Below are 230,686 nucleotides of genomic sequence, written 5' to 3'. Positions count from 1 at the left end.
TGCAGGTACCTTGGAGCAGATTCTTGTGGGACCAAGTCATCGTGCTGATGGCACGCAGAACTTCGTTGGTGCATTGCGTCGTGCAATGGCATCGACGGGTTATGTGGATCTTAAGAGCTTCCAGAAGTGCGATGTTATTGTGCGTCCAAACGCTTGATCGCTTTACCACTGCGCTCTAGAGCACACCCCCGTTAAGTAAATTGCAGTTAAAGAAAATATGCGAAGTAAGCGAATAACCGTTAAACATTGCCATTTTCACTAATGCAATTTGTTACTATGCTCAATAAGACGTCTAGCTCAAAGAACTTCGAGTCGACGGAAGTGGCGAGCTAATTGAGTAGGGGATACAGAAAGCTCTGTTCGATTGCCAACGCTGGTTTTCGAACAGGGCTCTTCTGTTACTCCGATTGTTTCTCCGGTCGATTGCTATGCAGATTATCCAATATCAGCGGTGCTACAACGCCATTGCTGCTCAGTACTCGTGAACGACAACGTACACCAGCACTGAAAATCCCCAAACATCAGCAAAACCGTTGCTGCAAAATGCTGTTCATCAGTAAACATGCCATCAATAAACTGTGGACTTGGCGGATACGGCGATGCATAGAGGCCGCCATAATCCGGAAGTGCCACAATATAATCGCGAATTAACGAACTATAAGTAGTGAGCTTCGTTAAACAGTCGGTATTCATCAATGATTCCAACCCATCAGACGATTGATGTCCACGTAATACTTCAGCGCACATACACGTTAATTTGCAGGTTAATGCTGCAATCAGTTGCACTTGTCCCGCTGAAATATTGCGCGACACCGTAGCAATATGAAACGGGACCGTCGAATCAATTTGACTAACTTGCAGTAGTCCATTGAATTTGGGTAGCGCCAAACTGTTTGCTTGTTCAACTGAATTCGAAATAATCGTAGTTTCGTAGGGCATATCAAAAGGTATGTCCTTCAACCCGCACTTCATTCGCTGTTTTGCTATTTTTTAAGTTTCTTCGGGTTAATTCACGCTACTGAGTTCATATGGTCTCCTATAGCTGTTTGATTGTTTGTGCTTACATACAGTCACGCTATGCAATCCATCACCACCATGCAATGCATGCCGATGGTGGTTCATTTGTATTTCGGGTGTGTCGAATTATTGAGCAGCAAATTTTGCCCAGAGACTCGGTTAAGTACGCATAATGTAACAACCACTGTTACAACAGTAGAGATTTTGCGACAGCCTCACGTAGGGAAGTAGCTGTTCTTCGTATTTGCCTCAGAGATTCACCTCAGAGATTCATCGGAGACCGAACACACAGATTCGCCTCATAATGCGGCGTTATACTCAGCACCATGTTGCGTCAATATGGGTTAGAAGACATAGTCACTACGACTGAGCAAGACACCGTGTATTCATTGCTCAGCAAACGATCTAATGAAGATCCAGGCGACCTTATTGCCCAGCGCCTCGTGAGCGAAACTGATCGTCGCTGGCTCGATATCACTGCAGGTGAGATGTTCGCTGAAGTACGCAGCGTGGCAAAAGGCTTAATGTCGCTTGGTGTTCGCCAAGGCTCCATGGTCGTGCTCTATGCGCAGACGAGCTATGACTGGGCTGTTATTGATTTTGCGTGCGCTGCTATTGGTGCAGTCAGCGTACCTATTTACGAAACCGATTCAGAAAACCAAGCCGCTAGCATTGTGCACGAAGTGAACCCTGTTGTCGCTTTCGCAGGCGATGAGCAGCACACGATGATTCTTGAACGCATCGCAGCAAACCATGAAGGCTTCGACTATGTGTTCAACTTCGAAAACAATGCACTTGACGCATTAATTACCTTTGGTGAGAACGTCAGCGATGACGATCTCGAAGCAGCCATTGCACGCGTAAAGGCCGATGATCTGCTGACCATCGTCTACACGTCTGGTTCAACGGGCAAGCCAAAGGGCGCTATGCTCTCGCACCGTAACTTTATGCATATTGTGCTCAATGGTTATAAGGTGCTGCCAAACATGCTGTACAACCCAAATAGGTTGCTGCTGTTCTTGCCACTGGCACACTGCTTCGCACGTTACATTCAATACGTTGCTATTGGCGGTCATGGTGTTGTTGGCTATGTTGGTAGCGCCAAGCACCTGCTCGCCGATATGCGCTCATTCAAGCCAACCTATTTGCTTGGCGTGCCACGTGTTTTCGAAAAGGTCTACAACGCTGCATCGCAGAAGGCTGGCGTTGGTATGCAAGGCCAAGTGTTTGCCAATGCATACAAGCATTTCGTTGAGTGGTCGCAAATGATGACGCGCAAGCAGCACCCAACCTATGGTCAGCGCATGAAGCACAAGTTCTATATGTCAACGGTTGGCAAGTCGATCCGTTCGGCACTTGGTCCAAACCTGCGCTACTTGGCTTGCGGCGGCGCACCAATTAACGCCGATCTCGTGCACTTCTTCAACGGCATGGATGATCTGACGTTCATTCAGGGTTACGGCATGACCGAAACGGCAGCCCCAATGATCGTCAACTGGGAAGAGGCTAACCGTGCCGGCTCGGTCGGTCGCCCAGGCCCAGGTATGGCTGTGGCCACGGCCGACGATGGCGAAATTCTCGTCAAGGGTCCAAACGTGTTCCTCGGCTATTACAAGAACCTTGAAATGACCGATGAAGTGCTCGAACCATCAGGTTGGTTGCACACGGGCGATTTGGGCACGATTGACGACGAAGGCTTCCTGACAATTACGGGTCGTAAGAAGGATCTCATTATTACGGCAGGTGGCAAGAATGTCACGCCATCACCAATGGAAAGCACAATCCGTAATTGCCCAATTGTGTCGCAGGCCGTTGTGGTTGGTGATAACAAGCCATTTATTGCAGCGCTTGTCACACTTGATTTCGACACGGTGCGCGGCTGGCTCGCCGACCGTGGCTTCGACGGCAATATGTCGCGTGAAGACATCGCACGTTCTGAAGCGGTGCGCGCTTTTGTGCAGCAGTATGTTGATCAGGCCAACAGTGAGGTGTCCCGCGCAGAATCGGTGCGTAAGTTTGTGATTTTGCCTGAAGATTTCTCGCAGGCCGACGGCACACTCACGGCCAGCATGAAGGTTATTCGTGCCAAGGTGCTCAAGAAGTATGAGTCTGTTATTGAAGGCGATCTCTACGCTCCAGTGCCGTCCAATATGCCAGTGCCAGTGAGCGCTCAGATTATTGAGAAGACGAGCGAAACGTTGCGTAGCGCCGCTTCGAGCGCCAAGGATCGTATGCAGGGTAGCGTTGGTCGCGTTCAGGAACTGCTCGAGTCACTCGACACGTCCGACGACTCGGCTTCCGCAGGCGATCAACCGGAGCAGCAGCCAGCCCAAACTTCTGAGAGTGCAGCCTCTTCCGATTCAGCGCAGTAAGTTCTGCGAGTTTTGATTATTTCTGCAATAGCGCAGTAGGTATTGTTGGCGGTGTGACGATTCGATTCGTCCACCGCCAACTTTACAAATAAGTAACAGTTATCCAATTATTCATTTGTTGTTCCGAATAGGAGTCCACCGTGGCAATTCGCCAGATTCGTGTTGTTCCTGATCCAGTGCTGCGCACCAAGTGCGATCCGATTAAGGAAATCACGCCAGCTATCCGTCATCTTGTGCAGGATCTGCTTGACACCGTGGATGATCCTGGTCGTGCAGGCCTTTCGGCAAACCAGATTGGTGTGCCACTGCGTGCTTTCAGCTACAACATCGATGGCAAGATCGGCTACATTCTGAACCCTGTGCTCGAGGAGAAGCGCGGCGAACAGTATGGCGATGAAGGCTGCCTCTCGGTGCCAGGCCTGTGGTACAAGACGCGTCGTGCAGATTACGCACGCTGCCGTGGTATTGATCTTGATGGTAACGAAGTTGTGCTTGAAGGAACAGGCATTATGGGCCGTATGATTCAGCACGAAACTGACCACTTGGATGGTCACGTGTATCTTGATCGTCTGGAGAAGGATGAGCGTCGCGCTGCTATGAAGTACATGCGCGAGCACCAGAACTGATCAGGCGTTAAACACACCTCACCACTTATCTATCTAGCATGGCCCACTTTATACAGTGGGCCATGCTATATTATTTGCCTGTGTGTCACCCCGGGCGATTTCGCAGTCGCAGGCGGAAAAACCCACCCAATATTGTCTACAGACACACACCAATTTCGCGTCATGTCCGCGACGGCCTGTGTCGGTCGGTAAAGCACAGAATGCTTGGTTTCAAGCGCTCGAACTTTGCTGCATGCAGGTGCGCATGACCAGGCAAGAACCGACTAGAAAGGTAGAATTACCATGGCTCAGATCACTATGAGCGAGATGCTGAACGCAGGTCTGCAGTTCGGCCATCAGACCCGCCGTTGGAACCCAAAGATGAAGCAGTACATCATCACGTCCCGCAACGGCATTCACATCATCGATCTGTTCAAGTCGCTTGACATGATCGATGTCGCTTACGACTTCATCAAGTCCACCGTTGCTCACAACGGCACCGTGCTCTTCGTTGGTACGAAGAAGCAGGCTAAGGACGCAATTGCTGAGCAGGCAACCCGCGTGAACATGCCATACGTTTCCGAGCGTTGGCTCGGCGGTATGCTGACGAACTTCCAGACCGTGTCCAAGCGCGTTGAGCGCCTCAAGGAACTTGAGGAAATGGACTTCACCGACGTGCACGGCTCCGGTCTGACCAAGAAGGAACTGCTGCTGCTCGAGCGCGAGAAGGACAAGCTGGAGAAGCAGCTTGGCGGTATTCGTAACATGAACCGTACGCCTTCCGCAATGTTCGTCGTGGACATCAACAAGGAAGCTCTGGCTGTTGAGGAAGCTCACAAGCTCGGCATCCCAGTTGTGGCTATCGTTGATACGAACACCGATCCAGATGCAGTTGAGTACCCAATCCCAGCAAACGATGACGCTATCCGCGGCATCGAGCTGCTGACGCGTCTCATGGCTGACGCTGTGGCTGAGGGTCTGCTCGAGCGTTCGGGCAAGGCTTCCAAGAACGAAGGCGCTGCTGCAGAGCAGCCAATGGCAGCTTGGGAGAAGGATCTGCTCAAGGAAAACGCACACACGGTTGAAGAGGCTGTGCGTGAGGACGACGAGAAGCAGGGCCCAAAGGACGCTAAGTACCCAAGCGAGAGCCTGAACGAGACTTCTGAGGCTGCTCGCGCTGATGCAGCTGATGCAGCTGCTCAGGTTGAGGCTAACAACTGAGTCCAATTCACTAATCTCTAATCGGGCGGTGGGGTAGTAAGTAACGTCAGGCATTGCGCCGAACGTACTACTTCATTCATGGAGGAATATTTCACCGCCTGATTATGTAGATTGGGATATGTGTCATTACCACAAGTAAGCACTCGTGATAATGATCAAGTTTTTCTTCTAAATAAGAGGAGTATTCAATGGCAGCAATTACCGCAGCCCTGATCAAGCAGGTGCGTGAGGAAACTGGCGCCGGCATGATGGACGTCAAGAAGGCTCTTGAAGAGGCTGAAGGCGACGTCGCACGCGCTAAGGAAATCATCCGTGCTAAGGGCATTCAGGCAGCAGGCAAGCGCGAAGGTCGCAAGGCTCAGGAAGGTACGATCGCTTCCACCGTTATCGGTGAGGACGGCGAGCAGTACGGCTACGCTCTCGAGATCAACTCTGAGACCGACTTCGTGGCTAAGACGCCTAAGTTCGTTGACTTCGCAGACCAGATGCTGGCTGACGGCATCGAGGCTAACGCTTCTTCCGTCGAAGAGGTGCTCGAGGCTCCTGCAGGCGACAACGAGACCGTGAAGGTTGCAGTTGAAGAAGCTGCTGCTCTGTTCGGTGAGCACGTCAAGCTCGGCCAGTTCGCTCGCGTTGAGGGCCCACACGTCGAGATCTACGCTCACAAGAAGTCCGTCGAGATGCCACCAAGCATCGTGGCTATGATTGCTACCGATGAGAACGGTGCAAAGGTTGCTCACGAAGCAGCTCTGCAGATCTCCGCAATGGGCGCTCAGTGGCTGACCCGTGAGGACGTCCCAGCTGATGTTGTGGAGTCCGAGCGTCGTGTCGCTACCGAGAAGTCGCTCGCTGAGGGCAAGCCTGAGAAGATCGTTCCAATGATCGTCGAAGGCCGTCTGAACGCCTTCTTCAAGGAGAACGTGCTGCTCGAGCAGGCTTACGTCAAGGATCCTTCGAAGACCGTTGGCGACCTGTTCCGCGAGGTCGATGGCCACGCTCTGCAGTTCGTGCGCATTGAGGTCGGCAAGGCAGAAGAAGCTGCTAACGAGTGAGCTAAGCTCCACAGCTGACTGAAATATGTCATAAAGGGTTGTAACCCCAATTGAAGGGTTACAGCCCTTTTTTGTATTGTGTCAATGCGGTCAATTACTGTTGAGCAAGATTCACGACCGAGAAGAACAGATCATGAACCAATGACCAGAAAGGCATTGCATGGCTGAGAATGCAATCAACAAACCACGTCGCGTATTGCTCAAGCTTTCGGGTGAAGCTTTTGGCGGCGGACACGTTGGTATTGACACTCACGTTATTCGACGTATCGCAGAAGAAATTGTTCCTGCAGTGCAGCAGGGCGTGCAAGTAGCAATTGTGACGGGCGGCGGAAACTTCTTCCGCGGCGCCGAATTGCAGCAGGCTGGCATCGACCGCTCCCGTGGTGACTACATGGGCATGCTGGGCACGGTTATGAACTGCCTCGCTCTGCAAGACTTCCTTGAGCAGGAAGGTCAGGCAACGCGCGTCCAGACGGCAATTACGATGGGCCAGGTCGCAGAAGCTTATATTCCTCTGCGTGCTATTCGTCACCTCGAAAAGGGCCGCGTCGTTATTTTCGGTGCTGGTGCAGGTATGCCATACTTCTCAACCGATACGGTTTCCATTCAGCGTTCGCTCGAAATCCACTGCGACGAAGTGCTGATGGGTAAGAACGGTGTTGACGGTGTGTACACGGCAGATCCACGCAAGGATGCCAACGCACAGCGCTTCTCGCAGCTGAGCTACGATCGTGCACTCGTTGACAACCTCGCAGTTATGGATGCATCGGCAATGGCTATGGCTCGCGACAACGACCAGCACATTCGCGTGTTCGGTCTCGAGACCCCAGGCAATGTGACGAAGGCACTGCTCGGCGAGGGCATTGGCACGCTCGTGGCCAACACGGAATCGGAGCTTGCCTAACGCCGTTAGTCAAGACGTGGAAACACACAGTGTTTTCCAGCGGTTACATGTACTGTAATTGAAAGAACAATTACTGCGAAGTAACGCTTAAATAGCATCGCATATCAAGGAGCACATATGGCGAATTTTGTGAACCAAGCCAAAGAACAGATGGCTAAGACTGTTGAATCGACGAAGGAAAACTTCTCGGGCATCCGTACGGGCCGTGCAAACCCTGCACTGCTCAACGGCATTGTCGTTGATTACTATGGCGCTCCAACGCCATTGAAGGCAGTGGCAACGATTGGTGTTCCAGAACCACGTACGCTGTCTGTTACGCCATTCGATGCTTCGCAGGCTAACGCAGTCGAGAAGGCTCTGCGTGATTCCGATCTGGGGGCATCCCCACGCCGCGACGGCAATGTCATCCGTTTGACGATGCCAGAGCTGACCGAGGAACGTCGTAAGGAATACGTCAAGCTCGCTAAGTCCAAGGCAGAGGACGGCAAGGTTGCAGTGCGCAACATTCGTCGTAAGTTCAAGGAGTCCATCGATAAGGCTGTTAAGGACGGCGAGATGGGCGAGGACGAGGGCGATCGTCTGCTCAAGGATCTCGACAAGGTGACGAAGCAGGTCACTGAAGAGCTCGATACGCTGCTCGAATCGAAGCAGAAGGAGATTATGGAGGTCTGATCACCCCCTTTATCTCATTAAGGCTCCGGGATGTTGCCCCGGAGCCTTCGCCATGTTTGGCAACAAACAGCAACAAACTTTTCTAGTTTCCTGATTGAACGAAGTCATATAAGGAATAAAGATGACGAAGTCGCATGAACAGCAGGCCGCTGACGTAGAAGAACGACTTAACGAAATCAACAAGCGTACAGGTCGTAACATGCCACAGGCAATCGGTACAGCCGTGCTGCTTATTGCTGTGATTCTGGCATGCTTGCTCATTAATGTGCAGCTATTTGCCCTGCTCGTTGATATCTTCATGGTGCTCGCGCTCTGGGAGCTGCGCGTGGACTTCGCTGTTGGAGGCTTCCGTATCCCATTCCTGACGCTGGCAATCTGCGCTGTTGGTACGCTGACTGCAGTGTTCTACTCGCCAGATCACATTATTGCGATGGGCGCCTGCACGGTTGCCTCGCTGATTATTGTGGCATTCATGGCTACGCTGAACATCTCGTTCGGTAACAGCCTCGATCGCGCACTCGAGAACAAGGCCCTGTCCAACGGCTCGACGGGTTCGGCCGTTGCCGCCACGAAGCACCGTTCTTCAATCGAAAACGTTGCTGTTTCGATGTTCACCGTGCTCTACATCATTCTGCTAGCTTCGTGCATTATCATGCCGCTGACGTTCAACGGCCATCCAGTGTCGCACGCCATCCTCGTGGTGTTCATGCCAGCGCTGAGCGATACGGGCGGCCTGTTCGCTGGTGCTTGGCTCGGTAAGCACAAGCTCAGCCCACGCATCTCGCCAAAGAAAAGCTGGGAAGGCTTGGCAGGTTCCGTACTGTTCGCTATGGCCGGTGCGTTCATTGTGTTCGCCTGCACGTATGAATCGAACATGTGGGCTACACGCTGGTGGGTCCCAATTATCGCTGGCTTCATCATCGGCATCGTCGGTACATTCGGCGATCTGTGCGCTTCTATGCTGAAGCGTGACCTCGGCATCAAGGATATGGGACACCTGCTCAAGGGCCACGGCGGCGTGCTCGACCGCGTCGACTCGATCCTGCTGTCCGCTCCATTCATCTGCGTACTGCTGTGGGCAACGGGTCTGTGATCTCACGTTCCAGCTTCTTTTATTAATTTTTATTTCTGCACAAGCGACGACAAGGAAACAAAGCAACCATGAGCGACTCCCAGGCGTTTAGAGCAACACGTGAGAACTCTCACGAAGCTGATCAGTCGGCAGAGCCAGAAACTGGTATTACGCCAGGTCCACAAGGTGCGTTCAAGGACGTGCTGGCAAAGAACCACGCACGCCGCGGCAAGCCACCAGTCCACTTTGCCGATATGACCGAGGAAGAGCGTATTGCTAAGGCCAAGGAACTGGGCCTGCCTAAGTTCCGTGTCAAGCAGCTCGCTAACCATTACTTCGCTCATTTCGATACGAATACGGCAGAGTTCACTGATCTTCCTGCTGATAAGCGTGAGCTTGTTGGTGAGGCATTCTTCCCAACACTGATTACTGAAGTGACGCGTCAGGTCGCTGATGATGGTCAGACGATTAAGACGCTGTGGGAGCTGTTTGATGGCTCTCGTATTGAGTCCGTGCTGATGCGTTATCCAAACCGCGCAACGCTGTGCATTTCGAGTCAGGTTGGTTGCGGTATGGGCTGCCCATTCTGTGCAACGGGCCAGCTCGGTCTGACGCGTAACATGTCAACGGGCGAGATCCTCGAGCAGGTTCGTGTGGCTGCCCGCATGATGGCTGAAGGCGAAGTGGCTGGCGGGCCTGGCCGTTTGAGCAACATCGTGTTCATGGGCATGGGCGAGCCAATGGGTAACTATAAGTCTGTGCTGCACGCAGTGCGTCAGATTTGCGCTATGCCACCAGAAGGCTTCGGTATTTCGGCTCGTAACATCACGATTTCTACAGTCGGTGTGGTTCCTGGTATTCGCAAGCTTGCGAAAGAAGGTCTGCCAGTGCGTCTGGCTGTGTCGCTGCACGCACCAAGTGATCAGCTGCGTGATGAGCTGGTGCCAATGAACCGTCGTTTCAATACGACGCAGGTGCTGGATGCGGCTCATGATTACTACTTAGCATCGAAGCGCCGCGTCAGCATTGAGTATGCATTAATGCGCGGCATTAACGATCAGGCCGAGCATGCACGTCTGCTTGCTAAGCGTCTGAACCACTACGGTGATGACTGGGTCCACGTCAACCCAATTCCACTGAATCCAATCGAAGGTTCGAAGTGGACAGCATCCAAGCCAGAAGATGAGCAGCAGTTCCTCGATATTCTGCATCATGCCAATATCACGGCAACACTGCGCGATACGCGCGGTCAAGATATTGACGGCGCCTGCGGCCAGCTCGCCGCCAAGGTCAAGGAACGCAACAAGGCTCTCCAAGCCAAGTAAGTGATGTTGAACCGCTAAGAGTTGATAATCCGCTGAGCGATAGTCAGTAACTTGGTGATGCTGAATTACTGCAGGTTGTTCTGAAACTAAGCATTGCATGGCTTAGACGCATCACTACTCAGCATTCTGAAACGGTTTCTTCGCAGTTCGAAACTGTTCATAAAGGTCAATGCACTACACATGGTGCATTGACCTTTGCGTTTTCTTGTTTTTTATGCATGGTCGTAGTGTTATCCCGCACTCTTGTTGTGGTATCTCGCACTCTTGTTGTGCTATCCCACACTCTTGTTGTGCTATCCCACACTCTTTTTGTGTTATTCCATACTCTTGTTGTGTCATCTCGCACTCTTAAATATCGAACTTCGCATTCCCGTAATCCTGTATGCACTGTGGTTTGTGATTGCTATAGCTGCTACCGAGACGTTGCTGGAACAGCATTTCTGGAAAGTGCGTGACAAGCACTCTGCAACAGGCTGCTGCAGAGGTGTTGCTGGAACAGCATTTCTGGAAGACGTCTTGCATAGAAACGGTTTGATTGCGTTGCAATGTCTGCTATGTGACCCATCGCAGTAATAAAAATGAGAAAAACGGTAATTTACTGCTAGTCTGTGTCTAAACCATGGCGAGACGAACGTTACAGATGGAGCCAGCATGTCATTAGCCGTACGAGTTATTCCTTGCTTAGATGTAGATGCAGGACGCGTGGTGAAGGGCGTGCATTTCGAAAATCTCAGGGACGCAGGCGATCCTGTTGAACTGGCTGCCGAATACTATCGCCAGGGTGCTGATGAACTAACGTTTTTGGACGTCACCGCTTCAAGCTCGCATCGTCAAACGATGATCGACGTTGTAACGCGAACTGCAGAACAGATCTTTATTCCACTGACTGTGGGCGGCGGCGTACGCAGTCCGGAAGATGTGGACTCACTGCTCAGATGTGGAGCTGATAAAGTCGGCGTGAACACGGCTGCAATTAATGATCCAACGCTGATCTCACGTGTGGCCGAACGATTCGGTAATCAGGTGCTTGTGCTGTCGGTTGATGCACGTCGTGAACAAGGGGAGCACCACACTCAGTCGGGCTATGAAGTAACGACTATGGGCGGTCGCAAGTCAACGGGCATTGACGCCATCTGGTGGGTCAAGCGTGCTCAAGAATTGGGCGCTGGAGAAATTCTGCTGAACTCTATGGATGCCGATGGCACACAGCAAGGCTTCGACCTAGAAATGATTCGTGATGTGCGTAGGGAAGTGTCGATCCCGATTATCGCTTCGGGTGGCGCAGGTAAGGCTGCAGACTTCCCACCAGCAATTGCTGCAGGTGCTGATGCTGTGTTGGCTGCGTCGATTTTCCATTACGGCAAAGTGACTATTGGCGAAGTCAAGCAGGCCATTCGAGACGCAGGCTACGAGGTGCGATAAATGACGAATCAAGTATTCGATACCGATGCAATGTTGGATAACGAACCAGTATCTGATTGCGAAGCAGGGATTGATAACGAAACAGTATCTGGTCGCGAAATAGTGGTTGATAACGCACCAGTATCTGGTCGCGAAGAAGTGGTTGACGACGAAACAACAATGGAACAAGAATCGGCATTCGATAACAGCGTGACATTGGATCCTCGTATTGCAACACGTTTGAAGCGTGATGACAAAGGTCTCGTATGCGCTGTTGTACAGCAGTTTGATACACGTGATGTGCTTATGGTCGGCTATATGAACGACGAAGCACTGCGGCGAACACTGACTACTGGGCGAGTGACATTCTGGTCGAGGTCACGTCAGGAATATTGGCGTAAAGGTGATACCTCGGGCCATGCGCAATTTGTTAAAGCTGTTTCACTCGACTGCGATGGCGATGCATTGCTTATTGAAGTGGATCAGGTTGGCGCCGCATGCCATACGGGAAAGCGCTCATGCTTCGACGAAGGTGGTCCGCTGCCTGTTGTCGTAGGCAATCGAGAATCCTTGACGGAGTAATCGCCATAGCACGTATTTGATGCGGACTCGTTCTGTACTGACAGCATCTGAAGGGAGCCATTATGACTCAGCAATCGGCTGCAGCATCTCAACTTAAATCTCAGCCTGCATCGCAGCCTGATACACAACCCGTGTCTCAACCTGTATCACAGGCTGCATCACAACCCGCGTCACAATGCGTAGGAGATGTTACGAATCTCGTATGGGGACAGACTTGGCCAAGTGCTGAAGAATTCCATGCACTAGCTCAGCAGGGATATCGCATGATTCCTGTTGTACGTCGATTGCTGGCCGATTCGCTTACGCCAGTTGGATTGTATGGTCGTTTAGCACAGCACCGCGAAGGTACGTTTATTCTTGAGTCGGCTGAATATGGCGGCTCATGGAGTCAATACAGTTTTATTGGCGTTCATGCTATGGCTCAGCTGCGTTCCAATAATGGTCAAGCCGATTGGCTCGGCACGGTACCAGAAGGCATTGCAACAACTGGCGATGTTATGGACGTGGTACGCAATGTGCTCGAAGTGCTGCATGCGCCAGATATTAAAGGGCTGCCAAACTTAACTGGAGGATTGGTCGGCTCCATTGGTTGGGATGCTATTCGTCATTGGGAACCAACGCTGCCAAGCAATGCACCGAATGAGACCGAACAGTCAGAGCTGATGCTGGCATTAGCTACTGATCTCGCGGTTGTTGATCACCATAATGGATCGCTATGGTTGATTGCTAATGCGGTGAACGTTGATAACCAACCTGATCGTGAAGCACAAGCGTATGAAGAGGCATTAGCGCGACTCGATGCCATGCAGCGACAGGCAGCAACGCCGGTAGAAGGTGAAGCCAAGGTTAGTGTCATTGATGCGTCGTTGCCACAGCCTGAGCTTCGTTTCCGTACACAACGTTCTGATTTTGAAGCTGCTGTTGAGCAAGTTCGTCAGCACATCATTGATGGTGATGCGTTCCAGGTTGTGCTGTCACAGCGTTTGGATATTGATTCACCTGCGCAACCATTTGACGTATACCGTGTGCTGCGCACCTTGAACCCAAGTCCATATATGTATTTCATGACGCTGACGGATACTCAGGGTCGCGCATGTAATGTCATCGGTTCGAGTCCAGAAACGTTGATTCAAATTGACGATGGTCATGCTATGACTTATCCAATTGCTGGGTCACGCCCACGCGGAGCCACTGTAGAAGAAGACGAAGCTCTGGCCAAAGAATTGCTGGCTGATCCGAAAGAGACCAGCGAACACATTATGCTCGTCGATCTTTCGCGCAATGACTTGAGCAAAGTATGCGAACCAGAAAGCGTGGAAGTGATTCGTTTCATGGATATCAAGCGCTTTAGCCACATCATGCATATTTGCTCCACAGTGACTGGCATGGTTCGTCCTGATCTCAATATTTTGGACGTTTTCATGTCGGCATTCCCGGCAGGTACGTTATCGGGTGCACCAAAGCCTCGTGCTATTCAAATCATCGATGAGCTCGAACCAGCAGACCGTGGTATTTACGGCGGCACCGTTGGCTACTTCGATTTTTCCGGCAATATGGATATGGCTATTGCCATTCGAACGGCCTTTATTCGAGACCATGAAGCCAGCGTACAATCTGGCGCCGGTCTGGTGTTGGATTCGGTTCCTGCAACCGAATGGATAGAAACACGTAATAAAGCAGCAGCAAGTGTAGCTGCTATTCAAACTGCTGCACAGTTACAGAATCTGTAATAGTGCATGGAATATGCGCAATAGAGTTGAGGCCGCGCCCAATATGGGTAGCGGCCTCAAATAAAACTTGGAGAGAGTGAATTATGGGCGTATAAAAAAATACCCTCCTTTATTGTGTGAGGATGCTTGTCTCAGGCTATATGGAAAAGAAGCTTCTCTGAGCAAGCATCCATGCGGATAGGGTTATATACGGAACTCGTTCAGAGTTTCCGTAACGGGCATCAGACTGGAATGAGTATGTTCTGCTTGCCAATCTCGAACGGCACGCTGATAATGCATAAATTCAAGATCGTCGTCACACAACAAGTCAAATGCAGATACTGCTAGCTCTGCAATATCGTTCAATGACAATCCAAGCTGATGCAAGGCCAGATAATTCTCGGTTAATGAACCGTAGAGTTCTGGAGCGATAGAACACATGGCTAAAGAAACTTGAGCGTCTAGGAAACTGTAGAGTGGCATATCATCAATGCAATGAATGTCACCCTTATGCTCCAACGCAAGTGGGCTCAACGTTACCGGCATATGCGCAAGCGCAAGATAGCGCAACACACGCTCATCATCTGCAGCATGTAACGCGTTATTAATTTGGCTCGGATGCAAACTACCGAGTGCATGGAGAATATCGGAAGGAGCAGCCTCGGTACCGGCCTCGACCATGCATCGCAAACCATACAAATGCGCACGCTCAAAAATCGGCTCAAACTGCGTACAGTCATAACCAATCTGAGAGCCAGACATACTGAGTCCACAGAACGCATTGATATATGGAGCAGATTCTGTTAACACTTCAAGCGCATCTTGTACCGGAAGATCACGCTGAATATCTAAACAGAGCTTCACCGTCAATGAGTCTTCTGCTGTTTGAAATCCTTCAAGCAGACCGTCGAGCATTGCAGCAAATGAAACACCTCGACGCATATGCAACTGTGGACTAATTGCCAGTTGCGCTATACGAATGTTATGCCGCTTGGCATATTCAACATAGTGCAGTGCAAGGTCACGAAAATCATCATGTGTACATAGCGTCGCCAGTGACTCATGGTAAACGGTCAACGATTCCATTAATCCGCGCTGGGTATACCATGCTCGCAATTCAGAGACTTTGCGGCTTGCAAGGCGCATGCCGTTTCGAGATGCTAATTCATGCATCAATTCAGCACTCATAGCACCTTCGATATGCGCGTATAGTTCAGCTTTCGGGAGTTTTTGAATCGTCTCCATAACAGTTTGTTCGTGGAGCATACGGATAAGTATAAAGGGGGTATAGCGTGCAGCTTGGGCTCCTCAAGAAGATTTCATATTGCGTTAACCTGAGATTTAAGTTGAGTATGGTTCTCAAAATTCAAGGCCATATCTCGGAAAAAGGCTCAGAATACTTCAATTATTTCGGTATTCTTGCGAACAACCGAAGTGCCAAAAATGCACTTACGGCAATGCCAGTACGGCATCTCACATTTTGATGCATCGCAAGGAGGAGCATTGTCTGTTCTCGACAATCTAGTAGCGGGCGCTCTGGCTGATCAGCAGATCCGCGAACAACAGACATCATTGGCACAACTCCAGGAGATGGCAGCTGCAGCGCCAACTCCACTCGATGCAAAACGATGGCTTAGGCGAAACGATGGCATACCTGTTATCGCGGAGATCAAGCGCGCTTCTCCGTCTAAAGGACATTTAACCGATATTGATGATCCTGCAGCTTTAGCTCGTGAATATGAGCAAGGTTGTGCCAGTGCAATTTCTGTATTGACCGAAGGTCGTCATTTCTTGGGATCTCTTGAGGATCTTGATGCAGTGCGTGCTGCCGTCAATATTCCGGTGCTACGCAAAGACTTCATTGTGACTGAATACCAAGTATGGGAAGCACGTGCACATGGTGCTGATCTGATTTTGCTGATCGTAGCCGCGCTAAGTGATGCGCAATTGCACTACTTACTGGAGCTCACACACAGGCTTGGTATGACGGCTCTTGTTGAGACGCATACTGCGCAAGAAATTGAACGTGCGAGGGCAGCAGGTGCTCAAGTTATTGGCATTAATGCTCGAAACTTGAAGAATCTGCAGGTAGATATTGACGTCTATCGTCAATTGGCCCATGATTTACCAAACGACGTTATTAAAGTTGCCGAATCTGGCATTTTTGGCGTCACTGAACTCAACACCTACGCACTTGCCGGTGCTGATGCAGTACTCGTAGGCGAGGGCGTTGCCACTGCTGATGACCATGTATTAGCAGTGCGCCGACTTGTTAAGGCAGGAGAACTCGTGAAATCCTCACAAGATACCCCACTGAGCACAAAAGAAGGACCATACTTCGGCCAGTTCGGCGGCCGCTTCGTACCAGAAGCGTTAGTCAACGCCATCGATGAACTCGAACAGGTGTATAACGAAGCCAAACAAGATCCAGCTTTTCAAGCCGAATTAAAACGTCTAAATGAACAATACGTTGGCCGTCGCTCACCGCTGACTGAAGCACCACGGTTTGCTGAACGTATTGCCGAAAAGACGGGTATTCACCCACGTGTGTTCCTGAAGCGTGAGGATCTCAACCATACAGGCGCACACAAAATTAATAACGCATTGGGCCAGGCGTTGCTCGTCAAGCGCATGGGTAAAACTCGCGTGATTGCAGAAACTGGTGCTGGCCAGCATGGTGTAGCAACAGCAACCGTATGTGCCATGATGGGCCTGAAGTGCCGTATTTATATGGGTCAAATCGATGCACGACGTCAGGCACTGAATGTAGCACGTATGCGCATGCTCGGTGCTGAAGTCGTTGAGGTCACTGCAGGTGATCGCATTCTCAAGGATGCGATTAATGAAGCATTGCGCGATTGGGTAACAAATGTGCAAGATACGCATTACCTGCTCGGTACTGTGGCGGGACCACATCCATTCCCAACAATTGTGCGTGACTTCCAAAAGGTAATTGGTGAAGAAGCCCGCGATCAGCTCAAGGAATGGTATGGTATTGATCATCCGGATGCTGTTGTGGCCTGCATCGGCGGTGGTTCCAACGCTATTGGTGTGATGAACGCATTCCTCGACGATGACCGCGTTCATCTGTACGGCTACGAAGCAGGCGGTGATGGCCCAGAATCAGGACGCCACGCTATTCGCTTTGCTCCGGGCACTGGTGAATTGGGTATGTTCCAGGGTACGAAGAGCTACGTGCTCGTTAACGATGAAGGTCAAACGCTTGATACTTATTCGATTTCAGCAGGCCTTGACTATGCATCCGTCGGTCCAGAACATTCATGGCTCAAAGATATTGGTCGTGTCCACTACTCATGGGCAACCGATGAGGAAGCAATGAATGCGTTCCGTGACCTTTCACAAACAGAAGGCATTATTCCAGCAATCGAATCATCGCATGCTATTGCAGGCGCATACAAAGCAGCAGAAGATCTCAAGGCAAAGGGCTATGACCATCCAGTCATGATCGTCAATGTTTCTGGCCGAGGAGACAAAGATATGCATACTGCGGCGAAATGGTTCGGATATTTAACCGATGAACAAGAGGCTGCTCTGGGTGATAACGGAGCACCAGGTTCACATACGGCTTGATCAGCAAAGCACACACACGTACTGGAATAAGGACAGAAATACTATGAATCATATTCAAGAAAGCGCTGACGCAACAGTGCCAACGCAGCCGCAGGGATTCTCAAAGCAGCCAAGCCAAACTGCTGCACGACTAACGCAACTCAAGGCTGAAAATAAGCCGGCGATGATTGGATACCTGCCGTTTGGATTCCCTGACACGGCTACGAGCATTGAAGCCATGCGCACGCTCGTAGAAAACGGTTGTGACATCGTCGAAATAGGATTGCCATATTCCGATCCGGTTATGGACGGTCCGGTTATTCAGCGCGCAAGTCAGATCGCTATTGAAAACGGTGAACGTATTGCTAACGTGTTCAAAGCCGTTGAAGCAGTAGCTGAAGCGGGCGGTGTGCCGCTCATTATGAGTTATTGGAACTTGATTTTCCATTACGGCGTTGAACAGTTCGCTCGTGATTTCGCTCAGGCCGGTGGTGCGGGTCTGATTACGCCAGATTTGATTCCTGATGAAGCAGGTGAGTGGATTGAAGCTTCGGATCGATACGGATTGGACCGCATCTTCTTGGTGTCACCAGATTCTACCGATCGCAGGTTGAAAGTTGTTACGCAGCACGCTCGTGGCTTCGTATATGCGGCGTCGCGCATGGGCGTTACTGGTGAACGTGATGCGCTTGATATTGCGCCACAAACGCTGGTGCGCCGTACGCATGAAGCTGGTGCTGAGTTCGTTTGTGTTGGTATTGGTGTTTCTAATGCAGAACAAGCTCGTACAGTTGGTGCCTATGCCGATGGTGTTATCGTCGGCTCAGCATTAGTGCATACGTTGCTCGACGAAGATGGCAATGCCAAAACGGATACCAAGGCGGCCTTGCAGGATCTGGCAACAGTGACGCGAACAATTGCACAAGGCGTGCATACTGCGCGCCAGTGAAGCCGTGTACGGCAGGGTAACGCTGTGTAAAGCAGTGCGAAGTTGCCGCTAATTTGTTCCATGGGCCTATTTGCTCCTTGCAGCAGATAGGCCCATGCTTATACGATCTCAATTATGACGACACTTGCAACAATGGCAGCTACATCTGCATCTGCAGCAACAACACTGGCTGCTATTCCATCACCAACTATTTCAAAATTTGAAGTTGGACCATTTACGATTCATTTCTATGCCATCACCATGCTGCTCGGCATCGTTGCCTGCGTATGGATTTTGACAACGCGATGGAAGCGTCTCGGTGGCAACTTTGATCAGATTATCGATACCACACTGGTCGCCGTGCCATGCGGCATTATTGGTGCTCGTTTGTACCACGTAGTAACCACGCCAGAACGATTCTTTGGCCCAAACGGTGATTTCGTTGAAATCTTCCGCATCTGGAACGGTGGTCTTGGTATTTGGGGCGCAATTCTGTTTGGTGCCCTTGGTGCATGGGCGTGGTGCCGCCACAAGCATTATCCAATGGCTTTACTTGGTGATGCTATTGCACCAGGTCTGCTCGTGGCCCAAGCCATTGGTCGTTTGGGAAATTGGTTTAATCAGGAGCTCTACGGTAAGCCAACAACGCTGCCATGGGGTTTACAACTGAACCAGCAGGGCTCGGCAATTGGCTCCACGGAATCATGCTATGACGGTGCTACGTGCCCAACTGGTACGCTGTTCCAGCCTACGTTCCTGTACGAAATGATTTGGAACTTGATTGGTGCGGCCCTTCTGATTTGGATCGGCCACAAGACGCAGAAGACGCTCAAGGCTGGCTCGCTGTTCACGATGTACATTATGTGGTACACGGCAGGCCGCACCTGGATCGAAATGCTGCGCATTGATTTCTCGCATGAGATTCTTGGCTTGCGCGTTAACGTGTGGGTTTCGATTCTCGTCTTTATTCTGGGCGTCATTGCATTTATTGTGTTGCAGCGCGTTGGCCAAACAACACAAAGCTGCGAAGCACAGCTGCGTGAGCAGACAGCTCGTGAGCTCGAAATGCAGCATATGCAAAAAGAATCGCAAAACTGAAGATTGTGCCATCTTCGTCGCTAATAATTCATAGAATGCAAAACATGACAGCTATTCAAATTGCCCCAAGTATTCTTTCCGCAGATTTCTGCAATCTCGAGCGCGATCTGAACCGCATCGCTAATGCCGATCTCGTGCATGTTGATGTTATGGATCACCACTTCGTGCCAAACCTGACGATGGGTGAGCCAATCGTCAAGCGCATCTGCGAAGTTTCCCCAATCCCAGCTGATGTGCACCTGATGATTGAGGACCCAGATCGTTGGGCTCCAGAGTTCGCTAAGCTCGGTGCAAAGTCCGTGACGTTCCACATGGGCGCTACGCACGCTCCTGTGCGTCTGGCACGCCAGCTGCACGACATGGGCTGCGAAGCATGCTTCGCCGTGCGCCCAGCAGAACCAGTTGAGCCAATCTTCGACATCCTCGAAGAGTTCGACACGATTCTGATCATGACCGTGGAGCCTGGCTTCGGTGGCCAGAAGTTCCTGAGCAACCAGATGGACAAGGTCCGTCGCCTGCGTGACGAGATTACGCGTCGCGGCCTTAAGACCAACATCCAGGTTGACGGTGGCGTGAGCCCTAAGACTGCAGCAACCGTTGCAGAAGCCGGTGCAAACATCCTCGTTGCTGGCTCCGCTGTGTACGGTGCTGAGGATCCAGCTCAGGCTATTGAGCAGATTCGCGAAGCTGCACAGGCCGCATATCGAGACTGAGCAAGGCTTTTCGCACATGTTGCACCTATTGTTGCAACTGCAGTAGATAGCAGCAATTGTTGCCATCGTACCCATTTCGGAAGGAAACGAAGAGTCCAATGAAGACATTTGAGTCACTGTTTGAGGAATTGAGCGCAAAAGCACAAACGCGTCCAGAAGGTTCCCTGACTGTAGAAGAGTTGGACAAAGGCACACATTTTATTGGCAAGAAAATTGTTGAAGAAGCCAGTGAAACGTGGATTGCTGCTGAATACGAAGGTGCTGATCGCACTGCAGAAGAAATGAGTCAGCTCATTTATCACCTGCAGGTCATGATGATTGATCGCGGTATTACTCTCGACGATATTTACCGCAATCTGTGATCGCACAAGCGAAGTAATTCACAGTCGGTTTTAGAACATCACCGGTATTTGCCACATATTGAACAATCAATAGTGGTCAAAGCCGGTGATGTTTTTTAATTTTTTGGTAAAGTACACCACAAAATTAAAAATCTACCTGCTTGGCCCATGTATCGGCTCATGTATCGGCTCATGTATTCATGGCTTCGCCGCATTACATGTTTTGCTGTAATACACGTTTTGCCGCAATACACACGTACACACGCCAAGCATCTGTAGCCCCGGAGGAACATCCATGCTGCGAATTGCCGTCCCTAACAAAGGCATGCTCTCTGAACCAGCTTGGTCCATGCTTCAAGAAGCTGGATATCGCTTGCGCTCAAACCCTCGCCAACTCGTTGTAGAAGATAAAGACAACGATGTGGAACTGTTTTATTTGCGTCCACTCGATATCGCTGTGTATGTTGGCCGCGGCACGATTGATGTTGGTATTACGGGCCATGATCTCTTGCTCAACTCGGGGACTGACGCAAAAGAGCATCTGCCATTAGGCTTCGGCTCATCAACATTCCGCTTTGCAGCACCGAACGATTCTGACATTCATACATTGGCTGATATCCAAGGCAAGCGCGTTGCAACGTCGTTCGATAAGCTCGTCCACGATTATCTGAAGCGTCACGGTATTCAAGCTGAGACGATTCACTTGGATGGTGCTGTGGAATCCTCAGTACAGCTTGGCGTTGCCGATCTAATTGCCGATGTGGTGTCTACCGGAACCACACTGCGTAACGCAGGTTTGCGTATTTTCGCAGACCCAATTGTGCACTCAGAAGCCGTGCTGATTCGCTCTCCACGCCTCGCCGAAGACAATGAGCAGCTCTTGCGCCTCAGCCGACGCCTGCAGGGCGTGCTGACGGCAAAGCGCTATGTGCTAATGGACTTTGATATTCCAAACGAAAAAGTCGCGCAAGCAGTGGAAATTACGCCTGGTTTTGAGAGCCCAACTATTTCACCATTGCATGAGAAGCAGTGGTCGGCGGTTCGCGTCATGGTTCCTAAGGCAGATGTGAATTATCTGATGGATAAACTGTACGAAATCGGTGCTCGGGGTATCATAGTCACGGCTATCCAAGCCACCCGCATGTAGCTGTTGACCAAACGGTTGACAATTAGCCATAGGAATATGGACTGTTAGGCTGCTATACAAGTAGAAGGAACTTTTCTTCGAGAAGGTCTAGTAGGGGACCTCTTGAAGCAATCCGAACCTTTGGATTGAGCAGCTTTGTGCGTGGAGGGCTGGTAGCTACAAACCATAGAGAACCAGCACTCCATGCAATTGACAGAAAACGCATCAATGACATCACAGAAAAGTCGTAAATATGGTCCCGACGCAAGGGACATTGTTTTTACCGTACCTAATTTCATTAGTCTGCTTAGAATTCTGTCGATTCCTGTTATTGCGTTTTTGATTACGAAGCACCTGATGATTGCTTCGTTAATTGTGCTTGCCGCATCGGCAGCATCCGACTTCCTTGACGGCTACATTGCCCGTACTTTTAACCAGGTCAGCAAAATCGGCCAGATTCTCGATCCTATTGCTGATCGTCTGCTGATCTTCTTCAGCGTGCTCGCCTTAGCTATTTCTCATGTGTTGCCATGGTGGATGCTCGTACTCGTTATGCTTCGTGACGTTGTATTGGGCGCTATGACGCTGGCTTTGGCCCAGCGTGACTATGGTCCGCTTCCTGTGCACTTCGCTGGTAAAGCTGGTACCGCAGTGCTCATGATCGCCATTGTTGGCCTGATGGTTGCAGAAATCGATCAGAGCCAAGCCTGGATGCAAACGCTGCATCTGATGGCTACGGCATGCGCTATTTGGGGTATTGGTCTCTACTGGACAGCCGGTGTTATCTACTTGGTTCAGGCCAAGCCATTGTTTGAACAGGCCGCAGCAGAAGATACCGCTAAGCGCGCATAGCACATAGCGCATAATGCATAATCTGCAGTAACCCACTAGACTCAGCAGAAAGTACTACAATTACACAGGTTGCACGTACAAAGGAGGCTTTGACTATTGACTAGGCAAAAGCCGCCTTCTTATGCACGCGAACAAAATAAACAGTCGACGCGTCGTCGCGCCGTGTTCTCGAAACATTATCAATCACTTGAATCCCATCATGTGCCGCCAGTAGGTGAGGACGAGAATCCCACTGCTAGTAGGCGACCGGGCTCCGCAGGATCATCAGCTCGCCGTAATTACGATTCAATGCAGCTCATTGATGATCTGATTAATCATCCGTATGATGCGCTCTATAGTGATGCCCGCCTTGGTGCGCGTAAGGCAACCGGCTGGCGCTTCTGGTCTACACGCATTGTTGTGTGCATTATCTGCATTGCTGTTGGTTTTGTGGCATGTCAGTTTGTGCGCCAGCTCAATACGGATCCGCGTAAAGAAGTGCGTCAAAGTCTTGCCTCGCAGTTGCAGTCGAACTATGACAGTATTCACGAGCTCGACAAGCAGAATGAGAAGCTGCGTTCAGAAATTGATCAGCAGAACAACAGCCTTGGCTTAACTGATGTGCAGCGTCAGCTGCAAAAAGATGATCTGGCTGCTGGCACGGTGCCAGTCAAGGGCCCTGGTATTACGTTCACGATTGCTAATCCATTCCAAGCTTCAAACTCGGGAACAAAAACCCCTGCTGATGGTTCGGCTCATATTAAGGTCATCACCGATCTTGATCTGCAGCAGCTCGTCTCGCTGATGTGGCAGGGCGGTGCAGAAGCAATTGCCATTAACGGCAACCGACTTGGTGTACAGACTTCTATTCGAGCCGCATCTGGCTCAATTCTGATTGGTACAACGCCAGTGCAGAGTCCCTATGTGATTCAGGCAATTGGCAATACCAATGCCCTTGCTGAGTGGATGGGGCAGCGGAACCTCGCTCAGCTTTACAAAGATTACGATCAAGCTGGTATTCACCCGCAAATTAGCAAAGAGCGTGAAATGACTCTGAGTGCAGCCAGTGCAGGCGCTATAGTGTATGCGAAAGAGGAGTAACGAATGGCAGCAGTTCTAGGCTTAATTATTGGTGTGGTTGTTGGCGTCTTTGTGCGCCCAGACATTCCAATTGGTCTGCAACCATATTTGCCAATTATGGTTGTTGCAGCACTTGACGCCCTGCTTGGCGCCGCACGAGCCTACTTCGAACGCAGCTTCTCTGATAAGGTCTTCGTTATTTCGTTCTTCGCCAACGTTATTACGGCAACACTGCTCGTGCTGCTTGGCAACCAGCTGGGCGTCGGCTCACAGCTGACCACAGCAGTTATTGTTGTGCTTGGTATTCGAATCTTCTCCAACGTTTCTACGATCCGCCGATTCATCTTCAAGGGCTGAGGCACGGTAACCTATGGCAGATCAGCATCAATTCGAAACGCACAACGCTCAGTCGCAGTCTCAAGCGAAGTCGCAGCGCAAAAATAATACAGATCCGGAAAATACTCAGGAACAGCCGGACCTGCTGCATAAAATTTCTCAGCGTCGTGCCCAAGACCGAGAGAACGATTCGACTGAAACCGGTGCGTTCCCTGCGGTTAATAAGGCGATCCCAAATCTGAAGCCGAAAACGCGCACGCTGCGTACGAAACTGATTTCGAGCTCGCTCGTCGCCGTCCTGTGTGCGCTGTTGGGCTACGGTTACGTGATCCAGAGTAATAACTCAGGCGAGGCCGTCGAAACGATGTCGGAGTCTGAACTGACGCGACTGATTTCCGACACGAATATGCAAGTCGACCGACTCAAGGATCGTAAGGAACAGCTGAGCTCCCAGTTACGTTCGCTGCAGGAGGCTGCCGATAAGCAGTCTCAGGCACAACGAATCGCGGAAGAAAACGCGGCTGCAAGCGGCATTTTGTCGGGTCGACTGCCAGCAGAAGGCCCGGGTGTTATTGTGCGCATTTCGCAGGGTGACAAGAAAAACATTGACCCAGCCATTCTGTTCACGCTGCTTGAGGAGCTGCGTAACAGTGGCGCAGAAGTCATTGCTGTCAACGATATTCGCGTAGTTACGTCTACGTATTTCGCACAGCGAGACGGCACCTTGAACTGCGATGGCATCGTCATTAAATCACCATATGTGTTCAAAGCAATTGGTGATACAACGAATTTGCAGAACGCAGTTAACATGGCCGGCGGTGTTGGCTCCCAGCTTTCCGTCAAATACGGTGCTAAGGTGTCCATAGAGACCTCTGATGATGTGAAAATCACCGAGGTTGCACCGACCACTGATTATCAGTACGCGAAGATTGTAGAATAGTTATTATGACTGAACCGATTCCTAGCGCAGGCGAGACCACGATTATTGGTTTGCCTGCCATTAATTTCCCCGTGACCACAACAGCAGATCGTCCTCTGACGCAAGAGGATCTCGATACTATTGCTCGCCTGGCCGATGGCACAGCACTGTTGTTCTCAACGCGTGGAGCCGTTTCTGGTTCTCGTTACCTGCTTGACGAAGACGAGATCACTGTTGGCCGCGATCCAAAGAGCGACATTCTGCTCGACGATTCCACGGTTTCTCGTATGCACGCCGTGTTCCGCCGCGTCAACGGCAAGTACCACGTCATCGACGCAGGCAGCCTGAACGGCACGTACGTCAACCGTCAGCGCGTTGAAGATGCCGAACTGCGCAACGGCGACGAGATTATGATTGGCAAGTTCCGTCTCGTCTTCTTCACGAACTCTGCAGTTTCGCGCGTCTGATTGAATCTCTTCCTTAAGCTGGCTCCTTGTGAGCTGGCTTAAGTGTATCTGGTTCCTGACTCCTGACTCACTGCAGTCTTTTGATACGCAGGAGGGCTATCGTTTTGTCATCTTCGAGCACGAGTGTGCAACAGAAGTCTTCTTCTTTTACTGATTCTGCTATTTCCGTTTCTACGAAGAAGAGTTCCACACCAAGTAAATCTGGTGCGAAGCGTACTCAGGCCGCACGCGGCTTGAGGTCCGTGAAAGCTCACGAACCTGAAATTATGGGTGGCCTTATACAAGGCGAGCTGTTTGAAACAGCAGATAGCGAACGATTCCCCCGCGGCTACCGAGGCACTGTTGCTTCGAAGGTAGCTGGTATTACGTATCGTCAACTCGACTATTGGGCGCGTCAAGGCATTGTAGAGCCTTCTCTGGCGCCTTCACACGGCTCTGGGTCTCGACGCCTGTATTCGTTTAAAGACGTCGTTATTTTGGCCGTTTCTAAGCGTTTACTCGATGTTGGCATTAATTTGCAGAACGTCACGCAAGCTGTGAAGTTCCTTATGGATAAAACAACGGATCAGCTTGAGCATACGACGATTATGTGCGATGGCACGTATGTGCACGAATGCACGAGCCCAGAACAAATCGCCGCACTGCTTGGCGAAGGCAAACCAGTGTTCGGTTTGTCAGTAACTGCGCTGTGGCATCGTATTCATGACGAGCTTGAACGTGAAGACTACACGGATCTGACTGAATACTGTGATGAGCCTGCATCACAGGGTACGCTCATGCTTGATCCAATAGGAGAGATGGCTGCAGAGCGTATGCAGCAGCGCTTTGATAAGCGCAAGCGTGCTGCTGCTAAGGCGTGATGCTTGGATCTTGTTTAGATTGTGCATGATGTACATGGATCTGATTCGTTTGTGATTGATGACTGATCCGCATGTAGCTTGGATCAGTCCAGCTCGATTTATTTGTTACAAATTAGGGGAGAACGTATATGGCTAATGCGATGCCTGCTGTGCTCTGGGTTATTGCCGCTGCATGCTGCTTATTAGTTATTGCAATCACCGTATTGCGTAGTCATTACTTCACGAACCAAGACAAACCGGTGCAGCCAGTGACCTGGACGCTTGTTGGTGCACACGTGCTAACGCTCGTTATGATCGCTTTGCCATATGCCGTGTTCCTTGGTGTCCGCGATTCTATGCCAGCTGCATTGCTTGCCAAGTATGCCAAGGTCGGTGTTGCTAGCGCTGTTATTGCTGTGCTGCTGATCTTCGGTGAACTCGTCCTGATGTATCTACAAGCTAAGCGCGCCATGATGAGCCAAATCGACGAGACGCTCAACCGCGCCAGCCAGAACCGTGCGAAGAAGAAGTAATACATATTCGGGCGTTCTGTAAGTCTGCAGTTTAACGATCTCTAATTCTTCGGAATCTAGCATCTCTCGGAATTGACGTTCTCAAGGTTTTTTTGAGGCGTTACCACTTATCTGGTAGCGCCTCTTTTGTATATGAGACTAAAACGTTACTTGTTTAATCACTAGGTTCTTAAGCATTATGCTCTTAACCGTTACTTGTTTAATCATTAGGCTCTTAAACGTTAAGTGCTTTATGTAGGTCAGTATTCACGGCATAGGTTATATGTGCCGTTCCACCACATTACCGGCTCTGTTACACGCAAAGGGTACCTTCATGTGCCAACCAACCAAGTATCTGGTGACATGGCACATAAAGACGCTATTTCCTATGATTTCGATTGTTGGTATGCAGTCCTACCAGTTACTTGGCACAGTTGCACTGGAACATATGCTTTGTGTGCAAACCTGCCAAGTATCAGGCCAAAGTGCACACAAAGCTTCTTAAAACGGTGTTTTCTCGTCTTTATGTGCAGATTCGCCATGAATCTGGTGCGATTGCACACAAACGGTAGCTTCGTGTGCATTTTTGCCAGGTACCTGTGCAATCTGCACTTGAAGCATAGCTTCGTGTGCCATTTCGTCGGATGTGTGACGTAGCTGCACTTGAAGGACGGTAAACGCTTATTTTGGCCTCTTAAAATGCAGCTTGATCGGGTACACGTGAATATTGCACGTGAAGGGCACCTCCAAGTGCAGAACCGTCAGGTACCTGACGTAGTTGCACACGAAGACGTCAAAATAAGCAAGATTCGCGCTTTGTGTGCACTTTCATCAGGTACCCGTGAATATTGCACACGAAGCATAGGTTCACGTGCCATATCGTCGGGTACCTGAGCATATTGCACATAAGACAAAGCTCGCGTGCTAATTTCTCGCGTACCTGTGAGATCTGCACACGAATTAATGTTCGTGTGCAGTTATGTCGCATATCCGACCATTCTGCACTTCAGCGTCATCTGCGTGTATCGTGTGCGGCGTATACCTCGTACCGTGCGTATACCGCGTACCGTGCGTATACCGCGTACTGCACGTGTGGACCTCAAAGAAGCACATATACAAAGAGGACCACTCAACCTGAATAGGTGAATGGTCCTCAGACGTTTTAGCTAATCAGTATTAGCTTATGAGCTTTAGCTCAGTAGTCTCAGCCGTTAACGCGGTCGATACCAGCCTGGACGTCAGCCAGCACGGTGTCCCAAGACTTGATGAATGCAGCAACACCATCAGCCTCGAGCTTGTCGGTGACAGCCTTGAAGTCGATGCCCAGAGCCTCGAGCTTGTTCATGACGTCGTGTGCATCCTCGAAGGTGCCTTCGATGGAAGCAGCGCCGTTGCCGTGATCAGCAAGAGCGTTCAGGGTCTTCTCAGGCATCGTGTTCACGACGTCTGGAGCCACGAGCTCGTCAACGTACTTGGTGTCGGAGTATGCAGGGTTCTTCGTACCGGTGGAAGCCCACAGTGGACGCTGAACCTTAGCACCCTTAGCAGCCAGATCAGCCCAGCGAGGATCCTCAGCGAACTTCTTCTGGAACAGCTCGTATGCGAGGCGTGCGTTTGCAACTGCAGCCTTGCCCTCGAGAGCCTTAGCCTCATCGGTGCCGAGCTCCTCGAGCTTCTTGTCCACAGCGGTATCCACGCGGGAGACGAAGAAGGAAGCCACGGATGCGATGTGCTCCAGTGGGTGACCGTTTGCAGCAGCCTGAGCGATGCCCTCGATGAAGGCGTCGATGACCTGCTCGTAACGCTCGAGCGAGAAGATCAGCGTCACGTTGACGGAGATGCCCTTAGCGAGCGTTGCGGTGATTGCAGGAAGACCCTCAAGCGTTGCAGGGATCTTGATCATAGCGTTTGGACGGTTGACCTTCTCCCACAGCTCGACAGCCTGCTTCTCGGTTGCCTCGGTCTCGTGAGCCAGACGAGGATCCACCTCGATGGACACGCGGCCGTTGACGTAGTCAGAGGCCTCTGCAACTGGACGGAAGATATCGGTAGCGTTACGAACGTCGGTCGTCGTCAGCTCGCGAATAGCGGTCTCAACGTCAACCTTGCCGAGCTCCTTGAGCTGAGCATCGTATGGACCAACCTGGTGCAGTGCCTTCTGGAAGATCGAAGGGTTCGTGGTCACGCCAACAACGTTGTCGTTAGCGATGAGCTCCTGCAGGTTGCCGGACTCGATACGCGTACGGGACAGATCGTCCAGCCAAATCGAAACTCCGTTATCGGAGACGCGCTGAGTTGCTTCAGTCATTTGTTTATTTCTCCTTGATTCCTCAATTGGATCAACAACTCACATTATGTTTGCAAGTGTGAACAATTTGGTTCATGAATCAAAACAGGGGTGTGTTCAATCGAACACACCCCAAAATGAATCACTTCGTGGATTCGATCGATGCCTTTGCAGCCTCGATAACGTGCTCAGCAGTGATGCCCAGATCAATCATGTTCTGAGCGCCATCACCCTGCAGGCCGAACTGCTCGATGGAGACAGCCTTGCCGTAGGAGCCGAGGTACTTGTACCAAGGCATTGCGAGGCCAGCCTCAACGGAGACACGAGCCTTGACGGATGCTGGCATGATTGCCTGCTTGTAGTCCTCATCCTGCTCTTCGAACCACTCCATCGAAACCATGGAGATGACGCGAGCCTTGATGCCTTCTTCAGCAAGCTTCTTGCCGGCGATGAGTGCCCACTGGACTTCGGAACCCGAAGCCATGATCAGCACGTCCGGCTCACCATCGCAGTCGAGCAGCACGTAAGCGCCCTTCTTGACGCCTTCCTTAGCCTTCTCAGCGGTCTCAACGAGCGTTGGGACACCCTGGCGGGTCAGGATCATAGCGGTTGGCAGCGTGTTCTTCTTCTCGAAGAAGTAACGGTAAGCCTCAGCGGTCTCCCACTGATCAGCTGGGCGCACAACCTCGAGCTGAGGGATTGCGCGGAATGCTGCGAGGTGCTCGATTGGCTGGTGCGTTGGGCCATCTTCACCCAGAGCAACAGAATCGTGCGTCCAAACGTAGAGGTTTGGAATCTGCATAAGAGCAGCAAGACGCACAGCAGAACGCATGTAATCAGCGAACTGGAAGAACGTACCCGAGAATGGGCGAGTGTCGGAGCCGAGCAGGATGCCGTTGGTGATGCAGCCTGCAGCGAACTCACGCACGCCGAAGTGGAGCTGACGGCCGTAAGGGGAGACGTCTGGCCACTGGGTCGTTGCGTACTTTGCAGGAGCGAAGGACTTAGCACCCTTGATGTTCGTGTTGTTCGAACCACCAAGATCAGCGGAGCCGCCCCACAGCTCAGGCATGACTGGAGCAATAGCGTTGATCACGGAGCCGGAAGCCTTACGCGTAGCAACCTTGGCGCCAGCCTCGAACGTAGCCTCGAGCTCATCGATAGCCTTGTCGAAGTCCTCTGGCAGATCGCCAGCCTTGATGCGGTCGTACAGAGCAGCCTTGTCTGGGTTTGCCTCAGCCCAAGCAGCGAGCTTCTCGTCCCACTCCTTGTGAGCTTCGAGACCACGCTGAGCCACGAGGCGAGCGTTTGCAAGAGCTTCTTCGTCGATCTGGAAGTTCTTCTCTGGATCGAGGCCCAGAGCCTTCTTCAGGCCTGCAACAGCTTCGTCGCCGAGTGCGGAACCGTGCGAAGATGGATCGTTCGTCTTGCCTGGGGTTGGCCATGCAATGAGCGTATCAACCTTGATGAAGTGAGGCTTGTCGGTGACCTTCTCAGCCTTCTCGAGGACCTTGGTCAGGCCTTCGATGTCTTCCTTGTAGGAACCATCAGGCTGGATGAAGCTGATCTCGTCGGTGTACCAGCCGTAAGCCTTGTAACGCTCGAGAACATCTTCAGCGAATGCGATCTTCGTGTCGCCTTCGATCTGGATGTGGTTTGCGTCGAAGATGACGAACAGGTTGCCCAGTTCCTGGTTGCCTGCGAGGGAGCTTGCTTCGCTAGAAACGCCTTCCTCAACATCGCCTTCACCGCAGATGACCCACACCTTGTGATCGAATGGCGAGGTGCCTTCTGGTGCATCTGGATCGAGCAGACCGCGCTCGAAACGCTGGCCGTAAGCGAAGCCAACGGAGGAAGCGAGGCCCTGACCCAGAGGACCAGTCGTCATTTCGATACCTGGCGTCAGGCCGACCTCAGGGTGGCCGGTCGTGCGCGTATCAGCGCCGCCACGGAAGTTCTTAATGTCGTCAAGCGTGAGGCCATAACCAGAGAAGTACAGCTGCACGTACTGGGTCAGCGAAGCGTGGCCACCCGAGAGGATGAAACGATCGCGACCAGCCCAGTTAGGATCGTTTGGATCGTGCTTAATGAAGCGCTGGTACAGCGTGTATGCAATAGGGGCGAGCGAGATAGGCGAACCAGGATGTCCGTGTCCAGCCTTCTGCACTGCGTCAGCGGACAGAGCCTTCGCCATCTTAATGGCGCGCTCGTCAAGTTCAGACCAGGTGTTTTCGGTCATGGGATCTACTTTCCTTCCAATACTCCGGATTGGCTTCAAGCTCGTGGTAGATGCGCAACAGCACAGTTGTGCATCTTTGCCATGTTCTTTTAGTCAATCCTGACATTGCCTTTACATACTAACGATGTCAACAGACTTACACATAGGCTGAAATCCTTAAGAATTCCACATATATAGGCGATTGAGGGGTTGCTACCTGCACATAACGATGTTTGATTTTGTTGTCTTCTTGTGGTTTTTGTTGCCCTATGGGGGTGTTGTAATGGACTCGTAAATGTTTAAGAAACGCTGGTTTTTGTTCAATTCTTGGAACAAAGTGCCCGGATAGCGATATGCAAATTCCGTCGTACGCTATATACAGAGCTGTATAGAGAGCTTCATACGAACTGTAATTCGCAATAAAACCGTAATTCGCTATATACGTAAGGAGTAGGGGACACTCATGCTTATTCGCAATGTGCATATTGCTAATAACGAGACGCTGCAAGACGTCCGTATTACTGATGGCAAGTTCGCTGAGATCAGCGACCATATTGAGCCAGCTATTGGCGAAGAAGTTATTGACGGCAAGCAGGGCTTGATGCTGCCTCCATATGTTGATCCACACGTTCATCTCGACGCAACGATGACAGCAGGTGAACCAGAGTGGAATGAAACCGGCACACTGTTCGATGGCATTCGCATTTGGAGTGAGCGCAAGAAGTCGCTGACTGTGCAGGACGTTAAGGACCGTGCTCGTCGTGCTCTTGAGCTGATGGCTTCGAACGGTATCCAGTTCGTGCGCAGCCACGTGGATGTGACTGATCCAACGCTGACAGCTCTGCATGCGCTACTCGAAGTACGCGAAGAGGTTAAGGACTTCGTGGAGCTGCAGCTTGTTGCCTTCCCACAAGAAGGTATTCTGTCGTTCCCTAACGGCAAGGACCTGATGCGTCAGGCTATTGCCGAGGGTGCTGATGTTGTTGGTGGTATTCCTCACTTTGAGTTCACGAACCAGTACGGTGATGACTCGCTGCAGTTCCTCATGGAGCTTGCTGCCGATTCCGACAAGCTCGTCGACGTGCACTGCGATGAGATCGACGATCCAAACTCCCGTCACTTGGAAGTGCTCGCCACGCTTGCTCTCGAGATGGGTCTGAAAGATAAGGTCACGGCCAGCCACACGACCGCATTCGGCTCGTACAACGATGCATACGCTTACAAGCTCATGCGTTTGCTCGGTATGAGCGGCATTAATTTCGTTTCGAACCCACTCGTCAACATGCACTTGGGTGGTCGTTTCGACACGTATCCAAAGCGTCGTGGTTTGACTCGCGTTAAGGAGTTGACTGAGAACGGTATCAATGTTGCGTTCGGTGAAGACGATCTGCGCGATCCATGGAGCCCACTTGGTACAGGCAACATGATTGATGTGGTGCGCATGGGTGTGTACGCCGCTCAGACAATGGGCTACACGCAGTTGCAGAACGCCTACAAGTACGTCACTGAGAACGGCGCCAAGGCTATGCACGTCACCGATCATTACGGCATTGAAGTTGGTAAGCCAGCAAGCTTTGTAGTTATGGACGCTAAGGACTTCTATGGTGTGCTCAATACGAACGCCACAATGTTGCTTAGCGTGCACAACGGCAAGGTTATTGTCACCAAGCAGGCTCCAGTTATGACGACGAACTTCTGACCGTCCGCCCGTCAGTCGGGAATAGCTACTTTAAGGGACGTTCGTACTTCAGGGAACACACGCACTTCACTGAAACGTTCGTACTTCAAGAAACGCTCGGAATCTCACTTCAACATGAGTATTCCGAGCGTTTTCTTACGTTGGCGCGTGGTTATTTTCGGAATATTCTTTTTGATTTCTGTGTTCGCCTTGTATGGCAAGAATTAGCACTCTCGGTGTTTGAGTGCTAAACCTATGTATAAAGCAATTGACTGGTACCAGCAATCGACAGCAATACAACAATCGACTGAAATACAACGGTCGGCTGAGATGTAACGACCGACTGCAATACGGCAATTGACTGAATACTCAGTGACGAACAGGGGGAGTGATGGTACGGACCAGGCGCATGTCAGTACTACGCGCAGTGGTCGAGGACTACATTCGCAATCAGGAACCTGTAGGCTCTACGGCTTTAGCTAAGCGCCATAACCTTGGCGTCAGCTCGGCCACAATTCGCAACGATATGGCTGTGCTCGAAGAAGAAGGCTACTTAATTCAGCCTCATACTTCAGCTGGTCGAATCCCAACCGAAAAGGGCTATCGCTTCTTCGTTGATCGACTTTCGAGCGTAGTGCCGCTGTCCAAGCCTCAGCGCCAGGGTATTCAAGCTTTTCTTGAGGGCTCCGTCAATCTGCAAGATACGTTGCAGCGTGCTGCTCGCTTGCTTGCCCGTATTACTGGCCAAATCGCAGTCGTGGCTTCGCCATCGCTATCGAAGTCGACGCTACGCCATGTTGAGCTCGTCGCTATTTCAACGAATATGTTGCTCGCTGTGGTGATTACCGACACGGGACGCGTCGCACAACATATGTTGCAGGCACCACAAATGCCAACGCAGCATGATATTGCCGCGTTCTCGCAAATTGTGAATCGTATTGGAACAGGCCGTAGCTTGCGTGACTGCGCACGTCTGATTCGTTCGATTCACCATACGGATCTAGCAACATGGACGCAGGATCTGAGCAACCGCTTGGCTTCAGCACTCGACACGATGGCTGATGAAGAACATGCAAGCGAGTTGTTCATGTCGGGCACATCAACACTGGCTCATAGCGATCGCATTCATGAACTTGGTCCTTTATTTGATGCACTCGAAGAGCAGTTCGTCATTATGCGTTTAATGGACGATCTCAATGAGCATCAAAACGATCAAGGCATTGGCGTTGCTATCGGTTCAGAAACAAAAACTCCTGGACTGTTACATGCAGCCGTGGTTTCCAGCGGTTATGGCCAGGCCACAACGTCGCAGGGTCTTACCGATTTTGAAGCACCTACTCAGCAATCGTCGAGCTCAGCAGGCGACGATAGTAGCGATGATAGTAGTGATGAAAATAAGGAACAGGGTAGTGCAGTACAGCACATGGCACTTGACCTGAGCAATGCGAATACCACGAGTCCTGTTGCTTACATTGGTGCAATTGGTCCAACCCATATGGACTATGCGTCAACAATGGCAGCTGTCTGGACTGTTGCTAGGTATTTGACTGCATTCCTCGGCGAAGAGCACCAGTAATGGTTGCTGTGTGATGCATATGAATGGTTGCTGTGTGATGCGCATGAATAACAATTATGTAATGCATATGAATGGTAACAGTGTGTTGCGCATGAATGGCAACCGTGTGATGCACATGAATAGCAACTATGTAATACACATGCCGCTACTAAGCACGAGACGCCAAGCCACAGCTCAGCTCATATGAACGCAATAATCCTATGTGCGCGTACAGTAGGCATACGGGTACTTGAGTGTGTGACTATCAAGGTTTTCAATACCAAGTGTTAAGTCGACCAAATGATCAACTTCAACTCCCACGACCAAAGGAATAGAGAGTGACTGACTATTACGAGATTCTCGGTGTTAGCCGCACTGCGACTGAAGACGAGATCAAGAAGGCATATCGCCACAAGAGCCGCCAGTATCATCCTGATATTGCAGGCCCTGAGTTCGAAGAGAAGTTCAAGGAAGTCAATAGCGCTTACGAAGTCCTCTCTGATCCAGAAAAGCGCCGCATGTACGATGCCGGCGTTGATCCAAACAACCCACAGGCCAGCTACAGCCAGGGCTTCTCTGGTATGGGCGATATGGGCGACATTTTCAGCCAGTTCTTCGGTGGCGCATTCGGCGGCGGTGCCGGTGCTAGCCCAGAACCTCGTACGCAGCCTGGCCGTGACACGCTTGACTCGGTCACAATTGATCTGAAGACGGCTGTGTTCGGTGGCAATGAACACTTCACTATTGATACGCTCGGCGTTTGCCAGCACTGCGGTGGTACGGGCTCGGAAGATAAGTCTCAGCCAGTAACGTGCCCTGATTGCAACGGCCAAGGCTATGTGCAGAAGGTCGTGCGCACGATGCTTGGTCAGATGATGACGTCGGCACCATGCCCAACCTGCGAAGGCCACGGCACGATTATTAAGAACCCATGCACGGTTTGCCACGGTCATGGCCGTGTGCGCACGAAGCGCGACATTACGGTTACGATTCCAGCTGGTATTACCGATAACGCACGTCTGCGCTTGGCTCACCAGGGTGAAGTCGGCGAATGCGGCGGCCCTGCAGGCGATCTGTACCTTGATATTCGCGTGCGCCCAGATAAGCAGTTCACGCGCGAAGGTGACAACCTGCATTGCTGGATCCGCGTGCCAATGGGCTGGGCAGTGCTTGGTCACAGCATTGATATTGAAACGTTCGACGGCAAGGAAACTGTTGAAGTTCCAGCAGGTTGTCAGCCAGAGCAAACTGTAACGCTCAAGGATCTGGGTGTAACGAAGCTCAATGAAAAGGGCGAACGCGGCGATCTGATTGTGCACATTAACGTTGAGATTCCTACGAAGCTCAACGATAAGGAACGCGACCTCATGGAGCAGTTCAGCTCTATGCACGACAGCGACGACCAGAAGGTTGACTGCAATTCGAAGCCTGTAACCTCAGCTAAGAAGGGTTTCTTCTCTAAACTCAAAGAAGCCTTTAACTGAAGTAGAGCATAAATAAAAAAGAAATATAACGAGAATCGGCCGGCTCCTCAACGAAACAGAGGAACCGGCCGATTTTGTTATACAAACAAGCGTGCAGGTGCCGTTACTCAGGCGAGCAGCGAGCGGCACATGTGACGGTACTGGTCAACGTAACCGCCGCCAAAGAATACACAGTGACCAGCAATAGGGTAGAGCTGCCACAGCGTAATACGAGACTCGAAACCAGCCTTGAGCTTGTGTACGGACTCGTAGCCCTCGAAAATCTGATCAAGATAGGCCATGCCGAACAGATTCAGCATCGACAGATCTTCCTCACGATGACCGCCATGAGCGGCAGGATCAATCAACACAGCCTCAACCTGACCCGAGTCATCAGTGAACAGCACATTGCCGCTCCACAAATCGCCGTGCACACGCGCCGGCTTGTCGGAAGCAGCCTTGCCCAGCAGCTCAGGTAGCGCATCAATAACCTCGTGCGTCAGCGCGAGATCAGACTCGTTCAACTCACCGCGCGAGATGCCCAGCTCAACCATTGGCAGCAAACGGCCCTCAGCATAATATGTTGCGGGATCCGTCCACTCACCGGTGGCCATAGGAACAGGATCCTGCAGTGGACCGAAATAGCACGTACCGTCATAGCCCTCAGGCGCCGAACCAAAATACTCAGCGCCAGCGTCGTGCATATGAGCCAGAGCCGCACCGAAACGGTAGGCTGCATCGCGCGTAGGCGAGCACGTCATAATGCGCTCAATATTCAGGAAATCATCGCCCCAATTGAGCACCTTCACCACGCGAGGGCCACCCTGGGCTTCGGCCTGAGCAAGCCACTGCAATCCCTTGCCTTCACACTCAAAAAATCCCTTAGGACTGTACAGTCGGCTTTTACGATACGTCTGCATACTGCCTCCATTCGTTCTGTCAGCTGCCTCCATTGTTGGGGTGCCACCCGACACTTACGGGGAGGTCGCTCCGCTCCACCACTTTCCACATTGTGCTCTCTTCCGTTCTGGGCCGGCGGTAATGTATTGCACATACGCAATCAATTCAAGATGATTGGGGTTCCATGAATTTCTTCCAGGCCATAGTGCTCGGCCTTGTGCAGGCATTAACTGAATATTTGCCTGTGTCTTCGAGTGCACATGTGCGAATCGTTGGCGATTTAATGATCGGCGGCGATCCAGGCGCTGCATTTACGGCAATTATTCAGCTCGGCACTGAGCTTGCTGTGCTGCTGTATTTCCGCCACGACATTATCAATATTCTCAAGGGCTGGTTTGGCTGCCTGTTCGGCCATGAGGGCAAGGATTGGCAGCACCGTTTGGGCGCTACGAATAAAGATGCTCGCATGGGTTGGTACATCATTATCGGCACGATCCCGATTCTGATTGCAGGCCTGCTGTTCCAGGACGCTATTGAAACGACGTTCCGTAACCTCTGGGTCACGGTCGTAGTGCTGTTTGCTTTCGGTGTGCTGCTGTGGATCGTTGATGAGCGTTCGCGCCAGATCAAGACGATTAACGATCTGACCGTGCGTGACTCGATTATTTATGGTCTCGGCCAGATGCTCGCTCTGATCCCAGGTGTTTCCCGCTCGGGCGGTACGATCACGTTCGGCCGTGCAATGGGTTACTCGCGCGAATCTGCTGTGCGCGTCAGCTTCCTGATGGCAATTCCAGCTGTGTTCGGCGCAGGTATTCTCGAGGCCGTGAAGGCCGTGGGCGACGCTTCGACCGACGCGAGGTTCCCAGGTTGGGGAGCGACGATCGCCGCTACTATTGTGGCCTTCATCGTTGGTTACTTCGTCATCATCGGCTTCCTGAAGTTCGTTTCGACGTTCTCGTACAAGGCTTTCGCTATTTACCGCATCGCTCTGGCCATTATTGTGGCCCTGCTGCTGATTTGCGGCGTGCTTCAGCCTTATGAAGGCGTGCCAATGGGTGGAAACGCCTGAGAGCAGCTATGAGCCGCTTCTAACGCACGTTACGGTACGCAAAAGGCCGGTTAAGGAGTTTCAGCTCCTTGCCGGCCTTTGTTGTTGCTTACTTTTGTATTTCTTTATTTATTTCTCAGTATCGTCATCTGGCATTTCTCGCAAGAAAGCCTCCGCCTCACTCACAAGCTGCTGCACAGCAGGGGAGTCCGAGTTAGCAATGGACCTAGCTTTCTCTGCCATATCGTATTCATGCTCAAGTTCTGCAACGAAGTGCTCAAGATCAGGATTATTGTGCATAAGCACCGATGCACGAGCACGCCACTGTTCAGCCTTGCGAGGCAGATCGCCAAGCTCGAGCTCAGTACCAATAAGCTTGCTCAAAGTCTGCATTAACTGCAACGTACCTTGTGGGCAAGGATCCGTACCTAAATACTTAGGAACAGAAATCCAAAGCGACGTAGTAGCAAAGCCATCTTCATCGGCGGCTGCATCTAAAACATGTGGAATACCAATAGGTCCGCTATATTCAACAGTTTGATCCGAGCCATTACCTTCGATACTGAGCTCCAGGGGCAGTGGGCGAGTATGAGGGCAATCGGCAAACATTGAACCCATCGTATAAATCTGACCTACTTCAAACTCCTCAGCAATGCGGAGTGACTCTTTGCAGTATTCCATCCAGCCGTAGTTAGGTTCTGGGCCGAGCTGCGCAAGAATTTGTAGGGTATCACTAATCGTAATGTCATAGAACGTAGTTTGTGGCCAAAGGATACGGCGGAATCCTTGTATGCTGCACTGAATCGGGCGCGATACCTGGTAGTCGTAGTATCCGTCCCTATTAATATGTCCAACTTCAACAGATGGGTAGCGTGATACGAGCTGTCGGATCACGTCGGTTGCACACTGGTCTGCGTCATTCCAGCCATCAAAAGCAGCAACCATAATTACTTGTGGCTTTGGCCCCTTGCTGTACATAAGTATCACTTTACCGCTAAAAGATTGAGTTCGTACAGTTATCCGCCACCTGCGGACCATTGATGAATATCTTGCAAAGACATCCCCCTACTCGTTATTGATGCTGTACAATGCATGCTCCAATGCTGAACACAATTTATTCACATAGAAAACATCTAATGTGCTAACTGCTTAAATTTGACTATTGTGTCTATTTACGTATGATGTGGGCGTAACTATGCGACACGCCGAGTTTGCAAATCACATGAATGTGTTTATAGTTATGACTCGTGCTCAGGCAGTGATGAACTGCAGAGAACACATGCGGACATAGCTTAGTTGGTAAAGCGCAACCTTGCCAAGGTTGAGACCGCGGGTTCGAGTCCCGTTGTCCGCTCTAAGGTCCGATGAGTTTAACAGACCTTACGGTGGGTTAGCCAAGCGGTTAGGCAGCGGCCTGCAAAGCCGTATAGACGAGTTCGACTCTCGTACCCACCTCTAGACTCTCTGGAGTCTACAACCGGGCGGTTGGCGCAGAGGTAGCGCACTTCCCTGACACGGAAGGGGTCACAAGTTCGAATCTTGTATCGCCCACTCAACAGTTTCGACTGTTATTGATATTTGAATAGTGTTTATTCTTTGGGTGATTGGCGCAGCGGCTAGCGCACTTCCTTCACACGGAAGGGGTCATAGGTTCGATTCCTATATCACCCACGTACCGGAATATCGGTTATGCGGACATAGCTTAGTTGGTAAAGCGCAACCTTGCCAAGGTTGAGACCGCGGGTTCGAGTCCCGTTGTCCGCTCCAGAGCTAGAGACCCAGCTAAGCGGCTGGGTTTTCTTGTGTTCGAAGCTTTTGGGCGGTTGGCGCAGAGGTAGCGCACTTCCCTGACACGGAAGGGGTCACAAGTTCGAATCTTGTATCGCCCACAATTGCATGCCTGGCATGCAGCAAACCGATTCGGGTGATTGGCGCAGCGGCTAGCGCACTTCCTTCACACGGAAGGGGTCATAGGTTCGATTCCTATATCACCCACGAAACCGATTGACGGTTAATTTGCGGACATAGCTTAGTTGGTAAAGCGCAACCTTGCCAAGGTTGAGACCGCGGGTTCGAGTCCCGTTGTCCGCTCTAGAACAGAAACTTGAATATAACGTTTGAGTTTTGTGTTCTCGCTTTTGGGCGGTTGGCGCAGAGGTAGCGCACTTCCCTGACACGGAAGGGGTCACAAGTTCGAATCTTGTATCGCCCACGAAACTGATGTTTCAGTTCCATTTGCGGACATAGCTTAGTTGGTAAAGCGCAACCTTGCCAAGGTTGAGACCGCGGGTTCGAGTCCCGTTGTCCGCTCCATTTAGCTCACCTTCAACGGTGAGCTTTTTTTGTTATCTAGATTATTTTCTATTTCTGTTAAATCAACTCATTGAAAATTCATCCACATAATTCTGTGCGTAACTATACAGATTTTGGAATTGCTCGCACGGTTTCGTGGAATAGTCGTACCTCAATCAACCGTGTTTTACTACCATATAACCGTATGTGCGTAGAGGAGTCACTCTTGGGGCTACCTCAGCAGAAACGCATGATATGGATCCTAGAGTCGCTATACAGCAGTAGTCCAAATCAAATCTTGGTTATGGATGTTCCTATATCGCGCCTAGCTCTGTTTCCTGCACAGGAGGTACAGCATCATGGGAAAAACACGACAGAGGGTAGTGGCTGCACTTGCCATTCTTATGACCATGGTGCTGCCATATGTGCTTGGTACAAGTATCGCTGTTGCTGATGAAGAAGCCATACCGCTTGATGAACAGCATTTCCCAGATATACAGCTTCGTTGGTACCTAGAGTTTAGGTTACAAAAAGAAGAGAATGATGTCATCACCAGAGAGGAACGGTACAGTCTTGATGAGATATCGGTACCTTGGTTTTGGACTGAACCCTATAGAACAACGACATTGCAAGGAATTGAGTATTTTCCTAATCTGAAGCGACTCACTGCAGAGTCTGGCAATATGACAACAGTTGATATATCAAAGAATCCGGAACTCGAATCACTTACCATTCATGAGTGCAATCTTGAGTTCATTGATATATCGCATAATCCAAAGCTTGAATATGTTGATGTATCGAGAAATAAGCTGAATGCTATAGATACATCAAAGAATGCAGAGCTGAAAGTATTGGATGTTAGCTACAACGGCATAGCAACAATAGATATGTCGAAGAATAGCAAGCTTCAAGGTTTAGAAGCCTTTTATAACAAGCTTACCGATATTGATGTGACAAAGAATCCAGAGCTTAAGAGTCTTGGCGTTGGCGTGAATAACCTAGCAACGCTTGATGTATCAAAGAATCTCAAGCTTCGTACACTTATTGCACCTTGTAATAAGTTGACGTTCCTTGACCTACCTCAGCCAAGCAGCGTTTGGACGCATGATCCATCTAATTCGCATCTTTCGGAGTATAACAACCCACTTCTCGGTATCAACATCAACGCTGTGCCACATACTTTAGAAATTGATTCCGATGATGATTCCGCTCGGACATATACCGTTCCTGCATCAGAACGAAGTCTGAATCTGACCGAAATCGCGCCACAGCTAGATCTTACGAAAATCAGCAATATCCAAGGCGGCACACTGAATGGCTCAGAATTGACGCCAGATACGTATCCTGGCACGGTAACGTACCACTATCTTCTGCACGACCAAACCTTCTATACAGCAAAAATTCAATTTACTGAGCAAGGTTTAGCGTAGAAAGGTAGTTTTAGCACACAGATTTTTAGGACATAGATTCTCGCCCAAATCATTATTTGTGGCTCACATTGAGTGTCGAGAAGATAGTCAAAATATCAAACACCTAGGGCACCATCAGGTATTCATACTCGTGGAAACTTACGTTTTGATAATTGAGTCTTTATATACTGTCGACGCTAAGGACAATACCGTTCCGTCATATTATGAGATTAACGGTAATCTTCTGACTTGAGTAGTAGATCATGTCACTGTAGGGAATGTTGCATACCTTATCGTCTATAACCCAATTGGTATTTCCTCTTGGCAGTTAAGTTGCCCAGCGGGAATGAGCATGAAGATAATTCGTATTCTTTGACTCAATGCAATGGGTATTTTGGATGATCTTGACCAACATATCTTTTATTCCTGTATTTGAGGAGGGGAATATGTTTTTTAAACAAAGTGCTCAGCAACTTCATGATGAGTTAGCAAAAGTGAAGCAAGAAATCGATAGTAATCCGCTCTCGAGTGATGTAATAACACAGTCCACGGCAATTATCGAGCAAATGAAATCGAGTGGAAGAGAGGCAGAAATCGATCAAGAACTTGCAAGGCTAAGTCTTCCTAGTTCAGATGATATTGGCAAGCTCATCGCTCAGCATGCTTTGCAGCTTACTTTGCTGCAAAAGAAGCGCATTAAATTAGAGAAGAAATTAGAAAAGCTACGTTAAGTATTGAAGGACACATTATATATGTAGTGCAAATGCAAAGTGTTTTATGGTCATAGATCGGCTCTTAGTCTCCATGAACAGGAATGTCGCTCACTGTGAGAGGACTAACAGTCGAAGAGATGCTTAATTCAACTCCTTAACCCTGTTGTATTTGGGGTTAAGGAGTTTTCATAATTCCAGAAGTGTGAAGCAATTTGTAGACCTTATGCTTTTCACGGACTTGAGTCCCACACCTAGCTCTTGAGGTACTTGAGGAGGTTCTCCCTTGACCTCACTATGGTATATCCATCATCGTGCAGGTTGGTTAAATCACGAAAAAGGATATTTGCAACCTTAGGGATTGGATGTAATGGTCTACTGTTATAAGGATCGATAGCCTTTTGTATTGAGATATAAAACTCTACTCGACCATTCAAAACATAGACAGCATAATTTGCGGCATGCTCGCTGTCCAATGATTCCTTACCTTGGCGTTCTGCTGCTTGTTCAACGGCTCCATATATTATGTGATGCATTTCAGCAACACTATAATTGTTAAGTCCTTTAGTAATTGCCTCTACAGTTTTAGATCCTGATCTGCGAATAAGATCTTTTTGCTTCAGACGATGCTCAAAATAGGCAATTAATTCTGCTCTTTGTACGTCCTCCCAAGCGTGTAATAGTGCGTCCGCATTGTCTGGGTTGCTAGCTCTTTCACGCAAAGTTGGCATAATGTTTTCAACAGGATCGGAGATATTAACTTTGTGAGACAATATCTCCGGATCCTTACTATCTATATTTGTTGTTCTGAACAGGTCCAGCGTACTTGGAATTGGACTTGGATAGATAATGTGTCGAGAAGCTAATCTCCTACAGTATGTTTTATCGGTGAATGATAAATCGTATTGAGTCGTTTTCTTAGTTGCCGGTTGCTTATCTTCGTTTGCAGGCGGAATAAGAGGGGAGATGTGATCCGGATCCGTTGTAGATCTGAAATTAACGAACAACGAAGCTAACATTATTAAATCGTAGGTATCAATTTGGTCAAGCGTGAAGCATTGTGAAGACGGGACATATGCTTCTCGGGTAGCTCTGAGATTGTTATTGAAACGATCTTGCTCATCATTGAGCTGCTTTTGACGTTCTTGTTCTTCGGCAATTCGTTTTTGCTCTCTAAGCTTTTGACGTTCAGCTCGTTCTGCTTCGTATCGTTGCTCGCAAGCGTTACATGAACATAGGGTGTCGTTAGGTTTATGGCCGCATTCTGGGCAATACGTATTACTGGTTAATGCTTTGGATGCATCCATGCTTGCGCATAGACATTTGAATTCTGTTCTTGAAGGATACTTGGCTATGAGGGGAATATAACCACAAACCATGCAAGCTTGGGGTAATTCCATGGGCTGGAACAGAGTATACAGTCTGGATGGAGCTATCTCTAAACCATATTTCTTCACGAGATCTGTTGTCTTATATTCGCTGTAATAGTAATCACGCTTGAGCTCCGCCATTTGTTCATCATTGAGCTTGTTTGCATCGGAGGATGCCATAATAACCCCCTTATTACAAAAGATAGAAAAATTATATCTATATTTTGAGCTCAATTATTTATTAGCCAGGAAATGACTAAGTAACTTAATTGCCCGCAGATAGTCTGTTTAGTAATGATCTGCTGTATGAGGTCATCTATATGAAATCAGGTACTGACTTTATACAAACTCGGTTTATGAAGAAAAATATTTTGGAGATAGACACAGGACGGGCAGTAATGTCAATGCACAGCTTTAGCCTTATGCGTTGAATAATTCGTCCAGGCCTGCACCTTGTACCGCGGGCCCCGATAGTAAAGGACACCCAATGGCTGAAAACAGCATCTCCGTGACAATCGATGGTGAAGTGAAGGAGGTGGAAGCAAGCCAGACGGGCGTTGAACTGTTCTCTGATAACAAGGACATTATCGCTGTCCGTTTGAACGGCGAGCCTCGCGACCTCTACACACCACTTCACGATGGTGATGTCATCGAATCAATCGCACTTGATAGCCCAGATGGTCTGGCTATTATGCGCCACTCGGCAACGCACGTTATGGCACAGGCTGTGCAGGAACTGCGTCCAGATGCCAAGCTTGGCATCGGCCCTGTCATCGAAAACGGCTTCTACTACGACTTCGACGTTGAAGAACCATTCACGCCAGAAGATCTGAAGAAGATCGAAAAGACGATGCAGCGCATTATCAAGTCTTCGCAGCGTTTCCAGCGTCGTGTTGTGACCGAGCAGGAGGCACTGGCAGAAGAAGCTGATCAGCCTTACAAGCTCGAGCTCATCGAGGATAAGGAAGCAGCACTCGACACTGAAGCTGCACAGGATATTAGCCACAAGGAACTGAGCTTCTACGACAACGTTGACCGCGAAGGCAATGTTGTGTGGTCTGATCTGTGCCGTGGCCCACACCTGCCAAACACGCGCTACATCAAGGCTTTCAAGCTGGAGCGTACTGCAGCTGCATACTGGAAGGGCTCTGAGGCCAACCCAATGCTGCAGCGCATCTACGGTGTGGCATTCGCTAACAAGGACGAGCTCAAGGCATACCAGCAGCGCATGGAAGAAGCTGCTCGCCGTGATCACCGTAAGCTCGGCCAAGAGATGGATCTGTTCAGCTTCCCAGAGGAAATTGGACCAGGTCTGGCTGTGTTCCACCCAAAGGGTGCTGCAATTATCAACGCGATGAAGGATTACTCGCGTGATATGCACCGTCGTAACCACTACAGCTTCGTGCAGACGCCACACATCACCAAGGGCAAGCTGTACGAGACCTCCGGCCACCTGCAGTGGTACAAGGACGGCATGTACCCAGCAATGCACCTTGATGAAGAGAAGGATGCAGACGGCAACATCATTAAGCAGGGCTTCGATTACTACCTGAAGCCAATGAACTGCCCAATGCACAACCTGATCTTCAAGTCGCGTCAGCGTTCGTACCGCGAGCTGCCACTGCGTCTGTTCGAGTTCGGTACTGTGTACCGTTACGAGAAGTCGGGTGTGGTTCACGGCTTGACCCGTGTGCGTGGTTTGACTCAGGACGATTCCCACATTTACTGCACGCGTGAGCAGATGAAGGACGAGCTCAAGAACCTGCTGCAGTTCGTGCTCAAGGTCCTCAAGGATTACGGTCTGAACGACTTCTACCTGGAGCTCTCCACGAAGGATGAGCACAAGTTCGTCGGTTCCGATGAGATTTGGGAAGAGGCAACGAACACCCTGGCTGAAGTGGCTAAGGACTCTGGCCTCGAACTCGTGGCAGATCCAGGTGGAGCTGCATTCTACGGCCCTAAGATCTCGGTGCAGGCACGCGATGCTATTGGTCGTACGTGGCAGGTTTCGACGATTCAGCTCGACTTCAACTTGCCAGAGCGCTTCGGCCTCGAGTACATCGCAAAGGATGGCACGCACCAGCGCCCAGTTATGATCCACCGTGCACTGTTCGGTTCGATCGAGCGCTTCTTCGCTATCCTGCTCGAGCACTATGCAGGCGCACTGCCAGCATGGCTTGCTCCAGTTCAGGCTCTGGGTGTTCCAGTTGCTGATGAGTTCGCACCTCATCTGCAGAAGTTCATGGACTCGCTCGAGGAAGACCTCGTCCGCGTTGAAGTTGATCTGTCTGACGACCGCTTCGGCAAGAAGATCCGTAACGCATCGAAGTCGAAGGTTCCATTCATCCTCATCGCTGGTGAGGAAGATATGAACAACAACGCCGTCAGCTTCCGCTTCCGCGATGGTAGCCAGATGAACGGTGTTCCAGTTGATGATGCTCGTGCATGGATTATGAAGGCCATTAACGAGCGTGCACAGATCAACTCCGCTGATGATTTCCGCGCACTCGTTGAAGGTCATCTGCAGGAAGCCTGATTTGGCTAAGGCATTGCACTAAAGCAATCGCTATAGCATAAGAATTGGCAGTTAGAGTTTTCGGCTCTGGCTGCCAATTTTGCATATTTAGGCAGGGTTAAGCCTATGTTGGGGGTAGAGAGAGTGTTGTATTTTCATACGACAGCTTGAATATATAACCCCCAATTGAAGAAGGAACTGCTCCCATGTTAGAGAAGTTGAGGCCAGGCTGGAAGCGCCTGATTGATCCTATTGCGCGCGGACTTGTTAGCTTGGGCGTTACTGCAAATGCAGTAACCATCATCGGAGCAGTTGGTACGACGATTGTGGGTATTCTCACTGGTCTGACCGGATGGCTGCTTGAAGGCGCTATTGTACTGACTATTTTTGTGGTGTTTGATTCACTTGATGGCTCGGTAGCTGCCTTGACGACGGGTGGTACGAAGTTCGGCTCATTCTTGGATTCATCGCTGGACCGTGTTGCTGACTGGGGCGTTATGCTCGGTGTGCTTATTTACTTCTATGTGCAGCAGACCACGTGGAGCCAAGTCACCAATATGAGCAGGAACGATATTTACTCGATTGTTGGCATGGGCTGCACAATGTATGCCGTGATGACTTCGTTCGTGACGCCATATGTGCGTGCTAAGGCAGAAAGCCTTGGTGTTGAAGCGAAGGGCGGCGTTGCAACGCGCTCCGATCGTTTGACGATTATTCTGATCGGCATGGGCTTAACCGGTATTTTCCACTGGAACTTGCTGCTCGTCATTACGATGGCTCTGCTCGATATTCTGGGCACGATTACCGTGGTGCAGCGCATTCTCGAAGTGGCCCATGGTTTAGGTGATGAGAAGAATCATCTAACGCGAACCGATGCTTATGGTCGTGTGCACCAGCGCATTGAAAACTACAGCAATAGCGAAGAAACACCTCAGGCATAGCTTCTATGGACGAAATCATGGTCTGGGTTGCACAGCATGCCAAGCGGTTACCTGAATCGCTTGTGCATGCTGTCTTTAATTGTGCTGCCGATGTGGCGTGGATGCTGCACGGGTCGTCTGTGCGTCAACTCGAACGCAATCTTCAACACGTACTGAACAGCGATGGCGGTACGCAGAAATCAACAATAAACCGCTCAACTTTACGTAAGATCTCGCACCAAGCGATGCGTTCGTATTTCAGCTACTTTGCGGAAGCAATGACTGTGGGCGGACGTACGCAAGAGCAGCTCCAAGCGCGCGTACGTGCCTGCGGCAGTGGACTCGAGGAACTGACGTCGTGGTGTAAAGAACAGGGTAGTAGCGCGCCAATTGCCATGGGACACCAAGGAAACTGGGATTACGCGGGATTGTGGGGCTCGGAACATGTTGCACCTGTGGTGACCGTGGCTGAGAAGCTGTCGAACGAACAGCTGCTGCAGGTGTTTACGAGTATTCGTGAGCAGCTTGGCATCCATATTCTGCTGCAGGGATCAGGACACGTAACGCAACAGCTGACTGACCAGCTGCAGCAGTCGTCGTGTATTGTGCCGTTGCTGGCTGATCGAGATCTTGGACGTCATGGCGAGTTTGTTGAAGCCTTCGGATCGGTTATTCGCGTCGCTCGAGGTCCAGCTGTGCTTGCGCTGGAAACAGGACTGCCACTGTACGTTGTCAATATGCATCGCGAACGAATTTCGGGAGCTGAGCGGCGCCGAGCACACAGCCATTGGCGTTATGTACTCGAGGTCAGTGGGCCTGTACAGGTGAATGCGGATTTGGCGTCGATGGACAAGGCTCAGGCAATTCATGAGCTAACGCAGGCATGGGTTGATGTGTGGAGTCAAGCGATTCGACGTTCGCCAGCAGATTGGCATATGATGCAGCCAATTTTCTTGGAAGACCTTGATATGACGCGCCTAAGCAATGTTCCTGACTATATTCAGCGTTTGCGCAAGGCGATGGATTTGTAGGGCTGGTTGCTAAACTGCCATCCGTACCGATTGAAAACTGCTTGAACTGCTTGAATATTTATTGACGTATATGAATAACCAACTTGTAGAAGACGAACAGCATTCAATTACAAAACCACTGCGCATTGGCATTGTGTGCCCGTATTCGTTTGAGACACCGGGCGGTGTGCAGAACCATATTCGCGATTTTGCTGAACAACTGATGGCACGTGGTCATCAGGTCTCGGTGTTTGCACCAGGTAGGCGTACGAATGATATGCCGTTGTGGGTGCAGACGACGAATTCTTCGTTTGCGATTCCATACAACGGATCGTGGGCACATTTGAGCTACTTTTTAGGTGCTGGCCATGAGACGCGTCGTTGGGTGCGCCAAGGCCATTTCGATATCGTGCATGTGCACGAGCCAGAAGCACCATCGCTTTCGCATAAGCCAGTGCTGATGAAAGATGCACCTGCTTTGGTCGCTACATTCCATGCATCTATTGAGCCGTATCCTCGTGCGCTGCGCATGTTTGAGCATTATCTGCATAACTGCTTGGCGCCAATTAGCGAAGCTATTTTCGTCTCGCCAGCAGCACAGCGTACGGCAGATCACTATCTGCCAGGACAGATTCCGCGCTATACGATTCCTAATGGTATCGATCGCAGTCTGTTTACTGAGGCTGTGGCTGATCCTCGCTGGGCAGCAACTGAACAAGCACCAACTATCGGCTTCTTAGGTCGTATGGGTGAGGAACGTAAGGGCTTCCGTATTTTCGCCGCCGCTGCAGCACGTGTGCTGAAGCAGTATCCTCATGCACGATTCCTGTGTGCTGGCGATGGCGAAGTTGAAGCACGCCATATGCTCAGTGAACTCGACAACAAACTGGGTAACGATGAAGCACACAGCATTGCACAGCATTTTGAATTCTTAGGACGTATTAGCGAAGAAGATAAAGCTGCGTTCTATAGTTCGCTGAGCTGCTATGTTGCCCCACAAACCGGTGGCGAAAGCTTCGGCATTGTACTTGCTGAGGCCATGGCTGCTGCATGCCCAATTGTGGCGTCGAATCTTGATGCCTTTGTGGACGTTACTGAGCAGGGGCAGGATGCGCTGTTATTCAAGAATGGTAATGCCGATGACTGTGCTCGGGCTATTCTGGAATTACTCGTTGATCCAACCAAGCAAGATGAGCTCTCTTCCAACGGTTTAGAGCGTTCTCGAGCCTTTGATTGGAACACGATTACAGATGAAATTCTTGACGTTTATGCGAAAGCATTAAGCGCCCAAAAAGAGTCTTGTCGCTAAACTGCAATAGACTCAACATGTTTGAATACTATTCCCGACGCCTAGGAGCAATTCATGTCCGGACATTCCAAGTGGGCGACTACCAAGCACAAGAAGGCTGCCATTGATGCAAAGCGTGGCAAGCTGTTTGCCAAGCTGATCAAGAACATTGAGATTGCAGCTCGCCAAGGTGGCGGCGACCCTGATGGTAACCCATCGCTGTACGACGCTATTTACAAGGCTAAGAAGGCTTCGATGCCTGCTGACAACATCAAGCGTGCTGTCAAGCGTGGCTCGGGCGAAGAAGCCGGCGGCGCAAACTATGAAGACATCGTCTACGAAGGTTACGCACCTGCAGGCGTTGGTCTGATCATCGAATGCTTGACCGATAACCGTAACCGTGCAGCAGCTGAAGTGCGTTCCACGCTGACCAAGGGCAATGGTTCCTTGGCCACGACTGGTTCCGTGAGCTTCAACTTCGAGCGCAAGGGTGTCATCGTCGTTCCTGCAGAGGGCGTCGAGTTTGACGACCTGTTCGAGAAGGCTGCTGAGGCTGGCGCAGAAGACGTTAAGGATGAGGGCGAGACCTACGAAGTCATCACCGATCCATCCGATATGCTCGACGTGCGTAAGGCTCTGCAGGATGCAGGCATCGATTACGATTCCGCTGATCTGATGATGCTGCCAAAGAACGAGATCGACCTCTCGCTCGACGATGCACGCAAGGTTTCGAAGCTCATCGACGCTCTCGATGACCTCGACGATGTGCAGAACATCTACAGCAACTGGACCGCTTCCGACGAAGTGATGGCCCAGCTCGACGAGGAGTGAGTCTCCATTGATTATTTTTGGCGTTGACCCCGGACTAACGCGGTGCGGAGTCGGCGTAATCGAAGCCGGCGCATACCGCCGGCTTTCGTTTATTCATGTGGATGTGGTCCGTTCGGATCCACATACGCCACAGGACTTACGTCTGTTGGAAATCTATAACGGCTTATGCGCCAAAATGGATGAATTCATACCAGACGTGGTCTCAATTGAACGCGTATTCGCTCAAGAAAACCGCAACACCGTGCTCGGTACTGCACAAGCTGCAGGACTCGCTATGTTGGCAGCAGCGCAGCGTGGCATTCCAGTAGCAGTGCATACACCATCGGAATCGAAGCTCGCCATTACAGGTAATGGTCGTGCAGAAAAAATTCAGATGGAACGTATGGTTGCACGAATTCTTGGCTTAAATCAGCTGCCAAAACCAGCTGATGCTGCAGATGCTTTAGCAATTGCAATCTGCCATGCATTGCGCCCAGCAGGTGCAATCCAAGGTGGTGAGCGAGAGCAGCATTTGACGAAGGCACAGCGCCAATGGGCACAAGCTGCACAACGTGCAGGAAAAACCTCAAGCGCTAAACGTGCTATGTAGTCGCACCTTTGCGGTGGTCCACTTCGAGTGGGCTGCCGCATTTTTATTTTCACAACATGCCTACACTCGGCCGCATGCGAACATCTGTTCGAATGGCTATACTTTGTTGTGCTCATATATGAACAACAGCATTCTTGCCAGAAGGGATGGCCATGATTGGATTGCTGAGCGGTGAAGTAAAAGCCGTCGATATTAATGCCGCAGTTATTGATGTGCATGGCATTGGTTTTGAAGTACATATGCCAAGTGCTGATTTAGCAACAATGCATATTGGCATGCCAGCAACCGTCTATACCTATATGTCTGTTTCGCAGGATGCTATTACGTTATTCGGCTTCTTGGAGTCGTCGTCGAAGCAGATGTTCCTGCAGCTGCTCAAGGTCAGCGGCATTGGTCCAAAGGTTGCACTGTCACTGCTGAGCACATTGAATGCATCGAAGTTGGCCCATGCTATTTCTGATGCAGACGTTAATGCGCTTGTGAAGGCACCAGGTCTTGGCAAGAAAACTGCACAGAAGGTCATTTTGGAGCTCAAGGGCTCTATTAATTTGGATGCCATCGATGGCAATGAGAGTGGTAGCTCGTCTGCAGAAGCTACGCGCAACGAACCAGTGGATCATGCGCGCATGGATGTTATTGAGGGCCTGATGTCGCTTGGCTGGCGTCAGCAAGATGTTCAGCTCGCTGTGGACACGGTTATTCAGGAGCGCAGCTTGGAAACGCCACTGGCTCAGGACCTTGTGCCAGAAGTGTTGCGCGCTGCATTAAATGCGCTTGATCAGGGTCACTGATCTAAAACTCAACCACAACAAGAAATACTTGAGTCCCACATGGTGTTGATGCCATTGACGCACACACCAATCAACATGTGAATTAGGGGAGAAGCTATGAACAATGCTGATGAAGCAGCTGCATTCAACGGCATGAATAGCGATGCAAACGAAGAATCATTGCGTATGGTCCAAGCAACAGCCATGGGCAACGAGCCAATTAGTGATGAGGAGCTCCGTCCTCATGTGCTGTCCGGCTTCATTGGCCAACCAACGCTGAAGGCACAGCTGCAGCTGTTCCTTGATGCTGCGCGCAAGCGCGAGGTACCACCAGACCATATTTTGCTTGCAGGCCCTCCAGGATTGGGCAAAACTACGCTGGCCATGATTGTGGCTAATGAGTTGGGCGTGCCAATTCGAGTAACGTCTGGTCCTGCAATTCAGCACGCTGGTGACTTGGCCTCTATTCTGAGCTCGCTTGATGCAGGCGAAGTCCTGTTTATCGATGAGATCCATCGTCTGCCTCGTGCTGCAGAAGAGTTGCTCTATATCGCTATGGAAGATTTCCGTGTTGACGTTATGGTCGGCAAGGGTCCAGGCGCTTCATCAATTCCGTTGACGCTGCCTCGCTTCACGGTTATTGGTGCAACAACACGTGAAGGCATGCTGCCTTCGCCACTGCGTGCACGTTTCGGCTTTACAGCTCATCTTGATTTTTACCCAGCAGAAGAACTCGAAAAGTTGATTGCACGTTCTGCTGCAGTTCTTGGTCTAGAACTTGCAGAAGGCGCTTCGCACCAGCTGTCGCTGCGTTCTCGTGGTACGCCGCGTATTGCTAACCGTTTGCTGCGCCGTGTACGCGATTGGGCAGTAGTGCATGATCTCGATGTAGTTACTGACGAAGATGTGCGTGAAGCTCTTGAGCTCTACCAGATTGATGCAGAAGGTCTCGATAGGCTCGATATTGCAGTACTCAACGCCATTGTGAAGCAATTTAATGGTGGTCCAGTTGGCCTCAATAACTTAGCTGCAATGGTCGGCGAAGAAGCAGAAACCGTGGAAACTGTGTGCGAACCATACTTGGTGCGCGAAGGATTTATGATCCGAACGCCTAAGGGTCGCGTTGCTACGCGTAAAGCTTGGCAACATTTGGGAATAACTATGCCTGATGAATCTGTTGGAGATGTCAGCAAGTTGTTCTAAACTTGGCCGGTCGTGGGTTTTGCCCACATAACAAACGCACTTGACTAAGGAGCCAAACAGTGCAGTATTCCATTCTGATTATTCTGCTGCTCTTCATGATTATTTTCATGGTTGTACAGGGTCGTAAGGCTAAGCAACAACAGCAGGAAAGGCAGAACTTCATTAACGAACTCGAGCCTGGCACTGAGATCATCACCATTGGTGGTGTGATCGGTAAGGTTGTGTCCTCGGATCCTGAGTACGACGAGGTCGTTATCGACTCTGAAGGTTCTTTGCTGCGCTTCACGACTAAGGCAATTTCTCGCCAGTACGTCCGCCCGGCTTACGTCCGTGACGATGAAGTCGACGAAAATGGTAACCCACTGCCACAAAACGAGGAATCAGAAGAAGCTGAGCCAGCTGAAGCTGCAGCAGAGCAGCAGCCAGCTGAAATCGAGCAGAAGTCCGAACCTACCGAGGTTATCGAGACGAGCACAGAAGGTCTGCCTTACGGTGCCCGCGAAATTGAGGTAGAGCAAAACACCGAAACTGCTGAAGATTCCGCCGAAAAGCCAGCAACTTCGAATAACTGAGACGATATTGCGGCATGCCATGTGTCATAATATGGCGTGCCGCATTTATGCTTGTTGAGCTGTGCTCTGCACTGACTCAACGAAACAATCAACAATGACCGAATACCGACCAAGCCAAGAATGTGAGATGGGAATTCCCATGTCTTCCAGCCAGCTTTCCACAGATATCACGATGAACGCCGCGCTTCAGATGAATGAAGCCGATGCCGATTATCTCGTTTCGCGCGTCCGCACGATCCGCGATTTCCCAAAGCAAGGCATTCTGTTCCGTGATTTCATGCCGATCTTTGCCGACGCCAAGGCATTCGGTCTGCTTATGGACGCTCTTATTGACGCCCTTCCTGTGCCTGCAGAAGAAATTGATATGATTGCAGGTCTGGAGGCACGCGGCTTCCTGTTTGGACCAGCACTTGCTAACCGCCTGGGTAAGGGCTTCATTGCTGTGCGTAAGGCCGGCAAGCTGCCACCTCCAACCAAGCAGGCTTCGTACTCGCTCGAGTACGGCACGGCCGAAATTGAAGTTGAAGACAACCTCATTGAAGAGGGCAAGCGTGTGCTGATTGTTGACGACTTGATCGCAACTGGCGGTTCGGCACAGGCTGCACGTGATCTGATTGAGCAGTGCGGTGGTACGGTTGCAGGCTTTAGCTTCGTTATGGAGCTCGTTGGTCTCGACGGCGTCAAGAAACTGGGCGACTACCCAGTTGAGTCGCTGATGAAGATGCCAGCTTGATACGATTAACAATCGTTATATGAAACAAACAGGGTGCGCTGCGCCCTGTTTTTGTATAACTAGAGGCAACAACGTATCCTCACTCGTACCAAGGATTACTTGATGGACCTCTACGAATATCAGGCACGCGAGCTTTTACAAGAAGCTGGGATTCCAACACCTGATGCAATTTACGCGGCCGATAAGCAGCAAGCAATGCAGGCTCTGGAACACATTGGTTTACCTGCAGTGATTAAGGGCCAAGCCAAAATTGGTCATCGTGGTCAAGCTGGTGCGGTGAAAGTCGTCAAAACTCGCGAAGAGGCGAGTGCGGCTATTGATCATATTCTTCCTATGTCGATTGATGGCCATGCGGTTAACGGTGTGCTCGTTGCCGAAGCCATGAATATTCGAGACGAATACTATGTCTCAATTTCGGTTGATCGTACGAACCGATCATTCTGTGTGCTGGCTACATCTGCTGGTGGCACTGAGGTCGAAACTCTTGCGCATGATCATCCAGAAGCTGTCAAGCGCATGCAGATTACGATGCTCGAGAACTTCGATCATGCAGCAGCCGTGCGTATGGCTGAGGCTATCGCGTTTGAAGGTGCTGATATTGAGCAGGCTGCAACCATTCTCGAACAGATGTGGCAGTGCTTTGTTACGAATGATGCCACGCTTGTAGAAATCAATCCTTTGGCAAATGTGGAACTGCCAGATGGATCTACGCAGCTCTATGCATTGGATGCCAAAATCTCGTTGGGAGGCAATGCTGCATTCCGTCACGATGGCTGGAAGCGATTCGAAGATCCTGTGGTCAGTGACACATTAGAAGCACGTGCACAGGCAGCGGGTATGCACTATGTGCAGCTTGACGGGCAGGTCGGCGTTATTGGTAATGGCGCAGGCCTCGTTATGAGCTCGCTCGATGCCGTTGCTTTCGCCGGCGATGCTATTGGCCAGCCAATTACAGCAGCTAACTTCTTAGATATTGGCGGTGGCGCTTCAGCAGAGGCAATGAGTCGCAGCCTCAAGGCCGTTACCGCGAATCCAAGTGTGAAGTCAATTTTCATTAACGTCTATGGCGGTATTACCTCGTGTGAAATCGTCGCCGAAGGTATTTTGCAAGCCGTTGATGAGCTCGGCATTACGGTGCCTATGGTTGTTCGATTTGATGGCAACGCCGCAGCAGAAGGCTTGGCCACGCTCGAAGCCGCACATAAGACCAATGTGCATGTGGCGGCCACTATGGATGAAGCCGCACGCCAAGCCGTTGCATTCGCTGCACAGGCAGCAACACCAGCATCTGCGCCAGCACCTACGCAGGCCTAAACCACGATCACAGGAGGAACATTTCAATGAGTGCATTTATTGCCAATAACGCACCTGTGATTGTGCAAGGCATGACGGGCCATCAGGGCATGACGCATACGCAGCGCATGCTCAAGGCCGGTACGAATATTGTGGGCGGTGTTAATCCGCGCAAGGCTGGCACAGCAATTACATTCGAGGCTCGCGAAGCCGGCAACACTGTTGAGATCCCAGTGTTCGCCACGGTCGCCGAAGCTAAAGCCGCAACTGGCGCACAAGCCAGTGTTATTTTCGTGCCACCGCGCTTTGCCAAGGATGCAATGATTGAGGCCATTAAAGCTGAGGTCAAGCTCATCGTGGTTATTACTGAAGGCATTCCAGTAAATGACACGGCCTATTGCGTCGAGCTTGCGCTGCAGCGTGGCATTCGCATTGTCGGTCCAAACTGCCCAGGCCTGATGACTGTGGGCGAGGATGCCGAGCACCCAGGCGTCAACCTCGGCATTATTCCTGATGGCATTGTTGGCCGCGGTCCACTGGGCTTGGTTTCGAAGTCGGGCACGCTTACGTACCAGCTCATGAGTGAGCTGGCCGATATTGGCTTCACGGCATGCCTCGGCGCCGGCGGCGATCCAATTGTGGGCACAACGCTGCGCGAAGCACTCGAAGAGTTCGAAAACGATGACGCCACGAAGGCCGTCGTTATGATTGGCGAAATTGGTGGCCGTGCCGAAGAAGAAGCAGCACACTGGGCTAAGCATCATATGACGAAGCCAGTCGTTGCCTACGTTGCCGGCTTCACGGCTCCAGAAGGCAAGCAGATGGGACACGCGGGTGCCATTGTGTCTGGCGGAAAGGGCACAGCACAAGACAAATTAGAGTCCTTAGAGGCCCACGGCATTCGCGTTGGGAAGACACCAAGCGAATGTGCGGAACTCATGCGTGATACACTTGCGCAACTGTGATGAGCAAAAACGTCGTTCAACAATGTCTTAAAGGAATGGCCGCCGCAGCCATAACGTTAGTCGTATTCGGTTTATCGTTAGGCTGCCTAATAGCTTTAGCGCTGTTAATCTTCTCAATCGAAGAGAGCGGCCAGAATTTATCGCAGTCTGCTGTGCCATTAACGCAGGCTGTGATGATGCTTGCTGAAGGCGTTGGCTACCGCACTGACTCACTTATTGTGACGATTATGCCGTTACTGCTCACGGGCCTGATGATCGTACTGATTCGCGCGTTTGTGCTGCGTTTCAAGCTGCGTTCGGTCGCCTCGTGGGCGAGTGGCGTGTTCGCTTGGGTAGTGCTCCAGCTGATATTCACGCATTCGATTTCCTATATGTTTATCGATGCGACGTTCCTCATTATCGTTAAGCTCGCACTCATGTATTCGATTGGCTACGTCTGGGCCGCACTGCCTGGTTCGAAGCTGCTCGAGCGTGCAAAGACCTACATCACGTCTCACATTTCCGAACAGATTCGCCGCGTCTGCCGCATTGCATTCCGCTGCTCTGGCATTATGCTCGGCATCTATGCAGCCGCAGGCATTATTACGGCTATCGTCTGGATCTGCATGGACTTCGACAATATGGTGCGTCTGTTCACCGTACTGAATATGCAGACTGGCTCGCGTATCTGCATGAGCATTATGGCACTGGCTTGGCTGCCAAATCTGTGCATCTGGGCTATTGCTTGGCTGTTCGGCGCCGAATTCAACATCGGCACCCTGGCCACGTACTCCATGTGGCAAGCCTCGAGCAAGGATCTGCCAGGTCTGCCAATTTTCGGCCTGTTCCCACAGCCAGTTGGCCAAGACGCCGTGCGCACGCTGTTTATTCTGATCCCGCTCGTTACGAGCTTGGTTACAGGTCTGGTGCTGTTTATGTTGCGTAAGTGCTTCCCAATTTTGCGCAATATTCATTTGACTTCTGCATCAGCACCAAAGGCTCCTCGTACGGCTTCCTCAAATGCAGGCGTAGACGCCAAGCCAGCAGAAGCAGTGAAGGAAGAAACCGAGAAGTCTGAAGATCAGCAGTCCTCAGATCAGGCGATTGCCCAAATTAAGTCATCTGGATTGCAGCAGCTGTTCAACTTTGCTTATGCTGCAGGTGCATTCTGCATTATTGCTGTTGTAGTTTGCTTGGTTGCGAACATTGTATTCACGCTGTCGAATGGTGCACTGGGAGAGCATGAGCTTGCTCATGTTGGTGTACCTGTGGCCAATGCCACGAATGCAGTTGCAAAGCCAACTGCATATGGTCTCATACTTGCATGGCTGATTGCTGCAGTTGTAGCAGCAGCTGTGTTTGGTGTTCGTCTGCTGCTCGCACGACGTGCCACCGCTCAAACAACTACCGAAGATGGTAAGAAGCCATCGCCGGAAACTCATGATGAGAAGAGGAAATCACACACGCCGCGTGTGGTCAACTCGAACCCCACGATGAAGGAGCACAACGGTGACGATGAACCGACCATTACGACGAGCCCTCGTATCGGTCTTTCATAAAGAAGGTATTGAGGTACTCGCACAAGCTTTTATTGCTGCAGGCACCCAAGTGGTGTCCACGGGATCCACTGCCAAGCGTTTAAGTGAGCTTGGCGTACAAGTTACAGAGGTCAGCACCGTAACTGGATTCCCAGAGTGCCTTGACGGTCGCGTGAAAACACTCGACCCACATATTCATGCTGGCATTCTGGCCGATATGACGAATGCTGATCATGCAGCACAGCTTGAGCAATTCGGCATTGAGCCATTCGACCTCGTTGTGGTTAATCTCTATCCATTCGCTGACACGGTTCGTTCCGGCGCCGAAGCGGATGCAATTATTGAGAAAATTGATATTGGCGGTCCATCGATGGTGCGCGGTGCCGCCAAGAACAGCGCCACAGTTGCTGTGATTACTGATCCAGCCGATTATGCATTAGTCGCTGAGCGTGTGGCCAACGGCCAGGGCTTCTCACTAGAAGAGCGCCGTTGGCTCGCCGGCAAGGCCTTCGCTCACACGGCCGCCTATGATGCAACTATTCGTGAATGGACTGCTGAGCATTGGACGAAGCCAGCAAGTCTTACTACGACTGAAGCAACAGACACTCCAGATCTAACGCTGTTCCCAGATTCCTTAACGCGTACATGGGATCGTGCACGTGTACTGCGCTATGGTGAAAATCCTCATCAGCAGGCAGCGCTCTATGTGGATCCATTGCATACACAAAGCTTTGCCCATGCCGAGCTGCTGGGCGGCAAACCAATGAGCTACAACAACTATGTTGATGCTGATGCAGCATGGCGTGCTGTATGGGATATGACTGGTCATATTGCTGTGGCCGTGGTCAAACACAATAATCCATGCGGTCTGGCCATTGGTGCCACGGTTGCAGAAGCACATCGTAAAGCACACGCTTGCGATCCAATGAGTGCTTATGGCGGTGTTATTGCTGCTAACTCCACGGTGACCTATGAAATGGCCGAACAGGTTCGTCCTATTTTCACTGAGGTTATTGTGGCTCCTGATTACGAGCCTGATGCATTGAAGCTGCTGCAAGATAAGAAAAAGAATCTGCGCATTCTCAAAGTTGCAGCTCCAGAACATGCCGTGCAGCAGTTCCGCCAGATTGATGGTGGTTTGCTTGTGCAGTCGATGGATCGGATTGATGCTCCAGGTGACAACCCACAAACATGGTCCCTGGTTTCTGGCGAAGCCGCTGATGCAGCAACATTGGCTGATCTTGAATTCGCATGGCGTGCTATTCGCTGTGTGAAGTCGAACGCCATTCTGATTGCCCATGATGGTGCGACTGTTGGTATTGGCATGGGCCAGGTTAATCGCGTGGATTCCGCGCATCTTGCAGTAGATCGCGCAAATACGCTCGATAACAACCGCAACCGAACCCAAGGTGCTGTGGCAGCATCTGATGCATTCTTCCCATTTGCCGATGGTGCACAGATTCTGATTGATGCCGGAGTCAAGGCCATTGTGCAGCCTGGTGGATCAATTCGCGATGAAGAAGTGTTCGAGGCAGCTCGCGCAGCAGGCATCACAATGTATGTCACAGGAACGCGTCACTTCTTCCACTGAGTTCTCCAACGAACGCTTGTTTCAATTAACGCTAGATCAGCAAACATAGGTCAACAAACGCTAGGTCGTGCCCTGTGTATGGTGGAACTAGCAAGATGCATAAGGCTCAGCAGAGCAATAGCTTCTGCTGAGCCTTATGTGTTATAACAAATCAAGTAAGTAGTGAACTGACTATACAAGGAGCATCCTGTATGACGCATCCATTTGTGTCCGAATCTCGTGAAGGTAAGCCTTGGTTCGAGTGGACGGTTGCTGTCATCGTGGTGCTTGCAGCAGTTATTGCCTGGTTAGGACACACAATGGCCGCCACCACCATAATGGCAGTGACGGCCATTGCAACGGGCGTGATCCGCATTGTTATGCGTGATAAAAGCCCTTGGCGCATTCGTACCGTTGCTTTTGATGCCACGCTTGGCATCGGCTTCGGTATTGTGCTTGTTGTGTTAGAGCTCAGTACTCATTTACTTGTTTTCTGAGTTCTGTGGATCCTGCATCGAAGCAGCGAATCCATCAGGAGCAGCAAGATCTGCTTCCTGCTCACGCAGCGTAACGTCGCCTTCCACAGGAGCAGCTGGATCCATGATCTGCTCGTCCTGCTGCATCTGATCATCAATCTGTGCTTCCTGAGCAGCAATGTTCTGCGAGTTGTTAATCACCTGAGCGATGATAATGGCCAGAGCCACAAGAGCTGCAGCGAGAATTGCGCAAACCCAGAAGACCCAGAGCTGAGTCAGAGGTTCCTTGGTCAGACCCTTACCGTGAGCGAAGATAGCAATACCGGTTGCACGTGCTGGGTTAATCGAAGCACCCGTAATCACATACGAGAACGTTGTTGCAGCTGCATAAGCCACACCCATTGCAATGCTGTGCATACGCGTTGGAGCGCCGTTCGAACGCAGCGTTGCCATTGCAGTTGCCACAACAATAATCGAAGCAATCAGCTCAACAGCAATAGCGAGCGTGATGTTGAAGCTGATACCAAGCTGGCTCAGCTGAGTTGCCATTGCAGAACCCTCGCCATAACCGTTAATGATCATCGAGTACCACTGCGTTGCCTGCACCGACTGGGACGTAGGAACAACAGCAGCGAACAGACCACCAGCAGCAATTGCGCCAATAACCTGAGCCACGATGTACAGAATGCCATCGAGCACACGAGTCTTATTGGTCAGCATTGCAGCAACGGTAATTGCTGGGTTAAATTGACCGCCAGAAATCTTCGAGAAGATAAACGTCATTGCGGCGTACACCACACCCGTGCCAAGAGCCACGAATGCCATATCGGTGCCGTAGAAAGCCGTACCGAAGGAAAGCATCATGTAAATGGCGAAGCAAATCATGAAGCTACCTGCCAGTTCGGCAAGTACACGTGCCCACATACCGTGATGCAAGCCGTTCTTTTGGTCAGGACGCGTGACCTGCTCAACAACAATCTGCTGCTGAGGCATAGGTCCGTTAGTCATTGCAGTCATATCAATCCTTTATACTTAACATTTTGAAGTGAAAGATTCACTTCAGTCATCACCCTAGCGCGATGACTCATGCTGCACCATACTAGCCCGCAAACTTACGAATTGCTGGGAAGTTTCAGTACAGCTCTATTATTCACCGATGCCCCCGTTTCGTTGAACACCAACACAGGGGAGTGTCATGGCCACGTTGGGAGAACGATGCCACACGCTTATAGCCAGGCCAAAAAGGCCCATGCATCGCAAAATGAAGGCATTCGACTGCAGAAGGTCCTTGCTCAGGCAGGATTCGGTTCGCGTCGTAAGTGCGAAGAAATGATTCTTGATGGTCGAGTCGAAGTTGATGGTGAACTGTGCACCGAACTTGGTACTCGAGTTGATCCAAAGCGCCAGCAAGTGCGCGTTGATGGATCTCGTATTCGTATTAACACTCGTCATATTACGCTGGCTCTGAATAAGCCAAAGCGTGTGCTGTCCACGATGGACGATCCAAAGGGTCGTTACACGCTGCGTGACATCGTCGGCGATAAGTACGAGCGTATTTTCCACATGGGTCGTCTGGATTACGATTCGGAAGGCCTGATTCTGATGACGAACGATGGCGAACTGAGCCAGCACGTCATGCATCCTAAGTACGAAGTCGAGAAGACCTATGTTGCAACGCTGGATGGTCATCTGAGCGGCAATGTCTGCCGTCGACTCGTGCGCACGGGTGTGCAGCTTGATGATGGTTGGATCAAGCTTGATCAGTGCTCGATTATTGATGCGCATCACGATACGACGATTGTCAAGGTTGTGCTGCACTCGGGTAAGAACCGTATTGTGCGTCGTATTTTCGGTGCTATTGGCTTCCCAGTGCGTCGACTCGTTCGTACGCAGATTGGTCCTATTAAGCTGGGCGATCTGAAGTCTGGTTCGTACCGTGTGCTCTCGAGCACTGAGGTTCGCTCGCTGTCGAAGGCGGTGGGTCTGTGATTACCGTAGCTATTGATGGTCCTGCAGGCGTTGGCAAGTCGTCGACGTCAAAGGCTGTAGCCAAGTATTTCGGCTATGCCTATCTTGATACGGGCGCTATGTACCGTGCATGCGCATGGTGGTGCTTGCACAAGGGCATTGACCTTGATGCAGAAACGCTTGATGAGCGGTTCGTTACTGAAACGGTTGCCGAGTTCTTTACCGAAGGCCATTTCGATATTGCTGTGGATCCAGACGATCCACGCGTATTTGCCGATGGTGAGGATATTTCTGAAGCAATTCGTTCGTCTGAAGTTTCAACGCACGTCAGCAAGGTGTCGAACATTATTCCAGTTCGCCACATTCTGATTGCAGCACAGCGCGCTTATATTGCAGCTCAGGGTCCAGAAGAGTCGTTTAGCAATGGTCTAGGCATTGTGGCTGAAGGCCGCGATATTACGACCGTTGTGGCTCCAGACGCTGAAGTGCGTATTCTCTTGACTGCTCGTGAAGAAGTGCGCCAGGCCCGTCGTAACGGTCAGGCAAAGAGCGGCGTTGGTGCAGAGAACGTTGCTGCCCGCGACAAGATGGATTCGAAGGTTACGTCGTTCCTGACGGCTTCCGAAGGCGTGACGACTGTTGACAACTCCGATCTGACGTTCGAAGAAACACTTGATGTGCTGATCGGCTTGGTGGAGACTGCTGAAGAAGAGCAGGCTTACGAGCAGTACTCGGCAAACCTCGAAGGCTATGAGCTCGAAGAGGGCGATGAAGGCCTGATCGAAGGCACAAGCTTTGTTGACGATGAGCAGCAGGCTCAGGCTAAGGCCGTTGGTGTGATTGCTGTGGTCGGTCGTCCAAACGTTGGTAAGTCAACGCTGGTCAACCGTATTCTGGGTCGCCGTGCAGCAGTTGTTGAAGATACACCAGGCGTTACGCGCGATCGCGTGTCCTACGACGCTGAATGGGCTGGCACCGATTTCAAGCTCGTCGACACGGGTGGCTGGGAAGCTGATGTTGAGGGTATTGACTCGGCAATTGCTTCGCAGGCTCAGATTGCAGTCGACTTGGCTGATGCAGTTATTTTCGTTGTCGATGGCCAGGTTGGTCTGACTGACACGGACGAGCGTATTGTGCGTCTGCTGCGTTCCTCGGGTAAGCCAGTGACGGTTGCTGTTAACAAGGCTGATGATCAGAATGCTGAATATGCAGCTTCTGAATTCTGGAAGCTTGGTCTCGGTGAGCCTTATCCAATTTCGGCAATGCACGGTAGGGGCGTTGGTGATCTGCTTGATGCTGCTATTGACAGTCTCAAGAAGGCTGAGCGTACGAGTGGCTTCCTGACTCCATCGGGTCTGCGCCGCGTGGCTCTGGTTGGTCGTCCAAACGTTGGTAAGTCGAGTCTGCTGAACAAGCTGTCTCGTTCAGACCGTTCTGTGGTTTCCGATATTGCAGGTACGACGCGTGATCCTGTTGACGAAATCGTCGACATCGATGGCAAGGATTATCTGTTCATCGATACCGCAGGTATTAAGCGCCGCCAGCACAAGCTGTCTGGTGCTGAGTACTATTCGTCGCTGCGTACGCAGGCTGCTATTGAGCGTTCGGAACTTGCTTTGGTGCTGTTTGATGCTTCGCAGCCAATTTCCGATCAGGATCTCAAGGTTATGAGCACTGCTGTTGATGCGGGTCGTGCTATTGTGCTCGTTTTCAACAAGTGGGATCTGATGGACGACTTCGATCGCCAGCGCATGGAACGCTTGTGGAAGACCGAGTTCGAGCGTGTGACGTGGGCACAGCGCGTCAACCTGTCGGCTAAGACTGGCTGGCACACGAACCGTCTGTCTCGTGCAATGACTCAGGCTCTGGAATCTTGGGACAAGCGTATTCCAACGGGTAAGCTCAACTCCTTCTTGGGTCGCATCCAGGCCGCTCATCCACATCCTCTGCGCGGTGGTAAGCAGCCTCGTATTCTGTTCGCAACGCAGGCTTCGACGCGTCCACCTCGTTTTGTGGTGTTCGCAACCGGATTCATTGAGCACGGTTATCGTCGATTCCTCGAGCGTCAGTTGCGTGAGGAATTCGGATTTGAGGGCACTCCAATTCAGATTTCCGTCAATATTCGCGAGAAGAAAAAACGTAAGTAAGTTGTATTTCAGATGAATTTCTGACTAATTCGACTGAACAATCAAACCGCACTTTTGCAAACGTTGCATAAGTGCGGTTTTTGTTGTGATAAATCGTTTAAGCAATGTACCCACGAACTCCAAATTAAACAGAAGCGCTTCAGTCAAGTGCAGCATCATGGAGCTGTAGCAGCATACGCTGGTTAGACGGAAATCATTGAAAAATCAACGGTTTTTACGCGAGATAGCAACGAAAACTGCGAATGAAATAGTTGCAGAAAATGACGACGCAACAGTGAGTGAATGCCGTTCTTGAATGCGGCAAAGCCGTACATTGCATACGGTAACGTGGAGCAATATAGCAGCATCTCTCTACGTACAAAATCAACACATTGACGTCAATTGCGGTGCTGAACAACGTTTCTTCACAAAGAATTTGCAAGCGTTTTCACACCCTTAATTTGGCAATTCCAAGGAAAAACGAGTAGGGTACTACTTTTGTTGCGGGAATATACAGCAGAAAGTCTGGACGAACAGAATTTCCCACGACGCTAAATTTTGATGTATGAAAGGGTCGACATGGCGGAGCTTTTCGAGCAATCGGCACAGAAGATGCGCGAGCAGGGTCTCAGCGAAGTTGCCATTGCACAGTTCGAGCGTCTCTACCACGAATGGCAAGAGAACGATGCTACGAGCTGGATTCGTGAAGAAGACGTTGAGCGCCTTGATAACGTACCAAGCTTCCATGATGTTTACGAAACCATCGATCACGATCAAGCTGTGAAGGCATTTGCTAAGACTGCGTTCCTGAAGTTGAACGGTGGCCTTGGCACTTCTATGGGTTTGGATTGCGCAAAGTCGCTGCTGCCTGTGCGTCGTCACAAGGCACGCCAGATGCGCTTTATTGATATTATTCTTGGCCAGGTTATGGTGGCACGTAGGCGCTTGGGCGTGGAACTGCCACTGACACTGATGAATTCGTTCCGTACCTCCGCAGATACGATGAAGGTACTGGCACATACGCCTAAGTTCACGCAGCACGGTATTCCTGTTGAGATTATTCAGCACCGTGAGCCAAAGATTGAGATTGCTACGGGCCTGCCGGTTTCGTATCCTCAGAATCCAGAGCTCGAGTGGTGCCCGCCAGGACACGGCGATCTGTTCTCGACGATTTGGGAATCGGGTCTGCTTGATGAGCTCGATGCTCGTGGCTTTAAGTATCTGTTTATTTCGAATTCCGATAATCTTGGTGCTCGTCCTTCTCAGACGCTGGCTCAGCATTTTGAGAACACGGGCGCTCCAATGATGATCGAGGTTGCACGTCGTACGCATGCAGATCGTAAGGGCGGTCACTTGGTGTTCAACAAGGTGACGCATCGTCTTGAACTGCGTGAGATGTCTCAGGTGCATCCTGATGATCGTTACGATGCAATGAATATTAAGAAGCATCCATACTTCAACACGAATAACATTTGGGTACGCATCGATGCACTGCGCGATATGCTCGCCAAGTATAACGGTGTGCTGCCGCTGCCTGTTATTCGTAACAAGAAGACCGTGGATCCAACGAATCCAGACTCGACGCCAGTCATGCAGCTCGAGACGGCGATGGGTGCTGCAGTGTCACTGTTCGAGGGAGCAACATGCGTACTCGTTGATCGTATGCGCTTCCTGCCAGTGAAGACGACCGACGATTTGTTTATTATGCGTTCGGATCGTTTCCACCTGACGGATCTCTACGAGATGGAAGATGGCAACTACATCTTCCCGAACGTGTCACTCGATCCACGCTATTACAAGAACATTCACGATTTCGATGAACGTTTCCCATATTCGATTCCTTCAGTTGCTGCAGCTAACTCAGTGACTATTGAAGGTGATTGGACATTCGGTCGCGATGTGAGCTTCTATGGAGACGCCAAGCTGACGGATAATGGCAAGCCGAGCTACGTTCCAAATGGTGAATATGTTGGCCCACAAGGCATCGAACCAGACGAATGGCTCTAAATATTCATTGTGAGTTTTGTCACGTTTCATCGTGAATCGCGAAATTCTCTGAAATTGAAACATGGCAGCGCAAAACGCACTATGATAGATAAGCAGTTACGTGCATCAACGCACAGTTGTTTAGAACAATAACGATACGGTAGGACTTAATGGCAGAAGGAAGTAACGGAAGGCGCCGCTTCTCCGATAAGTGGGGCAAACACGAACTTGATGTGCTGGCAGTATTGTCTTCCGCGTTCCCACAATGGCTCACTTCACGCCAGATTGCGCAACGCGTTAAGGCGTATGCCGATTCTTATGGCGAACTCGCAGATCAGGCAGCAAAGGCTGCTTTTGCTAAGCAATTCCAACGTGACCGCGCCAAGCTCGCGGCTATGGGTATTGCAATCGAATCTCGACAGCCTGAGTACTCGTCGAAGTCCGAAGGTCAGGACTTCGCTTCGTACCGTCTGCAACTCGGTAGCGAGCCACGTATTCGCCTGCAGTTCCAGCCAGAAGATCTTCCTGTTCTCGCTGCAGCCAATTATTTGGCACGTTCCGTTTCGATTTCTTCTATGGAAGACGAGCCAGAGCCACAGCATGTGTCGCGTACGGCTCCTCGCGTTCCACAGACTCCAGTTCCAGGCCTCGGCCTCGACTCGATCGCTCCTGGTTTGGGTACGCAGCCTATTCCAGAGGCTCTGGTCAAGGAGATTGATTCCCGTCGTTTCGCCGCAAAGGTTATGGTCGACGGTGAATTGCTGAACGTTGCATACTCGGACTCCGATGATTTGGCCATGTTCTTGCTCGAACATCCAAATACGCACATTGTGAGCCCACAAGAGGCTGTTGACGCATATAACCGTCGTCTGCGTGCTGCAAGCAATATTGTGCTTGCTGATGAGACGAAGGGTAATTCGAGCGCAACAGTGTTTGCTAAGGCTGTTACCGATGATGATGACATCGATGACGATACGCCAAAGACGCATCAGAAGAAGAACTCGTTCCAGACAGGTAGCGAAGTTGATCGCCGTCTGCGCCTGATGCTGTTCCTTTCAGCTCACCTTGGCGAAGAATATTCGCTCGATGAGCTGGCTGTTCGCTTTATTGGTAAGCCACGTTCGGAAGATGATCTGCGTAAGTCCGTGAACACAATTCACAAGGACATTAATACGTTGACAACTGTCTCTGACGATGGCGAGATGGCAGGCTCCCAGTTCTTCGATATTGACTGGTCGCTGCTTGATGCTGAAGGTATTGTGTCGGCAACGAACTCGCTGGGTTTGGAGCGCCTTGCTGGTGTTTCGCCTCAGTATATGAGTATGTTGACGGCTTCGGTGCACTATTTGGCACACTCGAGGCTTCTGCCTGCTGAGCAGCGTGCTCAGGCTGCATCGCTCAACGAGCGTATGCGTCATTACGTTAAGCCAGGTGACACGCCATGGCTGAGCCTGACGAGCTACGAAGCAGAGCCACTGAGCTTCTCGGTAGTAAAGTCGGCAATTGACAACCACGCACTGCTGGACGTTGAGTTCCGCGATGGTGCTGGTTCGCTCGTGCACACGCTTGTTGCTCCAGCAAAGATCTTCGTTGACGAGGGCGTTTACTACGCAGCACTGTGGTCTGATATTGAAGACGTTGCTCCAAAGAACGTCAAGAATCTGGTTCACAAGGTCAATGGTGTGAACAAGGTCACTGGTGAACCACGCGTGTGGCGCGTACTGCGACTGGCTCGTATTGAACATGCTCGTATTGTTGAGCCAACGTCTGAACCTCAGATTCCAGATGTTTCGGTCAGCGAGCTGCGTCGTTGGGCTGTTGATAACGGCACGTCTGCTGTGTTCATTACTGATCAGCCTCATCTGGAGTTCATTAAGTCGCTGCCAGACGCTGATGTAGAACCATGCGGTGAAGGCGAAAAGGTCCATCTGACTGTTCAGTCGGATTCTTGGTTCGTTGCATTCTGCATTTCTCATGCTCGTCATATTCTGGCCGTAGCACCTGAGACGCTGCGTTCTATGATCGTGGCCCGTGCAACGCGTGAACTGACCGTGTCTGAGGAGTCCCAGAACAAGAACTGACAGTAGCGTTCTGATAATCGCGTATTGTCACTTGTTCCAAGCTCAAGGAGATGTTATGCCCTGGTGGATTTGGCTCGTACTTGCAGCATTCTGGCTTGCAATGCTCGTAATTGGCTGCATTTATGCAATCCGCAAGGCAATCCATGCAGCACGTTTGGCATCGGCGTTAGGTAATCAAGTTGCCAAACGTGCAGCAGTACTCCAAGATCATGACGATACTGAAGAGGCTACTGAGCCAGCTATTTTCACCCAGCCATTGCAGGTAGCATCTGATAGGTACGCGCAGGCACATGCAGAAGTGCTGCGTCGCAAGCACAACAAGCACATGCGTCACGTCGAAACGTGGCAGCAGTGGGAAGAATTTAATAACTGAAACTTGAGGTTCTCTACGAATCTTAAGCCCCCGATGGAATGCGTAAGAACTCATGACTCGACATCGTCGACACAAAGTATCGCAAACTTCTGAAGAACCAATTGAAGAAAGCCCGGCAGAGCGTTACCAGCGTTTCCAAAAAGTGAAGCAGCAGCGCCGATCTGTGGCCTACGAGTTTGCTCAGACTATGCCGTTTGAACTTGATGAGTTCCAAACGCAAGCTAATGAAGCGCTGGAGCAGGGCAAGAATGTGCTTGTTGCAGCTCCTACTGGCGCAGGTAAAACTGTTGTTGCTGATTTTGCTGTTTATTTGGCACAGCAACGCAATGTTAAAACGTTCTATACAACGCCAATTAAGGCATTGAGTAATCAGAAATATCATGATCTCGTTGCTATTTATGGCGCTGATAAGGTCGGTTTATTAACTGGCGATACGTCAATCAATTCTGAAGCCGACATTGTTGTTATGACAACCGAAGTGTTGCGTAACATGCTGTACGAACACTCATCAACGTTGGAAGCACTGCAGTTTGTGGTGCTTGATGAGGTGCACTTCCTTGCCGACAAGTTCCGTGGACCTGTTTGGGAAGAAGTTATTATTCACTTGCCAAAGAGCGTGAAGATTGTTGGCCTTTCGGCAACAGTTTCTAACGTTGAGGACTTTGCTAAGTGGATTGAGTCGGTTCGTGGCGAGACGAAGCTTGTTGTTTCTGAGCATCGCCCTGTGCCACTTGAACAGCACGTTATTATTCAGAAAGATCCAAAGACTGAGCCAGAACTGTTTGATCTGTATCGTTTTAACGATAAGGGTCAGCAGACGACGAAGATTAATGGCCGTTTAGTTGCTCGTATTGATGAGTTCGATAGGCGTGCTGAGCGTCGCGCTGCAAGTGGGCGTCCTTACCATCGTAAGAAGGGCTATCGCTTAGATAAGCATGGACACCGTCCACGTGCCGATCGTTATGTGCCAAAGCGTTGGGCAGTCGTTGATGAATTAAACTTCCTTGATTTGCTGCCTGCTATTTACTTTATTTTCTCGCGTAATGGTTGCGATGAAGCTGTTGAGCACTGCTTAAGTGCGGGCCTGCAACTGACGACTGATGACGAAGCTCGTCGTATTCGCGAGATTGTTGACGATATGATAGTTGGCCAGCTTACGCATGATGATTTGAAGACGCTGCATTTTGCAAGGTTCCGTTATGCGCTTGAGCAGGGCTTTGCACCACACCATGCCGGTATGGTCGCACTGTTCCGCCAGATTGTTGAGCGCCTGTTCGAAGAAGGCTTGGTCAAGGTTGTGTTTGCAACCGAGACACTGGCTTTGGGTATTAATATGCCAGCTCGCTCCGTGGTACTCGAAAAGCTGGAAAAGTATGATGGCACGGGCATTGTTGGTCTGACTCCTGGTGAGTATACGCAGCTGACTGGTCGTGCTGGTCGTCGAGGCATCGATACGATCGGCCATGCCGTGGTCGTTGATTATCGCGGCTTTAAGCCAGAAGTTGCTGCAGCACTGTCGAGTAAGCGTGTGTACCCACTACACTCGAGCTTCAAGCCAACCTTCAATATGGCAGTCAATCTGCTGAACTCCAGTGATTACGAGATGGCTCGTACGACGCTGGATCACTCGTTTGCTCAGTGGGAAGCCAATGAGTCATCGTGGCGCTTGGAAGCTGATATGCAGCGCATTGAGAATTCATTGCGCGGCTATGAGAAGGCTTTTAAGTGTGAGCATGGCGATATTGCTGATCTGATGCGCATTCGTATGCAGTTGTCGGATCTGCAGAAGCATGAACGTAAGAACCTGAAGCATAGGGAGTTCGAAGATAACGCTGCACGTAGCCGCGCTTATCGTCAGCTCGATGCTCGTATTGCAAAGTTGAAGCAGCAAGAAGCTGAGCATCCTGCACATGAATGCCCTGATTTCGATCAGCATATGCGTTGGGGTCATCGTTGGGCTCGTGAAATGCGTGAACTTGAGCGCATTAAGGATCGCTATGAGTCACGTACAGGTTCGGTGGCTCGTCAGTTTGATCGCATTTGCTCGGTGTTGACGAAGCTTAACTATTTGGAGCAGACCGAGACGAAGGGCCAGCGCGATTATGTGTTGACTGAGCGCGGTCAGCTGCTGCGTCGTATTTATAGTGAACGTGACTTGCTGCTTGCTGAAGCAATTGAGCAGCATGTGTTTGATGAGTTGAAGCCTGCTGAATTGGCGGGTGTGCTCTCGTCAATCGTGTACGAAGCACGTCGTGGCGCTGGCGGTGAGCCTCGCTATTATCCAGGTGGCCCTTATGGCCGTGTGTCGGAAGCCGTTACCGATTTGAAGTTGCTTGATACTCGTCTGAACATGATGTGCGAAGATGAGAATGTGAAGTCAGATCTGCCAATGCTGGACTTTGGTATTTCTGATGTGATCTACGAGTGGGCTTCTGGTAAGTCGCTGGCTGAAGTATTGCACAATAGCGAATTAACCGGTGGTGACTTCGTACGAACCGCTAAACGTTTAGCTGATGTTTTGCAGCAAATTGCAGTGGCTCAAAGCTATATGCCAGAAGATGAGCAACATATTGCTGATGTGGCTCATGAAGCATACGACTTTGTGAACCGCGGTATTGTTGCCTATTCGGGTGTTGACTGACAGCACGGAATAGCATTTGTTGAATTTTGACAGATAAGTGCCTAACAACAGAAATAAAAATGTTCTGAAGTACAAAAGCGGGAATATATAAGACGTCCCAACTGTTTTGTACGTTAGGTAAGCAAGTTTAATCATGAGGAGGAAGCAATGGCAGAGCGCAGCCTGCGTGGAATGAGCATCGGTGCCAAATCTTTGGAAAGCGATGATAACGTTGAGTTTGCAGCTCGTCAGGAAGTGGCCTACGTTTGCGAAAAGGGTCACCGTACAATCCTGCCGTTTGCTGAGGGCGTTGATCTCCCTGCAGAGTGGGAGTGCCGCTGCGGTTCGGTAGCGCATCGTGAGAACGCCGATGATAAAGATGCAAACGAAATTGCAAAGCCAACTCGTTCGCACTGGGATATGTTGCTCGAGCGTCGAAGCATGGAAGAGCTTGACGCAGTGTTGAAGAAGCGTCTGAAGATGCATCACGAGGGTTGGTTCCCAGATTACGAGTGATTTTTCGCTTATAGACTCCTTGAATGCAGCAACTGCTCAAGGAGTCTTATTCTATGTACAAAAAAGAAATTAAAGGGGAGTGCTACCCATGGCAGAGCATCCAATGCGCGTTGTCTTGATGGATCTTGATGGTACGTTAACGAAGTCTGATGCTGGAATTATTGGTTGTGTAGTTAAGGCGTTTAAGGCAGTTGGCTGCCCAGTACCTGATGATGAAGAGCTGCAGCGTTTTATTGGTCCTGCAATTAGCGAGTCGATGAAGCGTAACGGAATTCCTGCAGATAAGCTTGATGAAGCTGTTCGCATTTATCGTCACTACTACAGTGAAGAACCAACGTTCGATGATCCTAACGATCCAGGTCATCTGGTTCCTGGCAACCTGTACAACACGGTGTACCCAGGAATTAAGGAGCAGCTTGAGAAGATGCGCGCTGACGGTTACACCGTCGTCGTCGCAACCTGCAAGCCTGAATATCAGGCAAAGCCAATTTGCGAGCACTTCGGTTTGACCGATCTGGTTGACGAAGTCTACGGCGCAAGCCGCGATAACTCGCGTATTGATAAGGATCAGGTTATCCGCTACGCATTCGAGTCGCTTGGCTGGGATGCTGCAAAGGGTGACCGTGCTCTTATGGTCGGCGATCGTTGGACCGACGCCGATGGTGCAAAGGCATGCGATATCGATTGCTTGGGCTGCGGCTGGGGTTATGCGGAACCAGGTGAGCTCAAGGAGCACGGTGTGTATCGCATTATCGAAACCACCGATGAGCTTTCGGATGCCGTCAACGAATACTTCAACGACGAGCAGCACTGATCTGCGGTCAGATATATCGGAGGAGGCATGATCTCGGGATAAATATATTCCCGTGGTAAATGAGGTTTCGGGGTAAATACTTTCCTAGAGTATGCGTGCTTCAGTACCTTGAGTAGTTATTCCTTAAGGGCGACTGTTGTTCCTCAAAAATGATGTAAGCCAGTACGGATTCTCGAATTATTTCGTGTTAATCCGTACTGGCTTTTTGTATATGCATTTCATGAGATCTATACTTCGTGCGATCTATGTTCATCCATTAAGATTTGTGCCAGTCATAGTAGCGGTACATGGATCTTCAGTGTTATCTTCGAGTCAGATCGCAACTCGCGATACTGCTTTTATTGTATGAGACAAGGAATCGAAGAATGCACTTACATTTATCCCATTCGCTTGTCTATCTTTTTGATGATTTCGAAGAACTCAGCCAGCGATGTACTCTGATAGACATTTTGGAATGCTTTAGAAATAAGGTGCCACCAGCGGAACTTAGGAAATACGAAGCGCTACAGCACACCCAAGCTAAACAGCTTTGGCTGCTCTCTCGTGTGTTATTACTATATGGGCTTTACGATAATAAAGGGAAATTATGTATTCCCGAGATAGCATATAATGCTCACAATAAACCGTATTTTAAACACTGCACCGAGTTTCATTTTAATATCAGTTATTGCAGCCAAGCAGTTGCATGTGCCTTTTCTAACTATGCAATTGGCATCGATGTTCATGAAGTTAGCGAAGCAAATGTTGATCTATCGCAAGCACTGAGCTCAGCAGAGCTGCGGTATGTAGAGAGTGCTGAGCATAAAGAGGATGCTTTAACACGTATTTGGGTATGCAAAGAGGCCTTCGTTAAGGCGTTAGGAGAAGGCGTTACATCCAGTACAAATAAATACAATCTCATTGATCACGGTGTTATTAAGCAGCAAAGTAGCGGATTCCACATAACGGAATATCACACCATCGATTCCCCATATTATCTTGCAGTTTGTGCTCGTGATCAAACGTATGTACGGTGGGTCTCTGCCCAGGACTTGGCGCATTTCCTAGAAATGCTGTCGCAGTATTGATGAGTGCTTAGCAGTGATACTCTTCAGTATAAATGCGTACATTAGTCGAAAAATATACGCATCTAATACGTAAATAAATGTATATAAATAGTAAAAAGAAGAAGCCGATTCTTTTCGTAAGTACCTAGAAGAATGCTGTATATAGATTGTCAAGTAGATGGACGAGGGGAGTACTAATACTAGGGCGGAATTCTGATAGTATCTAGCGCCATGAATAGGGAAGTCCTCGCGAACAACCTCTGAAAAGAAGCCTTAGCATTGGATGAGCTAAACCTCTTGTATACTCTGTTTTTCACACCGACATTCAAAATGGATCCTATATATATATCTTGAAATACTGTGCGATTATCCGACCTGCCGATTGTTGCCTTGATAAAGTTAAAAACAATAAATCTGACATAACGATTACCTATGAATAAGTAAATGAGGGTAGTGGCATTCAAGCTCCAAAAAGATGCATTTACACCAGGTATGTCAGCGAGATTATTGTTCAGGATCAGTCATTGAAACGATGCTATGAAAAATGCCTAAGCAAAAGACGTAAGAAATTAGACAAGCATCTGGAGGTAGAACTCTACAGGTACAGCACTGAAAGCTCAAAAAAGCTAAAGATCTGTAATTCTGATTGGTCGCTTGAATATTCAGTAGATTAAAGCATCGAGTAAATGGATCTTAAGATTAAAGCTTTGAGTATGTGGATCTTATATTGATGCGCAAAGTTCCATACGTGCATTACTGTGAAGCTGCATTGAAATCTGTATAACAGAAATGTCTCTGCATCAACGATTATGTTGAATACCGATAAGTTCGTCAGAAACGATTCTAAGAAACGAAGCCATAAATATAGGTATAAGAGTACCTAGAAAGTACCCTTATAAAGATATATATAAATATCCGATAATGTACGTTATGTCAGATTAGTAATTATTGGATCCGGATAAAGCGTGATTTGTACTCCCCATGATCCATCCATATGTACTATATTCATTCCGCCGGTTCCTGTGGATTCAATGCTTAGATACAAATATTGCTCGGATACTTATTCATATATTGCTACAGATTTGATATGACAACCATGTTGTTGTCTTTGCATAATTCTGTTGAGACACATTGCTCATGCTGCTGCATACTGCGCCAGGTTTATTCTGTGCTAGGTTTTATTCTTGCTCGATATCTTGCATCGTTGAGATTCATCATTGCTGATGGAATTCCTCAATTCGTATTTCTGCTATGAAATATCTGGCTCAATGCATATCAGGTAGTTTTTCCGATTTCTTCAAAAGTTCGTCAGAAACGATTCTAAGAAACGTCGTTTTAGACCTATAATTATACGTCTATCTTAAGGTTATTTCTCTCAATCGTTTCTGACGAACTGCAAAAATAAGCTCTAAAACCGTAAATACCAGGTGTCGTTTCAGCTCTACATAACTATTGTTTTGAACCATGCATAATGTTATGTCAGATATACATCATGAGTTTGGCGACGGGCACTTACGGATATAAAAAAGGCACACAGTTAAACTGCATGCCTTAGTTATGATGTACTCTATTTTTCTCTTATATGCTCAGTCAGCAAAGAGCGAAGGTAACCGTCGCCTTCAGATCATAGGCGAGTCTTCAAATAGCTACTACCCTGCTGTTGTTATCGAGCGGATCATTATGAATTAGAGCCAATGATGGTGATGGTGATGAATATGGAAATGGAAATGATGATGACCGCCAGAATATGAATAGGAGCTACTTCCTGATCCTGATGTAGTTGGAGCCCCACTAGTTCCGCTTGGCGCTGGTGCTTGTGCCTGTGCTTTTTGCTGATCTTCGTAGACCTGCATGCTATCTTCGACAAGCTTCATGCGTACGCTGATTTCCTCAATAGTTTTATCTGTAGCATCCTCATCCTTATAGGCGGAAGGCTGATCTGCTTGCTTCAGATATTCTTGAAGATCCTGACGAGTTTGTTCCTCGGTCACTTTGCCATTCGATTGGTCGAGTAAGCTTTGTGCTTCTCTAATCTTAGCCTGCACTTGATTATGCATATCTTCGACGAACTTTGCATCGCGTGATTTAATAACCTTATTTGCGCTATCATTAAGATTTTGAGTCTGTTGTTTTATTCGGTCTGCTTGCTTACGTAACTGACTCTCTTGATTTTTGAGTTGTTTCGTTGAGGAGGCATTACACTCTATTATTTTTTCGTCAGAAACAGAGCTAGTACTTATCTTGTTGAAACTATCTATCAGCTTAGGATCTTGAACTTGATCTTTGTCTGTTTCAGATGCTTGAGTAACTTGATCTGAACTCAACGCGTCGTCAAAAGCGGACTGTTGCTGTTGTACGAGTTCTCGTGCTTCATTGCAGGATGTCCGAGCTTGAGAAAAGCGAGAGTGTATGAGTACGCATACTATTATCGCGATAATAGCCACAATAAAAAATAGGCGACTATGTTTTTTCTTTTCTGACTGTTCGTCAGACATCAGTTATCTCTTCTCTCTATCGTGTTCACGTGAATGGCTATGAACAGCTACCACCATACAAACGATTGTTGACTGCATATTATTGAGAGAAAGATTTGTATTTCGTCTTTAGACTTGCATTTCATTAACTAGCATTTATTAGTTCAAGCTATTTTCTGCAGCTTGTATCGCATGCTGCAAATTCTGAACTGTTGCACGAGCTGCTTCAATATTGCGAGTGGCATCAGCTTGCAATGCATCTTGAATAGCTTTGTTGAGTTGCGCAATCGCAGCGCTGTTCACCTGGTTATCCTGAGCTGAGGCAGCAAGATCTTTTGCTTGGCTGAGGAGATCATTGACCTGGGCCTTCAGATCATCAAGCGTTTTCTGTTCTTTGGATTTCAGTATTTTGCCAGCTTGTTCAGTGATGCGCTTGGCTTGCTGCTCATACCATTGTGCTGCAGTGTTGTAGCGAGCAGCAATTTCTAGCAATTCTGCTGTTGAAGTCGCATAGCAGGTACCTTCTGCTTGCGGTGCTGTTTCTGATTTAATGCGCATAAAGTCATCAATAACTGCGGGATCACTGACATCAAGTTTTGTATTTCGGTTTGCCTCGCTGACTTTTTTCGATGAATTAATATTCCAATAGTTATCGATCTGAGTTTCGCGATTTTGTACAGCCTGCACACATGATTGCTGTGCTTGTTCAAGCATTTCAACTTGATGATCATGAACGAGTAATGTTGCAACAACAGCGCAAACAAGTGCAACGATTACAACACAACTGATTATGATCCGTGTTGATCTCGCTTGTTGTAAGAACCGCTTCATGTCGCGCTCCCCTCGTTCATGTGCGCGACTGAGAATTTCCCGAACATCGGTACAGAAAATAACAGGTGCGCCAATGCACTCTTATATCCTGTTTATCATGAATGCACTGGCGCACCTAAATTAACGTCAGTTTTTAAGACAAATCGTGTTATCGACTGTTCAAGGATTTGACTTATACCACTGGCCTGAGGCACTAATTCGTAACACTGATTTGAAAGACTCGCAGACCAACGTTACTTCGTAGCGTTTTACTGATGATAGCCATCGAAGAAGTGACGCAGCTTGCCAACAGCGTTGCTCAGTACTTCAACTCGAGGCAAGTAGACCACACGGAAGTGATCTGGCTCGTGCCAGTTGAAACCGGTACCTTGCACAACGAGTACCTTCTCATCACGCAGCAGATCCAACGCGAACTGTACATCATCAGTAATGTTGAAGCGCTTTGTATCAATCTTCGGGAAGATATAGAACGCAGCCTTTGGCTTGACTGCAGTAATACCAGGGATTGAGTTCAATGCTTCGTAAATGAATTCACGCTGTTCATAAATACGACCGCCAGGCACAATATAATCATTCACACTCTGATGGCCGCCCAATGCTGTCTGCACAATCGACTGTGCTGGCACGTTCGAGCAGATACGCATATTCGTCAACATGTTGAGACCTTCAATATAGTCTCGGCCTATGCGCTTGTTACCACTCAGAATCATCCAACCAATGCGGTAGCCAGCAATCATATGCGACTTCGACAGGCCAGAGAAGGTCACACAGAACAGATCCGGAGCCATGGCTGCAATAGACGTGTGCTTCAGACCATCCATCACCAAGCGATCATAAATCTCATCGGAGAAGATCATGAGCTGGTGTTCGCGTGCCACATTCACAATCTGCTGCAGCACTTCTTCTGGATACAGCGCACCCGTTGGGTTATTTGGATTAATAATGACGATGGCCTTCGTCTTATCCGTAATCTTGGCACGCATATCATTAATATCTGGATACCAATCCGACTGCTCATCACAGGTGTAGTGCACGGCCTTACCGCCAGCCAGCGTCACACATGCGGTCCACAAAGGATAATCAGGACTTGGCACGAGCACTTCGTCACCGTTATCGAGCAAAGCAGACATACTCAAATTAATCAGCTCGGAAACACCATTGCCCGTATAAATACCGTCAATCGTGACGTTAGGCAGACCCTTAATCTGCGCATACTGCATAATTGCCTTACGTGCAGAGAACAGTCCCTTGGAATCCGAATAGCCTTCCGATTCGGTCAGCTGCTGCGACATATCGTACACTACTTCATCTGGTGTGCGGAATCCGAAAGGTGCTGGGTTACCGATGTTCAACTTCAGCACGTTTGTACCAGCAGCTTCCATGCGTGCAGCTTCCTGCACAACAGGACCGCGAACGTCATACAATACATGATCAAGCTTCTTTGATTTGTTAAACGTGCGCATCCTAGTCTCCTTGACTGTTGTGCTCGATGGTTGCTGCATATCGTACTGCTGTTGTGGTTCAGAATAAGTATTCTGTTCAGAGTTCAATTCTTGATCCAGTTCAGTTCCTTGTCCTATTGGTTCAATTTCTGGTTCAGTTTGGTTCAATTCTGTAGATTCATCGTTGAACTCAGTTGGTTCAATATCATTTTGAACTTCTGTTGAACCCTCTGAATCACCTCGAAGCCAGGTAGCATCAACGTGAAGCGTATCAGCAAGGAAGTTCATAATCTCTGTACGAGGGATACTCTTGCCACTGACATACTGGCTGATGTGACTCTTGCCTAGTTTAATTCCTGCTTGCTGTGCGTGATGCACGATATCAATTTGGCGCATATGTGCGTCGCTCATTGCTTGTAACAAGCGATTATGAAAAGCAGTCATCTTGAACTCACTTCAGTTGAGGAACCGTGTTGAACTCTGTACCGGACACTGTAGCACAGCACAAGTTCAATATTGAACTATTTTTAGTTCAAAGCGTGTTGGCTCGTTATATGAACGATCGTAATACATGAAGGGGCCACCCTACCCTATATTCCACAGAATTCATACAGTTTTAGACCCTTGTAATTTGCGGAGTCGCCATAGACATAGAGGTACTTGCACAGTAGCCATTGAACTTCTCTCTACCTGTGGGATGTGAGTTCAATTTAGTACGGAATGCGTACGTACCCTATAGTTCATAATTAGTATGGTAAGTAAACATATACGTAATACGAATAAGCACACATTCTGAACTAAACATCAGCACCCAATTAGATCGGTTCAAGAACGAAATAGGACACTATTTGAACTGAAGTTCAATTTAGATATAGTAGAGATAGTTCAATACAGTTCAAGATAAGATGCAGTTGAGAGAGTTCAATATAAGAGTGTGAATCTGAACAAGTTCAAAATATATGTGAGTTCAGAATATGTGGATGAGTATAGCGATCCAAGAATGGGAATGATGAATTTAAGATCATTCAGCAACACACAAAAGAATGAAGCACGTATAAGTTCAATAGTACAAAGAAGACGATGTGTGAATAGGTTCAAGAACATAAAGACTATGGAGCATGAAATAGTTCAAGATCACAGAAGAGTAGGAACAGAATAAGGGATGAGCTCCACTCCCCTCGTTCGTGATCGCCGATGCAAATTCGGTGCACTCTACTTGGTAGTGCATCAGATTTTGCTCGGTTGCGTAGAAACGATTCTAACGAACGAGGGGCGAAACGAAGTTTTGTTTTTTATAGCAGGTGGCCGTGGATCCACTGTGCAACACCATCTTCATTATTCGGTGCACAGATTTCATCTGCAATGCGAAGTACCTGAGGCACTGCATTCGCAACTGCAATACCTCGGCCAGAATCACGCATCATATTAATGTCAATCAAATCATCGCCGAAAGTAACCATGCGACTTTCTTTTAATGAGAAATGATTGGCGACAAGTTTGAGTGCATGCTCCTTGCTGGCATCACGATGAGTAATCATCAGCAGGATGCCTTCAGAAATATGTACATCCATATCATCTGGGATCATCGCCTGGAGTGGCTCCCACTGATCTGGCTTCGGGAAGATGATAATCTTCGCTGCTGTTCCCTGAGGAATATCAGTGAAGTCAGTGTATTGCCAATCTTGATCAGTCCAATACTTCGTCAGATCGAATGACGTGTATCGCACATCATTCATGACGATGCCTATTTCCAGATCAGGAAAAACATCAAGCATCTGCAAGCATAGCTTCGCTGCTTCATCGGATGGGAAGCCAATAAGTTTCGCAGTATCTGGTAATGCATCTGCCTGCTGATTCAACATATCGGTTGTGGAATGAGCAGGATCGAAATCGATAAGTGCGCCATTGAGGTACACACATGCATCAGGCTGAAGTCGTTCAACAAATCGCATAGCAGTTGAGACCGGACGAGCAGTTGCGATAGCGAATGGAATATGTTGACGATGCAACTCATTTATTACGAGCTCACTCATCAGTGATAAATCACGCTGCTCAAACGTAGCGGCATCGTGTAATAGCGTTCCATCCAAATCAGCGACAACCATTTGCGTTGGGTCAAGCACATGCTGATGCATTCTGGAAAATCTCCCTTTTTCCTATATCTCGCATCAAATTGTACAACGCCTACTGAAGTTATTCGAGATGAAATAAAACACAATAAAAAAATCCCGCAGAAATTATCTGCGGGATTTACGAATTGTGCAAGTGTCAGCCGAGGTTGAACTTGATGAACAGGCCAAGCGTAATAATAATGGCAGCCCAGATCAGTGCAATAATCACTGTCCAGCGGTTCAAATTCTTTTCAGCTACACCAGACGAACCTGCGTTCTGCGTCAAGCCGCCACCGAACATGTCGGAAAGGCCGCCGCCCTTACCCTTATGCATAAGGATCAGTAAGGTGAGCAGCAAGCTCAAGACTACGAGCAGAATCTGCAAAACGAGTTTGACGACAGCAAGTGTGCCCACTTGGAACCTCCAGTGTTGTGTGTTTCTGCCTTTACCATAGCGCATAATCAAGAATTCCGCTGCACTGTCTTGTAAAAAGCATGTGCAAATTGCACAATTTTTGCTTTATTTTCATCATGCAAGTGTCTTGTGCTCATGTGCTAGAGCATGGTCAGACAATAAAATGCCTCGTATTACTTCTTATCAGCGCGATGTTGCGTTGAGCGTTTGCATGCAAATCGTCGTGAGTTCATCAACATCAAGGGCTGCGCCACCAATTAAGAAGCCATCAACATCTGGCTCCCCAATCAGCTCAACAGCATTCTTCGACGTAACCGAACCACCATAGAGCACGCGCATCGTATTCGCGACCTTGTCACCAAATCGTTGACGAATGCTCTCGCGAATAGCATGTGCTGCATCTTGTGCTGATTGTGGCGTGGCCACCATGCCAGTACCAATTGCCCAAACTGGTTCATATGCCACAATCAGTCGTGCAGCTTCTTCATCAGAAAGATCACGTGTTACATCATGGACCTGGCCAACTGCGAAGTCGAGCTCAATACCTTGGCGGCGCTCTTCAAAGCTTTCGCCAACGCACAGAATTGGATCCATATCATCAGCCAGCACTGCACGCACTTGGTCAACAATATTGGCATCATCTTCTGGATGGTACTTACGACGTTCCGAGTGACCAACAATAACGTAGTGGCAACCGAGTGCTGCCAACATATCGGCAGAAACATCGCCAGTAAATGCACCCTGGGAGGTAACCGAAACAGTTTGCGCACCGTAGTGAATCTTCAAGCGATCAGAATCAACTAATACTTGCAGGCTGCGCAAAGAAGTAAACGAAGGGAATAATGCAACTTCGCATTTGTCATAGCGGAACTTGCGGTTCTTCAGATTCCAACAGAGTTTTTGTACGAACGCTGTGGCCTCTCGATGGTCGAAATTCATTTTCCAATTGCCAGCGACCATAGGAACGCGCTCATTAGGCGACGCCATGACTACTCACCTTCCGGCATAGATAAATCAAAAGAAAAACAAAGCCGTCCCAACCCAGCATGGGGCTGGAAATTGGGACGGCTCACACTCAAATTAGTCGAGCACCTTCAGGCCAGGCAGAACCTTGCCCTCGAGGAACTCGAGAGAAGCGCCGCCACCCGTGGAGATGTGCGAGAAGCCTTCTTCAGGGAAACCGAGGTTACGCACTGCAGAAGCCGAGTCGCCGCCGCCGACGATCGTGAATGCACCAGCAGCCGTTGCATCGACAAGAGCCTGTGCCACAGCGCGGGTACCCTCAGCGAACTGAGGAATCTCGAACACACCCATTGGGCCGTTCCACACAACAGTCTTCGAATCGACGATCTTGTCGTGGAACAGCTTGCAGGACTCAGGACCAATGTCGAGACCCATCATGTCGGATGGGATCTGATCTGCAGGAACGACCTGTGGATCGATTGGCGTATCGCCTGCTGGGAAGCCCTTGTTCACAACAATGTCGACAGGAAGCACGAGCTCAACGCCGTTCTTCTTAGCCGTCTCGATGTAGCCCTTGACCTTCTCGAGCTGATCCTCTTCGAGCAGCGAAGTACCAACTTCGTAGCCCTCAGCCTTGAGGAACGTGAAGACCATGCCGCCGCCGATGACGAGACGGTCAGCCTTGTCGAGCAGGTTCTCAATAACGCCGAGCTTGTCGGAGACCTTCGAGCCGCCGAGCACCACGGTCAGTGGACGAGCTGGATCGTTGACAGCGCGGGACAGAGCCGACACTTCCTTCTCAACGAGCTTGCCAGCTGCTGCAGGCAGGTCCATAGCCACGTCGTAGTTCGAACCCTGAGCACGGTGCACAACACCGAAGCCATCGGACACGAACACTTCGCCGAGAGCAGCGATCTTCTTTGCGTACTCAGCGCGCTCAGCTTCGTCCTTGCTCGTCTCTTCTGGGTTGAAACGAACGTTCTCGAGCAGAACAACATCGCCGTCGTTCATTGCAGCGACCTTAGCCTGTGCGTCCTCACCGTAGGTGTCGGATGCGAGCACAACGTCGCAGCCCAGCAGCTCACCGAGGCGCTTTGCCACAGGAGCCAGCGAGAGCTCAGGAACAACCTTGCCCTTTGGACGGCCAAGGTGAGCCATGAGGATAACCTTGGCGCCATCCTTACGCAGCTCTTCAATCGTTGGCAGAGCAGCCTTGATACGGCCGTCGTCCGTAATAGTCGTTCCGTCCAGCGGGACATTGAAGTCGGCGCGGACAAGCACGCGCTTGCCCTTGAGGTCGCCCAGATCCTTAAGTGTCTTCATGTAGTAATTCCTTTCCTGTCCGCAACCGTATGGTTACGGGGAATGGCCCTTAATGCCATATCACAGCATAGTACGGGGTATCGTGAACGATTTCGCCCCGCCGCATTTTGTGCGACGGGGCGAATCTATTTGTCATTGTTGAGCTTGACGTGCTCGAGCCTTTTCAGTTTTGTCAGCCAGCTGCAAGAGTCGACGAATTCGACCAGCAATTGCATCCTTCGTAATCGGAGGATTTGCCAAACGGCCGAGTTCTTCAAGGCTTGCATCTGGATGATCAAGACGCAGCTGTCCTGCTGCACGCAGGTTTTCTGGAATCTCGTCGCCCATGAAGCTGAATGCATGACGAACCTTGGCACAAGCTTCTGCTGCAGCCTTTGCCGAACGACGCATATTAGCATCGTCGAAGTTGGCCAGCCTATTAGCCTTGCCACGTGCTTCACCATCAGAACGCTTGCCCGTCCACTCACGAGAAGACATAGGAGCGCCCATCAAAATGAGCATACGTTCAATAGCATCAGCGTCCTTAAGCGTGACGCGTTCCGAACTACGCACCTGACGTGGATGTGCAGTAATACCCAAACGGTGAGCAGTTTTCACAAGTGCCAAAGCTGCTTCCTGCGTTGGGCAAATAATTTCCATATACGAGGCTTTACCTGGCTCAGAAATACCGCCACGAGCAAGGAATGCACCGCGCCATGCGCTCTTAATCTGTGCAATATTACCTTCGACGATATCTGCTGGCAGGCCATGCACCACGTGCTTACGGCGATCCAGTAAGCCGGTTTGCAGTGCCAATGCTGCGCCACCACGGTCAACAATTACCTGGTAACGATGCACTGGACCGTTCGGAGACATACGTTCAATCTCCGTCAGGTGTGCTTCATGACCATAGAGCGTATGAATTGCGTTCTGCAGCCACTGTGCCGCGTCAAGTGAATCAAAGCTCGCCTGCACGAGAATCTGGCGCTGCACAAGACGGAGGCCACCGCCAAAACGGATCATGGCCGTAGCCTGAGCTTGACGAACCGATAACGATTCGCCATCAATGCGAGATAGCTCGCTTTTGACCTCATCGAGAAGTGTCACAAAGTCCTCCTGGGTTGTGAAACATGCTCTGCGCTAGATAGATAAGTGTCGGCGTGTCGCCCTTTTTACGCCATACTGGTTTACTCAGTGAGTTGGACAAAAAGTAGGCAGTCTCAAGAAATATGACCAACTGTAGAGCCTCAGATGATCAGAAAACTTAAGAATGAAGCGATTACTGACATGGTAAAGGGGTTCACCCTTAGGATCACCCCTTTCATTAAGTAGCTCGTTACTTTTCTGCTACGTGCTCTTGTTCAGCAGCCGCAGCAATTGCTGGATCAATCCCCTGCTCCAGCTTATCGAGCTCACGCGCTGAAACGGTTACATTCAAGCCCTGCTTGCGTAAACGTTCAGCTAAAGCCTCACTCATGGCCACCGAACGATGCTGGCCACCAGTGCATCCAATAGCAATTGTCACAAAGTGTTTATCTTCTTGTACATAACCTTGGATGGCTATTTCAATTGCCTTGGCATAGGTATCAAGGAATTCCTGCGCACCATCGCTGGCAAGTACATAATCTGCAACTGGTGCGTCGTGACCATTCATTTCGCGAAGGTCTGGCACCCAGTATGGGTTTGGCAGGAATCGAACATCGGCAACAAAATCAGCGTCGATTGGAATGCCATATTTAAAGCCGAAACTGAAGATGTGCACCGAAACGGTACTTGGAGCCGAACCCATCATTGAGTCGTACAACTTAGTAGACAGCTGGTGAATACTTAAGTCTGACGTATCAATATGGAAATCGGCACGTTCCTTGAGATTGGCAAGCAGCTCACGCTCTGCCAGAATGCCGTCGATTAAACGAGCACCCTGCTGCAGTGGATGAGGCCTGCGCACCTTCTCAAAGCGGCGAATCAACTCAGCATCGCTGGCGTCGAGGAACAGAATGCGCGTACGCACACCCAAATCATCCAAGTGACCCAGCACTGCCGAAAGATCGGTGAAATAATCACGCGAACGCACATCAATAACGGCCGCGAGGCGATGCACACTCTCCTGACCAGAGGCCGTCATCATATCGACCATTGGCACCAGCAGTTTAGGCGGCATATTGTCGACCACATACCAGCCCATATCTTCCAAACTGTGAGCGGCCTGAGATCGGCCAGCTCCACTCATGCCCGTAATGAGCATGACTTCGAAACCTTCTGCTGGTTTCGGCTGCTTCACTCGATCACTCATGCTGTAATGCCTCCTCAAGTGCTGTTCTCATCGCATTTTCAAGCATACCTAAAACATTAGGCTGTCCGGACTGTACATCGTCTGCGTTGAACGATGGGTCCACACCTGTCATTAATAAGACCTGTGCAATTGCCTGATAAATCAACATTTCAATGCCGCTAATGCTCGTGCCATCTGCTTGGCTAAAAGCGTTCATGAGCTGTGTCACACGTGGCGCATACACCACATCAAGCAGCAATGCATCAGGCTTGGCGCTCAGGTTCAGCTCCATAAACTGCTGGGCTACAACGTCAGCACCCAGACCTGGAATCGTATTTACAATCAGATCCGCCTGAGCCATAGCTTGCGCGGCATCACTAAGTGCAATAGATTGCAGCGGCTTCATCGTATTCGACTGTACGGCAACGAGCTCGCGCAGCGTCTCAGTTTTCTCAACATGACGAGCTGCAACAATAACTTGATCCACACAACCCATCATCACGGCCGCGGCCACAGCACTAGCTGCCGTATTGCCGTTACCAAGAATCAGCATGGTGGAATTGCGCTTAGGCACTGTGCCCTGCTCATAAAGCGCGTGCTGGAATGCGCAAGCAATGCCGTACACATCAGTGTTGTACAGATCTATGGAACGCACGGTTTCGTCATAGTGCATCACTGCTGTATTTGCGACTTTGAGCTGCCGTGCCCAACGATTACGCAGCTTACCGTATGGAATAATCGTGCGCTTGAGTGGCATCGTTAAACTCAAACCAACCCACGTATCGTCGAGCCCGGCGAGGAACGCTGGTAAGTCCTGCTCTCCTACTTCAGCACGCGTATATTCCCAGTCTTCCACGCCTAACGCCATATAGGCAGCGTTATGCAGCACTGGCGACAGCGAATGCGCAATAGGTTGTCCTAATACTGCGCATCGATGCAGGACCATTCGTTCTCCTCACCATATTGGGTTTGTGCTGTTGTGCGGCACGGTTCGTCGCGCACAACAGCACAGTTTTGTTGTTGTACCTTTTGTGCTTACTACCGTACTGACCTGCAGCCCGTTTGCGCCAAGTCAGTCCGCTCTGTGCACAACTTCAGCCATTTTCTTGTGTTTTGTCTGAACTCAGCTGACGTTGTTCATTATTAGTATTTCCGTCTTCAGCATCTTGGCTTGGTTGAGCATGCAATGCAGCATAGATGCTCTGGGCCTTCTTTGCACCAATACCTTGTACGGCTTCGAGTTGTTCAACGCTCGCTTCACGCATAGCACGCACGGAACCAAAATGATTGAGCAATCGCTTCTGATACGTTGCACCAATACCTGGAATGGCATCCAGTGCCGAACGCAAAGCGCCCTTACGACGCGTTTGACGATGGTAGGTAATGGCGAAACGGTGTGATTCATCACGCACACGTTGCAGCAAATACATGCCCTCTGACTGGCGCTTCAGAATAATTGGATAATCATCGTCTGGAACCCATACTTCTTCCAAACGCTTAGCCAAACCGCATACAGCAACATCAGTCACACCACAGTCCTTGAGTGCCTTGGCAGCAGCAAGTACCTGAGGATGGCCACCATCAACCACAATCAGATTTGGTTTATAAGCAAAATGACGACGATCCGTATTCTGCTGCACCACATCAGCGCTCTCTGCTGGTGCATCAGTTGCACGGCGTTCGTTTTCCATGCTGTCGCCTGAGTCACCAGCAATATTGCCATGACGGAAACGACGTGTCAGCGTCTCATACAATGCACTTAAATCGTCAAGCGCACCCTTACCATCATCGCCACGAATGGCGAATCGACGATACTCACTCTTCTTGGCAATAGCATCTTCAAACACGACCATCGAAGCGACCTGGAAGGCACCGCCAATTGTGTTCGAGATATCGTAGCATTCAATACGCAGTGGAGCTTCATCCAAGCCAAGTGCACGAGCTACATCATTCATAGCCTCAGTACGCGTAGCCATATCAGAAATGCGGCTTAACTTACTGCGTTGCAAAGCCTGCGATGCGTTATCTTGCGCACGCTGCAACAAATCCTTTTTCGAGCCACGCTGTGGTACACGAATAGACACGGCAGAGCCACGCATATCGGACAGCCACTGTTCCAACTCCTCAACACGACTCGGCAACACTGGCACAAGAATCTCACGAGGAATTGGCGAAATAGGCGCCAAAAAGTCTTGACGACCAGTTTGCTCCAAACGCTGCGAACGCGTACGCGACGCTTGTGCACGAGAAGTCGCATCCGTAGCCGTTACGGTTTGCGTTGGTGCTAATGCATCACGCTTCTCATTAATAACGGCAGCAGGTGCATGATCATCGTGTGCTTCACCAAATGGTGTGGCCTGATGCTCATGCATCAGATCCGAATAGGCTTGCACAATCAAGTCAGCAAGCAAATCCGCATCAGGCACATCTTCAATACGCTCCACACTCCAATTGCGCTCGCCTCGAATCGAACCGGAACGCACAAAGAACGCATGAACTGAAGCTTCAAGCTCATCAGAGGTAATACCGAACACATCAGCATCAACATCCTGATCCAAAACCACAGCATTCTGCTGCGCAACATTGCCAAGCATCTGGATTTGGTCACGCAAACGTGCAGCCTTCTCAAACTCCAACTCTTGGCTTGCTTGCTTCATTTGCCGCGTTAAATCAGCAATATACGATTTACCAATGCGACCAGTGAGTACACCAGTGATCTGATTGACCAAATGACGATGATCTTCTAACGAAATACGGCCGACACAAGGTGCTGTGCACTTACCAATAGAAGCAAGTAAACAAGGACGTCCCGTAAGCTGTGCTTTTTTCAGTACACCTGGCGTGCACGTACGCACGGGGAATGTACGCAGCAAAGAATCCAAGCTCTTACGCAGATCCCAAACCTTGGCATACGGGCCAAAGTAGCGCGTATCACGACGCTTACGGCTACGCGTCACCCATACACGAGGAATTTCCTCACCAACCGACACTGCTAAATACGGGTACGTTTTATCATCGCGGAACACAACGTTAAAACGTGGATCAAACTCCTTAATCCACGTGTATTCGAGCGTTAATGCCTCAAGCTCAGTGGCAACAACAGTCCATTCCAGACTGCGCGCCGTCAGCACCATGGTTTGTGTACGAGGATGCAACTGGTAGAGCGGCTGGAAGTAATTGGTCAGTCGATTACGTAAGTTCTTTGCTTTACCCACGTAAATAACTCGACCATTGCCATCTCGCCATTTATAAACGCCTGGTTTGGCAGGAATGTCTGAAGTTTTTGGACGGAACAAATCACGAGAGTCACCAAGCAACGGCGCACCATTGACATTCACTTCAGTCGATGATGATTCGCCTGTTGCTTGGGTTGCTGACTCATCGTTCAGCATGGCTTCTGCTGTACGACGCCATGTTCCAGGTGCATGACGTTCAAACAATGCCATGGGTTCTCCTTTACTTGGTTGCTGACTCGTTCAGCAGCGTCTTCAGATAACGACCAGTCCACGATTCGTCCACTTGTGCAACCTGCTCTGGCGTACCCTGAGCAACAATCGTGCCGCCACCGTCGCCGCCTTCTGGACCAAGATCAATAATCCAGTCAGCGCTCTTAATGACATCCAAGTTATGTTCAATGACAATAACCGTATTGCCCTTATCAACAAGGCCCTGCAGCACGTGCAGCAGCTTGTTCACGTCCTCGAAGTGCAAACCAGTGGTTGGCTCATCGAGAATATAAACGGTTTTACCCGTCGAACGACGCTGCAATTCGGTAGCCAGCTTGACGCGCTGTGATTCACCACCAGACAACGTTGTTGCAGGCTGTCCCAAACGGATGTAACCCAAACCAACGTCGACGAGCGTATCCAAGTAGCGTGAAATAGACGTATACGACTTGAAGAACTGTGCAGCCTCGCTAATTGGCATATCGAGAATATCGGCAACGGTCTTACCGTTGTACTTCACTTCCAGCGTTTCGCGGTTATAGCGCTTACCGTGGCATTCTTCGCACTGCACATACACGTCTGGCAGGAAGTTCATCTCAATCTTTAACGTGCCATCACCATGGCAGGCTTCACAACGGCCACCCTTGACATTAAAGCTGAAACGACCTGGACCATAGCCACGCACCTGAGCTTCAGGTGTTTTAGCAAATAGTGCGCGAATCTTATCCCACACACCCGTATAGGTTGCAGGATTCGAACGAGGCGTACGACCAATTGGATTCTGATCAACATGAATTACCTTGTCACACTGATCAATACCTTCAACGCGCGTATGCTTACCTGGCACAATACGTGCACCATTAAGCTTGTCAGCCAACACTGGATACAGAATCTGATTAATCAACGTGGACTTACCAGATCCAGAAACACCAGTAACACAGGTCATAACGCCCAGTGGGAACGACACATCAATATTCTTCAGATTGTTCTCACGAGCACCAATAACCTTGAGCTGCTTCGTCTTCTTCGTCTTACGACGCGTTGCCGGCACCTCAATCTTGCGGCGACCAGCAATATAGTCAGCAGTAATTGAACGCTTTGCTTCAATCAGATGATCGGCAGGACCGGAGTACACCACTTCACCACCGTGCTCACCTGCGCCTGGACCAATATCCACGAGCCAGTCAGCATTGCGAATCGTATCTTCATCGTGCTCAACAACAATCAGCGTATTGCCCAGATCACGCAAATGGTGCAGCGTATCAATAAGACGCGTATTATCGCGCTGATGCAAACCAATAGAAGGCTCATCCAGCACATACATGACGCCAACCAGACCAGAACCAATTTGCGTAGCCAAACGAATACGCTGTGCTTCACCGCCAGACAGCGTCTTAGCAGCACGAGACAGCGTCAAATAGTTCAGGCCAACATCGTTCAGGAAGCCAAGCCTTGAACGAATCTCCTTCAACACTTCGCCAGCAATTTGTGCAGCTGCACCTTCAAGCTTGAGCTTGTTGACCCATGCCAGCGACTGCTGCGCAGACATATCACAAATATCAGCAATAGACTGACCCTCGATCGTGACAGCCAACACTTCTGGCTTCAACCTACGGCCATGGCACACGGAGCAAGGTACTTCGCGCATATATGACTCGTAGTACTGCTTCATCTGCTCGGAATCAGTTTCTTCATGACGACGCTTGAGCGAACGAATCACACCTTCAAAGCCGGTGGTGTATTCGCGCATACGACCCCAACGGTTGCGGTAGCTGACCTCAACCTTGAAATCATGACCATGCAGAATAGCCTCCTGCACATCCTTTGGCAGATCTTCCCAAGGAGTATCCAGATCAAAGTTCATCTGCTGAGCCAGACCCTCAAGCAAATGACGGTAATAATCACCCGAGGTCTTTGTCATCGTCCAAGGCTCAATAGCACCCTCATTGAGCGTCTTCGAAGGATCAGGAACCACGAGTTCAGGATCAATTTCGAGCTTGAAACCAAGACCCGTGCACTCTGGGCAAGCACCATATGGTGCATTGAATGAGAACGTACGTGGCTCAATTTCATCAAGCTCAAGCACGTGGCCATTCGGGCATGCACGATGCTCCGAGAATGGCATACGACGTGCTGGATCCTTCTCATCACGATCAACAAAGTCGGCAACCATAATGCCTTTAGCAAGGCGCAGTGCCGTTTCAATCGAATCAGTTAAACGCTGGCGAATACCATCTTTAATAACGAGTCGATCAATAACAACTTCAATTGTGTGCTTCTTCTGCTTCGTCAACTTAATGTCATCAGACAGTTGACGCATTTCACCATCAATCAGCGCACGAGCATAACCATCGCCACGCAGCAACTCCAGCAGATCCTGGAACTCACCCTTACGACCACGAACAACTGGTGCCAGAATCTGGAAGCGCGTACGATCAGGCTGCTTCAACAGCGTATCAACCATCTGTTGTGGCGTCTGAGCGCTAACTAAAGCACCACACACTGGGCAGTGTGGAATACCAGTACGAGCAAACAGCAGACGCAAGTAATCGTAAATTTCGGTAATCGTACCAACTGTAGAACGAGGGTTACGATTCGTCGTCTTCTGATCAATAGAAACTGCTGGGCTTAAACCTTCAATGAAGTCCACATCAGGCTTATCCATCTGGCCTAAGAACTGGCGAGCATAAGCAGACAGCGATTCCACATAACGACGCTGACCTTCAGCGAACAAGGTGTCGAATGCCATTGAAGACTTACCTGAACCAGATAAGCCAGTAAACACAATCATGCGGTTACGAGGAAACTCTAGATCCGCATTCTTCAAATTGTGTTCACGTGCACCCTGCACCGTAATCTTCAAATCTTTTGGTAAATGATCGAGTCGTGCCACTAATGAGCCATCGTGCTCGACCAGTGGTGCTTTGGCGAGCTCCTGGCTTAACAACGAGTCACTATCCATAACATGTTCAACAACAACATGATCATTCAGTGCTTGTGCTTGATCAGTCACTATTCCTCCAACACCTCATATATCGCAATATTGTTCAGTCTACCCACGGCCTCAGGGTCTCTTGCTAGTAGCTAATTGCTACCCAAGTTATACCACATGAATCGAACAGATGTTCGAAGCTTGTGGTGCTAATTCTTGTGCTATGCGCGGGTTTATCCCGAAATCCAAAGCATTCGAGCCATAATCGAAATAGAACACGAAGTTAGTACCAGCATTACTGCATGTACAGCAGTATGCATTGCTTTCAAAGGAAATTCGCATGACCCAGCATGAGCCACCTGCTGCACCTCAGCCATCTGATCCACAGAACAATCAACTCGAACAACAGCATCACAACGCAAACAATTCCCAAGTCATCACGTCACAACTCGTCACCGAGAAAGCAGAACACGATCTTGGCATGATCGCCATGTGGGTGTCATTGCTCGTTATGGTCGTATTCGTTGCCCTGATGCAATTCGGCCCTCTTGGCATCTCTCCAACCATTCATATTGATGACTTCTTCACGCCAGAGCCATGGGCAGGTTTAATCTGGATTGTTGCCTTTATTCTGCTTGCCATTTGGATTATGCGTGCAGGTCGCGCTAAGCATCACGGCACCAACAAAGTCAAGAAATCCTATACCATGCTCACCGTCGCCATGGTGGTGCTCGCACTGTGCACGCTTGGTTGGACGCTCTGCTGGCATGCCGGCAATGCGCCATGGGCTGTTATTTTCGTCGTCCTTATGACCGTCCTGACCTGGATGCTCGAACGCATGGCTTATAAGCGCGATCACACGGCATGGGCACAATGGCCATTCCAGCTGCTCGGCGCTTGGCTTGTTGTGCAGACAATTGTCGATTTATTCCGCGCCGTGGTGCACTACCTGATGATGGACGGTCACGTTTCCGACTTCTCCCAAGAAGTATTCACTATTTTGCTCGGCGCGGCACTGATGCTCGCCGCATGCGCACTCAAGACCAAGCATCACAACTGGCTGTTCGGTGCTGTAGCACTATTCAGCCTGCTCGCCGTGGCAATTCATCTGATGAACGTTGCCAAGCTCGTTGCCGTCATCATCGTCATTGAAATGACACTGGCTGCAATCTATATGTATGTGCCATGGAAGCCAATCGCACAAGTTATGGCAACACGTCAGAACAATGCTCAACCTAAGGAGCAGAAGCATTGAGCACTACCCCAGCAACAAAGCAAGCAACGTCAAAGACAACAGTGTCAGCAAAGCACACAACCACAGCAAAGAAAACTACGGTAGCCAAGAAACTAACTACAGCAAAGAAAACTATGGTAGCCAAGAAACCAGCTACAGCAAAGAAAACAACAGCAACCAAAGCACGTAAAACTACACGCAAGCGCTCACGTAAACCAGTTGCTGATGGCGTATGGACGCATGTAGAACATGGCTTCGGACCATGCTGGAACCAATACTCACGCGTACTCTTCCTCGGCACTATGGCAAGCCCAAAGTCACGCGAAGCAGGATTCTTCTATATGCATCCACAAAACCGCTTCTGGCCAGTTATGGAAGCACTGTTCGCCAATCCAGACGATCCCAACGATCGCGTTGGAAAAACACGCGAAACACGACAAGCCTTCGCACTCCACCACGGCTTCGCCCTCTGGGACACCGTCGAAGCATGTGACATTCTTGGCGCCTCCGATGCCAGTATTAAAAACGTTAAGCCCGCAGATCTTGCACCAATGATTGCTGGATCAAACATCGACCATATCTATCCGTCAGGTGCAAAAGCTATGCAGCTCTATGAAAAATACTGCCAGCCAAAACTTGCTGAAGCCGGACTCGAAGTGCCAGTAACCCCTCTGCCAAGCACGAGCCCAGCCTACGCCTCAAAAACGCGAGATCAAATCATCGAAATGTTCCGCGAACGAATCGATCCAGCAGATCTCGCCGCACTGCAGCACGGCATGCCACTCGCAGGACCAGCAGACAACAGCCGTTCGGCGCTCTCGCTATGATAGACGGTCGTTAGAAATACCAGAAGAAGAACAAGGAAGCAAAAGGAACGCAGCAGAATGGCCATTGATGCACAAGGACTCGAAATTCAGATTGGCGCTCGCACACTTCTGCACCCAACGAACTTCCACGTTACCAAAGGTGACAAAATCGGTCTTGTCGGCCGTAACGGTGCCGGCAAAACAACACTGACGCGCGTTATTACAGGAGAAACACTGCCATCAGCAGGCAAAGTGCGCGTCACCGGCAAGCTCGGCTATCTGCCACAGGATACGCATGCTGCAGATCCAGAACAAACGGCCCTCGACCGTATGATGAGTGCTCGCGATATTTCGTCGATTATTACGCGCATTCGCAAGGCCGAAAAGGATATGACGAATCCTGATCCTGACATCATGACGAAGGCAATGAATCGTTATGACAAGGCTATGCAGGACTTCGAAAAGGCAGGCGGTTATGCTGCACAGTCTGAGGCTATTACGATGGCTGCAAGCCTGGGTCTGCCTCAGGAAGTGATGAGCCAGCAGCTCGGTACGCTGTCTGGTGGTCAGCGCCGTCGTATTGAGCTAGCACGCATTCTGTTTTCCGATGCTGACACGTTGATTCTTGATGAGCCTACGAACCACTTGGATGCTGATTCTATTGAGTGGCTGCGCGGCTATTTAAAGAAGTATGAGGGCGGCTTCCTCGTTATCTCCCACTCGGTTGAGCTGCTTGATGAGGTTGTTAATAAGGTGTGGCGCCTCGATGCTCAGCGCGGCATGATCGACATGTATTCGATGGATTACAAGTCGTACTTGAAGCAGGTTGAGGTTGACGAGGAGCGTCGTCGCCGCGAACGTGAAGTCGCTGAGAAGAAGGCTGCTCGCTTGATGCAGCAAGGCATTCGTCTGCACGCAAAGGCAACGAAGGCTGTGGCTGCTAAGAACATGATGCGTCGTGCAGAGAACCTGCTGGCTGAAACGTCGGAAGCACAGCGCAAGGAAAAGGTTGCTGATATCCGCTTCCCTGAGCCAGCTCCATGTGGCAAGACGCCAATTGAGGCCAAGGATATTTCTAAGGAATACGGCGACAACCTTGTGTTCGCTGGCGTCGACTTGGCTATTGATAAGGGCTCTCGAGTTGTTATTCTCGGTTACAACGGTGCCGGTAAGACGACAACGTTGCGTTTGCTGGCTCATCTTGAGCAGCCTGACACCGGTGAGGTCGTTTACGGCCACGGCTGCAAGGTCGGCTATTTCGCTCAGGAGCACGATACGCTTGATCTTGACCGTACTGTTCTCGAGAACTTGCAGTCCGTCGCACCAGAACTTACGGATACGCAGGCTCGTTCTATTCTTGGTTCATTCCTGTTCTCCGGTGATGATGCATTCAAACCTGCGCGTGTGCTGTCCGGTGGTGAAAAGACGCGATTGGCTTTGGCAACGCTCGTGACTTCACGAGCCAATGTGCTGCTGCTCGATGAGCCTACGAACAACCTAGATCCTGCTTCGCGTCATGAGATTTTGAAGGCAATTTCCAAGTATGAAGGCGCTATTGTGCTCGTCACGCACGATGAGGGCGCAGTGAAGGCTCTGAATCCTGAGCGTGTGCTCATTATGCCTGATGGCGATGAGGATCTGTGGAACGATTCGTATCTGTCGCTCGTGGCTGAGGAGTAAGGGCTTCTGCTCTACTCTGCTGCAGAATTTTCAGAATCTGCTGACGTTGCTGAACTGTCAGTATCTGATGAATCTGCTGATTCTGGCGAATCTGGCAGACACGATAATGCGTTGAGTACTCGTGGGTACCCAATATAAGGCACAAGTTGCGAAAGCACGGCAATAATCAATTGGCGTGAATTGCCAATATGAAGATTGCCCGCAACATGTGCCTTTATTTGTTGTTCAGCACTACCAAGGCCAGTTAGCATGCACAATGTAGCCAGTTCTCGCTCACGAGTCGTAAGCACAGCACGTGTGTAATAATCACCAAAGCAGTTAGCCGTCAACCAACGTCGGATATGTGCTGTTTCTTGAGAGCCGTGCTGAGCAGAATGCTGCATGTGCTCGCCGAAAATCTCGACTTGTTTCTCAGCTCCTGCTTGCTCACGGTTCTGACGATCCACAGTTGTTGCCGAGGCAAATGGTTGGGCCACATTCGCTGCATTCAAATACAGATTCATGGCCTTTAAAAATGGTAGAGCTCCAGCAAAGCCAATATATGCAGTTGCCTGGTAAATCAGTTCTTTTATTGCTGGTGACTCTAAGCCACTTCGAGACATAACAGGTAGCAGCATCGTGAATGCATCCAGGCCTTGAGCGCCAAGCAATGCTGCAGCAATAGCAAGCGAACGCAGTCGATCATCGAGTTCAGGATCTGAGGCTGCTGGCTCATTGACGACCTCGTCATAAGCAAAATGGGAGAATACCTCAATATAGTCAGGATCAGTTTGTTCGAGCGTACGGTCATCGTTCCAGAATCGATTCATTTTGCGCTTGAGTTCGTCGAACATAATTGAATCACTCCCCTGCGTTGCAACTGTTCATTCTATTTATACAACACAGGCAGTTTTGTATGGCTCTTGAATTTGGCCCTAGCATGATCCTAAAAACAGGTTAAGCCGTTGTCGTCATAGACTTTATAAGACGACAACGGCTTTCAGGCATTATTAAGCAAGTCCTATCGACTGCGGACACGGACCCACTTACAACCGGAAGTTTTGTGCTTCTTCTCAGGCGGCCTGCTGAATCTGATCGCTATTCTGATCAAACTCATCAACCGAGTGGCTACGCACAGCAGAGTTTTCGTACGTCGTGTAGTAGTACGTCTTCGTGCGCGTCGAATAGCAGCTAGAATAAATTGTATACTCATAGTGACCGGTGGAGACCTCTGCTCCGCCGAGAATGAACGCGGAGTTCTGGAGTGTCTTGAACAGGCGGTTCACATTAGCTGCTTCGCCTTCCTGAGCTGGGTAGTGAGCGTTTGCGTATGCAGCGCGGACGAAGCGGGATGGCGAGGAATAATCGCCAGGAATGCCGAACATCGAGGTGCCGGAACCCCATGGGGTCAGCTCCATCTTGTCCCACTTCACAGTTGCTGGGAACTCTGGCTTGACGTTCATGTAGTTGCGCAGGTTCTCCAGGTGGTATGCGAACGTTGGCTGGTTCGTCATAACGTCGACTGGGTTGTCGTACACGTGCATGCCATCAGCCATGTACTCAACAACGATGGACTGCTTGTTATCGGTGATGAACCAGTGCAGCATGGAAACTGGGAACTGTGGAGCAATCTGCACAGCGACGATTGCAACGTCCTTCAGAGCTTCCTTAACTTCTGCAACGGTCGTGAAGTTACGCGTAATCCACAGAGGGAACTCGTAAGCAGCAACGTTCGTCTTGCCGTCGACTGGGCCCTCTTCGTACTGAGCGTAGCCTGGGAAGTTCAGGCCGCCGCATGCCAGACCGTCTTCGTTCACGCAATCGAAGTACAGTGGCAGGCCTTCGCACGTAATACCCATGCCCAGAATTGCACGCTTCTGATCTGGAGCACCGAAGCGGGTCTTAAACTCATAGTTTGCTGGAGTATACGTAACCTTCTCGCCGTAATCAACGGTCCAATCGAGGTTACGACCGAAGTACAGGTTGCCCTCTGGATCAACAAAGCTCACACCAGTGCACATATTTAGTCTCTTTCCTACTGGGTCCGCAGTCTCATACTCAGGACTGCGTGCCGTGGTTGTTGATTTGATTGTAGGAACGCCATTCTGGAGGTTTCCTGAAAGTTCACCGATAATCTAGAAAGATTATTGAGATACCGTCGCAATATCCTGCTTATTTTGCAATACGATTACTCTCTAACGCGACCATGTAAGCTACAGTGTGTACCACAAATCGTCAAGGCGGAAGGACTAATGCCATGGATATGCAACAGTCGCAAGAGTCACAAGAATCTATTGTTGAAAGCCTTGATGAAGATCATCTCCAAATGCTCGTACAGCATGCTTATGACACTGACACCGTACGTGCTATGGAACAGCCTCTGCTTGAGCAGGGCGAGCCATTAATGCGTCATGCCGCTGCAGCTGTGGCAACAAATGTACTGCAATTACTCGAATCTTTTGATCTTGATGAGCATGCTCGTATTACCGTGCTCGCTGGTGCAGGCGATAACGGTGGTGACGGCTTATTCGCTGGCGCTTTATTAGCTAAGCGTGGTTTCCCCGTAACTGCAATTGCTGTGGGTCGCACGCTGCATGACGATGCCTACCGTACGTTTATTGAATCTGGCGGCCATATTTGGGTATTAGATGCGGCAAACACTATTCCAGGTTGCCCTTCTGAATTCTCCGCTGGTGAGGCTGGCGAACGCTTTGAACAGGCTATGGAATTCGCCAGCAATTCACACATCATTATTGATGCTATGACCGGCATTGGCGCTCAAGGCGCTTTGCGTGGTATTGCTGGTTCAGTAGCCCAGACGCTGGGTGCTCTACTTGATGAGTTGCGTGCACACGATAGCAACGATGACATGCAGCGCCCATATGTTGTTGCCGTTGATACGCCTTCCGGTATTGGCGTTAACGATGGCTCGCTACCTGGTCCATATATTCCTGCTGATATGACGCTGATGTTCGGTGCTATGAAGCCATGCGCAATTCTGCCTCCTGCTTGCAGCGCATGTGGCGAGATTTGGCTTGTCGATTTTGGTTTTGATCTCGAATCACATGATCCTGCAGGCAGTATTGTGGGTATGGATCTGGCTGCAGCTGCAATCCGTCAGGTCATGCCAACCGATGCTAAGTATTCGCGCGGCGTTACTGGTTTAATTACGGGATCTCAGCAGTATCCAGGTGCTGCAGTGTTGTCAACAACCGCAGCCGCACACACGAATATTGGCATGGTGCGGTATATGGGTCCAACGCGTGCACAGGATCTGGTATTACATGCTCTGCCAGAAGCCGTTATTGGCAAGGGCCATGTGCAATCGTGGGTCGTTGGTTCTGGCGTTCCCGTGCGTACTGCTGAAGAAGAAGCAGATTTGCAGCAGCAGTCGATTGAAGCGCTGCTCGCCCACTATGCACTGTCTGAAGACGGTTCGAACGAAGAAGCTTATGCTATGCCTGCCATCGTTGTGGATGCTGGCGCTTTAGATCTGCTGCCTGATCATGTGCCATCCCATGTGGTGCTCACACCTCATATGGGAGAACTGACACGCTTGTTAACGCGTTTGGGCGTTGACGTTGATGAAGATACCGTGCGTAATCAGCCACTGCAGTATGCACGTATGGCTGCCAAAATGACTGGCGCAACGGTGCTGCTCAAGGGTTCGTTGACGATTGTGGTTCAGGGTGGCCAATTCGCCGACGATCAGGTTTTTGTTGCTGGACGTGCTCCGGCACAATTAGCAACTGCTGGGGCCGGCGATGTGCTCGCTGGCATGCTGGGTGCAATTTTGGCGCAGAATGCAGATCTGGTCCAGCCATCAGTGCCATCGGGTGACGAATCTGATCATGATGATGAGGCTCAGGTTGCTCAGGCTATTGCCGAAATCGCAGGTGCTGCAGCGTATCTGCATGGTTTAGCCGCAGCATTGGCATCGAAGGCTAAGCAGCGCGGTTGGCATCGTGCTCATTTGTTCGGAATTGATGATCTTGATGAAGAGCACTTCCCTATTGGCCGTCCAATTGTTGCATCCGATGTTGTGAAGAAGATCGCTGCAGCCATCGGTAAGCTGCAAAACAACTAATCTCGAAAGGTTGAACGATGACCGCTAGTGATTCCGCAATCGTTACTGATTCCGTAACCACCAACGATGCTGTGACATCGGTACAACGCTATGTCACCTATTCAACTGCTGCCACTACGGAGGGTACTGCAGATATTACGAATATTGTGTTCGATTTCTGCGGTGTACTCGTCGATTGGCAATGCCGAGCTGCGCTTGATGGTCGTTATGATCCGCGTCTCGTCAACGATATTTGTTCTGACGAGGATACGTTCGGTTTCTTCCATTTCGAAGATCTTATGGATGGCGGCATGCTGCTCAGTGATGTGCTGCCGCTGATTGCTCAGCAGTATGGTCATGCCATTGCCGATGTATTTAAGGATTACATCAACCGCTACGATGATGCGCTTCCTCGCTCTATGCCAGGCATGCTTGAGTTACTGCAGGATCTGAAGTCCGCCGGCTATCATCTGTTTGGTTTGACGAACTGGTCGAGTGAGACGATCCACGTCATGTACGACAAATATCCAGAAATCATGAATCTGCTTGACGACACTATTGTTTCCGGCATCGAACGTCTGCATAAGCCAGAGCCAGCTATTTATGAGCTTGCTATTACGAGATTCGGTATTGATCCAGCCCGTAGTGTGTTCATTGACGATACGGTCAAGAACGTTGAGGGTGCACGTCGCGTTGGTTTCCAAGCTCTTCATTTTGTGAATTCTGCACAAACGCGCATGGCTCTTCGTACGCTTGGTGTGCACAGCTGAAGCGTAACACCATAACAACAACAAAGGCACCAGTTCGGATCTATGAACTGGTGCCTTATTGGTAACTGGTACGTTATTTATATAACGAAACTGCCGTTAGGCCCCTGCAACTCTGTACAGCACAAGACTCTGTTACACTTCTGCAACTCCATACTGTGCAAGATACTGCTGTGCATCGTGCATAATCGTTTCGGTTACATATGGTGTGCCATCGGCTTTGGTGATTGCTTGCCCTGCTTCGAACAGTTCGCGAACATTCGTAATAGCGAGCACAGGGAATCCAAATTCTGATTGGATTGTTTCAACCGCCGAACTATCACTATTGTTAGTTCGCTCCATACGATCAACGCTTAATACGAGACCAACAATTTCTACGTTGGCTTCGGCTTTGAGTTTAGGAACAACTTCTCGTACTGCAGTTCCTGCTGTCATCACATCATCCACCAGCAGTACGCGCATACCATCTTCTAGTGGTTTTCCTACCATCATGCCGCCATCACCATGGTCTTTACGCTCTTTGCGGTCGAACGTATAGCCAACTTCAAGCCCATGATTTTGGTACAAAGCCATTGCTGTGGTCACGGCTAGCGGAATGCCCTTATAAGCAGGACCGAACACCGTATCAATGTGCGTTGGCAGTTTGCCTTCGGCCATGGCTTGTTCAATGCGATTGGCATAAAACCTACCAAGTTCATAGATACGCGCACCAGTATTGAATGCGCCAGCGTTAATAAAGTAGGGAGAAATTCTTCCTGATTTTAAAGTGAACGAACCAAACTTGAGGGCTCCAGTTTTCAGGAGGAACTCAGTGAAGCGGATGTCTTGTTGCGCCAACGTAACTCTCCTTTACTTAACGCCAGGACTCGCCTTTAGCGAGCTTTGCAGATAACTCAGGACGTTCATCAAGTAACAGTTCAAGCTCACGAGCAACACGTAGCGGAGCGAGCGGATCAAGCAAAGCGGCGCCACCTACTTCAACAGCATTGGCACCTGCATATAAGTATTCGAGAGCTTTCTCACCAGAATCGATACCGCCAATACCAATAATCGGCGTATCAGGCAGCGCCGTACGAACGCGGTACACGCAGGCCAAGCCGACTGGGAATACGGCTGGTCCAGAAAGACCGCCTGTAATATTGGCGATAATTGGCTCGCCCGTGCGAATATTAATGCGCATGCCAAGCAGCGTGTTAATCATGCTCAAGGCATCGGCGCCAGCTTCAACAGCGGCTTTAGCAATAACCGTAATATCGGTGACATTAGGTGTGAGCTTCACGACCATTGGCTTCGTAGTTAGCTTGCGCAGTCGTGTAATAAGGCGGCTTAACGCTTGTGGATCGGTGCCAACAGAAATACCGCCGGCCGTAACATTAGGGCAGCTTACGTTAATTTCGAGCATATCGGCGTCGGAATCTTCGAGCTTAGAGACGACCTCCGCGTATTCGTCATCGCTATGACCTGCCACGTTCGTTACTACTGTGGCATCAATGGCCTTGAGCTTAGGCAACTCATCCTCGAGATAGGCGTCGACGCCAGGATTCTGCAGACCAACAGCATTGACTGTTCCGGCAGGAGCTTCTGCAGTACGCACGCCAGGATTACCTTCCCATGGTTCTGGAGAAACACCTTTGGTGCTGACGGCGCCGAGCTGACTGACATCATAGAAGTTGCGAACTGCAGCATATTGGAATGTGCCCGAGGCTGTGCCAACAGGATTTTTCCAATGCACGCCAGCAACAACTGTGCTATGACGCCATGCGTGTGATGCATAGAGATTGAGATCATCAGTATGTGATGTGGTCTGATCAAGTACTTGCATAGGTCTTTCTGCTTTCTTGTACCTCGTTACTCGTATTCCGATACTCGTATTTCGTTACTGGTATCTCGTTACTCGTTCCAGCCCATATCTTGTGCATTGAACACTGGTCCATCGGAGCACACTTTTTTGCGACCATATTTGGTATCGACCGTGCACACTACACAGGTACCATAGCCGCAGCCCATGCGCTGTTCCATACTGAGTTGGCAAGATAAGTTACGACGCGAAGTCCAAGCTGCTACGGCTTTCATCATGCCGAGCGGACCACATACGAGTATTTTCGGCTGGGCGCTGCGCTGCCCTGCATGCCTCGCTTCAATACGATCGAGCAGTGTAATAACGTTACCTTCTGATTCGTCAATGCTGAATGCAAAATCGGCATAGCGTTTGACATATTCATCAGCAAAATGATCATCACGATAGCCAAACACTGCGGTGCATTGTACATCAGCACGACGGCTCAAATCTTGTGCAGCTTTTATCAACGGTGGTACACCTAAACCACCACCAACAAGAACATAATGGCCACTTTGTTCTAAATTGAATGGACGTCCCAGAGGGCCAAGTACATCCACAGTATCGCCTGGCTGCAATTGAGCAAAGCGTTCAGTGCCAACACCAACGACGGCAAAAATCAGTGAAACTTCTTCCCCATTGACTTCACTAACGCCAAATGGTCGCGGTGCAGTATGCAATGGATCTGGCAGATAGAGATTCACGAATTGCGCAGGCTGAGCATGCTCGGCAATATACGCATCAGCAAAGGTCAGTCGAATAATGCCTTCACTGAGCTCCTTCACTGCAGTTATAACAGCGCTACGTCGTGCTGGCATGAAACCAGCTTCTATTGCTTGGCTGTTAGTTGCACTGAATGTGGTAGTTGGCCTAAACACTGCAGACGGCATACTGCACTGTTCCTTCCTCGGTAATGGTTGTTTGTGGGACGTGAGTTATGGCATAACAGCGCGTAAATCATCGCGCATGGTAATTGCTGCTTGGCGTGCATTTGTGGATACCAGCTCAAGGGCCTGCTGCACACTCATGCCTGCACCATCAGGACTGTGGTCAGCATGTGCTATGGCCTTTTGCCAAGCACCAATAACGCCTCGCGAAGAATTCACAATGGCACCAGAACCATTGCGATCAAACATGCCGCGCACCATTGCGGCGGTTCCACCTTGTGCGCCATAGCCCGGAACAAGGAAGAACGTATGCGGCATACGTTCACGCAATGCTGCTCCTTGTTCAGCATGTGTGGCGCCAACAACTGCGCCAAGCAATGAGTAACCATGCGTACCAATATGGTCAGCTCCCCAATCGCTTACCAGATCGGCTACGCGTTCATACACCTGACTGCCATCAGCAAGCTTCAACCCTTGGATTTGTGAGCTCGAAGGGTTTGATGTACGAACCAGCGCAAACACATCTTTATGTGTTGCTGCAGCTGCTTCAACAAATGGTTCAATACCATCAGAGCCTAAATATGGATTGACTGTAATAGCGTCTTCATGCCATACATCGTCATCAGTTGGTTGGCTAATATGCTGCGCATATGCCATTGCTGTGGAACCAATATCACCGCGTTTAATATCGCCGAGCACATACAAACCCTGATCATGCGCATATTCGCAGGTCATCGTATAGACATCGATTCCTGTTGGGCCAAGTGCTTCGTACATAGCAATTTGTGGCTTCACTGCAGGTACGATATCGGCAATAGCATCAATTATGGCGCAATTAAATTGGTAATATGCCATTGCTCGAGCTGCAGGAGCAACTTCTGCTGGATCGTCAACATTCTCAGCAGCCTCTTGTACAAAGGCTTTGAGCAATGGCTCTGGCACTAACGCATCAGTTGGATCGAGTCCAATAATGCTTGGATTTTGCGTGCGTTGTATTGCTTCTATCAGTTGATCCACTGCAGTCTCCTACTCCGTAATTGCTGATGTCTGAAGTCGGCTCCACACCAGTTGACCATCTACAATGGTGGCCATTGGTTTGCCAGTAACGGTCCAACCATCAAATGGTGTATTGCGTGCTTTTGAGGCAAATTGTTGTGCGTCTATGGTCCACGGTTGTGTGGTGTCAAAAATCGTTAAATCGATTCGTGTTGGTTGCGCAATGGTAGTGATGTCGAGCACACGACGTGCAGAAACAGCATCAGGCGCATGAGCATCGGATTGTGCTGCGCCATGCATAGCAGCATCAATCGTTGAATAAATGGCATATTCTTCGGCTGCTTGTGCTGCTGCTTGATCGGTATGATGCATATTTAAGAGCGATGCAATATCAGTAGATTGATGGCCCATGAGCAGATTTGGATTAATACTCATCAGCTCAATAAGGCGCTGCTCACTAATAATGCCAGTATCAACAAGCTTGGTATGGCAAATGGCGTACGCACATTCAAGCCCAATAATGCCATTTGGTGCTTGAGTAAAGCCTGATTGCTTTTCTTTTAACGTGTGAGGCGCATGATCAGTGGCAATCATGTCAATAGTGCCGTCTGCTATTGCACCAAGCACGGCCTGACGATCATTCACTGATCGTAACGGTGGATTCATTTTGGCCATCGTGCCGTAGTCCAAAATTGATTCATCACATAATGCAATGTAATGCGGTGCCGTTTCGCAAGTAATTGGTAAGCCCTCTGCCTTAGCTTTACGAATAGCATCAAGTGCCACTGCCGTACTGATGTGTTGGAAGTGCACATGCACGCCAGTCCGTCTTGCCTGCTCAATATCTCGATTGACTATATCGAGTTCCGTATGTTCTGGAATGCCGAGTACGCCAAGACGCCGCGCAACTGGACCTTCGTTCACTACGCCTTCTTCATGGTGTTCGCAGTGCTCAATTAAGAAAAGCCCAAGCTGCTGGACCGTGGCACATACAACATCAAGCACACGTGATGGCACTGCCGCACCGTCATCACTTAACGCAATAACAGGATGTTGTTTTGCCTCAGCATCCATGTGCTCTGCTTGTGCTCGTAAGTATGGTGCTATATCTTCAGCATGAACTGATTCGATGCCCGCACGACCAATAGTGGCACTTGCACACAAGTCATAATGCACAGGCAATTGCACATCGTGATGGGAATTGTAGTGCTGTAAATAATCAATAACATTGGCACAACCAGCATCAAGCACTTCGCTTGCACCAAGTTGTCCAGCTAACACTGGACGTCCATCCATTGCTGGTTCAGTGTTAGGCATAATCAACACTTGCGTATATCCACCAGCAGCCGCTGCAAGTGTGCCCGTAATCATATCTTCTTTATAGGTTTGGCCAGGATCACGGAAATGCACATGAGGATCAGCGAGACCTGGTGAAAGCATCAGTCCTGTGCAATCAATGAGATGATCATCGTCGCTATCAAGTACGAGATCAATCACCTCGTCAGTATTCCAAACAGTGAGGTTTGTGAGTGTAAGTGCCATTACACCTGTGCCTCCTCATCGCAGTAGTCGCATCGGTATTCCCCATGGCCTGAATTGCTCAGGTGGAATCGTTGCGTAAGCCCACGTTCACTGGTTGTAACGCATCGCGGATTTACGCATGTAATTATGTTTGTAACATGCGCAGGTTTGTCTGGATGGATTTTCTCAGCAATTGCACCATCACGTACTACATCCACAGTGGCTTGTGGTGCTAAGAGCCCAAGTACATCGAGATCAATATCACTGATGCCTGAGCATCCATTGCAGCAAGTCCCTGCTTGGTGACATTCAATTTTGATCATATCTTTGGTGCCCAGCTTGGTAGAAGGCGCATTCATAATTAATGCAAGTCTGGTATGTGCTGGATCAATTGCCAAGTATTGCAGGACTTTTAATGCAGTTCCTGCTGGAACATGATCGATGATAATGCCATCTTGGATGCTCGTAACTTCCATCAGACCTTATACTCCTTATTTGCCGGCACATATCCAGGTAGTTCATCACCGAGTACGCTGCTCTCTAACGCCATGCGCATGAGCATGCCATTACGGACTTGTTCGAAATACGCCGCTCGAGGATCATCGTCAACCTCAACAGCAATCTCATTGACACGAGGCAACGGATGTAACACTGCCATTGAGGTTTTTGCCTGGGCTAGTTTCTGTTCGTCAAGAATGTATGTGTCGCGCAAACGTAAATAATCATCTTCATTGAAGAAACGTTCCTTTTGCACACGCGTCATATAGAGCACATCAAGATCACCAATAACTTGCGTAAGATCACGCACTTCAACATAGCTGCAGCTTGGCGTGGCTTCGATGCGGTCGAGCACATAGCGCGGCGTAACCAGTTCTTCTGGACTGATTAAAACAAAATGAACGTTGCCGAACCGGCACAACGTTTCTATAAGCGAATGCACAGTGCGGCCGAACGTAAGATCGCCACACAAGCCAATCGTGAGTTGATCTAAGCGGCCGAACCGGGACTGAATAGTTGCCAAATCAGCAAGCGTTTGCGTTGGATGCATATGGCCGCCGTCACCAGCGTTAATTACTGGCACGCCATACGAAGCTGCAGCTTCTTTTGCGATTAACGCTGCACCTTCTTTAGGATGACGCAGCGCAATAATATCGGCATAATTAGCCGTCGTTTTAATCGTGTCAGCAATCGACTCACCTTTAGAAACTGATGCGAGCTGAGCTCCAGCAAAGCCGATTGTTTTACCGCCGAGGCGCAGCATGGCCGTTTCGAAGCTCAGACGGGTGCGCGTACTTGGCTCATAAAATAAAGCGGCGAGCACTCTACCATCGCAGGTGTGCGCCACTTGACGTTGATGTGTTGCAATATATGCAGCTTTATCTAATAATTCTCGAATCTCAGTAACGGTTAAATCGTCGAGCGATACCACGCTTCTCCCGACCATGGATTGTGGCTCGGATTCGCTGTGCTTGAACAACTGCTCACCTTCCGATAAGTCTTAGTTCGAGGTGGTCTGTTGGACCTTGATCACCATAGCAAAGACCCCCATGCTCCATACGGGTTATGTCCGCATGATGTACGGGGGTCATCAAATTATTAGCTCATCGAAGCGATTTATGATCTACATTTTACATAAGCCTCAGCGGCATTCTGCAGTGCCAATTGGTGTGCTGAATATTCGTGATTTGGCGCTGATGTTTGAGGTTGTTGACGTTCTTGCTCCTGTGCCCTCTGCTGCACAGACTGCTCTCCAGGATTGAAGATGGGTGCCGTTCGCAAAGACTGCTCAATCTTTTCCAAACGCTTGGTGTGACTCAAAATACAGAACGAATTCACAATCAAGACGGATGAAACAAGGATTGGCAAAATATAACCGCTTGTTGCTGCAAAAAATGAGCCCACAGTCTTCTCCTTACAGGCTTTCTCTTCTGAAACTTCTTTATCTATGGTGGGTTTGATACAAAGCATTCAATGGAGTTGCTGAATTATGAGGCGAACGCTTTGCATGCCGTAGTTGTCCATCAAGCGATTCGGTATGAACGCACAATAAGGTCAGCGCTATGACCATAGTCAAAGGGCATATCACTTCGGCTAAAACTGTCAGTATGGGCATCATCATCCCTGCCTTAATAGACGATCACGTCCGTCACCTGCACGGTCATTGTCTGTACCGTCAAGTGGTCGATTACCTGAATGGTATTTTGCGTACTACTGTCATTGGCAGGAAATCTGGTATCGAAATCTCTGCCATGACTACCCTCAGTATAAAGAACGGTATACGGGTAGCCATAGCTTGCCCATAATAATGAGACACTTCAGCGTGAATTCACTTGGAATTCACACAATAATACTGCTGGATAGACTCAGTTCATGAACGAATCTCAGTGGCCGTGCTTTCGCGTTCATAGAACAAGCGTTCTGCCACGTCGCGCGCACGACGCATAACAGCCAAAATATCGTTTTCGAATTTTTGGCCTTCATTCGCTTCATACCCTAGGTACACAGCAATGCCACCCAGAGAATAGAGATCATCAGGCAAAATATCAGCCTGTGCTACTCGCCCACTCCACAGATAATTACCGTTGCGTGCTGCAGTGCACATTTGCCATGCCTGGCGGAGTGCTTGTGCATCAAACGCGTTAATAAAGTGCAAGGACTCCAGTGTATTTAATGCCTGCATAGTGGATTGTGTACGAAGCTCTGCAATGTCACCGGCATGTTGCAATTGCAGTAATTGCACCGTCCATTCCACATCAGACAAGCCACCTTTACCAAGCTTAAAATGACGGTCGCGGTGCACGCCGCGTGGTAAGCGTTCGGCCTCCATACGTGCTTTAAGCTTACGAATTTCAGCAAGCTCTGCTTCTGTTAATGGCGTTGTTGAGTAGCGCAGAGGGTTAACAATATTCGTTAAGAACCGCTGTGCCAACTGCTCGTCTCCTGCAGCGAATCGTGCACGCAGCAATGCCTGATGTTCCCATGTACTTGCCCAGGAACGATAGTATTCTTCACAGCTTGCATAGGATCGTACGAGTGGACCATTTTTACCTTCAGGCCTGAGATCCATATCAAGCTCAATTTTCGGTTCCAGTGTTTGTGGACCCTGCACAATCTGACGCAACTTCTCCTGCACTTTACGTGCATAGAGATTAGCCACTGCCTCATCAGCACCTTCAACTGGCTCGTAGATAACAATGACATCAGCGTCAGAGCTGAAGTTCACTTCTCGCCCACCGTAACGGCCCATAGCAATTATGCTGAGCACAGCAGGTGCCGTGGTCAGTTCTTGTTCTTCAAGGCATGCAGCATTAGCCCATTGCAAAGCAGCAGACAGAATAGCGTCATAAACATCGGTCATACCCGTTAACGAGTCTTCAAGCGAAACAACATTGTTGAGCCAGCCTAAGCCAATACGCTCTATTTCATGCCTGCGCATGGCACGCAAACCTGTTGATGCTTCACGCATAGCACCTTCATAGCGGCGAATAATTGCATTGCACTGTACGTCAAGGCGTTCGCGTGAACGTGGAGCCAACTGCTCATCCATACCAAGCCAAGTAATGGATTCGAGCGACTTATTTAACGCATCGCCTAAGAAGCGCGAATTAGAAAGCACATGGCATAAACGCTTCGAAGCCGACGGGCTATCGCGCAAGAAACCTAAATACTCATGCTCGCTACCAAAATGTTCTTCAAGTTTGCGCCAGTTCAGCAAACCCATATCTGGGTTTTGACCATTACCAAGCCAATACAACACTGCAGGCAACAAAATGCGATTAATTTTTGCAGCACGACTAATACCTTCGGTTAAGGCTTGCACATGACGCATTGCCGCCTGACCATCAGCAAAGCCAACAGCTGCATAGCGTTCCAGCGTTGCCTCAGTCGACAAGCGGAAATCATCGCCATCAATCGAAGCACTAATAGGCAGCATAGGACGGTAGTAAATATCCATATGGAGGCGTCGAATTTCTTGACGCGTGGTATCAAACCGTTCTACGAGCTGTTCAGCACGAACATGCAACGATCGTGCCAACCGTACTAGCTCGGTATTTTGGTTGAGCTGCTCAATCGAAATATTACGGCGCTTTTCCAAACCGCCCGTTGATCCCTCACCTAGGTCTGGGAACAAATGGGTGCGCTTAAGCATCCACATTTGCTGACGATGCTCCAGCACGCGTTCAAACCGATAATCCTGGCTTAAACGCCTTGCCTGCTCACGCGAAACATAGCCACCTTCAGCCAAAGCATGCAACGATTCCAACGTATTGCTCGTGCGCAGTGATTCATCGGTACGGCCATGCACCAGTTGCAGCATCTGCACCGTGAACTCCACATCACGAAGACCGCCCTTACCCAGTTTAATTTCGCGGTCTTTTAAAGCAGGAGCAATTAAGTCTTCTACGCGTTCGCGCATATGCTGGCAATCGTTGACGAAGTTATCGCGCTTTGCAGCAGACCATACGAATGGCCGAGTCATATCCATATACTGCTGACCGAGCTCAACATCGCCGGCCACAGGACGAGCCTTCAACAATGCCTGGAATTCCCAGTTTTCAGCCCACTGTTCGTAGTATGCCTTGGTTGATTCAATGCCACGTACGAGTACGCCGTCTTTGCCCTCAGGACGCAGGGCACCGTCTATCTGCCACAGCATAGGCTCAGTAACACCAGCAACAACTGACTGGCATACGCGTTGCAACGCTGTAGCCATTTTGGTGCCAAGTCGCGTCAGTTGCAAAGCAGACAGCGGCTCTTCATCTTCAACGTCACGAGGCTCAACAATATAAATCAGATCAACATCAGAGACATAGTTGAGTTCGCGTGCACCAAGCTTGCCCATACCAATAACAGCAAAACGAATACGTTCACTCTGCATAACCTGACTTCGTGCAATAGCCAAAGCAGCTTCCAAGGCTGCGTCTGCAGCGTCAGAGAGCTCACGACTAATGGTTGGTTGCAGTGTTATTGGATCAGTTGCGGTAACATCTTGCGCCATAATGGCAGCCAAGTGTTCGCGATATTCTGCACGCAATGCGGTAGTAGCTTCAGCTAAACTCAGCGTGCTCACTGGCACACCAAACTGATTTGACTCAGCGTGCACCGCTTGTAATAAGCAGGCTTTGCGATCAGCAACTCGCATCGTTGCGAGTCCACGTGGATCATAGGCTGCAGCTTCAAGCAAAGCCGGACGCGTACGCATAAGCTTGCCGAGTGCATCAGAAGCACCCAGCACACGCACTAATGTTTGGAAATGATCAAGTGATCCAAGTTCTTGGCACAGCTTATGCCCGGAAGCTCGCAAGCCCTCATCAATATCAACAAGCGATTGCAAAGCAGTATCTGGCGAATCAGCAACTGAAAGCGCTTGTAGCGTCGTCTCCAGTTGCTCATCGGTATATCCAGCCTGACGCAAGCGCTCAAACTGTGCTTTCGCAGTATCAGTTGTTCTGAATCCTGCATGAATTAACGCAAGCGTAGTAATTACTGGATCTTGTATTGCCATATCACCAGTAGTACACCCATTAGCCCGTTAAATCATAATTGTTCTAAACTTCAGAGCTTAGAAATCCTTTGGACCAAGCACGGCCAGCAGCTGTGCCTGATGAATATCCCACGCATTAAATGGCACATTAGCACCGAAAATAACGCATGTTGCCGTTGACAATCCCAAGTTTAGTAACCCTAGCAGATGCGGGTCAGACGAAGGGTTTGCCAACCACTGGCAAGCCATAGACACGGTTGGTTCATGGCTAATAACCATGAGCTCGTGACGCTTGGTTTTACAACCCTGCAGTTGATCAAAAATAGCTTGCATACCTTCGCCATACAGGCTCTTATGCCAATTCACTTTTGGCTTATCACCAAAGGTTTTGAGCATACGCTCGCACGTTTGGCGGGCACGTACTGCACTCGAACAATCAATCTGGTCTGGCACCAAATCCATGGCGCGCAGTCCCTTAGCCACAGCCTTGGCTTGCTTCAGGCCCTTTTCGGTAAGCACACGCTCAAAATCACCTTCAGCATGGAATGGCTCAGTTTTGGCGTGACGCATAATAACGAGCACATAGTCGTAAGCTTTTATGCTTTTTTCAATCTTCTTCAGATTCATTTGGCACTCTCCTGCTCGTCGGGATGCTCTTCTGATTCGATATTACGCATTTGCGATTGCAAGTCGCGCAATACTCTCGAGAGTTTACGGTCAGAGATATCTCGCAGTTCGAGGCTTTCCCAACGTTCGGTCAGTTCCTCTGCGCTCAGCGAGTCAACATCGGTCTGCGTATCCTTGGTTGCGCGATCTCGCTTATGCAGCGCCTCAAATCCCGGAGCCATTGCGCGGCTCGTCACTAAGAAGCCCGTGTGTCCGATCATCTGGTGATCCGGACGAATAGCCAGTCCCTGCGCCTTCCAGTTGCGCTCCAACGTTTCGTTGATTTGTGGTTCTGTCCATTGATTTGATTCCCGCAAAGCTTCGGCAAGGCGAGAAATCTGCGTTGTTGTGGTTACGTACGCGCATAGCACGCCACCAGGCGCCATAACGCGCCATGCTTGCTCAAGCCTGTTCCAAGGATCAAGCATATCGAGCACAATACGATCGTAATAATGCTCAGGCAATGTGGCTGCGACAGAATCAAAATCACCAGTCAACAAATTCCACCATGATGGTTCATAGCCGAAATACAGCGAAGCATTAGCCCATGCTACACGTGCGAATTCAGGGCGAAGCTCAATTGTAGTCAGCGAACCATGCTCGCCAACAGCATCGAGCAGATTAATGCTCATAGCACCCGAACCTGCACCAGATTCCAGCACACGCATATCAGTGCGAATATCACCCAGCTGAATCACCTGAGCAATATCCTTTGGATACATAATCTGTGCGCCACGAGGCATAGAAAGCACATAATCGGCTAAACGTGGACGCATAACAGCAAATTGCCAGCCGCCAATCGCGCGGGCAGCCTTCCATGGCTTATTGGCATCGCGTTCAGGATGATCCTTATTAATCTGATCCTCACGCTTAGCATTCACTGTCGTAACAATGGAGCCCTCAGTCATACCAATAACATCATCGTGCAAAATAATGCCATGTGGCGTTTGCGTAACACCACCAGCAACAAGCTGATCAGTAATCTTATTGGACCTACGGTCCGTGAATTGCACTTTCTCCCCTGCAGTTAAGGGTCCGCGATGCATGATGCTCCTTGTAGTAACAGTCACTTTACAAGTCACAGCCTAGCCTATAGCCGTGCCATCATAACGAAACAGTGATAACCACTATTATCTATTTGTGATAGATATGTGAAAAATATTTTTCAGTTATCACAAATCGGACACATCAGCGTAACTGCACATTTTCTTTGTTTACGTATTCTACAAATTGCGATGCAAACAAACTTGAGTGCATACGCAATTATTTTACAAAATCCATAAAACTCAATGATGAAGTTTACGCGTGAATTAATTATCTGAAAAGCGAGGCAGAACAATGCGAAATTATAATATGGCAATCAGCGCATGCATAGCTGCATTAGCACTCATTATTGGATGTGGCGCAGAAACAGCTTTCGCAGAAACAAACCTCTATTCTGAAGACACATCTGATATTGAACAAGAAAACACTACATACGACGCGGCAATTGCGCAGCCATCAGATGGCGTAATCACAGCTATAGATAATACTTCAAATTCGAACTTCAAAAACGGTGGTTGCACACACGATATGCCTAATGGCACCGCTACTAAAACCTACGAATGGAAAAATGGAGATACCGTATACACAATAAGACTTGCAGCAGGTGACTATTATCGTCACATTGGCGGCGACAACATGAACTTTTATCCACTGGATGGAAGCATGACATATAAAAGTGGACCAAAATTCAAGTCCACAAGTGCTTCAACATATGTTACCTATAAAGCTTGGGGTATTGGCCATATGAGGCATGGGTATAGTTCCACTGCCCATGAATACTTTATGTCTGATCTTGACCCCAATTATGGTAGATGGAACACTACACCATTTTGGGATACTGATCACACGAGTCCAACGTATGGTATCGGTGTAACAGATCCTTCGACGGTGCTTTGGCCAGATAAGTACAACTATATGGGCGAAGTGGCAGTTCTTGCATGGCCTCATGATTATGTCAACCATCTGGTTATCGATAGCGTACTTGATTCTGGGCAAAAGGTTCATGGGGATTTTACAATTAATATGCCATAGCGTTCAATGTTATGTACAGCTTAATACTGTAATTTAATAGGTGGTACTTAAGAGCTACTTCTCGTAGTATTACATTATTCCAAGTATGGTCTTGTGCAAATAATAAATGTATTGCACAAGACCTTAATACTGTTCGAATTATACTTATATGTGCGTCCTACAAGCGGTAATATATTTCTAATTATTTCAGTTAAGCAACTTGAAAACGCTAGCAGGAGTATGCTCTATATCGTCCATCGTGACGCTCAACCTTAAGTGGCATATTAAACACATGTGAAAGTCTGTCGGAAGTTAATCCTTGTTCAATAGGACCTGCGTACAGTACGGTGCCCGCGGGAGGATTATCGCTGGAATTTGACGTTTCTTGACGTCCTAGAATAGCGATGTGATTGAAGCCAGGCGGGATCTCTTCAAGACGATGCGTCACCAGAACAATAGCGCGAGTATCGGGCGTTTGAGCCAGCTGACTGAGCGCCCGAATTGTTGTTTCTCGACCACCCAAATCAAGACCAGTTGTCGGCTCATCAAGAATTAATACATCAGGATTAGCCATAAGTGCACGGCAAATCAGTACACGCGTACGTTCCCCTTCTGAAAGCCGTGCCATGGACTTGCCCTCTAAGTACCCAATACCGAACTGCTGCATAAGCGCGCGAGCTTGTGCATATTGTTCGTCAGCATAGGTATCTTTCCAGCGACCAACTGTGGCCGTTAAGGCGGTTACCACAGCATCTAGAGGGTCTTCACAGTCAGGAAATGTGCGCAGCAACTCTGCTGACGCAAGCCCAATACGATGACGATACGAAAACACATTGGACTTACCAAGCTGGTTACCAAGGATCTCGACAGTTCCCGACGAAGGAAAGGTACGCGTTGCCATCATCGAAACGATGGTGGATTTGCCAATACCATTAGGACCAAACAGTACCCACCGCTCCCCTTGCGGAATCGCTAAGTTCACGTCGCTGACAATAACGCGGCCCTGGCGGCGGAACTCGACATCAGATAGACGAACTGCCATGGCAGTCTGTTCTCGTGAATCCTTGGATTGAGGCGAATTCATAACAGCGACCATGGCAGCTCCTCAAGTTAGTGCAATGCGCTTTACCGATCAGACGGCGGTACCGTACTGGTCCAGATTTGGATTGTTCTTCGGGTTTCCAGCCGTAAAGAACAGGCTGATCACGCCAAGTGCAAAGACACCAGCCACAATCAAAATGGCCCAGTCTGGGTGCGATGGCAGCCACATCACGACGAAGAATGCGATGGCCGACAGCACAATAACAATCCAGCTGATGACTCGCGCCCAATTACGTGCCGAATGAGGGGCATGCACTGCTGGCGGGTTGTAATCGTTTGGATCGGTATCGAGCACACTATCTTGAGCTTCAATAACGCTCGATGTTGGCTTCCATGGGCCCTTCTTACCCTCAGCCAAACGCTGCGAGCGTTGCTGCAGCTGCTGCTCATCAATCATGCCTTTACGGCCGCGACCATTGGTCGAATCATACTGCGGAGGAACTCCGCCATTACCTTTAGCCCTCGCGCGACGTTCTGCACGGTTTGCCATATCGATGCTCCTTTATACGAAATGCGGCTATCCACAATCGCGGATAACCGCATGTGCTGGGACACCAGTGTAGCGAACGTTTGCAATTCAGCAACGGGGTAACATCAAAGGTTTCGTAGAAGCTTGGATCGGAGCAGGCAATTCTGTTTTGCCCATCAGATAAGCATCGACTGCAGCAGCGCATGAACGACCCTCTGCAATAGCCCAAACGACAAGGCTTTGGCCGCGTCCTGCATCGCCGCATGAGAACACACCATCTTGGTTTGTAGCAAATTGGTCGTTACGAGCCACGTTGCCACGAGCATCAAGTTCTACAGGAAGCTGTTCCATAAGCGAACTTGTATCAGGATGTAAGAAGCCTACAGAGATCAGTACCAGATCAGCAGGAATAATACGTTCGGTTCCTGGCTGCCTCGTAAATGGACCATCAGCACCAGGAGCAACCGAAACGATTTTCAGACCTGTTACCTGACCTGATTCGTTAGCAATAAAGCCTTCTGCGGTTGCCGATTCCAAGTACTCGACCGAATCGGTGTTGTATATGTATTCGCCGCCTTCTTCCATAGAGCTCGTCTTCTGGTAGAGACGTGCAAACGTTGGCCATGGCTGATTATCTGGGCGAACCAGAGGTTCTTGAGGCATAATCTGCAACACCGTCACATCCTTGGCCCCTTGACGAATAGCCGTGCCCAAGCAGTCAGAACCCGTATCGCCACCACCAATAATGACCACATGCTTATTGTGCGCAGTGATGTTATGCACTGGATCAACGCCATAGAGACGACGAGTCGCATCAGGCAAGAACTCCATAGCAAAATGAATGCCATCAAGGTCGCGCCCTGGAAGATTCATATCGCGAGGCACTGTGGATCCGATTGCAACAACCACAGCATCATACCGATCGCGTAGCTCGTCCCAAGAAATATCTTTTCCGATTTCTGTATTCGTGCGGAAGCGCGTACCTTCGGCTTCCATTTGTGCAATACGACGGTCAATAATATGTTTATCGAGCTTGAAGTTTGGAATGCCATAACGCATAAGACCGCCAATAGCATCATCACGCTCATACACCACAACTGTATGTCCTGCTCGCGTAAGCTGCTGAGCGCAAGCAAGACCAGATGGACCGGAGCCAACAACAGCTACGGTCTGATCGGTATTACGCTGTGGTTTTAACGGCTGCACAATATCCAGATCCCAAGCCTGATCAATAATCGTGCATTCATCATTACGAATCATTGTGGTTGGCTGATGAATGCCAAGCACACATGCTGATTCGCACAATGCAGGGCAAATACGACCAGTAACTTCTGGGAAGTTATTCGTGATAGACAAGCGGTTATAGGCATCTTGCCATTGGCCTTGGCGTACAAGATCATTCCATTCTGGAATCAAGTTCCCGAGTGGACAACCTTGCATGCAGAATGGTGTGCCACAATCCATACAACGGGCTGCTTGTTCCTGTGTCCAAGGTTGCAAACCAGTTTCTGCATGCACATCAAGCCAGTCTTGAATACGCTCTTGGACTGGACGCTCGGCAAGTTCGTGGCGTGAACGAACTTTCAGGAATCCTCTTGGATCACCCATGTCAGCGTGCTCCTTCCATAACCTGCTCATAGGTCTGTTCCCAGACTCCAGGAGCGTTGAAATCAATATTGTTGGTTTCGGCTTGTGCCATAGCTTGTGTCATAGCAACGAATTGACGAGGCACCACATGGGTGAATCGAGTTCGTGCGGTCTTCCAGTTATTGAGCAGTTCTTGGGCAAATGCTGAATCAGTTTCAGCAGCATGCTGTTCAATAAGCGACTTCAACGTTGCCTCTTGCTCGCTACCCTGTTCAATTGGCTCAAACAGTAATGGGCCACGAGCTGCTGCAGGGTTAACTTTCGTCATATCGAGATCCAGCACATAAACATGGCCACCTGAGAAGCCTGCACCAAAGTTTCGTCCTGTTGGACCGAGAATGACGACAGTGCCACCAGTCATATATTCGCAACCGTGATCGCCAACGCCTTCAACAATCATTGTGGCGCCGCCATTACGCACGGCGAAGCGTTCGCCTGCACGACCGGCTACGAACATTTGGCCAGAAGTTGCACCAAATCCAGCGACGTTACCGGCAATAACATTCGAGTGAGTGTCGAACGTGGACTGTTCGTCGCTACGAATAACGATGCGGCCACCAGACAGACCCTTACCCGCGTAATCATTGACCTCACCGAACACACGTAAGGTTTCACCGCGAGGAATAAACGCACCCAACGACTGACCACCGGAACCATGCAGCGTCAGATCGATAGTGTTCTCCGGAAGCCCCTGCTCGCCGTACCGCTTAGTAACTTCGTAGCCGAGCATGGTGCCCAGCGTACGATTCACATTACGAATCGGAAGCTCAATATGCACTGGTTCCTGATGCTCAAGCGCACATTCAGCCAGTTCAATGAGTTCATTATCAAGTGCCTTCTCAAGCTCATGGTTCTGCTCAATTGTCTTATGTAGAATCGTGCCTGGAACAGGACCCGGCTGCATCAGCACATGCGTTAAATCAACACCAGCAGTTTTCCACTGCTGAATAGCCTCGTTACGATCGAGACACTCTACATGGCCAACAGCTTCTTCAAGCGTATGGAAGCCAAGCTGAGCAAGCAGCTCACGTACCTCTTCGGCAATAAACATAAAGAAGTTAATAACCGATTCCGGCTTGCCAGCAAAACGCGCACGCAGCTCTGGATCCTGCGTAGCAATACCTTGAGGGCATGTGTTCTTCTGGCAGACGCGCATCATAACGCAGCCTTCAACAATAAGCGCAGCTGTTGCGAAGCCGAATTCTTCAGCGCCCAACAGTGCGGCCACCATAACATCACGGCCCGTTTTGAGCTCACCATCACACTGCACGGTAACGCGAGAGCGCAAGCCATTAAGAATTAACGTCTGCTGTGTCTCGGAGAGACCAATTTCCCAAGGCGTACCAGCATGCTTAATAGCGTTCAGCGGGGCTGCACCTGTACCGCCGTCGTATCCAGAAATCAGCACAACATCGGCATGGCACTTGGCCACGCCTGCGGCAACAGTACCAACGCCAAACTCGGAGACGAGCTTAACGTGAATGCGAGCCTGAGGATTTGCATTCTTCGCATCATTAATCAGCTGCTTCAAATCCTCAATCGAATAAATATCATGATGAGGTGGTGGCGAAATAAGTTCCACACCAGGCGTTGCATGGCGAACATGAGCAATCCATGGTGGCACCTTGGCACCCGGCAAATGGCCACCCTCACCTGGCTTAGCGCCCTGTGCAAGCTTAATCTGCAGATCAGTTGCGTGTACCAAATAATTACTCGTTACACCAAAGCGAGCCGATGCAATCTGCTTAATCTTGCTGCATCGCAGTGGATCGTTGAGACGGTCTTCGGACTCGCCGCCCTCACCAGAATTCGAACGTGCACCAAGCGTATTCATTGCAATGGCAAGCGTTTCATGAGCCTCTTGGGAAATAGAGCCATAGCTCATAGCACCCGTTGAGAAGCGCTTCACAATCTCCGTTGCCGGCTCGACTTCGTCCAGTGGCACTGGTGGACGCGTCGACGTCAATTCCATAAGGCCACGCAATGTCATCAAGCGATTCGATGTGTCATTAATATGATGCGAATACTGCTTAAACATTGCATAGTCGCCACGAGCAGTAGCTTGCTGCAGCAAGAAAATAGCCTCAGGATCATTGAGATGATCTTCACCGGTACGACGCCACTTATAGTTACCACCGGTTAACAAATTCCTATGCGGACGAGCTGTCCACTGTTCTGGATAGGCCACACGATGGCGAATAGCTACTTCTTCAGCGAGTATATCAAGATCCGCACCACCAACGCGCGATACCGTGCCCTCGAAATACTCGTCAATCAGATCAGCATCCAAGCCAACAGCTTCGAAGAGCTGTGCACCTCGATAGCTCATAATCGTGGACACACCCATTTTGCTCATAATCTTGAGCACACCCGTTGCCAGCGCAAGCTTCAGATTACGCACAGCAGTTGCTGGATCCACAGTAATATAGCCATTACGAGACAGATCTTCTACCGATTCCAACGCCAGATATGGATTCACCGCAGCTGCACCATAAGCAATGAGCAATGCCACATGATGCACTTCGCGCACATCACCAGCTTCAACAACCATCGAGATTTGCGTTCGCGTATGTTTGCGCAGCAAATGATGCTGAACAGCTGAGGTCAGCAGCAGCGACGGAATCGGAGCCCATGTGTGATCCGAGTTGCGATCGGACAAAATCAGGAAGTTACTCCCCTGCTCAATAGCCAGATCGATCTCTTCGAAAATCTCGTCGAGACGAGTTTGCAGAGCATGACCACCGCCTGCAACTTGATATAAACCACGTACCACAAATGGCTTGTAATAGCCGTTCACAATACGAGCTCGATCTAGTCGCTTGAGCTGGCTCATCTGTACTGAGTCAAGTACTGGTTTGCCAATAACAATTTTCTTCGCATGCAGTTCGCAATCATCCAGCAGATTTGGTTCGGGGCCAATTGCTGATTCAAGCGACGTAACGATTTTCTCGCGTTCCCAATCAAGTGGCGGGTTCGTCACCTGAGCGAACTTCTGCGTAAAGTAATCGAACAGCATGCGGCTGCGCTTCGACAGTACAGGTATTGGGGTGTCATTACCCATAGAGCCCAATGGTTCTTTACCTGTTTGTGCCATTGGTCCCAAAATGATTTTCAGATCTTCTTCGGTATAGCCAAATGCACGTTGACGACGCGTAACAGAGTGGTTCGAATAATTAATATGCTCACGCTCAGGCAGATCCGTGATCTGCACAGTATTATTCTCAACCCACTCGCGATACGGATGCTCATGTGCCAGCTGCTGTTTAATCTCTTCATCGCTGATAATACGGCCTTCTGCCGTATCAACAAGGAACATGGCTCCTGGTTCAAGCCTGCCTTTGGCGACAATCTGATCCGCAGGAATTTGTGGGAGTACGCCAGCTTCAGATGCCAACACAATATGGCCATCGCGAGTCTGTTGCCAGCGACCTGGGCGGAAGCCGTTGCGATCGAGTACCGCACCAACTTGCGTGCCATCAGTAAACACAATATGTGCTGGGCCATCCCATGGCTCAATAAGCGAATTATTGTAAGCGTAGAAAGCGCGCACATCTGGATCTAATGCCTGATTGCTCTCCCAAGCTGGAGGCACCATCATTAACACAGCATGTGGCAATGAGCGGCCAGCCAAGTTTAGCAGTTCCAGACACTCATCAAACGTGCCTGAATCCGAATATCCTGGCGTATCAATTGGCAACAGCGGCTTCAGATCGCCTAACAATGCTGAACTCAGCATGCCTTCACGAGCCGAGAGCCAATTGCGGTTACCTTGAATCGTATTGATCTCGCCATTGTGTGCAATTAAGCGGAATGGCTGTGCTAGTGGCCATGAAGGGAATGTATTCGTGGAGAATCGCGAATGCACAATCGCGACGACCGCCTTCATACGCTCATCAGAGAGATCTGGGAAGAATGGGCGCAACTGCATCGTGGTCAGCATGCCTTTATAGGTCAGCGTACGCGAGCTCAGCGAAGCGAAGTACACACCAACTTCGTGTTCAACACGTTTGCGCACACGGAAGGCTTTTCGATCGATTGCTGTACTGATCTGCTTTGTTGTCGCAGTATTGGCCTGCTGTGATGTTGCAGTATCAGTTTGTTGATCAGTTACTGCGCCTTCTGCGTTAACGAGTACGAGCATCTTAAATGCTGGCATACTCGCTAGTGCTTGCAAGCCAAGACCATCAGGATTCGTAGGCACAGTACGCCAAGCAGCAACGCTGAGCCCCTCTTCCTGTGCAATTTTGGCAATGGCTTGTTCTTGCTGGCCGCAGACACTCAAATCACGATCCAAAAATGCAATACCAGCAACATACTGTCCTGCTGCGGGCAGCGGCGCATCAATAATCGCATGCATAAACTCATCAGGCATGCTTATTAAAATGCCAGCGCCATCGCCGGTGTTTTCTTCAGCACCAACAGCGCCTCGGTGATCCAAATTCACTAACACTTCAATAGCATCATCAATGATGCGGCGCTCTGGTACACGATTCAATGTGGTGACCATGCCAACACCGCAGGCATCATGTTCTGCGCGTGGATCATACAGACCTTGCGGATCATGGGCTGTTAAATCGAGCGGAGCCTTCAACGTCACCGCGATCACCTCTCTCTGAACGCCTTTGGGGTCCCGAGCAGTGGCCCCCTGATGCTTTTGCGTTCAAACATTAGTGAGAGTGATGTTTCGAGTTTTCCTCGCGTCCACATACCGAATCTCAGCGTGGACAAACTACGGACACACTAATAAGGCACCGATACAGCCGTGTTCTAGCCGTTTTATCATACGAAAGCCGGTCTGAGCACTCGCTCAAACCGGCCACATCATGCAATTGTTTCGGTTGCGTTTCGAAGCTATTTCAGCTCAGCCCAAATACTCCATTAGTTCCGTAATCATGGCGTCATTGAGCAAACGACCCTTACGCGTTGGCACAGCACGACCCTGTTCAAGAGCCGCAGCATCAAGCAATCCCTCATCAACAAACTGCTGCCAGATCGTCGACGGAATACGCGGATCAACCGTATTAATATCAAGGCCCTCACGAATACGCAAACCCAGCATCAACTGTTCTTCAGCCTGCTCAACTGGCGTAACTGTTTCACTGCCGGCCCATGGCACCTGATTGTCGAGAATCTTTCCGGCCCACAGCTTTGGATGAGGAATATCCCACGCACGCAAACCCTGACCATTCACATTGCCATAGTGCGAATGAGCACCCGGACCAATACCAGCCCAGTCCACATTGCGCCAGTATCCCAAATTATGGCGCGACTCCTGACCTGGCCTTGCCCAGTTACTGACCTCATACCACTCAAGCCCCGCGGCGGTTAACAATTCGTCAGCAATTTCATATTTTGCTGCTTCATCATCGTCATCAGGCTTTGGCAACGTGCCTGCTGCAATCTGTCGACCCATTTTGGTCGTTGCCTCAACCGTCAGTGCATAAGCAGAAATATGGTCAACGCCGAGATCAATTGCCGCCTGAACCGACGTCCTCCAGTCATCCAGTGTCTCGCCTGGCGTTCCATAAATCAGATCAACACTCGAGCGCAATCCTGCTGCATTGGCTGCCGCAATTCCAGCAGCAACATTCGCTGGCGTGTGCGTACGGTCGAGTGTTTTGAGCACGCGCGGCACAGCCGACTGCATGCCGAACGAAATACGTGTAAAGCCTGCGTCCGCCAGTGCCTGAATATAGTCGGCATCAACAGTATCTGGGTTGGCTTCAGTAGTGATTTCTGCTCCTGCAGCAATACCCCACGTATCGTCAATAGCCTGTACGAGACGAGCAAGATCTTGCGGCTTGAGGATTGTTGGCGTGCCACCGCCAAGGAACACCGTTGAAGCTGGGCCTTCGTCAACACCATGATCGAGTTGCCATTGCTTAACAATACGCATCTCATCAATGGCTAGATTTGCATAATTATCGCGAGATGCACCATTGCCAAGATCTACTGCCGTATAGGTATTGAAGTCGCAATATCCGCACCTACGCAGGCAAAAAGGCACATGAATATAGACTTCATACATAATTCAACTCTCCCATTACCATGGCACACCATAATTCGAGCACAACAGCCCGTAAGTACACAGAAGTTCTTGCAGTGAACCTACTGCAAGAACTCTGTTACCTCAACTCGTTATCAGCGAAAGCTATTCCTCAGCCCTCGGTCTTCTGAGCGGCACGAATCTTATCCTTCGTGTCCTTATCAGTGCCAGCATCATTAGTTGCCAATGCTGCAACGAATGCTTCCTGAGGCACTTCCACATGGCCGAGCATCTTCATGCGCTTCTTACCAGCCTTCTGCTTTTCGAGCAGCTTGCGCTTACGCGTAATATCGCCGCCGTAGCACTTAGCCAACACATCCTTGCGCAATGCACGAATGTTCTCACGAGCAATAATGCGTGAACCGATTGCTGCCTGAATAGGGATTTCGAACTGCTGGCGAGGAATAAGTTCGCGCAGCTTCTTCGTCATCATAACGCCATAGCTATAGGCCTTATCACGGTGCACAATAGCGCTAAAGGCATCAACCTTTTCACCCTGAATCAGAATGTCAACCTTGACGAGGTCTGCAGCCTGTTCACCATCTTCGTGGTAATCCAGTGATGCATAGCCCTTCGTACGGCTCTTCAACTGGTCGAAGAAGTCGAACACAATTTCAGCCAGTGGAATGCGGTAATGCATTTCCACACGTTCTGGAGACAGATATTCCATCGTGCCCATAATGCCGCGATGATCCTGGCACAGCTCCATAACGGCACCAATGAATTCCTTTGGCGTAATAATGTCAGCAGCAACCATTGGTTCCACGATGCGTTTGATCTTACCCTCTGGAAACTCACTTGGGTTCGTCACACGATGTACCGTGCCATCTTCGCTTGTCACTTCATATGGCACATTTGGTGCAGTTGAAATCAGGTCAAGGCCAAATTCACGGCTCAAACGTTCCGACACAATCTCCATGTGCAGCAGGCCTAAGAAGCCACAACGGAAGCCGAAGCCCAGAGCCACCGAAGTCTCTGGTTCATAAATCAACGCAGCATCATTGAGCTTAAGCTTATCCAATGCCTCACGCAGTTCGGGGAACTGTGCGTTATCAATTGGGAACAAACCTGCATACACCATTGGTTGTGGATCACGGTATCCAGGCAATGGCTCCGTTGCAGGATCCTTAGCCGACGTAATTGTGTCGCCGACCTTGGATTGACTGACGTCCTTTGCACCCGTAATCACGTAACCAACTTCACCAGCACCAAGTGCCTTAGTTGGCATCATTTCTGGGCTAATAACACCAATCTCAATTGGATCGTGCGTCATACCAATGCCCATCATGTGCAGCTTTTCACGGCTACGCAGTTCACCGTCGACCATACGAATATAGGTCACAATGCCACGATAAGAGTCATATACAGAATCGAAAATCAAAGCACGTGCAGGCGCCTTTGGATCTCCAGATGGAGCAGGAATATCGGTGACAATGCGATCGAGCAGCTCGGCCACACCCTCGCCTGTTTTACCAGAAACGCGCAGCACATCAGATGGATCACAACCAATAAGGCCAGCAATTTCTTCAGCATGCTTATCTGGCTCTGCACTTGGCAAATCGATTTTGTTGAGCACAGGAATAATCGTCAGATCATGGTCAATTGCCATGTACAAGTTGCTCAACGTCTGAGCCTCAATACCCTGCGTTGCGTCCACAAGCAGCACGGCACCTTCACATGCGGCCAGTGCACGGGATACCTCGTAGGTAAAGTCGACGTGGCCTGGCGTATCAATCATGCCAAGCGTATATTCCGTACCATCAAACGTCCATGGAACGCGCACTGCCTGCGACTTAATAGTAATGCCGCGTTCTTGCTCAATATCCATGCGGTCAAGGAACCTATCACGCATCTCGCGCTCAGGAACAATACCTGAAAGCTGCAAAATACGATCAGCAACAGTCGACTTGCCGTGATCAATATGAGCGATGATGCAGAAATTCCTAATCAGTGATTGATCAGTGAATCCTGGCTGGTTGTGCTGCGTGGCCACGCAATCCTCCTCAATGTGCTCTAGAACGCCCTTGATTGTAGTCGCTGCGTATGGAAAACATGCGCGCACCGAACATTACAACATTATCCGATATTCATGTTATTATCTCGAGATGTATGTCCTTATAGCACTTAGCCGTTTGGAGAATAGATAGTGGCAAACATTAAGTCGCAGAAGAAGCGCGTGCTGACCAACGAGAAGGCACACCTGCGTAACGTCGCCGTGAAGTCCGCGCTGAAGACCGCAGTGCGTCACGTCCGTGAGGCCATCGCCGCTGGCGATAAGGCTCTCGCTGAAGAGAAGTTCGCAATCGCATCGCGCGCACTCGACAAGGCTGCCAGCAAGGGCGTCATCCACAAGAACCAGGCTGCGAACCGCAAGTCCAGCCTTGCTCTTCAGATCAACGCTCTGTGACATCTGATCGGTTTTTACCGATAACGTCGTAGACAAGAGACCGGATTATGGCAACATGATCCGGTCTCTTTTTATGTCCAAGAGGCGCAAGCGAATTGGTGCTATAGGAAATAGTAGTGAATTGTTGTTATGGGGAGTTATTCATGTAACTTCCAAAATCCGGTCTCAGTTTCCTCATCGTATTGTTGGTAAATCGTTCCGCCCACTACTGGTTTGAGTGTGATTTCTGCTGTATAGAGCACAACAACTGCGTTGAGATGGCCAGCGGCAACTTCATGCCTCTCGCCTACTTTATAGGCAAACACACCATGGGAATGGTTCCGCAACTCCCCTGACTGATCGGTAATGATATTGCCAGTGAAACTTGCCAGTTCAAGCATTCCTTCAATAAGCCGAGTCTCGAAGGTTCCGGTCTGAGGTATAAATGTCTGAATTTCTGCGCTACTGCAGCCTCCGATTCCCGAATAGGTGCATGATGCAATGTGCTGTTCTTGACAGAGATTCAACAGGTTTGTGATTATTTCATCGCCCTTATCCATACGCACATAAAAGGTGTCACCATACTGCTGGTATTCCATACATTCCTCCTCATATCCCCGATTTGTTGAGTATATGGAATGAGCCCAGTCGCTTCGGACTGGGCTCATCTGGTGAACACCAATGTACGTCCTTACATTGGCGCGATAATTACATTGGCTTGCATGGCGCTATAGTCCACGATTGACTACTTGGAGTAATCTTGCCATCCCATAAATAATCACCATCGATAAGAAGTCCTTCTTTATCGACATGCGCATTTTGTGTTGCAGCCATGTCATCTGGTGGGAACTTATTACCGTGTACGTAACCTGGTCCACCGTTATTGAAAATAACGCGAATCGGATATGAACCCGATTGTTTGAGTATTTCTGGTGGAACCTCATACACATAATCAGCATTACCATCGCAAGTGCCAGGTTTATGCGTCATGAGCACGCCCGGCCACGGTGCATTTTCAATAACCTTTGGCGTAGCACCCTTGCTGTCAACATATACATATGCGTAGGTATTCGGCCATTTAGCACTTTGCTTGGCATATGCTCTGTAGGTTGAGACGATACTTGGATCTTGCTTAAACATCCTCACCGTATAGGTAATTGGAGTGTTATCAACAGCAGAACGTCCAGTAACGGTCACCGTAATATACTGCTCATAACCAGTTCTTGCACCGATTGTCACTGTCTGGCCATCAGTGAAGGTACCGGAGTCACCCTCACTTGTGGTATACCGTGCATCTGCAACGCTATCGGCATGCAATGTTACTTGTGTTGTATTGGTTTTGAAGGCTGTTCCATTTGATGCAATATATGCTACGCCATGCTTATTAGGCAAGCGGTTAAAGAATACCGAAATCTTGCCACCATGAGCAGTACCAGAAGTAATTACGTGATGCTTTACAGTCAACATGCCGCCATTAACTTGATCTATATATTCACCATCAGCAAGCTGTGTTTCAGTATTACTGAGGTCAACATCACTACCCATATTGGTTATTGCAACACCATCAGTAAAGCTGGATCCACCCTGCTGATAGCGCTCCACCATAAGGCACTGATTACTTCCACAATTGCGCAACTCTTCAGCATTATTTTCCATAGCATTACGGAAATGGTTCACTGCAACAACTTCTGGGCTTCTCCATTCTTCGTCGCCAGTGTCTCCCAACTGTGAGATCTCAGCGAATACTGGATTGCCTTGACCTCCAGAACCGGCAGGACGATTCAAGAATAAAGGCGCACCTCCGGCACGAGCACCAATAACGCCCCATCCCATGCGGATTTGCCAGGCATTTAAATAAGCCGAGGAATCAAACCATGTTGTTGCATAATTATCGTGTGATTCTACCCAAGTAACGAGTTGGTCGTCTCTAACATCGTTAATTCTGTAGCTTTGGATTTCGTTATGGTTCAGATCATTCTTCGCCAACATATTACGTAAATTCATACCGTAATCTGTTGGGGTTGTGGCACCACCATTCGAACTGTATTGATCAAAAAGTCTTACGTACGCAGGTACGTCAAGACCAGCATCAGGAGCCTGAATAACTTCCCCATATTGGAACTGTGCACCATTCTGCAGAATTGTTACCCAATAATTCGAGTACTGGCCTTTGAATTCGTAGGGAAGCTCAATAGATTTTGGAGCATCATAGCGCATACCGTCAGCACCATCGTTCACGGCAGCATCCAAGAAACGCGCCATTCTATCAGCCACAGGTTGTTTTTCAGTGTACAAATCCCATAGGCCTAATACTGGGCAATGTGTTACATTCCAGCGGTTGTTATAGTCCATTTCACCAATACATTTATCTGGATAGTAATGGAAGTTATCAAGACTGCGCCAGCTACCATCAATCGCTTTCCAATCAGAGGTGAAATGGTTGACAACAGCATCTACAATGACGCGAACACCATATTTATGAGCTTCTGCAGTCAGTTCTTGAAGTTCTTGCCTTGTACCTACGGCCTGACTTCCAAAATCAGTGTTAACTGGCTGATAAACGTAATACCAGTTCTCGGTAAAATGCTTGCGCCCATGTACGTCAGTTTTAGGTTCAACAATCTGGCTTACCGGCGGTGTTTGAACAGCTGTATATCCAGCTTCAGCGATGCTCCTCATATTTTGCTTAATCGTATTAAACGACCACATAAATGCATGCAATATTGCGCCATGCTTCATCTCTTGTGCTAAGCCATACGAGGTTCGGGCAGCTTCAAATGTGGGATTGCGCAAAGTGCGGTTTAAGCTCGTATTTCTATCATTAAAGGTCAACGTACTAGCCGCTTGTGCAGAAGAAGCAGCGCCTACTGTACTGCAACATAATGTGGCGAGTACTGCTGCAGATGCCATTGCTTGTTTCAAGAATTTCCGTGAATGCTGCGAGCTTGATTGAGGTTGCCGATGAAAGGCTGTACAGCTCATTGTTGATTTCCTACTAAGCCTGTACATAGTAGTATTCCCCTCTGTGCTCCATAGTAATCAAGACTTCACCAGTTCTTGTTCCTACTTCACTGAATTTTTCAGTTTGTTTCTTCACTCGTATTTTCTATTGAGTGCCGTTGCGGTCTTAGAACTGTTGAGGAACTGCTGGCAACTTATGTTTTCCGCAGTCCATTGTTTGTTAGCACGGTTCTTTGTGCTGCAATCTCTTGTGACCATGTCACAGTGAAAACTGATATTTCTATAGTACGGGATTCGGCTGGGTATCGCGGTGAACTACAAATGTACTGCGGGTAATCTCATGTTGAATTTTTCAACATTATCGCTCTAGTCTCAGCTTAAAGGCCTATAAGCTTATGGACTTGTGTTTTGCTTAGGTATATACTTCGACACGTACGTTTCGTACTACACAATGGTGCCCTATAACAAAAGTCTGTCGCTACATGTACTTCATTCAGCAAGTTACAACTAGTCAAAACACCTATTTCTAAATCGGACCTCGTTTTTATCTATATGGACAGAAAAAGAGCCTAACCATGGTTGGTTAGGCTCTTTATGTGACTAACAGCAGCAAGGTAGGACTCATTTTCTAGGCCATATACTGCAAGAAATTACGAAATATTATAGTTATTTCTTATGCGTATACCTCATGTCAGTAATTAGCCATTTTGAGTTTAAATATCTCATCTCCCTTAGGGAATTTATTGACATCTGAGAAATACGTCCACGTGCCCCTTTCCTCGTGCATGGTTCTCAGGTCTATTTTTTTCCATATGGTTGTAAAATCACCAGGGAAAGAATGCTGTGATTTGACCGGATCGTACACGCTCAGCAATTTAGTCATTGCGTTTCTACTCATCTGAACAACGTTGAGATCATACATTCTTTTGAATGCATCTGCTGCACAAAACTCGTATGGAGCAAGTTCCAGCCCATCGAATCCTATGTTACCTAAATATAACGAATGTACTCTGTAACAGCCAGAAAATGCCTGTTGTATACGCGCAATATGCTTTGCTTTTACGCTCGATATATCTATTATTTTGAGATTCTTACAACCCTGAAACATGCCTGCTATTGATGTAACTTCAGGCGTAGTTAAATCCCACCTCACTGATTCCAACGATTCACAACCTGAAAAGATACTCTCCAATGATTTTATGTCTGTATTTATGGCAGATCGAATTTCCATTGATTTGAGAAATTTGTTACCTGCGAACAAGCAGGTTATATCGACTGCACGCTGCTCTAGTTTGAGCCATGAAATATCAATCTTTGGCGAACGTGTTTGGGCAAACATATAACGTGCATCTATTTTTCTTTTTTTCAGATTGAGCTTGTCAAAATCAGCGGATTCAAGACTTGTTCCTGCAAACATTCCGATAAATCCTATTGGTTCCTCAAGCGGGATTTTAGAAAAATCTAAGTTTCCTAATCCTTCAACTTGCGTGAATTCAGAAGCATCTGCAAACATCCAATCTAGCAAGTGAGCGCCTTCCAACGTCACCTTATTCACGATAGTAGCTTTAAGAAGGGTCTTTTTGAAATAGTAATTAAAATATAAGAAGGTATGTTCGTTTGCTGGAACAGTGCAGGGTCCCTCTGTCGCAATAAATATATGCCGACTGCCATACGTATCATACGTATCCCATTTACAAGTGCCCCAAGACTTAGTAGTTGAGTCAATATAAGGCGAGGATATATTCGTACTGTCACCCGATGATGGAGTCTCGGAAAGCTCTCCATCCTCCGCCTGTGGAGCAGGTGCAGATTGTTCCTGTGAAATCTGATCAGTCGCAATAGTACGCAAAGGATTCGTATCAGCATATGCTGGACCAGCAACCGTCGATACGATAAGCACCACACATAGCGGCAACACCCAACTATGCTTCCGTATTAGCGTTCGTAAACTCATAATTTCTCCCTTGAAATACCTATGAGATCCAGGTACCGTTCAGTCCAGTCCTTAATCTCACCATAATGCAACACTCTTCTGTGGCACGCAGCATATGCAAATTGGCGCAATCACAGAGATATGCAAGATAGTTCCATCATAGATGATGAATCCCAAAATCTTCGCAAGCAGTAGGTGTACGACACATTACGGTTATCTAAACTCCACCTCTGCTTCTTCCTTCTAGAGAATCCCTTCAGCGCTCAAAAACCCATTCTTATTTTTGACCTACAGACACACATTTTGGTCTATAACCCAAAAGAGCCTAACCATGGTTGATTAGGCTCTTCATGTGATTAGCAGCAGCTAAGCAGGACTAATGTTCTAGGCCATCCCGCATAGACCATCCCGCAAGAAATTACAACATATTACAGTTATTACTTTTACATATATCGCGTCAGTAGTCAGTAATTGGCCTTTTTGAGTTTAAATACCTCATCTCCTTGAGGGAATTTATTAACATCTGAGAAATGAATCCATGTACCCCTTTCCTCGAACATGGTTCTCAGGTCTCTTTTTTTCCATGTGGTTTTAAAATCACCAGGGAAGGAATATGGCGCAGCAGCCGCATCATACACGCTCAGCAATTGAGTCATTGCGTTTCTACTCATCTGAACAACGTTGAGATCATACATGCTTTTGAATGCATCCCCTGCATAAAACTTGTATGGAGCAAGTTCTAGCCCATCGAATTCCATGTTTCCTAAATATAACGAATGCACTTTGTGACAGCCAGAAAATGCTACTTGTGTACGCGCAATATGCTTTGCTTTTACGCACGATATATCTATTATTTTGAGATTCTTACAATTCGTAAACATTCCTGCTATTGACGTGGCTTCAGGTGTAGTTAAATCCCACTTCACTGATTCCAATGATTCGCAACCTGAAAAGACATTATCCAATGATTTTATATCATGATTTATAGCAGATCGAATTTCCATTGATTTAAGAAATTTATTGCCTGCGAACAAGCCACTTATATCGGTTGCCCGCTGTTCTATTTTGAGATAAGAAATATCAATCTTCGGCGAACGTGTATCAGCAAACATACGAGATACATTTATTTTTCTTTTTTTCAAATTGAGCTTGTCAAAATCAGCTGATTCAAGGCTTGTTCCTTCAAACATTCTGATAAATTCTATTGGCTGATCAAGCGGGATTTGAGAAAAATCTATGTTTCCTAATCCTTCTACCTTCGTGAATTCAGAAGCTTCTGAAAACATTGCATTTAACGAATGTGCGCCCTGTATCGTCACCTTATTCCAGATTTTAGCTGAATGAAGTCCTATTCTTACAAAGTAATGATGCCATAAGAAACCTGGATCGCTACTAGGAACAGTGCAGGGCCCTTCAGCCGCAATATCTACATGACTGCCACCATACGTATTCCAACTACAAGTGCCCCAGTGCCCATAAGTTGGTTCGATATAAGGCGAGGATGCATTCGTACTGTCACCCGATGATGGAGTCGTAGAAAGTTCTTCACTCTCCGCCTGTGGAGCAGATCTCAAGGTCAGTTGGTGGCTCATCCGTTGTTGATCTTCATTCTCCGCCTGTGGAGCAGGTACTGATTGTTCCTGTGAAATCTGATCAGTCGCAATAGTACGCAAAGGATTCGTATCAGCATATGCTGGACCAGCAACCGTCGATACGATAAGCACCACACATAGCGGCAACACCCAACTATGCTTCCGTATTAGCGTTCGTAAACTCATAATTTCTCCCTTGAAATACCTATGAGATCCAGGTACCGTTCAGTCCAGTCCTTAATCTCACCATAATGCAACACTCTTCTGCGGTACACAGCATATGCAGCATGACACCATCACAGAGATATGCAAGATAGTTCCATCATAGATGATGAATCTCAAAATCTATGCAAACAGTAGATGTACGACACATTACGGCTGTCTAAACTCTACTTCCGCTTCATCCTTTGAGGAAACACCTAATGCCAATACCCTCCTCACTACATGAGATTGAATCTGCCTGATTATCCTTCCGTCATCATCTCCGGCCCCGTTTACCGTACGGTTCATAAACTGTATGTAGATTCAGAGTGATTACAGTAATGTGTTTATATGATCGAGCTCCTTCTATAACGGGTCAAGCTTTGTAGATATCGATGGTTAGTACCTGCGCTGAGGTCCATGCACAAATCTAAATCAACGTGAAAAACTTACAAAAGTGGGTACGTAATATGCCCCGTTCTATAATTCGTTACTTATTCTTAAGCAATAGTGACTTAGCAATAACGAATCCAAAAGGATATAGCATCCCTATTTTCATCCCTTTTAGTCACAGGTTAATCTTATGCATTACAGATAAAGAGCCTAACCATGGTTGGTTAGGCTCTTTATGTGACTAACAGCAGCAAGGTAGGACTCATTCTCTAGTCCATCTACTGCAAGAAATTACAACATATTACAGTTATTACTTTCGTGTATATCTCATGTCAGTAATTAGCCATTTTGAGTTTAAATATCTCATCTCCTTGAGGGAATTTATTGACATCTGAGAAATGCGTCCACGTGCCCCTTTCCTCGTGCATGGTTCTCAGGTCTATTTTTTTCCATGTGGTTTTAAAATCACCAGGGAAGGAATATGGTGCAGCAGCCGCATCATACACGCTCAGCAATTTAGTCATTGCGTTTCTACTCATCTGAACAACGTTGAGCTCATACATGCTTTTGAATGCATCCCCTGCATAAAACTTGTATGGAGCAAGTTCTAGCCCATCGAATTCCATGTTTCCTAAATATAACGAATGTACTTTGTGACAGCCAGAAAATGCTTCTTGGGTACGCGCAATATGCTTTGCTTTTACGCACGATATATCTATTATTTTGAGATTCTTACAATTCGTAAACATTCCTGCTATTGACGTGGCCTCTGGTGTAGTTAAATCCCACCTCACTGATTTCAATGATTCGCAACCTGAAAAGATACCGGCCAATGATTTTATATCATGATTTATAGCAGATCGAATTTCCATTGATTTGAGAAATTTATTACCAGAGAACAAGCCAGTTATATCGACTGCACGCTGTTCTATTTTGAGATAGGAAATGTCAATCTTCGGCGAACGTGTTTGGGCAAACATACGAGATACATTTATTTTTCTATCTTGCAAATTAAGCTTGTCAAAATCAGCGGATTCAAGGCTTGTTCCTTCAAACATTCTCATAAATTCTATTGGCTGATCAAGCGGGATTTGAGAAAAATCTATGTTTCCTAATCCTTCTACCTTCGTGAATTCTGAAGCATCTGAAAACATTCCATTTAACAAATGAGCGCCTTCCAGTGTCACTGTATTCACGATTGAAGCTTCATAAAGGTTCGTTCTGCGATAGTCAAGATCCCATAAGAAATTGCTTTCGGTACTAGGAACAGTGCAGGGCCCTGTAGTCGCAAGATATATATGTTGGCTGCCACCATACGTATCCCATTTACAAGTACCCCAATACCCAGAAGTTGGATCACCAGAAGGCGAGGATACATTCGTACTGTCACCCGATGATGGAGTCTCGGAAGGCTCTCCATCCTCCGCCTGTGGAGCAGGTGCAGATTGTTCCTGTGAAATCTGATCAGTCGCAATAGTACGCAAAGGATTCGTATCAGCATATGCTGGACCAGCAACCGTCGATACGATAAGCACCACACATAGCGGCAACACCCAACTATGCTTCCGTATTAGCGTTCGTAAACTCATAATTTCTCCCTTGAAATACCTATGAGATCCAGGTACCGTTCAGTCCAGTCCTTAATCTCACCATAATGCAACACTCTTCTGTGGCACGCAGCATATGCAAATTGGCGCAATCACAGAGATATGCAAGATAGTTCCATCATAGATGATGAATCTCAAAATCTTTGCAAACAGTAGGTGTACGACACATTACGGCTGTCTAAACTCTACTTCCGCTTCATCCTTTGAGAGATGCTCCCTTCAGTATGCAAAAGCCCCAAGCTTTTATAAGCCTAAACATAACAATGCTTATAGCTTCAAGCTTGGGGCAATGATCGTATGGACTGCAACCGGTCAGATCGCCGATATGTCAGTCGACAACTGTTAACGTGAAGATATGACCTGCATCTGGGAAATCGGCTTGGTTTCCCCAATGAAGCCAGAGTCTTTCCTCTTCCGTTTTTGTATTTGGATTCTCACCTCTCCACTTGGTCATCGGTGTGCCAGGGAACGTGCCTGTAAAGAGTTCCTGTGGATCATACAGATCGTTGAAGCGCGTGATGGCAGAACGCGTCAGCGTAATTTTCTTGACACCTGTTTGGTAGAACATGCTAGATGCAAGTGCAGGCTGCTGCAGTTGATTAAATTGCATATCCCCTAAATTGATTTCCTTCAGGTTAGGGCACGATCCAAAAACGAAACTACTTTCTGAAATGGCCTGTGCATGCATCTTAGATAAATCAACAGACTTGAGTTGCGGGCAATCTGCAAACATCGCTGCTATGTCAGAGATATCCTTTGCTTCAATATTCCAATCCACCGAAGTCAAAGCATAATCGCTCTCGAACATATGGGAAGTGTTCATAAGATCCTCTGCTTGCACCTCAGGCAACGTTATAGAAGTGAGATACCTCATATTCGCGAACATACCAGCGACACTATTCACATGCTTGTCGAACGGAATTTGCGAAGTATCGATCTCATCGCACACTGCACCATCTAATAAATGGGCCATGGAGATTTGATTATTCTCGATCTTGAGATTATTGAAATCAGCCTTTTTGAAATTCGTACCGCTGAACATACCTGCTATAGACAAGCCTGAACCTGTTTGCGAGAAATCAAAATTACCCATGCCTTTGAGTTCAGTAAATGCAGATGCACCCTTAAACATGTTCTCGAACTCGGTACCGTACAGCACCGTAATCGTGTTCTTTATTTCTGCAGTTTTGATTGCATGACGCGTTGCAATCTCATCGGCATCACCATTGAGGAAATTACCCTTATCAGGATCAACTTTACATGCGCCCGTTGTAGCGATACTCATCGCACCAGAATCTTCATCAAAGCTCCAGTCACAGGTACCCCAGCGACCAGCACTTAAAATATGTCCGGGTTCATCTTGAGCGACTGCCGTTTGTGCATATGCTGGAACGCCAACGAACGAGGTCACAGCAAGCAATGCACTCAGAGTAATGCCAATGCCCTTTTGGGCTACATGAGATTGAATCTGCATGATTATCCTTTCGCCATCATCTCCGGCCTCGTTTGTTGTACGGTTCATGAGATGTATGTAGGCTCAGAGTGATTACAGTAGTGTGTTTATATGATCGAGCTTGTTCTATAACAGAGCAAGCTTCGTAGATATCGATGATTAGTACCTGCGTTGAGGTCTATGCACAAGTTTAAATCAACGCGAAATAATTACAAAAGGGGGTCCGTAATATGACCCCCATTCTGAAATTCGTTACTTATTCTTAAGAATTAGTGATCTAGTAATAACAAATCCGAACGGATACAGTATCATTATTCTCTCCCCCTGTTTTGTTATTTACGGCCACAGAGTCAGTCTCATGTATTACAAAAAAGAAAAGAGCCTAATCTCAGCTGATTAGGCTCTTATTATTTGTGTTTTATTTCTGTGATACCTACAGATACCTGCTACTTACTCTTTGAAAGAGTATCAATCTGCTGAGCACTATAGGCTATGCCCGTAGCGCGTAGTATTGGACTGTTGCTCAGTGCTGACCTCGATGCGCCGGTGTGGCGTTGTTCTCGTCACTTAGTACTTTTTCTGAATCACCAATATCAGCTGTTCGCTCTTGTTCTGGAGTTGCAATGTTTGTTACATCGTCTTGATCAGCCGTTTCATTAACCAAAGCCTTAGCCTTGCGGCGTGCAATTCGGCCACTCAGAATCGTTTTATTACGTTGTAAAGCACCTGGTACTTCAATATCGAATTGCACGGATGCTAAACGCAGCAACACCACAAGCACAACAATGCCAGCATCGAGCACAAACTCCGTTTGGAAAGAGATGGCCTTGTACTGTTCAAGGCGCCATACAAAAACGGTGAAAATAGTACCAATAATGGCAGGCACAATATACCAGTGGCGATCGCGAATAATCTGAGGAACATCATTAAGTAACATGTCGCGAATCGTGCCACCACCAATTGCAGTGAATGTTCCAAGGAATACTGCTGTAATGCCAGACATGTTATACATCAATGCTTTACTAGCACCATTCACAGCGAACAAGCCAATCGATAATGCATCAATAATCAGCATTGTCCATTTGAGCTTATCGACTTCAGGATGAAGTAAAGCCACAAGAATGCCTGCAGCAAATGAAGTGAAGATGCTGCCAATATCAGAAACTCCAGCAGGTGGAATTGCACCGAGCATCAAGTCACGAATAATACCGCCGCCCAAGCCAGTTAACCAAGCTGTAATCATAATGGTTAACACATCGTAGTTCTTGCGAATTGCTGCAAGACCACCACTTAAACCGCAGAAGAAAATTGCGAGATACTCAAGGACTTGGAAGAACGGGCTCGTTTGTAATGCAATACCCACAGTACTCCCCTTGCTTCTTGCTCAATTACCTCTATAGCCAAGCACACCCTATCACAAGCGCGTCAACGAAATTCGCTTGAAGAAGCAAACAAGAAGAGGTAATGCGCAGCAGTTCAACTCCCCTGCAATTTGAGACTATGCAACGAATCTCAAAATTACAAGAAAAGTCACGCGATACGCATTACCTCTTCTGCATCAAAACCAGTGAATACTACTGAATACCAGTGCATACTGCTGAATAACAGCGCTTACTAGTAATGCCGATACCAGTAGATACAAGTACTACCAACTCCAATACCAGTAGATACGAGTACTACCGATGCCGATAGCAGTAGCTACTACTAGTGAAGTTTCTGGCTTTAGCAGACCTTCCACATCCAGTTGTGTGGATCCTCAATTTCACCGAGCTGAATACCAAGCAACTGGTTACGAATAGCCATGGTCAGCTCACCTGGTGCGCCTCCATTGACTTCAACATCAAAGGTTTCCGACTTAAAACGTCCGATTGGCGTCACGATTGCAGCAGTACCGCAAGCAAATACCTCAGTAACTTCACCCGAACGGATATCGTCGAGCAGCTGCTCAAGTGGGATCATCGTTTCAACCACATCACGACCCTGATCCTGCAGAAGTTGGATAATCGAGCGACGCGTCACACCTGGCAAAATAGTACCTGTCAGACTTGGCGTTTCCACATGGCCATCCTTGTGTACGACCATCATGTTCATACCGCCCAGTTCTTCCAAGTAAGTCTGTGTAGCAGCATCAACGAAGCAAACCTGCTCGCAGCCCTGCTCAATACCGCGATACTCGCCCAGTAGCGAGGCAGCATAGTTTCCACCACACTTGGCGTAACCAGTACCACCAGGGCCTGTGCGGAAATACTTATTCTCAACCCAAATACTGACTGGCTTAATCTCGCCTGGGAAATACGGACCGGAAGGCGATGCAATAACGCAGTACTCAACTTCCTGAGGAGCGCGCACGCCAAGGAATGGCTCGGAAGCGAAAATAAACGGACGCAAATACAGCGTGTACTCACGACGCTTAGGAACCCACTGCACATCTTGCATAGTCAGTGCGGCAACGGAACCAAGGAAGTCATCGATTGGAACTTCCGGCAGATACAGACGGCGTGCTGAGTTCTGCAGACGCTCAGCATTGGCATCTGGGCGGAACAGCCACACTGAACCGTCAGCGTGATGGTACGCCTTGAGGCCCTCAAAGACTTCCTGTGCATAATGCAGAACCGAGGCGCCTGGATCAAGCTTCAGCGGTGCATATGGCTCAATGCGGCGATCAGACCAACCCTCACCCTTCGTCCAACTCATATGAGCCATGCTGTCGGAAAATACCTGACCGAATGCTGGCTTATCAATGAGTTCTTCACGGCGTACATCAGAAACCCTATTTGGATGTGGCAGCACATGGAATGCTTCGGCAAGCTGCTGAAGCCGTGCAGGATCGTGGTGAGTGTTGTTCGTCATCAAACATCCCTTTCCTCATTGATGCGCGATCAAAAGCTGGCATCGGGCACATAGCATATTTGCATATACACAATGCAACATCAGACCACTGTTACACAAGCAACGTTGCTGGCCCTACGGGGTGTTCACCATGTGACCCAAAATATGAACATCATCGCATATACAAAAATTCCCCGCAAGCATGGCAAGCGGGGAATTTGTAAAAGATTTACGCGACTAAAACTAGTGCGTTATGCTCACTCAGCGTCAGCAGCTGGAGCTTCTGCAGCAGCAGCTGGAGCTGCAGCCACTGGAGCAGAACCTGCATCCTCAGGGACCTTGACGGAGACGATTGGCTCGGATGGATCAGCGATGTCGAGCTCAACGCCTTCTGGCAGCTCAAGGCCGTCAGCAGCAATGTGCTCGCCTTCCATGAGGCCGGTGACGTCAACGGTGATACGCTCTGGCAGGTTAGCCACGTCAGCGCGGACCTTGAGCATCTGCATGTCGACGAATGCGACAGCGCCGCCCTTAGGCTCACCCGTCACGAACACAGGGACCTCGACCTCAATCTTCTCGCCAGCCTTGACTGCGTAGAAGTCAACGTGCTCAACGATGCGCTTCACAGGGTTGCGCTGCACGTCCTTGACGACAGCCATAACCTGATCGTCGCCGTACTTCAGCGTGATCAGAGCGTTGGTGTGACGCAGAGCCAGCGTCGTTTCCTTCATTGGCAGAGCCAGGTACAGAGGCTGCTCGCCACCTGCGTACACGGTTGCAGGGATGAGCTTTGCCACGCGCATACGACGAGCTGGGCCCTTGCCAAACTCGGTACGGAGCTGGCCTTCAAGAGTAATGGTGTTGTTTGCCATAATATTTGTTCCTTTCGTGTGGTTTCAGCGCATCAACGAGCCGAAAGCACACCGGAACGGAATGCCTTCGCGCCTAGTCGATTACGGTTCACCGCATTTGTGCGGATTCCCCTCGCCAAAGCAACTGTTCTACTGTAAAGAAACTCGTAGACAAATGCAAGAAAACCACTATGAAGGGCCGTGAGGCCGAAGTGGCCTCACGACTAGAAGGACTTATGTACGATCCTTCAGATGTTTACTTACGGAGGCAACCGTAAGCGTGAAAATTCCAACATCAACATAGGTTGAGTCAGACTTCACTATGGTCACAATCGCTAGGATTATGAGCAACATCAGAACTGGGCCACAATAGAGCCCTTCTTTATATTTTTTCATATTGTTCCTATACGTAAGGCCGCGCCGCGTTGTTCAGCGCGGCAACGTCACTTTCCGTATAGAAAGCGGTCTCAATACCCCGGCTAAAAGGCACATCGACAAAGGCTATTGTATCGACTATGATAGGGATTGTCAGTAAAGGACGGCTACCACTTCAGTGGCGTTGTTCGTAATCAAGCTGTAGTGGCCTTCGCTGATGTGATTTTCATATTTTTCCTGTACATACAGGTTTTTTGAGGCTGGTTCCCTACTTTGGAAACCAGCCTCATTGCTATTTCGCTCATCGGTATTGCAAGCCGCTGCAGAGCATCTCAACCAGTATTGATTAGCACTGTAGTACTCGTAGATGTAGCTGCCATTATTTTTTTGGATATAGCAGCATTACTTGTAGATATAACGGTATTGCTTGCAGATAGAGCAATATTGCTTATGGATATAACAATGCCCCTTGATTCTGCTGTAGATATCTACATGGTCAGAATCAAGAGGCATTGCTGATACATCAGTTGCTGAGTTCAGCGGTGTTTAGTTCAGCAGTTCCTTTACTGCCGCAATAACAGCCTGAAGGCCATCCTTTGCATCACCAAACAGCATCTGCGTATTGTCTTCGAAGTAGAGCTCGTTCTCGATGCCCGCGTAACCACGACCGCGGCCGCGCTTCATAACGACTACGTGCTGTGACTTATCGACATCGAGAATTGGCATACCGGACACTGGCGTACCAGGCTTGCGTGCGGCCGGGTTGGTCACATCGTTAGCACCAACGACAAGCGACACATTAGCCGATGGGAACTGCGGGTTGATATCGTCGAGATCAACAAGCTCCTCATATGGCACATTCGCTTCTGCAAGCAACACATTCATGTGGCCTGGCATACGGCCTGCAACAGGGTGAATTGCGTACTCAACTTCAACTCCGTGCTCCTTGAGCAGCTCACCCAAATCAGCAAGTTCACGCTGCGCCTGAGCCTGAGCCAAACCGAAGCCAGGAACGAAAATAACCTTATCGGCGTAGACAAGCTGCACGGCCACATCGTCTGGCGTGGTTTCCTTCATCGTGCCTTCTGGACCATCAGCAGAACCAGCTGCTGCATCGGAACCGCCGAAACCACCAGCGAGCACTGACAGCAGCGGACGGTTCATAGCCTTGGCCATCAGTACCGACAGCGTCACACCTGCTGCACCAACCAGTGCACCAGCCACAATCAAAGCAACGTTATCGATTGCCAAACCAGACATAGCCACTGCCGTACCCGTGCAAGCGTTAAGTACCGAAATAACCACTGGCATATCGGCGCCACCGATTGGAATAACGAACACCAAGCCGTAGCACAGTGCGAATACCGTGGTCAGAATGCTCCACAGCAGACGCTGATCTGGAGCGACGCACAGCATAACAAAAGAAGCGATTGTCAGTAAGGCAAACAGCACGTTCCAAACGCTCTTGCCTGGCAGCGACATCTTCTTTACGAAGCCAATGCCCTGCAGCTTACCTGCTGCGATCAGCGAGCCAGTGAAGGTCACCGAACCAATCAGCACACCAAGGCCTGCCGTAATCAGCACCACGAGCGAAGGCTCGTGCTGGCCTGCGAGAATATCATTCAAAGCCACCAAGGCTGCTGCACCACCACCGACGGTGTTAAACACCGAAACGAGCTGTGGCATGTCAGTCATCTTGACTTTCTTGGCCGAAACAACACCGGCAACGGCGCCGATTGCTATGCCAGCAATCAACACTACGACGGCGATTGGGCTAATAAAGCCCTGCATAAATAACACAATAAACGCCATAACACAGGCGATGATCATGCCATAAGACGAGATGAAATTACCCTTTCGCGCAGTCTTAGGTGAGTTCATGAAGTGAAGACCCACCACGAACAACACTGCCGAAAGCAAGTACACGAACCAAGCAACAATGTCGAGCGCAGAAGCAGATGGCTGCTCAACAGTAAGTTTTTCAATGACAAGCATAGTTTACTTACGCACCCTTCTTCTGATCTGCTGACTTTGATTTATCCGACTTGAACATCTCCAGCATGCGGTCGGTAACCACATAACCGCCGACAACGTTCATCGTGCCGAGTACAGCGGCCAAGAAAATGAACACGTACGAAAGCCAGTTATCGGCCGTAGCGGCCACAATAACGACACCGACAATAACGATGCCGTGAATCGAGTTCGCACCTGACATCAGTGGTGTATGCAGTGTTGCTGGCACTTTGCCAATAACCTCAATACCAATCAGCAGTGCGAGCACGAATAAGGTAATAGAAACCACTAAATCTGGCATGGCTTACTCCTTCGCTCCTGCGACAACCATCGCTTGATCGATTTCATCAGTCATATCAATGGACAGCTGACCGTCCTTAATGAAATGAGTCAGAATATCGGCAACATTACGGCTCAGCAGATTCGATGCCGTTGTAGACACTTCACTAGCCAAATATGGAGCACCAATAACGGTGACACCACCATCAGTGATCTGTGTGCCTGGAGTTGATCCTTCAACGTTGCCGCCGAGCTCACTAGCGGCGCAGTCCACAATGACGGCGCCACGGTGCAAGCCTTGCACACCCTGCTTGGTCAGCAGCACAGGAGGCTTACGACCTGGCACCTTAGCCGTCGTAATAATAATGTCGAACTGCGTGGCCTTCTCATCCACAGCAGCCTGCTGAGCAGCCTGCTCCTCTGGCGTCAGCGCACGAGCGTAACCGCCTTCGCCCTGACCCTTCGAGAAATCAAGACCGAGATCGAGGAACTTGGCACCAAGCGACTCAACTTCTTCTTTCGATGCTGGACGTACATCATATGCGGTCACCACAGCACCCAAACGCTTTGCCGTACCAATGGCCTGCAGACCCGCAATGCCAGCACCAAGAATGAGCATCTTAGCTGGGCGAATCGTGCCTGCAGCCGTGGTCATCATTGGCAGGAATGAGCCATATGCATTCGCTGCTTCGAGCACAGCCTTGTACCCCATCACCGAGTTCTGAGAGGTCATCTCATCCATCGACTGAGCGGCACTGAGCTGGCGAGGCAGTCGTTCAATAGCAACTGCGGTTAAGCCATGTGCTTCGAGATTGCTGATATAGGCTTCGTCGGTAAACGAACCGAGCATGCCAATAACCCATGTGCCTGGCTTGAGCTGTTCAATAACTTGCTCAGAAGGACGATCCACGAATCCAATAGCATGAGCCTGCTGAAGAATTTGCTGTGCAGAAGCAATGGTTGCACCTGCGGCCTCGTAATCGGCGTCCGTATAGAACGCTTTTTCCCCTGCTCCCGATTCGATGAGGCAAGATACACCTGCTTTACGCAAGCGCGTGACGATATCGGGGGTTAAGGCAACACGGCTTTCGGTTGCTGACGTTTCGTCAAGCACACCGAAAAGCACACGGCCTTCTGGTTGTTCAGCCATGAGAACCCTTTCTTCGCACCCCGAAGGGGGTGTTGATTATTCAGCGCACTACTGTAACGAAAATGGCTGTTTTGAGCGGAATACGTCCACGTTTCGGCATCATTGCCATGACGTTAGGTGCGCCTACGCCTCTTTGCGATGTAATGCTAAGTGTAACAACACGAATTTCATATCGATAGAGGGCGATTCCTTCAACAGGTTTCGAGCTCAGCGAAGTTCTATACAAGCTTTATGCGCTAACAGTTGGAAAGTGGCGGAAATTCAGGCTTTCTTACGTTACCGTAGCTAAACTTTGACATGATGAAACGCTAAACTCAGGCATAGCACCAATATGTAATGGGCAGCACTATGCCCGAGCGTGCACTCCAGCGTGCATTGCCAAGCCAAGGAGCAAATGTGTCTTTATTAAAATCTCTGCACGAAACTGCGTCAAAAACTGCGCAGAAGATTTTGGATTTGAAGTCCGACTTCTCTCATCCAATTAGTGATGATTCCTCTTCGGGTACTGCTGATTATGTAGACCCATCCGAGATGCCTCAGCATCACGATTATGATCATCTGCCTCACGTTGATTACTGGGGTCCAGAACGACCAACAACTACGTTTATTGATGCCGATTCCGGTTTCATTACGGCATCGACTGAGGGCAATGCCCCACTGCCAGAAAACTTCAACATTTATCATCTGTATGCTGACCGTGCAGAGCGTATGGGTGATGAACCGCTGTACACCTACAAGCAAGGTGACACTTGGCTGACGAAGACTGGTAATGAAACGCTTGCTGATATTCGTGCTGTGGCTAAGGGTCTGTTGCACCATGGCCTCAAGCGCGGTGACGGCGTTGCATTCATGTGCCGTACTTGCTACGAGTGGAACATCTTTGATGCTGCTGTGCTCGCAATTGGTGGCGTGCTGGCAACGATTTACGATACCGATTCTGCTGAGCAGATTCGCGATATCTGCCTGAACTCTGATGCTCGCCTGCTTGCTGTGCAGACGAACGATATGAAGGCTAAGACGCCACAGGCTGCTGAGCAGTGCCCTAAGCTCGAGCGCATTATTAACTTTGAGAATGGTGCACTTGAAGAGCTCAAGGCCTATGGCGCAAGCGTCTCTGATGAAGAGCTTGATAAGCGTATTGCTTCGGTGAAGCGCGACGATCTGTGCTCTATTGTGTACACGTCTGGTTCTACTGCCGCACCAAAGGGCGTGGAAATGACGCAGGGCCAGTTCGGTACAACTGCAGTCAACCTGCCTGCATATATGCCACAGCTGCTGCGTGATAAGACGCATCGCGTGCTGCTGTTCCTGCCACAGGCTCACTCGTTCGCTCGCGCAATTAACTACATTTGCGTGGCATCCGATATTCATATTTATATTGCACGCGGCATTAAGACGATGACCTCTGATCTGAAGGTCGCTCGCCCACAGCTCATGATTGTGGTGCCTCGTGTACTTGAGAAGGTGTACAACGCTGCTTCGCAGAAGGCTGGCACTGGCGCTAAGGGCATGGTGTTCGCTGCTTCTGTTGTTGCTGCTCAGAAGTACATGCACGAAATCGGTGCTAAGGGTCGCGCAAGCCGCTTCGTCAGCACGCGCCGTAATGCCTTCGATCCAATTATTTACAAGCAGATCCGCGAAGTGCTCGGCGGCCACGCTCAGTGGTTCGTGACCGGTGGCGCTCCACTCGACCCTGAACTGATGGCATTCTTCCGCGGCGCAGGTATTCCTGTGTACGAAGGCTATGGTTGCACCGAAACGACTGCACCTTGTGCCTTCAACCCTAAGGGCGTGCCTTACCACGAGGGTTCGGTTGGTATTCCATTCCCTGGTTTCCAGATCCGTATTGGTGAAGGCAACGAAATCCAGGTCAAGGGAGAACCAGTCTTCCACAAGTACCACAAGAACAAGGAAGCTACAGAAACCTCGTTCACTAAGGATGGCTGGTACAGCACTGGCGATCTGGGTCGTTTGGACGATGATGGATTCCTGTACATCATTGGTCGTAAGAAGGATCTGATTATTACGGCTGGTGGTAAGAACGTCTCCCCTGGCCCAATGGAAGAAGTTATTACTCGCTGCCCAATCGTGTCTCAGGCCTTGGTACTTGGCGATAAGCGTCCATTCATCTCTGCTCTGATTACGCTTGATCCAGATATGCTGCGCCAGTGGCTGCAGTCGATGGGCCTGAACCCAGAGATGCCAATGGAAGAAGCTTGCGACAATGCAGCTGTTCGTGCTGAAGTGCAGTCTTGGGTTGACAAGGCAAACGAAGGCGTCTCCCGTGCAGAATCGGTGCGTAAGTTCATTATTGTGCCAGAGGAGTTCTCGCAGGATAATGGCCTGATGACTGCCTCGATGAAGATTATTCGTCCAAAGGTGCTCAAGTATTACGCCAACCTGCTCAATACGCAGATGTACACGAAGCGTAAGCCTGCTACTGAAGCTCAGCACAACTGAGCTCACTAGTGCGCATCGGCGCTGACTGCTCAAGCAAACAAAACCCGCATTCATGGAGTAATTCATGGATGCGGGTTTTTGTGTATGAAGTTATATGTAGAAGCTGCAACCGATCAGTAGCAATCGGTAGTCCTGAACCGCGGACCAGAGGCTGCTCAGCCGCGGATCAGGAGCCGAGTCAACAATGGATCAGAAGCCGAGCCTCTCGAGCTTCTTTGGATCCGACTGCCAGCCCTTAGCTACCTTCACGTGCATATCGAGCTTGGCCTTCGTACCAACAATACGGTTGACCGCGGTGCGCAGCTTCTTCTTGACGCGCACAAGGTGTTCAGCATTGTGGCCAATAATAATTGGCTTCTGCGAATCACGTTCCACATACAGCGAGACCATAACTACGGCCTTGCCTGCGTAGGCTTCGCCAGTTTCTTCATCAATTGGGTATTCAATCGAATCAACAACAACAGCGAGTGAATGAGGCAGCTCGTCGTTCAATTCTTCAAGGAAGGCGCCACGAATCAGTTCTGCAATCGTCTCTTCAGGGCGTTCCTCGGTGATCTGCTCTGCTGGGTACATTTGAGGACCTTCTGGCAGATTCTCAATAAGGACCTTACGCACTTCGTCAAGGTTATCGTGTTCCTTAGCGCTGACTGGCACAATATCGGTGAAGTCAGCAAACTCGTTAATCTCAACAAGCTTGTTAATCAGCTGGCCACGATCGAGGTTATCGATCTTCGTCACAATGCCGATCAGCGGCACCTTCCAGTGGAACGTACCATCATCGCGCTTCTTCGCGAAGTCAGAACGCAGACGGCTCAGAATGCGCTTATCACCTGGGCCAATCTCCTGATCTGCTGGCAGCAGGAATGCAATAACGTCGCAATCAGCCAGCGACTCGTCAACGATATCGTTCAAACGCTGGCCAAGCAGTGTACGTGGACGGTGAATACCTGGCGTATCCACGAGCACCATCTGTGCATCATGCGTCGTCAGAATACCGCGAATTGCCTTACGCGTGGTTTCTGGTCGAGATGAGGCAATAGCAATTTGGGTACCCAGCAAGCCATTGATTAACGTGGACTTGCCCACGTTAGGTCTACCGACTACAGCCACGAATCCTGAACGATAGACTTCATGAGTCAATGGTGCTTCAGGCTGTTCTGTTTGATGATCATTCATGCTGTTCTGCTCCGTCATGTTCAGTGGCGTGATCGTTTGTACTATTGCTTTGCTCAGACTCAGTTTTGTCATCGGTCTCGACTGGAGCAGGTTCTGCCACAATCATTGAGACTTTCTTCCTGCGTCCTGCTGAATCAACAGCAGTAAGTCGAATACCATGTGTTTGAACGCTCGAGCCCACAATTGGAACGCGTCCGAGCAACTTCGTCAACAGGCCGTACACCGTGTCGACATCGTCTTCATCGAGGTCAACCTCAAACAGTTCTTCGAGGTCGGCAATTGACGTGCGTGCTGGCATAATCCAGGAACCATCATCGCGCTGCTCTGGCTCATTGTGCTGCGTACGATCGTGCTCATCATCAAGCTCGCCTACGATTTGCTCGAGTGCGTCCTCAATCGTAACGAGACCTGCAATGCCACCGTATTCGTCAATAACCACAGCAACATGATGACGCGTCTGCTGCATTTCATGGAACAAATCGTCAACAGGCTTTGATTCAGGCACCAGCATTGGTTTGCGCACAATCGTCGCAATTGTGCGGTCATAGGCCGATGGGTTAAATGCTGTGACTCGAACAGCATCCTTCAAATAAGCCATACCGATAAGGTCATCGACATCATCGCCGATAACAGGAATACGAGAGTAACCAGAGCGCGAGCACAGCTTCAGGAATGCCGACAACTTGTGCTGCTCCCCGATTGTGATCATATCGGTGCGCGGCACCATAATCTCACGCGTTAACGTATCCGAAAGCGTCAGCACATTGCGCAGCATTTCCGATGTCTCGGCATCAAACTGATTCGATTCAGCAATGCGGTCAATAACAGCGCGACCCTGCTCCATCTGCAGCTTTTCAAGCTCTTCATCATCAGAAAGCTCGGAACGCAGACGCGCATTCCTAGCACTTTTCGACTCATCCTTCTTTGCCGAGAATGGTGCCAGTGCACGCACAATGCAAACAAGCGTTGTGTGATGCATAAGCAGCTGCAATGGCTGCTGATCGCCCAAATCACGAGGCTGCGTCAGCTGCGCCACTAAAGCAGCAATAATGCCGACTGCAAATCCTACAAGTAGTACAATCCACAGATCTAAGTGGAACAGCATCATAATGGCTGCAACGCAGGTGCCTGTGAACACATTGGAGAGCAGACGGAAGAAACTGCAGGAGCGAACCGTACCCGTACGGTCGACAATCAAGCGCTGAATATGGTGCACGCGAGTAATGCGTTTCTTACGCATAAACTCGCTGAGCTCAGAATCAGTGCGAATATCAATGACCATGTTATTGAGTCCTGCTCGAGTGACCCAACGCACTGCGTTTTCCAATGCAGCTAACGTCATAGATAAAGCAACGAGCAAAACAACTGCTATTACGAGCAGCACGCATACGACGATGGTCATCGTCTCGCTCATGTAATTCCTTTCTTAACCCTTATTCAGTTCTTCTCAGTGACCGAACTGGCGCGTTCCGCCATGCTCGGCATCCCACAGTTCCAGTTGGTTTGGCACGCCTTGTGGTGCCTCAACTGCATACTGCGTGCCTTGGCGTACAGCAAAGAAGGTCAGCAGCAATTGGCGCTGCAATCCGAACATCTGACGTTCCTGATCCTTGGCACGGTGATCATAACCAAGCAAGTGCAGCACACCGTGAATCGTCAGCAGCATCATTTCCTCAATCGTGCTGTGACCAGCAGCAGCTGCCTGATCAGCAGCAACCCAAGGGCAGATAACAATATCGCCCAGCACTCCCTCACTTAACGAGCGATCGTCACCAGGACGCAGCTCATCCATTGGGAAGCTCATCACATCAGTTGGTCCGAGCAGACCCATCCAACGCTCATGTAGCTTTGCCATTGGATCTGGATCCACAAACGTAATTGTCAAATCAGATTGCGTGCTCACGCGCATCTGATCCATAACCCACAGACCTAAATCAGAAAAGACTTTGCCATCGATGTCCCATGCGGTTTCATTCGTCACTTCGACGGTCATTATTTACTCCTGCGTTGCTCGAGTCTTATTGCGCTTATCTGCAGCTGCCTGTGCAGCTGCATCTGCCTTCTCATATGCTGCCACAATGCGTCCCACGAGTGCGTGACGAACCACATCACCCTCAGTTAAATGGACGAACGAAATGCCTGAAATTCCGCCTAAAATACGCTCAATTGAGGCAAGACCGCTCTTCGTGCGCGGCGTTTCCAAATCCACCTGTGTAACGTCGCCAGTAACAACCATCTTCGTATTAAAGCCCAGACGCGTCAGGAACATTTTCATCTGCTGTTCCGTAGTGTTCTGTGCTTCATCAAGAATGACAAACGCATCATTGAGCGTGCGGCCTCGCATATAAGCCAGTGGTGCAACCTCAATTGTGCCGTCTTCCATATATCGCTTGAGCTGGTCGGCTCCAAGCATGTCCGACAGGGCGTCATAGAGCGGACGCAGATATGGATCTACTTTCTCGTTCAGTGTGCCTGGCAAAAATCCAAGTCGTTCTCCAGCTTCAACTGCCGGACGAGTCAGAATAATGCGGCGAATACGGCCGTCTTGGAAGTCGCGAACTGCTTGGGCTACGGCCAGATACGTTTTACCCGTACCTGCAGGGCCCACAGCAAACGTAATGGTTGAACTATGAATTGCGTTAATCAGTGCCGTCTGTCCAGCAGTTTTTGGACGGACTGGCACGCCGGCTGCAAACGTAATCGTGCCGGCTAAATGTGGCCCACGCTGGCCGTCACGTTCCCGCTCACGTTCGCGCTGCAGCACGCGTTCAGCGGCACGCAACTTTTCAACAGTCTGACCGTGGCCAGGAACTCGCTGACGCACGTCGTTTGACAGCGCGTCACTCTGATCAAGCATGCGGCGCACCGTTGCGGCGTCCAGAGGCTCACTATGAGCGGCATCAATAACTTGCTGCAGCACGTGCTGAGCTTGGGCGGCTTGCGTCTCCCCTTCACGCGTTGTTGAGCGCAGCGTGACTTGATTGCCGCGCACATGCATCGTTATCGCTTCGAATCTGTTGTCAATTTCTCGAAGGACTTCATCAGCAGGTCCAAACACGCGGACCGGGTCGAGTCGGTCTGGAATCGTCACAGTTCGTGTCGTTGTCGCCACAGTTGTTTGAGTCATCCCCTTGGTACGGAAACGTTGAAAAGTTGCGTTAGGTTGCCTATTGATTTTTTATTTCTGCTTCAACAGGCTTAGCAGTTTACTCGTCGAGAACTTCGCCCGTCAGAATGTGACCATGCACGTGGAAAACAGTCTGACCTGCGTCTTTGCCCGTGTTGAATACGAGGCGGTATGCGCCGTGGAACTCTTCGTTAGCGATCTGCTGAGCTACCTCAACCATGTGAGCGAGCTGCTTTGGATCCTTCTGAGCGAGTTCAGCAACGTTGGCATAGTGTTCGCGAGGCACAATAATGTCGTGCACCTTTGCCTGAGGATTAATGTCCTTGAACACGTAGGTCGTCTTGTCTTCGTAGACCTTTTCGCTAGGAATTTCGCAGTCGATAATCTTGCAAAACAGGCAATCAGGATCTTTCATGATCTCCTCTAAAAATAGTGGTTTGTCGGATGCACGTCGTACACCCACGTCCAATGCTCTATCGTATTGAATTTATTGGATATTCGCTAGTTTAGTATTCGATATTTGCTGCTGGCTGGGATTGTGCTGCAAATATCACTACAGTCACAGAATGCGACCCGTAGTACGGCTTAGCAGTGAAAGTGCCACAGGACCTGCTGTTGCGGCGCGCAGAATGTTCTTGCCGAGCACGCAGCACAAAGCACCCGCGTCACGGAATCGCAGCACTTCCGTTTCTGAAATACCGCCTTCAGGACCAACGATGACGTACACAGTGCGAGGTCGCTTATCTTCGAGCGTGCGATCCATCATTTCGCGTACTGCATCTTCAATATTGGACCAGTGATTCGTTTCATCCTGGTGCAGCACCACAACAACATCACCATGCACACATGCACGACGGCAGATGGCTTCAATACCCTTAGAGTTCACGCACTCCTCGAGCTTTGGTATCCATGCACGGCGCGACTGCTCGGTTGCTGCAATAAGTGTTTGACGCCACTTGCGATCAGTACGGCCAGCCTTATAACGAGCAATAGAACGATCGGCCTGCCACGGAATAACCGTGTCTACACCAATTTGCGTCGACATTTCAATGGCCTGCTCATCATGACCCGTTTTAGCCAGTGCTTGGATCAGTGCCAATTTAATTTGTGGTTCTGGTTCTTTTTCAAAGCCTTGTACTTCTGCAGTACCATCTTGCTCATTGAGCACACGTGCTTTAATGCGCAGACCCTTGCCATTGGAGAGCTGCAACTCTTCACCTGCTTTCAGGCGCATAGCACCCAGAGCATGGCGTCGTACAGCGTCAGGGAGTTCTAATACCCAACCTTGCTGGAGCTGATCGCCATCAAGCGGCAGGTTGTCTTTCGTTTCGTCAATGAGGAACAATGGACTTGTCATACGAATAAATGTATCGGCAGCACGGGCCTAATTCAGCCATATGCGTGTATATACAAGAAAACCCTTGAGATTGATCTCAAGGGTTTTGCTGGTGTCCGGAGCGGGACTTGAACCCGCACGCCTGTATAAAATAGGCACTAGCACCTCAAGCTAGCGCGTCTACCATTCCGCCACCCGGACAGGTAGTGTTGCTAGAAGCAACGAAAAAGAACTATAAGCGCATCACTCCATAATCGCAAATTACGGCGTGTCGCGTTGATATTCTTGAACTAGCTGCTGCATATAGAGCCTATAAGGAGTACTGATGAATCAGAGCGACGACAAGCGCACCTATACTGAATCCACCGCTATGCCTGAAGCAACACAACAAGCACTCCAAGAAGTTGCTGCAATGAAGAACGAGCCTGATACTCATTCGAGCTATAGCTCAGCAGAGGAAATGCTTGACGCAATACAGCATAATTCGAATAGCGCTAGCAACCAATAATCGAGTAAGCACCATTCAAAGCGGTAATTTACTCACTACTGAGCGTTGTTGTTCTTACTCGCATGAATGTTGTGTGATGTCGCTACTGCGGCGTTTAGTCAAATGCGTTCACGCGTATAACCACTGGTTTCGTTAAATCAATAATTGTGGTGGTTCATACGCGTTGGTATCTGTTCTAAGGAAGGCTTGCTCAGTATGCAGTTCATCGAAATTGATTCTGTAGATGATCCCCGTATTAATGCCTATGTCAATCTCACTGAATTGCAGCTGCGCAATAAGCTCGAACCAAGCAAAGGCATTTTTATTGCCGAATCCACGAAGGTTATTGACCGCGCATTAGACGCCGGCGTGGAACCAGTTTCTTTACTCGTTGAGCAGCAGTGGATTGAAGGCATGGTCGATGAATTCGCCTACATTGACGAACACTGGGGTCCAGATGTTCCTGTGTATGTGGGCAGCGAACAGACCTTGCATGATTTAACTGGTTACAGGCTGCACCGTGGCGCTTTGGCTTGTATGCACCGTTGGCAACAGCCAACTGTTGCCGAAGTATGCAAGAACGCAACTCGTGTTGCTGTGCTGGAAAACATTGTGGATCATACGAATGTTGGTGCCATTATGCGTTCTGCCGCCGCACTTGATGTTGATGCTGTGCTTGTTACACCATCTTGTGCTGATCCGCTCTATAGGCGTGCTGTACGTGTTTCTATGGGAACGGTGTTCCAGGTGCCATGGACGCGTATTGGTGGCGAAGGCGATATTCATACTGCTGATAAGCATGCCTGGCCAAAGGCGGGTCTTGAAGAACTGCACAGTCTCGGCTTTACGACGGTGGCAATGGCTCTCACCGATAAGTCAATTCCTATGCAAGAGCTCGAACGTCGATTCAAGAATGATCCAACTGAGCCAGATCATATTCAGAAGCTTGCGCTTATTTTCGGTACTGAAGGTGATGGATTGAGCAAGCATACGATTGCCAATGCTGATCTCACTGTTCGTATTCCAATGAGCCATGGTGTTGATTCGCTGAATGTTGCAGCTTCGAGTGCTGTTGCATTCTATGCCACGCAAATTATCGACTAGCACCTGAAAAGCTCTACCCCATTCGCGGATCGTACATCCATTACGGCACTCGTGAATGTGCCATACAGTACATAACTGTTCTATACCAAAGTTCCCCTAGTACCCGTATGCATGAGGTACTAGGGGAACTTTATATCTTGTAGATCGTTACTGCAGCAACTTACCTTGCGTATAGCAATGTATACCACTTACATAACTCAGTACTTTGGCAGTGCATCCAAGTTGAAGCCGATTGCGGCGAGCTGATCGCGACCTTCTGGCGTGATCTTATCGACGGTCCAACGTGGGTTCCACGTCCAGTCGATACGGAACTCGTCAACCAGGCCAGCCAGCGTCGTTGCACACTCATCTTCAATAAGATCAGTCAGAGGGCATGCTGGCGTCGTCAGCGTCATCGTCAAAATAGCGCGGCCGAGCTCATCAATTTCAATGCCGTAGACGAGACCCAGATCAACAACGTCAATGCCGAGCTCAGGATCAATAACCTGATGCAGTGCTTCTTTAACGTCTTCCGCTGTTGCGCGACCGATTTCATTCAATGATTTCATGGCAATACCATCCGCTCCGCACGTGCAGTTGGCCTCACCATTGCCGCATGCATCACTTTGCTCGGTTTGCACAGCAGTAAATTCGTCGTTTTGCAACGTGCCTCCTTGTAAATGCTTTGCCAAAGCAGGATTAGCCATCACCGCTTCAGCTTCTTCTGTGTTCGGAATTGCACGATTCACAGCTTCGAAAATGGTGGACTGTGGAATTGGCACCATAGAATCCGCCATATGTCCTCTTTCTCGTAGTAGTCGACGCGGTTATTTCGTCTCGGCTAGTGCGCGAGCTAATGAATCTTTGAGTCCTTCCCATCCCAGCAGTGCGCACTTAATGCGCATTGGGTATCGAGAAACTCCCTGGAAGACTACGGCATCGCCGAGTGCTTCCTCTTCTTCTTCGTTATCAAGTCCTTTGCCACGTGACTGCATGAGGTCATGGAAGTCCTTAAACAGTTCCATGGCTTCGTCCACGTTACGGCCTTCAACCAGATCCACCATGACCGACAAGCTGGCCTGGCTAATCGAGCAGCCATGACCGTCCCATACCAAACGCTCAATAGTGTGCGGTTCGGCATCAGAAATCTCTACTCGAATAGTTGCTTCATCACCGCACGTTGGGTTGAACTGGCGCGACTGACCTGCCGAGCATGCCTCGTGCTCAGCCACGACCACGGCCTCACCTTGTGTTGAGGCTTGTTCGTCGGCTAAGTCAGCTGCAAAATGTTGCTTACCGTGTGGGTTTTTTGATGCTTCAAGAATGACTTCCTGATACATCTGTTCAAGACCGTCATCGATATCAACCATTGTTATTTCTCCCCTAGCTTCTATACCTCAAAGAACGCGCGTACCTTGCCCACGGCTTCTACGAACGCACGAGCATCCTCAACAGTTGTATAGATGCCGCAAGACGCACGGTTTGAAGCGTATACGCCAAAATGACGCTGTGCAGGCTGGGCGCAATGGTGGCCTACACGGATTGCAATACCCTGTGCATCAATATACTGGCCAACATCGTGTGGGTGAACACCTTCAACTTCAAACGAAACTGTGCCAATGCGCTGCTCAGTACTTAATGGACCGAGTACGCGCACACCATCAAGCTCATTAATCTTGAGCAATTCCTTGGTAATTTCTTGCTCATGCTGTGCAATACGGTCCATACCGATTTCACGCATCCATTGTGCTGCAACTCCTGCGGCCACCACTTGTGCCACTGGTTGCGTACCTGCTTCAAAGCGAGCTGGAGGCATCATATAGTCAGCTGGCTTATCCATCCAAGCGAGCTCTACCATAGAGCCACCAAATGTTGCTGGTGGCAATGCTTCAAGCAACTCACGCTTGCCATACAGGAAGCCAACACCAGTTGGGCCATACATCTTATGTGCACTGAAAGCCGCAAAATCAACGTCCAAGGCATGGAAGTCAATTGCAATATGTGGCACTGACTGGCAAGCATCAAGTACTACCAGTGCACCCACTTCATGAGCACGCTTGACCACTGTGGCAACGTCAGTAATTGCACCGGTGACATTACTAATGTGCGTAATTGCGACAATCTTCGTACGCTCAGTAATAACCTCATCAGCCATATCGGTACGAATACGGCCTTCAGTATCAAGATCGAACCAGCGCAGCGTAGCACCTGTACGTGCCGCAAGCTCTTGGAATGGCAATAGCACCGAATGATGCTCAGCCTTCGAAACAACAATCTCATCGCCAGGCTTCAGAACAAAACGTTCAGCAACCTTGCCACCACGACCCATAGAGGCATAGCCAAACGACGTAGCGAGCAGATTCAGTCCTGCTGTGGCACCTGCGGTAACAACAAGCTCTTCACTACCCTCTTCAGCATTGGCACCAACGAGTTCAGCTACTTTAGCTCGAGCTTCTTCGAACGCAAGCGTAGAACGTGCAGCGAGCTCATGAGCACCACGATGCACACCAGCATTAATCGTTGCATAGAATTCTGATTCCGCATCAATAACGCACTGCGGCTTCTGTGCAGTTGCAGCAGAATCCAAATACACCAAAGGCTTGCCATGCACTTTGACGTTCAGAATTGGGAATTCTTGTCGAATTTGCTCTAACGTTTGCGTCACGAACTTTGCTCCTTATGAAAACCTGAATGAGGCCAACGTATTGGATCCTCATTCAGGCTATTCAAAATATTGCTGTATGACTTTTACTCAGGCCAATGCAGATTCCGTAGAACCTTCTGGCATGTACTCGTCGTAACCGCGCTCTTCGAGCTCATCAGCAAGCTCTGGACCGCCAGTCTTAACGAAGTGACCATCAGCAAACACGTGCACAATATCTGGCTTAATGTACTTGAGAATACGCGTGTAGTGCGTGACCATGAGGATACCGAAGTTGTCCTTCTCCTTGGCACGGTTTACACCTTCAGACACAATGCGCAGTGCATCAACATCAAGGCCCGAATCAGTTTCGTCAAGAATAGCGAACTTAGGACGCAGCAGCTCCAGCTGCAGCACTTCTGCACGCTTCTTCTCACCGCCGGAGAAGCCTTCGTTCACCGAACGCGTTGCGAACTTCGAATCCATCTTGAGGCGCTTCATAGCCTCCGTCAGTTCCTTAGTCCACGTACGAATTGCAGGAGCCTTGCCATCAACCTCAGTCTTAGCCGTGCGCAGGAAGTTCGTCATAGAAACACCTGGCACCTCAACTGGGTACTGCATAGCCAAGAACAGACCAGCCTTAGCACGCTCATCAGGCGTCATCAGCAGCAGATCTTCACCATCAAGCAGAGCCTGACCAGACTCAACTTCGTACTTAGGGTGACCAGCCAGCGTGTAAGCCAGCGTCGACTTACCCGAACCGTTAGGACCCATAATGGCGTGCGTTTCGCCTGAATTTACAGTCAGGTTAACGCCCTTCAGAATCTGCTTACGGCCTTCCTTGGTTTCTACGGAAGCATAAAGATCTTTAATTTCGAGAGTATGCATAATTCATTCTCCTCGTGAAGCTCAGTTACGTGCGGTTGCGGAGGTTTCGCTGCGTGCCAGACGCCTATCAATGGCATCCATCAAATGACCGCTAATTTCTTCAACACCAATTTCTTCGATCAGTTCAGCAAAGAAGCCGCGAACGACGAGCTTGCGTGCTTCTTGCTCACTAATGCCTCGAGACTGCAAGTAGAACAGCTCTTCATCATCGAAGCGGCCAACCGAGCTAGCGTGGCCTGCACCGACAATATTGCCATTTTCAATCTCAAGATTTGGCTCAGAATCAGCAATGGCACCTGGAGTCAACACAAGGTTACGGTTGAGCTCGTAGGAGTCAGTGCCTGGAGCGGTTGGCTCAATTAATGCGTTACCAACCCACGTGGAATGAGCTCCCTTACCGCTTAATGCGCCCTTATAGACAACGCGTGAACGGCAGTCAGGCTCATTATGAACAACCATCGTGCGGTGCTCAATGTGCTCGCCAGGATCCACGAAGTAGATACCAAGCATATTGAGATCACCGTGGTCACCACCAAAGTCCTGATCCATACGGATGCGCACAACGTCACCGCCGAGCGTCACCACAGCATGGCGCAGGCTTGCTTCTTTACCAACACGAATACGATGGTTACCAACATGCTTCGAGCCAGCATCCCATTCCTGAATGAACGTTGTAGAAACAACCGAGCGTGCGCCCGTGTTAATTTCAACACCTTCAGCAAGGTTCACAGAACCCGAGTGCTGCACCACAATATTGGCGTGCACATCATCATCAACGTGCAGCACAATGTGCAGCGCATCCATCACCATGTTCGTGCCCGTAATCTTGACGAGCACTGGCTTCGTCATGCTGCGCTTGACGTGCACAATAACGGCTTCAGAGCATGCGTTCCACTGCACAGCCGATGGACGGTCATTAGGCTTGCTAACCTTGCCCGAATAACGCTCACCCATGGCTTCGCGCACCACTTCAACATCCTCAGCATCGAGCTTCTTACCGCTCATATCACTGACGGCAATCTCGGTAGTACCTGAGGCGTCGAATGGAACAAAGAACTCGCTCATGCGGTCCACAGGAGTAAATCTAAAATCTTCCTGCTTACGAGTCGGCACAGCGAAAGCCGACATGTCGAACGAGCGTGGCGCACGGTCAGCACTCGACGGCATAGCAGCCGGAATCTTGTACGGATCGTTGGGGTCCGCTACAGGAATTTCAATTTCTTGAACAGTAGCCATGAATCAGCCCACCGATCCTTCCATTTGCAGTTCCACAAGCCTATTCAATTCAAGTGCGTATTCCATAGGCAGCTCACGGCTAATTGGCTCAACAAAGCCGCGCACAATCATGCCCATAGCTTCCTTCTCTTCCAGACCGCGGCTCATCAAATAGAACAGCTGATCTTCTGAGACCTTCGAAACTGTGGCTTCGTGTGCCATAGAAACGTCGTCTTCACGAACGTCCACATGAGGATACGTATCAGAACGAGAGAAGTCATCAACGAGCAGAGCATCGCACACGACGTTCGAGCTTGAACCCTCTGCCCCATCAACAATCTTGACAAGACCACGGTAAGCCGAACGGCCGCCGCCACGAGAAATCGACTTTGCGACAATCGTGGAGCTCGTATGAGGAGCCAAGTGAATCATCTTGGCGCCAGTGTCCTGATACTGGCCCTGACCAGCGAAACCAAGCGACATCGTGGATGCCTTAGCGTATGGCTCAGCCAGAATGCAGGCAGGATACTTCATTGTTGCCTTCGAACCGATGTTGCCATCGACCCATTCCATGGTGCCGCCCTCACGCACATAAGCGCGCTGCGTCACGAGGTTGTAGACGTTGTTCGACCAGTTCTGCACGGTCGTGTAACGAACGCGAGCATTCTTCTCCACAATGATCTCAACAATTGCTGCGTGCAGCGAATCGGTTGAGTAAATAGGAGCTGTGCAGCCTTCAACGTAGTGCACATACGAGCCTTCGTCAGCAATAATGAGCGTACGCTCGAACTGACCCATGTTAGGCGTATTAATACGGAAGTATGCCTGCAGTGGGATGTCGACGTGCACTCCCTTTGGCACGTAAACAAACGAACCGCCAGACCATGCTGCCGTATTCAGTGCACCGAACTTGTTGTCGTCTGGTGGCACAACCTTGCCGAAGTACTTCTTGACGAGCTCTGGATAATCGCGCACTGCGGTATCAGTGTCGACGAAGATCACGCCCTGCTCTTTCAGGTCCTGCTGAATCGAGTTGTAAATAACCTCGGATTCGTACTGAGCTGCCACACCAGAAACCAAGCGGCTCTTCTCAGCCTCAGGAATACCCAAGCGATCGTACGTTGTACGAATATCGTCTGGCAGATCTTCCCAGGTTGCTGCCTGCTTGCCTACTGGCTTGACGTAATACTTAAAATCATCGGCATCGAAACCGCTTAAGTCGACGCCCCATTCAGGCATTGGCGCATCTACGAATGCGCGGTAGCCCTGCAGACGCATATTAAGCATCCACTCTGGTTCGTGCTTATCAGCAGAGATTTCGCGTACGACTTGCTCACTAATGCCCTTCTTAGCAGCTTCGCCTGCAGCATCAGAGTCATGCCAGCCATACGTGTATTCGCCGAATTGGTCGATGATTTCGTCGTCTTGCCGTATTTTTTCTTCGTTGACACGAGCACGGTCAGCGAGGTACTGACTCATTTCGACGTCAGCTGCGGCATTCGATTCTTGGGGATTTGCCACCGTCGCCTCTTCTAAATTCATCGTATGAATAGGGAGTTCCGTCACCTAACCTAACAGCTCAGTATCCAAAACGCCAGTGCGCCGGACATGAGTAACATCACAAAAAAGTAGTGCCAAAACCCGAAGGACACGAGTTTTGGCACTACTTTATAGCTGATTGTGAATTACTCTTGCGTGACGAGCAATCACTGTTGTATATGCACCGAAGTTCCATCTATTGCGAACTTGTAGAACCATTCGGCAACATCCCAGCCAATACCGACGCAGCCGTGCGAGGTGTTACCAAGGCCCACAATGCCGGCATCAGACATGGCCGAATCCGTAGCAATGCGGTGGATTGCGCAGCCCGAGTGCGAGAAGTAGTTTACGAAGCCCACATTTGGTGCGTTCCACTTCTCTTCTTTACCGTTCGAGAGCTTAATATTGCCGCTCATGTTCTGGCTTTCGTACTTCAGCCACACCTTGTAATCACCCAGAGGCGTGCACAGATCGCCCTTGCAGGCACCGGTTGCATAATCATTGTCGCGGCCAGCAGACATGTTGAACGAACGAATCAGCTTGTCATTCTCGTAGACATACACCTTGTGATCGGACAGATCTACAACCACATGACGCTTCGACGTCTTCGTGTTCATTGGATCGATATCACCCTTGAGATCAATCGATTCAGCCTTACCGTTCAACAATGCCGTTGCGTTCTTGACGATGTCATTTGCAGCATCGTTGGCTAGTTTGACGCCTGGATGGCCTTCTGCGTTGACCTTAATAACTTCGCCATAGTTGTTCGTAATAACGTCGCGATCTTCCTTCGTTGCTACGAGCTTTGGCTGCACGTTGTTGACGAAGTAGTCATGAATGCCTTGTACGTCGAAGGTAACGCCACCAGTAGTGACCTTGGTTGGGTCATCATTCGTAGCGGTGTTTGGCTTCTGCTGTGCGTCGGCAGAATCAGACGAATCCTTGGCGTTCGTAACCTTCACCGGGCTCGTTGACTTCGCCTCAGCCGTCGCCGACGAACTTGCACCGAGCGTCGCCTTTGGTGCAATTGTCGTCAGCTTCTCGAGCTCAACAGGATCAATTTTGGCAAACTCCGTACCGTTAATTGTGAACGAAATTGGGTGCTCAACATAGTGGTTCAGTGTATCGGCAGCTTGCTGAGCCATTGCTGTTGTTACAGCAGGCTCTAATACCTCACGCGTACCTGTAATTGGCTTCGATGAATAGTTGGGATCGCCATACACTTGGCGTAGCAGATCATCAGTCACTGGTTGCACTGCAACGCCTTCTGACTCTAGGCCGTCGGTGACTACGAACTTCGTATGATCCTCGTTTAACGCCACGGTAGCATCTTCTGGATCATGCGTATCAATGCCGAACATGGCATTGAGCTTCGATGCATCGGCATGGCTTGCATCAATTGTTGCATTGACATCAAGCTTTGACCATGGCATATAGCGAACGAAAACATTGCCCGAACGCTTAGCATTCATGACCTGATCGGCAATAGCTGCTGCATCAGGCTTGACATTCAAACTTGGCAGTGTCACTTCATGCGTCTGATTGTTATAGCTGACATTCACTTTTGCCGCATCGGTACGTTCGGTGACGAACTGCTCAATTTGTGCTTCTGACTTCCCTGCCATCGACTCGCCCCACAGGCTTACGCCTGGCAGTGCGTGTGAGCTGAAGTACCAAGCTGTACCAGCTACACCAGCTGCAATAACCACAGCTGCAGTTCCTGCAATCCAAGGCCATACGTGACGCTGCTTCTTCGGAGCGGACACTACCCCGGCAAAAATATCTTCTGGTGGCTGTGGTGGCAAAGGCTGAGTGGCAGCAGGATCAGAAATCTTAGCTCCCATACCACCGGCTGATGCTGGTTGTTCTGGGTTCTGATCGAAAAGATTTGTCATATTCAGCCTCGAAAAATACTTACGTTTGTAGATCAGCGAGTTCACTCGCCGTTCATATTATGCCCTAGCCCTTGTCACAATCCAAGTATTTTCGTTGACTTTCAACAAGAATTTCTCTTTTTTACTTGGGACTTTCGGGGGTATATGCAGCACATTTTGGTGTTCTACAGAGCGTTCAACCGCTCTTTCTGTTAATAATTCCGCTTCTTGGTTATGAGAGATGAGTCAGGCCCGCAGCCTGCAGATTTGTATTTCTGCAAGCCACGGGCCTGATAAAGCTCACATGACTAATTGTGGTACGTCACTTAATACGTGCTTCCTGGTGATCAAGCGATGCCTTGACGAGGCCAGCAAACAGTGGGTGTGGCTTCGTTGGGCGGGACTTGAACTCAGGGTGAGCCTGCGTTGCCACGAAGAATGGGTGGACCTCGCGTGGAAGCTCAACGAACTCGGTAAGCTCGCCATCTGGGCTCTGGCCAGAAATAACGAGACCGCCTTCGCGCAGTGCGTCCTTGTAAGCAACGTTGACTTCGTAACGGTGACGGTGACGCTCGGTAACGTGCGTCGTGCCGTACAGTTCTGCAACAAGCGAATCCTCGAGCAGCTCTGCTGGGTACGAGCCAAGGCGCATCGTGTGGCCCATATCGCCGTGACCAGCCACAATGTCCTTCTGCTCTTCCATCGTTGCGATAACTGGGCTCTTGCAGTTTGGATCGAACTCGGTCGAGTTTGCATCAGCAATGCCGAGCACGTCGCGTGCGTACTCAATAACCATCGACTGCAGACCAAGGCACAGGCCCAGAGCTGGCAGCTTGTGTTCACGAGCGAAGCGCAGAGCGCCGATCTTGCCTTCAATACCGCGGATGCCGAAGCCGCCAGGAATAACGATGCCGTCGACCTGGTTCAGTGCAGCTGCTGCACCTTCTTCAGTCTCGCACAGATCTGCAGCGACCCACTTGACGTTGACCTTGGCATAGTTAGCGAAGCCGCCAGCCTTAATTGCCTCGGTCACCGACAGATATGCATCTGGCAGATCGATGTACTTACCAACGATTGCGACGTTGACTTCGTGCTTTGGATGGTGCACGCGCTCGAGCAGGTCGCCCCACTCATCCCAATCAACGTCGTGGAATGGCAGACCAAGTTCGCGCACAACGTACGTATCAAGGCCCTCTTCGAACAGAATCTTTGGCACATCGTAGATGCTTGGTGCATCCACGCAGTTGACCACGCCTTCTGCATCGACATCGCACATCAGCGAAATCTTTGCCTTGATGGACTCGTTGAGCTTGCGGTCAGAACGCAGCACCAGAGCGTCTGGCGTAATGCCGAGCTGGCGAAGCATCATAACCGAGTGCTGGGTTGGCTTCGTCTTGAGCTCGTGAGCAGCTGCAATGTAAGGCACGAGCGAAACATGCACGAACATGCAGTTGTCTGGGCCCAGTTCACGACGCACTTCACGTGCTGCCTCGAGGAATGGCTGGGATTCGATATCGCCAACCGTACCGCCGATTTCCGTGATGATGACGTCAACATCATCGGAAGCCTGTGCACGCATACGGGACTTGATCTCGTTCGTGATGTGAGGAATCACCTGCACGCACTGACCGAGGTACTCACCAGCGCGCTCCTTGCGCAGCACTTCCTGGTAGATCTGGCCCGTGGTGACATTTGCCTTCTGGCTCAGGAACACATCGAGGAATCGCTCGTAGTGGCCGATATCCAGATCCGTTTCTGCACCATCCTCAGTCACATAGACTTCGCCATGCTGGAATGGGTTCATAGTGCCTGGATCCACGTTGATGTAAGGATCCAGCTTCTGCTGCAGCACGTGAATTCCGCGGCTGCGCAGCAGTCGGCCGAGCGACGATGCGGTCAGGCCTTTACCGAGTGATGAAACAACGCCACCGGTCACAAAAATGTGCTTGGTAACGTGCTCTTGAGAATTGCCATGTTTGCTTCTAACCATGGAACTCCAACTTATCATTTATCCCAGACGATGCGTGTTGTTCTTTGCACGCCAGATCTGAGTACCGTACAAACCATTCGCTGTGCCAATGAAGAAATAATCATCGGTTTCGCAGAAAGTGCGCAATCCATAGTTAAATGGATCGCCAAAACCATCATCGCTGACGGTTTGCACTGTGACCTTACCATCATTATGTTCCTCAAGCTCGTAAAGACCGAATCCACGCTTGGCTTGCTTGAAATGTGGGATCATCGTGTTCAAAGCCTTCTTATTCGCAGGGCTACGGAATTCCTTCATAACTTTGATGATGTTCTTTACGACGCGAGGCAAATGCTTATGTGCGTCGAGCTGATCAAGTGCGTTGTCGATTTGCTGCATGAATAGTTCATTATTGAGATCTGCCCTATTCTGCTGCAGGTGGAGCACCTTGGTTTTCAGCGTCGAAAATGCCTGTTCGTCTTCTGCACTGAGCTGAGGCTCATTGCCCTGAGCATCTTTATGATGCAGCAGCATATAAATGAGTTTGACGAATGATTCGGTTGTGGTCACCCATTCTTGTTGCGTCATATGGCTCCAGTCGCCGTTAAATCCGCCGACCATATTTTCCATAAATGTTGATGCATCATAGGTGGCAATATACATACGACCTTCGTGCACTGTGGTTTGCCAAGTATAGAGGTTCATATGGTCGCCGTAACCACTACCAACACCGGATATGCCGCCCTTTGGGAACATCTTCGTTGGGTCGCCCACTACCATCTCAATATTTTCGTTGTCGTCCATACGATACAAATTGATGGCTTGATCGATATCGTTTGCGACACCCCTCATATCGTGTGCCTTGAGCATGTATCGGTATGGCATTGGCCAGTCGTTGTATTCGGCGATATAGAGATGGTTGTTATAAACCTGCAACGTACAAGTGCCTGATGCAATGCGTTCTGGATCAATACCGAATGTGTACTTGGCACCGAGTTTCTTATCGCCTACGAGTGGCCGCCACGTCCAATCATCTTTCTGCGTTGGATCACCATTGTTTTCGCCCACATAAATAGCGAATGGACGCATCAGGCCTGTTTTCTTATTGCGCGTTGCCAGATTGCCAGTCACCATTGCCACATAGAGCTTGCCGTTATATTCAGTGACCTGCATAATGCCGCTACCACCTTGGGAATCATCACGATTAATAGCAGGCATATTGTCGAAGTCTTCCATCGTGGCAATAACGTGATACGAGTTTGGATCCGATGGATTTGCGGTTGCTAGCAGCTGTGTAGTGCCCTTACCGTTCTCATCAACGGTGACATCACCAGCTATCACAGCATTCTTAAATGGCGCAATAGCTCGCGTCGAAGTAAAGATATTTTGATCCATCAGTTTGCGGAATCCATCAATATCCACACTGTTATGGACGCATGTTAATTTGTCGTCATTCGTTGGATCCACTTCATAAATGCATGGGAAGCCATCCTGGCGCTCAATAGCATGCTTGATTTCTTCTGGCGTCAGGTCCTTGTTATGCGTATCCATAACCATGCCCTCAAAATAGAGTTTGTCTCCATATCGGAACGCATTACGGAACGTTGGAATAACGCCATTACCACCATCAATGCCAGCGAATTGTGACATCAAGATTTTCTTCTCGCCAGTTTTGATATTGAACTTCACGAGCATGCCGCCAGCATCAACGCCATCTGGTTCGCCTTCATACATATGGCCCTGATACATGACATTGATAAGCTCATGGAACTCTTGCAGATTCATGCCTTGTTTGACCGCATCTTCGAGAATCCACTGTGCGAATCCAATGCCGCCATACATCGTGCCGATATACACCCAATCGCCATACGATTCCACGGCATATGGATACGATTGACCTCGGTCACCTTGGCTTTGATCGTCTTCAGTGATATGACCTTTGCCAGTGTAATCAACAATGCCATCTGGTTGCTGCAATCCATTTTTAGGATGACTGACTTTTTCAAATACCATGCCAGATCCGCTTTGTGATGTGTAGCGGTCTTGAATCTCGTCGTCAAGACTATTGGCCTGTGCTGGAGCGACGGCCATAGACAGCATGGCCACTGCGCTCACGCTAGCGGTCAGCATTTTTGCTGTTGTTCCCCGAAACGTAACCATAATATTTCCTCTTGTGTGCTGTATTCGCTCGGCTCTGCCGTAGCGATAAAAAGAAATTGAATTGTTCTGTTGAATTATGAATTGATTCAGTTATCGGTTTCTTGAATTTTCGGTTTTTCAATTGTGTTGTATTCAATTTTTCAAGTGTGCTGTTCCATTGACATATACAGTCTTTCGAACGCGCAGACACCAGTTTTTTAAACTGCATGCTGCTGTCTATTCAGTTATGGTGCGCTTCCTCAAGTCGCGTCTTTGTTAAGTTATATACCTATTCAATTTTGGGGGTTTCAATTATTAGTTATTGCTGCACTTGCTGCGCGAGGTCAGCAATAGTTACTTGGGCTAATACGTTCTCTAACGAATGGTAAGAATCATCTAACACTTCGTCGAGAAGCTTATGCATCTGTTGAGCTAGTGCATCCTTAGGATTGAGCTCATGAAAATGGAAGAATCCATCATCATCAACTGCATGCACGGCTACAAAAACATCCAGTAACGTGATATCAGTGTCTGGTTGGGCCAGCGTTGCACCGCCCGTTCCGCGCACCACATTAATCAGACCACTTGTTTTCAATTGTTGAATAAGTCGCCTAATAACAACAGGGTTCGCATTCACACTTTCAGCGAGCATAGTGCTCGTGACTTTGCTGTGCTCTTCATACACATCAATGGCTACAAGTACATGCACTGCCATAGTGAATCGACTTGATATCTGCATACCCCCTATTGTAAGCATGAATGGCACAATTACCGCACGGTCTCACCTGTTGAATCTCATTTCTATGTTCACTCTCAGAAAAGCGCATACTTATAATTGAAAGCAAAGCACTCAATCAACAGTAAAGAAATCATTGTGTAGACCAGTATTTTTTGGCTGCATCAGTTCATGATTTCTGTAAGGAGTTTTGTTATTATAGGTCAACCGAAAATTCATCGATTCCAGTACCTTGCAACAGCTTTTATTTCGCTGCTGCTTATGGGCCTTGTCTATTCTTGGTCCCTTTTTGCTGATCCTATTCAGCAAGATTTTGGATGGGATAGCACCCAAACCTCATTTATTTTTACGTTGTCAATGATTTTTATGAGCATTGGCATGGTTGTTGCTGGCATTCTTGAGAAGCACTTCTCAAGGCGCACTCTTATGGTTGCGACCGGCGTACTGCTCGGCGGTGGCTTTATTGCAGCGGCCTTCGCTAGCAATCTCTTAACGATGTATGTTGCCTATGGTGCTATTGCCAGCTTCGGCTCCGGCATGGGCACTGATGTAGTTATGGCAACTGTATTGAAGTGGTATCCAGATAAGTCCAGCATGGCCTCAGGTGGCATGCTTATGGGCTTTGGTATGGGTTCCTTCTTACTTAGCCCATTCGTAGATATGCTGTTAACCACCATGGGTTGGCGGCAGACCTTTATTCTGCTGGGTATTGCATTTATTGTCATTATGGTGATTACCGCTGCAATTGTGCATGCGCCATCATCGGAAACTGAGCGTCAGCTCCGTCAGCTTGTTACCGCGGGATCTTCGAAGCCAGTGCATAATTACAGGCCTGCACAAATGGTTGGCCGACCAGCATTCTGGTACTTCTTTATTTGGCTGATTTTAATTACCTCAGGTGGCTTAGCTCTAATTAGCCAGGCAGTTCCTGCAGCCGATGCTGTGCTCGCCGTGCATCCAATTGGTGATGCAGCAACGATGTCACTGCTGGCTACGTTAGCTATGGGCGCGGTTTCACTGTGCAATGGTTTCGGCCGTCTACTCAATGGTGTGGTGTGGGAACGTTTCGGATATCGTGCCAGCGTTTTTGGCATTTCGATTATGTTCTTGGCATCTATGCTGATTAGCGGCATTGCTATGCAAGTCAATAGTTATTGGCTTATTGTGCTGGGATTCGTGCTCTTAGGTCTTGCCTACGGTGGCTCCATGGCCAGCATGGCAAGTATGGCCAGCGAATTCTTTGGACCAAAGCACTTTGCTATTAACTATGCAATTTCTGTGCTCGAGCTCATTCCGTCCGCATTTATTGGACCAATGATTATTTCGAGTGTGCAGCAAACTACGGGATCCTTTATTACCGCATTCTGGATCTTCTTGGTCTTTGGCGTTATTGGATTAGGTCTTGCGTTTATTATTCGCGAACCTCGTACGCCTAAGGAAATGCGCAAGGCCGAATATGCGCGTGAGCGTGCTCGTAAGGCACAAGAAATTGCTGTGCTCACACAACAAGCTGCTCTGCAATTTAGTTCATTGCATATGGCTGATTCTGGTGAACTTTACGATCCAGCACAGCTTCGTGCGTATCGAGAATTGCGTAAGAAATTGGCGCGTGCTGAATATGTGGCACAGACGAAGCCTCACTCACGCAAAGCTAATGTGGCTCGCTATGAGCGCCAAGCCAATCAACGCTTTGAAGAGGCGGCTAAAAAGGCTCAAGCTCGTGCCCAGCGTGATCAGATCCGCGCCATGCGTGCAGATTTGCAAGCTCAGCGTGCACAGCTGAGGTTTGCTCGTGCAAACGAGCGTGCAGCTCTCACAGAACGTACATTCCGTCGATACGCGCTTAAGCTTGCACGCTATGACGCGGATGCTGGTACTGATTCTGACGTTAGTGCCGTTGACGGCGTCAGTACTCAAGCCTGAGCAATAATATGTGCTACTGCTTCGAGTGCAAGCTTGTAGCCAAAGAATCCGAGGCCCGTGATCGTTCCCGTAGCAACTGGTGAAATAACCGAACGCTTGCGGAACTCGTCACGTGCCGAAGGATTCGAAATATGCACTTCCATTAATGGCAGACCTGCATCACCAACCATATGAGCAGCATCGCTCAGGCCATACGAATAATGCGTAAATGCAGCAGGATTCATCACCACTGGGTATCCGTGATCTGCAGCTTCGTGCATCCAGCCAATCATTTCAGCTTCATCATCAGTCTGACGAACTTCCACCACTAAGCCGAGTTCACTGCCCCACTGTTCGCACAGTCTTGTTAGTTCGGCCAGATCTTGCTTGCCGTACACATCTGGCTGACGTACACCCAGACGGCCCAAGTTTGGTCCATTAACCACGAGTACTTTCGTCATCAGTTCCTCCTCACTATGTTTATTTCTGTCTCACGGGGCTGAACATTCCCATGTCGCATGAGCAGAAATTCAACATAATCAACGTCACAATAAATCTGCTGTTTTTAGTCCTGCACAAAACGGAAGGCGTCTTCAACAGCGTCAGCAGGTGGATCGACCAAACGCGTGGCATGACCAATTTCATCAACAACAACGAAACGCAACGTATTGCCGCGAGCTTTTTTATCTCGATGCATAACAGCAAGCACGTCGTCGAACGAACGGTGATGCCAAGTCGTTGGCAGACCCAACGACTCAAGCAGCTCGATCATATCGTCGACGAATGCGGTATCTACAAAGCCCGTTAAACGAGACAGCTCCGCCGCGTAAACCATGCCGACGGCAACGGCGTTACCGTGGCGCCAACGGAAGTGCTCGAGTTGCTCAATAGCGTGGCCGAATGTGTGACCATAGTTGAGGAACTCACGCAAACCAGCCTCACGCAGATCAGCGCTGACATGACGTGCCTTCACACGAACCGTACGCTCAATCAGCTCGGCGACAACAGGCTCAAGATCCGAACCCAAGAACGACGCTCCATCAAAGTTGCGTAGTTCTTCGGCATGATCGCGCAGAATGTTCAGAATTTCTGGATCGCCGATATAACCAGACTTCACTACTTCGCCAAGGCCCTCGATGAAAATATCGTTTGGCAATGTAGTTAGCGTTTGCAGATCAGCGAGCACACCGGCTGGCGTATAGAACGAACCAACCAAGTTCTTACCCTGAGGCGTATTAATACCAGTTTTACCGCCTGTAGAAGCATCAACCATAGCGAGTAGCGATGTTGGGCAGTTCACATAGTGTACGCCACGCATCCAAGTTGCAGCCACAAAACCAGCCAAATCGGTGCAAGCACCGCCGCCAATGCCAACAATGGCATCAGAACGTGTGAAGCCTTCGTTACCGAGGCGTTCCCAAATCCCGTTGGCTACCTCAATGGTTTTACCCATTTCAGCGTCTGGAATCACAATGTCCAACACGTCGTAGCCAGCTTGACGCAGCAGCGTTCGAGCATGATCACTATGACGACGAACCGATGTGGTATGAATTAGCGCGACGCGCACAGGACCAGAGCCGAGCACGTGTGGCAGCTGTGCCAAAGCACCTTCACCGATTTGCACATCGTAATCCTCAATGCCCTCACCCGTGACATGCACGATACGTTCGTTAATCACGTCAATCATCCTTTCCGCTGCACGAATTGGCGACATACTATGCGTGCGCACAATGACGTTGGCCAGCTTGGTATAGGTAGGATCTCGTTCAACAAACAGCTTGCGCCAACGCGCATTGGCATCGCCATGCAGCATTGGACGGCCACCACCACGGTTAGCACGTTCCATTGCTTCTTCTGGATGTGCCATTAAATACACAACCTTGCCACCGTGCTGCTTGTACTCTTTAAGTGCATCCTGAATGGCTGGTGTCATTGGAGCGCCACCGCCAAGTGCAAAAATGCCTCGGAAATGCTTGAGATATGAGCAGACAATATCGCGCTCTACTTCACGAAAAGCAGGTTCACCATGCTCGGCGAAATAGTCAGGGATGCTCATATGAATGCGATGCTCAATAACATGATCAGCATCAGCAAATGGAAGTCCAAGCATATGAGCAGATTCTTTGCCGATTCGCGTTTTTCCGGCGCCCATCATGCCAATAATAACGGCTGCTGGTCGCTCAATACGATGCGAATGATGACGATGATTATGGGTGCGACGAGTATTTCGTGCCAAGTGGGTCCTGCTTTCGCGGGGTTTGTGCGGTTGCGTGGGTTCGGTTTTCCCTACCTACGCGACCGCATTTGAGTACGTCTTTGCTGCTGAGCAAGTCAAGTTTTTGTGTCAGCTTCTAGTATCAGCTACTAGTCTCAGCTACTATTTCAGCGCATGTGCTCTGGCCAAGAAGCCAAGTAATGCTCAATGTTGGCGCGCGTTTCTGCAACGCTATCGCCACCAAACTTCTCGAGTACGTACTTGGCCAGCGTCAAACGAACCATGGCTTCGGCAACAACTGCTGCAGCTGGTACTGCTGTGCTGTCAGAACGCTGGTTAATTGCCTGAGCTGCCGAACCATCGGTGACGTCAATCGTGTTCAGTGCACGTGGAATCGAAGGAATTGGCTTCATTGCAGCGCGTACAATAATTGGCTCACCATCAGACATACCGCCTTCAATGCCGCCAGCGCGATTCGTCAGTCGCTGAATACGACCATCAGTACCCAGCGTCATCTCATCATGGGCCTGCGAACCTGGACGCATAGCCTCAAGGAAGCCATCGCCAATTTCTACACCCTTAATGGCCTGAATGCCCATAACTGCAGAAGCCAGAGCTGCGTCCAAACGACGATCAGACTCTACATACGTGCCAACGCCAGCAGGCATGCCATAGGCAATAACCTCAATAACACCGCCCAACGTATCAGCATTCTTCTTGGCTTCATCGATGCGCTGCATCATTGCCTGTTCTGCCTTAGCATCAAGCGTGCGCACAGGAGAAGCATCAAGCTTCTCCAGATCATCTGGCGTTGGACGCAGTGCCTGCGAAATCTCAGTAATACCAGCGCCGCCAATCGACAGCACATGGCTGACCGTGCGAATACCGCAGACCTGCTCAAGGAACTTGCCAGCAACGCAGCCCAGTGCTACACGCGATGCCGTCTCACGAGCACTCGAACGCTCGAGTACAGGACGAGCATCGTCAAATCCATACTTACGCATACCAGTCAGGTCAGCGTGACCTGGACGAGGGCGCGTTAATGGTGCATTACGGCCCGAGCGTTCCAGCTCATGATCGAGTGGATCAGCGCTCATCACCTCGGTCCACTTTGGCCATTCTGTATTGCCAATTTCAATAGCAATTGGCGAACCGAGCGTAGAACCATGACGCACACCCGTCAGCAGACGCACTTGATCCTGTTCAAACTTCATACGTGCACCACGGCCGTAACCAAGACGGCGACGAGCCAGAGCATCCACAACATCTTGCGTCGTAATTTCTACTCCAGCAGGCAGGCCTTCAATCATGGCAACCAATGCCTCACCATGTGATTCCCCCGCTGTTTGCCAACGCAACATGCCAACTCCTTTGATTAAGACGAAAACTGGGGCCTATTGTAACAGCATGAACACGGTAGCTATAGCCCCCGGTTTGATATGTGCGCTGACGGCGTGCGTTACGGATATACGCGCGCTGCGAGTCCCCCGTGCCGTCATTGCCGCGGGGCTCGTGCTGCAGACACTCACGTTCGTAGGTTTAGCACTGTGCAACATCTTGAGTTGGCAGGTGCTTGCGAATGCTTGTTTTGGCTTAATTTCTGCCGTTACGTTGCAATATCTACTCGCCCGCTGCGTACCTGGTGCACTCGGCTTTGGCGATATAACAGCAGTGCTGTTATTGGGCTTTATTATGGGTCCGTTTGGACTGAGTGCATTCGTTTTGTGGTGGTTTTGTATGGCTTTATATGCTGGCACATTCATACTCATAGCGAAGCGACTGCAACACCGTGATGTTATTGCTTATGTGCCAGTTATGACAATGGCAGCAATAACCGCCATACTGGGTTATTGCTGCCATCTGATCTAAATCTATGGGGCTGTTGTTTTAGTTAGCACCCGGATTGGTTGTTTTGTACTCGTGCACAAATTCTTGGAACTGTGCGTCGCTATCGGTGAACTTCGTTTCACCTGTTTGCAAGTTCGTAGTGACGAAGTACAACCAGTTGCCTTCTTCTGGATGTAATGCTGCACTGATGGCGTTGTCACCAGGATTGCTAATTGGTGTTGGTGGCAGACCCTTATGCAAACGAGTGTTATATGGATTCGAATCGTCATTGAGCTGATCGTTGGTCAGCTGGTTAGCCTTAATACCAAGGCCATACGCGACGGTGGTATCCATGCCGAGTGACATATCGTGTTCAAGACGGTTGTCAATAACGCGCGTGACCTTGCCATAGTATTCTGGCTTATTCACTTCTGCTTCAGCAATAGAAGCAATGGTCAGAATGCGTTCACGCTCTTCACCCTGCGGTACGCCCAACTCATTAAGACGAGCAATACGAGCATCAACCATCTTCTTGAGTAGTACTGCGGCATCCTTCGTCGATGCGGCATCGTACATGCCAGGTTCGAGCCAGCCTTCATACGAACCCTTGGCTTCAGCAGGCAAAATACCTTGACCCTTTTCGTTAAGAACCTTCTGGAAATCAGTTTCAGGAAGACCAGAAATCTTTGCTGCATTAGCAATAACTTCGCTGACGCGCTCGCCTGCGCGAACATCAACCATGCCGCCTGCATTTTGCGGGTTCGACAGTACCTTAGCTGCTTCTGAAGCAGACATCTCATACTTCATAGCAAACGTGCCTGGATACATCGTCATCTCATTCGATGCCACCAAAGACGTAAAGACTGCAGCCGATTTAATAATGCCTTCGTTCTGCAGATTCTTAGCAATAACGTCAGCACCCTGACCAGACTTCACCGTGAATTGAATACTGCCATGGCCCGGACCAGAGAAATCCTGAAGAGAAGACGACGACGAACGGTCATGGAAGAAATGGCTGACTTTCGTCACGCCGAAACAAGCGCCGCCAACTAATAACCCAGTAACGGCAACGCAGCTGACAACAGTAATTAAGCGCTTCCTCTTGCGTGCCTTACGCTGCTTACGCATCATACGGCGTGAGCGCGGCGGTTCTGGAGGCAGTGCAGAAGACGGTTGACCAGACTGATCTGATGAGGATTGTCCATCTTCCCAGACTGTGTTCTGTTCAAAGAAATCGTGGAAATCCTCGCCAGTCACTGATTGGCTCCCTTTGTTTGTTCGTCTGAATTACTGGAAGACACGTTACGCGAATGATTTGCAGCATCAAGAGCTGATTGCAAAATCTCCACAGCTGACTGTTGATCAACAACAGCACGGTGATTGCGGCTGCTTACCTGAGCATCACGAAGACGTCGATGAGCATCAACAGTCGTTAAGCGTTCATCTGACAGCGTAACATCAGGCATAACGGTAATTCCACTCAGTGGATCATTCACTTCTTGAACGAGACGATGTATCAATTCTTGCGTCCAGGCACGTGCTTTATGAGCACTGGCGCCCTCTGCCCCATTGAGCTGTAATGGCAAGCCAACCACTACATGATCAACGTGCTCGTCTTCAATAATGTTCAAGATTTCATCATATTCAAGGCCGTAATTGCCTCGAACTTCAATATTTCCGGCTGGATAAGCCATGCGACATTGCGGGTCGGATAGCGCTGTGCCAATGCGTGCATTGCCTAAATCAACGCCAAGCCAAACCATAGGCTTATCCTCCACTCGAACTCTCCTTAGCGCATTGCAACTGCGCTCAACGTTCTCTAGCCTAGCAGCTTTGTAAGCCCAATACACAAAAAGCCCCGCTTCGTAGCATTCCTTTGGCTACGAAAACGGAGCTTTTTGATGTTTTTATTAGCGCTTCAAATTGGAATTGTCCAATTTCTCAGGCGGTTGTTCAGGCCTTGAGCACCTGAGCCTTCAGGCCCGACAGAGCTTCGTCGATCTTCGAAGCGTCGGAGCCACCACCCTGAGCGAAGTCTGGCTTGCCGCCGCCGCCACCGCCGAGCGTCTTAGCAGCTGCGCTCACAAGAGCGCCTGCCTTAATACCCTGCTCACGTGCGGCTTCGTTCGTTGCCACAGCGATCATTGGCTTATCTTCTTCAGACAGACCAGCAAGAGCCACAACAACAGGCTTGTCGTTGCCCAAGCGGGAACGAACATCCATTGCCGTCTTGCGCAGTGCGTCGAACGAGCCGAAGTGGCCGACGTTCTTTGCTGCCACGAGCACAGCGTCATTAGCCTGCTTCGTGTTCTGCACGAGCTCTGGCACCGAAGCTGCCAGCTGCGACTCGTACATTGCAGCCAGACGACGATCGGATTCCTTGAGCTTGTTGAGCAGCGTGTTCACGCGGTCAGCGAGTTCATCTGGACGAGCGTTGAGCTTGTCGGACAGCTGCGACACGAGTGCGTGCTCACGTGCACCGTACTCGTAAGCGTTCTGGCCGACGAGTGCATCAACACGACGCACACCCGAACCAATCGAAGCCTCAGACATGATGTTGATCTGGCCGATCTTGCCGGCGTAATCCACGTGCGTACCACCGCAGAGCTCGCGGCTCCAGCCGTCGTCACCAATCGTAACCACGCGGACGATATCGCCGTACTTCTCGCCGAACAGGTGCATAGCACCCAGAGCGATTGCATCGTCGAACTTCATCTCTTGCGTCGTCACGCGCAGGTTGTCGCGCAGACGATCGTTAACGCGAGCCTCAACCGAGTTCATGAGGTCCTTGCTTGGAGCGCTCGACCACTGGAAGTCGAAGCGCAGACGGTTAGGAGCATCCTCAGAACCACGCTGGGTTGCGTGTGGGCCAAGCTCTTCACGCAGTGCCTTGTGCACAATGTGCGTTGCCGTGTGAGCACGAGCAATTGCGCCACGACGCTCAATATCGATTGTTGCCGTCACATCAGCACCAACCACGAGCGTGCCTTCAACCAGGCGGCACTGGTGCACGATCAGGTCCTTAATTGGCTTCTGTACATCGTCCACTTCAAGCACAGCGCCATCGTCAGCCAGAATCGTACCTTCATCAGCAAGCTGGCCGCCAGCCTCTGCATAGAATGGCGTGCGATCCAGAATGACCTCAACATTGGCAGGAGCGGTGACTGCAGGAACGGAGCCCTCGCCTTCCTTCATGATGCCGAGAACGCGAGAACGCGTGCTGACCTCGGTGTAGCCCTCGAACACGATTGGAGCTTCAAGCGTCTTCTTGAAGTCGTCGTATTCGCTCAGATCCACGTTGTGACGCTTCTTCAGAGCATCCTGACGTGCACGGGACTTCTGCTCGTTCATGAGCTCGCGGAACTTAGCCTCATCGACCTTCACGCCCTGCTCAGCAGCCATCTCGAGCGTCAGCTCGATTGGGAAGCCATACGTATCGTGCAGCTGAAATGCCGTATCACCCGTCACCACTGCAGGCTTCGTCTCGTCAGCGTTCTGATCCTTAGCCTTCTTAACAGCCATATCGAAGATTTCGATACCGTTGCTCAGCGTGCGACGGAATGCATCTTCCTCACCGTAAGCAGCCTCAGACACGTCCTTGAACGTTTCAGCGAGCTCTGGGTAGTTAGGCTCCATAGCAGCTTCAGACACTGGCAGCAGCTGTGGCATAACAGCATCTTCGTAGCCGAGCACACGCATTGCCTCAACCGTACGACGGATCAGACGGCGCAGCACATAGCCACGACCTGCGTTGCTTGGACGCACGCCATCGCTCATAATCATCAGTGCCGAACGCACGTGATCAGCCACAACGCGGAACTTAACATCAGCCTCGTTGTTCGTGCCGTACTTAATGCCCGTGATCTTCTCGCAAGCTTCGATAACTGGGTAAACCTCATCGGTTTCGTAGATGTTCTGCTTGCCCTGCAGCAGGTAAGCCACACGCTCGAGGCCTGCACCCGTATCAATGTTCTTGTGAGCCAGTTCGCCAGCAATGTGCAGATCCGTCTTGGACTTGACATTGTCAACGAGGTAGTTCTCGAACACAAGATCCCAAATCTCAATGAAGCGGTTTTCGTCGGCAATTGGGCCGCCGTCAACGCCAAATTCAGGACCGCGATCAACGTAAATCTCGGAGCAAGGACCGCCAGGGCCAGGGCCACCGGTCGTCCAGAAGTTATCCTCCATACCCAGAATCTGGATATGCTCAGGATCGACGCCCTCGTTCTTCCACATCGAACGAGCTTCATCATCGTCGGTGAACGTCGTCATCCACAGCTTGTCCTTATCAAAGCCCCAACCGCCTTGATCCTGTGGCGTGGTCAGCAGCTGATAAGCAAAGTGGATGGCTTCTTCCTTGAAGTAGTCACCAAACGAGAAGTTACCGAGCATCTGGAAGAACGTGCCGTGACGCGTCGTCTTACCGACTTCGTCAATATCGAGCGTACGCACGCACTTCTGGTTCGATGCCATTCGACGACGAGGTGGGGTCTGCTCACCCATCAGATAAGGAATGAACGGCACCATACCGGCAATCGTAAACAGCGTGGTGGGGTTCGGAGAAATCAGCGAAGCAGAAGGCACAATTAAGTGGCCCTGCTTATCAAAGTAGTTCAGGAATCGCTTTGCGATCTCAGCTGTACGCATGGTTGGTTGTGAATCCTTAATCTATGATGCCGGAATATTGCTTGTTGAGTTGAGCTTCACGTGTGCGCTGTGCAGTCTTAAATTCAGCCACAAGGCTTTCTAATGTGCGCATGCCCACATGATCTTGGTCTGGTCCGAGCACAAACTGGCGGGCTTTATCGGGGGTATTCGCTTTCACGAATGCTTGAGCCTTACTCACGATCATAACGCCAGTGATAATACCAAGGCCAATCCAAAGTAGTCGCTTGAACATCAGGCCTCCTTGGTTTCTGCAGCGTCCGTTGCTGGAGTCGAGTTCTTCGAATCCATGAACGAACGAGCCGTCTGCTTGACTGCATAGAACACTGATGCAATCTTAATAACAGGCTTGCCAAGGAAGGAGCCATACAGATTCGTCAAGGCACCAATATTATTTGCTGTGGTCGAGGCAGCTGAAGAGATGTCATTAACATCAGCCAATGATTTGTTGACTTGCTTAACGGTGGTAACACCCTCGTCAAGCGCTGGAATCGCATGATCCCCAGTTTGCTTTACCGTTTCGGCAATTTGATCAAACAATTTACCAAGACGAATTAGCGGGTAGATGAGGAAGCCTGCGAGTACCGCAAACACAATTGCGGCAATCAGACCTGCGATTTCACCAACACCCATCTCGTATACCTCTTTTCACTAGAGAAGTGTAAAGCTTAGACTTCACACTCGTAGCTACCGATTCACAGTAGCTAAATGCTAAGACTCAAGCCTAGCGAAGACTGCACTCATTACGCCAGAATCTTAACCACAGTTATTTCACAGTATGAATTCAGTGAAGCTCGTTATAGATTTGTACAGTTACGGCTTCATCTAACGGTTTTTCGAAGTCCACGTCAAGCCATGTATGCGAACCATTACGTGGTCGAACTGACAGATCATAGCCAGCAGGGGCAAAACGCTGCATCAAACTTAAGAGCGTGTTGCCGTGTGAGATTTGTAACACATGGTCGCCGTCATGTAACTGTGGGTTACTCGCAATCAGTGCAAAACCACCTTCTACACGATGCCAGTATTCTGCATCGGATTCTGCATCATGGAATGGATCAGCAGCTTTCAAGAAGTCTCGCGTTGCTGCAAGACCATACTGCTCCACAATGGCGTTGTATGAAGGAGCGCCGTGAGGACCTCCTGCTGCCGTCCATGCCAGCGACGCGTCTTGTCCTTCAAAGTATCCATAGAACTGCTCACGGAAGTGCATATCACTGATGAGTTCTGGACGCTTGTGCCCATTCTGCTCGTTCACATCAAGAATGCGCTGGGCTGTCATCTGTGCTCGCGTAGTGTCCGAACAGTACGCTGCTGCAAAGTCAATATCCTGCAGCATGTGTGCAGCTTTATCTGCGTCCGCCATGCCCGATGCTGTCAGTGGTGAGTTCGACCATCCCTGCAGTCTGTTGTATCGGTTAAAGAATGTTTGGCCATGCCTAATTAAGTGCAAATGAATAAGCATATTTTTGATTATTGCACGTGCTACAAATACGAGCAAAGCCCCGCGAAAAAATCGCGAGGCTTTGTCGGTATGTATGTCCTTATGCTGTATTGATCTACAGTAAGTGGATCCAGATCAGCGGGCGTAGAATTCGACCACGTACTGGATGTTCACCTGAACAGGGATCTCCTCTGCTTCAGGCTTGCGCGTCAGAGTTGCCTTGAGGGAAGGCAGGTTCACGTCCAGGTAGCCTGGGACTGGTGGCAGCACGTCGCGGTGCACGCCCTCAGCGGCGATCTGGAATGGAACCATCGTCTGGCTCTTTGGCTTGACCTGGATGGTCTGGCCTGGCTTGACGCGGTAGGATGGACGATCCACGATGTTGCCGTCAACGAGGATGTGACGGTGAACCACGAACTGACGAGCCTGTGCGGTCGTGCGAGCGATGCCTGCACGAAGGACGAGAGCGTCAAGGCGGGTCTCAAGATCAGTCAGCATAGCGTTACCGGTCTGGCCGGCGGTGTGCGTGCCCTTCTCGTAAGCAGCGCGCAGCTGCTTCTCCGAGATGCCATACTGTGCGCGCAGACGCTGCTTCTCGCGCAGACGCACTGCGTAATCGGACTCAGTACGACGACGGGTACGACCATGCTCACCTGGAGCATATGGACGCTTTTCGAAAATGCGCTGAGCCTTTGGGGTCAGTGCAATGCCCAGGGCGCGGGAAAGACGCACCTGACGGCGGGAACGCTGAACGTTCGTCATTATAAATAATCCTTTGTTTAATCTGTCGTTGTCTGAACGGAACGAATAGATCAGAAACTACCGCAGCAATTCCCGCTATTCGCTGAGTCGGCCTCTCCAGTGCTTCATCGTGCCGCAACACGAACGGCCAATCATGGCCGCCGACCCACTGATGGGCTGTGACTCCAGACAGTGCATTCATGAAGAACGCACCAGCGTAATAGATTACACCAATGCGTGGATGAAAAACTCTAGAGCTTTTCGATTGGAGCCATGCGAAGCATCAGGCGCTTGACACCATCAGAACCAAAGTCAACAGTCAGTACGGAATTTGGACCTTTATCTTGTGTATCGATAACGGTGCCAAGACCGAACTTATCGTGCGTCACCTTGTCGCCTACATGGAAGTCAGCAATATTGAGGCCATTGTTATTAGCCAAGGCTGATGCTGGCTTAATCGAAGCAGACTTAGCAACCTTACGAGTGGTTACCTTGCCAGAGTGGCCGCTGCCGCGAGACGATCCATACGATGATCCGTGAGATCCGTATGACGATCCACGAGAACCGTACGAGCCACGCGAAGACCTAGAACCATATGACGCACCATACGAAGATCCACCATAGGAAGAACGACCGTACGATGAACTGCCGTAAGAAGAGCCACCATAAGAACCGCCGTATGAACCAGAACGACGTCCCTGAGCGTCGTAATCGTGAGCGGCAGTGCGTGGAGCGGCGGAACCGAATGTAGAACCACCGAACGTGTAGCCCTGTGGCTCATCCTCTACCCAACCGCCGAACTCGTCGTCATCATTGGACCAGCTCGAGCGCATACGCTCCATACCAGCTTCGCGACGCTTCCAATCAATAAGCTCGTCTGGAATTTCGTCGAGGAACTGGCTTGGCATCATCTCATTAGCCTGGCCCCACTGCGCACGAACGGCAGCGCGCGTCACATAGAGATGCTGCTTGGCACGAGTAATACCCACATACGCAAGGCGACGCTCTTCACTAAGTTCGGAAGCGTCTTCCATAGCACGTGAGTGAGGGAACGTACCCTGCTCCATACCTGTTAAGAACACGACTGGATACTCGAGGCCCTTAGCCGTATGCAGCGTCATCAACGTCACCTTGCCGCTGTCCTCGTGCTCCCCTGGCAGCTGATCACTGTCAGCCACCAATGCCGTGGTTTCCAAGAAGCCAGCCAACGAAGCATCAGGCGTATTCTGCTCATACTCAGCAGCAACCGACTGTAACTGCGACAAATTCTCAACACGAGAGGCGTCCTGAGGATCCTCGGACTTCTGCAGCTCCTCGAGCATGCCTGTGGCCTTAAGCACATGCGCCACAATAACCGATGGCTTAGCGTCATGCTCCTGAGCGAACTGCTTAAGCTCGAGCATCAGTTCACGGAAACGCTTCAGCGGATTTGCCGTTCGCGTCGTCATACCAGGAATCTGGTCCACGTGTTCAATACCCGACCAGAATGGCTGGTTAATTGAAGCAGCGTACGACGCCACGAGCGATTCAGCACGAGGGCCGAGACCTCGTTTTGGCACATTCAAAATACGACGCATATTGACGTTATCGGCAGGGTTCACAATGGCCTGCAGATATGCCATAGCATCTTTAACTTCGCGACGCTCATAGAACTTTGTGCCGCCCACGAGCTGATATGGCACATGAGCGCGGATCAAGCCTTCCTCAAGCGCACGCGACTGAGCGTTTGCGCGATACATAATCGCAATATTGCTAAATGGCACGCCTTCTTCGCCATTCAGACGCAGAATTTCTTGTGCAATCCAATGCGCCTCTAGCTGTGCATTATCAGCTGCATAGCCCGTAATACGCTCGCCCTGACCAAGAGCCGTCCACAGCTTCTTTGGCTTACGGCCCTCATTATGCGAGATAACAGCGTTTGCAGCATCCAGAATTGTTTGCGTCGAACGATAGTTCTGCTCGAGCATAATCGTGCGAGCATTCGGGAAGTCTTTTTCGAAGTCCTGAATATTCGAAATATCAGCACCACGGAACGCATAAATGGACTGATCAGAATCACCAACAACAGTAACCGATGCCTGTGGGCGGCCACCTGCCTTAGCCTGATCAATGCCAGCCAGTTCACGAATTAACACGTACTGAGCGTGGTTCGTATCCTGATACTCGTCAACGAGAATAAAGCGGAAACGTGAGCGATAGTAATCGGCCACGTCCTTATCGGTTTGCATGAGCTCGACCGTACGCATAATCAGATCGTCGAAGTCCACTGCGTTAGCAAGCTTCAAACGATGCTGGTATTCGGCGTACATCACGGCGTACAGCTCTTCAACATTGCCTACGCGACCGAATTGATAACCGCGCATACCTGGCTTGTAATCAGCCGCATAAGTAGCGAGCTGCGTCTGCCAGCTGATGAGCTGGTTCTTGTAATCGCTAATACGACCCAGAATGCTACGTGGCGTATAGCGCTTAATGTCTACGTTGAGATCGGTAGCAATGAGCTTAATCAGACGCTCTGCATCAGCCGTATCGTAAATCGAGAAGCCTGATTCGAGGCCAATCGAAGCACCATTACGGCGCAGAATACGCACGCATGCCGAGTGGAATGTAGAGACCCACATGCGTTGTGCCACTGGGCCAATTAACGTCTCAAGACGTTCACGCATCTCTGCCGCTGCTTTGTTCGTGAACGTAATAGCCAGAATCTGGCTTGGCCATGCACCGAACTGGCTCAGGATCCATGCAATGCGGCGCGTCAGCACACGCGTTTTACCTGAGCCTGCGCCTGCACCAATGAGTAAAGCAGGACCTTCATATTGCACAGCCATTGCTTGCCGTTCATTGAGGTCGCCGATAAGTTCTTGCGGGGAACGCGTGATGACTCCGGGGTCTTGCACGGATGCAAATCCTTTCCAGCAGTGATATCTAACTCGAAGCAGTTTACGCTACCGTCTCCATCTGCGCATCTAGCCAACAGCATGAACTTGGCTTGAGTACAAAAAGAATCAGGCGTTTCGTTACGGTTACGGTAACGAAACGCCTGATATCTGTTGCGCAGCTACTTAAGCTTGCGCAGTGTTGCTGCTGGTTAGGCTTGCATATGTGCCGCAAATGGACCGCCGAACCATGGTGTGTAGGTCACTGCTACACAGACCAAGAAGGCCACAACAATAATTGCGAACACAATATTGGCCCAGTCTTCGCTCATATGCTTAAAGGCCTGGCAAATCAGCGGATACAGCAGCCACACATAGACCATGGCCACAATGCCAATGAAGAAATCATTGACGATCCAGCCTTGGTTCAAAATATTGCCTGGAAGCACCGAGTTATCCCAGAATGGGTAGACGCCCTGTGCGTCTGGCTGATTAATAATCAGGCCAATACCCGTTTCGAGCACGGCTGCCAATGCCACCATAATGATGAACGATTCGAGCAGTGCGCCACCAAGTGTTTTACGTCGTCGAATAATCCATTCTTTGAGTGGCTCAACAATCAACGTCATGGCTACAGCGCCAATGCCGTAGACCCAATATGGCACGAACCATGGGTCATGCCATACGGCATAGTCGTCGGAGACAATGCCAAACATATTGTTCATTGCTGTGCAGTATGGGATCTCAAGCCAGTGGCCAACGAGAGAGAATACTGCGAGGCACACAATCAGCGTGCGCCAGAAAAACCAAGTGCGTGGCTGGTAGTAGCCCGACTCAGCTTTGAGTAGTGTGGTACGTTCAGTTCGCATTCATGCCTGTCTATTGTTGCTTACTATTTTTTCTTATTTGTTCAACCGTTACGTTTATTGGTGTTATTCCCGGTGTTTTTCTTTTTATTACTGTGTTTGCTCATAAGGGAAAGATCTGCCACATTTGGTTTATTCTCGCTACGCTCGTTCGTAATTACCGATGTTTCTGTGCCGCATGAGTAAGGAGTTTTCATGAGCCAGCCTACGGTGTTATTTGTTATTGGATCATTGCGTAAGCAGTCGTTTAATCGTCAGCTCGCACGCGTTGCTGAAGAACTTATTGGCGATCGTGCTCATGTGGAATGGCTTGACTATACCGATGTGCCATTTATGAACCAAGACATCGAATTCCCTACTCCAGAATCTGTGGCTCGCGTACGTGAAGCAGTGGATCATGCTGACGCACTGTGGATGTTCTCTCCAGAAAATAACCATGCAATTCCTGCTGTGTTAAAGAACCTTATTGATTGGTTGAGCCGTCCAACATCTTCTGATTCGCAGTCCCCTGCTGTTGCTGCCAATAAGCTGGTTACTTATTCCAGCTGCGCAGGCCGTTCTCGTGGTCACTACATGATGGGTGATCTCAACGAAGTGCTGCGCTTTATTGGTATGCATGTTATGGACACAACAACAACGGGTGTTGAGCTTGATGGCCAAGCATTTATGTCGAATATGCTCGATTTGAAGCCTGATGAGATGGAAGCTTTGAAGGCTCAAGCAGATGAGCTGCTGGATGCTATTGCTTCCAAATGATGTGGCACTGAAGTAGTCCCTATACCTGTTCGGTTACATCATCTATCAACTCTCTTATAGCGTTGCGAAGATTCTTATATACTTCGTAGCGCTATTCTTTTTCTACAGCAACGGTTTATATAACGGTTGTACAAAGAGTTGGAAGAAGGATTCCTTATGGCTACGCCCATGGAATGGCTACTTGTTGGGTCACATGTATCGCTTGATCAGCTGGATGCAGCAAAAGAATCTACGTATGTTGATGTCAGCAGCCACACAAAATCATATTCTGCTTATGCTTGGCGTTTAGCTCTTTCCGCAGTTATTGCAACGGGTGGCATTGCTTCACAGTCTCCTGCTGTGGTGATTGGCGCTATGCTTATTGCCCCACTGATGAGCCCTATGGTAGGTACACAGTTAGCCATTGTGCTTGGTAATAAACGAGCTGTTTGGCGCACAATTTTGATGACTTGGCTTGGTGTTATTGGTGCTATTGCCATTAGCCTCGTTATTGCTGCAATGCTGCCAGTCAAAATTGATACTACGACGAATACTGAAGTGCTCGCACGCGTATCCCCTCGTCTTGTTGATTTGATTGTTGCTCTTGCTTCTGGCTTGATGGGCGCTTTGGCAGAAATTCGAGAAGATATTCCAGATACGATTACTGGCGTTGCAATTGCCGCATCATTGGTGCCACCACTATGTGTGGTTGGTATTAGCTTATATGCGCAGGATTGGCGATCCGCTGCCGGTTCTATGTTGCTGTTCCTAGCGAACTACTGCGCTATCGAATTTATGGGCATGCTTGTGTTCATTGCGCTGCATTTGGATAAGCACTTCCCACAACAAAAAGGTCTTGGCACTCGTAAATGGCGTTATATTTTCGTCATTGCTTGTGTTGCTGTAGTAGCTATGCCATTGACGTTTACGAGTTTGAATATTGCACAAAGCTCTATTAAGTCTGGCCAGGTCAAAGAGGTTGCTACACAGTGGGTACAAAACACGAATTGGTCTGTGCAAGAAGTCAAAGTGCAAGATGATGTTGCCACTGTGTATATTGATGGTGCCGATACCACACTCGATGACAGTAAATTCCTTGCTATGCTCAACGATGCACATATTTCACTGAAGGGCGCCAAGGTTGTTATTATCCCAGAATTCAGCATTGGCCCATCTGGCCAGTATGCCAATCCATCGCCAGCTACAACTCAACAATAATGCTAAAACGGCCGTATACCAGACCGTAAGTTGCGACCATAGTCCAGGTCTTGCAGCTCTGGCACTTCGTTGAGTTATATAACAAAGTGACCCATACCGCACGAACTCTATGCGATATGGGTCACTTTGTTTTATTACAAGCTCGCCCCTTGGATCCAGTACCAAACAGATTCATGAGTACACACCGAACGTGTAGTTCGGCCGTCGAAAAGCAGTCATAAAACCATAGCCGTCATTGCGAATATAACTGACATCATCAGTTAGTAATTCCCAATCATTCCAAGTCTTACTCGTATAGTCTGTTGTTTTCGACTTGAAATACACATTGTTGAAGCCAACAACATTAGTATTCTCAAAGTGCTCTTGGAACGTTTCAACAATTGGCCCCCACTCTCCATAATGTGAATCTCTTTGATCAGAAAGAGTGACGTTATAGGTATAGGAATACACACGATCAAAAGAATTTGTTCTATAGTTTTTCAACCAAACAGCATTCATCCACTGTGTTGAAGACACTTGTACGGTTGTATTCTGTACTGTCACTATTTGGCGTCCTTCACCATTCACTGGTTGCGTTGTCAAATAATCACTGAGCTCGGAATAAGGCATATAAACCTGCCACCGATCAGATTCTGGCTGAGCCCAATCAAAAACTTTAAAGACTAAGGTGTCTTGCCCGAGATACGAAATAAAGGCTTCAACGCCTTTAGCCGCGCGATTAGTACTGGTCAAGTACAGATGCGAATATACATTTCCACCAACCTGAGATGGGCAGATAATGCTATACAGCAACGAGGTTCCAGAAGTAAATCCATACTGGAACTGATCTTGGAAAAAGGCTCCATATCCCACACCGCCAGGAACAGGATCCTCTGTTGCAGCACGAGCCCGTGCTGTTTTACTCAGTAACCTCGTATCAGTTGCACGGTTGCCATCAAGTTGTTGTTCAAATTCCAGATGAGTTCTATTCCGTTGCGTTATTGCCGCTGCTTTTGCTTCACGCTGCCGAATTGGCAAATACCGATCGGTTTCTACATCAAATAGATATGCAATACCGTTACTATCAACCATATCTGCAGCAGATAGGTCACGAGCTGCGCTGTCTGCAAATGCAGATGATGGCAGCATCATGCATACGAGTAGTGCAACGGATACAGGGATGGAGCGGTACTTCTTTGTATTGGCAACTTCCATGGCGGTAGCCTCCCGCCTTCAAACCTATGATGAGCACAATCATCAACTGCGCATATATCAATGCTGCGTTGGTAAGGGTTCGATGCTCATCCCCGTGTAACCCGGCCACCCCCTACAACGAGAGGCACACAACAATTTCAGACCAGCACAATCGAGACCAGCACATAAACCCGTGCAGAGTGTTGAATGCCATAATTAGCATCCAACCTCTGCCTCAACTGTAACAGAAAAATGGGCTGCAATGATTTAGGCCGTAGCTTCGATATATTCCTTATCGCTTACTGGTTCTAGCCATTCATTGCTCGTATGGGTTCCTGGAACTTCCACTGCTAGATGGGCAAACCAACTATCTGGTGCAGCACCATGCCAGTGCTTCGTATTGGCTGGTATATTGACACACGTACCAGGCAGCATCTCAATTGGATCTTGGCCCGCAATTTGTACAAAGCCTCGACCAGCGACCCCAATAAGAATTTGGCCACCACCCTGTTCTGCATGATGAATATGCCAGTTATTCCTGCAGGCCGGCTCAAACGTCACATTAAAAATATTGACTTGTTGCGTTGAAATCGGAGCCAAATAGCTTTGTCCAATAAAATACTGTGCAAATGCATCATTAGGCTCTCCTATTGGGAATAGCATCTCTGCAGCAAATCGAGCCTTCGCATCATCATCGGCCACTGCATCATTTGCACCCACACGAGGAGCTGTATCATTCCACACATCTTTGGCCATACGGAATACAGCCCATGCTTTTGGCCATCCTGCATAAAACGCAACATGAGTTATTGTTGCCACAATTTCATCTCGTGTAACGCCATGTGTTTTAGCATTCTGCAAATGATACTTCAGCGAGCTATCAGTTATACCTTGGCTCATAAGCGCAACAACCGTAATTAGACAACGTGTTTTCATATTAATTCCGGTGCTATTCCAGTTTTCTCCGAATAATACGTCATCATTAAAATGTGCGAATTGAGGCGCGAAATCACCGAGCTGATCGCGACCAGCTGTCTGTGTAACGGTCATACTATCCCTTTCTTTTATTCGATTAGTCGTTGAGATACTTCGTATAGAACTGCTCAATGTGATCAAATGGGATGTAGTCGTAGTTGTCGTACAAATCTACATGCACAGCACCAGGAATAATCATGAGTTCTTTGTTGTCACCGCGTAAACGCTTATATAAATCCTCACTAAAGTAACGAGAATGTGCTTCGCTACCATGTACCAGTAATACTGCACTTTCAATTTCTTCTGCATATGCAAGCAATGGTTGATTCAGATAGCTCTGGCAACCAATAACATTCCATCCTTCATTAGAATTCAAAGAACGTGGATGATAGCCACGAGGCGTCTTATAGTAATCGTGATACTGCTGTACAAATAGCGGAGCATCAGCTGGTACTGGATCTACAACGCCGCCTGCGCGAGCATAATCGCGAGCCGTATATTCTTGAGTACGCTGCTGAGCCATCGCACGACGCTTTGCCATACGTTGCTCTTCATTATCTTCGGCATCGAAATATCCATTAGCATTGACACGGCTCATGTCATACATCGTGGAAGCCACGGTTGCCTTAATACGAGGGTCGAGTGCAGCAGCATTCACTGCAATACCACCCCAACCACATACGCCAAGAATGCCAATCTTTTCAGCATCAACATCATCACGATTACTTAAATAATCAACAGTAGCCAAAAAATCTTCAGTATTAATATCTGGCGAAGCCATATATCGCGGTGCACCGCCAGACTCACCAGTGAATGACGGATCAAATGCCATAGTTAAGAATCCGCGTGCTGCTAACTCTTGCGCATATAAACCGCTGGATTGTTCTTTAACAGCGCCGAAAGGTCCACTCACTGCAATAGCAGCAAGTGTATTCGGGGCCTGCTTTGGCTTATACACATCAGCAGCCAGTTCAATACCATATCGGTTATGGAACGTTACTTTTGTATGAGTAACTACATCATTTTGTGGAAATACCTTGTCCCATTGCTCAGTAAGTTCGAGTTGCATAGCATGCCCCTTATCTATGAAATCTCGCATCCAATATTGCGATACAACAATTATGAAAATGTTGTTATGCTAAAGCAAATAGTTTCATTGCATAGGTATTCATGCTTTACAGGCATAGAAATGTTACTTATGCCGAACAATATCGCTCGAGTGTACTATTTCAAGGAATGCACGTGCTGCATGCGATAAATGTTGTCCTTGTTTCCAAGCAAATTCAACAGGCGATGTAACAGCAGGAGCTAATGGGCGAAATACTAAACCACTCCCCTTGTTGGTAGCAATTATTCGATCAAATGTTACGGCATAACCGACATGCTCTATGACTAGCATTGCAGCGTTATAAGCCAATGTATAAGTGCATGCAATGTTGAGATGATTGCGGATAGGATTGAGCCAAGTAGCAAGATCTCCATGGTCCAAAGTGCCTTCAGATGCAACAAGAGGAAGATCACATAAGTCCTCAACTGTTATAGATTCTTGCTGAGCCAAAGGTGCATCCTCGGGCATAATTAATCCCCAAGTATCAGTGGCTTGGAACGTTAACACTTCATAATCAGCATGCTTATGTTTGCCCATAAAGACGCCAAAATCAGCGAGTCCAAGCTCGATCCGCATAGCTACATCTTCACCATTGCCAGTATGTACAGCAAACGTTACTTCAGGATATTGTTCACGAAACTCGCGAATCAGTGCAGCAAGAGGCTGTAACGCCCAGCTCTCGCCTGCTGCAATATGAATGGTGCCAGCCAAGATTTCATCATTAGTTTTGAGTTCTTCTTCAGTATTCTGAACCAGTGACAAAATCTCTCGAGCACGACTCTGTAGATACACACCTTTATCAGTAAGCATCATTTGCCTACCTTTGCGAATAAAAAGTTGTGATCCAATTTCTCGTTCAAATTCAGCAATTTGTCGCGAAAGCGTTGGCTGCGTTATATACAACGAGCGTGCAGCCTGTGATATATTGCCTTCCTCACAAACTGCAAGAAAATAGCGTAACAGTCGTATATCCATACCCATCGCTGTATAGTCCTTCCCAGTACACATGAAATTACGCAAATCATACTGTTTGCAGTATTTATCATGTGGTGTTCTAGCAATAATCTATACAGCGACGGTCTCTATATATGCTGCACACCCATCTGAGAGCACAACAGCTGGTGTATTCCATGCCATATTGCATGCATATACACCAGCTGTTGCATAGATATTGTTAATCAGTCAATGAACGCAGCAATTGACTCTACATGCGCATGTATAGCTTCTTTCATAGCTTCCGAATCTGCAGGTTGTGGCATATCGTAGGTCACCACCGAACCCAGCCAATCCATATTGCAGTATGTGAATGAAGAGCGCATTGGTGCAATCACCTGGTCTTCAGTAATACCAACCGTAGTTTCGTCGGTATAAGCTTCGACTGGACCCCCAACGGTCATACTGAAAATAACCTTTTTGCCATCAAGCACATGACCAGTTGTTTCATAAGCCCATCCAGCGCTGAAGACTTCTTCGAACCAACGGTTCACAATCGATGGCACCGAATACCAGAACATTGGCGACTGAAGAATAATCAGATCTGCCCACTCGATTTTGCTCTGTTCAGCAGCTACATCGATGCTGAAATCTGGATACAACGTATAGAGGTCGTCAACTTGTGCGTCAGGATACTGGCGCACAAGTTCTTTGACGATCATGCGGTTGGCAATGCTCTGCTGTGGGTAGGTATGCCCCACTACAACAAGAATGTTTGTCATTGAACCAACGATAGTGAGGTTTATAGTACGACTCCCCGCTCAGCAGTTACTTTTTACGCAACTCCTTGCTGCAGTACTTACTCACTGCAGTAACTGATGACCTGCAGTAGCTGCTCACTTCTGCAGCAAGGTGTTCTTAAACGGACGCACCTGTGTGGAGTAGTCATACTTCTGCATAAAGAAATCAGGAGCCTGTTCTGGCACCACATAGTATGGCTTCTGTGGAATGGCATCAATACGAGCCATTTCATCGTCGGTGAGCTCAAAGTCGAAAATGTCGAGATTCTGCTTCATATGCTCCACCGACAACGTCTTTGGGAAGATCACATTGCCTTCCTGCATATGCCAGCGCTCAATAATCTGAGCATTCGTCTTACCGTACTTTTCTGCGAGCGCTGTGAACACGGGCATATTGAGCAGTTCTGGGTCGCCGTGGCCGAGTGGGTACCAGCCTTCGAAGACGACGCCTCGTCCGATGAGTTGTTCTTTGAAGTCGTGCTGGTTGTGGCGTGGGTTCATTTCGATTTGCATGACTTGTGGGAAGATGCTGGCGACTTCGGCGATTTCGTTGATTTTTTTGATTGGGAAGTTGGAGACGCCGATGGAGCGGACTTTGCCTTCTGCGAGCGCTTGTTCGAGTACTGGCCATGCTTCTACGTATTTGCCGTATGGGTGGTGTAACAGTAGGAGGTCTACGTAGTCGGTGCCGAGTCGTTTGAGTGAGGCGTCGATGGCTGGCATGGTTTCTTGGGTACCGTAGTCTGCTGGGTAGATTTTTGTGGTGAGGAAGATTTGGTCGCGTGGGATGCCGCTGTTGTTGATGGCTTCGCCGACTGCGACTTCGTTGAAGTAGGCGTTTGCGGTGTCTACGTGACGGTAGCCGAGTTGGAGTGCTTGTGGCAGGTGTTCACGGACTTCTTCTGACGTCATTTCGTATACGCCGTAGCCGAGTTGTGGGATTTCAACGCCGTTGGTGGTTTTGACCGTTTGCATAAAACTCCTTTGCTTTATTGCTTGGAATCTGTTTTCCACCGTAGTGACTGTTGCTTGGTGTAAGCAGAACGTGAAATCTACTTGTTTTTGGTTGTTTTGTTGTTTGGGTTCGTTAGACTCGGTGTCGTTCATCGGAGGATGCGCGGCCGCAGCTACGATTGTTTTATTTTTCTTGTTCTATACGATTGGCATGTTGTTGTTTGATCCGATTAGCGATCGTATTGGGCGTATGTGCTCTACTCGTCAAAAGCTCAGATTCAAGCCTCCTCGATGGAAAAGGCTGCCTAGTAGCAAGGCCATGTGAGCCAAATGTCTCGTAGGTCAAAACTGTGTAAATAAGAGTTGTATACATCAGCGTCTTTGTAAGTTTCGGCCTATATAACGAAAAGCTCGTTGCGTTAGATTGTTCTAGCGTAACGAGCTTTTGTTTTTAGGCTTTTACTCAGCCGAGCTGCTTGGCGATGTTTTCGTCAATCTGTTCTGGCGTTGTTGCTGGTGCGAAGCGGTCTACGACGTGGCCTTCGCGTCCGACGAGGAACTTCGTGAAGTTCCACTTAATTGCCGAGCCAAACAAGCCGTTCTGTTCTTCCTTCAAGTACTTGTACAGTGGCGCCGTGTTATCGCCGTTAACGTCGATCTTCTTGAAGCGTGGGAATGTTGTGTTGTACTTCACGGCGCAGAAGTTGTTGATTTCTTCGTCTGTGCCTGGTGCCTGATGGCCGAACTGGTCACATGGGAAGTCGAGAACAACGAAGCCGCGATCCTGGTACTTCTTGTAGAGCTCTTCTAGGCCCTTGTACTGTGGCGTGAATCCGCATCCGGTTGCCGTGTTGACGATGAGTAGTACCTTACCGCGATACTGCTCGAGTGTGGTTATTGTACCGTCCTGCTGTTCTACAGGAATTGAATAAATATCGGTCATGTTGTCCTCCGTTTGGTTGGTAATACCCACACTAAACGTCGATTCAGTGCGCAGCCTGACAGTTGCGTGCAAGAACTGACATAAACTTCAGCGAACTTCCTGTTTCGCTATGTTCTCTGTAGCTTGCTCCTTCAACAGCCATTTTCCCTGTAGTTTGCTCTTCAACAGCCGTTTTCCGTATAATTTGCAACTTCAACAACTGCATTCGAACATTTGTTCGAAAAAGTGTTTTCCCCGTATTTTCCGATACTTGAGGCACGCTCAGTTACGCTCTGATATGCTCGCTTAAGCGTTCTCCTGCTTGGGTTTCGTACATATTTTTTATACGGTTCTTCTGATTACTCAGTTTGCCTCCATGAGTATGGCAGCGGTAGAGCGGCACCGAGCATAGACGCCGCGATCATAGGAACCACTGCTTCCAGTGGGAAGCACAGTATCAACAGCAGTACTGCTGTAAATGGTTTACACATTACCGCACCCATAACTGCAGCTGCACACACACTGACACAGAACACAGCATCAGCCGACGTCAACATAGCCATCGCATAGCCAAGTGCAATACCACTAAAAATCATTGGGAAGAACTTGCCACCACGCCAACCAAACTGCAAGCACACTTGCACAATAATCGGCTTCACCAAAGCAGTAGCCAATAACGCGCCCATACCCCAGAGCGTCCACGTGGATTGCAACTCCAACGCTTGCTCCTCACCAGCAAACATTGTCAACGGTAAGGAGCAGCCCACAGCACCAAGTACTAGACCCGCAACAATGGCCTTCGTCATAGGTCTATTCCCAACAACCTTTGAAAGTCTTGCTGCACCAAAGGCAATACCGTGAGACAGCCAACCCAAAATGGCACCAGCAGCAGCAAGTGGAATCAGCCACTTCCATTCATATACGGTGAGCCTAAGCTCGCTAAATCGTGGTAAGCCTCCCATATGACCGAACCAATGATTCAATCCCATCATGGCTGCGAGCGCTGCGAGCACCGTCAGCATATATACGGTGATGCGCAATGGTTTGCCTGCAATACGTTTATGCTGGGTAACGGGTTGTCCGTCATCAAGGATCGGAACAGCTAGACCATAGAGCGGTGCTGAGAACATTGCCGCTAGTACGCCCGAAAGCCCCAATGAGGCGAGATCACGGAATTTAATACCAAGGAATCGCAGCCTATCGCCTACCCAGGTGCTTAAGCCTGCGATCACGCCAGTTAATCCTGCTTCAGGGCCGATGCTGCCGCCGAATAGTAATGGCAGTAATGCACCTACGAATGATACGAGTAAGTATCGGTATTCAAATCGACCATGTTGGCGTACATCAGCCATTACCTCATGCATGTCACGAGGAAGCCCCGGCCATCGGCGTTGGAACAAGCCTACAAGAATGCCGCCTATTGTACAGAGTACGAGTGGCCACCATGATGTGGTTAATCCTAGAGCCTGTAGCAATGTCGCCCAGAGCAGACGTATGCCCGCATTCATCAGTGCGAAGAATGCCCAGCAGCATGCACCCGCACACAAGCCAAGGAGCACAATAACAAGCGCATAGAGTAGACGCGCTGTTGTTGTATGTACGAGTCGTTTGATGCCCATAACTACCCCACTTATTGCAACGCATACGCTGGCTCAGCATGCAATGCTTAAGCCGTACTCTTCTCCTACCGAATCGGATACGTCTTCATATCCTCGGGTAACCGTTGAGCTTACCAGCATTACCCCCGTCATAGGCGCATATGCTCACGATGCCAACATGGCGATCCGTCAACATGGCAGACTGTCAATCTGGCTGCATGGCAATATGCCAGCATGCAAGATTGGACTCATGTATCAGGCTCAGTGGTACTCCCTAGGCATGAGTCGATCTAGTGTCATCAGAATTTCGCAAATGAAGTACTGACAACGGGTTCGCTAGATTGGTATGCGGCTTACAAAGTTCGTGGCGCATTGGCGCTTATAGAAACGTAAAGGATTGAGCATGTCAGCATCAGAACAAGCTGCACAGGCATCAGCAACAGAACACGAGTTGCAATCATCGCAACAGCAGTCGAAGCATTCGTCGCATCGTACCCGTCATGAGCAGGAGCGTACGTGGTATGAATGGCATGCTCGTACGCGCGCATTCCATATGGCTAACGGCGTTGGCCTGATGCTACTTGGTACGGCTATTGGTAACTTTATGCAGTTGCTGCCAGCCCAGCATAATAAGGGTTTGGAGACGATTGTTGACTGGCTTAATGAGCTGATCGGTCACGAGAGTTATGAGCTTATTCATCCCAATACGAATCCAACGCATCCTGAATCATTCCTCGTGATGATTGCGTTCATTATTATCGGTTCGTTTATGGTGCACAGCTGTAAAGAGGATTCCGAACAGTTCCATGATGCGTTCCCTCGTCTAAACTTCCGCTACTCTGCTGAGGAGCGTCGTAGCCAAATGCAGCGTCATTTGACGTGGACGCTGATTGCTGTGCTTGGTGTGCTGATCTGCTTGGGTCTGCTCTACTTCGCTCACCTTGCTAATTGGCCCGCTGATCTGATCGGCGGCCTGCAAAAGTTGAGCTTTGCGGCTGGCGCTTGGATTGTCGTTTTTGCTGGCTGCTGGTACGAACGTTGCAACCTTCGCTACTACAACGTGAATTCGATGCGTTACGCCAATATTTATGAGCTGCTGGATCATCACACCGTGAACGGTATTACCGACACAATGATTATTAAGGAAAAGCATCTGTGCGATTACGTCGTCAGCCTCGGCCGCGTCGCTACGGTCGCTGGCGTGTTAACCGTTGCTGGTTACGTGTACCTGCCAACGCTGCGTGGTTCGTGGATCTGGATCGCCGGCGCGCTCGTTACCGTGCTGAGCCTCATCGCCCGCTACATGGTGCTCCATCACGTGATTCAAAACTACGAAAAGTAACAGCATCCTCGCTTAATTCAGCCCCGTTCGGTTTGGCAGAAATAATTGAATTTTTATTTCTGTAAACCCCACGCAACGCCCCCGACCCTACTCAACTGGCGGAAACGGCTGAGCCTAGCGATACGATTACACAGTTGGACATCGAAAACCCGTTCAACTACTAAGGGAGTAGAACATGAAGCGCACGACTATTGCGCAACTTTATGCGGACAGTCAGCAGCTGGGCGGAACTACGGTTACCGTGGCAGGCTGGGTTCGTTCGATTCGAAATATGAAGAACTTCGGGTTCGTTATTTTGAATGACGGCAGTTGCTTTAACAACTTGCAGGTCGTTATGCAGAAGGACGCACTCGACAACTATGACGAGATTGCCGCACAAAATACCGGCGCTTCGCTCAAAGTAACGGGCACGCTGAAGCTGACGCCTGATGCTAAGCAGCCATTCGAAGTTGCTGCAGAAAGCATTGAGGTGCTTGGCACGTCGACGCCTGATTACCCACTGCAGAAGAAGCATGCAACGCCAGAATTCCTGCGTACGATTCAGCACATTCGTCCTCGTACGAACCTGTTCCGCGCAGTGTTCCGCATTCGTTCCGTGGCCGCAATGGCAATTCACGAGTTCTTCCAGGGCCGTGGATTCGTGTACGTTAACACGCCAATCATCACGACGAGCGATGCTGAGGGCGCCGGCGAAATGTTCCGCGTGACGACGCTCGACATTGACAACCCACCACGCAACGAAGACGGTAGCGTGGATTGGAGCAAGGACTTCTTCGGCAAGCCAGCAAGCTTGACCGTGTCGGGCCAGCTCAACGCAGAAAACTTCGCTATGGCATTCGGCGACGTGTACACGTTCGGTCCAACGTTCCGCGCTGAGGATTCGAACACGAAGCGTCACGCTGCAGAGTTCTGGATGATCGAGCCTGAGATGGCATTCGCTGATCTTGAGGACGACATGGAGCTCGCAGAAGCCATGCTCAAGTACATCATCAACAAGGTGCTCGAAACCTGCCCAGACGAGCTCAACATGCTCAACCGCTTCGTTGACAAGGGTCTGCTCGAGCGTCTGCACCACGTTGCTGAATCCGACTTCGCACGCGTCACCTACACCGACGCTATTGCAATTCTGGAACAGGCAGTGGCAGAAGGTCACAAGTTCGACTACCCAGTGTCGTGGGGCATGGATCTGCAGACCGAGCACGAGCGCTTCCTGACCGAACAGCACTTCGGCAAGCCAACGTTCGTCACCGACTACCCTGCAGGCATCAAGGCCTTCTACATGCGTATGAACGAAGACGGTCGTACGGTTGCTGCTGTCGACTGCCTCGTGCCAGGTATTGGTGAGATCATCGGTGGTTCGCAGCGTGAAGAGCGTCTTGAACTGCTCGAGAAGCGTATTGACGATCTCGGCATGAACAAGGAACAGTATCGCTACTACCTTGATCTGCGTCGCTACGGCAGCGTTGAGCACGCAGGCTTCGGACTTGGCTTTGAGCGTCTCGTCATGTACTTGACGGGCGTTGACAACATTCGCGACGTGCTGCCTCACCCACGTACTGTGGGCCACGCAGAGTTCTGATCGAATACTTACTGCGAGCGCCGCTTGAGCATTATTGCAATGCTTGAGCGGCGCTTTTGCTATTGAGGTGCTGTTGGTAGTACCACGTTGTTGGTATTGACGTGCAACGTTATGCAGATGTTCGCTCTAATTTTTTCTGATTGAATTGCAACAAGTTAAGAACAGTTAATAGGCATATTTATGTTCATTGAATATATAAAATAATATATTGTTAACATAATAATTATGGACGCCAAACGTACATATTGCTAGGATGTTCGGTGCAACACGATGCAATGATGCATCACAAACCTCGTTAATAACTATGCTGCAAGCATAGTTATAGATAAGGCTGGGATAGAAAAAGCAGGAATAACGGAATGTTCCTCCGAAGAACAGATAAACAAAGAAGTTCTGTTCACACGTATATCCCTACTGTTGCGAGGTTGATACACCACTAAGGGAGCATGATGATAACAGTACGTAAGGCGCTCATTACTCTCAGTGTCACTACGGCTATATTCATAACGAGCTGCATAGGCGGAGTCACCACAGCTATGGCAGCTGCAGAAGGGCAAGGTACCATCACTTTCGACAAGAATACCGTGACTCAAGGTGACAAAGTTTCAGGGTATCGCTTGCTTAATATCGTTTCAGAAAAAGATATCAAAGATCCAGACACTGGGAAGATTGAAACAAAATATATCTTTGCAGTAAATGACACGTACAAAGAAAACATAGTATCTGCGATTCGAACGATTGATGATACGTTTGAAGGTCGCTTGCCTGCCTACGCCATTGAGAATTCGAAAATAGTAAACTGGTTCGTTGACTCGTCTAATACCAAATATCTCAATGCTATGAACATTGATAAGTTTGCTCGGGCCTTTATGAAGTCTTCTCCAACGCCAGATACTGACTTTACGAATATTGAATTGAAGAAAAATGGCGCTGACACCAAAGATGTTCCTGTCGGCTATTATCTGATTGAACATACGACGTTGAGCGGTGAACATCCTGGAGATACGGACTTTTCATCAGAAGAAACATATGCAAAATACATGATGGACACAGTCGGTTCCAAAGGCGTAACGATTGAGCTCAAGAACAGCACCGTGACCTTGACGAAAAAGGTTAAAGATAACGAAATTGGTGTGCATAATGCATGGGATGACTCGGCTGACTATGCAATTGGCGATAAGGTTCAGTTCCAGTTGACGGGAACATTGCCAAAGCAATTTAAAAACGGCAATGTTATGCAGGGCATTCCCAATGACTATGAATATTTCGAGTACCAATTCGTCGATAACTTTGACGTTACTGACAAAGGCATGCCCATCTTTTCCCTCTATGGAGAAGATGGGACTCAACCACTTGATATGAAAGTTGAAGTGTACTCCTCACCTACTGCTACTACACCTAAAGGGGTGCTCAAACCCAATACCGATTACTCTTTGGAACACAAAATAACCGATACCCGTCAAACAGGTTTCTCCTTAAGTCTTGGTGCGAAAAAGGGTGTTCCAGCATCAGATCCAGGTCTCCAACCTAAGAGTATTCGTGACGTGCAGTCCATTAAAACTGTTGATATTCGGCAGACTGACATTATTAAAGTGACGTATAGTGCGTATCTCTTGGCTCAGGCAAAAATAGGTGCTGAAGGCAACACCAATACTGCACATTTGTTGTACGCCAATAATCCAAACACACTTGATATCGGCAAAACGCCTCAGGATTTTGCAACGGTTTTTACCTATGAATTCGACGGCAATAAAAGCTTTACCGTGGACCCAAATAAACAGGATCTCCCAACATTCGAATTATTCCGTGAGACTACTAATGAAGCAGGCAAAACCGTCTGGCAGAGTCTTGGTGAGAGTAAAGTTACTGAACACTTCGATACCAATGATCCGAAACAGTTCCTGGGATATCGTTTCGGTTGGAGAGGCATTGACGCTGGTAACTATAAGCTCGTAGAAACGTATACACCGGCAGGATTCACTCACCCAGAACATCCCGTGCTCTTCACCATCACTGCTATTCACGAAAATGATGACAACGATATACCAGTATTAAAAGATCTCAATGCTACAGTGACCAGCGATACTAACAAAATAGTCGTTGATACCATGAAAGGCACCATCAATACGGGTACCATCACTGCACAAATTCTGAATCGTGGAGGCAATGTACTCCCAGACGCGGGCGGTATAGGAACAGCCAAGTTGTATATTGCAGGCATCGGTATTATCGTGCTTGCTAGTTTCGGCATAATAGTTGCACTAAGAAAGCAACGTAACAGCTAGGTACCGTATTACTAGAAAACCCTAATAAGCAACAACCTCAGTTGTGCTGTATATTGTGCGAATAGCTCCTTAGCTCATCTATCTATGAGGCTAAGGAGCTATTCTTATACATTCATGAGCGCGTGCCAGTCTCTTTACCTTCGTCACACTGGCACATAGAACAGGCTTAGCTCAGCATAAACTCAGCACAAAGTCAGTATAAAAACAGTACAAAAGATAGGTGTACATTACCTTCAAGGTGCCGTTATGAATTCACCAGCATATTCTCAGTAACTCCATATCATGGAGCTCCGTATCGTGAAAAACACCCACACGGAACCAATACCCCCGAGTAAGCTGAAGAGTACAACCACAGAAACAAAACTCGAGCCTCAATAAGCAGGACTCAATCAGTATTCAGCACATGCGTACGCAAACCCATGCGACGCAACCACACGCTGAAACCGTGCACATACGATAACGCGAACAGTTGCGTTATAACAGACCTTGCACACTGACCGGTACCTCAGACTTATTGGCGGCCACACCAACACACCATACTGGGGAGATACGGAACATGAGCATCAACGTCCAGCCAATTAATGACCAGTCCATTAAACAGGCAAAACAAATAATTCGTAATGGTGGCCTTGTTGTTATACCAACCGATACCGTGTACTGCATCGCATGCGACCCATTTAATGAGCAAGCTGTTCACGGTATTTATGAGGCCAAGCATCGTCCAGCAGCAAAGTCACTGCAGATTGTTGTAGATGATGTTCGTGCGCTCGCTGATCTTGGTCTCGAACTGCCAAGCCCACTCGAACACTTAGCCGCACACTTCATGCCAGGAGCCTTCTCTCCTATTGCTGAAGCGAAATCAGATTCCTGTGCACTATGCACGCTACGTCACACGCCTTCAGGTAAGCGCACTCAGGGTATTCGCGTTCCTAACTTTGCTAAGTGCTTGCAGCTGTTGCGCGAAGTCGGTCCAATGGCTTGTTCAAGTGCAAACCAGTCAGGTGAAGAAAGCGCACAAAGCGTTGATCAAGCAATTGAGGCGTTTGGCGAATCAGTAGATCTGTACTTGGATGGCGGCCCAACAGCAGGTCATGTAGCTAGTACCGTTGTTGAAGCCGATCCAGCAGCAAAGAATGGTATTCGGGTCTTGCGAGAAGGATGCATTCCTACCGATGAAGTGAATAAGGCACTATAAGTTACTGATGCAGTAAGCAAAGCATTGAAGCTACTGCTGTGGTAGGTAATAGCTAATGATGTAGCGGGTACGAGCTACTGATGTAGCAGGTATGAGCCACTGCTGTAGAGAGCAAGGTCCTGCTGGCTCTAACTCGGTAAGTAATACAGAAAATGATATGAGGCCAATACGATGCATCTTCACCGTATTGGCCTCTTCGTTATATTTCAGCAGTGTGCTCGTTTGGAACTTCTATTCCGATGATTGCTGCAGAATAGCAATAGTGCTACGTAAACCTTCGTCAAGGCTGTAGGCGCTCGCCCAGCCAAGTGCATGGATCTTTGCTCCATTCAACGTGTGGTTTGGAGCTGTTTGCAGTGCATCCGATTCAGATAGCTCAGGTTTTTGTACATATGTTCCTGCTATGTGTGCAATATGCTCCGCAATTTCGGCGATGCTAGCACTCTCACCGCTGCTTGCAACATTGTATGCCTGAGCAGTTTCACCATGAACCAGTAGGAACAACAAAGCACTTGCTACATCGATTACATACGAATATGTACGTCGTGGCAGACCCGCACTATTCATAACAATATCTTGCTTTGCAAGAGCTTTGCGGAAGAACTGGGCATGTGCCTTGTTATCGGAGTCAAGCATGGTTGGCCCATATACACTACCCAATCGTGCAATAAGTGCATCCGTACCGAACTCACTTGCATATGACTGAATCAATACCTCAGCGCATCGTTTACTCTCCGGATAGCATGAACGTGGCGTGCTGAGATCTGCTGTGTACGGAGCATCTTCTTGCAGACCCTGCGGGCTAGCTATCACATTCCCATATACTTCAAATGTGGAAGTCAAGAGCATACGAGCGCCCTTGTCCTGGCAGAAATCGAGTACATGGCGCGTGCCCTCGACGTTAGTGAGCAGCGTCTGTACTGGATGTGCTTCATATAAGCTCGGTGATGCATTACTCGCCGCATGAATCACATAGTCAACGGGGTCGTCGCAATGGAGTGGATCTGCTGCATCCCATCGCATAAGCTTAATCCGCTCATCGTTGAGCAGATATTCAAATCGTTGTGTGAGACGCTCGAGGCTTCTCGAAGTTGCGATAACTCGAATACCTGTATCGGTAGCAGCCAGCACATCCACAAGGCAGGATCCAACCAAGCCAGTGGCACCAGTAACGAGCACTGTGGCGCCAGCTGGCATGGTAATTGACGCTGCAAGTTGACGAATTTGATCTCGATATAACGACGATGTTTGAATCGAGATCACTCCATCTCCTTTTGCCTAAATTTCTGCACATATTGTTCTGGATCAGAGGCCACAAGCAACGCCTTAAAAATATCAATATCATCTGGCGTTGTAAGCTTCAGATTCTTATCCGATCCCTCAGAGAAATATATTGGACGATCAATCTGCGCATAGAGTGTGCACGAAGCTACTGCCCCAGTAATGCCACGAGCCTCCGCTTCATGATGTGCATCCAGAATGTCATCTAAATAGAAGGCTTGCGGAGTTTGCGTCAATCGTAATTCATGACGCGGCACCTCTGTCTGGGAACTCAAGGCTTGCTGCTGAGGCATCTCAACAAGTGCCTGATCGCCAATATGTAATACCGCTGTTGCGCATGGTACCGAGGCGGTGGCGTTACCGTGTGTTTGGCAAACACGAATACAGTCATCAATAATCTGCTCGCTGACCATTGGACGGTTAGCATCGCAAACCAACACCATAACCTCATCCTTATGGTCGTTATGGCGCGATGCAATAGACTCTAGGCCATTTCGGATTGAAGACTGACCGTCAGCTCCTCCTCGAGTAACGTTCACCAGTTTCGAAATACCGAAGTCTTTGCCATACTGCTGCATAACATCCTGCCATCCATCAAGGCAAACCACCTCAATTTCATCAATGCCAGGATGTTTCTCGTAAGCCTCAAGCGTGTAGACGGCCATAGGCTTATCAAAAATATGTAAAAACTGCTTAGGTGTGTGATTCTTCATCCGCACCCCACGGCCACCCGCAATAATCATGGCAATAACAGTCATGATAATTCCTATTTCCTTAGTACTGAGATGGACAATATTGAGAGTATTAGATTACGAATAAATTCACAATACTTACTACTCAATTTCTGCTTTTCTTCCACCGAATGCAGTTAAATCAATCTCAACTGGCTGAAAGTGAGAATGAACACGCTGGTTTTCTGGTGGCAATGCCATGTAATCGCCATATACCTGCTTCAACCACGCATCATATTCCGCAATAGCAGAGAACGTTTCGCCCTCAAATTGCACGGGCACGAATTGGCTAAACCATCTTCGAGGCACGGTCTCTTTACGATACCCGTATGTACCGCAAAGATTAACTACAGATTTACTGTTGTTCTGGTCAAATCGATGTTGATTCCAACGATAAAGTTTTTTTGCACATCTTTCATTCGGAACAAATATTGATAACAAGCATATAATAATTCGCTTATACAATGACACATTTAACGGATATCCAGTTTTCAAATAAACAATACGACGTCCAATAACCTCTATTGCCTTATGTACAAAACACTTGATTTTAGAATCCGGCATGTTATCGAATGGAAATATATCAATAAATACTTCATGAGGTGCTGTAGCACGTGCACCAGCATTATTCTTGATAACAGTATTTCTGCAGATAACCCGAGTATTAACAAACACCATCTCTGGCGAATTTTCATAATTGATGATGGCGAACTTCTGGTCAAGTTCTTGTGGCGCGATTTCGAGGAAACGCTCGTAGTCTTTCGCCAACATGGCAATATCCATATCATCATCCCAAGGAATAAACCCCTGATGACGAACAGCACCAATTAACGAACCACCACACAACGTATAGCGAATCCCATACTTCTCACAAATACGACGAACCTCAACCGCCATCTGCAGCTGAAGCTCATGGATAATACGCAAATCATCATTTGATAATTGCACATATTCTTTTTCGCACAGATTTGATGCACTCACATGTTTCTTCAACAGTATGCCTTTCTCTGATGATCCGTGTTGCTGGTGTAAGTTTCTCTGCACTGTTACTTCTTCTTTTTCAGTAATCCAACCACGATATTTTTTGTATATTGCCACGCTTCTATGCGCAGTAGTGCTGCCGCACTGAGATACAGTGTTAAACCAAGAATTACCTGAATTGTGAATTGCAGTAATACTGGTACTGACAAGAAATTAATTGCCCACACAGCAATGCCCATCACTACCGAAAGTCCCATAAACGGCAACATGTCACGCAATTGTTCAAGGCACGAATAGTTAACAATGCGTCGTGTCATGCGAGTATTGAGGACGAATGCGATTGCAGAATATACAATCGCACTCAATGCAATGGCCACAACGCCAAATGGCAATGCAATAAATACAATTGCAGTGCCGATTATTTTCTTGCAAACCTCAAGCCATAGGAATGTATCTGCTCGGCCTACTGCCTTAATTGCATTAACGTTAGCCACCTGGATTGGTGTTGTTGCGCTGACAAAAGCATAAATCTGCAGATATGGAACAGCAGCTGCCCACTTCGGACCAAATAAGAGATCAACAATATTACCCGCGGTAACCGCTAAGCCAACAGCCATTGGCCATACGAAGAAACTACCGATCTGCAAAGAGCGCCTAGTAATTTGGCGCAAACGATCCACACTGTCTTGTGCGCGAGAAAGCACCGGCAATAAAACACTATTGAGCGAAATGTTTACATTACTAAAGATAAAGGAAGGAAGGCTACGACCTCGGTTAAAGAACGCAAGATCAACCGATGAATAGCGCTTACCAATCACAAAATCACGCAGATTCGAATACGCCGTATCGATGAGCGAGGCTGTTAAGAATTTCCAACCCATGCTCAACAAGGAACGCAGCCTATCCCACGAGAAGCACAGATGTGGTCGCCAACGTACGGTTATCCAAAGAACAGCAGTATCTATAACAGCATTGCTGATTTGCTGCGCAATCAGAGCCCAGACACCAAAGCCCATAACAGCCATTGCAATGCCTACTGCAGCAGAGCTTACAGTTCCGATTAATGTTGCCCAGAAAAATCGTTTGAACAATAAATTCTTTGCTACAAACGATTGCTGAATACTTTTCACACCAGTAATCACAAGCGTCAGACCAAGAATGCGAACCGGCCAGGTTAATTCCGGCATGTGGTAGAAATCCGAAATCAACGGAGCACTCATGAATAGCGCTGCATACAGCACTACACATGCGAAAAGATTGAAATAAAAGACACTAGAAAAATCGAGTTCATCAGCATCTTTTTTCTGAATTAGCGACGTACCAAGTCCACTATCGACAAACACAGCGAGAAGACTAGTGAATACTGTAATAATCGCAATAAGACCGAACTCACGCGGACTGAGCAATCGTGCAAGAACAATTGAGACAACGAAGGCTACAAGTTGTGCTGCTGCACGTTCCATAAAGCGCCATACCAAATTGGTAAAGGCGGTTGTTCGCATATCCTTCGTCACAATTTAGATGAAACCGTATATACCACAGCAAATCCATGATTTGTTCCAAATTCTTGCAATATGTCCATATCTTGGGCTTTTCGCAGTGGATTCATAATGATATAGTTCAAGGATTTAATTTGATCGTTGCTCTATAGAACCCTACATAAAAGGAACATATGCCAATTAAGAGGAATACACTCCATAATTCCTCCTCATCACAAAACTTCAATAACAGAAAAAGGGCATCTACCCAACCACAGCCAGGTAAATGCCCTTATCTATTGAGCCGAATTACTTCAGCTTCCTAAAGAAGGTTCAATCACTTCTCGAGCAGATCAGCCTTGACACCATCGTTGCTGCCGATGACGCCTTCCTTACCGAGCTCTGCAATCTGGTCGTCGGTGTAACCCAGCGACTTCAGAATCTCAGCGTTGTTCTCGCCGAGCTTTGGAGCGCGCTCGTAGTCTGGCGTGTAGTTCGACATCGTGAATGGCATACCGATCGTCTTGAACTTGCCACGAGAATCTTCCTGATCGATCGTAACGATCGTGCCATCGGAGTTGAGCTCAGGATCGTTCTCAATCTCGTACCAATCGCGGACTGGGCCGACAGGGACGCCTGCAGCGCCGAGCTTCTCGGTCAGTTCGTACTTGTCGTACTGCATCGTGTACTCTTCGACGCGCTTGTAGATCTCCTGCTTGTGCAGGTTACGAGCGTTTGGAGTGTTGAAGTCTGGGTTCGTCAGCCAATCCTCGAAGCCGAGAGCCTTGCAGAACAGCTCGAAGCCCTTTGGCGACTGCTGAATAACGATGTACACGTAAGCGTTTGGATCGGTCTCCCAACCCTTTGCACGGTAGGTCCAGCCAAGCACGAGGCCACCCTCTGCGTTCTCAGCACGTGGAATAGCCTTACCAAACTTGATGCCTGGGTAAGACGAGTAGTAGCTCAGCTCGTGCAGGTTGTCGAGAATCAGCTGATCACGCAGCTTAATACGCACGAGGTTCATAACAGCGTTGTGCATGGACTGGTAGACGTAGGTGCCTTCGCCAGTCTTTTCGCGCTGCATCAGAGCAGCAAGAATACCAATGAGCAGGTGCATACCGGAGTTCGAATCACCCAGAGCAGCACCGGACTGCAGTGGCTGCGTGTGGTCGCCGGTGTTCCAACCAGTGGTGGAAGCAGCGCCAGCAGCGGACTGTGCCACAGGCTCGAATGCCTTAACCTTCTCGAAGCGGGAGCCCTTGTTGAAGCCCTTCAGGGAGCCCATGATCAGACGTGGGTTCAGAGCATGGACTGCATCCCAGCCGAAACCAAGCTTCTCAACATCGCCAGGGCCAATGTTCTCGATGAACACATCAGCATCCTTGAGGAGGTCCGTCAGGATCTTCTTGCCTTCGTCGGACTTCATGTCCAGCGTCAGCGACTTCTTGTTAGCGTTGAGCTGCAGGAAGTACAGCGAGTACGAACCGTCAACGTCGTTCATCTCGTTACGGGTTGGATCGCCGCCCTTAACCTTCTCAATCTTGATAACGTCAGCGCCGAGCCATGCGAGCATCTGCGTGCAGGATGGACCAGACTGGACCTGGGTCCAATCGATGACCTTGATACCAGCGAGTGGTGCAGTATTCTTTGCGTCTGCCATGAGACCTCCTTGTAGGATTTCGATGGCTTCATATAACCGCTCGTTTATGGGAATTAGCTGAGGTTTCTGCTCACAGTCGAATATTCAGCGTATTCCCAGAAAACCTCCAGTGACCTCATACAGGCAGGCCAGATTCTCTGCACTTTTCATATTGAATTCACCCAGAAATCGACTCGTTGCTCGTCACATTAATGACCTTTTCATACGCTTAAGTACTCGCATAAGCCCGAATTCTGTTGTATACATTTTCCTATTTGCTTACTCAGCAATGGTGAACGGAACATTGAACCCCGCTTGTGTAATCGCCTCGCGTACTGCTGAGATACAGCGTTCATCCTGCGACTTCAGTGCCTCGGCATAGAGTGCATCCGCATACTCCTGCGAGGTGATGTGGTCGTCAATACGCCACTCAGACAATTCAGCCTTATGAGCCATTGCTCTCCCCCGTTCCTCATATCGTTACGTTACCTATTGCATCTTCTTAATAAAAGTAAACATCCATGCTTCCTCTTCAGGCATTGGTGTCTCGCCTTCAATTTGCAGATCATCGTCGCGCGAGAGATCAACAGCATGGAATCCGCAACTATTGATATAGAAATGCACGTTGCGCCTGTCAAAATATGGCGTGCATGTTTCCCACTCGGTCACTTTTGGATACTGCTGTTCGATCCACTGCCAGATCGTTCTGCCAATCCCCTCGCTCTGATGATCATGTCGTGCATAGAGTAGCGTCAACTCACCATGCCCCGTCTCAGGATTGACATCAACAATCGCGCCGCCAACTAACTCACTTCCCTGCATCGCTGCAAACGCGGCAGAATGTTCACGGTTCAGTGCTTCATCTATTTCAGCTTCGTTTAAAATTTCCGAGCCACTCTCACCAAACGCGGCTTCAACACCTTTTCGGAATGCATCCTGCATATCACGCTTAAAGTCCGCTAAATACTTGCTCTGCAATGGTTCGACAACTGTTATGCTCACTGTACTCACTCCACTTCCCTGAGATCTTGCTTGCTCTCATTCAACAGAGTTTTTCATATTGTTATTTCCGTAATTCCCTCAGTAACAGTTATAACTTCGTATTGCCAATACATACGTACTGAGGCAATTTGAGGATGGATACTCCCCAAGCAATTAAAAATTATGCGTTGTCGAAGTACAGAGTGCACAATTCAGTACATGTTGCACCATTCAGAACACGTTGCACCATTCAGAACATGTTGCACCATTCAGAACACGTTGCACCATTCAGAACACGTTGCACCATTCAGAACATGTTGCACCATTCAGAACATAGCCAATAAACGGAAAAGCCCCGCATGGTAATCCATGCGGGGCTTTTGCTAGCTAAGCGTTAGCGAAGTGAAACTAATTTCACTCGTTGTCGCCTGCGGTTGCAGCCGTAGCCGAAACAGCACCTGGCAGATCGGTCTTGACGCCTGGCCACACCCAGTCGGTGTAATCAGGGATATCGTAGCCGTTGTCGACAGCGAACTGGAAGGCCTCGATACGGAAGTCTTCGAGCTTCTTGATCTCATCGGCGTACTTGTCAGCGTCGATCATGCGCAGAGCCTGAGCGGTGAGCTCGTAACGATCGATGTCGTTGACGCGGACCATGTCGTAAGGCGTGGTCGTGGAGCCCTGCTCCTTGTAACCAACAACCGTGAAGTTGTCGTGGTTTGGACGATCGTAGATCAGACCGCGCACATCGTGTGCGTAGGAGTGGTATGCGAACAGGACTGGCTTGTCAGCCGTGAAGAGCTCGGTGAACTCTTCGTCGGACAGAGCCTCGTCGTTCTCCTTAGCGGACTGCAGCTTGATCAGGTCCACAACGTTGACGACCTTGAACTTCACGCCGAGCTTGTTCAGACGATCAGCAGCTGCCATGAGCTCCTGCGTAGGAACATCGCCAGCGGAAGCGAGCACGATGTCGCACTCGTCGTTGGTCTTAGCGTTCGAAGCCCACTCGAACTCGCCAGCGCCCTTAGCGACCAGCTCACGAGCTTCATCAAGCGTCGTCCAGGTAGCAGCAGGCTGCTTACCAGCAACGATAGCGTTGATCATGTTGGTGGACTTGTATGCCTTCTCAGCAATTGCCAGCAGCACGTTAGCATCGGTTGCGAAGTACAGACCGATGACGTGATCGTTGTTGAACGTCTTGTTCAGCAGCAGCGACGTGACACCTGGATCCTGGTGCGAGAAGCCGTTGTGATCCTGACGCCACACGTGCGAGGAGACGAGCAGGTTCATCGAGGAGATTGGCTTACGCCATGGGATCTCACGAACCGTAGCCTCCAGCCACTTTGCGTGCTGGTTCAGCATGGAGTCGATGACGTGGACGAAGGACTCGTAGGAGCTCCAGATGCCGTGGCGGCCGGTCAGCAGGTAACCCTCGAGGAAGCCTTCCATCTGGTGCTCGGAAAGCTGCTCGGTGACCTGGCCGGTGACAGCCATGTGCTCGTCAACGAGATCCTTGGACAGGTAGCCGTTGTCCCACTGCTTGTTGGTGACTTCGTAGGAAGCCTGCAGACGGTTCGAAGCGGTCTCATCAGGTCCGAAGATACGGAACGAATCTGGGTTGTTCTTGATGATGTCGCGGGTGTACTCGCCGAGACGACGGGTAGCCTCGAGCTGACCCCAGCCGTGGCCGAATTCCTTGACTTCCTTGACCTCGTAGTTCTCGAGCTCAGGGAGGACCAGATCCTTGCGGATCACGCCACCGTTAGCGTTAGGGTTTGCGCCGATACGCAGCTCGCCCTTTGGCATGAAGGAGACAACGTCTTCCTTCACAGCGCCGTTAGCATCGAACAGCTCTTCTGGCTTGTAGGAAGCCATCCAGTTCTTCAGAACCTCGAAGTGAGCCTCGGTGTCGCGTGCAGATGCCAGTGGCACCTGGTGAGCGCGCCAAGAGCCCTCAGTCTTCTTGCCGTCGATGAACTTAGGGCAGGTCCAGCCCTTAGGCGTACGGAAGATCAGCATTGGGTAGAACGGACGGGTCATGTCGTCCGTGTTTGCTGCTGCCTTGATATCGCAGATCTCATCGAAGATCGTCTCGAAGAGCTCAGCGAAGCGACGGTGGATCGACATGTGATCCTCGTTGTCGAAGCCAGCAACGAACTCGTATGGGTGGTAACCCATGCCGTGGAAGAACTCGTGCAGCTCTTCGTCGGAGATACGAGCCAGGATCGTTGGGTTAGCAATCTTGTAACCGTTCAGGTGCAGGATTGGCAGAACGATACCGTCGGTGCGTGGGTTCACGAGCTTGTTGGACTGCCAACCGGTAGCCAGTGGGCCCGTCTCAGCTTCACCATCACCAACAACGCAAGGCACGAACAGGCTTGGGTTGTTCATCACAGCGCCGTATGCGTGCGACAGAGCGTAACCGAGCTCGCCACCCTCGTGGATGGAGCCTGGGGTCTCTGGTGCGTAGTGCGAAGGAATACCGCCTGGGTAAGAGAACTGGCGGAAGAACTTCTGCAGGCCAGCCTCATCCTTGGTGATGTTTGGGAAGTACTCAGTGTAGGTACCGTCCAGGTAGGACTGGGACGTACCTGCAGGACCACCGTGGCCTGGGCCCATGATGAACACAGTGTTCTGCTGGTGATCAGCAATCAAACGATTGATGTGAGCCAGCAAGAAGTTCAGGCCCGGAGTGGTGCCCCAGTGACCGACGAGACGGTGCTTGACATCGTCACGGGTGAAAGGTTCCTTCATCAGCGGGTTGCTACGCAGGTAAATCTGGCCGATGGACATGTAGTTGGCTGCACGCCAGTACTTATCCATGCCTTCGATGGCTTCTTCTGAAACTGGACGGTTCAGCTTCTGCCAAGGGGTGCCAATAACAGGACTTGTCATGTGTTCTCCTGTACTTCTGCACATTTAGTGCATGTGGTTTATTTCCATTCAGGTGCGCGCCCGCTCATCTGCTCTGCAGCATGGGGGTGCACGCCCAATCGCTGAATATCGTACGGGTACTGAGCGACTTTTGGAAGAAAAATGAGTATGTGTGAGCGTAAATGTTCGCTTTATTTACACATTTGTGTAATTTAACGGTGGATTTGTGAACACTTCATGTTCCCTTTGAAAGTACCAGAAAACGGCGTTATTGCAACGGTTTGCAGTATCTCAACGTTCATTAACTGCGTTCATTTCCCTGAACGCAAACGGCGTGTTGTTATACGCTGTCATCCAAGTATTTTCAACACTTCACATGACTCTGCTCAACGTTGCACTCGCGGCATAACTGTCAATGAAGCAAAATGCTCACCCATAGACTTGGCACATATAGAGGTAGTTGTTCACTCAGCACGAGCACATACCTGCATTGTTCGATTTCTCACATTGAATTCGAGAACTCTCGTCAACAACGAAGTACATAGATAAGGAGCATGTATGCCAACGTCCCCTCAGACGCGCAGCACCGGCTGGCATCACACCCGTAATACGGAAAAGCACACACGTCGCAATGATCAAGAGGAACCTGATTATTCAGTAGTCTCGCCTATTCCTGAGCCAAAGCCACAGGATGTTTCCATTAGCATCATTGCTCACGGTCCGTATCGTGTTCACGGCGATGTTGCCGTGTATGAAGATGTGTTCCTGCACAATGAAGAGCAGACGCACATGGAATATCACCGTCAGCGCACTATTGAAACGCATCCAGATGAGCACGGTGATGTATATCTGTGCCGTTGCGGTGCTTCATCGCACAAGCCTTTCTGTGATGGCACGCATGAAAAGATCGGTTTTGATGGTACAGAAGTAGCTGATCGCGCTCCTTATGCTGAACGTGCAGAGCTCGTTGAAGGTCCAATTGTTGATCTTGGTGATGATCAGCGCTGTGCATATGCGCGCTTCTGCCACCGTCGTGACGGTGATGTGTGGAATCTGACTGAAGAAGCAGATACTGAAGAACTCGCAACTGAAGCTGTGCAGGGTTCATGGCTCTGCCCTACTGGTCGCCTTGAATCTATTAACGTCAATAATGGCAAGGTATACGAGCAGCACTTTGATCCATCTATTGTCATTATTGATGATTATGAGGAGGGCGTTGCTGGCCCATACTTCGTTCGCGGTGGTATTCCACTGATCGGTGTTGACGGTCACCGTTACGAAGATCGCAATCGTTATGCACTGTGCCGTTCTGGCTCTACTCAGAATGCTCCATTCTGTGATGCAATGCATATTAATGTGCAGTTCATGGATGACGATCCATGCTGGGATGGAGAGATTGGCCCCGTCGACGAATCATTTAACGATAATCCAACGCTGTAATGCATTAATTTGGTAATTCAATAAACATTGGAATTCCTCGCTTCTTAGCCTTGTCGGCTTCGCACAGCACAATGGAACCACCCATAACCCCTCTCTGTAAACATGCTAAGTTCTACAGAGAGGGTCTTCGGGGTGCAAACGAAGACCATTCGAGAGACGCTAAGAAGAAATAGAGGTTTCATCACATGGCTCAAGGCCCAGTCCTCGTCGTTGATTTCGGTGCACAGTATGCGCAGCTTATTGCTCGCCGTGTTCGAGAAGCAAATATTTATTCCGAACTTGTGCCACACTCCATGCCGATTGAGCAAATGCTTGCCAAGGATCCAAAGGCCATTATTCTTTCTGGTGGTCCTGCTTCTGTTTTTGAGCCAGGTGCCCCACATATTGATCCAGCTATTTTCGATGCTGGTGTTCCAATGCTCGGAATTTGCTATGGCTTCCAGGTTATGGCTCATGAGCTCGGCGGCGATGTTGATAAGGCTGCTCTTGGTGAATATGGCAAGACTGAGGCCATTATTGATAAGCCTTGTGGCATGCTTGAAGACTCCCCTCACGAGCAGGATGTGTGGATGAGCCATGGCGTTGCTGTGAACCGCGCTCCTGAAGGCTTTGACGTTATTGCACACACTGAAGGCGCACCTGTTGCTGCTATGCAGGATGAAAAGCGCAAGCTGTATGGTGTGCAGTGGCATCCAGAAGTCAAGCACACACCTATGGGTCAGGACTTAATTGTGCGTTTCTTGCACGAATGCGCAGGCCTGCCTGATGACTGGAGTTCGAAAGGCATTATTGAGGATCAGGTCGCTAAGATTCGCGAAAAGGTCGGCGACGCTCAGGTTATTTGTGGTCTCTCTGGTGGCGTTGATTCTGCTGTTGCAGCTGCCTTGGTGCATAAGGCAATCGGTGAGCAGCTCACTTGTGTTTTCGTTGATCATGGCCTGTTACGTAAGGGCGAGGTCGAACAGGTTAAGCACGACTTTGTGGCAGCCACAGGAATTAAATTAATTGCTGTTGACGCCTCCGAACAGTTCCTGAGCGCACTGAAGGGCGTCTCAGAACCTGAACGCAAGCGTAAGATTATCGGCGAAAAATTCATCCGTACGTTTGAGCAGGCTCAGCGTCAGGTGATTGAAGCAGCTGGTGCACAGGGCAAGGAAGTGAAGTTCCTTGTGCAGGGCACGCTGTACCCAGACGTTGTTGAGTCGGGCGGCGGTGACGGCGCTTCGAATATTAAGTCGCACCACAATGTGGGCGGTCTGCCAGACGATCTGAACTTCGAACTGATCGAACCACTGCGCACGCTGTTTAAGGATGAGGTGCGCGCTATTGGTTCGGAACTTGGACTGCCAGATGAGATTGTGTGGCGTCAACCATTCCCAGGCCCAGGTCTTGGCATTCGTATTATTGGCGAGATTACGCGTGAACGTCTTGATATTCTGCGCGAGGCCGACGCAATTGTGCGTGAAGAGCTGACGAAGGCTGGCCTCGATCGCGATATTTGGCAGTGCCCAGTAGTGCTGCTCGCTAACGTGCACTCGGTTGGTGTGCAGGGCGACGAGCGTACCTACGGTATGCCAATTGTGCTGCGTCCAGTTTCCTCTGAGGACGCTATGACTGCTGACTGGTCTCGCCTACCATACGATGTGCTCGCAACGATCTCGACGCGTATTACGAATGAATGCCGCCAGATCAACCGAGTTGTGCTTGACTGCACCTCGAAGCCACCTGCAACTATCGAGTGGGAGTGATCCTGCTCAGTTGTGTACGCGTAATGGCATAGCACGGACGTAAACAAAGAAACCCCTGAACAATACAGTTTCAGGGGTTTATTCATATGTATAGGTGTGGAGCTGACTCATATAGAGCTCTCTCAAATAGGGCTCTCTCAATGTGACCTTTTTACCCCCGTTTGTTTGCTTTTCTGTACAGTTGATGGTTACAAGCTAATAATTGTGTCTTCAACGGAAGGAAGGCCTATGAAAAAGCTTCTACCTCACGCAGTAACTCTTTGTGTTTTTGCACTGTGCTTCACTCTTGCAGGATGCGGTAGTCCTTCAAACTCGAGCAGCCCAGAACCAAGCGAAACAACAACGAGTGACGTATCTGAGTCTTCTAGTCCGTCAAGCAGCGCCGCTGATGGACCTGCAGAAGTTGGCCATGGTCCAGTCGCACTTCATATGACTGTGCCTGATGGTTTTACGCCTAATTCCGATGGCGGATACAGCGATGCCAACTACAAAGTGAGTATTTGGCCTGGCGATACCAGCATTTATGAAAATGAAGCAGATTTCCAAGAGGCACTTGCCAAGTACTCTGATACGAAATCTGCTGGTACCACTCCATACACAGTCACTATGGTTACCGATGCCGAGAGCTGGTATGGACCAAACACCACCTATTACTTCGTTAACTTCAACGGAGCTATTGACGGTGTTTATGGATGCAAGATTATGGTTGCCTACACCAGTGCAACCGAACCTGATGCCGCAGCGCTTGCTGCTACTCAGGCGCCTGAAATCAGTCAGGCAATGGAAACAATTGTTGCCGCATAGCTCGGCGCAACAATATGAGGACCACGTTTAACGGGTCCAAGACGAAAGGAGCAGGACAAATGAAGAAAAAGATTGTAGATCTTATCGCTTGCGCCTTGTGCGCATCACTTGCCGTGTTTGCTCTCGCCGGCTGTGGCGGCAATACGGGTGGTGACCAGGGTGGCAATAGTAGTGCTAATGCACCTGCTGAAGAGAGCAAGCCAAGCATTCCAGCACAAACTATTACCAACGAAAATGGCGATCTATACACCATCGAAATTACTGATCATGAGTTTACCGATGGAAAGTATGGTGAGATTCTTCTGGTCACGGTAAACATTAAGAATGTTTCCGATAAGGAACAGAAGATTCAGAGGACACTGCAGGATAGGTGCTATCAAGGTCCTGATCAGAAGACGATCAATGGCTCCCCACTGAGTGACGAAGTTAAGAAAGGCATGCTTAAGTGGGACGACACCTTGGCCGCTGGTAAGGCCGGCGATATGAAGCTTGGCTTCTATGCAAAAGACATTAAGAAGGGCGATCCTGTGACCTTGGAGTTCTACGGTTACACGTCTGCAACGAGCCACGCTGCTTTCGAAATTCCTACCAAGAAGGAAGTTACTACCAAGTAGGCTGTCCCTACCGAATAGGATGTGCAAGCTTGCATTCAATGAAGACTGCAAGTAATCAAACGAGCACCCCATGCGTCCTGCCAACCTTGTGAAGGCGGGACGCATTTGTAATCAACCATCACGGGAAAATATCACTGAAAAATATCACTGAAAAAGGGATCGGAGAGCCAAATGAAGAAACTATGGTGCGCTTCACTGGTCAGTATTGCATGCATCGTTTGCGCTCTGGCTCTTACTGGATGTAGTGGAAATACCGCATCTGCCCCATCTCCTAGTGGAACTTCTGCGCCGAGCAGTTCATCATCAAGTAGCTCATCATCAAACGACTCGTCAGATTCTGCGAACGACGCAGCCACTGTGAATACTGCTTGCACAACCTCTTCAGGCGCGATTCTTGTAGACTGCTCCGGACAGGTGTATGACGCTCGCACTACAAGCGACAAACTGCCGAGTGACTTTCGTGGCACACTGCCCGACGGCTGGACGATGCTCGCCGATATCACCGATAGAAACGGCGAGGAATGTATCTCCGTGGAATTCAAGGATCCTAAGACCGGCACGCAGTATGCCAAACCAATGGAAAAGATTGGCATTCCAAACAATCCTCAACTACTGACGTTCTGGGGCGTTAAAGCTGACAACTATGCCGATTATCCAACCTTTATTGTGAGCATTGGTAATGATGCTAATAATGCTAAGACATACGTCTTCAGTCCCTACGTTGCTGAGGGGAAAGACAGGCCGTCACTCTTCTCGTGGACCACACAAGGCCCCGTTCAAAAGAATCCGGAAACGTTGGAATATATTGCTGGCCAAGCAACCGATTTTGATGGCACCACACTTACCGTTGGTGGCAAGCAGTATGAGCTTGCCAAGGATCTCACGATTATTCAGCAATAGTCGTGAGATCTATGACGAGTTGGAGCTAACCTGAGAAAGGTGAATACTATGGCATACGATTTCAAAAAGGAATGTAAGGATCTCTACGCACCTAAGCGTAAGCCATCAATTATTACCGTGCCGGCAATGCAATTCGTTACAGTCCAGGGCGTTGGCGACCCTAATGAAGCTGATGGCACATATCAGCAGGCACTCAATGTACTGTATGCCATTTCGTACACGCTCAAGATGAGTTACAAAACTGACTACAGCATCGATGGCTATTTCCCTTATGTGGTGCCACCACTTGAGGGCTTCTGGTGGCAAGACGGCAGCAACGGTATTGATTACAGCAATAAAGCCTCATTCCAATGGATTTCTGCAATCCGCCTCCCCGATTTCATAACCGCTGATAACTTCAAATGGGCTGTCGATACAGCCAGCGAGAAGAAACAGCTCGACTGCTCTATTGCACAAATGCAGACCATCGATGAAGGTTTGTGCGTCCAAGTCATGCATATTGGATCGTATGACGACGAGCCCACAACGATTGCACAGATGGATGCATTCATTGATCAGCAGGGCTTTGCGAACGATATGACAAGCGGTCGTCACCATCATGAGATCTATCTTTCAGATCCACGCCGCTGCTCCCCTGACAAACTCAAAACCATCATTAGGCATCCAATTATCAAGATGTAGCTGCAATCAAAGTCACGAATTGACCTGAATCTGTCATTCCTACTGACCTAGAACAAATCAATATGCATCTTGCGAGCGCAGTCGCCCTAATCGAATTAATAGACAATAAAGTCAATGATCTCAGGATGATCGGTTGTTCCACAAACTATAGCCTCACAGGCTATAGTTTGTGGCACCGTATTGGTGAGTGACATCGCATTCGTATTTCATAATCCATTGGCCATCTTTCGCGTAATTTGCTAAATGTCCCATGATGGTATGAAGTTAGATGCCGTATGGATGCTGAGCTTTTCCATATTCTTGAACTGCTGCTAATGCGGCAAACGATCTTAATGTTTTGTTGAGTTCATCGTCTGCTCCCTCCCCAGTACATCTGGAATGACAATTAACGGAGGTTGTTCTGTTTCCTTACTCGGTAAAACAGAAAGCTCTAATGATTCTTTGCTCGTGACACTTGTTAAGACATGTGGTGAAGCGATCTGTGTATGGAATGCTCGATATGAGCAATATCCGATTCCTGTAATAACACCTAGTCCTAGTACAACAAGGATGACGAGCAACATGATTCTGCGTTTTTTCATAAAGTCATCTTGTGCTTGGTCATGCGCGTCTAGTTGCGCTAACTCATCAGGGCTTGCTGATGCAAGTATGGATGCCAGTTTGTTCTGTGCTCGTCGTACTGGCGCATCATTGGCACATACCGCATTTACGTGTTGTTCGGCTTGGCGTATTGGAGCAATGCTGGAACGTACAGATTCTAGTTTCAGATCAAGCTGGCGCAGTCGTTCCATAAATACTGATGTTTTCTCATACGACCCGTAGGTATTGGTGATGAGGTTGGCAAATGCTCGTGCTTGTGACTCAGCACCTGCTGGAGCTTGTATAAGTATTTGGCTGCGGGGTGCGGTGACGGTTATATAAACAACGCGATTATCATGCACTTGCGTTGTGGTGTTTACCTTATCTTTTTTACCGCCGATAACAGCACCCATTGGTCCAGCTACTACTCCACCAAGTACTGCGCCACCGAGACTGACTCCTACACCGCTTTTTGTATCTTGCGTGGTATAGAACGTTCCACTGATTGTGACATTGACCTGAACAGGCTGTTCGAACGAAACGACAATACCGTTGCTTTCTACACGGTTGGCAAACAGCACAGCATTCTGGAATGATCCTATTCTGCGTGTTCGTGATTGTATTGCATAGTCCTTTTCTCGTTGCACGCGTTGGATGGTCTTCTGGTACTCCTGAATAACCGCTTGTAACCGTTGTTCTGCATGTTGTACGTGCTGCTGATGCGAAGCCTGCGCGTCTTCCAAATTCTTACGGGCAGCCTCAACCGATGCAATAAATGCGGACTTCGTTTTCTTCATTGAAAACACCCCCACCCTCTTCTTCCATTCATTGTACGGGGGTATACTGCCTCACTCCAAAAGTCTCTTACTGTTCAGAATTCCAATGCCGAAGTGCAGCCTTCAACATTTCACTGGTTATGTCCAAAGCAATACCCAGCTCCCCTCCTTACACTTGAATACAGATCGTGTAAGTAGAGGAATACATGGAAAAACTCAAACATCTTGGCGTATGGATTACCGAAGCTGCCATCACTGGTGTGCCTATGATCCCGTTGTTTATCTTCGTGACATCATTTATTAAACACGAAGGCGAATTTACGTATGTGCTCCCATTTGTGCTGTTCTATGCATTCAGCAAGATGGGTGAATTTACACTTGGTATTTTCGGTAAAGTCAACAACCCGTATCGTTTGGCAAAAATCAGTGGTTGGCTCGTTATTATTGGTGCTGTCACGATTCTATTCGGATCATTCCATATTGCGTTCTATGATATCGGCGCTATTCTGATTGGTTTCGGTACCTCGATTTTCGGTACGATGTACCGCACCGTTAAGGGAGAACTGGCAGCTGAGCATAAGTTCAACTATCCTCACGCGAACGCAGTCGGCTTCGCAATTATGACTGTGCTCTCATTCGTCATTCTTGGACAGATGGGACGCCTGGAAACCGTCATTATTGCCATGTACGTCGTTATGACGATTGCTGCTCTGCTTACCGTTCAGTCGTTCGAAGTCGACTCCGACAAGCGTCATGCTCGAATTTTCGTTCCTAACACTGGCCGCTGGCAAGATGGCATTCCTGCCCTGCTGATGTTGCTTATCGCTTTCTTCGTGCGCCTGTTCAAACAAACTGCAGGCCCAGTTGACATTATTATTGTGGTACTTCTGTCGGCAATTATTTTGATTATTGTCGCAGCCCATTCGAAATACACTACAAAGCAGGTCTTCGAATACCGCGGCGTATATGTCAATGAAGTATTGATTATGTGTGTGCTGTTCTTCGTGTTTAAGTTCATTGCACAAGGCGATATCACTGGCGTCATTATGATCAACGGCTTCCAGTTCTTGGGTCAGTTCATTGCAATTCTTATAGGTGCTCGCATTATTGCAGCACTACATAAGCATGATTTAAGCGTTCCTAATTTATGCGTCATCTGCATGCTTGGATTGCTCGTATTGTTCGCTATACCTACCTATGTAACTGGTGTTATTGCGATGACCCTAATTGGTTTCGTATCCCAGATCGGTGATCAGTCTATTCATACGATCTTTGGTCGCAACACAGAGCTGTCTCGCGTTGATGTAGGCCTATCTTCGCAGAAAACGATTGGTACAGGTATTGTTGCCGGTCAGACAATCCTCGTTATTGTGATGGCTATTGTCTCGTTCATTATGCTGCACAATGACACGATTGCTATGTCTGCATATGCATTCCATATGAATATTGAAGGCGTCAGCACCGTATTCCTTATAACGCGAATTGCTTGCGCAGTCGTCGTTGCATTGCAAGGCATTGCCATGCTGATCTATGCAAAGTGCAAAACCGGTACGGTACTGCACTGGTACGGTCCGCAAAAGGTTGTGAAGAATTCATAATTCACGCACTTCAGAGCAACATAACAAAAGCTCCTATATATTGATTCCATACCTATATATAGGAGTTTTCTGTTTTACTAGTCTTGTTGCACAACCATCAATTGTGGGCCGTGCAATACTAACTTTCCATCACTTACATTCTCACGGGGGTCTTCCGTTACGGAACGTCCCTGGTTGACGTTCGTTCTACTGGTCTACTGCTACGGACCTTCACAGGTATGCCTTCCCATACCGATGTTGTGCTACTTCTCCTCTACTACTCTTCCTATTACTACTGATTTGCTGACATCTTCAGTTCTCCATTTGATGGTCTTACTGACTGAAGAGGCAATTCCATTCCGCATATTTTTTTGTCTCGGAACTTACCCACACTGCTATGGACTGACAAAACGGTAACCGTGATCTTCATTGATATCAGATCATTGCTATGCCAACGATTGTTCTGTATCAATGCACACGATTACCAATGGATGCGCCGTAACAGTGTGATTAAATCCAATAATTTGCACACTGCTATTACGCTCAGCTCAGTAAGCGTGTGATAGAACCGCTCAGAACGTTGCAATAGTAAGAAGACCGCACACGGTAACGCTATTCGCAATGCGTATGCGTGTGCCAAATATGTGAGACCGTGCTCTAACACAAACGCTCAAGTCCAGGAATGACCATACCAGGCCTGTTGATTATGCAGCAGGATTGTTGCTCGTACAACAAAGTACACAGATATGTAGCAAACCTGTTGCTTATGCAGAATATACAAAAGATAGTTACAAAGAATACATACGCAGAGTATTCACGAGGATCATGCGTATGATACTTACGAAATCTGTCTCAGCATACAAAAACGGGAGGCCCGCTTAAAGCGAGCCTCCCGAAATTCTGTAATGTACTGGTGTTATCAGACCAGTGGCACGAGCCACACCCAGAGCAGGCAGGTGACAGCGAACACGACAGTCGAAACTGCAGTCGTCGAAGCGCCTTCCTTGACGTAGATGTTGTAACGGCTCGAGATGATGATGCCGGAGAATGCTGGTGGAAGTGCCACGGACAGAACAAGCATTGCGAGCTTGTTGATGTCGTGACCCATGCCGCAGAGCAGGCCAACACCCAAGAAGGCAGCTGGCGTGATGATCAGACGGTAGATGGTGTTCCAAATGGTTTCCCAGCCGAGCGAGAACTTAACGGTCGACAGTGCAAGACCTGCAGCGAGAACTGCAACGCCCGAGTTTGCCTTTGCGATCAGATCGAAGGTTGGAGCTGCCTGTTCTGGAATGCGAATGCCAACAAGCACGAAGAGGATTGCCAGGATTGGAGCCCAAACGACTGGCTGCTCAAGTGCGTTCACAAGAGCTGCAACGTTCTTGTTCTTAATCTGGCGCTTTGCCTTGCCCTTCTTGTCAGAAGCAGCAACGGAGATCTCAGCATCCTTGTCCTGCTTTGGATCCTTAGTTGGGTCCACAGCGATGTCGCCTGCGCTCTTTGGAGCGGTTGGCAGAGCCTTGTTAGCAGCTGCCAGAGCGAGCTTCTCGTTATCCTTGGTCTGGCCAAGGTTGATCAGGTACATGCCGATAGGAATCGTGACTGCGTTCACCACGATGGAAATAATCGAGATGACGAGGTTGGTGCTCACGGTGTTGCCGTAGATAGGATCGAGCACTGCGAAGCCGAGGAAGCCGATCGTTGGCGAACCAGCAATCAATGCGCAGACTGCTGCTTCCTGGGTGGAACGGTGGAACATGAGCTTGCACAGCCAGTAGCTGATCATGAACATGACCACAATACCGACGAAGCCGAGGATCGTCAGCGTCAGATCAGCTGCGAGCATCTGGCGAGTTGCCTTAACAATCGAGATGAACAATGCAGCAGGCAGTGCGATGTTCAGCACGACCTTGTTCAGGCCCTGTCGCTGATCATCATCGAAGTAGTGGAACTTACCACATACATAACCGAGTGCCATGATGACGATGATTGGAACAATGTCATCAACAATAATTTTTCCCATGAGAAAAGTCCTAATAATTCGGGGGTTAAAAAGCCCGGGAACATCGCCATCGGTAGACGGCTCGTTGATATTCCCAGAATGGAAACCCCGCTCGGCTCCGCGCCGCTCATGTTGACAGGGCGGAGCCGGACGAAGTCAGGTTTTTAATTATTTTTGAGTGATCGAGTCACTCACCGATCACATGTGTGCGCCGTGAACGTAGTCGTTAGCGGTGACCTCGGAGGTTGCCAGAGGGCCAACGACTGGCTTAGGGTTCAGGTTGCCGATGTGGCCGGACTCGCTACCTGCGTAGATAGCCAGCTGCACGTGGACGAAGCAGGTCTTGCCGGAGGTGACTGCCTCTTCAACCATCTGCTCGACCTCTTCAGGCGTCGTTGCATAGTAGCTCTTGCCGCCGAAGGCCTCGATCATCTTCTCGTAGTGGACGTCGTAGCTCAGGGTCAGTGGGGATGGATCGCCATCGTTGCCGAGGTTCTCGAAGTCGCCACGGTAAATACCACCGTTGTTGAGCACAACGAACGTGATTGGCAGGTGGAAGCGGCATGCGGTCTCAACTTCCATACCATCGAAGCCGAATGCAGAATCACCACCGATGTACAGAACTGGCTTGCCGGTCGTCACAGCAGCGCCGATTGCGTAACCGGTGCCGCAGCCCATGACGCCCCAAGTACCGCAGTCGAGGCGGTGACGTGGCATGTACATGTCGATGACGTTACGGCAAATATCGAGCGAGTTTGCACCCTCGTTTGCAATGTAGATGTCGTGGTGACGATCGGTGACCTTCTTGATTGCACCAAGAGCGTTGAAGTGACCCATTGGAACAGTGTCAGCGCTCGTGCGAGCAGCGAACTTAGCGTTGTTCTCATCGATCTTGGTCTGCAGCATCTGGCGCCATGCCTCAGGTGCCTTGACTGGGGTCTTCTCGAGGCCTTCGTTCAGAGCCTTCATCGTGGACTTAATGTCGCCAACGAGTGGGCATGCGATCTGGCGGGCGTTCTCCATCTCGGATGGATCGATATCAATCTGGATGAACTTTGCATCTGGGTTCCAGGACTTGCCGCGACCGAAGCCGAGCATCCAGTTCAGACGTGCACCGATCAGCAGCACAACATCAGCGTTCTTCAGAGCCATACCACGTGCAGATGCGGTCGAGTGAGGATCGGTATCTGGGATCAGGCCCTTAGCCATAGACATTGGCTGGTAAGGAATATCAGTCTTGTTGATGAACTCCTGAACCTCGTTCTCAGCCTGAGCGATTGCAGCGCCCTTACCGATAACAACGAGTGGGTTCTTAGCAGCAGCCAGCATCTCCAGAGCCTTATCAATAGACTCATCGGTTGGACGGACCGATGGAGCTGGATCAGTTGCGGTCCACATGTTAGCTTCTGCATCCTCAACGGTCATCGTCTGTGCAACGGTGTCGTCTGGGAAGTCAATGTACACACCACCAGGGCGACCGGAAGAAGCAATGTGCATTGCGCGAGCCACAGCCAGTGGAATGTCCTCGATGCGATCAAGACGCATCGATTCCTTCGAGAATGGAACTGCGTAGCTCATCTGATCGAGGCCTTCGTACTCGCCCTCGTGCAGATCCACAACGTTACGAGTCGAGGAACCGCCGATCATGATGACTGGGAAGCCGTTAACAGTTGCTTCCTTGAGTGGAGCCAAGCCGTTGAGGAAGCCTGGAGCCGACACGGTCAGAGCCACTGCTGGGCGACCGGTCAGGAAGCCTTCAGCTGCTGCAGCGTTCACTGCATCTGCCTCGTGACGCATTGCGATGAAGCGAATGCCCATGCCCTGAGCAATACGTGCGAAGTCGGTGACTGGGATGCCGACGACGCCGTACATGTGCTTCACGCCGTTCTTAATAAGTGCCTCAGCCAAGTAGTGTGGGGCATCAGTCAAGTTGTTTTCGGTCGACGCGGTTTGCGTCTCTGCAGTAGCTTCTGCCATTGCAACCTCCATCTTTCGTGATCTGTATGGCTTCGACTCTAAAAATGGAGATTGTGTGAATGCTGGGAATATCCTTTGATTATACGGGCAGCAAATAATTGGCGATTTTCGGGAAACTCTCAGCTTTAGTTGTTATCCAGTTCACATTTTGATCAGAGCATTTCCCGCACCTCTATAGAAAAAGCCTTCCGGTTCACTCGGTTGAGCTAACCGGAAGGCTTGGGAAATAAGGAGTTCTGTTCTACTCTCCTATTGAGTCTTGAGTTACCGCCGTTGTGCACTACTCACGCTATGCCGCACCTTTTCACCAGTGCTTGCTCATCGCTCGTTCAATCTTTTTTCAACAAGCGACAGTTCAGAACGCTCCTTTTTAGAGGTATCTCATGATGAAGTACCTTTTTTATTTCTGTGTTTGCGACTGATGCTGCTCATGCTTCTTATGCTGTTGCGTAGCCTCTGCACGCGCTGCTTGAGCGGCTTCGACCTCAGATTCGAGCTTGCGTACTGCAGCATCACTACGCGTATGCATAACTTCATCAACGCCAGTTGCCAATTCATCAATCATGGCAATTGGGCCCTTATTAGAAACAGCCACATCCTGTTGTTCAACGCCCAGGAATGTAGAACGAACCTTGATCCAGTCCTTAGTAATAAGGAGCTGAATACCTGCGCCATACATGCCAACTGGGTACGAGAACATAAAGGCTACGAAAATACCGATGGCCAGCATTGGAGCCATAGCCCAACCGAAGATTTCGCATCCCATAAGGAAGGAACCTAATGGGCAGCGGTCGAATGCTGCAAAGAAGCACATAGCGCCAAGTGCTGCACCAAACATAGGGCTGCAACCAGTCATTGCTGCGCAGGCGGCACCAAGTAAACCACCCATGCACAGCGACACCATAATTTCGCCGCCCTTAAACCACAGACCTAAGCACAGTACCGAAAGAATCATCTTTGGTACAAAGTCCCAAGATACATTCGGTTCCATAATGGTTTGATTAAGCAGTTCGCCACCAGTGCCAGAGAATTTCCACCAGCCGCACGACACTACTAATGCGGTTACTGCGCAGCCACCAATAATCGTCCAGATCCAATACTGCTTCGTAATACGCTGCGAAATCTCATGCAGTAGATGTACAAGGAACGAGAAAATCGTGCCGCCTAATGCGCAAGCCACACCAATAATGATGCAGAAGCCCACAATCTTCCAGTCGATTTGAGGAATGGTAACTTTAGCGATGATGTCGCCGATACCGGAAAGACGTGCCACGTAATATGCAACGAAGCAGGCTACGAGCATAGAAACGACATATCGCAGGCATTGAAAATGCAGAAGTTCATAAATGAACATTAATGAGCCAAGCGGCGAGAAGAATAATGCAGAGAATGCGGCAGCCATACCAGTTGCGGCTGTATAACGGTTCGCAAACATCTCACCGTCTTCGCGCTCATAAAAAACGTTACGCAAGTGGAAAGGCTTACCAACGTTGTAGCCAATGCTGCCGCCCATCTGCAGAGCGCCAGCTTCCTTACCGACCGAGCCACCTGAGAAAATCGACATGGCCGTTGCCAGAATAATGGCTGGAGCGAGCACAATCGTAATTGGCTTACCCGTACGGATCTTATTAATAACAGACTCAGTTGTGGTATCAACTGGCAGCTTCCACCATTGATAGAGCAGCACTTCAAGCACGCCCATAGCAGGCAGTGTCCAGATCAGCCAATGATGATTGACGAACATATTGTGTGCCCACTGCACGCATAAGCACAGCACAATAGAGCCGAGGCCGCATACAAGACCGCAGATAATCGCGAAAGCCATGTGCTTCGAAGCTTGATACCAATCGATACGCGGATATTTGACGGTCGGCTTGCGTTTTCGCGTTGCAGCAGCTTGGTCCTGTGTCTGCATGTTGTCGCTCCTCTACCGTGGTGAAGTCTGTAGCAATAATGCTTGGTCCTATTTCAATGAGCCAATCGTAGAAGATATTGCTGGCGCTCATCTGCAGTTCATGTATGGGCGCAGCATATTTCAGCAAATTTTCAGTTAGCATAGCCCCAATAATTGGGTAGTTCATTCAACAAATACAAGAAATCACTGTTTTATCTGGACACTTGCTTTTTATCGGCAATTCTTGAGATACGATGTGAAAGGTTCCCATTAAAAACGGACAGAGGAGTTTGGACGTGGACCATCTCAACGTCAGCATCATTAGCCCTGAGCCGGGCAATGGACGCAATGTTGTGGCGCTTGGTGTTGTAGAAGCGCTTGCACAAACTAAGAATCGCGTGGGCATTTTCCGCCCTGCTCTGGACTCGAATGAACACTTCACTAATGCGTTGTTGCGTGCTGCAAATTGCGGTCAGACGCGCGAACAAGCTATGGGTGTTTCCCCAAGTGAATCTCGTCTTGATCCAGAAATGAGCCGAGCAACAATTGTTGCTAACTTCACGGAGACTGAAGCTGCGCTCGACCCAGATGCGATGGTCATTATTGGCTCTGATAAGTCGAACGTTGGCGATCCTGGTCGCTTTGCGTTTAATGCAGCAGTTTCTGCTGACTTGCGCTCCCCTATTTTATTGACGGTCAGTATGCTGGGCCGCACGTTTGATGATGTGCAGCAGACTATTGATACGTGCACTGAGGTTTGCGAGAACGAGGGTACTTCCGTTATCGGCGTTTTCGTCACCGATTGCAAGGACACTCAGGCCGACGAGATTTCCGATCTGAATCGTTCGTCGCTTGTTCCTGTGTGGGCTGTTCCGTTCGTCGATTTGGACGCTTCTAAGGATTTGAACGCCGCTCAAGCTGCGTTTGAGTCCGCTGTTCAATTTGATGAACTTCTGCAGACCCTTGGCCAGCCTTTCACTGCCCCAACAACGCCTTATGCATTCCAGTACGGTCTGCTTGGTAGCGCTAAGGAACACAAGAAGACGATTGTGCTGCCTGAGTCGAGTGATGATCGCATTCTTCAGTCTGCTGATTACCTGCTAAAGCGTGACATCGTTGATATTGTGCTGCTTGGCGAGCGTGATGAGATTCTCGCACATGCACGTGAGCTCAAGCTGGATTCGATTGAGCAAGCACAGTTCCAGTCGATGAATGATGAACAGATGCTCGAGCCAATGATTACAAAGCTTTGCGAACTGCGCGCTAAGAAGGGTATGACGCCTGAGCAGGCTCGCGAAGTCTTGAAAGATATGAGCTACTTCGGCACGATGATGATTGTGCTGGGCCATGCTGATGGCATGGTTTCGGGTGCTATTAATTCGACGGCTAATACGGTTCGCCCTGCATTGCAGCTGATTAAGACGAAGCCAAATGCAGCATGTGTGTCTGGCGCATTCTTAATGTGCTTCAAGGATCATGTTGCTGTGTTCGCTGATTGTGCTATTAATACGAATCCTGATGCCGCAACGCTGGCCGATATTGCTTTGCAGTCTTGCGAAACGGCTAAGGCCTTCGGTCTTGATCCTCAGCTGGGTATGCTCTCCTACTCCACGCTCGGTTCAGGTCGTGGCCCAGATGTGGATCTCGTTGAAGAAGCAACTGCATTGGTTAAGGAACGCAACAGTGAGATTCCTGTTGTGGGTCCTGTACAGTTCGATGCTGCTGTTTCGCCTGCTGTTGCTTCGATTAAGGCGAAGGGCAATGAAGTTGCAGGCCACGTTAATGTGTTTGCTTTCCCAGATTTAACTGCTGGCAATATTGCTTATAAGGCTGTGCAGCGTACTTCTGGAGCTGTGGCTATTGGCCCTATTCTGCAGGGCTTGAATAAGCCAGTTAATGACTTGTCTCGTGGCGCTTTAGTCCAAGACATTATTAATACAATTGCACTGACTGCTATTGAAGCACAGTAAAGATTTTGTATGAACAATCCCCATGTTGGTAACACGACATGGGGATTGTTCATATATGCGTTATGTGCCTGTAGTAGGCTGTGCAATTGGAACAACCATTATCCAATGGTGATTTTCAACAAAAGAACAATATGGAGGAAGCCACAATGGCGAAAACCGTCCTGGTCATCAATTCAGGTTCTAGCTCGATCAAGTACCAGCTGGTCGACCTTGAAACGGGCGAAGGCATCGCATCTGGTCTCGTTGAGAAGATCGGCGAGCCAATCGACGGCCACTACAAGTACGAGTACAACGGTGAGAAGCACGAGCTCACCGAGAAGATCGATACGCATGAGCAGGGCCTCAAGCGCGTGCTCGGTTTCTTCAACGAATACGGTCCAAAGCTGGACGAAGCTGGCATCGTCGGTGTTGGTCACCGCGTGGTGCAGGGTGGCGCAACGTTCACCGATCCTGCTCTCGTGACCGATGCAACGATCGCTGATGTGCGTCGTCTTGCTACGCTGGCTCCACTGCACAACGGCCCAGAGGCTAAGGGTGCTGAGGTTATGCGCGAGCTCATGCCTGACGTTCCTCAGGTGTTCGTGTTCGATACCTCGTTCTTCAGCCAGCTGCCTGCATCTTCCTACACCTACGCTCTGAACAAGGAAGTTGCTGACAAGTACCAGATCCGTCGTTACGGCGCTCACGGTACGTCCCACGAGTTCGTCTCTTCTGCTGTTCCTGCTCTCATTGGCAAGGATTCAGAAGGCCTCAAGCAGATCGTGCTGCACATTGGTAACGGTGCTTCTGCTTCTGCAGAGCTCTCGGGCAAGCCAATCGACACGTCCATGGGTCTGACCCCACTCGAGGGCCTCGTTATGGGCTCCCGTACGGGCGACATCGATCCAGCTGTCGTGTTCTACCTGATGCGCGTTGCTGATATGGACGCTGATCAGCTTGATACGCTGTTCAACAAGCAGTCCGGCATGATGGGCATGACTGGCTTCGGCGATATGCGCGAAGTGCACCGCCTCATCGCTGAAGGCGACGCAAACGCTAAGCTCGCTCTCGACGTGTACATCCACCGTCTCGTGAGCTACATCGGTGCTTACGCTGCACAGCTCGGCGGCGTGGACGTCATCACGTTCACCGCTGGCGTTGGCGAGAACGACGAGATCGTGCGTCGTATGGTCTGCGAGAAGCTCGCTGCCTTCGGCGTCAAGCTCGACATGGAGAAGAATGATACGCGCTCGAAGGAGCCACGCATCATCTCGACTCCAGACTCCGCTGTCACGATTGCTGTTGTGCCAACGAACGAAGAGCTCGCAATTGCTCGTAAGACTGCAAAGATTGCTGCTGACGGCGTTGACGCTTACGGCAACAAGGTTGCTGCCTGATTTGGCAATAGCATAAGAAGTTTTTCATAGCTTCGTATTGAAGCGCCCTGAGTTTCCAATAGGAATGCTCAGGGCGCTTTACTGTATGGTGCTTATGCAGAAATAAAAATTGTAAAGCAACCGAAAAAGAATAAAAAAAGTGGGGCTCACAAACCCCCGAATGCGAGCCCCTTACACAGGCAAAGTTTTTGATGAAAAGTGAGGCACGGCAGGGACCAGGATCCTAGTACCCTGCCGCTTTATTGTCCCCTCAACGCGATCAATATTGCCAGAATAATACCCCCGTGCCAAGTATCTTGTTAGTGTCATTACAAAGTCTTTACAAATTATCGTAAAATGCCAAAAATACTTGACAAATGCCGAATCTTTGATCCATGCGGCGATAAAGAAAGGGCCTTACTGTGCACCGAAGTTTACAGTAAAGCCCTACCCTATTTTTACGATTCACACCGCAAGAAATGCAGCTGATTATTCCTGATACTGCTCAAGCATCTGTGTCCACATACCCACGAAATCTGGAATCGTTTTACGCGTTGTCAGCACATCCTTAATCTGAATGCCAGGAATCTTCAGACCAAGCATTGCAGCGAACGTTGCCATACGGTGATCTGCATAGGTTTCCATAACTTCACCATGCAGTTGATCTGCAGGAACAGCATGAATGGCAATACCATCCTCGAGTTCCTCTGCAGAACCACCAATACGCATGATTTCGGTGACCAGTGCTGCGAGACGGTTCGTCTCGTGGCCGCGCAGGTGACCGATGCCGTGCAGTGCCGTGTCCGAATTAGCGAGCACAGCCAATGCAGCAATACTTGGGGCGATCTCGCCTGCTGCAGACATATCAAAATCACCAAGTCCGTGAATTTCCGGACCAGCAATAACGGTGAGTAGACCAGAGTAATCGTCTGGCAAAGCGTTGGCATCTTCGATCGTATTGAATGGCAGATCGTCGAGCGTAACGTCAGCACCCATTGCAGCTAACATAGAAGGCAGCAAACCACCTGGCTGTGTAGTGTGTGCAGGCCAGTTAGGCACGCTCACCGAGCCGCCGGCAATTAATGCGGCGCCCAAGAATGGTGCAGCGTTCGAAAGATCTGGTTCTACAACGACTTCATTAGGCAGATTCAGCCTATTTGGTTCAACAATCCACGTACCAGGCGTTGGCATCGTGACATGGCCACCGGCCTGATTGATGTCTTCCATCGTCATACGAATATGAGGCATGCTTGGTAGCGATTCACCGGAGTGATGCAGCTCAAGGCCTGCAGGAAGATGCGAACCAATAAGTAGCAATCCGGAAACGAACTGTGACGAGCCGGAAGCATCAATCGTAATGACTGGGCGTTCACCATTACCGCCAGGCAACTGAGCAGGAGGCGTAATCGTGAATGGCAAGCGGCCAGCCTCACCTTCGAACTGAATCGAAGCGCCAAGCTGCGTTAAACCGTCCAGAATAGGTCCCATAGGACGTGCATATGCTTGTGCATCACCATCAAAGTGCACAGGACCATCGGCAAAGAGAGCGAGACCTGGCACAAAACGCATAACCGTTCCTGCGAGTCCGCAGTTCACATCTACTCCACCACGGAACTTGCCGTCGGCTGGAGGATTTACTTGTACAGTCGTACCTTCAAACGGATCTTCGATGCATGCCACGCCGAGCTCACGAAGAGCATCAAGCATAAGGCGCGTGTCGCGCGAACGCAGCATGCCAACAAGGTTGACAGGGTTAGCACTGAGCGCTGCAAGAATTAAATAGCGGTTCGACAGTGATTTGCTGCCTGGAATCGTTACCTCAGCTGCAAGTGCATGCTTGGCAACCGGTGCTGGCCACGGGTCGGCGATCTTTTCGCCTTCCTGCGTGGCGTCAGCAACTAGCTGATTGAGAAGAGTCATAAGGTCTCATCGTAATCAGGGGTTTGACGCAAAAGCTTAAAGTTTTCATAGATTCGCTGCACGCCCCAAGGAAATTTACGCAGCGCGTATATGTCTGAGGGGTCGAAAATTGGAAGGGGTGGATAGGTATAGTACTATCCCTGCAGCGAATTATATGGCAGATACAGTAGGTGTTATCCATGCTCTATTTGTTGGCCACGCTCTATTTGTAGTCCGTACCCTATTAGTCATCTGTTTTAGTTGCATTGCGATCAATTATCGTGTAGACAATCTGGCCCACAAAGCCTGTGATGCAGCTCGCAATAACAACAGCTAAAACATTTGCATGAGTAACAAAAACCACAATCGCATACAATGCCGCTATTACGACTGTTGCTAGCACCTTTTTCATTCTTGGTTTCATTGTTGTCCCCTTCGCCATAACGAATGTCCGCTCTGATGTAGCGTCACTCGTCGTCATTATTAGGTTTATTATGCACTCTATTTGGCATTGCAATTATCGTATCTGCCATATCTTGGATAGTGCTTTCTATGTGGCTAGAAACTATCCCTCTTGTTTTCCTCCTGTGAGGCTCATAATTCCAGCAGCAAGACCAAAGCCGCCTTTCATAAAACCAGCGTTGCAAATATTAATGACGCCGAACATTAATGCAACAACGCTAAATCCTAATGGCGCAGGATTATTTTCCTTACCTATCTTTATCAATCCACCACTTAACCTAGAAGTCCTGTAGTAGATAGTTTGAGAATCTCCACAGAGAGCTTCTCTGATGAAGATTACAGGCTCAATAATTTAAACGTATTATCTGCTTAGAATTCGTTATATAAACGAAAAACCGGAACGCTTTCACGTTCCGGTTCCATAAAAGTCGGGCTGACAGGATTTGAACCTGCGACATTCTGCTCCCAAAGCAGACGCGCTACCAAGCTGCGCTACAGCCCGAGACTTTCGTCCTGTGCTCATTGATCTCTCGCTGAGCAACGATTAGTTACTATACTCATCCCTTTGACTTTGGCAAGTTGACCGACGTGTCGCGTGTCGCGATAGAAAAATAATGCCTATTAGCCTAGATCGACTCAGTCAGTTTCGACCAATATCTAGGAATATAGAAACTCTGACCCAGAGTAGCTTGAACGCAGATATCAGCAAAAGGTGTGAGATCACCAGAGGGTGATGAACTAAAGTGAAGCGAGGAACAATGGGAGCAGCATCTTGGCTCAAGCGAAGAAGTGAGTATGGAACGCTTCACATCGAGTACACTGCCCTACGCTACGAAACACAAGAAGATAAATAAGAACGGATAAGACATGGACGTCACGTTTGAGCAAGCAAAACAAATAGCCAGCCAACGATTCACTGGGCTGATTCCTAAGCGTGCAAAAGAAAACGACCAGAATTGGTATTTTATCCTTAACTATCCAGACGGTGAACCACAGATGATATTCGATGTGCCAATGTATTGCGTTCCTAAGAATGGCGATGCACCATATCTAGTAGAAGTTGGCTCTGATGAGTTCGTTGACTATATAAAAAAAGATAAACCAGTTCCACTCGATGACTGATTCTTCGACGCCACGCTTATTCGGAACCGCTATTATTC

Annotated in this window: 185 protein-coding genes, 12 tRNA genes and 1 pseudogene (1 of these 198 cut by a window edge); 93 read left to right on the top strand and 105 right to left on the bottom strand. The window is 49.3% G+C overall.

Annotation, left to right across the window (positions count from 1 at the left end):
* On the top strand, positions 1-157 hold the final stretch of the coding sequence (locus tag D2E26_RS03355) for a GuaB3 family IMP dehydrogenase-related protein (RefSeq protein WP_125963409.1). The gene continues 962 nt to the left of window position 1, outside the view; 157 of the gene's 1,119 nt are visible here — the last part of the coding sequence; its start codon lies off the left edge, out of view; its stop codon occupies positions 155-157.
* 278 nt (positions 158-435) lie between these two features.
* Here D2E26_RS03355 and D2E26_RS03350 read toward each other — a convergent pair whose 3' ends face one another.
* Entirely contained in the window at positions 436-939 is a 504-nt protein-coding gene (locus tag D2E26_RS03350; protein ID WP_125963237.1) for a hypothetical protein, read from the bottom strand.
* A gap of 404 nt (positions 940-1,343) precedes the next feature.
* Between D2E26_RS03350 and D2E26_RS03345 the strand changes: the two genes are divergently transcribed.
* The 11 genes from D2E26_RS03345 to D2E26_RS03295 all read left to right on the top strand — a co-directional run bounded on the left by D2E26_RS03345 (position 1,344) and on the right by D2E26_RS03295 (position 13,953).
* A complete protein-coding gene (locus D2E26_RS03345; protein ID WP_125963236.1) occupies positions 1,344-3,389 on the top strand; it encodes an AMP-dependent synthetase/ligase in 2,046 nt (681 codons plus the stop codon).
* A gap of 140 nt (positions 3,390-3,529) precedes the next feature.
* On the top strand, positions 3,530-4,015 hold the full coding sequence (locus D2E26_RS03340) for a peptide deformylase (RefSeq protein ID WP_125963235.1): 486 nt from the start codon (positions 3,530-3,532) through the stop codon (positions 4,013-4,015).
* A gap of 282 nt (positions 4,016-4,297) precedes the next feature.
* Positions 4,298-5,215 (top strand): 30S ribosomal protein S2, encoded by a 918-nt coding sequence (gene rpsB, locus D2E26_RS03335; RefSeq protein WP_125963234.1) that lies wholly within the window; start codon positions 4,298-4,300, stop codon positions 5,213-5,215.
* Positions 5,216-5,403: 188 nt separating this feature from the next.
* A complete protein-coding gene (tsf, locus tag D2E26_RS03330) occupies positions 5,404-6,267 on the top strand; it encodes a translation elongation factor Ts (RefSeq protein ID WP_125963233.1) in 864 nt (287 codons plus the stop codon).
* A 160-nt stretch (positions 6,268-6,427) separates the two neighbouring features.
* Positions 6,428-7,171 (top strand): UMP kinase, encoded by a 744-nt coding sequence (gene pyrH, locus D2E26_RS03325; protein ID WP_125963232.1) that lies wholly within the window; start codon positions 6,428-6,430, stop codon positions 7,169-7,171.
* A 117-nt stretch (positions 7,172-7,288) separates the two neighbouring features.
* Positions 7,289-7,843, top strand: coding sequence for a ribosome recycling factor (gene frr / locus D2E26_RS03320; protein WP_125963231.1), 555 nt, complete (start codon positions 7,289-7,291; stop codon positions 7,841-7,843).
* 121 nt (positions 7,844-7,964) lie between these two features.
* A complete protein-coding gene (locus D2E26_RS03315) occupies positions 7,965-8,936 on the top strand; it encodes a phosphatidate cytidylyltransferase (RefSeq protein WP_125963230.1) in 972 nt (323 codons plus the stop codon).
* 68 nt (positions 8,937-9,004) lie between these two features.
* On the top strand, positions 9,005-10,240 hold the full coding sequence (rlmN, locus tag D2E26_RS03310; RefSeq protein ID WP_125963229.1) for a dual-specificity RNA methyltransferase RlmN: 1,236 nt from the start codon (positions 9,005-9,007) through the stop codon (positions 10,238-10,240).
* A 651-nt stretch (positions 10,241-10,891) separates the two neighbouring features.
* Positions 10,892-11,662, top strand: a complete 771-nt coding sequence (gene hisF, locus D2E26_RS03305) for an imidazole glycerol phosphate synthase subunit HisF (protein ID WP_125963228.1) — start codon at positions 10,892-10,894, stop codon at positions 11,660-11,662.
* A 159-nt stretch (positions 11,663-11,821) separates the two neighbouring features.
* Positions 11,822-12,223, top strand: a complete 402-nt coding sequence (gene hisI, locus D2E26_RS03300) for a phosphoribosyl-AMP cyclohydrolase (RefSeq protein WP_125963408.1) — start codon at positions 11,822-11,824, stop codon at positions 12,221-12,223.
* A 62-nt stretch (positions 12,224-12,285) separates the two neighbouring features.
* Positions 12,286-13,953 (top strand): chorismate-binding protein, encoded by a 1,668-nt coding sequence (locus tag D2E26_RS03295; RefSeq protein WP_125963227.1) that lies wholly within the window; start codon positions 12,286-12,288, stop codon positions 13,951-13,953.
* Between the two features lie 183 nt (positions 13,954-14,136).
* On the opposite strand, the gene D2E26_RS03290 is transcribed toward D2E26_RS03295, so the two are convergent.
* On the bottom strand, positions 14,137-15,177 hold the full coding sequence (locus D2E26_RS03290) for an adenosine deaminase family protein (protein ID WP_277599616.1): 1,041 nt from the start codon (positions 15,175-15,177) through the stop codon (positions 14,137-14,139).
* 258 nt (positions 15,178-15,435) lie between these two features.
* Here D2E26_RS03290 and trpB point away from each other — a divergent pair, with 258 nt between their 5' ends.
* From trpB to D2E26_RS03225, 13 genes are all read left to right on the top strand, one after another.
* Entirely contained in the window at positions 15,436-17,523 is a 2,088-nt protein-coding gene (gene trpB / locus D2E26_RS03285; protein WP_125963225.1) for a tryptophan synthase subunit beta, read from the top strand.
* Positions 17,524-17,566: 43 nt separating this feature from the next.
* Complete coding sequence (trpA, locus tag D2E26_RS03280) at positions 17,567-18,451, top strand: tryptophan synthase subunit alpha (protein WP_125963224.1); 885 nt, start codon at positions 17,567-17,569, stop codon at positions 18,449-18,451.
* Between the two features lie 114 nt (positions 18,452-18,565).
* Positions 18,566-19,528 (top strand): prolipoprotein diacylglyceryl transferase, encoded by a 963-nt coding sequence (lgt, locus tag D2E26_RS03275; protein WP_241218838.1) that lies wholly within the window; start codon positions 18,566-18,568, stop codon positions 19,526-19,528.
* 35 nt (positions 19,529-19,563) lie between these two features.
* A complete protein-coding gene (gene rpe, locus D2E26_RS03270) occupies positions 19,564-20,241 on the top strand; it encodes a ribulose-phosphate 3-epimerase (protein ID WP_125963223.1) in 678 nt (225 codons plus the stop codon).
* 98 nt (positions 20,242-20,339) lie between these two features.
* Positions 20,340-20,603 carry a phosphoribosyl-ATP diphosphatase gene (locus D2E26_RS03265; RefSeq protein ID WP_125963222.1) on the top strand — a complete coding sequence of 88 codons (264 nt, stop codon included), beginning with the start codon at positions 20,340-20,342 and terminating at the stop codon, positions 20,601-20,603.
* Positions 20,604-20,877: 274 nt separating this feature from the next.
* Entirely contained in the window at positions 20,878-21,729 is an 852-nt protein-coding gene (gene hisG, locus D2E26_RS03260; protein WP_125963221.1) for an ATP phosphoribosyltransferase, read from the top strand.
* 207 nt (positions 21,730-21,936) lie between these two features.
* Positions 21,937-22,560, top strand: coding sequence for a CDP-alcohol phosphatidyltransferase family protein (locus tag D2E26_RS03255; protein WP_125963220.1), 624 nt, complete (start codon positions 21,937-21,939; stop codon positions 22,558-22,560).
* Positions 22,561-22,656: 96 nt separating this feature from the next.
* Positions 22,657-23,640 carry a DUF881 domain-containing protein gene (locus D2E26_RS03250; protein ID WP_125963219.1) on the top strand — a complete coding sequence of 328 codons (984 nt, stop codon included), beginning with the start codon at positions 22,657-22,659 and terminating at the stop codon, positions 23,638-23,640.
* Positions 23,641-23,643: 3 nt separating this feature from the next.
* Complete coding sequence (locus D2E26_RS03245; protein ID WP_125963218.1) at positions 23,644-23,976, top strand: small basic family protein; 333 nt, start codon at positions 23,644-23,646, stop codon at positions 23,974-23,976.
* A 13-nt stretch (positions 23,977-23,989) separates the two neighbouring features.
* Entirely contained in the window at positions 23,990-24,895 is a 906-nt protein-coding gene (locus D2E26_RS03240) for a DUF881 domain-containing protein (RefSeq protein WP_125963217.1), read from the top strand.
* Between the two features lie 5 nt (positions 24,896-24,900).
* Complete coding sequence (locus tag D2E26_RS03235) at positions 24,901-25,341, top strand: FHA domain-containing protein (RefSeq protein WP_125963216.1); 441 nt, start codon at positions 24,901-24,903, stop codon at positions 25,339-25,341.
* Positions 25,342-25,607: 266 nt separating this feature from the next.
* Complete coding sequence (locus D2E26_RS03230) at positions 25,608-26,201, top strand: MerR family transcriptional regulator (protein WP_125963406.1); 594 nt, start codon at positions 25,608-25,610, stop codon at positions 26,199-26,201.
* 128 nt (positions 26,202-26,329) lie between these two features.
* Positions 26,330-26,713: a C4-dicarboxylate ABC transporter gene (locus D2E26_RS03225; RefSeq protein ID WP_125963215.1), complete on the top strand. Its 384-nt coding sequence runs from the start codon at positions 26,330-26,332 to the stop codon at positions 26,711-26,713.
* A gap of 480 nt (positions 26,714-27,193) precedes the next feature.
* On the opposite strand, the gene D2E26_RS07585 is transcribed toward D2E26_RS03225, so the two are convergent.
* The 3 genes from D2E26_RS07585 to tkt all read right to left on the bottom strand — a co-directional run bounded on the left by D2E26_RS07585 (position 27,194) and on the right by tkt (position 31,218).
* The gene (locus tag D2E26_RS07585; protein WP_277599527.1) at positions 27,194-27,328 is read right to left on the bottom strand and encodes a hypothetical protein; all 135 of its coding nucleotides are present in this window, start codon (positions 27,326-27,328) and stop codon (positions 27,194-27,196) included.
* A gap of 568 nt (positions 27,329-27,896) precedes the next feature.
* Complete coding sequence (gene tal / locus D2E26_RS03220; RefSeq protein WP_125963214.1) at positions 27,897-29,000, bottom strand: transaldolase; 1,104 nt, start codon at positions 28,998-29,000, stop codon at positions 27,897-27,899.
* Between the two features lie 121 nt (positions 29,001-29,121).
* Positions 29,122-31,218 carry a transketolase gene (tkt, locus tag D2E26_RS03215; RefSeq protein WP_125963213.1) on the bottom strand — a complete coding sequence of 699 codons (2,097 nt, stop codon included), beginning with the start codon at positions 31,216-31,218 and terminating at the stop codon, positions 29,122-29,124.
* A gap of 442 nt (positions 31,219-31,660) precedes the next feature.
* Here tkt and codA point away from each other — a divergent pair, with 442 nt between their 5' ends.
* From codA to dnaJ, 3 genes are all read left to right on the top strand, one after another.
* Positions 31,661-32,896: a cytosine deaminase gene (gene codA, locus D2E26_RS03210; RefSeq protein ID WP_125963212.1), complete on the top strand. Its 1,236-nt coding sequence runs from the start codon at positions 31,661-31,663 to the stop codon at positions 32,894-32,896.
* 370 nt (positions 32,897-33,266) lie between these two features.
* Positions 33,267-34,451 (top strand): heat-inducible transcriptional repressor HrcA, encoded by a 1,185-nt coding sequence (gene hrcA, locus D2E26_RS03205; protein ID WP_125963211.1) that lies wholly within the window; start codon positions 33,267-33,269, stop codon positions 34,449-34,451.
* 317 nt (positions 34,452-34,768) lie between these two features.
* Positions 34,769-35,914, top strand: a complete 1,146-nt coding sequence (gene dnaJ, locus D2E26_RS03200) for a molecular chaperone DnaJ (RefSeq protein ID WP_125963210.1) — start codon at positions 34,769-34,771, stop codon at positions 35,912-35,914.
* 107 nt (positions 35,915-36,021) lie between these two features.
* Here dnaJ and D2E26_RS03195 read toward each other — a convergent pair whose 3' ends face one another.
* Entirely contained in the window at positions 36,022-36,813 is a 792-nt protein-coding gene (locus tag D2E26_RS03195) for a fructosamine kinase family protein (protein WP_164515839.1), read from the bottom strand.
* Positions 36,814-36,977: 164 nt separating this feature from the next.
* Here D2E26_RS03195 and D2E26_RS03190 point away from each other — a divergent pair, with 164 nt between their 5' ends.
* Positions 36,978-37,865 carry an undecaprenyl-diphosphate phosphatase gene (locus D2E26_RS03190; protein ID WP_125963208.1) on the top strand — a complete coding sequence of 296 codons (888 nt, stop codon included), beginning with the start codon at positions 36,978-36,980 and terminating at the stop codon, positions 37,863-37,865.
* 108 nt (positions 37,866-37,973) lie between these two features.
* Here D2E26_RS03190 and D2E26_RS03185 read toward each other — a convergent pair whose 3' ends face one another.
* Positions 37,974-38,789 carry a PAC2 family protein gene (locus D2E26_RS03185; RefSeq protein ID WP_164515863.1) on the bottom strand — a complete coding sequence of 272 codons (816 nt, stop codon included), beginning with the start codon at positions 38,787-38,789 and terminating at the stop codon, positions 37,974-37,976.
* A 336-nt stretch (positions 38,790-39,125) separates the two neighbouring features.
* Here D2E26_RS03185 and D2E26_RS03180 point away from each other — a divergent pair.
* The 12 genes from D2E26_RS03180 (at position 39,126) to D2E26_RS03125 (ending at position 42,276) form a co-directional block, all read left to right on the top strand.
* A tRNA-Gly gene (locus tag D2E26_RS03180) sits at positions 39,126-39,198 on the top strand.
* A 30-nt stretch (positions 39,199-39,228) separates the two neighbouring features.
* Positions 39,229-39,299 (top strand) — tRNA-Cys (locus D2E26_RS03175).
* Between the two features lie 24 nt (positions 39,300-39,323).
* Positions 39,324-39,395, top strand: a tRNA-Val gene (locus tag D2E26_RS03170).
* Positions 39,396-39,442: 47 nt separating this feature from the next.
* Positions 39,443-39,515: transfer RNA gene (locus D2E26_RS03165), tRNA-Val, on the top strand.
* A 20-nt stretch (positions 39,516-39,535) separates the two neighbouring features.
* Positions 39,536-39,611 (top strand) — tRNA-Gly (locus tag D2E26_RS03160).
* A gap of 50 nt (positions 39,612-39,661) precedes the next feature.
* Positions 39,662-39,733: transfer RNA gene (locus D2E26_RS03155), tRNA-Val, on the top strand.
* Positions 39,734-39,766: 33 nt separating this feature from the next.
* Positions 39,767-39,839 (top strand) — tRNA-Val (locus D2E26_RS03150).
* A gap of 23 nt (positions 39,840-39,862) precedes the next feature.
* Positions 39,863-39,935 (top strand) — tRNA-Gly (locus D2E26_RS03145).
* A 49-nt stretch (positions 39,936-39,984) separates the two neighbouring features.
* Positions 39,985-40,056 (top strand) — tRNA-Val (locus D2E26_RS03140).
* Positions 40,057-40,081: 25 nt separating this feature from the next.
* Positions 40,082-40,157 (top strand) — tRNA-Gly (locus D2E26_RS03135).
* Positions 40,158-40,495: 338 nt separating this feature from the next.
* The gene (locus D2E26_RS03130) at positions 40,496-41,566 is read left to right on the top strand and encodes a leucine-rich repeat domain-containing protein (RefSeq protein WP_125963206.1); all 1,071 of its coding nucleotides are present in this window, start codon (positions 40,496-40,498) and stop codon (positions 41,564-41,566) included.
* A gap of 425 nt (positions 41,567-41,991) precedes the next feature.
* Positions 41,992-42,276 (top strand): hypothetical protein, encoded by a 285-nt coding sequence (locus tag D2E26_RS03125; protein WP_125963205.1) that lies wholly within the window; start codon positions 41,992-41,994, stop codon positions 42,274-42,276.
* A gap of 233 nt (positions 42,277-42,509) precedes the next feature.
* On the opposite strand, the gene D2E26_RS03120 is transcribed toward D2E26_RS03125, so the two are convergent.
* On the bottom strand, positions 42,510-43,805 hold the full coding sequence (locus D2E26_RS03120) for a hypothetical protein (protein ID WP_125963204.1): 1,296 nt from the start codon (positions 43,803-43,805) through the stop codon (positions 42,510-42,512).
* Between the two features lie 307 nt (positions 43,806-44,112).
* Between D2E26_RS03120 and thrS the strand changes: the two genes are divergently transcribed.
* From thrS to D2E26_RS03045, 15 genes and pseudogenes are all read left to right on the top strand, one after another.
* The gene (gene thrS / locus D2E26_RS03115; RefSeq protein ID WP_125963203.1) at positions 44,113-46,161 is read left to right on the top strand and encodes a threonine--tRNA ligase; all 2,049 of its coding nucleotides are present in this window, start codon (positions 44,113-44,115) and stop codon (positions 46,159-46,161) included.
* A gap of 185 nt (positions 46,162-46,346) precedes the next feature.
* Positions 46,347-46,967, top strand: a pseudogene (locus D2E26_RS03110) (CDP-alcohol phosphatidyltransferase family protein); the annotation flags it as partial.
* A 119-nt stretch (positions 46,968-47,086) separates the two neighbouring features.
* Positions 47,087-48,091: a phosphatidylinositol mannoside acyltransferase gene (locus D2E26_RS03105; RefSeq protein ID WP_125963201.1), complete on the top strand. Its 1,005-nt coding sequence runs from the start codon at positions 47,087-47,089 to the stop codon at positions 48,089-48,091.
* A 70-nt stretch (positions 48,092-48,161) separates the two neighbouring features.
* Positions 48,162-49,379 carry a glycosyltransferase family 4 protein gene (locus tag D2E26_RS03100; RefSeq protein WP_125963200.1) on the top strand — a complete coding sequence of 406 codons (1,218 nt, stop codon included), beginning with the start codon at positions 48,162-48,164 and terminating at the stop codon, positions 49,377-49,379.
* Between the two features lie 54 nt (positions 49,380-49,433).
* Positions 49,434-50,189: a YebC/PmpR family DNA-binding transcriptional regulator gene (locus tag D2E26_RS03095; protein ID WP_125963199.1), complete on the top strand. Its 756-nt coding sequence runs from the start codon at positions 49,434-49,436 to the stop codon at positions 50,187-50,189.
* A gap of 7 nt (positions 50,190-50,196) precedes the next feature.
* Positions 50,197-50,778: a crossover junction endodeoxyribonuclease RuvC gene (gene ruvC / locus D2E26_RS03090; protein WP_125963198.1), complete on the top strand. Its 582-nt coding sequence runs from the start codon at positions 50,197-50,199 to the stop codon at positions 50,776-50,778.
* Between the two features lie 152 nt (positions 50,779-50,930).
* Positions 50,931-51,569, top strand: a complete 639-nt coding sequence (gene ruvA / locus D2E26_RS03085) for a Holliday junction branch migration protein RuvA (protein WP_125963405.1) — start codon at positions 50,931-50,933, stop codon at positions 51,567-51,569.
* A gap of 96 nt (positions 51,570-51,665) precedes the next feature.
* The gene (gene ruvB / locus D2E26_RS03080; RefSeq protein WP_164515838.1) at positions 51,666-52,751 is read left to right on the top strand and encodes a Holliday junction branch migration DNA helicase RuvB; all 1,086 of its coding nucleotides are present in this window, start codon (positions 51,666-51,668) and stop codon (positions 52,749-52,751) included.
* Positions 52,752-52,810: 59 nt separating this feature from the next.
* On the top strand, positions 52,811-53,323 hold the full coding sequence (gene yajC, locus D2E26_RS07645) for a preprotein translocase subunit YajC (protein ID WP_125963197.1): 513 nt from the start codon (positions 52,811-52,813) through the stop codon (positions 53,321-53,323).
* A gap of 139 nt (positions 53,324-53,462) precedes the next feature.
* Positions 53,463-54,056 carry an adenine phosphoribosyltransferase gene (locus D2E26_RS03070; RefSeq protein ID WP_241218837.1) on the top strand — a complete coding sequence of 198 codons (594 nt, stop codon included), beginning with the start codon at positions 53,463-53,465 and terminating at the stop codon, positions 54,054-54,056.
* A 102-nt stretch (positions 54,057-54,158) separates the two neighbouring features.
* Complete coding sequence (gene sucC, locus D2E26_RS03065) at positions 54,159-55,370, top strand: ADP-forming succinate--CoA ligase subunit beta (protein ID WP_125963195.1); 1,212 nt, start codon at positions 54,159-54,161, stop codon at positions 55,368-55,370.
* Positions 55,371-55,396: 26 nt separating this feature from the next.
* Positions 55,397-56,314, top strand: coding sequence for a succinate--CoA ligase subunit alpha (gene sucD, locus D2E26_RS03060; RefSeq protein WP_125963194.1), 918 nt, complete (start codon positions 55,397-55,399; stop codon positions 56,312-56,314).
* Between the two features lie 35 nt (positions 56,315-56,349).
* Entirely contained in the window at positions 56,350-57,852 is a 1,503-nt protein-coding gene (locus D2E26_RS03055; protein WP_125963193.1) for a cell division protein PerM, read from the top strand.
* Positions 57,809-59,422, top strand: coding sequence for a bifunctional phosphoribosylaminoimidazolecarboxamide formyltransferase/IMP cyclohydrolase (gene purH / locus D2E26_RS03050; RefSeq protein ID WP_125963403.1), 1,614 nt, complete (start codon positions 57,809-57,811; stop codon positions 59,420-59,422). Before D2E26_RS03055 ends, purH begins: the two co-directional genes overlap by 44 nt.
* 191 nt (positions 59,423-59,613) lie before the next feature.
* Positions 59,614-59,898, top strand: a complete 285-nt coding sequence (locus D2E26_RS03045; protein WP_125963192.1) for a DUF3017 domain-containing protein — start codon at positions 59,614-59,616, stop codon at positions 59,896-59,898.
* Here the strand turns inward: D2E26_RS03045 and D2E26_RS03040 are convergent.
* Entirely contained in the window at positions 59,884-60,894 is a 1,011-nt protein-coding gene (locus tag D2E26_RS03040) for an MIP/aquaporin family protein (RefSeq protein ID WP_241218836.1), read from the bottom strand. The two genes, D2E26_RS03045 and D2E26_RS03040, sit on opposite strands and share 15 nt — an antisense overlap.
* A 198-nt stretch (positions 60,895-61,092) precedes the next feature.
* Here D2E26_RS03040 and D2E26_RS03035 point away from each other — a divergent pair, with 198 nt between their 5' ends.
* The 9 genes from D2E26_RS03035 (at position 61,093) to D2E26_RS02995 (ending at position 73,428) form a co-directional block, all read left to right on the top strand.
* On the top strand, positions 61,093-61,866 hold the full coding sequence (locus D2E26_RS03035; RefSeq protein ID WP_125963191.1) for a pseudouridine synthase: 774 nt from the start codon (positions 61,093-61,095) through the stop codon (positions 61,864-61,866).
* Positions 61,863-63,992 carry a bifunctional cytidylate kinase/GTPase Der gene (gene der, locus D2E26_RS03030; RefSeq protein WP_125963190.1) on the top strand — a complete coding sequence of 710 codons (2,130 nt, stop codon included), beginning with the start codon at positions 61,863-61,865 and terminating at the stop codon, positions 63,990-63,992. The genes D2E26_RS03035 and der overlap by 4 nt, the downstream gene beginning before the upstream one ends.
* 540 nt (positions 63,993-64,532) lie before the next feature.
* Positions 64,533-65,978 (top strand): UTP--glucose-1-phosphate uridylyltransferase, encoded by a 1,446-nt coding sequence (locus tag D2E26_RS03025; RefSeq protein WP_420897188.1) that lies wholly within the window; start codon positions 64,533-64,535, stop codon positions 65,976-65,978.
* Between the two features lie 149 nt (positions 65,979-66,127).
* Positions 66,128-68,038: a helix-turn-helix transcriptional regulator gene (locus tag D2E26_RS03020; protein WP_125963188.1), complete on the top strand. Its 1,911-nt coding sequence runs from the start codon at positions 66,128-66,130 to the stop codon at positions 68,036-68,038.
* Between the two features lie 55 nt (positions 68,039-68,093).
* Positions 68,094-68,411, top strand: a complete 318-nt coding sequence (locus D2E26_RS03015) for a hypothetical protein (protein WP_125963187.1) — start codon at positions 68,094-68,096, stop codon at positions 68,409-68,411.
* A gap of 52 nt (positions 68,412-68,463) precedes the next feature.
* Complete coding sequence (locus D2E26_RS03010) at positions 68,464-71,052, top strand: DEAD/DEAH box helicase (protein WP_125963186.1); 2,589 nt, start codon at positions 68,464-68,466, stop codon at positions 71,050-71,052.
* Positions 71,053-71,199: 147 nt separating this feature from the next.
* Positions 71,200-71,547 (top strand): RNA polymerase-binding protein RbpA, encoded by a 348-nt coding sequence (locus D2E26_RS03005; RefSeq protein ID WP_125963185.1) that lies wholly within the window; start codon positions 71,200-71,202, stop codon positions 71,545-71,547.
* Positions 71,548-71,635: 88 nt separating this feature from the next.
* On the top strand, positions 71,636-72,361 hold the full coding sequence (locus D2E26_RS03000) for an HAD hydrolase-like protein (protein WP_125963184.1): 726 nt from the start codon (positions 71,636-71,638) through the stop codon (positions 72,359-72,361).
* A 365-nt stretch (positions 72,362-72,726) separates the two neighbouring features.
* Entirely contained in the window at positions 72,727-73,428 is a 702-nt protein-coding gene (locus D2E26_RS02995) for a 4'-phosphopantetheinyl transferase family protein (RefSeq protein ID WP_164515837.1), read from the top strand.
* Positions 73,429-75,092: 1,664 nt separating this feature from the next.
* Here D2E26_RS02995 and D2E26_RS02990 read toward each other — a convergent pair.
* The 12 genes from D2E26_RS02990 to uvrA all read right to left on the bottom strand — a co-directional run bounded on the left by D2E26_RS02990 (position 75,093) and on the right by uvrA (position 91,625).
* The gene (locus tag D2E26_RS02990; protein WP_125963182.1) at positions 75,093-75,902 is read right to left on the bottom strand and encodes a hypothetical protein; all 810 of its coding nucleotides are present in this window, start codon (positions 75,900-75,902) and stop codon (positions 75,093-75,095) included.
* Between the two features lie 138 nt (positions 75,903-76,040).
* Entirely contained in the window at positions 76,041-76,595 is a 555-nt protein-coding gene (locus D2E26_RS02985; protein ID WP_125963181.1) for a hypothetical protein, read from the bottom strand.
* Between the two features lie 365 nt (positions 76,596-76,960).
* Positions 76,961-78,565, bottom strand: a complete 1,605-nt coding sequence (locus D2E26_RS02980) for an aminotransferase class I/II-fold pyridoxal phosphate-dependent enzyme (protein WP_420897187.1) — start codon at positions 78,563-78,565, stop codon at positions 76,961-76,963.
* 881 nt (positions 78,566-79,446) lie between these two features.
* Entirely contained in the window at positions 79,447-80,289 is an 843-nt protein-coding gene (locus D2E26_RS02975) for an HAD-IIB family hydrolase (protein WP_125963179.1), read from the bottom strand.
* Between the two features lie 133 nt (positions 80,290-80,422).
* Positions 80,423-80,725, bottom strand: coding sequence for a preprotein translocase subunit SecG (gene secG / locus D2E26_RS02970; protein WP_125963401.1), 303 nt, complete (start codon positions 80,723-80,725; stop codon positions 80,423-80,425).
* Positions 80,726-80,863: 138 nt separating this feature from the next.
* Positions 80,864-81,667, bottom strand: a complete 804-nt coding sequence (gene tpiA, locus D2E26_RS02965; RefSeq protein ID WP_125963178.1) for a triose-phosphate isomerase — start codon at positions 81,665-81,667, stop codon at positions 80,864-80,866.
* 93 nt (positions 81,668-81,760) lie between these two features.
* Positions 81,761-82,966 (bottom strand): phosphoglycerate kinase, encoded by a 1,206-nt coding sequence (locus tag D2E26_RS02960; RefSeq protein WP_125963177.1) that lies wholly within the window; start codon positions 82,964-82,966, stop codon positions 81,761-81,763.
* A 132-nt stretch (positions 82,967-83,098) separates the two neighbouring features.
* Complete coding sequence (whiA, locus tag D2E26_RS02955) at positions 83,099-84,052, bottom strand: DNA-binding protein WhiA (protein ID WP_125963176.1); 954 nt, start codon at positions 84,050-84,052, stop codon at positions 83,099-83,101.
* 229 nt (positions 84,053-84,281) lie between these two features.
* Positions 84,282-85,238: an RNase adapter RapZ gene (gene rapZ / locus D2E26_RS02950; protein ID WP_125963175.1), complete on the bottom strand. Its 957-nt coding sequence runs from the start codon at positions 85,236-85,238 to the stop codon at positions 84,282-84,284.
* Positions 85,231-86,163: a shikimate dehydrogenase family protein gene (locus tag D2E26_RS02945; RefSeq protein ID WP_125963174.1), complete on the bottom strand. Its 933-nt coding sequence runs from the start codon at positions 86,161-86,163 to the stop codon at positions 85,231-85,233. The genes rapZ and D2E26_RS02945 overlap by 8 nt, the downstream gene beginning before the upstream one ends.
* Positions 86,164-86,311: 148 nt before the next feature.
* Positions 86,312-88,663, bottom strand: a complete 2,352-nt coding sequence (uvrC, locus tag D2E26_RS02940) for an excinuclease ABC subunit UvrC (protein WP_125963173.1) — start codon at positions 88,661-88,663, stop codon at positions 86,312-86,314.
* 10 nt (positions 88,664-88,673) lie between these two features.
* Positions 88,674-91,625 carry an excinuclease ABC subunit UvrA gene (gene uvrA, locus D2E26_RS02935; protein ID WP_125963400.1) on the bottom strand — a complete coding sequence of 984 codons (2,952 nt, stop codon included), beginning with the start codon at positions 91,623-91,625 and terminating at the stop codon, positions 88,674-88,676.
* Between the two features lie 310 nt (positions 91,626-91,935).
* On the opposite strand from uvrA, the gene D2E26_RS02930 reads away from it, so the two are divergent.
* The 3 genes from D2E26_RS02930 (at position 91,936) to D2E26_RS02920 (ending at position 95,315) form a co-directional block, all read left to right on the top strand.
* Positions 91,936-92,850, top strand: a complete 915-nt coding sequence (locus D2E26_RS02930) for a hypothetical protein (RefSeq protein WP_125963172.1) — start codon at positions 91,936-91,938, stop codon at positions 92,848-92,850.
* A 281-nt stretch (positions 92,851-93,131) separates the two neighbouring features.
* Positions 93,132-93,656, top strand: coding sequence for a uracil-DNA glycosylase family protein (locus D2E26_RS02925; RefSeq protein ID WP_241218861.1), 525 nt, complete (start codon positions 93,132-93,134; stop codon positions 93,654-93,656).
* Between the two features lie 57 nt (positions 93,657-93,713).
* Positions 93,714-95,315, top strand: a complete 1,602-nt coding sequence (locus D2E26_RS02920) for an ABC-F family ATP-binding cassette domain-containing protein (RefSeq protein WP_125963171.1) — start codon at positions 93,714-93,716, stop codon at positions 95,313-95,315.
* An 11-nt stretch (positions 95,316-95,326) separates the two neighbouring features.
* On the opposite strand, the gene D2E26_RS02915 is transcribed toward D2E26_RS02920, so the two are convergent.
* Positions 95,327-96,148, bottom strand: a complete 822-nt coding sequence (locus tag D2E26_RS02915) for a carboxymuconolactone decarboxylase family protein (RefSeq protein ID WP_125963170.1) — start codon at positions 96,146-96,148, stop codon at positions 95,327-95,329.
* Positions 96,149-96,367: 219 nt separating this feature from the next.
* Positions 96,368-97,315 (bottom strand): choloylglycine hydrolase, encoded by a 948-nt coding sequence (gene bsh, locus D2E26_RS02910; protein WP_125963169.1) that lies wholly within the window; start codon positions 97,313-97,315, stop codon positions 96,368-96,370.
* A 242-nt stretch (positions 97,316-97,557) separates the two neighbouring features.
* Between bsh and D2E26_RS02905 the strand changes: the two genes are divergently transcribed.
* Both D2E26_RS02905 and D2E26_RS02900 read left to right on the top strand, forming a co-directional pair.
* On the top strand, positions 97,558-99,381 hold the full coding sequence (locus D2E26_RS02905) for a bifunctional ADP-dependent NAD(P)H-hydrate dehydratase/NAD(P)H-hydrate epimerase (RefSeq protein ID WP_125963399.1): 1,824 nt from the start codon (positions 97,558-97,560) through the stop codon (positions 99,379-99,381).
* Between the two features lie 17 nt (positions 99,382-99,398).
* Positions 99,399-100,130, top strand: coding sequence for an HAD family hydrolase (locus D2E26_RS02900; RefSeq protein ID WP_125963168.1), 732 nt, complete (start codon positions 99,399-99,401; stop codon positions 100,128-100,130).
* A 132-nt stretch (positions 100,131-100,262) separates the two neighbouring features.
* On the opposite strand, the gene pyrE is transcribed toward D2E26_RS02900, so the two are convergent.
* From pyrE to D2E26_RS02845, 11 genes are all read right to left on the bottom strand, one after another.
* Complete coding sequence (gene pyrE / locus D2E26_RS02895; protein ID WP_125963167.1) at positions 100,263-100,964, bottom strand: orotate phosphoribosyltransferase; 702 nt, start codon at positions 100,962-100,964, stop codon at positions 100,263-100,265.
* 16 nt (positions 100,965-100,980) lie between these two features.
* Complete coding sequence (locus D2E26_RS02890) at positions 100,981-101,949, bottom strand: dihydroorotate dehydrogenase (protein ID WP_125963166.1); 969 nt, start codon at positions 101,947-101,949, stop codon at positions 100,981-100,983.
* Between the two features lie 68 nt (positions 101,950-102,017).
* Entirely contained in the window at positions 102,018-102,854 is an 837-nt protein-coding gene (locus D2E26_RS02885; RefSeq protein WP_125963165.1) for a dihydroorotate dehydrogenase electron transfer subunit, read from the bottom strand.
* Positions 102,855-102,899: 45 nt separating this feature from the next.
* Positions 102,900-103,868: an orotidine-5'-phosphate decarboxylase gene (gene pyrF / locus D2E26_RS02880; protein WP_125963164.1), complete on the bottom strand. Its 969-nt coding sequence runs from the start codon at positions 103,866-103,868 to the stop codon at positions 102,900-102,902.
* 9 nt (positions 103,869-103,877) lie between these two features.
* A complete protein-coding gene (locus D2E26_RS02875; protein ID WP_125963163.1) occupies positions 103,878-105,389 on the bottom strand; it encodes a dihydroorotase in 1,512 nt (503 codons plus the stop codon).
* Entirely contained in the window at positions 105,389-105,844 is a 456-nt protein-coding gene (locus D2E26_RS02870) for an aspartate carbamoyltransferase regulatory subunit (protein ID WP_125963162.1), read from the bottom strand. Before D2E26_RS02870 ends, D2E26_RS02875 begins: the two co-directional genes overlap by 1 nt.
* The gene (gene pyrB / locus D2E26_RS02865; RefSeq protein WP_125963398.1) at positions 105,844-106,812 is read right to left on the bottom strand and encodes an aspartate carbamoyltransferase; all 969 of its coding nucleotides are present in this window, start codon (positions 106,810-106,812) and stop codon (positions 105,844-105,846) included. Before pyrB ends, D2E26_RS02870 begins: the two co-directional genes overlap by 1 nt.
* 170 nt (positions 106,813-106,982) lie before the next feature.
* A complete protein-coding gene (locus D2E26_RS02860; RefSeq protein WP_164515836.1) occupies positions 106,983-107,270 on the bottom strand; it encodes a hypothetical protein in 288 nt (95 codons plus the stop codon).
* A 466-nt stretch (positions 107,271-107,736) separates the two neighbouring features.
* Positions 107,737-110,874 (bottom strand): bifunctional [glutamine synthetase] adenylyltransferase/[glutamine synthetase]-adenylyl-L-tyrosine phosphorylase, encoded by a 3,138-nt coding sequence (locus D2E26_RS02855; protein WP_125963160.1) that lies wholly within the window; start codon positions 110,872-110,874, stop codon positions 107,737-107,739.
* A gap of 57 nt (positions 110,875-110,931) precedes the next feature.
* Positions 110,932-111,480 carry a SixA phosphatase family protein gene (locus D2E26_RS02850; protein WP_125963159.1) on the bottom strand — a complete coding sequence of 183 codons (549 nt, stop codon included), beginning with the start codon at positions 111,478-111,480 and terminating at the stop codon, positions 110,932-110,934.
* Positions 111,477-112,565: a tRNA (adenine-N1)-methyltransferase gene (locus D2E26_RS02845; RefSeq protein WP_125963158.1), complete on the bottom strand. Its 1,089-nt coding sequence runs from the start codon at positions 112,563-112,565 to the stop codon at positions 111,477-111,479. Before D2E26_RS02845 ends, D2E26_RS02850 begins: the two co-directional genes overlap by 4 nt.
* A gap of 307 nt (positions 112,566-112,872) precedes the next feature.
* On the opposite strand from D2E26_RS02845, the gene D2E26_RS02840 reads away from it, so the two are divergent.
* Positions 112,873-113,595: a phosphatidylserine decarboxylase gene (locus D2E26_RS02840; protein WP_125963157.1), complete on the top strand. Its 723-nt coding sequence runs from the start codon at positions 112,873-112,875 to the stop codon at positions 113,593-113,595.
* Positions 113,596-113,803: 208 nt separating this feature from the next.
* Here D2E26_RS02840 and D2E26_RS02835 read toward each other — a convergent pair whose 3' ends face one another.
* The 6 genes from D2E26_RS02835 to lepA form a co-directional block, all read right to left on the bottom strand.
* On the bottom strand, positions 113,804-114,670 hold the full coding sequence (locus D2E26_RS02835) for an ABC transporter ATP-binding protein (protein WP_125963156.1): 867 nt from the start codon (positions 114,668-114,670) through the stop codon (positions 113,804-113,806).
* A 36-nt stretch (positions 114,671-114,706) separates the two neighbouring features.
* Positions 114,707-115,165, bottom strand: coding sequence for a tripartite tricarboxylate transporter TctB family protein (locus D2E26_RS02830; RefSeq protein WP_125963155.1), 459 nt, complete (start codon positions 115,163-115,165; stop codon positions 114,707-114,709).
* Between the two features lie 87 nt (positions 115,166-115,252).
* The gene (locus D2E26_RS02825) at positions 115,253-116,752 is read right to left on the bottom strand and encodes a glutamate synthase subunit beta (RefSeq protein ID WP_125963154.1); all 1,500 of its coding nucleotides are present in this window, start codon (positions 116,750-116,752) and stop codon (positions 115,253-115,255) included.
* Position 116,753: 1 nt separating this feature from the next.
* Complete coding sequence (gltB, locus tag D2E26_RS02820) at positions 116,754-121,397, bottom strand: glutamate synthase large subunit (protein WP_420897186.1); 4,644 nt, start codon at positions 121,395-121,397, stop codon at positions 116,754-116,756.
* Between the two features lie 255 nt (positions 121,398-121,652).
* Positions 121,653-122,819 (bottom strand): radical SAM family heme chaperone HemW, encoded by a 1,167-nt coding sequence (hemW, locus tag D2E26_RS02815; RefSeq protein WP_125963152.1) that lies wholly within the window; start codon positions 122,817-122,819, stop codon positions 121,653-121,655.
* Between the two features lie 130 nt (positions 122,820-122,949).
* Positions 122,950-124,830 carry a translation elongation factor 4 gene (gene lepA / locus D2E26_RS02810; protein WP_125963151.1) on the bottom strand — a complete coding sequence of 627 codons (1,881 nt, stop codon included), beginning with the start codon at positions 124,828-124,830 and terminating at the stop codon, positions 122,950-122,952.
* A gap of 153 nt (positions 124,831-124,983) precedes the next feature.
* Between lepA and rpsT the strand changes: the two genes are divergently transcribed.
* Positions 124,984-125,244: a 30S ribosomal protein S20 gene (gene rpsT / locus D2E26_RS02805; RefSeq protein ID WP_125963150.1), complete on the top strand. Its 261-nt coding sequence runs from the start codon at positions 124,984-124,986 to the stop codon at positions 125,242-125,244.
* Positions 125,245-125,381: 137 nt separating this feature from the next.
* On the opposite strand, the gene D2E26_RS02800 is transcribed toward rpsT, so the two are convergent.
* The 12 genes from D2E26_RS02800 to D2E26_RS02745 all read right to left on the bottom strand — a co-directional run bounded on the left by D2E26_RS02800 (position 125,382) and on the right by D2E26_RS02745 (position 142,860).
* A complete protein-coding gene (locus tag D2E26_RS02800; protein ID WP_125963149.1) occupies positions 125,382-125,822 on the bottom strand; it encodes a PPC domain-containing DNA-binding protein in 441 nt (146 codons plus the stop codon).
* Between the two features lie 109 nt (positions 125,823-125,931).
* Positions 125,932-128,145 carry an alpha-amylase family glycosyl hydrolase gene (locus D2E26_RS02795; RefSeq protein ID WP_164515835.1) on the bottom strand — a complete coding sequence of 738 codons (2,214 nt, stop codon included), beginning with the start codon at positions 128,143-128,145 and terminating at the stop codon, positions 125,932-125,934.
* A 730-nt stretch (positions 128,146-128,875) separates the two neighbouring features.
* The gene (locus D2E26_RS02790) at positions 128,876-130,138 is read right to left on the bottom strand and encodes a BspA family leucine-rich repeat surface protein (protein ID WP_125963147.1); all 1,263 of its coding nucleotides are present in this window, start codon (positions 130,136-130,138) and stop codon (positions 128,876-128,878) included.
* A gap of 443 nt (positions 130,139-130,581) precedes the next feature.
* Positions 130,582-131,895, bottom strand: a complete 1,314-nt coding sequence (locus tag D2E26_RS02785) for a BspA family leucine-rich repeat surface protein (RefSeq protein WP_125963146.1) — start codon at positions 131,893-131,895, stop codon at positions 130,582-130,584.
* A 740-nt stretch (positions 131,896-132,635) separates the two neighbouring features.
* On the bottom strand, positions 132,636-133,892 hold the full coding sequence (locus D2E26_RS02780; protein ID WP_125963145.1) for a BspA family leucine-rich repeat surface protein: 1,257 nt from the start codon (positions 133,890-133,892) through the stop codon (positions 132,636-132,638).
* A 346-nt stretch (positions 133,893-134,238) separates the two neighbouring features.
* Positions 134,239-135,384, bottom strand: coding sequence for a leucine-rich repeat protein (locus tag D2E26_RS02775; protein WP_164515834.1), 1,146 nt, complete (start codon positions 135,382-135,384; stop codon positions 134,239-134,241).
* Positions 135,385-135,886: 502 nt separating this feature from the next.
* Positions 135,887-136,726, bottom strand: a complete 840-nt coding sequence (locus D2E26_RS02770) for a trimeric intracellular cation channel family protein (protein ID WP_125963143.1) — start codon at positions 136,724-136,726, stop codon at positions 135,887-135,889.
* Positions 136,727-137,085: 359 nt separating this feature from the next.
* The gene (locus D2E26_RS02765) at positions 137,086-138,213 is read right to left on the bottom strand and encodes a branched-chain amino acid aminotransferase (RefSeq protein ID WP_125963142.1); all 1,128 of its coding nucleotides are present in this window, start codon (positions 138,211-138,213) and stop codon (positions 137,086-137,088) included.
* Positions 138,214-138,449: 236 nt separating this feature from the next.
* Positions 138,450-139,064: a 50S ribosomal protein L25/general stress protein Ctc gene (locus tag D2E26_RS02760; RefSeq protein ID WP_125963141.1), complete on the bottom strand. Its 615-nt coding sequence runs from the start codon at positions 139,062-139,064 to the stop codon at positions 138,450-138,452.
* 900 nt (positions 139,065-139,964) lie between these two features.
* Positions 139,965-141,413: an NAD(P)(+) transhydrogenase (Re/Si-specific) subunit beta gene (locus D2E26_RS02755; protein WP_125963140.1), complete on the bottom strand. Its 1,449-nt coding sequence runs from the start codon at positions 141,411-141,413 to the stop codon at positions 139,965-139,967.
* Positions 141,414-141,420: 7 nt separating this feature from the next.
* A complete protein-coding gene (locus D2E26_RS02750; RefSeq protein ID WP_125963139.1) occupies positions 141,421-141,732 on the bottom strand; it encodes an NAD(P) transhydrogenase subunit alpha part 2 in 312 nt (103 codons plus the stop codon).
* Positions 141,733-141,735: 3 nt separating this feature from the next.
* Complete coding sequence (locus tag D2E26_RS02745) at positions 141,736-142,860, bottom strand: NAD(P) transhydrogenase subunit alpha (RefSeq protein WP_125963138.1); 1,125 nt, start codon at positions 142,858-142,860, stop codon at positions 141,736-141,738.
* 396 nt (positions 142,861-143,256) lie between these two features.
* On the opposite strand from D2E26_RS02745, the gene D2E26_RS02740 reads away from it, so the two are divergent.
* The gene (locus D2E26_RS02740) at positions 143,257-145,320 is read left to right on the top strand and encodes an AMP-dependent synthetase/ligase (protein WP_125963137.1); all 2,064 of its coding nucleotides are present in this window, start codon (positions 143,257-143,259) and stop codon (positions 145,318-145,320) included.
* 189 nt (positions 145,321-145,509) lie between these two features.
* Here the strand turns inward: D2E26_RS02740 and era are convergent, their stop codons facing one another.
* From era to D2E26_RS02705, 7 genes are all read right to left on the bottom strand, one after another.
* Complete coding sequence (gene era / locus D2E26_RS02735) at positions 145,510-146,496, bottom strand: GTPase Era (RefSeq protein ID WP_241218860.1); 987 nt, start codon at positions 146,494-146,496, stop codon at positions 145,510-145,512.
* On the bottom strand, positions 146,489-147,910 hold the full coding sequence (locus tag D2E26_RS02730) for a hemolysin family protein (RefSeq protein ID WP_125963135.1): 1,422 nt from the start codon (positions 147,908-147,910) through the stop codon (positions 146,489-146,491). Before D2E26_RS02730 ends, era begins: the two co-directional genes overlap by 8 nt.
* A gap of 33 nt (positions 147,911-147,943) precedes the next feature.
* A complete protein-coding gene (ybeY, locus tag D2E26_RS02725; RefSeq protein ID WP_125963134.1) occupies positions 147,944-148,489 on the bottom strand; it encodes an rRNA maturation RNase YbeY in 546 nt (181 codons plus the stop codon).
* 3 nt (positions 148,490-148,492) lie between these two features.
* Positions 148,493-149,608 (bottom strand): PhoH family protein, encoded by a 1,116-nt coding sequence (locus tag D2E26_RS02720; RefSeq protein ID WP_125963397.1) that lies wholly within the window; start codon positions 149,606-149,608, stop codon positions 148,493-148,495.
* Positions 149,609-149,702: 94 nt separating this feature from the next.
* On the bottom strand, positions 149,703-150,038 hold the full coding sequence (locus D2E26_RS02715; RefSeq protein WP_164515833.1) for a histidine triad nucleotide-binding protein: 336 nt from the start codon (positions 150,036-150,038) through the stop codon (positions 149,703-149,705).
* 144 nt (positions 150,039-150,182) lie between these two features.
* Positions 150,183-150,980 (bottom strand): 16S rRNA (uracil(1498)-N(3))-methyltransferase, encoded by a 798-nt coding sequence (locus D2E26_RS02710; protein ID WP_125963133.1) that lies wholly within the window; start codon positions 150,978-150,980, stop codon positions 150,183-150,185.
* Between the two features lie 89 nt (positions 150,981-151,069).
* Positions 151,070-151,160 (bottom strand) — tRNA-Leu (locus D2E26_RS02705).
* A gap of 124 nt (positions 151,161-151,284) precedes the next feature.
* Here D2E26_RS02705 and D2E26_RS02700 point away from each other — a divergent pair.
* Positions 151,285-151,467, top strand: coding sequence for a hypothetical protein (locus D2E26_RS02700; RefSeq protein ID WP_125963132.1), 183 nt, complete (start codon positions 151,285-151,287; stop codon positions 151,465-151,467).
* A 195-nt stretch (positions 151,468-151,662) separates the two neighbouring features.
* Entirely contained in the window at positions 151,663-152,550 is an 888-nt protein-coding gene (locus D2E26_RS02695; protein ID WP_125963131.1) for a TrmH family RNA methyltransferase, read from the top strand.
* Positions 152,551-152,747: 197 nt separating this feature from the next.
* Here D2E26_RS02695 and D2E26_RS02690 read toward each other — a convergent pair whose 3' ends face one another.
* The 10 genes from D2E26_RS02690 to D2E26_RS02645 form a co-directional block, all read right to left on the bottom strand.
* On the bottom strand, positions 152,748-153,326 hold the full coding sequence (locus D2E26_RS02690; protein ID WP_125963130.1) for a metal-sulfur cluster assembly factor: 579 nt from the start codon (positions 153,324-153,326) through the stop codon (positions 152,748-152,750).
* Between the two features lie 30 nt (positions 153,327-153,356).
* The gene (sufU, locus tag D2E26_RS02685; RefSeq protein WP_125963129.1) at positions 153,357-153,899 is read right to left on the bottom strand and encodes a Fe-S cluster assembly sulfur transfer protein SufU; all 543 of its coding nucleotides are present in this window, start codon (positions 153,897-153,899) and stop codon (positions 153,357-153,359) included.
* A 20-nt stretch (positions 153,900-153,919) separates the two neighbouring features.
* Positions 153,920-155,194 carry a SufS family cysteine desulfurase gene (locus tag D2E26_RS02680; protein WP_125963128.1) on the bottom strand — a complete coding sequence of 425 codons (1,275 nt, stop codon included), beginning with the start codon at positions 155,192-155,194 and terminating at the stop codon, positions 153,920-153,922.
* An 87-nt stretch (positions 155,195-155,281) separates the two neighbouring features.
* Positions 155,282-156,058 carry a Fe-S cluster assembly ATPase SufC gene (gene sufC, locus D2E26_RS02675; protein WP_125963127.1) on the bottom strand — a complete coding sequence of 259 codons (777 nt, stop codon included), beginning with the start codon at positions 156,056-156,058 and terminating at the stop codon, positions 155,282-155,284.
* A 21-nt stretch (positions 156,059-156,079) separates the two neighbouring features.
* The gene (gene sufD, locus D2E26_RS02670; RefSeq protein WP_125963126.1) at positions 156,080-157,294 is read right to left on the bottom strand and encodes a Fe-S cluster assembly protein SufD; all 1,215 of its coding nucleotides are present in this window, start codon (positions 157,292-157,294) and stop codon (positions 156,080-156,082) included.
* 3 nt (positions 157,295-157,297) lie between these two features.
* Complete coding sequence (sufB, locus tag D2E26_RS02665; RefSeq protein ID WP_420897200.1) at positions 157,298-158,815, bottom strand: Fe-S cluster assembly protein SufB; 1,518 nt, start codon at positions 158,813-158,815, stop codon at positions 157,298-157,300.
* Between the two features lie 164 nt (positions 158,816-158,979).
* Complete coding sequence (locus D2E26_RS02660; RefSeq protein WP_125963124.1) at positions 158,980-160,707, bottom strand: L,D-transpeptidase; 1,728 nt, start codon at positions 160,705-160,707, stop codon at positions 158,980-158,982.
* 301 nt (positions 160,708-161,008) lie between these two features.
* Positions 161,009-162,676, bottom strand: a complete 1,668-nt coding sequence (locus tag D2E26_RS02655) for a CTP synthase (protein ID WP_125963123.1) — start codon at positions 162,674-162,676, stop codon at positions 161,009-161,011.
* 18 nt (positions 162,677-162,694) lie between these two features.
* Positions 162,695-164,815 (bottom strand): hypothetical protein, encoded by a 2,121-nt coding sequence (locus D2E26_RS02650; RefSeq protein ID WP_125963122.1) that lies wholly within the window; start codon positions 164,813-164,815, stop codon positions 162,695-162,697.
* Between the two features lie 298 nt (positions 164,816-165,113).
* A complete protein-coding gene (locus D2E26_RS02645) occupies positions 165,114-165,533 on the bottom strand; it encodes an Rrf2 family transcriptional regulator (RefSeq protein WP_241218834.1) in 420 nt (139 codons plus the stop codon).
* Between the two features lie 168 nt (positions 165,534-165,701).
* Here D2E26_RS02645 and D2E26_RS02640 point away from each other — a divergent pair, with 168 nt between their 5' ends.
* On the top strand, positions 165,702-167,453 hold the full coding sequence (locus tag D2E26_RS02640; RefSeq protein ID WP_125963120.1) for an MFS transporter: 1,752 nt from the start codon (positions 165,702-165,704) through the stop codon (positions 167,451-167,453).
* Here D2E26_RS02640 and D2E26_RS02635 read toward each other — a convergent pair.
* From D2E26_RS02635 to aroC, 3 genes are all read right to left on the bottom strand, one after another.
* On the bottom strand, positions 167,444-167,893 hold the full coding sequence (locus D2E26_RS02635; protein WP_125963119.1) for a type II 3-dehydroquinate dehydratase: 450 nt from the start codon (positions 167,891-167,893) through the stop codon (positions 167,444-167,446). The two genes, D2E26_RS02640 and D2E26_RS02635, sit on opposite strands and share 10 nt — an antisense overlap.
* 104 nt (positions 167,894-167,997) lie before the next feature.
* Positions 167,998-169,587, bottom strand: coding sequence for a bifunctional shikimate kinase/3-dehydroquinate synthase (locus D2E26_RS02630; protein ID WP_125963395.1), 1,590 nt, complete (start codon positions 169,585-169,587; stop codon positions 167,998-168,000).
* A gap of 227 nt (positions 169,588-169,814) precedes the next feature.
* Positions 169,815-171,008, bottom strand: a complete 1,194-nt coding sequence (gene aroC / locus D2E26_RS02625) for a chorismate synthase (RefSeq protein ID WP_125963118.1) — start codon at positions 171,006-171,008, stop codon at positions 169,815-169,817.
* A gap of 46 nt (positions 171,009-171,054) precedes the next feature.
* Between aroC and D2E26_RS02620 the strand changes: the two genes are divergently transcribed.
* Complete coding sequence (locus D2E26_RS02620; protein WP_164515831.1) at positions 171,055-171,516, top strand: prepilin peptidase; 462 nt, start codon at positions 171,055-171,057, stop codon at positions 171,514-171,516.
* A gap of 18 nt (positions 171,517-171,534) precedes the next feature.
* Here the strand turns inward: D2E26_RS02620 and mltG are convergent, their stop codons facing one another.
* The 9 genes from mltG to D2E26_RS02575 form a co-directional block, all read right to left on the bottom strand.
* Complete coding sequence (gene mltG, locus D2E26_RS02615; RefSeq protein WP_125963116.1) at positions 171,535-172,731, bottom strand: endolytic transglycosylase MltG; 1,197 nt, start codon at positions 172,729-172,731, stop codon at positions 171,535-171,537.
* Positions 172,728-173,237 (bottom strand): Holliday junction resolvase RuvX, encoded by a 510-nt coding sequence (ruvX, locus tag D2E26_RS02610; RefSeq protein ID WP_125963394.1) that lies wholly within the window; start codon positions 173,235-173,237, stop codon positions 172,728-172,730. Before ruvX ends, mltG begins: the two co-directional genes overlap by 4 nt.
* Positions 173,238-173,427: 190 nt before the next feature.
* Entirely contained in the window at positions 173,428-176,121 is a 2,694-nt protein-coding gene (alaS, locus tag D2E26_RS02605) for an alanine--tRNA ligase (RefSeq protein ID WP_125963115.1), read from the bottom strand.
* 16 nt (positions 176,122-176,137) lie between these two features.
* Positions 176,138-176,374, bottom strand: coding sequence for a hypothetical protein (locus D2E26_RS02600; protein WP_125963114.1), 237 nt, complete (start codon positions 176,372-176,374; stop codon positions 176,138-176,140).
* Complete coding sequence (locus D2E26_RS02595) at positions 176,374-176,772, bottom strand: DUF948 domain-containing protein (RefSeq protein ID WP_125963113.1); 399 nt, start codon at positions 176,770-176,772, stop codon at positions 176,374-176,376. The genes D2E26_RS02600 and D2E26_RS02595 overlap by 1 nt, the downstream gene beginning before the upstream one ends.
* Positions 176,773-176,923: 151 nt before the next feature.
* Positions 176,924-177,604 (bottom strand): histidine phosphatase family protein, encoded by a 681-nt coding sequence (locus D2E26_RS02590; protein ID WP_125963112.1) that lies wholly within the window; start codon positions 177,602-177,604, stop codon positions 176,924-176,926.
* A gap of 114 nt (positions 177,605-177,718) precedes the next feature.
* Positions 177,719-178,345 (bottom strand): 30S ribosomal protein S4, encoded by a 627-nt coding sequence (rpsD, locus tag D2E26_RS02585; protein ID WP_006294053.1) that lies wholly within the window; start codon positions 178,343-178,345, stop codon positions 177,719-177,721.
* Between the two features lie 230 nt (positions 178,346-178,575).
* Positions 178,576-181,221 (bottom strand): ATP-dependent helicase, encoded by a 2,646-nt coding sequence (locus D2E26_RS02580; protein ID WP_125963111.1) that lies wholly within the window; start codon positions 181,219-181,221, stop codon positions 178,576-178,578.
* Between the two features lie 191 nt (positions 181,222-181,412).
* Positions 181,413-182,069 carry a putative ABC transporter permease gene (locus tag D2E26_RS02575; protein ID WP_125963110.1) on the bottom strand — a complete coding sequence of 219 codons (657 nt, stop codon included), beginning with the start codon at positions 182,067-182,069 and terminating at the stop codon, positions 181,413-181,415.
* Positions 182,070-182,261: 192 nt separating this feature from the next.
* Between D2E26_RS02575 and D2E26_RS02570 the strand changes: the two genes are divergently transcribed.
* Positions 182,262-182,822 carry an NADPH-dependent FMN reductase gene (locus tag D2E26_RS02570; RefSeq protein ID WP_125963109.1) on the top strand — a complete coding sequence of 187 codons (561 nt, stop codon included), beginning with the start codon at positions 182,262-182,264 and terminating at the stop codon, positions 182,820-182,822.
* A gap of 156 nt (positions 182,823-182,978) precedes the next feature.
* Positions 182,979-184,019: a DUF389 domain-containing protein gene (locus D2E26_RS02565; RefSeq protein ID WP_125963108.1), complete on the top strand. Its 1,041-nt coding sequence runs from the start codon at positions 182,979-182,981 to the stop codon at positions 184,017-184,019.
* 171 nt (positions 184,020-184,190) lie between these two features.
* Here the strand turns inward: D2E26_RS02565 and D2E26_RS02560 are convergent, their stop codons facing one another.
* From D2E26_RS02560 to D2E26_RS02525, 8 genes are all read right to left on the bottom strand, one after another.
* The gene (locus tag D2E26_RS02560) at positions 184,191-185,213 is read right to left on the bottom strand and encodes a hypothetical protein (RefSeq protein ID WP_125963107.1); all 1,023 of its coding nucleotides are present in this window, start codon (positions 185,211-185,213) and stop codon (positions 184,191-184,193) included.
* A 246-nt stretch (positions 185,214-185,459) separates the two neighbouring features.
* Positions 185,460-186,242, bottom strand: a complete 783-nt coding sequence (locus D2E26_RS02555) for a carboxymuconolactone decarboxylase family protein (RefSeq protein WP_125963106.1) — start codon at positions 186,240-186,242, stop codon at positions 185,460-185,462.
* A gap of 22 nt (positions 186,243-186,264) precedes the next feature.
* Complete coding sequence (locus D2E26_RS02550; RefSeq protein ID WP_125963105.1) at positions 186,265-187,236, bottom strand: alpha/beta hydrolase; 972 nt, start codon at positions 187,234-187,236, stop codon at positions 186,265-186,267.
* A 123-nt stretch (positions 187,237-187,359) separates the two neighbouring features.
* Entirely contained in the window at positions 187,360-188,283 is a 924-nt protein-coding gene (locus D2E26_RS02545) for a LysR family transcriptional regulator (RefSeq protein ID WP_125963104.1), read from the bottom strand.
* Positions 188,284-188,453: 170 nt separating this feature from the next.
* The gene (locus D2E26_RS02540) at positions 188,454-188,990 is read right to left on the bottom strand and encodes an NAD(P)H-dependent oxidoreductase (protein ID WP_125963103.1); all 537 of its coding nucleotides are present in this window, start codon (positions 188,988-188,990) and stop codon (positions 188,454-188,456) included.
* 114 nt (positions 188,991-189,104) lie between these two features.
* A complete protein-coding gene (locus D2E26_RS02535; RefSeq protein WP_164515830.1) occupies positions 189,105-189,983 on the bottom strand; it encodes an aldo/keto reductase in 879 nt (292 codons plus the stop codon).
* 442 nt (positions 189,984-190,425) lie between these two features.
* A complete protein-coding gene (locus D2E26_RS02530) occupies positions 190,426-190,905 on the bottom strand; it encodes a glutathione peroxidase (protein WP_125963101.1) in 480 nt (159 codons plus the stop codon).
* Between the two features lie 338 nt (positions 190,906-191,243).
* On the bottom strand, positions 191,244-192,503 hold the full coding sequence (locus tag D2E26_RS02525; RefSeq protein WP_125963100.1) for a chloride channel protein: 1,260 nt from the start codon (positions 192,501-192,503) through the stop codon (positions 191,244-191,246).
* A gap of 382 nt (positions 192,504-192,885) precedes the next feature.
* On the opposite strand from D2E26_RS02525, the gene D2E26_RS02520 reads away from it, so the two are divergent.
* The 4 genes from D2E26_RS02520 (at position 192,886) to D2E26_RS02505 (ending at position 198,883) form a co-directional block, all read left to right on the top strand.
* Entirely contained in the window at positions 192,886-193,824 is a 939-nt protein-coding gene (locus tag D2E26_RS02520; protein ID WP_125963099.1) for a hypothetical protein, read from the top strand.
* 175 nt (positions 193,825-193,999) lie between these two features.
* The gene (gene asnS / locus D2E26_RS02515) at positions 194,000-195,403 is read left to right on the top strand and encodes an asparagine--tRNA ligase (RefSeq protein WP_125963098.1); all 1,404 of its coding nucleotides are present in this window, start codon (positions 194,000-194,002) and stop codon (positions 195,401-195,403) included.
* Between the two features lie 536 nt (positions 195,404-195,939).
* A complete protein-coding gene (locus D2E26_RS02510) occupies positions 195,940-197,688 on the top strand; it encodes an isopeptide-forming domain-containing protein (RefSeq protein ID WP_125963097.1) in 1,749 nt (582 codons plus the stop codon).
* 556 nt (positions 197,689-198,244) lie between these two features.
* Positions 198,245-198,883 (top strand): L-threonylcarbamoyladenylate synthase, encoded by a 639-nt coding sequence (locus D2E26_RS02505; protein ID WP_125963096.1) that lies wholly within the window; start codon positions 198,245-198,247, stop codon positions 198,881-198,883.
* Positions 198,884-199,114: 231 nt separating this feature from the next.
* On the opposite strand, the gene D2E26_RS02500 is transcribed toward D2E26_RS02505, so the two are convergent.
* The 8 genes from D2E26_RS02500 to D2E26_RS02470 form a co-directional block, all read right to left on the bottom strand.
* Positions 199,115-200,146, bottom strand: coding sequence for an NAD-dependent epimerase/dehydratase family protein (locus D2E26_RS02500; protein WP_125963095.1), 1,032 nt, complete (start codon positions 200,144-200,146; stop codon positions 199,115-199,117).
* Positions 200,143-200,922: an IspD/TarI family cytidylyltransferase gene (locus D2E26_RS02495; RefSeq protein WP_125963094.1), complete on the bottom strand. Its 780-nt coding sequence runs from the start codon at positions 200,920-200,922 to the stop codon at positions 200,143-200,145. The genes D2E26_RS02500 and D2E26_RS02495 overlap by 4 nt, the downstream gene beginning before the upstream one ends.
* Before the next feature lie 75 nt (positions 200,923-200,997).
* Positions 200,998-201,993: a LicD family protein gene (locus D2E26_RS02490; RefSeq protein ID WP_125963093.1), complete on the bottom strand. Its 996-nt coding sequence runs from the start codon at positions 201,991-201,993 to the stop codon at positions 200,998-201,000.
* Positions 201,942-203,390 (bottom strand): lipopolysaccharide biosynthesis protein, encoded by a 1,449-nt coding sequence (locus D2E26_RS02485; protein WP_206432057.1) that lies wholly within the window; start codon positions 203,388-203,390, stop codon positions 201,942-201,944. The genes D2E26_RS02490 and D2E26_RS02485 overlap by 52 nt, the downstream gene beginning before the upstream one ends.
* A 301-nt stretch (positions 203,391-203,691) precedes the next feature.
* On the bottom strand, positions 203,692-205,014 hold the full coding sequence (gene frc / locus D2E26_RS02480; RefSeq protein WP_125963092.1) for a formyl-CoA transferase: 1,323 nt from the start codon (positions 205,012-205,014) through the stop codon (positions 203,692-203,694).
* 258 nt (positions 205,015-205,272) lie between these two features.
* The gene (locus tag D2E26_RS07460) at positions 205,273-205,449 is read right to left on the bottom strand and encodes a hypothetical protein (RefSeq protein ID WP_164515829.1); all 177 of its coding nucleotides are present in this window, start codon (positions 205,447-205,449) and stop codon (positions 205,273-205,275) included.
* Positions 205,450-205,482: 33 nt separating this feature from the next.
* Positions 205,483-206,004 carry a GNAT family N-acetyltransferase gene (locus D2E26_RS02475; RefSeq protein WP_125963091.1) on the bottom strand — a complete coding sequence of 174 codons (522 nt, stop codon included), beginning with the start codon at positions 206,002-206,004 and terminating at the stop codon, positions 205,483-205,485.
* 384 nt (positions 206,005-206,388) lie between these two features.
* Positions 206,389-208,869 carry a phosphoketolase gene (locus D2E26_RS02470; protein ID WP_125963090.1) on the bottom strand — a complete coding sequence of 827 codons (2,481 nt, stop codon included), beginning with the start codon at positions 208,867-208,869 and terminating at the stop codon, positions 206,389-206,391.
* A 537-nt stretch (positions 208,870-209,406) separates the two neighbouring features.
* Here D2E26_RS02470 and D2E26_RS02465 point away from each other — a divergent pair.
* The 4 genes from D2E26_RS02465 (at position 209,407) to D2E26_RS02450 (ending at position 213,454) form a co-directional block, all read left to right on the top strand.
* Positions 209,407-210,288 (top strand): CDGSH iron-sulfur domain-containing protein, encoded by an 882-nt coding sequence (locus tag D2E26_RS02465; RefSeq protein ID WP_125963089.1) that lies wholly within the window; start codon positions 209,407-209,409, stop codon positions 210,286-210,288.
* Between the two features lie 185 nt (positions 210,289-210,473).
* Complete coding sequence (gene guaA / locus D2E26_RS02460) at positions 210,474-212,036, top strand: glutamine-hydrolyzing GMP synthase (protein ID WP_125963088.1); 1,563 nt, start codon at positions 210,474-210,476, stop codon at positions 212,034-212,036.
* A gap of 228 nt (positions 212,037-212,264) precedes the next feature.
* Positions 212,265-212,840, top strand: a complete 576-nt coding sequence (locus tag D2E26_RS02455) for a hypothetical protein (protein ID WP_125963087.1) — start codon at positions 212,265-212,267, stop codon at positions 212,838-212,840.
* A gap of 59 nt (positions 212,841-212,899) precedes the next feature.
* Entirely contained in the window at positions 212,900-213,454 is a 555-nt protein-coding gene (locus D2E26_RS02450; RefSeq protein WP_164515828.1) for an adenine nucleotide alpha hydrolase family protein, read from the top strand.
* 131 nt (positions 213,455-213,585) lie between these two features.
* Here the strand turns inward: D2E26_RS02450 and D2E26_RS02445 are convergent, their stop codons facing one another.
* On the bottom strand, positions 213,586-213,810 hold the full coding sequence (locus tag D2E26_RS02445; RefSeq protein WP_125963085.1) for a hypothetical protein: 225 nt from the start codon (positions 213,808-213,810) through the stop codon (positions 213,586-213,588).
* Between the two features lies 1 nt (position 213,811).
* Between D2E26_RS02445 and D2E26_RS02440 the strand changes: the two genes are divergently transcribed.
* Both D2E26_RS02440 and D2E26_RS02435 read left to right on the top strand, forming a co-directional pair.
* Positions 213,812-214,354 carry a hypothetical protein gene (locus D2E26_RS02440; RefSeq protein WP_125963084.1) on the top strand — a complete coding sequence of 181 codons (543 nt, stop codon included), beginning with the start codon at positions 213,812-213,814 and terminating at the stop codon, positions 214,352-214,354.
* Positions 214,355-214,402: 48 nt separating this feature from the next.
* Positions 214,403-215,035 (top strand): GyrI-like domain-containing protein, encoded by a 633-nt coding sequence (locus tag D2E26_RS02435; RefSeq protein ID WP_125963083.1) that lies wholly within the window; start codon positions 214,403-214,405, stop codon positions 215,033-215,035.
* 329 nt (positions 215,036-215,364) lie between these two features.
* On the opposite strand, the gene D2E26_RS02430 is transcribed toward D2E26_RS02435, so the two are convergent.
* On the bottom strand, positions 215,365-216,411 hold the full coding sequence (locus D2E26_RS02430) for a PPC domain-containing DNA-binding protein (protein ID WP_125963082.1): 1,047 nt from the start codon (positions 216,409-216,411) through the stop codon (positions 215,365-215,367).
* 185 nt (positions 216,412-216,596) lie between these two features.
* Between D2E26_RS02430 and D2E26_RS02425 the strand changes: the two genes are divergently transcribed.
* Positions 216,597-217,988, top strand: a complete 1,392-nt coding sequence (locus tag D2E26_RS02425) for a hypothetical protein (protein WP_125963081.1) — start codon at positions 216,597-216,599, stop codon at positions 217,986-217,988.
* 898 nt (positions 217,989-218,886) lie between these two features.
* Here the strand turns inward: D2E26_RS02425 and D2E26_RS02420 are convergent.
* From D2E26_RS02420 to D2E26_RS02410, 3 genes are all read right to left on the bottom strand, one after another.
* Entirely contained in the window at positions 218,887-219,990 is a 1,104-nt protein-coding gene (locus tag D2E26_RS02420) for an AEC family transporter (protein WP_125963080.1), read from the bottom strand.
* 177 nt (positions 219,991-220,167) lie between these two features.
* A complete protein-coding gene (oxc, locus tag D2E26_RS02415; protein WP_125963079.1) occupies positions 220,168-221,946 on the bottom strand; it encodes an oxalyl-CoA decarboxylase in 1,779 nt (592 codons plus the stop codon).
* A gap of 400 nt (positions 221,947-222,346) precedes the next feature.
* Positions 222,347-223,861, bottom strand: coding sequence for a chloride channel protein (locus D2E26_RS02410; protein ID WP_125963078.1), 1,515 nt, complete (start codon positions 223,859-223,861; stop codon positions 222,347-222,349).
* Positions 223,862-224,136: 275 nt separating this feature from the next.
* On the opposite strand from D2E26_RS02410, the gene pta reads away from it, so the two are divergent.
* Together pta and D2E26_RS02400 are read left to right on the top strand one after the other, a co-directional pair.
* Complete coding sequence (gene pta, locus D2E26_RS02405; RefSeq protein ID WP_125963077.1) at positions 224,137-225,810, top strand: phosphate acetyltransferase; 1,674 nt, start codon at positions 224,137-224,139, stop codon at positions 225,808-225,810.
* A 146-nt stretch (positions 225,811-225,956) separates the two neighbouring features.
* A complete protein-coding gene (locus D2E26_RS02400; RefSeq protein WP_125963076.1) occupies positions 225,957-227,186 on the top strand; it encodes an acetate/propionate family kinase in 1,230 nt (409 codons plus the stop codon).
* 468 nt (positions 227,187-227,654) lie between these two features.
* Here the strand turns inward: D2E26_RS02400 and aroA are convergent, their stop codons facing one another.
* The 3 genes from aroA to D2E26_RS02385 all read right to left on the bottom strand — a co-directional run bounded on the left by aroA (position 227,655) and on the right by D2E26_RS02385 (position 230,028).
* Positions 227,655-229,085: a 3-phosphoshikimate 1-carboxyvinyltransferase gene (aroA, locus tag D2E26_RS02395; protein WP_125963075.1), complete on the bottom strand. Its 1,431-nt coding sequence runs from the start codon at positions 229,083-229,085 to the stop codon at positions 227,655-227,657.
* 223 nt (positions 229,086-229,308) lie between these two features.
* Positions 229,309-229,545 carry a hypothetical protein gene (locus D2E26_RS02390; RefSeq protein WP_125963074.1) on the bottom strand — a complete coding sequence of 79 codons (237 nt, stop codon included), beginning with the start codon at positions 229,543-229,545 and terminating at the stop codon, positions 229,309-229,311.
* A gap of 409 nt (positions 229,546-229,954) precedes the next feature.
* Positions 229,955-230,028, bottom strand: a tRNA-Pro gene (locus tag D2E26_RS02385).
* 365 nt (positions 230,029-230,393) lie between these two features.
* On the opposite strand from D2E26_RS02385, the gene D2E26_RS02380 reads away from it, so the two are divergent.
* A complete protein-coding gene (locus D2E26_RS02380) occupies positions 230,394-230,648 on the top strand; it encodes a hypothetical protein (protein ID WP_125963073.1) in 255 nt (84 codons plus the stop codon).
* The last annotated feature ends 38 nt before the right edge of the window (positions 230,649-230,686 follow it).

Source organism: Bifidobacterium dolichotidis (genome assembly GCF_003951975.1).
Taxonomy (GTDB): Bacteria; Actinomycetota; Actinomycetes; order Actinomycetales; family Bifidobacteriaceae; genus Bifidobacterium; species Bifidobacterium dolichotidis.
Note: the sequence above shows the minus strand (reverse complement) of the source record. Positions and strands in the feature narration are given on the sequence as shown.

Excerpts from the sequence above, each read along its gene's own strand:
- D2E26_RS02875 (WP_125963163.1), bottom strand. The coding sequence starts at position 105,389 with ATGGCACTTACACTCACAAACCTCACTGTTTGGAATACTGACGAGGTG.
- codA (WP_125963212.1), top strand. The coding sequence starts at position 31,661 with ATGCTTATTCGCAATGTGCATATTGCTAATAACGAGACGCTGCAAGAC.
- D2E26_RS03190 (WP_125963208.1), top strand. The coding sequence starts at position 36,978 with ATGAATTTCTTCCAGGCCATAGTGCTCGGCCTTGTGCAGGCATTAACT.
- aroC (WP_125963118.1), bottom strand. The coding sequence starts at position 171,008 with ATGTTGCGTTGGCAAACAGCGGGGGAATCACATGGTGAGGCATTGGTT.
- D2E26_RS02850 (WP_125963159.1), bottom strand. The coding sequence starts at position 111,480 with ATGAATCTGAAGAAGATTGAAAAAAGCATAAAAGCTTACGACTATGTG.
- D2E26_RS02630 (WP_125963395.1), bottom strand. The coding sequence starts at position 169,587 with ATGATGGGCGCCGGAAAAACGCGAATCGGCAAAGAATCTGCTCATATG.
- D2E26_RS02870 (WP_125963162.1), bottom strand. The coding sequence starts at position 105,844 with ATGGAAGTTACGAGCATCCAAGATGGCATTATCATCGATCATGTTCCA.
- guaA (WP_125963088.1), top strand. The coding sequence starts at position 210,474 with ATGGCTCAAGGCCCAGTCCTCGTCGTTGATTTCGGTGCACAGTATGCG.
- D2E26_RS02790 (WP_125963147.1), bottom strand. The coding sequence starts at position 130,138 with ATGAGTTTACGAACGCTAATACGGAAGCATAGTTGGGTGTTGCCGCTA.
- rpsB (WP_125963234.1), top strand. The coding sequence starts at position 4,298 with ATGGCTCAGATCACTATGAGCGAGATGCTGAACGCAGGTCTGCAGTTC.
- hemW (WP_125963152.1), bottom strand. The coding sequence starts at position 122,819 with ATGTATGAAGTCTATATTCATGTGCCTTTTTGCCTGCGTAGGTGCGGA.
- tal (WP_125963214.1), bottom strand. The coding sequence starts at position 29,000 with ATGACTGAAGCAACTCAGCGCGTCTCCGATAACGGAGTTTCGATTTGG.
- D2E26_RS02465 (WP_125963089.1), top strand. The coding sequence starts at position 209,407 with ATGCCAACGTCCCCTCAGACGCGCAGCACCGGCTGGCATCACACCCGT.
- D2E26_RS02885 (WP_125963165.1), bottom strand. The coding sequence starts at position 102,854 with ATGCCGTCTGCAGTGTTTAGGCCAACTACCACATTCAGTGCAACTAAC.
- D2E26_RS02915 (WP_125963170.1), bottom strand. The coding sequence starts at position 96,148 with ATGTTCGACGAACTCAAGCGCAAAATGAATCGATTCTGGAACGATGAC.
- purH (WP_125963403.1), top strand. The coding sequence starts at position 57,809 with ATGAACCGACCATTACGACGAGCCCTCGTATCGGTCTTTCATAAAGAA.
- thrS (WP_125963203.1), top strand. The coding sequence starts at position 44,113 with ATGGCTGAAAACAGCATCTCCGTGACAATCGATGGTGAAGTGAAGGAG.
- D2E26_RS03035 (WP_125963191.1), top strand. The coding sequence starts at position 61,093 with ATGCCACACGCTTATAGCCAGGCCAAAAAGGCCCATGCATCGCAAAAT.
- D2E26_RS02755 (WP_125963140.1), bottom strand. The coding sequence starts at position 141,413 with ATGCTTGTCATTGAAAAACTTACTGTTGAGCAGCCATCTGCTTCTGCG.
- D2E26_RS02555 (WP_125963106.1), bottom strand. The coding sequence starts at position 186,242 with ATGACCGTTACACAGACAGCTGGTCGCGATCAGCTCGGTGATTTCGCG.
- D2E26_RS03240 (WP_125963217.1), top strand. The coding sequence starts at position 23,990 with ATGGCAGATCAGCATCAATTCGAAACGCACAACGCTCAGTCGCAGTCT.
- D2E26_RS02905 (WP_125963399.1), top strand. The coding sequence starts at position 97,558 with ATGCAACAGTCGCAAGAGTCACAAGAATCTATTGTTGAAAGCCTTGAT.
- D2E26_RS02600 (WP_125963114.1), bottom strand. The coding sequence starts at position 176,374 with ATGTTCAAGCGACTACTTTGGATTGGCCTTGGTATTATCACTGGCGTT.
- D2E26_RS03130 (WP_125963206.1), top strand. The coding sequence starts at position 40,496 with ATGGGAAAAACACGACAGAGGGTAGTGGCTGCACTTGCCATTCTTATG.
- tsf (WP_125963233.1), top strand. The coding sequence starts at position 5,404 with ATGGCAGCAATTACCGCAGCCCTGATCAAGCAGGTGCGTGAGGAAACT.
- D2E26_RS03185 (WP_164515863.1), bottom strand. The coding sequence starts at position 38,789 with ATGGTTGCTGCTTTTGATGGCTGGAATGACGCAGACCAGTGTGCAACC.
- D2E26_RS03120 (WP_125963204.1), bottom strand. The coding sequence starts at position 43,805 with ATGGCATCCTCCGATGCAAACAAGCTCAATGATGAACAAATGGCGGAG.
- D2E26_RS03345 (WP_125963236.1), top strand. The coding sequence starts at position 1,344 with ATGTTGCGTCAATATGGGTTAGAAGACATAGTCACTACGACTGAGCAA.
- ruvX (WP_125963394.1), bottom strand. The coding sequence starts at position 173,237 with ATGGTTTGGCTTGGCGTTGATTTAGGCAATGCACGCATTGGCACAGCG.
- D2E26_RS02550 (WP_125963105.1), bottom strand. The coding sequence starts at position 187,236 with ATGCAACTCGAACTTACTGAGCAATGGGACAAGGTATTTCCACAAAAT.
- D2E26_RS03265 (WP_125963222.1), top strand. The coding sequence starts at position 20,340 with ATGAAGACATTTGAGTCACTGTTTGAGGAATTGAGCGCAAAAGCACAA.
- pyrB (WP_125963398.1), bottom strand. The coding sequence starts at position 106,812 with ATGGTCGGGAGAAGCGTGGTATCGCTCGACGATTTAACCGTTACTGAG.
- D2E26_RS03315 (WP_125963230.1), top strand. The coding sequence starts at position 7,965 with ATGACGAAGTCGCATGAACAGCAGGCCGCTGACGTAGAAGAACGACTT.
- ruvA (WP_125963405.1), top strand. The coding sequence starts at position 50,931 with ATGATTGGATTGCTGAGCGGTGAAGTAAAAGCCGTCGATATTAATGCC.
- rlmN (WP_125963229.1), top strand. The coding sequence starts at position 9,005 with ATGAGCGACTCCCAGGCGTTTAGAGCAACACGTGAGAACTCTCACGAA.
- D2E26_RS02945 (WP_125963174.1), bottom strand. The coding sequence starts at position 86,163 with ATGGTCCTGCATCGATGCGCAGTATTAGGACAACCTATTGCGCATTCG.
- D2E26_RS03040 (WP_241218836.1), bottom strand. The coding sequence starts at position 60,894 with ATGACTGCAATGACTAACGGACCTATGCCTCAGCAGCAGATTGTTGTT.
- D2E26_RS02745 (WP_125963138.1), bottom strand. The coding sequence starts at position 142,860 with ATGGCTGAACAACCAGAAGGCCGTGTGCTTTTCGGTGTGCTTGACGAA.
- D2E26_RS02410 (WP_125963078.1), bottom strand. The coding sequence starts at position 223,861 with ATGCAGACACAGGACCAAGCTGCTGCAACGCGAAAACGCAAGCCGACC.
- D2E26_RS02730 (WP_125963135.1), bottom strand. The coding sequence starts at position 147,910 with ATGAGCGAGACGATGACCATCGTCGTATGCGTGCTGCTCGTAATAGCA.
- sucD (WP_125963194.1), top strand. The coding sequence starts at position 55,397 with ATGAGTGCATTTATTGCCAATAACGCACCTGTGATTGTGCAAGGCATG.
- tpiA (WP_125963178.1), bottom strand. The coding sequence starts at position 81,667 with ATGGCGTCGCCTAATGAGCGCGTTCCTATGGTCGCTGGCAATTGGAAA.
- D2E26_RS03100 (WP_125963200.1), top strand. The coding sequence starts at position 48,162 with ATGAATAACCAACTTGTAGAAGACGAACAGCATTCAATTACAAAACCA.
- D2E26_RS02835 (WP_125963156.1), bottom strand. The coding sequence starts at position 114,670 with ATGGTCGCTGTTATGAATTCGCCTCAATCCAAGGATTCACGAGAACAG.
- secG (WP_125963401.1), bottom strand. The coding sequence starts at position 80,725 with ATGCGCTATGGTAAAGGCAGAAACACACAACACTGGAGGTTCCAAGTG.
- D2E26_RS02505 (WP_125963096.1), top strand. The coding sequence starts at position 198,245 with ATGAGCATCAACGTCCAGCCAATTAATGACCAGTCCATTAAACAGGCA.
- D2E26_RS02575 (WP_125963110.1), bottom strand. The coding sequence starts at position 182,069 with ATGCGAACTGAACGTACCACACTACTCAAAGCTGAGTCGGGCTACTAC.
- asnS (WP_125963098.1), top strand. The coding sequence starts at position 194,000 with ATGAAGCGCACGACTATTGCGCAACTTTATGCGGACAGTCAGCAGCTG.
- D2E26_RS02570 (WP_125963109.1), top strand. The coding sequence starts at position 182,262 with ATGAGCCAGCCTACGGTGTTATTTGTTATTGGATCATTGCGTAAGCAG.
- hisI (WP_125963408.1), top strand. The coding sequence starts at position 11,822 with ATGGAACAAGAATCGGCATTCGATAACAGCGTGACATTGGATCCTCGT.
- D2E26_RS03290 (WP_277599616.1), bottom strand. The coding sequence starts at position 15,177 with ATGGAGACGATTCAAAAACTCCCGAAAGCTGAACTATACGCGCATATC.
- D2E26_RS02400 (WP_125963076.1), top strand. The coding sequence starts at position 225,957 with ATGGCGAAAACCGTCCTGGTCATCAATTCAGGTTCTAGCTCGATCAAG.
- uvrA (WP_125963400.1), bottom strand. The coding sequence starts at position 91,625 with ATGGATAGTGACTCGTTGTTAAGCCAGGAGCTCGCCAAAGCACCACTG.
- D2E26_RS02990 (WP_125963182.1), bottom strand. The coding sequence starts at position 75,902 with ATGTCTGACGAACAGTCAGAAAAGAAAAAACATAGTCGCCTATTTTTT.
- D2E26_RS02420 (WP_125963080.1), bottom strand. The coding sequence starts at position 219,990 with ATGGGAAAAATTATTGTTGATGACATTGTTCCAATCATCGTCATCATG.
- D2E26_RS03295 (WP_125963227.1), top strand. The coding sequence starts at position 12,286 with ATGACTCAGCAATCGGCTGCAGCATCTCAACTTAAATCTCAGCCTGCA.
- D2E26_RS02565 (WP_125963108.1), top strand. The coding sequence starts at position 182,979 with ATGGCTACGCCCATGGAATGGCTACTTGTTGGGTCACATGTATCGCTT.
- D2E26_RS02840 (WP_125963157.1), top strand. The coding sequence starts at position 112,873 with ATGGCAATCAGCGCATGCATAGCTGCATTAGCACTCATTATTGGATGT.
- trpA (WP_125963224.1), top strand. The coding sequence starts at position 17,567 with ATGAATCATATTCAAGAAAGCGCTGACGCAACAGTGCCAACGCAGCCG.
- tkt (WP_125963213.1), bottom strand. The coding sequence starts at position 31,218 with ATGACCGAAAACACCTGGTCTGAACTTGACGAGCGCGCCATTAAGATG.
- sucC (WP_125963195.1), top strand. The coding sequence starts at position 54,159 with ATGGACCTCTACGAATATCAGGCACGCGAGCTTTTACAAGAAGCTGGG.
- D2E26_RS02760 (WP_125963141.1), bottom strand. The coding sequence starts at position 139,064 with ATGGCAAACAACACCATTACTCTTGAAGGCCAGCTCCGTACCGAGTTT.
- D2E26_RS02380 (WP_125963073.1), top strand. The coding sequence starts at position 230,394 with ATGGACGTCACGTTTGAGCAAGCAAAACAAATAGCCAGCCAACGATTC.
- aroA (WP_125963075.1), bottom strand. The coding sequence starts at position 229,085 with ATGACTCTTCTCAATCAGCTAGTTGCTGACGCCACGCAGGAAGGCGAA.
- D2E26_RS02520 (WP_125963099.1), top strand. The coding sequence starts at position 192,886 with ATGTCAGCATCAGAACAAGCTGCACAGGCATCAGCAACAGAACACGAG.
- D2E26_RS02750 (WP_125963139.1), bottom strand. The coding sequence starts at position 141,732 with ATGCCAGATTTAGTGGTTTCTATTACCTTATTCGTGCTCGCACTGCTG.
- D2E26_RS02785 (WP_125963146.1), bottom strand. The coding sequence starts at position 131,895 with ATGAGTTTACGAACGCTAATACGGAAGCATAGTTGGGTGTTGCCGCTA.
- D2E26_RS02595 (WP_125963113.1), bottom strand. The coding sequence starts at position 176,772 with ATGGGTGTTGGTGAAATCGCAGGTCTGATTGCCGCAATTGTGTTTGCG.
- D2E26_RS03015 (WP_125963187.1), top strand. The coding sequence starts at position 68,094 with ATGCCCTGGTGGATTTGGCTCGTACTTGCAGCATTCTGGCTTGCAATG.
- D2E26_RS02540 (WP_125963103.1), bottom strand. The coding sequence starts at position 188,990 with ATGACAAACATTCTTGTTGTAGTGGGGCATACCTACCCACAGCAGAGC.
- D2E26_RS02635 (WP_125963119.1), bottom strand. The coding sequence starts at position 167,893 with ATGACGAAAGTACTCGTGGTTAATGGACCAAACTTGGGCCGTCTGGGT.
- hrcA (WP_125963211.1), top strand. The coding sequence starts at position 33,267 with ATGGTACGGACCAGGCGCATGTCAGTACTACGCGCAGTGGTCGAGGAC.
- sufU (WP_125963129.1), bottom strand. The coding sequence starts at position 153,899 with ATGGTTGATATCGATGACGGTCTTGAACAGATGTATCAGGAAGTCATT.
- D2E26_RS02765 (WP_125963142.1), bottom strand. The coding sequence starts at position 138,213 with ATGACGAACAACACTCACCACGATCCTGCACGGCTTCAGCAGCTTGCC.
- D2E26_RS03095 (WP_125963199.1), top strand. The coding sequence starts at position 49,434 with ATGTCCGGACATTCCAAGTGGGCGACTACCAAGCACAAGAAGGCTGCC.
- sufD (WP_125963126.1), bottom strand. The coding sequence starts at position 157,294 with ATGGCTACTGTTCAAGAAATTGAAATTCCTGTAGCGGACCCCAACGAT.
- lgt (WP_241218838.1), top strand. The coding sequence starts at position 18,566 with ATGACGACACTTGCAACAATGGCAGCTACATCTGCATCTGCAGCAACA.
- D2E26_RS02985 (WP_125963181.1), bottom strand. The coding sequence starts at position 76,595 with ATGCTTGAACAAGCACAGCAATCATGTGTGCAGGCTGTACAAAATCGC.
- D2E26_RS02695 (WP_125963131.1), top strand. The coding sequence starts at position 151,663 with ATGCAGTTCATCGAAATTGATTCTGTAGATGATCCCCGTATTAATGCC.
- D2E26_RS02900 (WP_125963168.1), top strand. The coding sequence starts at position 99,399 with ATGACCGCTAGTGATTCCGCAATCGTTACTGATTCCGTAACCACCAAC.
- hisG (WP_125963221.1), top strand. The coding sequence starts at position 20,878 with ATGCTGCGAATTGCCGTCCCTAACAAAGGCATGCTCTCTGAACCAGCT.
- D2E26_RS03230 (WP_125963406.1), top strand. The coding sequence starts at position 25,608 with ATGGGTGGCCTTATACAAGGCGAGCTGTTTGAAACAGCAGATAGCGAA.
- pyrH (WP_125963232.1), top strand. The coding sequence starts at position 6,428 with ATGGCTGAGAATGCAATCAACAAACCACGTCGCGTATTGCTCAAGCTT.
- rpsD (WP_006294053.1), bottom strand. The coding sequence starts at position 178,345 with ATGACGAACGTTCAGCGTTCCCGCCGTCAGGTGCGTCTTTCCCGCGCC.
- D2E26_RS02995 (WP_164515837.1), top strand. The coding sequence starts at position 72,727 with ATGCACTTACATTTATCCCATTCGCTTGTCTATCTTTTTGATGATTTC.
- D2E26_RS03195 (WP_164515839.1), bottom strand. The coding sequence starts at position 36,813 with ATGCAGACGTATCGTAAAAGCCGACTGTACAGTCCTAAGGGATTTTTT.
- frr (WP_125963231.1), top strand. The coding sequence starts at position 7,289 with ATGGCGAATTTTGTGAACCAAGCCAAAGAACAGATGGCTAAGACTGTT.
- D2E26_RS07460 (WP_164515829.1), bottom strand. The coding sequence starts at position 205,449 with ATGGCTCATAAGGCTGAATTGTCTGAGTGGCGTATTGACGACCACATC.
- D2E26_RS03005 (WP_125963185.1), top strand. The coding sequence starts at position 71,200 with ATGGCAGAGCGCAGCCTGCGTGGAATGAGCATCGGTGCCAAATCTTTG.
- alaS (WP_125963115.1), bottom strand. The coding sequence starts at position 176,121 with ATGCGTACAGCTGAGATCGCAAAGCGATTCCTGAACTACTTTGATAAG.
- D2E26_RS02435 (WP_125963083.1), top strand. The coding sequence starts at position 214,403 with ATGGCATACGATTTCAAAAAGGAATGTAAGGATCTCTACGCACCTAAG.
- D2E26_RS02430 (WP_125963082.1), bottom strand. The coding sequence starts at position 216,411 with ATGAAGAAAACGAAGTCCGCATTTATTGCATCGGTTGAGGCTGCCCGT.
- D2E26_RS02590 (WP_125963112.1), bottom strand. The coding sequence starts at position 177,604 with ATGCTTATTCATTTGCACTTAATTAGGCATGGCCAAACATTCTTTAAC.
- hisF (WP_125963228.1), top strand. The coding sequence starts at position 10,892 with ATGTCATTAGCCGTACGAGTTATTCCTTGCTTAGATGTAGATGCAGGA.
- D2E26_RS03070 (WP_241218837.1), top strand. The coding sequence starts at position 53,463 with ATGTCTTCCAGCCAGCTTTCCACAGATATCACGATGAACGCCGCGCTT.
- D2E26_RS02530 (WP_125963101.1), bottom strand. The coding sequence starts at position 190,905 with ATGACCGATATTTATTCAATTCCTGTAGAACAGCAGGACGGTACAATA.
- D2E26_RS03020 (WP_125963188.1), top strand. The coding sequence starts at position 66,128 with ATGGCAGAAGGAAGTAACGGAAGGCGCCGCTTCTCCGATAAGTGGGGC.
- D2E26_RS02510 (WP_125963097.1), top strand. The coding sequence starts at position 195,940 with ATGGCAGCTGCAGAAGGGCAAGGTACCATCACTTTCGACAAGAATACC.
- D2E26_RS03055 (WP_125963193.1), top strand. The coding sequence starts at position 56,350 with ATGGCCGCCGCAGCCATAACGTTAGTCGTATTCGGTTTATCGTTAGGC.
- D2E26_RS02660 (WP_125963124.1), bottom strand. The coding sequence starts at position 160,707 with ATGACAAATCTTTTCGATCAGAACCCAGAACAACCAGCATCAGCCGGT.
- D2E26_RS03025 (WP_420897188.1), top strand. The coding sequence starts at position 64,533 with ATGTATGAAAGGGTCGACATGGCGGAGCTTTTCGAGCAATCGGCACAG.
- D2E26_RS02655 (WP_125963123.1), bottom strand. The coding sequence starts at position 162,676 with ATGGTTAGAAGCAAACATGGCAATTCTCAAGAGCACGTTACCAAGCAC.
- D2E26_RS03125 (WP_125963205.1), top strand. The coding sequence starts at position 41,992 with ATGTTTTTTAAACAAAGTGCTCAGCAACTTCATGATGAGTTAGCAAAA.
- D2E26_RS02710 (WP_125963133.1), bottom strand. The coding sequence starts at position 150,980 with ATGACAAGTCCATTGTTCCTCATTGACGAAACGAAAGACAACCTGCCG.
- D2E26_RS02715 (WP_164515833.1), bottom strand. The coding sequence starts at position 150,038 with ATGAAAGATCCTGATTGCCTGTTTTGCAAGATTATCGACTGCGAAATT.
- D2E26_RS02800 (WP_125963149.1), bottom strand. The coding sequence starts at position 125,822 with ATGGAATACCAGCAGTATGGTGACACCTTTTATGTGCGTATGGATAAG.
- D2E26_RS02920 (WP_125963171.1), top strand. The coding sequence starts at position 93,714 with ATGGCCATTGATGCACAAGGACTCGAAATTCAGATTGGCGCTCGCACA.
- D2E26_RS02450 (WP_164515828.1), top strand. The coding sequence starts at position 212,900 with ATGAAGAAAAAGATTGTAGATCTTATCGCTTGCGCCTTGTGCGCATCA.
- D2E26_RS02930 (WP_125963172.1), top strand. The coding sequence starts at position 91,936 with ATGACCCAGCATGAGCCACCTGCTGCACCTCAGCCATCTGATCCACAG.
- D2E26_RS02690 (WP_125963130.1), bottom strand. The coding sequence starts at position 153,326 with ATGGCGGATTCTATGGTGCCAATTCCACAGTCCACCATTTTCGAAGCT.
- D2E26_RS02780 (WP_125963145.1), bottom strand. The coding sequence starts at position 133,892 with ATGAGTTTACGAACGCTAATACGGAAGCATAGTTGGGTGTTGCCGCTA.
- frc (WP_125963092.1), bottom strand. The coding sequence starts at position 205,014 with ATGGCAGACGCAAAGAATACTGCACCACTCGCTGGTATCAAGGTCATC.
- D2E26_RS02495 (WP_125963094.1), bottom strand. The coding sequence starts at position 200,922 with ATGACTGTTATTGCCATGATTATTGCGGGTGGCCGTGGGGTGCGGATG.
- D2E26_RS02390 (WP_125963074.1), bottom strand. The coding sequence starts at position 229,545 with ATGACGACGAGTGACGCTACATCAGAGCGGACATTCGTTATGGCGAAG.
- D2E26_RS02455 (WP_125963087.1), top strand. The coding sequence starts at position 212,265 with ATGAAAAAGCTTCTACCTCACGCAGTAACTCTTTGTGTTTTTGCACTG.
- D2E26_RS03010 (WP_125963186.1), top strand. The coding sequence starts at position 68,464 with ATGACTCGACATCGTCGACACAAAGTATCGCAAACTTCTGAAGAACCA.
- D2E26_RS03350 (WP_125963237.1), bottom strand. The coding sequence starts at position 939 with ATGCCCTACGAAACTACGATTATTTCGAATTCAGTTGAACAAGCAAAC.
- D2E26_RS02775 (WP_164515834.1), bottom strand. The coding sequence starts at position 135,384 with ATGCAGATTCAATCTCATGTAGCCCAAAAGGGCATTGGCATTACTCTG.
- D2E26_RS02525 (WP_125963100.1), bottom strand. The coding sequence starts at position 192,503 with ATGGGCATCAAACGACTCGTACATACAACAACAGCGCGTCTACTCTAT.
- D2E26_RS02960 (WP_125963177.1), bottom strand. The coding sequence starts at position 82,966 with ATGAAGACACTTAAGGATCTGGGCGACCTCAAGGGCAAGCGCGTGCTT.
- rapZ (WP_125963175.1), bottom strand. The coding sequence starts at position 85,238 with ATGAGTGATCGAGTGAAGCAGCCGAAACCAGCAGAAGGTTTCGAAGTC.
- uvrC (WP_125963173.1), bottom strand. The coding sequence starts at position 88,663 with ATGGCATTGTTTGAACGTCATGCACCTGGAACATGGCGTCGTACAGCA.
- D2E26_RS02700 (WP_125963132.1), top strand. The coding sequence starts at position 151,285 with ATGAATCAGAGCGACGACAAGCGCACCTATACTGAATCCACCGCTATG.
- sufB (WP_420897200.1), bottom strand. The coding sequence starts at position 158,815 with ATGAATTTAGAAGAGGCGACGGTGGCAAATCCCCAAGAATCGAATGCC.
- D2E26_RS02925 (WP_241218861.1), top strand. The coding sequence starts at position 93,132 with ATGGCAAGCCCAAAGTCACGCGAAGCAGGATTCTTCTATATGCATCCA.
- D2E26_RS02975 (WP_125963179.1), bottom strand. The coding sequence starts at position 80,289 with ATGCATCAGCATGTGCTTGACCCAACGCAAATGGTTGTCGCTGATTTG.
- D2E26_RS02560 (WP_125963107.1), bottom strand. The coding sequence starts at position 185,213 with ATGGAAGTTGCCAATACAAAGAAGTACCGCTCCATCCCTGTATCCGTT.
- D2E26_RS02425 (WP_125963081.1), top strand. The coding sequence starts at position 216,597 with ATGGAAAAACTCAAACATCTTGGCGTATGGATTACCGAAGCTGCCATC.
- D2E26_RS02855 (WP_125963160.1), bottom strand. The coding sequence starts at position 110,874 with ATGGCAATACAAGATCCAGTAATTACTACGCTTGCGTTAATTCATGCA.
- D2E26_RS07585 (WP_277599527.1), bottom strand. The coding sequence starts at position 27,328 with ATGGCACACGAAGCTATGCTTCAAGTGCAGATTGCACAGGTACCTGGC.
- D2E26_RS02470 (WP_125963090.1), bottom strand. The coding sequence starts at position 208,869 with ATGACAAGTCCTGTTATTGGCACCCCTTGGCAGAAGCTGAACCGTCCA.
- oxc (WP_125963079.1), bottom strand. The coding sequence starts at position 221,946 with ATGGCAGAAGCTACTGCAGAGACGCAAACCGCGTCGACCGAAAACAAC.
- D2E26_RS02535 (WP_164515830.1), bottom strand. The coding sequence starts at position 189,983 with ATGCAAACGGTCAAAACCACCAACGGCGTTGAAATCCCACAACTCGGC.
- D2E26_RS02845 (WP_125963158.1), bottom strand. The coding sequence starts at position 112,565 with ATGCATCGCGGACCCTTAACTGCAGGGGAGAAAGTGCAATTCACGGAC.
- D2E26_RS02890 (WP_125963166.1), bottom strand. The coding sequence starts at position 101,949 with ATGCAAGTACTTGATCAGACCACATCACATACTGATGATCTCAATCTC.
- D2E26_RS03245 (WP_125963218.1), top strand. The coding sequence starts at position 23,644 with ATGGCAGCAGTTCTAGGCTTAATTATTGGTGTGGTTGTTGGCGTCTTT.
- D2E26_RS02645 (WP_241218834.1), bottom strand. The coding sequence starts at position 165,533 with ATGCAGATATCAAGTCGATTCACTATGGCAGTGCATGTACTTGTAGCC.
- D2E26_RS02830 (WP_125963155.1), bottom strand. The coding sequence starts at position 115,165 with ATGGCAAACCGTGCAGAACGTCGCGCGAGGGCTAAAGGTAATGGCGGA.
- D2E26_RS02545 (WP_125963104.1), bottom strand. The coding sequence starts at position 188,283 with ATGTGTACTGGGAAGGACTATACAGCGATGGGTATGGATATACGACTG.
- D2E26_RS03000 (WP_125963184.1), top strand. The coding sequence starts at position 71,636 with ATGGCAGAGCATCCAATGCGCGTTGTCTTGATGGATCTTGATGGTACG.
- era (WP_241218860.1), bottom strand. The coding sequence starts at position 146,496 with ATGAATGATCATCAAACAGAACAGCCTGAAGCACCATTGACTCATGAA.
- D2E26_RS02640 (WP_125963120.1), top strand. The coding sequence starts at position 165,702 with ATGATTTCTGTAAGGAGTTTTGTTATTATAGGTCAACCGAAAATTCAT.
- rpe (WP_125963223.1), top strand. The coding sequence starts at position 19,564 with ATGCAAAACATGACAGCTATTCAAATTGCCCCAAGTATTCTTTCCGCA.
- bsh (WP_125963169.1), bottom strand. The coding sequence starts at position 97,315 with ATGTGCACTGGTGTGAGCTTTGTTGATCCAGAGGGCAACCTGTACTTC.
- D2E26_RS03235 (WP_125963216.1), top strand. The coding sequence starts at position 24,901 with ATGACTGAACCGATTCCTAGCGCAGGCGAGACCACGATTATTGGTTTG.
- D2E26_RS03255 (WP_125963220.1), top strand. The coding sequence starts at position 21,937 with ATGACATCACAGAAAAGTCGTAAATATGGTCCCGACGCAAGGGACATT.
- D2E26_RS02620 (WP_164515831.1), top strand. The coding sequence starts at position 171,055 with ATGAACACGGTAGCTATAGCCCCCGGTTTGATATGTGCGCTGACGGCG.
- D2E26_RS02980 (WP_420897187.1), bottom strand. The coding sequence starts at position 78,565 with ATGAGCGACGCACATATGCGCCAAATTGATATCGTGCATCACGCACAG.
- D2E26_RS03045 (WP_125963192.1), top strand. The coding sequence starts at position 59,614 with ATGACGCATCCATTTGTGTCCGAATCTCGTGAAGGTAAGCCTTGGTTC.
- D2E26_RS02650 (WP_125963122.1), bottom strand. The coding sequence starts at position 164,815 with ATGGTTACGTTTCGGGGAACAACAGCAAAAATGCTGACCGCTAGCGTG.
- D2E26_RS03225 (WP_125963215.1), top strand. The coding sequence starts at position 26,330 with ATGGCTAATGCGATGCCTGCTGTGCTCTGGGTTATTGCCGCTGCATGC.
- ybeY (WP_125963134.1), bottom strand. The coding sequence starts at position 148,489 with ATGACCGTCGAAGTGACGAATGAAACCGCATGGGACATCGATGGCAAA.
- ruvB (WP_164515838.1), top strand. The coding sequence starts at position 51,666 with ATGAACAATGCTGATGAAGCAGCTGCATTCAACGGCATGAATAGCGAT.
- sufC (WP_125963127.1), bottom strand. The coding sequence starts at position 156,058 with ATGCATACTCTCGAAATTAAAGATCTTTATGCTTCCGTAGAAACCAAG.
- D2E26_RS03105 (WP_125963201.1), top strand. The coding sequence starts at position 47,087 with ATGGACGAAATCATGGTCTGGGTTGCACAGCATGCCAAGCGGTTACCT.
- D2E26_RS02825 (WP_125963154.1), bottom strand. The coding sequence starts at position 116,752 with ATGGGTGATCCAAGAGGATTCCTGAAAGTTCGTTCACGCCACGAACTT.